At 67.6% G+C, this 222147-nt stretch carries 233 protein-coding genes, 7 tRNA genes and 2 pseudogenes (2 of these 242 only partly in view); 108 read left to right on the top strand and 134 right to left on the bottom strand.

Annotated elements, in window-relative coordinates; translation table 11 throughout:
- On the bottom strand, window positions 1–1032 hold the beginning of the coding sequence (locus PGN12_09330) for a DUF839 domain-containing protein (protein MEH3104092.1). The gene continues 1467 nt to the left of window position 1, outside the view; only the first 1032 of its 2499 coding nucleotides appear in the window; its start codon is at window positions 1030–1032; the stop codon falls past the left edge of the window.
- A 402-nt stretch (window positions 1033–1434) separates the two neighbouring features.
- Between PGN12_09330 and rplJ the strand changes: the two genes are divergently transcribed.
- The 4 genes from rplJ to rpoC all read left to right on the top strand — a co-directional run bounded on the left by rplJ (window position 1435) and on the right by rpoC (window position 11644).
- The gene (rplJ, locus tag PGN12_09325; protein ID MEH3104091.1) at window positions 1435–1950 is read left to right on the top strand and encodes a 50S ribosomal protein L10; all 516 of its coding nucleotides are present in this window, start codon (window positions 1435–1437) and stop codon (window positions 1948–1950) included.
- A gap of 70 nt (window positions 1951–2020) precedes the next feature.
- On the top strand, window positions 2021–2398 hold the full coding sequence (gene rplL / locus PGN12_09320) for a 50S ribosomal protein L7/L12 (GenBank protein ID MEH3104090.1): 378 nt from the start codon (window positions 2021–2023) through the stop codon (window positions 2396–2398).
- A 623-nt stretch (window positions 2399–3021) separates the two neighbouring features.
- Window positions 3022–7212 carry a DNA-directed RNA polymerase subunit beta gene (gene rpoB / locus PGN12_09315; protein ID MEH3104089.1) on the top strand — a complete coding sequence of 1397 codons (4191 nt, stop codon included), beginning with the start codon at window positions 3022–3024 and terminating at the stop codon, window positions 7210–7212.
- Window positions 7213–7345: 133 nt separating this feature from the next.
- On the top strand, window positions 7346–11644 hold the full coding sequence (gene rpoC / locus PGN12_09310; GenBank protein ID MEH3104088.1) for a DNA-directed RNA polymerase subunit beta': 4299 nt from the start codon (window positions 7346–7348) through the stop codon (window positions 11642–11644).
- Between the two features lie 295 nt (window positions 11645–11939).
- Here the strand turns inward: rpoC and PGN12_09305 are convergent, their stop codons facing one another.
- The 4 genes from PGN12_09305 to PGN12_09290 are packed head-to-tail and all read right to left on the bottom strand — an operon-like array spanning window position 11940 to window position 14504.
- Complete coding sequence (locus PGN12_09305) at window positions 11940–12653, bottom strand: ribonuclease T (protein MEH3104087.1); 714 nt, start codon at window positions 12651–12653, stop codon at window positions 11940–11942.
- An 8-nt stretch (window positions 12654–12661) separates the two neighbouring features.
- On the bottom strand, window positions 12662–13171 hold the full coding sequence (locus PGN12_09300; protein ID MEH3104086.1) for a hypothetical protein: 510 nt from the start codon (window positions 13169–13171) through the stop codon (window positions 12662–12664).
- Window positions 13168–14013, bottom strand: a complete 846-nt coding sequence (gene nadC, locus PGN12_09295; protein ID MEH3104085.1) for a carboxylating nicotinate-nucleotide diphosphorylase — start codon at window positions 14011–14013, stop codon at window positions 13168–13170. Before nadC ends, PGN12_09300 begins: the two co-directional genes overlap by 4 nt.
- Entirely contained in the window at window positions 14010–14504 is a 495-nt protein-coding gene (locus PGN12_09290; protein MEH3104084.1) for an SH3 domain-containing protein, read from the bottom strand. The genes nadC and PGN12_09290 overlap by 4 nt, the downstream gene beginning before the upstream one ends.
- Window positions 14505–14578: 74 nt before the next feature.
- On the opposite strand from PGN12_09290, the gene PGN12_09285 reads away from it, so the two are divergent.
- The gene (locus tag PGN12_09285) at window positions 14579–15577 is read left to right on the top strand and encodes a D-glycerate dehydrogenase (protein MEH3104083.1); all 999 of its coding nucleotides are present in this window, start codon (window positions 14579–14581) and stop codon (window positions 15575–15577) included.
- 119 nt (window positions 15578–15696) lie between these two features.
- Here PGN12_09285 and PGN12_09280 read toward each other — a convergent pair whose 3' ends face one another.
- Complete coding sequence (locus PGN12_09280) at window positions 15697–15873, bottom strand: hypothetical protein (protein MEH3104082.1); 177 nt, start codon at window positions 15871–15873, stop codon at window positions 15697–15699.
- A gap of 181 nt (window positions 15874–16054) precedes the next feature.
- Here PGN12_09280 and PGN12_09275 point away from each other — a divergent pair, with 181 nt between their 5' ends.
- A complete protein-coding gene (locus PGN12_09275) occupies window positions 16055–16246 on the top strand; it encodes a hypothetical protein (GenBank protein ID MEH3104081.1) in 192 nt (63 codons plus the stop codon).
- A gap of 231 nt (window positions 16247–16477) precedes the next feature.
- Here the strand turns inward: PGN12_09275 and bla are convergent, their stop codons facing one another.
- The 4 genes from bla to PGN12_09255 all read right to left on the bottom strand — a co-directional run bounded on the left by bla (window position 16478) and on the right by PGN12_09255 (window position 20466).
- Entirely contained in the window at window positions 16478–17341 is an 864-nt protein-coding gene (gene bla / locus PGN12_09270) for a class A beta-lactamase (protein MEH3104080.1), read from the bottom strand.
- A 51-nt stretch (window positions 17342–17392) separates the two neighbouring features.
- On the bottom strand, window positions 17393–17869 hold the full coding sequence (locus tag PGN12_09265; GenBank protein MEH3104079.1) for a hypothetical protein: 477 nt from the start codon (window positions 17867–17869) through the stop codon (window positions 17393–17395).
- Complete coding sequence (locus PGN12_09260) at window positions 17869–19272, bottom strand: nitronate monooxygenase (protein ID MEH3104078.1); 1404 nt, start codon at window positions 19270–19272, stop codon at window positions 17869–17871. Before PGN12_09260 ends, PGN12_09265 begins: the two co-directional genes overlap by 1 nt.
- A 75-nt stretch (window positions 19273–19347) precedes the next feature.
- Window positions 19348–20466, bottom strand: coding sequence for a glycosyltransferase (locus tag PGN12_09255; GenBank protein ID MEH3104077.1), 1119 nt, complete (start codon window positions 20464–20466; stop codon window positions 19348–19350).
- A gap of 110 nt (window positions 20467–20576) precedes the next feature.
- On the opposite strand from PGN12_09255, the gene PGN12_09250 reads away from it, so the two are divergent.
- Entirely contained in the window at window positions 20577–20828 is a 252-nt protein-coding gene (locus PGN12_09250; protein MEH3104076.1) for a hypothetical protein, read from the top strand.
- Window positions 20829–20991: 163 nt separating this feature from the next.
- Here PGN12_09250 and PGN12_09245 read toward each other — a convergent pair whose 3' ends face one another.
- From PGN12_09245 to PGN12_09235, 3 genes are all read right to left on the bottom strand, one after another.
- The gene (locus PGN12_09245) at window positions 20992–22122 is read right to left on the bottom strand and encodes a glycosidase (protein MEH3104075.1); all 1131 of its coding nucleotides are present in this window, start codon (window positions 22120–22122) and stop codon (window positions 20992–20994) included.
- A complete protein-coding gene (locus PGN12_09240; GenBank protein ID MEH3104074.1) occupies window positions 22122–22880 on the bottom strand; it encodes an SDR family NAD(P)-dependent oxidoreductase in 759 nt (252 codons plus the stop codon). The genes PGN12_09245 and PGN12_09240 overlap by 1 nt, the downstream gene beginning before the upstream one ends.
- 194 nt (window positions 22881–23074) lie before the next feature.
- Complete coding sequence (locus PGN12_09235; GenBank protein ID MEH3104073.1) at window positions 23075–23947, bottom strand: alpha/beta hydrolase; 873 nt, start codon at window positions 23945–23947, stop codon at window positions 23075–23077.
- Window positions 23948–23985: 38 nt separating this feature from the next.
- Here PGN12_09235 and PGN12_09230 point away from each other — a divergent pair, with 38 nt between their 5' ends.
- The 8 genes from PGN12_09230 (at window position 23986) to PGN12_09195 (ending at window position 31939) form a co-directional block, all read left to right on the top strand.
- A complete protein-coding gene (locus PGN12_09230) occupies window positions 23986–25344 on the top strand; it encodes a YdiU family protein (GenBank protein MEH3104072.1) in 1359 nt (452 codons plus the stop codon).
- Between the two features lie 46 nt (window positions 25345–25390).
- The gene (gene astD, locus PGN12_09225) at window positions 25391–26800 is read left to right on the top strand and encodes a succinylglutamate-semialdehyde dehydrogenase (GenBank protein ID MEH3104071.1); all 1410 of its coding nucleotides are present in this window, start codon (window positions 25391–25393) and stop codon (window positions 26798–26800) included.
- Between the two features lie 23 nt (window positions 26801–26823).
- Window positions 26824–27738 carry a DUF808 domain-containing protein gene (locus tag PGN12_09220; GenBank protein MEH3104070.1) on the top strand — a complete coding sequence of 305 codons (915 nt, stop codon included), beginning with the start codon at window positions 26824–26826 and terminating at the stop codon, window positions 27736–27738.
- Between the two features lie 227 nt (window positions 27739–27965).
- Window positions 27966–28754, top strand: a complete 789-nt coding sequence (gene cobA, locus PGN12_09215; GenBank protein MEH3104069.1) for a uroporphyrinogen-III C-methyltransferase — start codon at window positions 27966–27968, stop codon at window positions 28752–28754.
- The gene (locus PGN12_09210; GenBank protein MEH3104068.1) at window positions 28751–29047 is read left to right on the top strand and encodes a DUF2849 domain-containing protein; all 297 of its coding nucleotides are present in this window, start codon (window positions 28751–28753) and stop codon (window positions 29045–29047) included. The genes cobA and PGN12_09210 overlap by 4 nt, the downstream gene beginning before the upstream one ends.
- 40 nt (window positions 29048–29087) lie before the next feature.
- Window positions 29088–30719, top strand: coding sequence for a nitrite/sulfite reductase (locus PGN12_09205; GenBank protein MEH3104067.1), 1632 nt, complete (start codon window positions 29088–29090; stop codon window positions 30717–30719).
- The gene (locus PGN12_09200) at window positions 30712–31173 is read left to right on the top strand and encodes a DUF934 domain-containing protein (GenBank protein ID MEH3104066.1); all 462 of its coding nucleotides are present in this window, start codon (window positions 30712–30714) and stop codon (window positions 31171–31173) included. The genes PGN12_09205 and PGN12_09200 overlap by 8 nt, the downstream gene beginning before the upstream one ends.
- Window positions 31166–31939 carry a phosphoadenylyl-sulfate reductase gene (locus tag PGN12_09195; protein ID MEH3104065.1) on the top strand — a complete coding sequence of 258 codons (774 nt, stop codon included), beginning with the start codon at window positions 31166–31168 and terminating at the stop codon, window positions 31937–31939. Before PGN12_09200 ends, PGN12_09195 begins: the two co-directional genes overlap by 8 nt.
- Window positions 31940–31999: 60 nt before the next feature.
- On the opposite strand, the gene PGN12_09190 is transcribed toward PGN12_09195, so the two are convergent.
- Genes PGN12_09190 through PGN12_09180 form a run of 3 tightly spaced genes read right to left on the bottom strand, consistent with a single transcriptional unit; the run spans window position 32000 to window position 33464 of the window.
- Entirely contained in the window at window positions 32000–32635 is a 636-nt protein-coding gene (locus PGN12_09190; GenBank protein MEH3104064.1) for a trimeric intracellular cation channel family protein, read from the bottom strand.
- Window positions 32632–33015, bottom strand: coding sequence for a PaaI family thioesterase (locus PGN12_09185; protein ID MEH3104063.1), 384 nt, complete (start codon window positions 33013–33015; stop codon window positions 32632–32634). Before PGN12_09185 ends, PGN12_09190 begins: the two co-directional genes overlap by 4 nt.
- Window positions 33012–33464 (bottom strand): PaaI family thioesterase, encoded by a 453-nt coding sequence (locus PGN12_09180; GenBank protein MEH3104062.1) that lies wholly within the window; start codon window positions 33462–33464, stop codon window positions 33012–33014. Before PGN12_09180 ends, PGN12_09185 begins: the two co-directional genes overlap by 4 nt.
- Before the next feature lie 176 nt (window positions 33465–33640).
- On the opposite strand from PGN12_09180, the gene PGN12_09175 reads away from it, so the two are divergent.
- From PGN12_09175 to PGN12_09165, 3 genes are all read left to right on the top strand, one after another.
- Complete coding sequence (locus tag PGN12_09175) at window positions 33641–33946, top strand: glycine zipper 2TM domain-containing protein (GenBank protein MEH3104061.1); 306 nt, start codon at window positions 33641–33643, stop codon at window positions 33944–33946.
- A gap of 109 nt (window positions 33947–34055) precedes the next feature.
- The gene (locus PGN12_09170; protein ID MEH3104060.1) at window positions 34056–34484 is read left to right on the top strand and encodes an OsmC family protein; all 429 of its coding nucleotides are present in this window, start codon (window positions 34056–34058) and stop codon (window positions 34482–34484) included.
- 97 nt (window positions 34485–34581) lie between these two features.
- The gene (locus tag PGN12_09165; protein ID MEH3104059.1) at window positions 34582–35151 is read left to right on the top strand and encodes a glycine zipper 2TM domain-containing protein; all 570 of its coding nucleotides are present in this window, start codon (window positions 34582–34584) and stop codon (window positions 35149–35151) included.
- Window positions 35152–35201: 50 nt separating this feature from the next.
- Here the strand turns inward: PGN12_09165 and PGN12_09160 are convergent, their stop codons facing one another.
- Entirely contained in the window at window positions 35202–35423 is a 222-nt protein-coding gene (locus PGN12_09160) for a hypothetical protein (protein ID MEH3104058.1), read from the bottom strand.
- 92 nt (window positions 35424–35515) lie between these two features.
- On the opposite strand from PGN12_09160, the gene PGN12_09155 reads away from it, so the two are divergent.
- Genes PGN12_09155 through PGN12_09145 form a run of 3 tightly spaced genes read left to right on the top strand, consistent with a single transcriptional unit; the run spans window position 35516 to window position 37347 of the window.
- Entirely contained in the window at window positions 35516–35845 is a 330-nt protein-coding gene (locus tag PGN12_09155; GenBank protein MEH3104057.1) for a multidrug efflux SMR transporter, read from the top strand.
- A gap of 36 nt (window positions 35846–35881) precedes the next feature.
- Window positions 35882–36262, top strand: a complete 381-nt coding sequence (crcB, locus tag PGN12_09150; GenBank protein ID MEH3104056.1) for a fluoride efflux transporter CrcB — start codon at window positions 35882–35884, stop codon at window positions 36260–36262.
- Window positions 36259–37347 carry an RluA family pseudouridine synthase gene (locus PGN12_09145; protein ID MEH3104055.1) on the top strand — a complete coding sequence of 363 codons (1089 nt, stop codon included), beginning with the start codon at window positions 36259–36261 and terminating at the stop codon, window positions 37345–37347. The genes crcB and PGN12_09145 overlap by 4 nt, the downstream gene beginning before the upstream one ends.
- A 184-nt stretch (window positions 37348–37531) precedes the next feature.
- On the opposite strand, the gene PGN12_09140 is transcribed toward PGN12_09145, so the two are convergent.
- Window positions 37532–38254: an NAD-dependent deacylase gene (locus PGN12_09140; protein MEH3104054.1), complete on the bottom strand. Its 723-nt coding sequence runs from the start codon at window positions 38252–38254 to the stop codon at window positions 37532–37534.
- A gap of 55 nt (window positions 38255–38309) precedes the next feature.
- On the opposite strand from PGN12_09140, the gene PGN12_09135 reads away from it, so the two are divergent.
- A complete protein-coding gene (locus tag PGN12_09135; protein MEH3104053.1) occupies window positions 38310–39089 on the top strand; it encodes a TSUP family transporter in 780 nt (259 codons plus the stop codon).
- Window positions 39090–39093: 4 nt separating this feature from the next.
- On the opposite strand, the gene PGN12_09130 is transcribed toward PGN12_09135, so the two are convergent.
- On the bottom strand, window positions 39094–39669 hold the full coding sequence (locus PGN12_09130) for a L,D-transpeptidase family protein (protein ID MEH3104052.1): 576 nt from the start codon (window positions 39667–39669) through the stop codon (window positions 39094–39096).
- A 212-nt stretch (window positions 39670–39881) separates the two neighbouring features.
- Here PGN12_09130 and PGN12_09125 point away from each other — a divergent pair, with 212 nt between their 5' ends.
- Window positions 39882–40622: a murein L,D-transpeptidase catalytic domain family protein gene (locus tag PGN12_09125; GenBank protein MEH3104051.1), complete on the top strand. Its 741-nt coding sequence runs from the start codon at window positions 39882–39884 to the stop codon at window positions 40620–40622.
- 29 nt (window positions 40623–40651) lie between these two features.
- Here the strand turns inward: PGN12_09125 and PGN12_09120 are convergent, their stop codons facing one another.
- Complete coding sequence (locus PGN12_09120; GenBank protein ID MEH3104050.1) at window positions 40652–40954, bottom strand: chorismate mutase; 303 nt, start codon at window positions 40952–40954, stop codon at window positions 40652–40654.
- Between the two features lie 181 nt (window positions 40955–41135).
- Between PGN12_09120 and rpsD the strand changes: the two genes are divergently transcribed.
- A complete protein-coding gene (gene rpsD / locus PGN12_09115; protein MEH3104049.1) occupies window positions 41136–41750 on the top strand; it encodes a 30S ribosomal protein S4 in 615 nt (204 codons plus the stop codon).
- Between the two features lie 110 nt (window positions 41751–41860).
- On the opposite strand, the gene PGN12_09110 is transcribed toward rpsD, so the two are convergent.
- The 3 genes from PGN12_09110 to PGN12_09100 all read right to left on the bottom strand — a co-directional run bounded on the left by PGN12_09110 (window position 41861) and on the right by PGN12_09100 (window position 43796).
- The gene (locus PGN12_09110; GenBank protein ID MEH3104048.1) at window positions 41861–43057 is read right to left on the bottom strand and encodes a carbohydrate porin; all 1197 of its coding nucleotides are present in this window, start codon (window positions 43055–43057) and stop codon (window positions 41861–41863) included.
- Between the two features lie 258 nt (window positions 43058–43315).
- Window positions 43316–43391 (bottom strand) — tRNA-Ala (locus PGN12_09105).
- A gap of 84 nt (window positions 43392–43475) precedes the next feature.
- Window positions 43476–43796, bottom strand: coding sequence for an FYDLN acid domain-containing protein (locus tag PGN12_09100; GenBank protein ID MEH3104047.1), 321 nt, complete (start codon window positions 43794–43796; stop codon window positions 43476–43478).
- Between the two features lie 99 nt (window positions 43797–43895).
- Here PGN12_09100 and aroA point away from each other — a divergent pair, with 99 nt between their 5' ends.
- Window positions 43896–45233 (top strand): 3-phosphoshikimate 1-carboxyvinyltransferase, encoded by a 1338-nt coding sequence (gene aroA / locus PGN12_09095; protein MEH3104046.1) that lies wholly within the window; start codon window positions 43896–43898, stop codon window positions 45231–45233.
- The gene (locus tag PGN12_09090) at window positions 45230–45853 is read left to right on the top strand and encodes a d(CMP) kinase (protein MEH3104045.1); all 624 of its coding nucleotides are present in this window, start codon (window positions 45230–45232) and stop codon (window positions 45851–45853) included. The genes aroA and PGN12_09090 overlap by 4 nt, the downstream gene beginning before the upstream one ends.
- 3 nt (window positions 45854–45856) lie before the next feature.
- Here the strand turns inward: PGN12_09090 and PGN12_09085 are convergent, their stop codons facing one another.
- On the bottom strand, window positions 45857–46213 hold the full coding sequence (locus tag PGN12_09085) for a type II toxin-antitoxin system RelE/ParE family toxin (protein ID MEH3104044.1): 357 nt from the start codon (window positions 46211–46213) through the stop codon (window positions 45857–45859).
- The gene (locus PGN12_09080; protein MEH3104043.1) at window positions 46119–46388 is read right to left on the bottom strand and encodes a type II toxin-antitoxin system ParD family antitoxin; all 270 of its coding nucleotides are present in this window, start codon (window positions 46386–46388) and stop codon (window positions 46119–46121) included. Before PGN12_09080 ends, PGN12_09085 begins: the two co-directional genes overlap by 95 nt.
- 267 nt (window positions 46389–46655) lie before the next feature.
- On the opposite strand from PGN12_09080, the gene rpsA reads away from it, so the two are divergent.
- From rpsA to PGN12_09055, 5 genes are all read left to right on the top strand, one after another.
- On the top strand, window positions 46656–48362 hold the full coding sequence (rpsA, locus tag PGN12_09075; GenBank protein ID MEH3104042.1) for a 30S ribosomal protein S1: 1707 nt from the start codon (window positions 46656–46658) through the stop codon (window positions 48360–48362).
- A 175-nt stretch (window positions 48363–48537) separates the two neighbouring features.
- Window positions 48538–48819 (top strand): integration host factor subunit beta, encoded by a 282-nt coding sequence (locus PGN12_09070; protein ID MEH3104041.1) that lies wholly within the window; start codon window positions 48538–48540, stop codon window positions 48817–48819.
- Between the two features lie 59 nt (window positions 48820–48878).
- Window positions 48879–48962: transfer RNA gene (locus PGN12_09065), tRNA-Leu, on the top strand.
- A 68-nt stretch (window positions 48963–49030) separates the two neighbouring features.
- Window positions 49031–50419 (top strand): ABC transporter substrate-binding protein, encoded by a 1389-nt coding sequence (locus PGN12_09060; protein MEH3104040.1) that lies wholly within the window; start codon window positions 49031–49033, stop codon window positions 50417–50419.
- Window positions 50420–50425: 6 nt separating this feature from the next.
- A complete protein-coding gene (locus PGN12_09055; protein ID MEH3104039.1) occupies window positions 50426–50848 on the top strand; it encodes a DUF4112 domain-containing protein in 423 nt (140 codons plus the stop codon).
- Between the two features lie 12 nt (window positions 50849–50860).
- Here the strand turns inward: PGN12_09055 and PGN12_09050 are convergent, their stop codons facing one another.
- The gene (locus PGN12_09050; GenBank protein ID MEH3104038.1) at window positions 50861–51955 is read right to left on the bottom strand and encodes an anhydro-N-acetylmuramic acid kinase; all 1095 of its coding nucleotides are present in this window, start codon (window positions 51953–51955) and stop codon (window positions 50861–50863) included.
- A 92-nt stretch (window positions 51956–52047) separates the two neighbouring features.
- Between PGN12_09050 and rimO the strand changes: the two genes are divergently transcribed.
- Both rimO and PGN12_09040 read left to right on the top strand, forming a co-directional pair.
- The gene (gene rimO, locus PGN12_09045) at window positions 52048–53379 is read left to right on the top strand and encodes a 30S ribosomal protein S12 methylthiotransferase RimO (GenBank protein MEH3104037.1); all 1332 of its coding nucleotides are present in this window, start codon (window positions 52048–52050) and stop codon (window positions 53377–53379) included.
- A 95-nt stretch (window positions 53380–53474) separates the two neighbouring features.
- Window positions 53475–54500, top strand: coding sequence for a methyl-accepting chemotaxis protein (locus tag PGN12_09040; GenBank protein MEH3104036.1), 1026 nt, complete (start codon window positions 53475–53477; stop codon window positions 54498–54500).
- Between the two features lie 32 nt (window positions 54501–54532).
- Here the strand turns inward: PGN12_09040 and PGN12_09035 are convergent, their stop codons facing one another.
- Together PGN12_09035 and PGN12_09030 are read right to left on the bottom strand one after the other, a co-directional pair.
- Window positions 54533–54949 (bottom strand): GAF domain-containing protein, encoded by a 417-nt coding sequence (locus PGN12_09035; protein MEH3104035.1) that lies wholly within the window; start codon window positions 54947–54949, stop codon window positions 54533–54535.
- Window positions 54950–55579: 630 nt separating this feature from the next.
- Window positions 55580–55666 (bottom strand) — tRNA-Leu (locus tag PGN12_09030).
- A gap of 172 nt (window positions 55667–55838) precedes the next feature.
- Between PGN12_09030 and PGN12_09025 the strand changes: the two genes are divergently transcribed.
- From PGN12_09025 to gltB, 6 genes are all read left to right on the top strand, one after another.
- The gene (locus PGN12_09025) at window positions 55839–56768 is read left to right on the top strand and encodes a complex I NDUFA9 subunit family protein (GenBank protein MEH3104034.1); all 930 of its coding nucleotides are present in this window, start codon (window positions 55839–55841) and stop codon (window positions 56766–56768) included.
- 35 nt (window positions 56769–56803) lie between these two features.
- Window positions 56804–57613 carry an undecaprenyl-diphosphate phosphatase gene (locus PGN12_09020; protein MEH3104033.1) on the top strand — a complete coding sequence of 270 codons (810 nt, stop codon included), beginning with the start codon at window positions 56804–56806 and terminating at the stop codon, window positions 57611–57613.
- Between the two features lie 155 nt (window positions 57614–57768).
- Window positions 57769–59208, top strand: a complete 1440-nt coding sequence (locus PGN12_09015; protein ID MEH3104032.1) for an NAD(P)-dependent oxidoreductase — start codon at window positions 57769–57771, stop codon at window positions 59206–59208.
- The gene (locus PGN12_09010; protein ID MEH3104031.1) at window positions 59205–59501 is read left to right on the top strand and encodes a nucleotidyltransferase domain-containing protein; all 297 of its coding nucleotides are present in this window, start codon (window positions 59205–59207) and stop codon (window positions 59499–59501) included. The genes PGN12_09015 and PGN12_09010 overlap by 4 nt, the downstream gene beginning before the upstream one ends.
- Window positions 59498–59989: a hypothetical protein gene (locus PGN12_09005; GenBank protein ID MEH3104030.1), complete on the top strand. Its 492-nt coding sequence runs from the start codon at window positions 59498–59500 to the stop codon at window positions 59987–59989. Before PGN12_09010 ends, PGN12_09005 begins: the two co-directional genes overlap by 4 nt.
- Entirely contained in the window at window positions 59976–64496 is a 4521-nt protein-coding gene (gltB, locus tag PGN12_09000) for a glutamate synthase large subunit (GenBank protein ID MEH3104029.1), read from the top strand. Before PGN12_09005 ends, gltB begins: the two co-directional genes overlap by 14 nt.
- A gap of 130 nt (window positions 64497–64626) precedes the next feature.
- Here gltB and PGN12_08995 read toward each other — a convergent pair whose 3' ends face one another.
- From PGN12_08995 to PGN12_08960, 8 genes are all read right to left on the bottom strand, one after another.
- Window positions 64627–65130, bottom strand: coding sequence for a hypothetical protein (locus PGN12_08995; protein ID MEH3104028.1), 504 nt, complete (start codon window positions 65128–65130; stop codon window positions 64627–64629).
- A 329-nt stretch (window positions 65131–65459) separates the two neighbouring features.
- Window positions 65460–66341 carry a 3-hydroxyisobutyrate dehydrogenase gene (gene mmsB / locus PGN12_08990; GenBank protein MEH3104027.1) on the bottom strand — a complete coding sequence of 294 codons (882 nt, stop codon included), beginning with the start codon at window positions 66339–66341 and terminating at the stop codon, window positions 65460–65462.
- Complete coding sequence (locus PGN12_08985) at window positions 66341–66610, bottom strand: hypothetical protein (GenBank protein ID MEH3104026.1); 270 nt, start codon at window positions 66608–66610, stop codon at window positions 66341–66343. Before PGN12_08985 ends, mmsB begins: the two co-directional genes overlap by 1 nt.
- Window positions 66611–66620: 10 nt before the next feature.
- Window positions 66621–67397, bottom strand: a complete 777-nt coding sequence (locus tag PGN12_08980) for an enoyl-CoA hydratase (protein ID MEH3104025.1) — start codon at window positions 67395–67397, stop codon at window positions 66621–66623.
- 249 nt (window positions 67398–67646) lie between these two features.
- On the bottom strand, window positions 67647–68687 hold the full coding sequence (locus PGN12_08975; GenBank protein ID MEH3104024.1) for an enoyl-CoA hydratase/isomerase family protein: 1041 nt from the start codon (window positions 68685–68687) through the stop codon (window positions 67647–67649).
- Between the two features lie 213 nt (window positions 68688–68900).
- Complete coding sequence (locus PGN12_08970; protein MEH3104023.1) at window positions 68901–70046, bottom strand: acyl-CoA dehydrogenase family protein; 1146 nt, start codon at window positions 70044–70046, stop codon at window positions 68901–68903.
- Window positions 70047–70057: 11 nt separating this feature from the next.
- Window positions 70058–70705 carry a hypothetical protein gene (locus PGN12_08965; protein ID MEH3104022.1) on the bottom strand — a complete coding sequence of 216 codons (648 nt, stop codon included), beginning with the start codon at window positions 70703–70705 and terminating at the stop codon, window positions 70058–70060.
- Window positions 70706–70713: 8 nt separating this feature from the next.
- Entirely contained in the window at window positions 70714–72225 is a 1512-nt protein-coding gene (locus PGN12_08960; protein ID MEH3104021.1) for a CoA-acylating methylmalonate-semialdehyde dehydrogenase, read from the bottom strand.
- A gap of 82 nt (window positions 72226–72307) precedes the next feature.
- Between PGN12_08960 and PGN12_08955 the strand changes: the two genes are divergently transcribed.
- From PGN12_08955 to PGN12_08940, 4 genes are all read left to right on the top strand, one after another.
- Window positions 72308–73207 carry a LysR family transcriptional regulator gene (locus PGN12_08955; GenBank protein ID MEH3104020.1) on the top strand — a complete coding sequence of 300 codons (900 nt, stop codon included), beginning with the start codon at window positions 72308–72310 and terminating at the stop codon, window positions 73205–73207.
- A gap of 214 nt (window positions 73208–73421) precedes the next feature.
- The gene (locus PGN12_08950; protein MEH3104019.1) at window positions 73422–74078 is read left to right on the top strand and encodes a PEPxxWA-CTERM sorting domain-containing protein; all 657 of its coding nucleotides are present in this window, start codon (window positions 73422–73424) and stop codon (window positions 74076–74078) included.
- A 29-nt stretch (window positions 74079–74107) separates the two neighbouring features.
- The gene (locus PGN12_08945; GenBank protein MEH3104018.1) at window positions 74108–74668 is read left to right on the top strand and encodes a L,D-transpeptidase family protein; all 561 of its coding nucleotides are present in this window, start codon (window positions 74108–74110) and stop codon (window positions 74666–74668) included.
- A 142-nt stretch (window positions 74669–74810) separates the two neighbouring features.
- Entirely contained in the window at window positions 74811–75341 is a 531-nt protein-coding gene (locus PGN12_08940; protein MEH3104017.1) for a CAP domain-containing protein, read from the top strand.
- 284 nt (window positions 75342–75625) lie between these two features.
- Here the strand turns inward: PGN12_08940 and PGN12_08935 are convergent, their stop codons facing one another.
- Entirely contained in the window at window positions 75626–75877 is a 252-nt protein-coding gene (locus tag PGN12_08935) for a DUF2171 domain-containing protein (protein ID MEH3104016.1), read from the bottom strand.
- Between the two features lie 56 nt (window positions 75878–75933).
- Here PGN12_08935 and PGN12_08930 point away from each other — a divergent pair, with 56 nt between their 5' ends.
- Window positions 75934–76146 carry a hypothetical protein gene (locus PGN12_08930; GenBank protein ID MEH3104015.1) on the top strand — a complete coding sequence of 71 codons (213 nt, stop codon included), beginning with the start codon at window positions 75934–75936 and terminating at the stop codon, window positions 76144–76146.
- A 52-nt stretch (window positions 76147–76198) separates the two neighbouring features.
- Window positions 76199–77257: a ribonucleotide-diphosphate reductase subunit beta gene (locus tag PGN12_08925; GenBank protein ID MEH3104014.1), complete on the top strand. Its 1059-nt coding sequence runs from the start codon at window positions 76199–76201 to the stop codon at window positions 77255–77257.
- A 243-nt stretch (window positions 77258–77500) separates the two neighbouring features.
- Here the strand turns inward: PGN12_08925 and PGN12_08920 are convergent.
- Window positions 77501–77577 (bottom strand) — tRNA-Arg (locus PGN12_08920).
- 83 nt (window positions 77578–77660) lie between these two features.
- Between PGN12_08920 and PGN12_08915 the strand changes: the two genes are divergently transcribed.
- On the top strand, window positions 77661–78152 hold the full coding sequence (locus tag PGN12_08915; GenBank protein ID MEH3104013.1) for a hypothetical protein: 492 nt from the start codon (window positions 77661–77663) through the stop codon (window positions 78150–78152).
- Here the strand turns inward: PGN12_08915 and PGN12_08910 are convergent.
- The 4 genes from PGN12_08910 to hemB form a co-directional block, all read right to left on the bottom strand.
- Window positions 78149–80341 (bottom strand): fused MFS/spermidine synthase, encoded by a 2193-nt coding sequence (locus tag PGN12_08910; GenBank protein ID MEH3104012.1) that lies wholly within the window; start codon window positions 80339–80341, stop codon window positions 78149–78151. The two genes, PGN12_08915 and PGN12_08910, sit on opposite strands and share 4 nt — an antisense overlap.
- Entirely contained in the window at window positions 80338–80871 is a 534-nt protein-coding gene (locus PGN12_08905) for a GNAT family N-acetyltransferase (protein MEH3104011.1), read from the bottom strand. Before PGN12_08905 ends, PGN12_08910 begins: the two co-directional genes overlap by 4 nt.
- A 489-nt stretch (window positions 80872–81360) precedes the next feature.
- Entirely contained in the window at window positions 81361–81882 is a 522-nt protein-coding gene (locus tag PGN12_08900; protein ID MEH3104010.1) for a GNAT family N-acetyltransferase, read from the bottom strand.
- Complete coding sequence (gene hemB, locus PGN12_08895) at window positions 81879–82871, bottom strand: porphobilinogen synthase (protein ID MEH3104009.1); 993 nt, start codon at window positions 82869–82871, stop codon at window positions 81879–81881. The genes PGN12_08900 and hemB overlap by 4 nt, the downstream gene beginning before the upstream one ends.
- Before the next feature lie 78 nt (window positions 82872–82949).
- Between hemB and PGN12_08890 the strand changes: the two genes are divergently transcribed.
- Window positions 82950–83831 carry a YegS/Rv2252/BmrU family lipid kinase gene (locus PGN12_08890; GenBank protein MEH3104008.1) on the top strand — a complete coding sequence of 294 codons (882 nt, stop codon included), beginning with the start codon at window positions 82950–82952 and terminating at the stop codon, window positions 83829–83831.
- A gap of 102 nt (window positions 83832–83933) precedes the next feature.
- Here the strand turns inward: PGN12_08890 and PGN12_08885 are convergent, their stop codons facing one another.
- Genes PGN12_08885 through xseA form a run of 3 tightly spaced genes read right to left on the bottom strand, consistent with a single transcriptional unit; the run spans window position 83934 to window position 86369 of the window.
- Window positions 83934–84752: a M23 family metallopeptidase gene (locus PGN12_08885; protein MEH3104007.1), complete on the bottom strand. Its 819-nt coding sequence runs from the start codon at window positions 84750–84752 to the stop codon at window positions 83934–83936.
- Window positions 84752–84952, bottom strand: coding sequence for a DUF2093 domain-containing protein (locus tag PGN12_08880; GenBank protein MEH3104006.1), 201 nt, complete (start codon window positions 84950–84952; stop codon window positions 84752–84754). The genes PGN12_08885 and PGN12_08880 overlap by 1 nt, the downstream gene beginning before the upstream one ends.
- Before the next feature lie 13 nt (window positions 84953–84965).
- Entirely contained in the window at window positions 84966–86369 is a 1404-nt protein-coding gene (xseA, locus tag PGN12_08875) for an exodeoxyribonuclease VII large subunit (GenBank protein MEH3104005.1), read from the bottom strand.
- On the opposite strand from xseA, the gene purD reads away from it, so the two are divergent.
- From purD to PGN12_08860, 3 genes are read left to right on the top strand one after another with little or no spacing between them, the layout of a single operon-like run.
- Complete coding sequence (gene purD, locus PGN12_08870) at window positions 86368–87627, top strand: phosphoribosylamine--glycine ligase (protein MEH3104004.1); 1260 nt, start codon at window positions 86368–86370, stop codon at window positions 87625–87627. The genes xseA and purD overlap by 2 nt on opposite strands.
- 31 nt (window positions 87628–87658) lie before the next feature.
- Window positions 87659–88354 carry a hypothetical protein gene (locus PGN12_08865; protein MEH3104003.1) on the top strand — a complete coding sequence of 232 codons (696 nt, stop codon included), beginning with the start codon at window positions 87659–87661 and terminating at the stop codon, window positions 88352–88354.
- Window positions 88351–88815 carry a GreA/GreB family elongation factor gene (locus PGN12_08860; protein MEH3104002.1) on the top strand — a complete coding sequence of 155 codons (465 nt, stop codon included), beginning with the start codon at window positions 88351–88353 and terminating at the stop codon, window positions 88813–88815. The genes PGN12_08865 and PGN12_08860 overlap by 4 nt, the downstream gene beginning before the upstream one ends.
- Window positions 88816–89127: 312 nt before the next feature.
- Here the strand turns inward: PGN12_08860 and PGN12_08855 are convergent, their stop codons facing one another.
- Window positions 89128–90423: a hemolysin family protein gene (locus PGN12_08855; protein ID MEH3104001.1), complete on the bottom strand. Its 1296-nt coding sequence runs from the start codon at window positions 90421–90423 to the stop codon at window positions 89128–89130.
- A gap of 144 nt (window positions 90424–90567) precedes the next feature.
- Between PGN12_08855 and PGN12_08850 the strand changes: the two genes are divergently transcribed.
- Entirely contained in the window at window positions 90568–91251 is a 684-nt protein-coding gene (locus PGN12_08850) for an OmpA family protein (GenBank protein ID MEH3104000.1), read from the top strand.
- Here PGN12_08850 and PGN12_08845 read toward each other — a convergent pair.
- Window positions 91252–91681 (bottom strand): annotated as a pseudogene (locus tag PGN12_08845) (nucleoside deaminase).
- Between the two features lie 184 nt (window positions 91682–91865).
- The gene (locus PGN12_08840; protein MEH3103999.1) at window positions 91866–92093 is read right to left on the bottom strand and encodes a hypothetical protein; all 228 of its coding nucleotides are present in this window, start codon (window positions 92091–92093) and stop codon (window positions 91866–91868) included.
- 141 nt (window positions 92094–92234) lie between these two features.
- On the opposite strand from PGN12_08840, the gene rpmB reads away from it, so the two are divergent.
- Window positions 92235–92531, top strand: coding sequence for a 50S ribosomal protein L28 (gene rpmB, locus PGN12_08835; protein MEH3103998.1), 297 nt, complete (start codon window positions 92235–92237; stop codon window positions 92529–92531).
- A 71-nt stretch (window positions 92532–92602) separates the two neighbouring features.
- Here the strand turns inward: rpmB and PGN12_08830 are convergent, their stop codons facing one another.
- Window positions 92603–93583, bottom strand: coding sequence for an esterase-like activity of phytase family protein (locus PGN12_08830; GenBank protein ID MEH3103997.1), 981 nt, complete (start codon window positions 93581–93583; stop codon window positions 92603–92605).
- Window positions 93584–93712: 129 nt separating this feature from the next.
- On the opposite strand from PGN12_08830, the gene PGN12_08825 reads away from it, so the two are divergent.
- On the top strand, window positions 93713–94081 hold the full coding sequence (locus PGN12_08825; protein MEH3103996.1) for a glycine zipper 2TM domain-containing protein: 369 nt from the start codon (window positions 93713–93715) through the stop codon (window positions 94079–94081).
- Between the two features lie 447 nt (window positions 94082–94528).
- On the opposite strand, the gene phbB is transcribed toward PGN12_08825, so the two are convergent.
- Genes phbB through PGN12_08810 form a run of 3 tightly spaced genes read right to left on the bottom strand, consistent with a single transcriptional unit; the run spans window position 94529 to window position 98526 of the window.
- On the bottom strand, window positions 94529–95251 hold the full coding sequence (gene phbB / locus PGN12_08820) for an acetoacetyl-CoA reductase (protein ID MEH3103995.1): 723 nt from the start codon (window positions 95249–95251) through the stop codon (window positions 94529–94531).
- Between the two features lie 57 nt (window positions 95252–95308).
- Window positions 95309–96313, bottom strand: coding sequence for a ferrochelatase (hemH, locus tag PGN12_08815; GenBank protein MEH3103994.1), 1005 nt, complete (start codon window positions 96311–96313; stop codon window positions 95309–95311).
- Window positions 96313–98526, bottom strand: coding sequence for a molybdopterin-dependent oxidoreductase (locus PGN12_08810; protein ID MEH3103993.1), 2214 nt, complete (start codon window positions 98524–98526; stop codon window positions 96313–96315). Before PGN12_08810 ends, hemH begins: the two co-directional genes overlap by 1 nt.
- Before the next feature lie 128 nt (window positions 98527–98654).
- Between PGN12_08810 and PGN12_08805 the strand changes: the two genes are divergently transcribed.
- Window positions 98655–99869 (top strand): hypothetical protein, encoded by a 1215-nt coding sequence (locus PGN12_08805; GenBank protein MEH3103992.1) that lies wholly within the window; start codon window positions 98655–98657, stop codon window positions 99867–99869.
- Between the two features lie 47 nt (window positions 99870–99916).
- Here PGN12_08805 and PGN12_08800 read toward each other — a convergent pair.
- A pseudogene (locus tag PGN12_08800) lies at window positions 99917–101597 on the bottom strand (class I adenylate-forming enzyme family protein).
- 65 nt (window positions 101598–101662) lie between these two features.
- On the opposite strand from PGN12_08800, the gene lgt reads away from it, so the two are divergent.
- Genes lgt through PGN12_08775 form a run of 5 tightly spaced genes read left to right on the top strand, consistent with a single transcriptional unit; the run spans window position 101663 to window position 105045 of the window.
- A complete protein-coding gene (gene lgt, locus PGN12_08795) occupies window positions 101663–102550 on the top strand; it encodes a prolipoprotein diacylglyceryl transferase (GenBank protein MEH3103991.1) in 888 nt (295 codons plus the stop codon).
- Window positions 102550–103572 carry an SAM-dependent methyltransferase gene (locus PGN12_08790; GenBank protein MEH3103990.1) on the top strand — a complete coding sequence of 341 codons (1023 nt, stop codon included), beginning with the start codon at window positions 102550–102552 and terminating at the stop codon, window positions 103570–103572. The genes lgt and PGN12_08790 overlap by 1 nt, the downstream gene beginning before the upstream one ends.
- Complete coding sequence (locus tag PGN12_08785; GenBank protein ID MEH3103989.1) at window positions 103569–104084, top strand: GNAT family N-acetyltransferase; 516 nt, start codon at window positions 103569–103571, stop codon at window positions 104082–104084. Before PGN12_08790 ends, PGN12_08785 begins: the two co-directional genes overlap by 4 nt.
- Window positions 104081–104842 carry a peptidoglycan editing factor PgeF gene (pgeF, locus tag PGN12_08780; GenBank protein MEH3103988.1) on the top strand — a complete coding sequence of 254 codons (762 nt, stop codon included), beginning with the start codon at window positions 104081–104083 and terminating at the stop codon, window positions 104840–104842. Before PGN12_08785 ends, pgeF begins: the two co-directional genes overlap by 4 nt.
- Before the next feature lie 53 nt (window positions 104843–104895).
- Window positions 104896–105045 carry a hypothetical protein gene (locus tag PGN12_08775; GenBank protein MEH3103987.1) on the top strand — a complete coding sequence of 50 codons (150 nt, stop codon included), beginning with the start codon at window positions 104896–104898 and terminating at the stop codon, window positions 105043–105045.
- A 51-nt stretch (window positions 105046–105096) separates the two neighbouring features.
- Here the strand turns inward: PGN12_08775 and hslU are convergent, their stop codons facing one another.
- Window positions 105097–106398, bottom strand: a complete 1302-nt coding sequence (gene hslU / locus PGN12_08770) for an ATP-dependent protease ATPase subunit HslU (GenBank protein MEH3103986.1) — start codon at window positions 106396–106398, stop codon at window positions 105097–105099.
- Window positions 106399–106597: 199 nt separating this feature from the next.
- Complete coding sequence (gene hslV, locus PGN12_08765; GenBank protein MEH3103985.1) at window positions 106598–107164, bottom strand: ATP-dependent protease subunit HslV; 567 nt, start codon at window positions 107162–107164, stop codon at window positions 106598–106600.
- A gap of 116 nt (window positions 107165–107280) precedes the next feature.
- On the opposite strand from hslV, the gene PGN12_08760 reads away from it, so the two are divergent.
- Window positions 107281–107469 carry a hypothetical protein gene (locus tag PGN12_08760; protein ID MEH3103984.1) on the top strand — a complete coding sequence of 63 codons (189 nt, stop codon included), beginning with the start codon at window positions 107281–107283 and terminating at the stop codon, window positions 107467–107469.
- Between the two features lie 127 nt (window positions 107470–107596).
- Here PGN12_08760 and PGN12_08755 read toward each other — a convergent pair whose 3' ends face one another.
- The 5 genes from PGN12_08755 to folE all read right to left on the bottom strand — a co-directional run bounded on the left by PGN12_08755 (window position 107597) and on the right by folE (window position 110431).
- The gene (locus PGN12_08755; protein MEH3103983.1) at window positions 107597–108004 is read right to left on the bottom strand and encodes a 3TM-type holin; all 408 of its coding nucleotides are present in this window, start codon (window positions 108002–108004) and stop codon (window positions 107597–107599) included.
- A gap of 2 nt (window positions 108005–108006) precedes the next feature.
- Window positions 108007–108555, bottom strand: coding sequence for a hypothetical protein (locus PGN12_08750; protein ID MEH3103982.1), 549 nt, complete (start codon window positions 108553–108555; stop codon window positions 108007–108009).
- Window positions 108556–108724: 169 nt separating this feature from the next.
- On the bottom strand, window positions 108725–109075 hold the full coding sequence (locus PGN12_08745; GenBank protein ID MEH3103981.1) for a dihydroneopterin aldolase: 351 nt from the start codon (window positions 109073–109075) through the stop codon (window positions 108725–108727).
- Window positions 109068–109796, bottom strand: coding sequence for an SDR family oxidoreductase (locus PGN12_08740; protein MEH3103980.1), 729 nt, complete (start codon window positions 109794–109796; stop codon window positions 109068–109070). Before PGN12_08740 ends, PGN12_08745 begins: the two co-directional genes overlap by 8 nt.
- A gap of 5 nt (window positions 109797–109801) precedes the next feature.
- Window positions 109802–110431, bottom strand: coding sequence for a GTP cyclohydrolase I FolE (gene folE, locus PGN12_08735; GenBank protein ID MEH3103979.1), 630 nt, complete (start codon window positions 110429–110431; stop codon window positions 109802–109804).
- Between the two features lie 99 nt (window positions 110432–110530).
- On the opposite strand from folE, the gene PGN12_08730 reads away from it, so the two are divergent.
- Entirely contained in the window at window positions 110531–110737 is a 207-nt protein-coding gene (locus PGN12_08730; protein MEH3103978.1) for a DUF2945 domain-containing protein, read from the top strand.
- 46 nt (window positions 110738–110783) lie between these two features.
- Window positions 110784–111044, top strand: coding sequence for an SWIB/MDM2 domain-containing protein (locus PGN12_08725; protein MEH3103977.1), 261 nt, complete (start codon window positions 110784–110786; stop codon window positions 111042–111044).
- A 137-nt stretch (window positions 111045–111181) separates the two neighbouring features.
- On the opposite strand, the gene pncB is transcribed toward PGN12_08725, so the two are convergent.
- The 42 genes from pncB to rpsL form a co-directional block, all read right to left on the bottom strand.
- Window positions 111182–112486 (bottom strand): nicotinate phosphoribosyltransferase, encoded by a 1305-nt coding sequence (pncB, locus tag PGN12_08720; protein ID MEH3103976.1) that lies wholly within the window; start codon window positions 112484–112486, stop codon window positions 111182–111184.
- A 2-nt stretch (window positions 112487–112488) separates the two neighbouring features.
- Entirely contained in the window at window positions 112489–113772 is a 1284-nt protein-coding gene (locus PGN12_08715) for an Hsp70 family protein (GenBank protein ID MEH3103975.1), read from the bottom strand.
- Between the two features lie 20 nt (window positions 113773–113792).
- Window positions 113793–113869, bottom strand: a tRNA-Arg gene (locus PGN12_08710).
- Window positions 113870–113920: 51 nt separating this feature from the next.
- The gene (locus PGN12_08705; protein ID MEH3103974.1) at window positions 113921–114268 is read right to left on the bottom strand and encodes an ArsC family reductase; all 348 of its coding nucleotides are present in this window, start codon (window positions 114266–114268) and stop codon (window positions 113921–113923) included.
- 36 nt (window positions 114269–114304) lie between these two features.
- The gene (locus PGN12_08700) at window positions 114305–114532 is read right to left on the bottom strand and encodes a hypothetical protein (GenBank protein ID MEH3103973.1); all 228 of its coding nucleotides are present in this window, start codon (window positions 114530–114532) and stop codon (window positions 114305–114307) included.
- Window positions 114533–114633: 101 nt separating this feature from the next.
- Entirely contained in the window at window positions 114634–115203 is a 570-nt protein-coding gene (locus tag PGN12_08695) for a hypothetical protein (GenBank protein MEH3103972.1), read from the bottom strand.
- A gap of 421 nt (window positions 115204–115624) precedes the next feature.
- Window positions 115625–117178: a glutamine-hydrolyzing GMP synthase gene (gene guaA, locus PGN12_08690; protein MEH3103971.1), complete on the bottom strand. Its 1554-nt coding sequence runs from the start codon at window positions 117176–117178 to the stop codon at window positions 115625–115627.
- A 143-nt stretch (window positions 117179–117321) separates the two neighbouring features.
- Complete coding sequence (gene map / locus PGN12_08685) at window positions 117322–118101, bottom strand: type I methionyl aminopeptidase (GenBank protein ID MEH3103970.1); 780 nt, start codon at window positions 118099–118101, stop codon at window positions 117322–117324.
- 5 nt (window positions 118102–118106) lie between these two features.
- The gene (locus PGN12_08680) at window positions 118107–118301 is read right to left on the bottom strand and encodes a ParD-like family protein (GenBank protein ID MEH3103969.1); all 195 of its coding nucleotides are present in this window, start codon (window positions 118299–118301) and stop codon (window positions 118107–118109) included.
- A 255-nt stretch (window positions 118302–118556) separates the two neighbouring features.
- Window positions 118557–118982: a 50S ribosomal protein L17 gene (rplQ, locus tag PGN12_08675; GenBank protein MEH3103968.1), complete on the bottom strand. Its 426-nt coding sequence runs from the start codon at window positions 118980–118982 to the stop codon at window positions 118557–118559.
- Window positions 118983–119241: 259 nt separating this feature from the next.
- A complete protein-coding gene (locus tag PGN12_08670) occupies window positions 119242–120306 on the bottom strand; it encodes a DNA-directed RNA polymerase subunit alpha (protein MEH3103967.1) in 1065 nt (354 codons plus the stop codon).
- Between the two features lie 94 nt (window positions 120307–120400).
- Window positions 120401–120790: a 30S ribosomal protein S11 gene (rpsK, locus tag PGN12_08665; GenBank protein ID MEH3103966.1), complete on the bottom strand. Its 390-nt coding sequence runs from the start codon at window positions 120788–120790 to the stop codon at window positions 120401–120403.
- Window positions 120791–120872: 82 nt separating this feature from the next.
- Window positions 120873–121241 carry a 30S ribosomal protein S13 gene (gene rpsM, locus PGN12_08660; GenBank protein MEH3103965.1) on the bottom strand — a complete coding sequence of 123 codons (369 nt, stop codon included), beginning with the start codon at window positions 121239–121241 and terminating at the stop codon, window positions 120873–120875.
- 165 nt (window positions 121242–121406) lie between these two features.
- Entirely contained in the window at window positions 121407–121673 is a 267-nt protein-coding gene (locus PGN12_08655; protein ID MEH3103964.1) for a hypothetical protein, read from the bottom strand.
- A 241-nt stretch (window positions 121674–121914) separates the two neighbouring features.
- The gene (locus PGN12_08650; GenBank protein ID MEH3103963.1) at window positions 121915–122571 is read right to left on the bottom strand and encodes an adenylate kinase; all 657 of its coding nucleotides are present in this window, start codon (window positions 122569–122571) and stop codon (window positions 121915–121917) included.
- Window positions 122572–122614: 43 nt separating this feature from the next.
- Window positions 122615–123961: a preprotein translocase subunit SecY gene (gene secY / locus PGN12_08645; protein MEH3103962.1), complete on the bottom strand. Its 1347-nt coding sequence runs from the start codon at window positions 123959–123961 to the stop codon at window positions 122615–122617.
- 283 nt (window positions 123962–124244) lie between these two features.
- Window positions 124245–124766, bottom strand: a complete 522-nt coding sequence (rplO, locus tag PGN12_08640; GenBank protein MEH3103961.1) for a 50S ribosomal protein L15 — start codon at window positions 124764–124766, stop codon at window positions 124245–124247.
- 208 nt (window positions 124767–124974) lie between these two features.
- Complete coding sequence (gene rpmD, locus PGN12_08635; protein MEH3103960.1) at window positions 124975–125151, bottom strand: 50S ribosomal protein L30; 177 nt, start codon at window positions 125149–125151, stop codon at window positions 124975–124977.
- A gap of 6 nt (window positions 125152–125157) precedes the next feature.
- Window positions 125158–125928, bottom strand: coding sequence for a 30S ribosomal protein S5 (gene rpsE, locus PGN12_08630; GenBank protein MEH3103959.1), 771 nt, complete (start codon window positions 125926–125928; stop codon window positions 125158–125160).
- A gap of 3 nt (window positions 125929–125931) precedes the next feature.
- The gene (rplR, locus tag PGN12_08625; protein ID MEH3103958.1) at window positions 125932–126282 is read right to left on the bottom strand and encodes a 50S ribosomal protein L18; all 351 of its coding nucleotides are present in this window, start codon (window positions 126280–126282) and stop codon (window positions 125932–125934) included.
- Window positions 126279–126812 (bottom strand): 50S ribosomal protein L6, encoded by a 534-nt coding sequence (gene rplF, locus PGN12_08620; protein MEH3103957.1) that lies wholly within the window; start codon window positions 126810–126812, stop codon window positions 126279–126281. The genes rplR and rplF overlap by 4 nt, the downstream gene beginning before the upstream one ends.
- Window positions 126812–127207, bottom strand: a complete 396-nt coding sequence (rpsH, locus tag PGN12_08615) for a 30S ribosomal protein S8 (GenBank protein ID MEH3103956.1) — start codon at window positions 127205–127207, stop codon at window positions 126812–126814. Before rpsH ends, rplF begins: the two co-directional genes overlap by 1 nt.
- 9 nt (window positions 127208–127216) lie before the next feature.
- Window positions 127217–127522, bottom strand: coding sequence for a 30S ribosomal protein S14 (gene rpsN / locus PGN12_08610; GenBank protein ID MEH3103955.1), 306 nt, complete (start codon window positions 127520–127522; stop codon window positions 127217–127219).
- A gap of 35 nt (window positions 127523–127557) precedes the next feature.
- Entirely contained in the window at window positions 127558–128142 is a 585-nt protein-coding gene (gene rplE / locus PGN12_08605; protein MEH3103954.1) for a 50S ribosomal protein L5, read from the bottom strand.
- Complete coding sequence (gene rplX, locus PGN12_08600; GenBank protein MEH3103953.1) at window positions 128135–128452, bottom strand: 50S ribosomal protein L24; 318 nt, start codon at window positions 128450–128452, stop codon at window positions 128135–128137. Before rplX ends, rplE begins: the two co-directional genes overlap by 8 nt.
- Window positions 128452–128820, bottom strand: coding sequence for a 50S ribosomal protein L14 (rplN, locus tag PGN12_08595; GenBank protein MEH3103952.1), 369 nt, complete (start codon window positions 128818–128820; stop codon window positions 128452–128454). The genes rplX and rplN overlap by 1 nt, the downstream gene beginning before the upstream one ends.
- A 226-nt stretch (window positions 128821–129046) precedes the next feature.
- The gene (gene rpsQ / locus PGN12_08590) at window positions 129047–129319 is read right to left on the bottom strand and encodes a 30S ribosomal protein S17 (protein MEH3103951.1); all 273 of its coding nucleotides are present in this window, start codon (window positions 129317–129319) and stop codon (window positions 129047–129049) included.
- Window positions 129320–129330: 11 nt separating this feature from the next.
- Entirely contained in the window at window positions 129331–129537 is a 207-nt protein-coding gene (gene rpmC / locus PGN12_08585) for a 50S ribosomal protein L29 (protein MEH3103950.1), read from the bottom strand.
- 1 nt (window position 129538) lies between these two features.
- The gene (gene rplP / locus PGN12_08580; GenBank protein ID MEH3103949.1) at window positions 129539–129973 is read right to left on the bottom strand and encodes a 50S ribosomal protein L16; all 435 of its coding nucleotides are present in this window, start codon (window positions 129971–129973) and stop codon (window positions 129539–129541) included.
- A gap of 12 nt (window positions 129974–129985) precedes the next feature.
- Window positions 129986–130693, bottom strand: a complete 708-nt coding sequence (gene rpsC / locus PGN12_08575; GenBank protein ID MEH3103948.1) for a 30S ribosomal protein S3 — start codon at window positions 130691–130693, stop codon at window positions 129986–129988.
- Window positions 130693–131070: a 50S ribosomal protein L22 gene (rplV, locus tag PGN12_08570; protein MEH3103947.1), complete on the bottom strand. Its 378-nt coding sequence runs from the start codon at window positions 131068–131070 to the stop codon at window positions 130693–130695. The genes rpsC and rplV overlap by 1 nt, the downstream gene beginning before the upstream one ends.
- Complete coding sequence (rpsS, locus tag PGN12_08565; GenBank protein MEH3103946.1) at window positions 131070–131345, bottom strand: 30S ribosomal protein S19; 276 nt, start codon at window positions 131343–131345, stop codon at window positions 131070–131072. The genes rplV and rpsS overlap by 1 nt, the downstream gene beginning before the upstream one ends.
- Entirely contained in the window at window positions 131345–132178 is an 834-nt protein-coding gene (gene rplB, locus PGN12_08560; protein ID MEH3103945.1) for a 50S ribosomal protein L2, read from the bottom strand. Before rplB ends, rpsS begins: the two co-directional genes overlap by 1 nt.
- Before the next feature lies 1 nt (window position 132179).
- Window positions 132180–132494, bottom strand: a complete 315-nt coding sequence (locus PGN12_08555; GenBank protein ID MEH3103944.1) for a 50S ribosomal protein L23 — start codon at window positions 132492–132494, stop codon at window positions 132180–132182.
- Window positions 132487–133101, bottom strand: coding sequence for a 50S ribosomal protein L4 (gene rplD, locus PGN12_08550; protein MEH3103943.1), 615 nt, complete (start codon window positions 133099–133101; stop codon window positions 132487–132489). Before rplD ends, PGN12_08555 begins: the two co-directional genes overlap by 8 nt.
- 3 nt (window positions 133102–133104) lie before the next feature.
- A complete protein-coding gene (gene rplC / locus PGN12_08545) occupies window positions 133105–133836 on the bottom strand; it encodes a 50S ribosomal protein L3 (protein MEH3103942.1) in 732 nt (243 codons plus the stop codon).
- 297 nt (window positions 133837–134133) lie between these two features.
- Complete coding sequence (rpsJ, locus tag PGN12_08540) at window positions 134134–134442, bottom strand: 30S ribosomal protein S10 (protein MEH3103941.1); 309 nt, start codon at window positions 134440–134442, stop codon at window positions 134134–134136.
- 213 nt (window positions 134443–134655) lie between these two features.
- Complete coding sequence (gene tuf, locus PGN12_08535) at window positions 134656–135852, bottom strand: elongation factor Tu (protein ID MEH3103940.1); 1197 nt, start codon at window positions 135850–135852, stop codon at window positions 134656–134658.
- A 209-nt stretch (window positions 135853–136061) separates the two neighbouring features.
- Window positions 136062–138155, bottom strand: coding sequence for an elongation factor G (fusA, locus tag PGN12_08530; protein ID MEH3103939.1), 2094 nt, complete (start codon window positions 138153–138155; stop codon window positions 136062–136064).
- 47 nt (window positions 138156–138202) lie between these two features.
- The gene (locus PGN12_08525) at window positions 138203–138460 is read right to left on the bottom strand and encodes a hypothetical protein (GenBank protein ID MEH3103938.1); all 258 of its coding nucleotides are present in this window, start codon (window positions 138458–138460) and stop codon (window positions 138203–138205) included.
- 37 nt (window positions 138461–138497) lie between these two features.
- A complete protein-coding gene (gene rpsG / locus PGN12_08520) occupies window positions 138498–138968 on the bottom strand; it encodes a 30S ribosomal protein S7 (GenBank protein MEH3103937.1) in 471 nt (156 codons plus the stop codon).
- 42 nt (window positions 138969–139010) lie between these two features.
- The gene (gene rpsL / locus PGN12_08515; GenBank protein MEH3103936.1) at window positions 139011–139382 is read right to left on the bottom strand and encodes a 30S ribosomal protein S12; all 372 of its coding nucleotides are present in this window, start codon (window positions 139380–139382) and stop codon (window positions 139011–139013) included.
- Window positions 139383–139661: 279 nt separating this feature from the next.
- Here rpsL and PGN12_08510 point away from each other — a divergent pair, with 279 nt between their 5' ends.
- Complete coding sequence (locus PGN12_08510; protein MEH3103935.1) at window positions 139662–140822, top strand: hypothetical protein; 1161 nt, start codon at window positions 139662–139664, stop codon at window positions 140820–140822.
- Here the strand turns inward: PGN12_08510 and PGN12_08505 are convergent.
- On the bottom strand, window positions 140791–141132 hold the full coding sequence (locus tag PGN12_08505; GenBank protein ID MEH3103934.1) for a DUF3140 domain-containing protein: 342 nt from the start codon (window positions 141130–141132) through the stop codon (window positions 140791–140793). The genes PGN12_08510 and PGN12_08505 overlap by 32 nt on opposite strands.
- 42 nt (window positions 141133–141174) lie before the next feature.
- On the bottom strand, window positions 141175–142062 hold the full coding sequence (locus PGN12_08500) for a LysR family transcriptional regulator (GenBank protein ID MEH3103933.1): 888 nt from the start codon (window positions 142060–142062) through the stop codon (window positions 141175–141177).
- Window positions 142063–142161: 99 nt separating this feature from the next.
- Here PGN12_08500 and PGN12_08495 point away from each other — a divergent pair, with 99 nt between their 5' ends.
- Both PGN12_08495 and wrbA read left to right on the top strand, forming a co-directional pair.
- Window positions 142162–142905 carry a pirin family protein gene (locus PGN12_08495; GenBank protein MEH3103932.1) on the top strand — a complete coding sequence of 248 codons (744 nt, stop codon included), beginning with the start codon at window positions 142162–142164 and terminating at the stop codon, window positions 142903–142905.
- Window positions 142906–142929: 24 nt separating this feature from the next.
- On the top strand, window positions 142930–143532 hold the full coding sequence (gene wrbA / locus PGN12_08490; GenBank protein MEH3103931.1) for an NAD(P)H:quinone oxidoreductase: 603 nt from the start codon (window positions 142930–142932) through the stop codon (window positions 143530–143532).
- 209 nt (window positions 143533–143741) lie between these two features.
- On the opposite strand, the gene PGN12_08485 is transcribed toward wrbA, so the two are convergent.
- Complete coding sequence (locus tag PGN12_08485; GenBank protein MEH3103930.1) at window positions 143742–144581, bottom strand: M15 family metallopeptidase; 840 nt, start codon at window positions 144579–144581, stop codon at window positions 143742–143744.
- On the opposite strand from PGN12_08485, the gene PGN12_08480 reads away from it, so the two are divergent.
- On the top strand, window positions 144567–145238 hold the full coding sequence (locus PGN12_08480; GenBank protein MEH3103929.1) for an RNA pseudouridine synthase: 672 nt from the start codon (window positions 144567–144569) through the stop codon (window positions 145236–145238). The genes PGN12_08485 and PGN12_08480 overlap by 15 nt on opposite strands.
- A gap of 57 nt (window positions 145239–145295) precedes the next feature.
- The gene (locus PGN12_08475; protein MEH3103928.1) at window positions 145296–145652 is read left to right on the top strand and encodes a hypothetical protein; all 357 of its coding nucleotides are present in this window, start codon (window positions 145296–145298) and stop codon (window positions 145650–145652) included.
- Between the two features lie 25 nt (window positions 145653–145677).
- Here the strand turns inward: PGN12_08475 and arfB are convergent, their stop codons facing one another.
- Window positions 145678–146100, bottom strand: a complete 423-nt coding sequence (gene arfB, locus PGN12_08470; protein MEH3103927.1) for an alternative ribosome rescue aminoacyl-tRNA hydrolase ArfB — start codon at window positions 146098–146100, stop codon at window positions 145678–145680.
- Between the two features lie 73 nt (window positions 146101–146173).
- Window positions 146174–147427, bottom strand: a complete 1254-nt coding sequence (locus PGN12_08465; protein ID MEH3103926.1) for a DUF1996 domain-containing protein — start codon at window positions 147425–147427, stop codon at window positions 146174–146176.
- A 286-nt stretch (window positions 147428–147713) separates the two neighbouring features.
- On the opposite strand from PGN12_08465, the gene PGN12_08460 reads away from it, so the two are divergent.
- On the top strand, window positions 147714–148193 hold the full coding sequence (locus PGN12_08460) for a GAF domain-containing protein (protein ID MEH3103925.1): 480 nt from the start codon (window positions 147714–147716) through the stop codon (window positions 148191–148193).
- Window positions 148194–148281: 88 nt separating this feature from the next.
- Here the strand turns inward: PGN12_08460 and PGN12_08455 are convergent, their stop codons facing one another.
- Window positions 148282–149577 (bottom strand): M20/M25/M40 family metallo-hydrolase, encoded by a 1296-nt coding sequence (locus PGN12_08455; protein ID MEH3103924.1) that lies wholly within the window; start codon window positions 149575–149577, stop codon window positions 148282–148284.
- 45 nt (window positions 149578–149622) lie between these two features.
- Entirely contained in the window at window positions 149623–150075 is a 453-nt protein-coding gene (locus tag PGN12_08450) for a universal stress protein (protein MEH3103923.1), read from the bottom strand.
- Window positions 150076–150212: 137 nt separating this feature from the next.
- Between PGN12_08450 and PGN12_08445 the strand changes: the two genes are divergently transcribed.
- The 8 genes from PGN12_08445 (at window position 150213) to PGN12_08410 (ending at window position 157476) form a co-directional block, all read left to right on the top strand.
- Window positions 150213–151535, top strand: coding sequence for a pyruvate dehydrogenase complex dihydrolipoamide acetyltransferase (locus PGN12_08445; GenBank protein MEH3103922.1), 1323 nt, complete (start codon window positions 150213–150215; stop codon window positions 151533–151535).
- An 11-nt stretch (window positions 151536–151546) separates the two neighbouring features.
- On the top strand, window positions 151547–151759 hold the full coding sequence (locus PGN12_08440) for a hypothetical protein (GenBank protein MEH3103921.1): 213 nt from the start codon (window positions 151547–151549) through the stop codon (window positions 151757–151759).
- Window positions 151756–152142 (top strand): acyl-CoA thioesterase, encoded by a 387-nt coding sequence (locus PGN12_08435; GenBank protein ID MEH3103920.1) that lies wholly within the window; start codon window positions 151756–151758, stop codon window positions 152140–152142. The genes PGN12_08440 and PGN12_08435 overlap by 4 nt, the downstream gene beginning before the upstream one ends.
- A complete protein-coding gene (locus tag PGN12_08430; protein MEH3103919.1) occupies window positions 152139–152402 on the top strand; it encodes a hypothetical protein in 264 nt (87 codons plus the stop codon). Before PGN12_08435 ends, PGN12_08430 begins: the two co-directional genes overlap by 4 nt.
- Window positions 152395–153789, top strand: coding sequence for a dihydrolipoyl dehydrogenase (lpdA, locus tag PGN12_08425; GenBank protein MEH3103918.1), 1395 nt, complete (start codon window positions 152395–152397; stop codon window positions 153787–153789). Before PGN12_08430 ends, lpdA begins: the two co-directional genes overlap by 8 nt.
- Window positions 153790–154032: 243 nt before the next feature.
- Window positions 154033–155484 carry a hypothetical protein gene (locus PGN12_08420; protein MEH3103917.1) on the top strand — a complete coding sequence of 484 codons (1452 nt, stop codon included), beginning with the start codon at window positions 154033–154035 and terminating at the stop codon, window positions 155482–155484.
- A gap of 78 nt (window positions 155485–155562) precedes the next feature.
- Entirely contained in the window at window positions 155563–156681 is a 1119-nt protein-coding gene (locus PGN12_08415) for an AI-2E family transporter (protein MEH3103916.1), read from the top strand.
- Between the two features lie 99 nt (window positions 156682–156780).
- A complete protein-coding gene (locus PGN12_08410; protein MEH3103915.1) occupies window positions 156781–157476 on the top strand; it encodes a response regulator transcription factor in 696 nt (231 codons plus the stop codon).
- 155 nt (window positions 157477–157631) lie between these two features.
- Here PGN12_08410 and PGN12_08405 read toward each other — a convergent pair whose 3' ends face one another.
- Window positions 157632–158657, bottom strand: coding sequence for a choice-of-anchor A family protein (locus PGN12_08405; protein ID MEH3103914.1), 1026 nt, complete (start codon window positions 158655–158657; stop codon window positions 157632–157634).
- Window positions 158658–158855: 198 nt separating this feature from the next.
- On the bottom strand, window positions 158856–159614 hold the full coding sequence (locus PGN12_08400; protein MEH3103913.1) for a molybdopterin-binding protein: 759 nt from the start codon (window positions 159612–159614) through the stop codon (window positions 158856–158858).
- A 50-nt stretch (window positions 159615–159664) separates the two neighbouring features.
- On the opposite strand from PGN12_08400, the gene map (PGN12_08395) reads away from it, so the two are divergent.
- The gene (gene map, locus PGN12_08395) at window positions 159665–160489 is read left to right on the top strand and encodes a type I methionyl aminopeptidase (protein ID MEH3103912.1); all 825 of its coding nucleotides are present in this window, start codon (window positions 159665–159667) and stop codon (window positions 160487–160489) included.
- A 29-nt stretch (window positions 160490–160518) separates the two neighbouring features.
- Here map (PGN12_08395) and PGN12_08390 read toward each other — a convergent pair whose 3' ends face one another.
- Window positions 160519–161631: a CAP domain-containing protein gene (locus PGN12_08390; protein MEH3103911.1), complete on the bottom strand. Its 1113-nt coding sequence runs from the start codon at window positions 161629–161631 to the stop codon at window positions 160519–160521.
- Window positions 161632–161832: 201 nt separating this feature from the next.
- Between PGN12_08390 and PGN12_08385 the strand changes: the two genes are divergently transcribed.
- The 3 genes from PGN12_08385 to PGN12_08375 all read left to right on the top strand — a co-directional run bounded on the left by PGN12_08385 (window position 161833) and on the right by PGN12_08375 (window position 164660).
- Entirely contained in the window at window positions 161833–162171 is a 339-nt protein-coding gene (locus PGN12_08385) for a P-II family nitrogen regulator (protein ID MEH3103910.1), read from the top strand.
- Between the two features lie 95 nt (window positions 162172–162266).
- Window positions 162267–163679, top strand: a complete 1413-nt coding sequence (gene glnA / locus PGN12_08380; GenBank protein MEH3103909.1) for a type I glutamate--ammonia ligase — start codon at window positions 162267–162269, stop codon at window positions 163677–163679.
- A 387-nt stretch (window positions 163680–164066) separates the two neighbouring features.
- Entirely contained in the window at window positions 164067–164660 is a 594-nt protein-coding gene (locus PGN12_08375; protein ID MEH3103908.1) for an alpha/beta hydrolase, read from the top strand.
- A gap of 306 nt (window positions 164661–164966) precedes the next feature.
- Here the strand turns inward: PGN12_08375 and PGN12_08370 are convergent, their stop codons facing one another.
- The 5 genes from PGN12_08370 to PGN12_08350 all read right to left on the bottom strand — a co-directional run bounded on the left by PGN12_08370 (window position 164967) and on the right by PGN12_08350 (window position 170905).
- Window positions 164967–165977 carry a sugar kinase gene (locus tag PGN12_08370; GenBank protein MEH3103907.1) on the bottom strand — a complete coding sequence of 337 codons (1011 nt, stop codon included), beginning with the start codon at window positions 165975–165977 and terminating at the stop codon, window positions 164967–164969.
- Window positions 165977–167350 carry a mannitol dehydrogenase family protein gene (locus PGN12_08365; protein ID MEH3103906.1) on the bottom strand — a complete coding sequence of 458 codons (1374 nt, stop codon included), beginning with the start codon at window positions 167348–167350 and terminating at the stop codon, window positions 165977–165979. Before PGN12_08365 ends, PGN12_08370 begins: the two co-directional genes overlap by 1 nt.
- Complete coding sequence (uxaC, locus tag PGN12_08360; protein ID MEH3103905.1) at window positions 167347–168759, bottom strand: glucuronate isomerase; 1413 nt, start codon at window positions 168757–168759, stop codon at window positions 167347–167349. The genes PGN12_08365 and uxaC overlap by 4 nt, the downstream gene beginning before the upstream one ends.
- Window positions 168760–168761: 2 nt before the next feature.
- Complete coding sequence (uxuA, locus tag PGN12_08355) at window positions 168762–169940, bottom strand: mannonate dehydratase (protein MEH3103904.1); 1179 nt, start codon at window positions 169938–169940, stop codon at window positions 168762–168764.
- Window positions 169941–170008: 68 nt separating this feature from the next.
- On the bottom strand, window positions 170009–170905 hold the full coding sequence (locus tag PGN12_08350; protein ID MEH3103903.1) for an aldo/keto reductase: 897 nt from the start codon (window positions 170903–170905) through the stop codon (window positions 170009–170011).
- Between the two features lie 71 nt (window positions 170906–170976).
- Between PGN12_08350 and PGN12_08345 the strand changes: the two genes are divergently transcribed.
- The 5 genes from PGN12_08345 to PGN12_08325 all read left to right on the top strand — a co-directional run bounded on the left by PGN12_08345 (window position 170977) and on the right by PGN12_08325 (window position 178239).
- Window positions 170977–172329, top strand: coding sequence for an FAD/NAD(P)-binding protein (locus PGN12_08345; protein ID MEH3103902.1), 1353 nt, complete (start codon window positions 170977–170979; stop codon window positions 172327–172329).
- 96 nt (window positions 172330–172425) lie between these two features.
- The gene (locus PGN12_08340) at window positions 172426–173547 is read left to right on the top strand and encodes a glycoside hydrolase family 43 protein (protein ID MEH3103901.1); all 1122 of its coding nucleotides are present in this window, start codon (window positions 172426–172428) and stop codon (window positions 173545–173547) included.
- Between the two features lie 128 nt (window positions 173548–173675).
- The gene (xylB, locus tag PGN12_08335; protein MEH3103900.1) at window positions 173676–175115 is read left to right on the top strand and encodes a xylulokinase; all 1440 of its coding nucleotides are present in this window, start codon (window positions 173676–173678) and stop codon (window positions 175113–175115) included.
- A gap of 12 nt (window positions 175116–175127) precedes the next feature.
- Window positions 175128–176438 (top strand): xylose isomerase, encoded by a 1311-nt coding sequence (xylA, locus tag PGN12_08330; protein MEH3103899.1) that lies wholly within the window; start codon window positions 175128–175130, stop codon window positions 176436–176438.
- 220 nt (window positions 176439–176658) lie between these two features.
- Window positions 176659–178239, top strand: coding sequence for an aldehyde dehydrogenase (NADP(+)) (locus PGN12_08325; GenBank protein ID MEH3103898.1), 1581 nt, complete (start codon window positions 176659–176661; stop codon window positions 178237–178239).
- 313 nt (window positions 178240–178552) lie between these two features.
- Here the strand turns inward: PGN12_08325 and PGN12_08320 are convergent, their stop codons facing one another.
- The 4 genes from PGN12_08320 to PGN12_08305 all read right to left on the bottom strand — a co-directional run bounded on the left by PGN12_08320 (window position 178553) and on the right by PGN12_08305 (window position 184453).
- Window positions 178553–180352 (bottom strand): dihydroxy-acid dehydratase family protein, encoded by a 1800-nt coding sequence (locus PGN12_08320; GenBank protein ID MEH3103897.1) that lies wholly within the window; start codon window positions 180350–180352, stop codon window positions 178553–178555.
- Between the two features lie 54 nt (window positions 180353–180406).
- The gene (locus tag PGN12_08315; GenBank protein ID MEH3103896.1) at window positions 180407–181618 is read right to left on the bottom strand and encodes an SGNH/GDSL hydrolase family protein; all 1212 of its coding nucleotides are present in this window, start codon (window positions 181616–181618) and stop codon (window positions 180407–180409) included.
- Between the two features lie 173 nt (window positions 181619–181791).
- Window positions 181792–183114, bottom strand: coding sequence for an MFS transporter (locus PGN12_08310; GenBank protein MEH3103895.1), 1323 nt, complete (start codon window positions 183112–183114; stop codon window positions 181792–181794).
- 127 nt (window positions 183115–183241) lie between these two features.
- Window positions 183242–184453, bottom strand: coding sequence for a D-galactonate dehydratase family protein (locus PGN12_08305; protein ID MEH3103894.1), 1212 nt, complete (start codon window positions 184451–184453; stop codon window positions 183242–183244).
- A gap of 208 nt (window positions 184454–184661) precedes the next feature.
- Here PGN12_08305 and PGN12_08300 point away from each other — a divergent pair, with 208 nt between their 5' ends.
- From PGN12_08300 to PGN12_08280, 5 genes are all read left to right on the top strand, one after another.
- Window positions 184662–186734 carry an alpha-glucuronidase family glycosyl hydrolase gene (locus PGN12_08300; GenBank protein ID MEH3103893.1) on the top strand — a complete coding sequence of 691 codons (2073 nt, stop codon included), beginning with the start codon at window positions 184662–184664 and terminating at the stop codon, window positions 186732–186734.
- 212 nt (window positions 186735–186946) lie between these two features.
- Window positions 186947–188014 (top strand): LacI family DNA-binding transcriptional regulator, encoded by a 1068-nt coding sequence (locus tag PGN12_08295; protein MEH3103892.1) that lies wholly within the window; start codon window positions 186947–186949, stop codon window positions 188012–188014.
- 63 nt (window positions 188015–188077) lie between these two features.
- Entirely contained in the window at window positions 188078–188749 is a 672-nt protein-coding gene (locus PGN12_08290; GenBank protein MEH3103891.1) for a glutathione S-transferase family protein, read from the top strand.
- On the top strand, window positions 188749–189120 hold the full coding sequence (locus PGN12_08285) for a tRNA-binding protein (protein MEH3103890.1): 372 nt from the start codon (window positions 188749–188751) through the stop codon (window positions 189118–189120). The genes PGN12_08290 and PGN12_08285 overlap by 1 nt, the downstream gene beginning before the upstream one ends.
- On the top strand, window positions 189120–189536 hold the full coding sequence (locus PGN12_08280; protein ID MEH3103889.1) for a secondary thiamine-phosphate synthase enzyme YjbQ: 417 nt from the start codon (window positions 189120–189122) through the stop codon (window positions 189534–189536). Before PGN12_08285 ends, PGN12_08280 begins: the two co-directional genes overlap by 1 nt.
- A gap of 308 nt (window positions 189537–189844) precedes the next feature.
- Here PGN12_08280 and PGN12_08275 read toward each other — a convergent pair whose 3' ends face one another.
- Window positions 189845–190573 (bottom strand): class I SAM-dependent methyltransferase, encoded by a 729-nt coding sequence (locus PGN12_08275; GenBank protein ID MEH3103888.1) that lies wholly within the window; start codon window positions 190571–190573, stop codon window positions 189845–189847.
- 16 nt (window positions 190574–190589) lie between these two features.
- Entirely contained in the window at window positions 190590–191003 is a 414-nt protein-coding gene (locus PGN12_08270) for a GtrA family protein (GenBank protein ID MEH3103887.1), read from the bottom strand.
- Between the two features lie 196 nt (window positions 191004–191199).
- Between PGN12_08270 and PGN12_08265 the strand changes: the two genes are divergently transcribed.
- Complete coding sequence (locus PGN12_08265) at window positions 191200–192996, top strand: AcrB/AcrD/AcrF family protein (protein ID MEH3103886.1); 1797 nt, start codon at window positions 191200–191202, stop codon at window positions 192994–192996.
- Between the two features lie 18 nt (window positions 192997–193014).
- On the opposite strand, the gene PGN12_08260 is transcribed toward PGN12_08265, so the two are convergent.
- The 6 genes from PGN12_08260 to PGN12_08235 form a co-directional block, all read right to left on the bottom strand.
- Complete coding sequence (locus PGN12_08260; protein MEH3103885.1) at window positions 193015–193632, bottom strand: NAAT family transporter; 618 nt, start codon at window positions 193630–193632, stop codon at window positions 193015–193017.
- Window positions 193632–194501, bottom strand: coding sequence for a bifunctional methylenetetrahydrofolate dehydrogenase/methenyltetrahydrofolate cyclohydrolase FolD (gene folD / locus PGN12_08255; GenBank protein MEH3103884.1), 870 nt, complete (start codon window positions 194499–194501; stop codon window positions 193632–193634). Before folD ends, PGN12_08260 begins: the two co-directional genes overlap by 1 nt.
- Window positions 194498–194764 carry a DUF167 domain-containing protein gene (locus tag PGN12_08250; protein MEH3103883.1) on the bottom strand — a complete coding sequence of 89 codons (267 nt, stop codon included), beginning with the start codon at window positions 194762–194764 and terminating at the stop codon, window positions 194498–194500. The genes folD and PGN12_08250 overlap by 4 nt, the downstream gene beginning before the upstream one ends.
- A 32-nt stretch (window positions 194765–194796) precedes the next feature.
- Window positions 194797–195108 (bottom strand): YggT family protein, encoded by a 312-nt coding sequence (locus tag PGN12_08245; protein MEH3103882.1) that lies wholly within the window; start codon window positions 195106–195108, stop codon window positions 194797–194799.
- 65 nt (window positions 195109–195173) lie between these two features.
- Window positions 195174–196067 carry an acetylglutamate kinase gene (gene argB, locus PGN12_08240; GenBank protein ID MEH3103881.1) on the bottom strand — a complete coding sequence of 298 codons (894 nt, stop codon included), beginning with the start codon at window positions 196065–196067 and terminating at the stop codon, window positions 195174–195176.
- A gap of 26 nt (window positions 196068–196093) precedes the next feature.
- Window positions 196094–196780 (bottom strand): queuosine precursor transporter, encoded by a 687-nt coding sequence (locus PGN12_08235; GenBank protein ID MEH3103880.1) that lies wholly within the window; start codon window positions 196778–196780, stop codon window positions 196094–196096.
- 275 nt (window positions 196781–197055) lie between these two features.
- Here PGN12_08235 and PGN12_08230 point away from each other — a divergent pair, with 275 nt between their 5' ends.
- Window positions 197056–198402 carry a NupC/NupG family nucleoside CNT transporter gene (locus PGN12_08230; protein MEH3103879.1) on the top strand — a complete coding sequence of 449 codons (1347 nt, stop codon included), beginning with the start codon at window positions 197056–197058 and terminating at the stop codon, window positions 198400–198402.
- Between the two features lie 338 nt (window positions 198403–198740).
- Here PGN12_08230 and PGN12_08225 read toward each other — a convergent pair whose 3' ends face one another.
- Window positions 198741–199553, bottom strand: a complete 813-nt coding sequence (locus PGN12_08225) for a PEPxxWA-CTERM sorting domain-containing protein (protein MEH3103878.1) — start codon at window positions 199551–199553, stop codon at window positions 198741–198743.
- Between the two features lie 156 nt (window positions 199554–199709).
- On the opposite strand from PGN12_08225, the gene aguB reads away from it, so the two are divergent.
- The gene (aguB, locus tag PGN12_08220) at window positions 199710–200573 is read left to right on the top strand and encodes an N-carbamoylputrescine amidase (GenBank protein ID MEH3103877.1); all 864 of its coding nucleotides are present in this window, start codon (window positions 199710–199712) and stop codon (window positions 200571–200573) included.
- Between the two features lie 118 nt (window positions 200574–200691).
- Here the strand turns inward: aguB and PGN12_08215 are convergent, their stop codons facing one another.
- The gene (locus PGN12_08215) at window positions 200692–201348 is read right to left on the bottom strand and encodes a uracil-DNA glycosylase (GenBank protein MEH3103876.1); all 657 of its coding nucleotides are present in this window, start codon (window positions 201346–201348) and stop codon (window positions 200692–200694) included.
- Between the two features lie 23 nt (window positions 201349–201371).
- On the opposite strand from PGN12_08215, the gene folK reads away from it, so the two are divergent.
- Both folK and PGN12_08205 read left to right on the top strand, forming a co-directional pair.
- On the top strand, window positions 201372–201860 hold the full coding sequence (gene folK / locus PGN12_08210) for a 2-amino-4-hydroxy-6-hydroxymethyldihydropteridine diphosphokinase (protein MEH3103875.1): 489 nt from the start codon (window positions 201372–201374) through the stop codon (window positions 201858–201860).
- A tRNA-Lys gene (locus tag PGN12_08205) sits at window positions 201861–201936 on the top strand.
- Between the two features lie 242 nt (window positions 201937–202178).
- Here PGN12_08205 and PGN12_08200 read toward each other — a convergent pair.
- Window positions 202179–203624, bottom strand: coding sequence for a methyl-accepting chemotaxis protein (locus tag PGN12_08200; protein MEH3103874.1), 1446 nt, complete (start codon window positions 203622–203624; stop codon window positions 202179–202181).
- A 166-nt stretch (window positions 203625–203790) separates the two neighbouring features.
- Between PGN12_08200 and PGN12_08195 the strand changes: the two genes are divergently transcribed.
- The 9 genes from PGN12_08195 (at window position 203791) to PGN12_08155 (ending at window position 216584) form a co-directional block, all read left to right on the top strand.
- Window positions 203791–204198 (top strand): DUF4126 domain-containing protein, encoded by a 408-nt coding sequence (locus PGN12_08195; protein ID MEH3103873.1) that lies wholly within the window; start codon window positions 203791–203793, stop codon window positions 204196–204198.
- 86 nt (window positions 204199–204284) lie between these two features.
- On the top strand, window positions 204285–204605 hold the full coding sequence (locus PGN12_08190) for a DUF2934 domain-containing protein (protein ID MEH3103872.1): 321 nt from the start codon (window positions 204285–204287) through the stop codon (window positions 204603–204605).
- A 73-nt stretch (window positions 204606–204678) separates the two neighbouring features.
- Window positions 204679–206775, top strand: coding sequence for a glycogen debranching protein GlgX (gene glgX, locus PGN12_08185; GenBank protein ID MEH3103871.1), 2097 nt, complete (start codon window positions 204679–204681; stop codon window positions 206773–206775).
- Window positions 206772–208460 (top strand): malto-oligosyltrehalose trehalohydrolase, encoded by a 1689-nt coding sequence (gene treZ / locus PGN12_08180; protein MEH3103870.1) that lies wholly within the window; start codon window positions 206772–206774, stop codon window positions 208458–208460. The genes glgX and treZ overlap by 4 nt, the downstream gene beginning before the upstream one ends.
- Window positions 208461–208755: 295 nt before the next feature.
- Window positions 208756–210618, top strand: coding sequence for a 4-alpha-glucanotransferase (malQ, locus tag PGN12_08175; protein ID MEH3103869.1), 1863 nt, complete (start codon window positions 208756–208758; stop codon window positions 210616–210618).
- Window positions 210615–212918 (top strand): malto-oligosyltrehalose synthase, encoded by a 2304-nt coding sequence (treY, locus tag PGN12_08170; GenBank protein ID MEH3103868.1) that lies wholly within the window; start codon window positions 210615–210617, stop codon window positions 212916–212918. The genes malQ and treY overlap by 4 nt, the downstream gene beginning before the upstream one ends.
- 185 nt (window positions 212919–213103) lie before the next feature.
- A complete protein-coding gene (locus PGN12_08165) occupies window positions 213104–213748 on the top strand; it encodes a DUF47 family protein (GenBank protein ID MEH3103867.1) in 645 nt (214 codons plus the stop codon).
- 18 nt (window positions 213749–213766) lie between these two features.
- Window positions 213767–214780: an inorganic phosphate transporter gene (locus tag PGN12_08160; protein ID MEH3103866.1), complete on the top strand. Its 1014-nt coding sequence runs from the start codon at window positions 213767–213769 to the stop codon at window positions 214778–214780.
- Between the two features lie 343 nt (window positions 214781–215123).
- On the top strand, window positions 215124–216584 hold the full coding sequence (locus tag PGN12_08155) for a DUF4403 family protein (protein ID MEH3103865.1): 1461 nt from the start codon (window positions 215124–215126) through the stop codon (window positions 216582–216584).
- A 122-nt stretch (window positions 216585–216706) separates the two neighbouring features.
- Here PGN12_08155 and PGN12_08150 read toward each other — a convergent pair whose 3' ends face one another.
- Window positions 216707–218194: a replicative DNA helicase gene (locus PGN12_08150; protein ID MEH3103864.1), complete on the bottom strand. Its 1488-nt coding sequence runs from the start codon at window positions 218192–218194 to the stop codon at window positions 216707–216709.
- An 84-nt stretch (window positions 218195–218278) separates the two neighbouring features.
- Between PGN12_08150 and PGN12_08145 the strand changes: the two genes are divergently transcribed.
- Genes PGN12_08145 through PGN12_08135 form a run of 3 tightly spaced genes read left to right on the top strand, consistent with a single transcriptional unit; the run spans window position 218279 to window position 219906 of the window.
- Complete coding sequence (locus tag PGN12_08145) at window positions 218279–218761, top strand: UPF0262 family protein (GenBank protein MEH3103863.1); 483 nt, start codon at window positions 218279–218281, stop codon at window positions 218759–218761.
- Between the two features lie 31 nt (window positions 218762–218792).
- Window positions 218793–219467, top strand: a complete 675-nt coding sequence (locus PGN12_08140) for a GH25 family lysozyme (protein MEH3103862.1) — start codon at window positions 218793–218795, stop codon at window positions 219465–219467.
- Window positions 219460–219906 carry a cytidine deaminase gene (locus PGN12_08135; protein MEH3103861.1) on the top strand — a complete coding sequence of 149 codons (447 nt, stop codon included), beginning with the start codon at window positions 219460–219462 and terminating at the stop codon, window positions 219904–219906. Before PGN12_08140 ends, PGN12_08135 begins: the two co-directional genes overlap by 8 nt.
- Before the next feature lie 448 nt (window positions 219907–220354).
- Here PGN12_08135 and PGN12_08130 read toward each other — a convergent pair.
- Window positions 220355–220438 (bottom strand) — tRNA-Leu (locus tag PGN12_08130).
- A gap of 109 nt (window positions 220439–220547) precedes the next feature.
- Between PGN12_08130 and acs the strand changes: the two genes are divergently transcribed.
- On the top strand, window positions 220548–222147 hold the 5' portion of the coding sequence (gene acs, locus PGN12_08125; GenBank protein ID MEH3103860.1) for an acetate--CoA ligase. The gene runs 329 nt beyond the window's last position; the window shows 1600 of its 1929 coding nt (coding positions 1–1600); its start codon is at window positions 220548–220550; its stop codon lies beyond the right edge, outside the window.

Here is a 222147-nt window from a genome sequence, read left to right as displayed (position 1 = left end):
CGGCAGCGCGCCGTTCGCGCAATTGTTGATCGTGCCGCGGCCGGTGGTGCCGTCCTTCGAATAGACGGTGCGCAGCATCGCGTCGCCCTTCACCGGGCCGCTGAACGCGACCGGCGTGTTCGGGGTGACGCGGCGGTTCAGGCTGCTGGCCTGGACATAGCTCCACGCGCCGGTGTTGCCGGCGCGGGTGACCTCGACGACCGAGACGCCATGTGCCTCGATCTCCTTGATGACCTCGGCCTCGACGGTGCGGACGCCGTTGACGATCGTCTGCCCGGCGGCGTGCAGATAGTTCGGGTTGATATATTCGTGGTTCAGCACCAGCAGCCCGCGCGTGCTGTTGCTGGCATCGGGGGTGGTGCCGCTGGCGGCGAGGCCGAAGAAGCTCATGCCGTCATGGTTGTCGCCGGCCCGCTGCGCGAAATTGCTGTCGGTGCCGTCATTGGCATAGGCCGCGACGCTGCTGGCGAGCGGGTCGCCGAGCCGATACAGGACCGAGGCGGTATAGCCGCTCGGCACCGTCACGATATCGTTCTTGTTCTTGGCGACCGCGGTGAAGTCCAGCGTCGCCGGACTGATGACGACGGTCGAGCGCTCGGTGCTCGAACCGGCGCCGCCGGTGGCGGTGAAGGCCAGCACGACGTTCGTCGGCGTGGAGACGTTCGGCGCGACGAAGCTGACCGAGGTGCCGCTGGTCGTAAGCGCGACGCTGGGACCGCTCACTTGCGACCAGCTCGTGGTCTTGGCGTTGCTGCTGGCGGTGGCGGTCAGCGTCACGACCCGGCCGCCCTGCGTCTGGACGGTGGTGCCGTCCGACACCGTGATGACGTCGCTCTTGTTGTCGTCCGACCCGCAGCCCGTGAGCATCGACGCACCGAAGGCGGCGGTGGTCATCGCGCTCATCCCGCCCATCATCTGGCGGCGCGAGTAACGCTGCTCGACCAGCTCGCCGAGCGTGGTGGTGGTGGACGGATTGGTGTCGACGTCGCCGTCGGTGAAGACGATCATGTCGTCGTGGCGCAGGCTGGTCATTTTGGCGTTCCCCGATTTGGTTCCTTCCGGCGGCTATCGCGGCGAAGAAAGGCACCGCCGTGAACGTTCGACGACGCCGGCACGACAGTTCGGCGTCAGATACGTGACACGCCGTTCGCACTTGACCGGCCGCCGCGATCCGCTATAGGCCGCCGCGTCGCCGGACCGCTCGCGGGCATGGCACACCGTCCGAGACAGCGGGTGGCCCCTCGGGCCTTAATTCCCCGCCGAGACGGGGACAGGATCGACGCTCCCCGCGCTGGCACGATCATCGTGCGGCCGGCCGCCGGTCATTTTCCCCATCGCTGGACAATGCCGCCGTTCGCGCATCCGCGCGGCCGGCGGTTCGTATCCGGAAGGGCTGCGTGTTTCGGCACGTTCCTTCCCAATGTGGAGAATGGCATGGATCGTAGTCAGAAGACCGCGGCCGTCGCCGAGCTCAACCGTACCTTCTCCGAGGTTGCCGTGGTGGTCGTCACCCGCAACCTGGGGATGACGGTGGCGCAGTCGACCGACTTGCGCAACCGTATGCGGGACGCCGGCGCGACCTACAAGGTCTCGAAGAACAAGCTTGCCAGGATCGCACTCGACGGCACCGATTACGGCTCGATCAGCGACATGCTGACCGGTCCGGTCGGCCTGGCGACCTCGACCGATCCGGTCGCGGCCGCCAAGGTCGCCGCCGAATTCGCCAAGACGACCGACAAGTTCGAGATCGTCGGCGGTGCGATGGGCACGACCCCGCTCGACGTGGCGGGCGTGCAGGCACTGGCCACGCTGCCGTCGCTGGACGAGCTGCGTGCGAAGATCGTCGGCCTGATCGTGGCGCCTGCCACGAAGCTGGCGACCATCACCCAGGCCCCGGCCGCGCAGATCGCGCGCGTGCTGGCAGCTTATTCGGAGAAGGAGGCGGCCTGATTTCGGGCGGCATCCTGTTGATGTTTGGAATTTGGGGCACCTGTCCCCGTTTTAGATAGGAAGTAAGATCATGGCAGACCTGAACGCGCTGGTTGACCAGCTGAGCGAGCTGACCGTCCTCGAGGCCGCCGAGCTCTCGAAGCTGCTCGAAGAGAAGTGGGGCGTCTCGGCCGCTGCGGCGGTTGCGGCTGCGCCGGCAGCTGGCGGCGGCGCTGGCGCCCCGGCCGCTGAAGAGAAGACCGAGTTCGACGTGATCCTGACCGGCGACGGTGGCAAGAAGATCAACGTCATCAAGGAAGTCCGCGCGATCACCGGCCTGGGCCTGACCGAAGCCAAGGCGCTCGTCGAAGGCGCGCCGAAGCCCGTCAAGGAAGGCGTGAGCAAGGACGAGGCCGAGAAGGTCAAGAAGCAGCTGGAAGAAGCCGGCGCGACCGTCGAGCTGAAGTAAGCCGCAGCGGCGGAGACGGGCCACGGCCCGCCCCGCCACAAGGCCGGCCGACGAGCGGCCCAAGCCCGCTCGTTCGACGTCATGGGGTTTAACCCCATGACGTGGCCGCCAGCAGAAAAAGGGGCGACACCTTCGCAGGTGCCGCCCCTTTTCCGTGCGCGCTACCTTGCCGCGCGACCGTCATGCCGGACTCGTTCCGGCATCCACCGCTCCGCGAACCCGCAAGCCAATGAGTTCGAGGAACAGTGGACCCCGGAACAAGGCTCTCCTGAGCTTGTCGAAGGGTCCGGGGTGACGGGGCATTGGGGACGACGTCCGGACATTCGCAGAGGTGTCGCTCATGCGGCGCGGTGGATGCCGGAACACGTCCGGCATGACGGAGTCGCCGGCACAGGCTCGAGCCTTTCCGGCTGCCCTTGCCGGTGCGGTTTGACACGCCCCCTGCGCGCTCCTATATCCGCTCCATCACCACAGCTTCCGGGAAACGGCGCGCCTTGCGCAGCGTGTCGATCGGATTGGGAAGCCGCGGTTCAGGACGCTGAAAGCCGACGCATCTCTGCGATCGGCTTTTCTTCGTTCCACCCTGCGCCTGCATTTTGACGGCTGACGAGGCACAAGCTCCTATGGCGACCAATCCGATCGACGCGGGCACCGCGCGGACCGAAAAGGCGGGCACGCGCAAGCGTCGCATCCGCAAGGTTTTCGGCAACATCCACGAAGTCGTGCAGATGCCGAACCTGATCGAGGTCCAGCGCGAGAGCTACGAACAGTTTCTACGCTCCGACGCTTCGATCGGCTATGTCTCGGGGCTCGAGAAGACGCTGCGCAGCGTGTTCCCGATCCGCGACTTCGCCGGCACCGCCGAGCTGGACTTCGTCAATTACGAGCTGGAGCCGCCGAAGTTCGACGTCGAGGAATGCCGTCAGCGCGGCATCACCTACGCGGCGCCGATGCGCGTCACGCTGCGCCTGATCGTGTTCGAGGTGGATCCGGATACGGAAACCCGCTCGGTGCTCGATATCAAGGAGCAGGATGTCTACATGGGCGACATGCCGCTCATGACCGAGAACGGCACCTTCTTCATCAACGGCACCGAGCGCGTCATCGTCAGCCAGATGCACCGTTCGCCGGGCGTGCTGTTCGATCACGATCGCGGTAAGACGCACGCCTCGGGCAAGTATCTGTTCGCGGCGCGCGTGATCCCGTATCGGGGCTCGTGGCTGGATTTCGAGTTCGACGCCAAGGACATCGTCAACGTCCGTATCGACCGTAAGCGCAAGCTGCCGGTCACCGCGCTGCTGTACGCGCTGGGGATGAACGGCGAGGAAATCCTCAACCATTTCTACAACCGCCTCACCTTCGTGCGCGGCGCTAGTAATGTGGAGGGGGGCGGCTGGCAGATCCCGTTCCAGGCGGAAAGCTGGCGCGGCGTGAAGCCGACGTTCGACATCGTCGACGCCAAGTCGGGCGAAGTGATCTTCGCCGCCGGCACCAAGATCACCCCGCGCGCGGCGAACAAGGCCGGCAAGGACGGTCTCGAGACGCTGCTGATCCCGACCGAGGAAATCTACGGCCGGTACAGCGCCTATGACCTCATCAACGAGGCGACCGGCGAGATCTACGTCGAGGCCGGTGACGAGATCGGGCCGGAGAGCCTCGAGAAGCTCGACAAGGCGGGGATCGACCGCATCGAGCTGCTCGACATCGACCATGTCGCGACGGGTCCGTGGATCCGCAACACGCTCAAGGCCGACAAGGCCGAGGAGCGCGAGCAGGCGCTGTCGGACATCTATCGCGTGATGCGCCCCGGCGAACCGCCGACGCTGGAGACGGCGGAGTCGCTCTTCGCAGGGCTGTTCTTCGATCCGGACCGCTACGACCTGTCGGCGGTGGGCCGCGTCAAGCTGAACATGCGCCTCGACCTCGACGCCGAGGACACGGTGACGACGCTGCGCACCGAGGACATCCTCGCGGTGGTCAAGACGCTGGTCGACCTGAAGGACGGCAAGGGCGAGATCGACGATATCGACAATCTCGGCAACCGTCGCGTGCGTTCGGTGGGCGAGCTGCTGGAGAACCAGTATCGCGTCGGCCTGCTCCGCATGGAACGCGCCGTGAAGGAGCGCATGTCGTCGGTCGACGTCTCGACGGTGATGCCGAACGACCTGATCAACGCCAAGCCCGCGGTCGCCGCGGTGCGCGAGTTCTTCGGGTCGTCGCAGCTGTCGCAGTTCATGGACCAGACCAATCCGCTGTCCGAAGTGACGCACAAGCGTCGCGTCTCGGCGCTCGGGCCGGGCGGCCTGACGCGTGAGCGCGCGGGCTTCGAGGTCCGCGACGTTCACCCAACGCATTATGGCCGCATCTGCCCGATCGAGACGCCGGAAGGCCCGAACATCGGTCTGATCAACTCGCTGTCGACCTTCGCGCGCGTCAACAAGTATGGCTTCATCGAGACGCCGTACCGCAAGATCATCGACGGCAAGGTGACGGGCGACGTCGTCTATCTGTCGGCGATGGAAGAGCAGAAGCACACCGTCGCGCAGGCGTCGGCGGAGCTGAACGAGGACGGTTCGTTCGCCGAGGAGCTGGTCTCCGCGCGGCAGGCGGGCGAGTTCCTGATGGCGCTGCCGGAAACGGTGACGCTGATGGACGTGTCGCCGAAGCAGCTCGTATCGGTCGCGGCGTCGCTGATCCCGTTCCTCGAGAACGACGACGCCAACCGCGCGCTGATGGGCTCGAACATGCAGCGTCAGGCGGTGCCGCTGGTGCGCGCCGAGGCGCCGTTCGTCGGCACCGGCATGGAAGAGACCGTGGCGCGCGATTCGGGCGCGGCGATCTCGGCTAAGCGGGCGGGCATCGTCGACCAGGTCGATGCGGCGCGTATCGTGGTCCGCGCGACCGGCGAGGTCGATGCCGGCAAGTCGGGCGTCGACATCTACACGCTGATGAAGTTCCAGCGTTCGAACCAGTCGACCTGCATCAACCAGCGTCCGCTGGTGAAGGTGGGCGACGTGGTCAACGCGGGTGACTGCATCGCCGATGGCCCGTCGACCGAGTTCGGCGAGCTGGCGCTCGGCCGCAACGCGCTCGTCGCGTTCATGCCGTGGAACGGCTACAACTACGAGGACTCGATCCTCATCAGCGAGCGGATCGTGAAGGACGACGTGTTCACGTCGATCCACATCGACGAGTTCGAGGTGATGGCCCGCGACACGAAGCTCGGGCCGGAGGACATCACCCGCGACATCCCGAACGTCGGCGAGGAAGCGCTGCGCAACCTCGACGAGGCGGGCATCGTCTATGTCGGCGCCGAAGTGGAGCCGGGCGACATCCTGGTCGGCAAGATCACGCCGAAGGGCGAGAGCCCGATGACGCCGGAAGAGAAGCTGCTCCGCGCGATCTTCGGTGAGAAGGCGTCGGACGTGCGCGACACGTCGCTGCGCCTGCCGCCGGGTGTTGCGGGCACGATCGTCGACGTGCGCGTCTTCAATCGCCACGGCATCGACAAGGACGAGCGTGCAATGGCGATCGAGCGCGAGGAGATCGAGCGCCTGAAGAAGGACTCGGACGACGAGCGCACGATCCTCAACCGCGCGACCTGGTCGCGTCTGCGCGAGATGCTGCTGGGTCAGGTCGCGACCGCGGCGCCGAAGGGCGTCAAGAAGGGCGTGACCATCGACATGGAGGTGCTGGACAGCGTCGAACGCCACGAATGGTGGAAGTTCGCGGTGGCCGACGATGCGGTCCAGTCGAACCTCGAGGCCGTGAAGGGCCAGTATGACGAGGCGGCCAAGCGCATCCGCGACAAGTTCGAGGATCGCCGCGAGAAGCTGGAGCGCGGCGACGAGCTGCCACCGGGCGTGCTGAAGATGGTCAAGGTGTTCGTAGCGGTGAAGCGCAAGCTGCAGCCGGGCGACAAGATGGCCGGCCGTCACGGCAACAAGGGCGTCATCAGCCGCATCCTGCCGGCGGAGGACATGCCGTTCCTCGCCGATGGGACGCCGGTCGATCTCGTGCTCAACCCGCTGGGCGTGCCGTCGCGCATGAACGTCGGGCAGATCTTCGAGACGCACCTCGGCTGGGCAGCGCGCGGACTTGGTCAGCAGATCAAGCACGCGCTGGAGGACTGGCGCGAGGCCAATCCGGACGCCAAGGCGGGCGACATGCCCGACGCGGTCAAGGACCGGCTGCGCACCGTCTATGGTGAGCACTATCTCGACGACATCGACTCGCGTGACGCGAACGAGATCGTCGAGCTGGCGCAGAACCTGACGCCCGGCGTCCCGATGGGCACCCCGGTGTTCGACGGCGCGGTGGAGCGTGACGTGTCCGACATGCTGGAGCTGGCGGGTCTCGATCCGTCGGGCCAGTCGGACCTGTTCGACGGGCGCACCGGCGACAAGTTCGACCGCAAGGTGACGGTGGGCATCATCTACATGCTCAAGCTGCACCACCTCGTGGATGACAAGATCCACGCCCGGTCGATCGGGCCGTACTCGCTCGTCACCCAGCAGCCGCTGGGCGGCAAGGCGCAGTTCGGCGGCCAGCGCTTCGGCGAAATGGAAGTCTGGGCGCTCCAGGCGTATGGCGCGGCGTACACGCTCCAGGAAATGCTGACGGTGAAGTCCGACGACGTGGTCGGCCGCACCAAGGTCTATGAGGCGATCGTCAAGGGTGACGACACGTTCGAGGCCGGCATCCCGGAGAGCTTCAACGTGCTCGTCAAGGAAATGCGCTCGCTGGGTCTCAACGTCGACCTCAAGTCGATGGAAGAGGCGGAAGGCGACGGCATGGCCGAGGCCGCGGAGTAACCAGCCCTGTCCCCCTCCCCTTCAGGGGAGGGGCTAGGGGTGGGGCTGTGCCCTGAACAATTTCCGGGGTGGTCCGCTTGTGCGGCCCCCACCCCAACCCCTCCCCTGAAGGAGAGGGGCTAAGGAGTTCAAGATGAACGAACTGACCAATTTCGCCAATCCGCTCGCGAAGGCGGAGACCTTCGACCAGATCCAGATCGGGATCGCGTCGCCGGACAAGATCCGCTCGTGGTCGTTCGGCGAGATCAAGAAGCCCGAGACGATCAACTATCGCACGTTCAAGCCCGAGCGTGACGGCCTGTTCTGCGCGCGCATCTTCGGTCCGATCAAGGATTACGAATGCCTGTGCGGCAAGTACAAGCGCATGAAGTACAAGGGCATCGTCTGCGAGAAGTGCGGTGTCGAGGTCACGGTGTCGAAGGTCCGCCGCGAGCGGATGGGCCATATCGAACTCGCCGCGCCGGTCGCGCACATCTGGTTCCTGAAGTCGCTGCCGAGCCGCATCGGCCTGCTGCTCGACATGCAGCTCAAGCAGCTCGAGCGCGTGCTGTACTTCGAGGCGTATATCGTCATCGAGCCGGGCCTGACCCCGCTCGAGAAGTATCAGCTGCTTACCGAGGATGAGCTGCTCGAGGCGCAGGACGAATATGGCGAAGACGCCTTCTCGGCCGGGATCGGCGCCGAGGCGGTCCGCATCATGCTCGAAAGCCTCGATCTCGAGGGCGAGAAGGTGCAACTGCTCGAAGAGCTGGCGACGACCAAGTCGGAGCTGAAGCCCAAGAAGATCATCAAGCGCCTGAAGGTCGTCGAGAGCTTCCTCGAATCCGGCAACCGTCCGGAGTGGATGATCCTCGAGGTCGTGCCGGTCATCCCGCCCGAGCTGCGCCCGCTGGTGCCGCTGGACGGCGGCCGCTTCGCGACGTCGGATCTCAACGACCTGTACCGCCGCGTCATCAACCGCAACAACCGCCTGAAGCGCCTAATGGAGCTGCGTGCGCCGGACATCATCGTCCGCAACGAAAAGCGCATGTTGCAGGAAGCGGTCGACGCGCTGTTCGACAACGGCCGTCGCGGCCGCACGATCACGGGCGCCAACAAGCGTCCGCTGAAGTCGCTGTCCGACATGCTCAAGGGCAAGCAGGGCCGCTTCCGCCAGAACCTGCTCGGCAAGCGCGTCGACTATTCGGGCCGTTCGGTGATCGTCACTGGTCCGGAGCTGAAGCTGCACCAATGCGGGCTGCCCAAGAAGATGGCGCTCGAGCTGTTCAAGCCGTTCATCTACGCGCGCCTCGACGCCAAGGGCCTCAGCATGACGCTGAAGCAGGCGAAGAAGTGGGTCGAGAAGGAGCGCAAGGAAGTCTGGGACATCCTTGACGAGGTAATCCGCGAGCATCCGGTGCTGCTCAACCGCGCGCCGACGCTCCACCGCCTCGGCATCCAGGCGTTCGAGCCCGTGCTGATCGAGGGCAAAGCGATCCAGCTCCACCCGCTGGTCTGCTCGGCGTTCAACGCCGACTTCGACGGTGACCAGATGGCCGTGCACGTCCCGCTGTCGCTCGAAGCGCAGTTGGAAGCGCGCGTCCTGATGATGTCGACCAACAACATCCTGTCCCCCGCCAACGGCAAGCCGATCATCGTGCCGTCGCAGGACATGGTGCTGGGTCTGTATTACCTGTCGCTCGAGAAGCAGAACGAGCCCGGCGAAGGCATGTTGCTGGGCGACATGGCCGAGGTGCATCAGGCGCTGTTCGCCGGCGCCGTGACGCTCCACACCAAGATCGTCAGCCGCGTTCCGCAGACCGACGAACAGGGCAACCAGTATCTCAAGCGGTATGAGACCACCCCGGGTCGCATGTTGCTGGGCGAGTGCCTGCCCAAGAGCCACAAGGTCCCGTTCGACGTCGTCAACCGCGTGCTGACCAAGAAGGACGTCGGCGAGGTGATCGACGAGGTCTATCGTCACACCGGCCAGAAGGAGACGGTGCTGTTCGCCGACGCGATCATGGCACTGGGCTTCCGTCACGCGTTCCGCGCCGGCATCTCGTTCGGCAAGGACGACATGCTGATCGCGCCGGACAAGGACAAGCTGGTCGACGAGACCCGTGATCTCGTGAAGGACTTCGAGCAGCAATATCAGGACGGCCTGATCACGCAGCAGGAGAAGTACAACAAGGTCATCGACGCCTGGAGCCGTTGCGGCGATCAGGTCGCGAACTCGATGATGAACGAGATCAAGGCGGTGCGCCATTACGAGGACGGCCCGATGGTCGGCCGCGAGCGCGACATCAACTCGATCTACATGATGGCGCACTCGGGCGCGCGTGGTAGCCCCGCGCAGATCAAGCAGCTCGCCGGGATGCGCGGCCTGATGGCCAAGCCGTCGGGCGAGATCATCGAAACGCCGATCATTTCGAACTTCAAGGAAGGTCTGACCGTCCTCGAATATTTCAACTCCACCCATGGCGCGCGTAAGGGCCTCGCGGATACGGCGTTGAAGACCGCGAACTCGGGATATCTCACCCGCCGTCTGGTCGACGTGTCGCAGGACTGCACGATCGTCGAGCTGGATTGCGGCACCGAGCGCGCGCTCGAGATGAAGGCGATCGTGCAGGGCGGTTCGACGATCGCCTCGCTGGGCGAGCGTATCCTGGGCCGTACGACGGCTGAGGATGTCGTGGATGCCAAGACCGGCAAGGTCGTCATCCCGATCGGCACGCTGCTCGACGAGCCGATGGTGGCGCAGATCGAGGCGCTGGGCATCCCGGCGATGAAGATCCGCTCGCCGCTGGTCTGCGAGAGCAAGGTCGGCGTGTGCGGCAAGTGCTACGGGCGTGACCTCGCGCGCGGTACGCCGGTCAACATCGGCGAGGCGGTCGGCGTGATCGCGGCGCAGTCGATCGGTGAGCCGGGTACGCAGCTGACGATGCGGACCTTCCACATCGGTGGTGCGGCGCAGCTCAACGAGCAGTCGAACCTCGAATCGCCGGTCGACGGTACGGTCGAGTTCCGCGACCTGCGCCTGATCGAGGATCAGCGCGGCCGTCGCGTGGTGCTCAGCCGTTCGGGCGAGATCGCGATCGTCGACATGGACGGTCGCGAGCTGGCGGTGCACAAGATTCCGTACGGCGCGTACGTCATGTTCGATGATGGCCACATCATCAGCAAGGGCGACCGGATGGCGGAATGGGATCCGTTCACCATGCCGGTGATCACGGAAACCGGCGGCACCGTGAAGTTCCAGGACCTGATCGAGGGCAAGACGCTCACCGAGCAGGTCGACGAAGCGACCGGCATCGCGCAGCGCGTGGTGATCGAATATCGTGCGACCACCAAGTCGAAGGAGGATCTGCGTCCGCGCATGACCCTGCTCGACGAGGGCTCGGGCGAGGCGGCACGCTACCTGCTGGCGCCGGGCGCGGTGCTGTCGGTCGAGGACAATGCCACCGTCCATGCCGGCGACGTGCTGGCGCGTGTCGCGCGCGAAAGCGCCAAGACCCGCGACATCACCGGCGGTCTGCCGCGTGTCGCCGAGCTGTTCGAGGCGCGCATCCCGAAGGAAGCGGCGATCATCGCCAAGGTTTCCGGCCGGGTGGTGTTCGGCAAGGACTATAAGGCGAAGCGCAAGATCGGCATCCAGCCCGAGGATGGCGGCGAGGTCGTCGAGTATCTGGTGCCGAAGTCGAAGGTGATCGACGTTCAGGAAGGCGACTACGTCAAGCGTGGCGACAACCTGATCGGCGGCTCGCCCAACCCGCACGACATTCTGGAGACGATGGGGATCGAGCCGCTGGCCGAATATCTCGTCAGCGAAATCCAGGAAGTCTATCGACTGCAGGGCGTGAAGATCAACGACAAGCACATCGAGACGATCGTTCGTCAGATGCTGCAGAAGGTCGAGATCATCGAGTCCGGTGAGACCACCTTGCTGGTGGGCGAGCAGGTCGATCGCGAGGAAATGGACGCGATCAACGAGAAGCTGGAGGACGGTCAGGCGCGCGCGGCGGGCAAGCCGGTCCTGCTGGGCATCACCAAGGCGTCGCTGCAAACCCGCAGCTTCATCTCGGCGGCGTCGTTCCAGGAAACCACCCGCGTCCTCACCGAGGCGGCGGTCCAGGGCAAGCAGGACACGCTGATGGGCCTCAAGGAGAATGTGATCGTCGGGCGGCTGATCCCGGCGGGCACCGGCGCAGGCATGAACCGCCTGCGTGTGGCAGCCTCGTCGCGCGATGCGGCGTTGCGCGTCCAGCAGCGCAAGTTGCAGGAAGCGATGATCGCGGCGGGTTCGGCGGGTACGGCGTCGCAGACCCGCGCCGCCGAGGAACAGCGCAGCCCGCGCGAGGACGTCGGCACCGGCAGCGATCCGCTCGCCGCGGTCGTCCCCTCGGGCACCGGCACCGACGCCGACGCGGGCGAGTATCTGAACGAGGAGTGATCCTCGTTCAGGCCACGCGCCTGACGTGAAAAAGCCGCCGTCCGGGATGCCGGGCGGCGGCTTTTTTTTTAAAGATTGGTTTGATGTGGTCCGGTAGTTCGTCATTCCCGCGCGGGCGGGAATCCAGACGCGCAGGACTGTCGATGGAAGCGCACCCCTCCGAGGTTCTGGATTCCCGCCTTCGCGGGAATGACGATCAGGCCGAGCGCCACGCCATCAGTGCGAGCGCAGCGAAGCATTCCATGGCCGGATCACGAAACCCTGGATCGCTTCGCTGCGCTCGCAATGGCGAAACTCACCGCGGCGGCGTGATCGTGATCCGCGCCGCCGGATCGAGCCCGCCCTGATGCGCGGGGCAGCGCGCGTAGCGGAAGCGCCGGTCGGTGCACAGCCACACCTCGTCGAGCGCCCCGTCCTTCGTGCCGGTCACGCGCATCATGTCGGCGCGCAGCCCCGGATTGGCGGCGGCGATCGCCGCCGCCAGCCGCCCGGCGGTCAGCGGCGTCTGTGCCAGACGCGCCATGTCGGGGAAGCGCAGCGCGTGGAACATCGCGTTCGATTTGGTGAAATACCGCTCGGGCGTATAGCCGGCCATGCAGGTGCCGTGCTTGGCCCATTCATGCTGCATCAGCTGCGGCGAGGGTGTCGCACAGACGTGGCGGCGGATCACCTGCCGCGACAGGATCGGCGTCGCGCGACAATATTGCGGCCAGTCCTTGCCGACACCGTCCGGCCACAGCCCGTGGAGCACGAAGCCGAAACGGTTGCTGCTCCCGCACTGGAAACGCGCATTCGGCCGGTCGCCGCTGGTGCGGCAATATTCGGGGCTCCAGCTGATCGCGAGCGTATAGCTGCCGATCGGCAGACGCCGGGCCGGCTGGCTTTCCGACGGCAGATCGGGGTGCGGACGCGGCAGGTCGGCCGGGATCGCGCACGACAGCGCCTGCGCTGTCGCCACGCCGGGCGCTGCGACCGCGACCAGTGCCCCCAGCATCGCCACGCGCTTCATCGTCATCGTCATGCTTCTTCTTCCACGGGCTCCAGCCCTTCGCCGAACCACAAGCGCGCATCGTCGCGGAACAGTTGCACCACCGCCGCGATGCTCAACGCGAGGATCGCGGCCGACAGCAACAGCGCGACGACCGGCACCTTGCCACGCGCCACGACCATCAGGTTGAGCGCGAACCGCACCGCCGCGAGCCCGGTCAGGATCGTCACCACCCATTTGGCGGCAAGGCTGGCGCGCCGCGCGACCAGATACCAAAGCGCCAGCGTGATCGCGCAGCTCAGCAGCAGCGCCGCGGGCAGCAACCAGCCATAGGCGGCGGTCTTCGGGTCGAGCGCCAGCCGGTCGACAGTCTGCTGCCAGCTATACGCCCAGCCGGCCAGCGATACCGCGAAAGACGCGAGATACAGCCGCTCGAACCGCACGATCGACGCCGGACGGCCGTCCGCGCCGAAGAACGTGCGCAACGACTTATTCTCGACCGGCTTGCTCGTCTTCGTCTTCTTCCTGCGCTCGCTCATAGCTCTGCAAAGTCCAGCCCGATGTCGGCGGCGGGGGCCGACTGGGTGATCCGCCCGACGCTGACATAGCGCACGCCGCTGCGCGCGATCGCGCCTATCGTCTCCAGCGTCACCCCGCCCGACGCCTCGGTCGGCACGCGCCCGGCGACGATCGTCACCGCCGTGCGCAGCATGTCCGGCCCCATATTGTCGAGCAAGAGGTGTGTTGCGCCGGCCGCGATCGCTGGCTCAATCTGGTCGATGCGGTCGACCTCGACGATGATCGTCGCGATGCCGGCGGCCTTCGCCAGCGCCGCCGCCGGCCCGACCCCGCCCGCGACCGCGACGTGATTGTCCTTGATCATCGCGGCGTCCCACAGCCCCATGCGATGGTTCTGCGCGCCACCGGTGCGGGTCGCATATTTTTCGAGCCGCCGCAGTCCGGGGATCGTCTTGCGCGTGTCGAGCAGGGTCGCGCCGCTCCCCGCAATCGCATCGACATAGGCGGCGGTCAGCGTCGCGATTCCCGACAGATGCTGGACGGTGTTGAGCGCCGAGCGTTCGGCGGTCAGCAACGCGCGCGCATTGCCGGTGATGCGCATCAGCGCAGTGCCCGGCGCGACACGGTCGCCGTCCTGCACCAGCAGGTCGATCGCCGCGCCAGCGTCCAGCCGCCGGAAGAACGCCGCCGCGATCTCCAGCCCGCACACCGTGATCGCATCGCGGCTGTCCATCACCGCCTCGAACCGCGCCCCGGCGGGGATCACCGCGGCGGAGGTGACGTCGCCCCCCTCGCCCAGATCCTCGGCCAGAGTCGCGGCGATGAACGCGTCGAGGTCGAACCCGTCGAGCCGGAAGGTCATGGCAATTCCTCAGTCGGCGCGACGCCCCAGACGCGATCGGTCTGGATGAACCCCGCCTGCCCCTTCACGTCGAACCGGCACCAGCCATTGCCGCAGCGGGTCACCCGCCCGACGACGCCGGGCTGCACCCGCCACACGATCGTCGGCCCGCCGGGCCGGTCACGCAATTCGGCCGGCTCGGTCCCGCGCACGATCGCGGTCCGCCGGCTGCTGAGCAAGGCGTTGAGCATCCAGCCTTGCGTTCCGTCCGGGTCCTCGACGCGGCGCCATTCCTTGAACGCCTCCAGCACGCGCACCGGCAGGTCGGCGCGGACATAGATCCAGCTCGCCGGGAAGTTGCGCCCCGGCCCGGTGCGCATCCGCGCACGCGAGGCGGCGATCGAGCCGATATAGGGCGGCTTCTTCGCGTCGGTGTCCGCCGCCGCGGGCACGGGCGCGAGCAACGACGCTGTCGCCACCGCCGCCACGAAGGTGAGATGATCCCTGTTCACATCCACCCTCTAGCCACGCCGACCCTGCCGCATCAACCGTTGACGCATGGGCGCCGCTTCGCCAATCCCGACGAATGGCCGATACGCGACGCTGCGCCCATCCCAAGGTGATCGTGACGCGGGCGCTGCCCGATGTCGTCATGCGCCGGCTGGACGAATTGTTCGACGTGACCGGCAATGCCGACGACGTGCCGTTGACGCGCGATGCACTCGCCGCAGCGATGGCGGAGTGCGACGTGCTGGTCCCGGCGGTGACCGACACGATCGACGCCGCGCTGATCGGGGGCGCCGGCCCCCGCCTGCGCTTGATCGCGAATTTCGGTGCGGGCGTGAACCATATCGACCTGAAGGCGGCCCGCGCGCGCGGGATCATCGTCACCAACACGCCCGGCGTGCTGACCGAGGACACCGCCGACATGACGATGGCGCTGATCGTCTCGGTGCCGCGCCGGCTGGCGGAGGGCGAGAAGCTGGTCCGCTCCGGCGAGTGGAAGGGGTGGAGCCCCGGCGGGATGCTCGGCTATCGGATCGGCGGCAAGGCACTGGGGATCGTCGGCATGGGCCGGATCGGCCAGGCGGTGGCGCGACGCGCGCGCGCCTTCGGTCTGTCGATCCATTATCACAACCGTCACCGGCTGCCCAAGGTGGTCGAGGCGGAGCTGAACGCGGTCTGGCACCCGAACCTCGACGAATTGCTCGGCGCGATCGACATCCTGACGCTCCACACCCCGCTCAACGCCGACAGTCGCGAGCTGATCGACGCGCGTCGCATCGCGCTGCTGCGCCCGCACGTCTATATCATCAACGCCAGCCGCGGCGGCATCCTCGACGAGGATGCGCTGGTCGAGGCGCTAGAGAACGGCCGGCTCGCCGGCGCCGGGCTCGACGTGTGGCGGCACGAACCCGAGATCGACCCGCGGCTGCTCGCGCTGCCCAATGTCGTCATGACCCCACATATGGGCTCGGCGACATGGGAGGGGCGCGTCGCGTCGGGCGAGAAGGTGATCGCCAACATCCGCATGTGGGCCGACGGCCACCGCCCGCCCGATCAGGTGCTCGAGGGGTGGGCGTAACTGGGGCGATTGCGCTCGTCACGCCGTCGCCCCGGACTTGATCCGCGGCCCCGCTTTGTTTCCGGACGTCGAGAAGAAGCGCGACCCGGGATCGGGTCCGGGGCGACAAAAGTGGTTGTCTACTCCACGCCCCTCCCCACCGCCCCGAGGATCAGCGCGGCGATGACGCGACCGCTGTAACGCAGGCATAGCTCCTGATGGATGGCGGCGGCGTCGGGGCTGCTGGCGCTCATGGCGCGAACGGCTTCATCACGCGCGCGTTCGGCGTGGTAGGCGGCGTGGCGGTCGTGGGGCATCGGGCTCTCCGTCATGGCCCCTTCGACCTCGGCGCGCGACGTTGCGGACGAATGTCGCCAGCGTTGCCCCGCTGCAATCTGTGTCGCGACGCAGCGATGCGTGACGAAGCATGTCTGGTCGGAACCGTCGCTCCTTGCGCCGCATTAAGCCGCCATTCATTTGAAAATCGGAGCTTTTGCCATGAAGAAGATCGCACTTTCCGCCCTGCTCGTCGCCGCTGCGGTGTCGACCTCGGCCTGCTCGACGTTGCGCGGCGCGGCGATCGGCGGCGCCGGCGGCGCGGGTGTCGCAGCGGCGACCGGCGGCAGCGTCGAAAAGGGCGCGGCGGTCGGCGGCGTGGGCGGCGCGGTGGTGGGCACCGTCGTCGACTGACGCCGCGAAACGGGTCGATGACCTTGGCGGCGCGTCACCCGGCGGGGCGGCGCGCCGTTCTGCCGATGGGGCGGTCGTCCAACAGCGCGATCCCGTCATCCCGGACTGGTTCCGGGGTCCACCACCCCGCAAGAGCAATGGCCCGCGTCTTTGTGGAGCAACAGATGCCGGAACGGGTCCGGCATGACATCGCGAGTCTGACGGATGACGCTTCAGCTTCGATGGAATCCTCTATCCCGCCATCCCCGCCGCGAGCCGCCCCACGGCTGCCAGCACCGCTTCGGCACCCGCCGACGGCATCGCGGCCGGCGGTTCGAAATAGGCGGTCACGATCAACGGGGCGCGGCCGCACGGCGCGGCAAAGGCGAGGTCGACGAAGATCGGATGCCCCGCCCCGCCGCCGGTGCCGGTCTTGTCGCCCGCCCGCCAGTCGCCCGGAAAGCCGGCGCGCAGCCGCTGTCGCCCGGTGTCCGCGGCGATCATCCAGTCGCTCAGCACGACACGGCTCGCCGGCTGGAGCACGTTGCCGCGCAACAGCCGGGCGACGGTTCCCGCCATTGCTGCCGGCGTGGTCGTGTCGAGGGCCGTGCCCGGCGGCGTCACGTTCAACGCCGGCTCGTAGCGGTCGAGCCGGCTGATGCGATCGCCGGTCGACCGCCAGAAGGCGGTCAGGCGTGCCGGGCCGCCGATCCTGCGGAGCAGGACGTTGGCGGCGGTATTGTCGCTGGTGACAACGGCGGCGCGCGCAAGCTCGCGGATCGGCAGCGCTCCGGCGGTGGCCGCTGCGGTGACCGGGCTATGCGGGAGGAGATCGTCACGCGACCAGCGCAGCACATCGGCCAGCGCGAGCCGTCCCCGCTCCGCCTCGGCAAGGATCAGCGCCGCCAGCGACAGCTTGAACGAACTGGCCTGCGTGAAGCGCTCGTGCTGTCGCCAGCCCTCCGCTCTACCGCGCGCGGTGTCGACGATGCCGACGCCAAGCCGGCCGCCGGATCGGCGTTCGAGCATACGAAGCGCCGCCGCAATCGGCGCCTGCCGCGGCGCTGCGCCGATCAGCGCGGCCGCGCCGCCGAGCAGAAGATGGCGTCGATACATGTGGCTGTTCCTCGCCGGGTTATGGCAGCGTGCCGGAACGACGGAACGGCGTCATGCGCGCGCCGGCCCACATGCCGCCTCACCATCGGTCGGTTGCGCGGCCGGCGGGTCGAGTAACGCCGCGCGTGCCAGATCCTTCCCGCGCCCGAACGCGCGCAGGATCGCTCTCAACTCGTCGCGATCCGGGACGAAGACATCCCCGCGCGCCACCCGCGTCAGCGGCCGCACCCGCTGCCAGCCGCTCTCCGTGCGAAGTTCGAGATCGGCCATCACCTCGACCGGCAAGGCCGCACCGTCCAGCCGCGCGAACGGATGCGACCGGAAGCGATCACTCGCACCGCCGATCGTCGCCGCGCCCGCCCACGTTTCGAGCAGCCGCTCCGCGTCCTGCGCGCTCGTCAGCACGTCGATGTCGGCGACCGACGTGTCGCCGCCGTGCAATCGCACCGCCGCGCTGCCGATCACCCACCACGGATCGCGCGCGTCGCGCAGCGCCGTCGCTACTTGCACCAGCGCCGCGTCGAACATCAGTCGCCGGTCAGGATGCGGTCGACGAGCTGCTTGACGGTCGGCACGAAGCCGTTCGAGTAGAACGGATCGCGCTTGAAGTTATACGCCGCGTGCCCCGCGAACATCAGGTTCGCGTCGGTGTCGCCGCCGTGCGCGATGTCCTGCAACGTCTTCTGGATGCAGAAGCTGCGCGGATCGGCGAGCCGCCCGGTCGAGTTGGTTTCGGTATCCGCCCAGCTCGAGAACAGGCACTGGCTGAGGCAGCCCATGCAATCGGCCTGGTCCTTGCGGATCTCGCCCTTCTCCTGCGGCGTCACGAAGACCAGCGTATTGTCCGGGGTTTTGAGCGCGTCGGTGAAGCCCGCGCCGAACCATTCGCGTGCGCGCAGTAGGTCGTTGCGCGTCACCCAGAAGTTCTTGCCCTTCACCCCGACGTCGAGCTGGAAGACATGGTCGCCGGCTTCCTGCGTCGAGAAGGCGATCTGCCGCTCCGAGCGTGCCTCGAGCGAACGCAGGAACGGGTTGCGCACCGCCGACGAATAGAAACCGGTCGGCGAGAAACGGTGCAGCAGCACCTCGCCCTCCTCAATCTGCGTCAGCTTGGCCTTCCATTCCTCGGGGATCGGGCTTTCCTGCGTCAGCAGCGGGCGCGTGCCGTACTGGAAGGCGATCTGGCCGAGTTCGGGATTGTCGATCCACTCGTTCCAGTCGCGCAGATACCAGACGCCGCCCGCCATCACGATCGGGGTGGTGTCGGGAATGCCGCCCTCGCGCATCGTCTCGCGCAGCGCCTTGACGCGCGGATAGGGATCCTCGGGCTTCAGCGGGTCCTCGGCATTCGACAGGCCGTTGTGCCCACCCGCCAGCCACGGGTCCTCGTAGACCACCGCCGCCAGCCACTCGCTCGCCTTCGAATAGGCGCGCTTCCACAATGCGCGGAACGCGCGGCCCGAGCTGACGATCGGCAGATAGTTGACGTTGTAGGACGCCGCGATCTCGCTCAGCTTGTACGGCATCCCGGCGCCGCAGGTGACGCCGGCCACCAGCCCGCGCGTCCGCTCCAGCACGCCGTGCAGCACGCGCGGCGCGCCGCCCATTTCCCACAGCACGTTGATGTTGATCGCGCCCTTGCCGCCCGCAATCTCCCACGCGCGCTGCACCTGCTGCACCGCCCCCTCGATCGCGTAAGCGATCAGTTCCTCGTGCCGCTCACGCCGGGTCAGCGCGCGATAGATCTGCGGGATGATCTTGCCGTCGGGATCGTAGCTGTCCGCGTTGACCGCCGAGACCGTGCCGATTCCGCCCGCCGCCGCCCAGGCGCCCGCCGAGGCGTGATTGGTGGCGGCAACCCCCTTGCCCCCCTCCACCAGCGGCCAGACCTCGCGGCCCGCATAGACGATCGGCTTCAGCCCCTTGAACACGCGAATTCCCGTTTTCACCAGTGATGCAGCGGCCCCGTATAAAGCAATCGGGCCGCAACGCGACCGAAATGCGACTCAAACGAGCAAAGCCGGTCGTCCGATCGCTTGCGAATAGAGGGCGGCCGATCGCGCGATCATCGCCGCCGCGTCGTGCCGCTCCGCCGCACGGGCACGGTTCGCCGCCCCGGTCGCCGCGCGCAGCGTCGCATCACTGACCAGCGGCTGAAGCGCATCGCGCAGCGGCACTTCCGCGGCATGGGGCGACAGCAACGCGCTATTCTCCGGGGCGAGCAGCGCTTCGGTCGCACCGCCACGCAGCGCCATCACCGGCACCCCCGCCGCCATCGCCTCGACGACGATCGCCAGCGCCGCGCCGAGCCGCATCGGCAGCAGCAGCACGTCGACACCGCCTAGCCATGCCGACGTCGGGGCCAGCGCACCGGGCAGCACCAGCCGATCGTCGATCCCCATCGCCAGCGCCGTTCGCTCCACCGTCGTGCGCCCCGCACCGTCACCGATCGCAACCAGCCGGAAGCGCGCCGCCAGCCCGGCGACCGCGCGCACCAGCAACGCCAGTTCGCCGTCGCTCGCGCCGTCCATCGGAATGCCGATCACCACCTCGACCGGCTTGCGACGGAAGCCGGCGACCATCTTCGCATTCGGGGCGCGTGCGAAGGCCGACAAATCGATGCCGTCCGGGATGACGTGCAGCCGTGCGTCGGCGACCTTCCAGCGCGCCGCCGCCGTGACCGCCGCGTCTTGCCCCCCCACCACCAGCCCCGCGGCCGCGCCCAGCGCGATGCGGCGATACAGCCGTGCGCTGCCGCCGCTCGTCCCCGCCGCCGGGTCCTCGTGGTGGACGATCGGCGGCGTGTCGCGCGGGAAAGCGCGCCGCGCCATCACCGCGTCGATCGCGCCCGCGCCGAAGCTGAGCACCAGATCGTGCCCGCGCATCGCGCGCACGATCGCCTCATAGCGCGCTACCGACACCGCGCCGGAGAGCGGCGGAGGGTTCTGCGCCAGCGTGCCCGCCACGCCATCAGGCAGCGCGGCGCGACAATCGTCGGCCGCGACCACATGCCGCGCCGTCTCGCCAAACGCCGTCATCAGCTGCACCGCGCGCCGGCTCCACGGATCGCCCCCGCGCGGGTCGAACATGTCGAACAGGTAGAGAAGGAACAGCGACTGTGACATACCCGCCACATAGCGCCTCAAATGCGGGCACGCACCATCTTCCGCTTCCCCTGCGCGGCGGAACCGGACAAGGACTGACCTGTTATCCGCGACTAACAGGAGACGCACCCATGAAGATCGCTTCCATGTTCGCCGCCGCCGCCTCGCTCACGCTGGCCGCTGCCCCCGCCCTCGCCGCTCCCGCCGCCAGCCCGGCGGCCTCGCTGTCGGTGGCGAAGTCGGCGCGCGCCAGCACCGCCACCTCTGGCAAGAGCAAGCTGGCCGCGCCGGGCTCGATCGTCGCGCTGGTGCTCGCCGCCGCCGTGGTCGCCGCCGGTGTCGTCATCGCGGTCGACGACGACGACAATTCGGACAGCAACTGATCCGACCCGTCGCGCCGCTCCGGCGGCGTGATGCTGAAAGGTCCGGAGCGCACGCGCGCTCTGGGCCTTTTTCATGTCCATCGTCATTGCGAGCGCAGCGAAGCAATCCAGAGCCGGACCAGGACGCCCTGGATTGCTTCGCTACGCTCGCAATGACGAGCGGCTACCCGATCCGGTCCTTCGGCACATGCGTGATCCGACACGCCAGATCGGCCTCGCCGCTCGCCACCACCCAATGGTCGCCGCCGTCGGCGATCCCGGTCGTGAACACGACATCGGTGACGTACAGCAGCTCTTCCAGTGGTTTCAGCAGCTCCGGCGCCGGCTCCAGCAGCGGCGCATGATCGGTCGCCAGTGCGCGTGACGGATCGTCGCGGTCGAGCAAGGTCCAATAGGTGCGGTAAATACCGACCACGCCCGACGGCTCGACGCCATGCCACAGCGACAGCCAACCCCGCTGCCCGCCGACCTCCGCCAACACCGGCGGTGCGCCGCCGCCCATGCGCGCGGTCGCCATCGTCTGCGCATGCGGGCGGATACCGGGCTTGTCGTACGGCTTCCAATGCAGCGCGTCGGGCGATGTCGCCAGATTGATCGACGGCCCCGCGCGCCATTCGGACTCCGGCGGATAGGCGAAATACAGATCGCCGAGCGGCCGCGTCTGCGCGCAGAACTTGTCGCCGACCTTGCCCTCGAAGATCAGCATGTCCTTGTTCTGATGGTCGAGGACGATCCCCTCCAGCGTCCAGTCGAGCGCGTCGTCGCTGGTGTAGAGCGTGGTCGAATGCCGCTCGGGGCTGACCGAGCAGGTCGTCATGTAATAGCGCCCGTCGACCTGCGTGATCCGCGCGTCCTCGACGCCATAGCATTGATAATCCGTGCGCGGCGCGATCGCGCGGTCGTAATGGATCGCCACTACCGCGCGCCCTTCGGCATCCAGCTCGACCGGCAACAGCCATGACAGCGAGGTCAGCGCCATCACCTTCCACCCGGCGCCGCGCATCATGAACTTGCGGGGATCGGACGTGTCGACCAGCGACAGCGGCCAGGCATCGAGCACATAGCCGCCGTCGTGCCAGCGGATCGCATGGATCTGCTGCTCGCGCACCGGGTGGCGCAGCGCCTCGGCGACGCGCACCATCAGCAGCAGGTTGCCGTTCGGCAGCCGCGTCATCCCCGGATTGAACGCGCCCAGCACATAGGTTTCGGCGTCGATCTTGCCCGCCAACGGCGAGCGCGACAGATCGATGTCATGCGGCGTCAGCACCAACGCGTCATGCGGCCAGTCGGCCATCATTCCTCCTCCTGCACGCGCGGGCTGATCGTCAGCCGCTGGATCACGGTGCGGCGCGGCTGGGTGAGCAGATACTGGACGCCGACCGCGATATCCTCGGCGCGCAACATCGTCCCCGCCTCGATCTGGTCGCGCTGCTCCTGAGGGCTGACGTCGGGCATCTGCATGTCGGAGCCGGTCTTGCCCGGCTCGACCAAGGTGACGCGGATGTCCTTGCCGCCCAGCTCGCGGCGCAGCGCGATCGAAAAGCCCTGCAAGCCGTGCTTGATCGCGGCGTAGACCGTCGAATGCGGCCCGAGCACATAGGCGCTGGTCGAACCGATCATCACGATATCGCCGCCCGGCGCCATCGTCGTCGCGGCGCGGTGCGCGAGCAGCAGATACTGGGAGAAGTTGAGCGAGATCGCATGACGCACGTCCGCTTCGTCCATCTCGGTCAGCCCCGACGCCGCCTCGGCGGCATTGGCGACGACGATGTCATACCTGCCCAGCGCCGCGTCGGCGGCGGACAGGAACGCGCCGACATTGTCGGGATCGGACAGGTCGTAAAGCGCGCCCTCGCCGCTGCCGACCTTCCGGATGTCCGTCAGCGCCTCGTCGAGATGCGCCTGATCGGTGCCGCCGATGAACACCGACGCACCCTCCGCGGCGAGCAACCGCGCGATCGCGCGCCCGATGCCGGTCGTCCCGCCGGTGATCGCCGCGCGGCGTCCGGCGAGCGGCAATACGCTGGTGTGAGCGTCCCGAACGTCAGTCATGCGCCACCTCCGGAATGCGGCACCACGCCCCTCCAGCAACCACCCCGGCGAACGCCGGGGCCCAGTTGGGAGAACGGTCGCGGGTGGTCGCCGAGCGTCGCCCAACTGGGCCCCGGCGTTCGCCGGGGTGGATGAAGGGGAAGACTGATCATCGGGCTCTCCAAACGCACGTCGTAAAGCCCCGCGACAGCGCCTCAGTCCGCCGCGCGGTTCCCGGTCTGCGCCAGCCACTGCATCAACGCAGGTTGCACCGCCGCCTCATCCAGCATCGGCGCGTGGCCGACCCCCGGCACGGTCACCAGCGCGGCATCGGGCAGCACCGACACCATCCGCTCGGCCGTGCCCGCCGACAGGATGTCGCTCAGCGCGCCGCGCACCACCAGCACCGGCACCCCCGCCAGCGCGGCGAGCGCGCGCCACATGTCCGGCCCCGCCTCGTTGCCGGGCAGGCGGAACGGCTCGGCGATCTTCATGTCATAGTCGAGCACGATCCGCCCGGCGGAATTGACGCGGTACAGCCGCTTGGCCATCGCCAGCCATTGCTCGATCTCCCAATCGGGATAAGCGGCGGCATTGCTTTCCTGCACCCCGCGCGCGGCATGCATCCACGTCGGATAGGTGCTCGGCTTGCCGACATAACCGCGAATGCGCGCGAGCCCGGCGGGTTCGATCTCCGGCCCCACGTCGTTCAACAATGCGCCCGCCAGCCGCCCCGGCACCAGCCCGGCGAGCAGCATCGTCACGATCCCGCCCAGCGAGGTGCCGATCGTCACGAACCGGTCGATGTTCTGGTCGTCGAGCAACGCGACCACGTCCTGCGCATAGGTGAGCGGGACGTAGCTCATCGGGTCCTTGGCATAGCCGCTCTCGCCGCGCCCGCGGAACTCGACCGCGATCACGCGCCGCGCAGGCGCGATCGCCTGTGCGACCGCCGCGAAGTCGCGCGCGTTGCGGGTCAGCCCGGGCAGGCACAGCACCGGCGGCGCGTCTTCGGCCCCCGGATAGTCGCGCGCGTGGAGCCGCAGCCCGTCGCTCGACCACCAATAGACGTCCCGAAACTCCGCCATCGCTTGCGCCCCCTGCCGACCGCCCCCCATATCGCGGCATGGCCGTCGACCCGCAAGCATATCGCCCCGAGCGCACCCTCACCACGCTCGGCGACCCCTTTTACGACGAAGTCGCCGCCGCGCGCTTTCCGCAGGCGACCCTGCGCTTCCGCAACGATCGCGCCGCCGCGCAGGTCGGGCTCGACACGCTCGACGATGCCGAATGGGTCGCGCATTTCGGCCGCTTCGATCCGCTGCCCGGTACGCTCGAACGACCGTTGGCGCTGCGCTACCACGGGCATCAGTTCCGCGTGTACAATCCCGACATCGGCGACGGGCGCGGCTTCACCTTCGCGCAGCTCCGCGACGACCGCGGGCGATTGATGGACCTCGGCACCAAGGGCTCGGGGCAGACGCCGTGGAGCCGCTTCGGCGACGGGCGCCTGACGCTGAAGGGCGGCGTGCGCGAGGTGCTGGCGACCGAGATGCTCGAGGCGCTCAACGTTCCCACCTCGCGCAGCTTCTCGCTGATCGAGACCGGCGAGGCGCTCGAGCGCAACGACGAGCCCTCGCCGACGCGCGGCAGCGTGCTGGTGCGGCTCAGCCATTCGCATATCCGCATCGGGACGTTCCAGCGGCTCGCCTACCATCGCGACGAGGACGCGCTGCGCCGCCTGACCGGCTATGTGCTGCGCGAACTCTACGGCGAGGACAGCGACGATCCCGTCCGGCTGCTGGAGCTGGTCGTCGCGCGCACCGCGACGCTGGCGGCACGCTACATGGCGGCGGGGTTCGTGCACGGCGTGCTCAATTCCGACAACATCAACGTCACCGGCGAGAGCTTCGACTATGGTCCGTGGCGGTTCGCACCCGTCTGGGATCCCGCGTTCGTCGCCGCCTATTTCGACCACGCCGGGCTCTATGCCTTCGGCCGCCAGCCCGAGGCGATCCTGTGGGACGTTATGCAACTCGCCTCCTCGCTCGCGCAGATCAGCGAGTCCGAGCCACTGATCGCCGCGCTCGACGCGTTCGCCGGCCAGTATCAGCCCGCGATCGCCGAAGCGGTGTTGTGGCGGCTCGGCCGGGTGCCGCGCGCACCGGAGGAAAACCGCGCGCTGGTCCAGGCGGTCGAACGCGCGTTGCGCGCGACGCTCACGCCGGTCGACCAGTTCTTCTTCGACGCCTTCGCGCAACCTTTACCGCAAACTTACGGCAACGCGTGGGACGAGGTGCGCCAACATCTACAAGTCTTTTCGCCCCGCCGCGCACGCGATCACGCCCATTGGCACGGCGAGCCGTGCTCGATGCTAATCGACCGGGTCGAGGCGATCTGGGCACCGATCGCCGCCGCCGACGATTGGGGGCCGTTTGGCGCAACCATCGCCAACATCCGCGCGATGGGCGACGCGCTGCGCTGACGATCCCCCTTCCGCCCTGATGAAAGTTACGGCTAAGACCAGCGGCATGGCTGAACTGATCTCCTTCGAACCCGCCACCGGTGCGGAATTGTGGCGTGCGGAGACGAGCGACGTCGATGCCGAGGTCGCGGCGGCGCGCGCCGGCTTCGTGCCCTGGGCGGCCAAGTCCTTGTCGTTCCGGATCGAAACGCTGCGCCGCTTCGCCAATGTCATCCGCCAGCGCGCCGACGCCTTTACCGATCTGATCGCGCGCGAAACTGGCAAGCCGTTGTGGGAAGCGCGCACCGAGGTCGACACGGTGGCGGCGAAGGTCGACATCTCGGTCAGCGCCTATGCCGAGCGCACCGCGCAGCGCCGGCTCGACGCGCCGATGAACACGCGCATGGCGCTTCGCCACAAGCCGCACGGCGTGCTGGCGGTGCTGGGGCCGTACAATTTTCCCGCGCATCTGCCGAACGGCCACATCGTCCCCGCGCTGATCGCGGGCAACGCCATCGTCTTCAAACCCTCGGAGAAAACCCCGGCGACCGGCGCGTTTCTGGTCGATTGTTTCCACGCTGCCGGGGTGCCTGCGGAGACGCTGCGGCTGGTGATCGGCGGCCCCGACGAAGGTCGCGCACTGGCCGCGCATGACGGGATCGACGGGCTGCTGTTCACCGGCTCGGCGCGCACCGGGATCGCGCTCAACCGCGCCTTCGCGGAGAAGCCCGAGAAGATCCTCGCGCTGGAGATGGGTGGCAACAACCCGATCCTGGTGTGGGACACGCCCGACCTGCACGCCGCCGCTGTGCTGATCGTCCAGTCCGCCTTCACCACCGCCGGGCAGCGCTGCACCGCCGCCCGACGGCTGATCGTGCAGGAACCGCTGGCCGAACCGCTACTTGCCGAGCTGGCGTCGCTGACCCGCCGGTTGATCGTCGGCGCGCCGCACGACGATCCGGCGCCGTTCATGGGCCCGGTGATCGACAATGACACCGCCGACGGGCTGACCGAAAGCTTCCTCGCGCTGATGATGAAGGGCGGCCGCCCGATTCACCACATGGCGCGCCCGGTCGAGCATCGGCCGTTCGTCACGCCCGGGATCATCGACGTCACCGACGTCGGCGACCGCCCTGACATCGAACTGTTCGGTCCGTTGCTGCAGGTAATCCGCGCCGACGATTTCGACGGCGCGATCGCCGAGGCGAACAACACCCGCTACGGCCTGTCCGCCTCGCTGATCAGCCAGACTCCGGCGCTGTTCGATCGCTTTTGGGCGGGCGCGCGCGCCGGGATCGTCAACTGGAACCGCCCGACCAACGGCGCGTCGTCGTCCGCACCGTTCGGCGGCATCGGCTGGTCGGGCAATCACCGGCCAAGCGCCTATTACGCCGCCGATTATTGTGCCTATCCGGTCGTCTCGAACGAGGCCGAAGCGGCGCGCGCGACGATCGGCATCGGCCTCGCCGACGCCTGACCCCCAACAAGGATCGACAGACAATGGCAAGCGGACTGGTCGCGCTGCTCGACGATATCGCCGGACTGACGCGGCTGGCGGCGGCATCGCTCGACGATGTCGGGGCGGCCGCCACCAAGGCGGGGACGAAGGCGGCGGGGGTGGTGATCGACGATACCGCGGTCACCCCGCGCTATGTCGTCGGGCTCTCGCCGAAGCGCGAGCTGCCGATCATCGGCAAGATCGCGCTCGGCTCGATCCGCAACAAGTTGCTGTTCCTGCTGCCCGCCGCGCTGATCCTGAGCGCGGTCGCACCTTGGGCGCTTGCGCCGCTGCTGATGCTGGGCGGCGCGTTCCTGTGCTTCGAGGGCGCGGAAAAGGTGATCGAGGCGGTATCCGGCGGTCATGGCGCGGACGAGGAAACGGTCATCACCGATCCGGTCGCACTGGAAAAGCAGAAGGTTTCGGGCGCGATCCGCACCGACTTCATCCTGTCGGCCGAGATCATGGTGATCGCGCTGCGAGAGGTTTCGGACCAGCCGCTGCTGACGCAGGCGGTGACGCTGGCGCTCGTCGCGGTGGCGATCACCGCGGGCGTCTACGGCGTCGTCGCGCTGATCGTGAAGGCGGACGATGTCGGCCTGTATCTGGCGCAGCGCCCCTCGACAGCGGCGCAGGCGATCGGGCGCGGGCTGGTGAAGGGCGTGCCGGTGCTGATGCAGGTACTGACGGTCGTCGGCACTGCGGCGATGCTGTGGGTCGGCGGCGACCTGCTGATCCACAATGCCGCCGACGTCGGCGTGCCCGCGCCGGCCGCGTTCGTCCACCATCTCGCCGAGGGTGCAGGCGGCGGGGCGCTCGGCTGGCTGGTGAGCGCGGGCATTGCGGGGGTGTTCGGGCTGATCGTCGGCGGGGTGATCGCGCTGGTCATGCACAAGGTTCATGCGGCGCGGCATTGACGTCCCGTCTCGTCATTCCCGCGTAGGCGGGGATCCAGAAACTATGTCCTCGCGCTTCTATCGACAGACTTGCGCGTCTGGATCCCCGCCTTCGCGGGGATGACGATGGTGGGCACTGCTGTGTCCACCCCACCCCCAACAACAACAACCACAAAACCAATCCTACGCCACCGCCAAGCATCGCTCGATTGCACCCCCCGCTGGCCTGCCCCATGTGCGATGGCATCATGGCGACGCTTCTTGATCCCGACGCGCGCGGTCGCGTCATCCTCGTCGGTGCCGGCCCTGGCGATCCCGGCCTGCTCACCGTCCGTGCGGTGGAGGCGCTGCGCTGCGCCGATGTCGTCGTCCACGACGGGCTGATCGACGCGCGCGTCCTCGATCTCGCTCCCCCCGAAGCGCACCGCATCTCGGTCGCCAAGCGCCGCGCGCGGCACACACTGCCACAGGAGGCGATCAACGCGCTGATCGTCGCGCACGTCATGGCCGGCAGCGTCGTCGTGCGGCTGAAGGGCGGCGATCCGTTCATTTTCGGGCGCGGCGGCGAAGAGGTCGAGGCGGTGCGCGCCGCCGGTTTGGCGGTCGAGGTGATCCCGGGCGTGTCGGCGGCGCTCGGCTGCGCCGCCGAGGCGATGCTGCCGCTCACCCATCGCGATCACAGCTCGGCGGTCACCTTCGTTGCCGGCCAGTGCAAGGGGCTGACCGATCAGGACTGGTCGGGGCTCGCCGGGCAGGGTCGGACGCTGGTGATCTACATGGGCGTCGCCACCGCCGAGGCGATCGCCGACAAGCTGATGGCCGACGGCGTCGCCCCTGACATGCCGGTCGCGGTGCTGGAGAAGGGCACGTTGCCCGGCCATCGGGCGCTGCGCACGTTGCTCGCCGATCTCGGCGCGATGGTGTCGCGCGAGCAGGTGGCGAGCCCGGCGATCATCGTCGTCGGCGAGGTGGTGGAACTGTCCGACGCCGAGGACCGGCTGGCGGGCTATGCGAAGGTGGTGGAGACGATGGCATGAGGCTGGTGACCGGCAACGATCTGGCGACCGGCGACGTGGTGTGGTGGACCGGCCGCGACTGGTCGCGCCACATCGCCGAGGCCGGCGACGCCGGCGAGCGCGCCGAGGCGATCGCGCGCGAGGAAGAGGCCGCGCGGCGCGTCAACGTCCCCTATGTGATTGAGGCGAGCCAGACCCCCGACGGTCCGCGCCCGGCGCATATCAAGGACCGGATCCGCGCGCTCGGCCCGACCGTCCGCCCCGATCTGACGCTCAAGCCCGCCGACGCCCTCGCGGGCGACTGGGTGATCTGAACCCCTCCCCGCCGCCTGCGCGGGGATCGAGGAAGCAACGATGTACAAGTACGACGAATATGACCAGTCGATCGTCGATGCGCGGGTCGAGGAGTTCCGCGACCAGTGCCAGCGGCGGCTGTCGGGCGAGCTGAGCGAGGATCAGTTCAAGCCGCTGCGGCTGATGAACGGACTCTACCTTCAACTGCACGCCTATATGCTGCGCGTCGCGGTGCCTTATGGCACGCTGAATGCGCGGCAGATGCGGATGCTGGCCCATGTCGCGCGCAAGTACGACCGCGGCTACGGCCATTTCACCACCCGCCAGAACATCCAGTATAATTGGATCAAGCTGGAGGACGCTGCCGACATCCTCGCCGAGCTGGCGACGGTCGAGATGCACGCGATCCAGACCAGCGGCAATTGCATCCGCAACATCAGCTCGGACCAGTTCGCGGGCGCGGCCGCCGACGAGGTGACCGATCCGCGCCCGTTCGCGGAATTGCTGCGGCAGTGGAGCACCTTCCACCCCGAATTCAGCTACCTGCCACGCAAGTTCAAGATCGCGGTGATCGCGGCCGAAGAAGATCGTGTGGCGATGCGGCTCCACGACATCGGGCTGCAATTGCTCGAGCGAGACGGGGTGCTCGGCGCCAAGGTGTTCGTCGGCGGCGGGATGGGCCGCACCCCGATGATTGCGCCGGAGATCAAGGACTTCATCCCCGCCGACCAGCTGATGAGCTATCTGGAGGCGTGCCTGCGCGTCTACAATCGCTACGGCCGGCGCGACAATATCTACAAGGCGCGGATCAAGATCCTGATCCACGAACTGGGCGCCGACAAGTATCGCGCCGAGGTCGAGGAGGAATTCGCACAGGTCCGCCAGCTCGGCATCGACCCGCCCGCCGCCGAACTGGCGCGGATCAGCGCGATGTTCGCCGCGCCCGCCTTCGCCGCCGATGACGGCGCGGTCGCGGATCGCAGCGACCCGGATTTCGCGGTGTGGCTCGACCAGAACGTCCGCGCGCACAAGCAGCCGGGCCAAGCGATCGTCACCATCTCGCTCAAGCCGATCGGCGGCATCCCCGGCGACGCTTCCGCCGAGCAGATCGACGTCATGGCCGACCTCGCCGAGCGCTACAGCTTCGACGAGCTGCGCGTGACGCATGCGCAGAACATCGTCCTGCCGCACGTCCGCGTCGCCGATCTGAAGGCGGTGTGGGAGGCGCTCGCCGAGGCCGGGTTGGCCGACGCCAACCTCGACCTGATCAGCGACATCATCGCCTGCCCCGGGCTCGATTATTGCGCGCTCGCCAATGCGCGCTCGATCCCGCTCGCGCAGAAGATCGGGCAGCGCTTCGCCGACCTCGACCGCCAGCGCGTTCTCGGCGAATTGAAGCTCAAGATCAGCGGCTGCATCAACGCCTGCGGCCACCATCACGCCGGGCATATCGGCATCCTCGGCGTCGACCGGAAGGGCACCGAGAATTACCAGCTGCTGCTCGGCGGTTCGGGCGCGGAGGACGTGTCGCTCGGCAAGATCACCGGCCCCGGCTTCGACGAGGATGGCGTGGTCGATGCGATCGAGCGCGTCACCGACACCTATGTCCGCATCCGCGAGACCGGTGAACGCTTCGTCGACACCTATCGCCGCGTGGGGATGCAGCCGTTCAAGGAGGCGATCTATGGTTGAGGCGTTCGAGGTCGACCTAATCGACGACCGCGCGCATCTGCGCTTCCGCGACGGCGGCGTGCACGAGGAGCCGGCGGTGACGCTCGACGCCTTTCTTGCCGGCCAGTCGAACGCGACCGCGGTGCGGATCGAGCCCGGCGACGATGCGCGCGCGCTGATCCCGCATCTCGACCGGCTGGCGCTGGTCGAGGTGTCGTTCCCGACGTTCCGCGACGGGCGCGGCTATTCGGTCGCGCGGATCCTGCGCGAGGCGGGCTATACCGGCGAGCTGCGCGCCGAGGGCGACGTGCTGGTCGATCAGATCCCGTTGATGCGCCGGTGTGGCTTCGACGCTTTCGCGCCGCACGCGGCGGTCGATCCGGTCGTGCTCAAGCGCGCGCTGGAGCGTTATGATCATGTCTATCAGAAGGCCGCCGACGCGGCGGTCCCGGTCTGGAAATTACGCCATGGGTAAGCCGGCTCACGATCTGCCCCTGCATGATCTGGACGTCATCGACGTCCGCCCCGCCTTCACCGCCGCCGATGCCGCGGCGATGCAGGCGCGGTTCGAAGGCGTGTCCGCACCCGACATGCTGCGCGAGCTGCTGACCGGCGAGCTGGCCGGCCGGATCGCGGCGGTATCGTCGTTCGGGGCGGAGTCAGCGGTGCTGCTGCACATGATCGCCTCGGTCGACCGCGACGTGCCGGTGATCTTCACCAACACGCAGAAGATGTTCGGGGAAACCCTCGCCTATCGCGACGAATTGTCCGAGCGGCTGGGGCTGACCGACCTGCGCGTGTTCCGCCCCGATCCGCGGTTGTTGCGGCTGAAGGACGAGAAGGGGCTGCGCTGGTCCTACGATCCCGACGGTTGCTGCGACTTGCGCAAGGTCGAGCCGCTGCGCCGCGCGTTGCTGCCGTTCCAGTCATGGATTTCGGGTCGCAAGGGCTTCCAGGCCAAGACCCGCCTCGCGCTACCGCGCTTCGAGGAGGATGAGGGCCGGTTGAAGATCAACCCGCTCGCCGACTGGTCGAAGGAAAAGCTCGACGGCTATTTCGCCGAGCACGACCTGCCGCGGCATCCGCTGGAGGCGCAGGGCTACCTGTCGATCGGCTGCGCGCCGTGCACCTCGAAGGTCCGCCCCGGCGAAGATCCGCGCGCCGGGCGCTGGCGCGGCTGGGACAAGGTCGAGTGCGGCATCCATGTCGCGGAGAAGCCGGGCGAAGAGCCGGCGTTCTGATCGCCCCGCTCAATTCCGCCTATATCGCGTCGCCCCTGCCTACGCAGGGGCGACACGTACCTACCCCTCCCCATAGGCCGGCAACGCCAGCTTGAACCGGATCGCTGCAGCACGCAGCGCGAAGCCCGCGACCGCCGCGATCACCGCGGCGTGCCACGGCACCATCCCCAGCTCGCGCAGCCCCACATAGCAGCCCGCCGCCAGCGCCGCGGCGGTGACGTACAATTCCGGGCGCATCAGGATCGACGGCTCACCCGCCAGCACGTCGCGGATGATCCCGCCGACACATCCCGTCACCACGCCCATCAGCGCGGCCGGAAGCGGCGGCACGCCATAGCCGAGCGCCTTCGCTGCACCATAGACCGCGTAGGCGGCGAGCCCGACCGCATCGAACCAGTCGAGCGCCGCGCCGCGCCACCAGCGTTCCGGCGTGATCCAGATCACTCCCGCGACCAGCAGACACACCGCCGCGACGCGCGAATCGTGGACCCAGAAGACCGGCGCGCCGATCAGCAGGTCACGCACCGTCCCGCCGCCGACCCCGGTGACGAGCGCGAAGAAGGCCAATGTCACCGGCGTCTGCGCACGTCGCGCCGCCGCCAGCGCCCCCGATGCGGCGAACACCGCCAATCCCGCCACGTCCAGCCACGGCGCGAAGGCGGGCAGCAACACGACCGGATCGAGCGGTGGGGTCATCCGGTCACGCGCTCGATCAGATAGTTCATCCGCGCGCTGGCGATCGGACGCGCACGATCGTCCTGCCACGCCACCGCGGTAACGGTCGCGATCCGCGCGCCCAGCCGCGTGATCTCGCCCGCCGCACGCGTGACGTGATCGCGCCCGCCGCGCATGAAATCGACCGTGGCGTTGATCGGCTTGATCCTTGCCGCCTCGGCGGCCAGCGCATGGCGCACCGCCGCCACCGCCGCGACCTCCAGCAGCCCGGCGATCGCGCCGCCCTGAAGATAGCCGGGGCGACCGACGACATGCTGCCCGAACGGCATCACGATCTCCGGCACGTCATCGACCAGCTCCAGCGTGACGCCCAGCAGCTGCGCATAGGGCGGCAAGGTCACGCGGCCACCCGCGGATAGCTGCCGGTGGTCGCCATGAACGTCGCCGCGACATGCGCGACCGGATCGTCGGGGTCGCCGTCGTGCGCGATCCCGCGCGTGAAGGCGATCGAGCGGGTGACGCGCAGGCACTCGCCCCGTCCGATCACGGTCTGGTGCGGACGCGCCGGGCGAAGATAGTCGACGCGCAGATCCAGCGTGGCATGGGCGACGAAGGCGTTGCAGCGATGCCAGACCGCAAGGCTGGTCGCGACGTCCATCAGGGCGATGATTGGCCCGGAAGCGATGATGCCCGTTTCTTCGTCGCCGACCAGGCCTTCATGCCACGGCTGCGCGACCTCGATCCAGTCGTCGCCATGCGCGTGATACCGCTGCCCCAGCCGACCACCGTGGCCGGCGACCGACGGGGTTTCCAGCAGGTAGCGCGCCATCACGGTCGGATTCCAGTCCATCGCTTGCCCTCTACACGGCCGTCGACGCTGTGCAATGTCGCTTCGAAGGGGGCGCTCGCCCGCATGCGCCGTCTGCCTGTCTCAGGATGAACGCGACGTTGTTACAGGTTCATGCAACTGCGCTAAAAGAAACACGTTTCGGTCGCATCACGATTGAATGAACGGGAGATTGTTACATGCGTAGCCTCATGCTTGCTGTTGGTGCCTTCGCGATGGTCGCGCCGACGCTGGTCGCCACCACGGTCGACGCCGATGCGCAGCGTCGCCACAAGTATCGCGAATGGCGCGGCAACGACGGTCGCCTGCGCTGCCGCAAGCCCGACGGCACCACCGGGCTGGTCGTCGGCGCGGTCGCGGGCGGCCTGCTCGGCCGTACGATCGACTCGCGTGGCGACCGGACGCTCGGCACGGTGCTGGGCGGTGTCGGCGGCGCGCTGGCCGGGCGCGAGATCGAGCGCAGCGGCAAGCGTCAGTGCCGTTGATGCTCCGAAAATAGCACCATCGGTGCGCCTTTATGCGCCGATGGACGTTTGTGGGGCGCGATCCGGGACGCGGATCGCGCCCTTTTTCGTGTGACAAGGAGAGCAGGACATGCCCACCCGCAGCGGATCGGCGCGCTACGAAGGTTTCGGCAAGGACGGCAACGGCTGGACATCGACACAGTCGGGCGTGCTCAGCGACGCGCGCTACGGCTTCGGGTCGCGGTTCGAGGACGGTCCGGGAACCAACCCCGAGGAACTGATCGCGGCCGCGCACGCCAGTTGCTTCACGATGGCGCTCAGCTTCGCCCTTGCCGGCGCGGGCTATCATGACGGAACGCTGGAGACCGATGCCCGCGTCACGGTCGACAAGGATGGCGACGGCTTTACGATCACCTCCTCCAAACTCCACCTGAAGGCGAAGGTGCCGGGCATCGACGCCGAAGAATTCACGCGCATCGCCCAGGATGCCAAGGCGAACTGCCCGGTGTCGAAGTTGTTGAAGGCCGAGATCAGTCTGACGCACGAACTCGTGCAATAATGTCCCGCAAATGAACGCAAAGTAGTATTGTGTTCACGCAACCTGCGTCCGCCGCCGTCGTTCTCCCCTAACTCTGATTAGCAGAAGGGAGCAAGTGATGCGTATCATCATGGCGGCGGTGCTTGGCGCAACCGCATTGACCGCGATGTCGGCCGCGCCGGCGCAGGCCCAGCGTCCGCGCGAGGCGAACCGCGAGTATCGGGAGGACGTGCGCGACGCGCGCAAGGAATATCGCGAGGACCTGCGCGATGCCGATTCTCGCCGCGACGTTCGCAACGCGCGGCGCGAATATCGCGACAACGTGCGCGACGCGCGGCGCGACCGCAACGATCGCCTGCGCGACTGGCGCCAGTCGGGACGTTACGACTACAACCGACTCGAGCCGGGCCAACGCCGCTATTACGCCGACCGTTATTACCGTGACGGACGCTATTATCGGCAGCGCGCGCTGACCCGCAACGATCGCATCTATCGCGGCAATGACGGTCGCTATTACTGCCGCCGCAACGACGGCACGACCGGTCTAATCGTCGGCGGCCTGGCGGGCGGCGCACTCGGCAACATCATCGCCGGCGGCGGGTCGCGCCTGCTGGGCACGCTGATCGGTGCGGGCGGCGGTGCGCTGCTCGGCCAGCAGGTCGATCGCGGTCAGGTGGTCTGCCGCTGATCCACGGGCGCCCGGCTTCGATAGCCGGGCGCCTCATCCTCTTGCGTCGGTCAGATCAATCCGCCGCCCAGCATCAGGCGCAGGCCGAAGATCAGGATCAGCACGAGATTGAGGTTGCGCCCGCCGTTGCGTGAGGACAGCGCGCCAATGGCGGCGCCGACCACCGCGATCGGGATCACGAACCAATAGCCCCAGGCGAAGAACGGCAGGAACGGCACGATCCCGAGCAGGAGCGCGACCAGGCCGATGACGATCGAGAACAGGTTGAGCATGAGCCGAACATGGCCCCTCGCCCGGTGTCTTGCAAGACCAAGACACACGTGACCGCTCGTCAGGCGTGTACGAACGCGCGACAAGGCATGATATGGCCTATCTGTTCCTGCTGATCGCGATCGTCGCCGAGGTCACCGCTACCTCCGCCCTGAAACAGTCGGACGGATTCACGCGACCGTGGCCGACGCTGGTGACGGTGGCAGGCTATGCGATCGCCTTCTATTGCCTGTCGCTGACGCTGCGGACGATGCCAACCGGAGTCACTTATGCGATCTGGTCCGGAGTCGGAATCGTGCTGGTCACGACGGTGGCGTGGCTGTGGCACGGGCAGCGGCTCGACGCGGCGGCGATCGCCGGGATGGCGCTGATCGTCGCGGGCGTGCTGGTGATGAACCTGTTCTCGAACAGCGCGCACGGCTGATTTCCCTTGCGCGTCGAAACGCGATAGGGCGCGGCGATGAACTCCCTCTTTCTTGTCATGGCGGGTGGCGCGGTCGGCGCCGGCGCACGCCATTTGACCGGGCGCGCGATGGCGCAGGCGCTCGGGACCGGCTGGCCGTGGGGCACGCTCACCGTCAATCTCGTCGGTGGCCTGTTAATGGGGCTGCTGGTCGGCGTGCTGGCGCGCTCGGCGAGCGCGAGCGGCGAGACGTGGCGGCTGCTGCTCGGCGTCGGCGTGCTTGGCGGCTACACCACCTTCTCGTCGTTCGCGCTCGACGTCGTCGGCATGATCGAGCGCGGCGCGCTGGTCGCGGCGCTCGGCTACGTGCTATTGTCGGTGACCGGCGCGATCGTCGCGCTGTTCGCGGGGCTCGCGCTCGCCCGGGTGCCGGCATGAGCGATGCGGTCCGCCAGTTCACCGTCGGCTATGACGACGACGGGATCCGTGTCGATCGCTGGTTCAAACGGCATCTGCCCGACACCAGCTTTACCACCGTCGCGAAATGGGCGCGCACCGGGCAGCTGCGCGTCGACGGTGCCCGCGTCGGCCCCGGCGACCGTATTCAGGCCGGGCAGGTGTTGCGCGTGCCCCCAGCCGAACCCGAGCGCGCCGAAGACCGGCCGAAGCGCGAGCGTCCACCGCTGAGCGACGACGAGGCCGCGTTCGCACGCGAGCTGGTGATCCACAAGGACCCCGCCGCGCTGGTGCTCAACAAACCGCCGGGCCTCGCAACGCAGGGCGGCACCAAGACCGTCCAGCATGTCGACGGACTGCTCGACGCGTTGCAATATGAGGCGGAGGGGCGGCCGAAGCTGGTCCACCGGCTCGACAAGGACACGTCGGGCGCGCTGCTGGTGGCGCGCAGCGCGCGCGCGGCGGCGGCGTTCGCCAAGAGCTTCTCCAGCCGCACCGCCAAGAAGGTCTATTGGGCGCTGGTGGTCGACGTGCCGTCGATCGACGACGGGATGATCGAGCTGCCGATCGCCAAGCAACCCGGCACCGGCGGCGAGAAGATGCACGTCGACGAGGAGAACGGCCAGCCGGCGCGCACCCGCTATCGCGTCATCGAACGCGCCGGCAACCGCGCCTGCTGGGTGGAGCTGCAACCGTTCACCGGGCGCACGCACCAGTTGCGCGTCCACATGGCAGCGATCGGGCACCCGATCGTCGGCGACGGCAAATATGGTGGTCCCGCCGCGTTTCTGACCGGCAATATTAGCCGCAAGATGCATCTCCACGCGCGCCGCATCCGCGTCGACCATCCCGATGGCGGCGAGATCGACGTCACCGCGGAGTTGCCCACGCACTTCAGCGAAAGCCTCGCCAGCCTCGGGTTCGAGGTCATGGCCGGCGACATGATGCCGCTGGACGTGAAGCTGCCCCCGACGCGCGAGGAAAAGAAGGCGCGCGCGCGGGCCCATGCCAAGACGGTGCGCAAGGAACGCCGTGGCGAGCGGCGCGGGCGCGGTTCGGCGAAGTAACGGGCCGGAGGCGGTCTCCCGTTGCTCCGGCGGGCGGTAGGGACGTTAGAGTTGCCCCCCTGAACCGTTTCCCATCGTCACCCCGGCGAAGGCCGGAGCCCAGTCGGGAAGGCCGACGAAATATGGCGCGACCTACACCATGAGCGTCCCCCAACTGGGCCCCGGCCTTCGCCGGGGTGACGCTTCAGCTTGAAGGGATTGCACTCTGGGGCGAGGGACTTCCAAGAACTTCGTCCACCCACGCCGGCACCAGCGTGCCGGCCGGGCCGAGCCGCGTTTCGTCGAACCACGCGCTGCCCTCCGACGGATCGAGGTTCAGCTCCAGCGTCGCCGCGCCATGGTGTCGCGCCAGCTGCACGAAGCCGGCGGCCGGATAGACCGCCCCCGAGGTGCCGATCGAGACGAACAGATCGGCGCGCGACAATGCGTCGTCGATCCGTTCCATCTGGTACGGCATTTCGCCGAAGAAGACGATGTCGGGTCGTAGCGCCGGTGCATGACAAGCGGGGCAGACGCTTCCCGGCGGCAGTACCTCGCTCCACGGCCGCCGTGCGCCGCACGAAGCGCATAACGCCGAGCGCAACTCGCCATGCATGTGCAGCAACCGCCGCGCCCCTGCCCGTTCGTGCAGGTCATCGACGTTCTGCGTGACGATCAACAGCTCCCCGCCCCATTCGCGATCGAGCCGCGCCAGCGCATGATGCGCTGGGTTGGGCGAAACTGACGCAAGCGCGGCGCGGCGCAGGTCGTAAAATCGGTGCACCAGCGCCGGATCGTGCGCCAGCGCCTCGGGCGTGCACACATCCTCGACGCGGTGGCCCTCCCACAGCCCGCCGGGACCGCGAAAGGTGGCGATGCCGCTCTCCGCGGAAACGCCCGCGCCGGTAAGGATGACGATGTTGCGCATCCTGCCAACCTAGCCGGCTGGCGGTCCGCCGCAAAGCCGCATAGGTCGCGACGTCATGCCTCTCGCCCCTGACATCTTCGCCTTCCTTGTCCTCGTCGCGTTCGTCGCCGGGGCGATCGATGCGCTGGCGGGCGGTGGCGGGTTGCTGACGATCCCGGCGCTGCTCGCGGCCGGCGTGCCGCCGGTCGCGGCGCTGGCGACCAACAAGTTGCAGAGCGCGGTCGGCACCGGATCGGCGTTCCTCACGTTCTGGCGCGCCGGCCATGTCGACCTGCGCCGCTTCGCCTTACCCGCGGCGGGCGCCTTTGCCGGGTCGGTTGCGGGCGCAATAGCGGTGCAGCATGTCGATCCGCGTTTCCTCGCCGCTCTCGTGCCGGTGCTGCTCATCGCGATGGCGCTCTATTTCCTGCTGGCCCCGCCGATGAGCGAGGCCGACCGCCACGCGCGGCTCGGGCAGGCCGGGCTGACCGGCGTGACGACGCTGCTCGGCTTCTACGACGGCTTCTTCGGGCCGGGGACCGGATCGTTCCTCACCACCGCGCTGGTCGCGCTCGGCGGGCTCGGCTTGGTGCGCGCGATCGCCAATACCAAGTTTCTCAATCTGGCGACGAACCTCGCCGCGCTTACCGCGATGATCGCGGGCGGAAAGGTGCTGTGGCTGCTCGGCGGCGCGATGGCGGCGGCGAACGTCGCGGGCAATCAATGTGGTGCGTGGGCGGCATTGCGCTTCGGCGGCAAGGGCGTGCGGCTGCTGCTGGTCGCGATGTCGATCGCACTAACCATCAAGCTTCTGTCCGACCCGGCCAATCCACTATGGATGTGGCTGGGTCGGTGACACGTCATCGGCTCGCGTAATCGTTGGCGCGGGCGGTATCCTCCGCATCGCCGCTGGGAAGGAACGCGCCAGCGACATAGGCCTCGTCGGTGACCTCGACGGTCGCGCCGAGCTGCGTCGCGCCGAACAGCTTCCTGGCGAAGGCGGTCGGCAGCCGGATGCAGCCGTGCGAGGCCGGGAAGCCGGGGTTGCGCCCGGCATGGAGCGCGACGCCATCCCATGTCAGCCGCTGCATGAACGGCATCGGCGCGTCATCGTAGAGGTTCGAGCGGTGCTGCGCCTTCTTCTGAAGGATCGTGAAGGTGCCTGTCGGGGTCGGGCGATCGTCCGAGCCGGTCGACACCGATGACGCGGCGACCAGTTGCTGTCCGCGGAACACATAGGCGCGCTGATCGGGGATCGAGATCAACACGCTGACGCGTCCCGCACCGTCCGCCGCCGGGGTCCAGACGAAGCGATTTGGGGGCAGCGTCGCCGCGGCCTCGGTGATCGCCAGCGCCTCCGATCCGTTGGCCGCGACCGGGGAAGCGACGCCGCTCATCAGCACGGCCGCGAACAGGAAAGGAGCGATTCGACGCATGACGATGGCCTTCTGACGTTCCTTGCGATGGCCGGCCCGTCCGGCGCACATCGATCAGTCAACGCGCCGCGACCGTTTCGGTGCCGGGCGACGAAGCGTTCATCATCTGCGGCAAATGCGCCCGGATCAGGCGCAAACAGCAGTTAACGTTGACGATAATTAAGCTGTTCCATGCTACATCACGGGCATTGGAGCGGGGATTTACGTTACTCATGATGCAGTCGCAGGATACGGTGTCGTCACGCCGTGCTTTGCTGAAGACCGGCGGATTGTTCGTCGGCGCCTTGATGATCCCGGGTGCGGTGTCGGCCGGAATGCGCGACCGCGCGCGCCGTGGTACGCCGGAGTCGCTGATCCCGGACGACTTCTTCCATCCGTCGGCCACGCCGGTGTCGCAACCTGCGGTCGCCAGCGCATCGGTGCCGCCGGCGATCGAGGCGCCGGGCGTCAACCCGCAGCTGCTCAAGCGCGCGCTCGCCGCGCTCGAGCGGCACGGCAGCCGAATCGCCAAGCGCGACCGGATCGCGGTGGCGGACTTCTCGGCAGGATCGAGCGCACCGCGCTTCCACCTCATCAATCTCGAGGATGGGCACACCGTTTCGAAGCTGGTCGCGCACGGCAGTGGATCGGACCCGGCGCACACGGGCTATCTGCAGCGCTTCTCGAACCAGAACGGGTCGAACGCGTCGTGCGAGGGCGCGTTCGCGACCGCCGATTATTACGTCGGCAAGCACGGAAGGTCGCAGCGGCTGCTCGGGCTGGATGCGACCAACAACAATGCGCTGGACCGCGCGATCGTCGTTCACGCCGCCTGGTATGCCAACCCCGACATGATCCGCGAGCGCGGGATGCTGGGACGCAGTCAGGGCTGCTTCGCGGTCGGCGAGAATGAGCTGACCGAAGTGTTCGAGCGGCTGGGGCCGGGGCGGATGATCTACGCCGCCAAGGTGTAAGGCGACGGCTCGCGGTCTATGCCGGATCGCTACCGCGCGTCGAACGCCGCCAGTTCATAGGCGATCGACGCCTCGACCAGCGTCTCCCACATCGCCGCGACCGCATCGGCGGGCAAGCCGCGCCGCTCCGCCTCGTCGCGCGCCTGCGCGATCACCTGTGCCTTGCGCGCTTCGTCCCGCACCGCACTCCGCGTCGGCTTGATCCGCGCGGCGGCATCCATATAGTCGAAGCGGCGCCGCAGCAGCGCGACCAGTTCGCGGTCGAGCGCGTCGACGCCGGCGCGGACCTCGCTCATGGTGGTGCAATGCTGGCCGGGCAGGATCTCGCTCATGCCGCGCTGCTTGGCGACCGGCGAAGCGTCTGTCCAGCTTGACTTGCGCGCCCTGCCCGGCTAGGCGCGCCGCTTCGCAATCGCCCCCGCATCCCGGTGAAGCGGCGGGCCTGCATCTCGTTCACGGGATGCGGCGCGAGACCGGGACCTACGTTGTTCGCTTATTGCAAAAGGTTATTTCATGTCGAAGCGCCATAGCGCCAAGTACAAGCTCGACCGTCGTCTCGGCGAGAACATCTGGGGCCGTCCGAAGAGCCCGGTCAACAAGCGCGAATACGGCCCCGGCCAGCATGGTCAGCGCCGCAAGGGCAAGGTGTCGGACTTCGGCATCCAGCTGCGCGCCAAGCAGAAGCTGAAGGGCTATTACGGCGACGTGACCGAGAAGCAGTTCCGTCACGCCTATGACGAAGCGTCGCGCATGAAGGGCGACACCTCGCAGAACCTGATCGGTCTGCTCGAGCGTCGCCTCGACGCCATCGTCTATCGCGCCAAGTTCGCGCCGACGATCTGGGCCGCGCGCCAGCTGGTCAGCCACGGCCACATCCGCGTCAACGGCGTGAAGTGCAACGTCGCGTCGCGCCGCTGCTCGGTCAACGACGAGATTTCGCTGGGCAGCAAGGCGCAGGAAATGGCGCTGGTCATGGAAGCGCAGAACCTCGCCGAGCGCGAAGTGCCCGATTATGTCGCGCAGGACGGCAACACCAAGGTGACGCTGGTCCGCGTGCCGACGCTCGACGAAGTGCCCTATCCGGTGAAGATGGAGCCGAACCTGGTCGTCGAGTTCTACTCGCGCTGATCGGTTTGGTCGGCTGGCCACCGCCAGCCGACAGGTTCAGAAGGAAAGGCGGTCCCGCTGGGGCCGCCTTTTTTTCGTGTTCGATCGATCGACCTGTCCGCCGTCGTCGGTCACCGACCGTTCGAAGCGCGGATGGTCAGTCGCACGCCCAGAATGAGGGCGCTGCGGATCAGCGGATTGGCGGCCGGATGGATGACGTACTGGATGTCGGGCTGGATCGCGACGTTGGCGGTAATGTCGTCGCGATAGGTCGCTTCCACGATCGTCTCGGCGGGACCGGCGCGCGGCAGATCGACCGGCGTGCTGCGACGATAATTGCCCGACAACAAGCCGCTGCCGATCCCCAGCGACAAAACGCCGTTCGGACGGGCAGCGAACGGCCGCTTCAGCATCATACCGCTTTGCCACCCGCCACCGAACGGCGTCGTGACTCCGTCCGAGCCGCCGATCCGGAGGAAGGCGGCCAGGTAACGGCCCCTCCCCCCGTCGTCGACGCCGATCAGCCCTCGCTCCGCAAGCAGGTAGACTCCCTCCGAATAGCGCCGCCGGTCTGCAAGGGTCACGCCGGGCGGGATGATCCGCGGCTGCTCGCGCGTGTAATGCCATGCGCCGATCGCCAGCTTGCCGCGCCCGGTCCAGCCCACTTCACCGATCAGAAGCGCTCCGTCACGCCCGGATACGTCGATGCCGTGTTCGTCGCCGATCGTGCCCGCGCGCGCGTTGACGATCGCGACCGCCGCATAGACGCTCGGCGTCGCCGCCCTGAACCGCATCGCCAGCGCGGTCGACGGAAAGATCGCCGGGCCGTTGACGCCGGTGGACGCAAGCTCCGAACCGACGCCGAACATCGGCGAGATCAGCAGCCCGGCCGCATCGTTCTGGTAGAATTCGCTGTTGACGTCATAGAGCCCGGTGCGGAGCGTGACATACGCACCCACACCCTTCTCCACCCATGCCTCGTACAGCTTCAGGCGGGTCTTCGCGACCTCGACGTTGTCGATCCCCTGGATCGAGCCGGCGAGATCGTTGGGCCGACCGCCGAAATTGTTGAGCAACGATACATGCGCCGCGCTCCGCCTCCAGCCTGTCATGCGCTCGAGATCGGCGTCGGCCACCACGTCGAGGTTGTCGAGATAACGCGCACCGCGCGCCACGCCGCCCGCAGCGACGCCGGTGACGTCGGCGGTCAGCTTGGCAGCGACGACAATCGTGGGGGGTTCCTTATCGGCCTGCTGCGCGTCCACCGGCAGGCCGGTCATCGCAGCCGCCAGCGCCAGCGCCCTGCCGATCAGGGTCGTGGTTCCCAATGCCCGGTCCATGAAGTCGCCCATGACGCGACCGGTACCGGGGAACGATGCAGCTACCGTTCAACGGCGTGGTGAACGATAGACCAAGGATCGTTGCGCAGAGGTAAAAGGGCAGCCCCAATCGCAAAGCCCGCCCCGTCCTCCGACTCCGATGCGACGGACGCGCCGAACGGGCAGCCGGCGATCGATCGCCCTGCTTCGCCCTGGGGATAAGATGAGATGCGCCTGGACGGGCGCGCGTGCCTGTCAGGACGGAAATGGTGGAGCCGAGGGGGATCGAACCCCTGACCTTCGCAATGCCATTGCGACGCTCTCCCAGCTGAGCTACGGCCCCATTCCGTCCGGGAGGCAGCCCACTAACCGGGGGATGCCGGCTTGGCAAGCGGCAATTTCACCGCTCGCCAAGCTTTTTGGAAGGTCAGTTGTTGTCGTCGTCTTCGTTGCTGGTTTCGACGCCCAGATCATCGTCGCCGCCGAGATCGACCTCGTCGTCGGGCGAGGGCTCCTCGTCTTCACCGGTGTCCAGATCCTCGTCGTCACCGGCCAGATCGGAGTCGACCTTCTCCTTGTCGGGCTTGGCGGCCTCGAACGGCAGCGGCTGCTTGGACTTCAGGATCGGCTCCGGCTGCCATGCATAACCGCAGTTGATGCAGGTGACGGGCTCGTCCTTCTGGAGGTCGTAGAAACGCGTCGCGCATTTCGGGCACGTACGCTTCGTGCCCCATTCCGGCTGGATCATGCCGTGAAAAGCCTTTCGGATGGGTGGATCAAACAGGTCGCCCTGTGAAGTGGCGCGTGCCTTGCCATAGCGCAAGGCGGCTGGCAAGGCGCGGCGCGCATGGCGCATTCCTCCTCCCCCGCTCCGTTCACCGTCCCCTCGCCCGCGCGGCTGGCAGGACGGATCCGCGTTCCCGGCGACAAGTCGATCAGCCACCGCTCGCTGATGCTGTCTGCGCTGGCGGTCGGCGAAAGCCGCGTCGAAGGCTTGCTGGAGGGCGAAGACGTGCTCGCCACCGCCGCGGCGATGCGCGCGATGGGCGCGACGATCGAGCGCGGTGACGACGGCATCTGGCGCATTCACGGGGTCGGGGTCGGCGGCCTGCTCCAGCCGACGCAGGCGCTGGAGATGGGCAATTCGGGCACCTCGACGCGGCTGCTGATGGGGCTGGTCGCCAGCCATCCGATTACCGCGACCTTCACGGGCGATGCCTCGCTATCCGCGCGCCCGATGGCGCGCGTCACGGTGCCGCTGGCGCAGATGGGCGCGTCGTTCGAGGCGTCGCCGGGGACGCGGCTGCCGCTGATGGTGCGCGGCGCCTGCCCGGCGGTGCCGATCGAATACGAGCTGCCGGTCGCCTCCGCGCAGGTGAAATCGGCGGTGCTGCTCGCCGCGCTCAACACGCCGGGCATCACGCGCGTGATCGAGCCGGTGCCGACACGCGACCATAGCGAGCGGATGCTGGCCGGCTTCGGTGCGCAGCTGACCGTCGAACAGGGGCCGCGCGGGCGCGTGATCTCGCTGACCGGCGAGGCGGAGCTGAAGCCGCAATCGATCGTCGTGCCGGGCGATCCGTCCTCGGCGGCGTTCTGGATGGTCGCGGCGTCGATCGTGCCGGGCAGCGACGTGGTGATCGAGAATGTCGGGCTCAATCCGACGCGCGCCGGGCTGCTGACTGCGCTGCGGATGATGGGCGCGGACATCACCGAGCTCGATGCGCGTGTCGTCGGCGGAGAGCCGGTCGCCGATCTGCGCGTCCGGCATGCGACGCTGGCCGGGATCGTGGTGCCGCACGATCTCGCGCCGTCGATGATCGACGAATATCCGGCGCTGTTCGTCGCCGCCGCTTTTGCCGAGGGCGCGACGGTGGCGCGCGGGGCCGAGGAATTGCGCGTCAAGGAAAGCGACCGGATCGCCGCGATGCGCGCCGCACTGTCGGTGAACGGCGTCGCGACCGACGAGCATGAGGATGGGCTGACCGTCCATGGATCGGGCGGCGAGAAGATCGCGGGCGGCGGATCGGTGGAGACGAAGCTCGATCATCGTATCGCGATGAGCATGACCGTCGCCGGGCTGCACGCGCGCCAGCCGGTGACGATCGACGACGTCGCGCCGGTCGCGACCAGCTACCCGGCCTTCTATGAGCAACTCGCACACTTGTCGGGAGCCGGCGCATGATCGTCGCGGTCGACGGGCCCGCCGCATCGGGCAAGGGTACGATCGCCCGCGCGCTGGCGAGTCATTATGGCATCCCGCATCTCGATACCGGGCTGCTGTACCGCGCGGTCGCGGCCCAGGTGACACGGCTCGATCTCGATCCGGCGGTCGAGGCCGATGCCATCGCGGCATGCGACTTCGACGATCATCTGCTCGGCGATCCGGTCCTGCGCGACGATGCCACCGGGCAGATCGCCTCGATCGTGTCGGCGCATCCGCTGGTGCGGGCGGCCCTGCTCCAGCGGCAGCGGCGCTTCGCGCACCAGCCCGGCGGCGCGGTGCTCGACGGACGCGATATCGGCACGGTGATCGCCCCCGACGCCGACGCCAAATTGTTCGTGCGCGCCACGCCGACGATCCGCGCGCGCCGCCGCCACGACGAGCTACACAAGCGCGGCAGCGCGATCAGCTACGATCAGGTGCTGTCCGACATTCGCACGCGCGACGATCGCGACAGCTCGCGTTCGACTGCACCGCTGGTCGCGGCAGCGGATGCGATGGAACTGGATACGAGCTTTCTGTCGATCGAGGCCGCCGTATCGCGCGCGATCGCGCTGGTGGATGCGCGGACGCAGCGTTAGAGCCTATGTGTCCCGCCAATCTTCACGAGCGTGACGAATGCGCAAGATGACGATCCCATCTTCGTCGACGTCATAAACGATCAGGTGCGCGCGGTAGGGATAGGCACGAACCGGCGGATCCACCTCCTCCCGGAGCCGCGCGGCGCGCGGAAAACGACTGAGGAAATCGATGGTCTGCCAGAACCCCGCTGCATAGCGTTCCGCCTGTTCGTTGCCGAATTGCTCGACGCCGCGGAGGTAGATCGCTTCCAGATCAAGCGTTGCTCTACGCCTTAGCGTGAACCGAGCCAGCGACCGCCTCCAATGCCTTGGCGCGTATGTCCGCCATAATCTCGTCGACCGACCGCGGATCGACCCCACTCGCCCGCGCCTCGTCCACTAGTCGCTGCATGTTCGCGATCTTCTCCGCGCGGACCTGTTCGCGCCGGATCAGGTCGCGCACGACGTCGCTGGAATTGCTGTAGCGGCCGGTCGCCGCCTGCTGCTCGACCCAGTCCTTCATGGCATCGGGGAGCGAAATGTTCATCGTAGCCATGCTCGTCATCATCGTTCATTGGCAAGGTTTGTCAACCTTGCTTGCCAAGGACTTTTCGGCTAGGGCGCGGCGGTCCGGCGGGCTGTGGCTCGCGGAGGCGCGGCGCGATGGCTTGCCCCTCGCGCCTTTTCGCACATCCGCGAATAGCCCCCGCCGCGCCCCAGATCGTTCGGATGTCGTACACGGCACGGGGCCGGTGCGACGGTGATGGCCAAGACCGGCGGACCCAACCGCCTGGCCGGAAAACGACATAGGACAGTTTCTTTTATGGCCTCTGTGGCAACTCCCTCGCGTGATGAATTCGCGGCGATGCTCGATGACATGTTCGGCGGCGCCGACAGCTTCGAGGGCCGCGTGGTGCTGGGCACCGTTACCGCCATCGAGAACGACCTGGTCGTCATCGACGTCGGCCTGAAGAGCGAAGGCCGCGTGCCGCTGCGCGAATTCGCGCCCGCGCCGGGCCAAAAGGCCGACCTGAAGGTCGGTGACGAAGTCGAAGTGTACGTCGACCGCGTCGAGAACATGCACGGCGAAGCGATGCTGTCGCGCGACCGCGCGCGCCGCGAAGCCGCCTGGGACAAGCTGGAGCTGGAATTCGCCAAGACCGCGCGCGTCGAGGGCGTGATCTTCGGCCGCGTGAAGGGTGGCTTCACCGTCGACCTGAACGGCGCCGTGGCATTCCTGCCGGGTTCGCAGGTCGACATCCGCCCGGTGCGCGACGTCACCCCGCTGATGGACATTCCGCAGCCGTTCCAGATCCTGAAGATGGACCGCAAGCGCGGCAACATCGTCGTCAGCCGCCGCGCGGTGCTGGAAGAGACCCGCGCCGAGCAGCGTTCGGGCCTGATCCAGTCGCTGCATGAAGGCCAGATCATCGACGGCGTCGTCAAGAACATCACCGATTACGGTGCGTTCGTCGACCTGGGCGGCATCGACGGCCTGCTGCACGTCACCGACCTCAGCTACAAGCGCGTCGGCCACCCGAGCGAGATGATCAACATCGGCGACACCGTGAAGGTGCAGATCATCCGCATCAACAAGGACACGCAGCGCATCTCGCTGGGCATGAAGCAGCTCGAGAGCGATCCGTGGGATGGTGCCGCCGCCAAGTATCCGGTCGGCGCGAAGCTGTCGGGCCGCGTCACGAACATCACGGAATATGGTGCGTTCGTCGAACTGGAAGCCGGCATCGAGGGCCTGGTTCACGTCAGCGAAATGTCCTGGACCAAGAAGAATGTCCACCCGGGCAAGATCGTCTCGACCTCGCAGGAAGTCGAAGTGGTGGTGCTCGAGGTCGACGAGGACAAGCGTCGCATCTCGCTGGGCCTGAAGCAGGCGCAGAGCAACCCGTGGGAGGCGTTCGCCGCCGCGCACCCGATCGGCTCGACCGTCGAGGGCGAAGTCAAGAACGCCACCGAGTTCGGCCTGTTCATCGGTCTGGACAACGACGTCGACGGCATGGTCCACATGTCCGACATCGCGTGGGGCGTGTCGGGCGAGGACGCGCTGAACCTGCACCGCAAGGGTGAGATGGTTCAGGCCGTGGTGCTCGATATCGACTCCGAGAAGGAGCGCATCTCGCTCGGCATGAAGCAGCTGGAGCGCGGCGGTCCGGTCGCGGCGGGCGCGGGCGATCGCCTGGGCAAGAACCAGATCACCACCGTCACCGTGCTCGAAGTCCGCGACGCGGGCCTCGAAGTGCAGGCGGGCGACGATGGCGCGACCGGCTTCATCAAGCGCACCGACCTCGGCCGCGATCGCGACGAGCAGCGTCCGGAGCGGTTCCAGGTCGGGCAGAAGTTCGACGCGATGGTGACCGGTTTCGACCGCTCGAAGAAGCCGACCTTCTCGGTCAAGGCGATGCAGATCGCCGAAGAGAAGCAGGCCGTGGCGCAATATGGTTCGTCGGACTCGGGTGCGTCGCTGGGCGACATCCTGGGCGAGGCGCTCAAGGCGCGCGACACCAAGAAGTAAGTGCATCTGCCTTGCGGCAACCGGGGGGATCGGCCATTGGCCGGTCCCCTTTTTCTTAACATAAGTTGGGTGACCCACTTTGCATAATCGCTGCCAGATCGGAGGTACCGAGGGTTCAAACTTACATGTATCAGGTCAGGGTGATGTTAATCCTGGTCAAAAGGAACCTCGGACGATGATACGATCGGAGTTGGTGCAGGCATTGTTGAAGGACAATCCCGGCCTGTCCCAGCGCGACGTTGAGGCCATTGTCTCGACCTTCTTCGATGAGATTACTGGTCGGCTTGCCGCCAACGGCCGCGTGGAATTGCGCGGTTTTGGAGCTTTCTCCACCCGTGCGCGCGATGCGCGTGTCGGACGCAACCCGCGCACCGGCGAAACCGTCGACGTCGATGCCAAGCGCGTGCCGTTCTTCAAGCCCGGCAAGGAAATGCGTCACCGCCTCAACGTCGCGTGACGCAACGACCCGCGACGGGTTGACGCGGCGCGTCGCAACGGCTTCGTGGCCGGTGATGCGCGGGCGTGGCGGAATCGGTAGACGCTGGGGACTTAAAATCCTCTGCCATTGGCGTGCGGGTTCGAGTCCCGCCGCCCGCACCAACATCACCCGCCTGACCGCGGCGACCTTTCTCGCACTGACCACCGTTTCGTGCGGGCGCCGTGCCGACGTGGGCGCGGTGGTGGTCAGCGTGATCGGCACCACGCCACACCTCGCCGGGCGCGATCGCGGCGACTTGCCCATTACCGACCGCGTCCTCACCGATTCGCTGGCGGAAGGCCTCGTCCGGTTCGATGCCGTCGGACAGATCGAGGCGGGGATCGCGGAGCGCTGGATCGTCATCGACGACGGGCGCAGCTACATCTTTCGCCTCCGCGATGCCGCATGGAGCGACGGGACGCCGGTGCGTGCACGCGAAATCGTCCCCCTGCTCCGCCGTCAGATCGCCCGCGGCGCAGCGAACCAGATCGCGCCCTACCTGACCGCCGTCGCCTCGATCGTCGAAATGACTCCCGAGGTGATCGAGATCGAACTGGCGAGGCCGCGCCCCGACCTCCTCAAGCTTTTCGCCCAACCAGAGATGGCCCTCGTTCGCGCCACGCCGGCCGGCGGTGCCGGGCCATTCCGACGGCGTGACAGCACGCACGACGGCATCCTGCTGACCCCGGCGCTCGATCCCGATCGCGATCCCGACGAAGATCGCCCGACCCCCGAACAGAATGTGCTGTTGCGCGGCGAACGCGCCGCGGTGGCGATCCTTCGCTTCGTCGAGCGCCATTCCGATCTCGTTAGCGGCGGGACGATCGACGACTGGCCGGTGCTGCAAGCCGCCAACCCTGCCCCCGCGAACGTCCGCATCGATCCCGCCGCCGGGCTGTTCGGGCTGGCGATCGTCAAGCGTGAAGGATTCCTTGCCGACGCCGGTAATCGCGGTGCGATCGCGCAGGCGATCGATCGCGCCGATCTGACCGGCAGCATTTCCGGCGAATGGCCGGCGCGCGAAACCGTCCTGCCGGAGCAGCTCGACTCGGGCGCGCCGCCGATGGTTCCGGCTTGGGCGACCTTACCGCCCGAGCAACGTCCTGCAGCGGCGCGCACGCGCGTCGCGGCGTGGCGCGCGGCGCATGGCGACGCACCGACGGTGCGGATCGCGCTGCCCGGCGGCCCGGGCGGGACGATCCTGTGGGCACATGTCGCGCGTGACCTCTACGCGGTCGGCATCAGGCCGGTCCGGGTCGTGCGCGACGATCCGGCCGCCGACCTGCGTCTCGTCGATCGGGTCGCGCCCTATGACAATGCGCGCTGGTATCTTGCCGAAGCGTGCGTCACTTGCTCCCCCGAAGCAAGCGCCGCGATCGACGCCGCACGGCTCGCCGACACCCTGTCACAGCGTGCCGAGGCCGCGGCGACCGCCGACCGATTGCTGACGCAGGACGTCGCGTTCGTGCCGCTCGCCCGGCCGTTCCGCTGGTCGCTCGTCGCGCTACGCTTGCGCCAATGGCAGCCCAATCCGCGCGCCTGGCACCCATTGAACCGGCTGCGTACCGACCCCAATTGATCTTCCATGAACGCTCGTCCCACGCCGCTGAACGCCGGCTTTCTCGACGGCCTGCCCGTCGGCACCGACCCCGCCGCCGTCCGGCGTCGCGTCGAGGCGGTCGAACGATTGCTGGAGGGGCTTTACGTCATTCCCGGCATTAATCGCCGCGTCGGTCTGGACGCGATCGTCGGGCTGGTACCGGTGGTCGGCGATCTCGTCGCGGGCGCGATGGGGATGTGGCTGGTCTGGGAAGCCCGCAATCTTGGCATGGGACGGCTGGCGTTGATGGGCATGACCGCGCGGGTCGGCTTCGATACGGCGCTGGGCATGATCCCGTTCGTGGGCGACGCCGCCGACTTCTTCTATCGCTCGAACACGCGCAACCTGAAGCGGATCAAGAAGCACCTCGACCGCCACCATCCCGCGACCGTCACGCTCGATCGCTGAGCGACGAGCGACTCACCTCGTGGCGGGCACGAACACCGTCCCGCCCGGCATCGCGTGCGGCACGCCGGTCGTCCCCGGAAAGCTGATCGGCAACCCCGCCAGGGTCCGCACCGCCATATAGGCGAAACCCTCCGCCTCCAGCCCGTCGCCATGCCAGCCGAGTGCGTCGACCGGCTCGGGTGTCAGGCCGGTTCGCTCGGCGATCATCCGCAGCATCGCCGGATTGTGGCGACCGCCGCCCGCCACCAGCAACCGCCGCGGTGCGACCGGCAGCAGCGTCAGCGCATGAGCGACGCTCGCCGCCGTGAAGGCGGTCAGCGTCGCCGCACCGTCCGCGGGCGACAGCCCCCGCGCCGGCTGAACGGTGAAGTCGTTGCGATCGAGCGACTTGGGGTAAGGCGCATCGAAGAACGGATGGTCGAGCAGCGTGTCGAGCACGGTCTCGTCGATGCGGCCGGCGGCAGCAAGCGCGCCATCCTTGTCGAAGCGCGCGCCGCTCTCCTGCTCGACCCAGCTATCGATAAGGCCGTTCGCCGGCCCGGTATCGAAGGCGGCGATCGCCGCCCCATCGTCGATCAGCGTGACATTCGCGACACCCCCGAGGTTAAGGATCGCGACCGGCCCGTCCAGCGCGGCGGCAAGTGCAGCGTGATAGATCGGGAGCAACGGCGCGCCCTGCCCGCCTGCCGCGACATCGGCGCTGCGAAAGTCCGCGACGGTGCGGATGCCGGTGACGTCGGCGAGCACCTGCCCGTCGCCGATCTGCCATGTCCAGCGCCGGTCGGGGCGATGCGCGACGGTCTGGCCGTGAAAGCCGATCACGCCGATATCCGCGGGCGTCGCGCCCGCGTCGCGCAACAGCTTCTGCACCGCCAGCGCGTGGGTCCGGGTGATGAGCGCCGCCGCCTCCACCAGCGGCGGGCTGGCGCGCGGGCGGGGATAGGTCAGCGCGATCGCGGTCGCCTCCGCAAATTGCGCGCGCGCGGCATCCGAATAGGGCTCGCCGCGAAATGCGACGTGCCGAACCGCCTGCTGCCCGTCGGTTTCGATCAGCGCGGCGTCGATCCCGTCCAGCGACGTGCCCGACATCAATCCGATCGCCAGCATCCTCGCCTCCCTACGCCGAAACAGCCGTCGCTATCGCGCGTGCCGCCGCCACTGGCAAATCGCGTCGTCGCGCATTATGTGCGGACGATCCCATGGCAACGCAAATTCCCTCACCGCCCCGCGTGGGCATGGTCTCGCTCGGCTGTCCCAAGAACCTGGTCGACAGCGAACGGATCCTGACCCAGCTGCGCGCCGACGGCTATCAAATGTCCGCCGACTATGCCGGCGCGGATGTCGTGCTGGTCAACACCTGCGGTTTTCTCGACTCGGCCAAGGAAGAATCGCTCGAGGCGATCGGCGAGGCGATCGCCGAGAACGGCCGCGTCATCGTCACCGGCTGCATGGGCAAGGAAGCCGAGACGATCCGCACGCGCTTTCCGGGCGTGCTCGCGATCACCGGCGCGCATGAATATGAGCAGGTGGTCGAGGCGGTCCATGCCGCCGCGCCGGCATCGCTCAGCCCGTTCGTCGACCTGATCCCCGACGCCGGGCTCAAGCTGACGCCGCGCCACTACAGCTATCTGAAGATTTCGGAGGGCTGCAATCATCGCTGCTCCTTCTGCATCATCCCGTCGTTGCGCGGCGATCTGGTCAGCCGCCGTCCCGATGCGATCCTCCGCGAGGCGGAGAAACTGGTCGCGGCGGGGACGAAGGAATTGCTGGTCATCAGCCAGGATACCTCGGCCTATGGCATCGACATCCGCGATCAGTCGCGGATGTGGAAGGGCGCCGACGTCCGCCCGCACATGACCGATCTCGCGCGGGAACTGGGCAGGATCGCACCCTGGGTGCGGCTGCATTACGTCTACCCATATCCGCATGTCGATCAGGTGATCCCGTTGATGGCGGAGCGGTTGGTGCTCCCCTATCTCGACATTCCCTTCCAGCATGCCGCGCCCGCGGTGCTGCGGCGAATGAAGCGCCCGGCGAACGATGCCAAGGTGCTCGGCCGGATCAAGGCGTGGCGCGATATCTGTCCCGATATCGCGATCCGCTCGACCTTCGTGGTCGGCTTCCCCGGCGAGACCGAGGACGACTTCCAGTATCTGCTCGACTGGCTCGACGAGGCGCAACTCGACCGCGTCGGGGCGTTCCGCTTCGAGCCGGTCGAGGGTGCGTCGGCCAATGCGCTCCCCGATCCGGTGCCGGAAGCGGTCAAGGAAGAACGCTACGCGCGGATCATGGAGAAGACCGCCGCGATTTCCGCGGCGAAGCTCGCCGCCAAGGTCGGTCGCCGGCTGGACGTGATCGTCGACGCGGTCGATGCCGAGAGCGGCGGCGCGTCAGGACGGTCGATGGCCGATGCGCCGGAGATCGACGGCGAGGTGCATCTGCGCGACGCCGGGCATCTCGCCCCCGGCGACATCCTGCCGGTCGTCATCGAGGACGCGGACGAACACGATCTGTTCGGCGTTCCGGCCTGATCGGGCTCGCCGACGGTTTCATCCTGAAAAGCGGCTTCCATACCGTTGGTTAACCCGGTGCTTCTACATGCGGGTCGACCATCGAGGGAGATGTCATGCCGCGCCGTATCCGGTCTTTGCTGTCGCTGCTGAGCGCCGATGTGGCCGCTCACGCGGATCGATCCGAGGCGATTGCGGGACAGACGCGGCTGTTGGCGCTCAATGCGGCGATCGAGGCGGCGCGATCGGGTGAAGCTGGGCGCGGCTTCGGCGTCGTGGCGCAGGAAGTGAAGACGCTGGCGGCGCAGGCGAGCAGTTCGTCACGCGCCTTTCGCGAGGAATTGCTCGGGCGCCTGCATCAGGGCAGTGAAATCGCTGCCGATCTGGTCCGCGAACTGGAAGGCGGCCGGTTGGGTGAGTTGGCGCAGTCGATCGCCGACGCATTGTCCCGCACGCTGTTCGACCGCACGATCGACGTGCGCGTCCTGGCGAGCGACCATGCCGTGCGCGAAAGCCTGTTGCTGCCCGGCGATGCGCGCGCCGAAGCGCGCGCGCTGGAACGGATGCGCTCGCTGCTCGGCTTCTCGCCTTACTTCCTCAACGCATTCGTCGTCGCCGCCGATGGCCAGGTCGGTGTGTGCGCGCATGACAATGCTGCGGTGCGCACGGTGCGCTTCGAGAATTACGGGCAGTTCCGCGGTGCGATGGATGGTCCGATGCCGAACGGCTGGTCCACCGACGAAGTCTGGCCCAACCCCTGGTCACACGACCGCAAGGTCCTGATCTTCGTCGCGCCGGTCGTGGTGGAGGGCATGACGATCGGGGTCTGCTATCTCGAATACGACTTCGAGGGTCAGGTGGCGCGGTTGATCGACGTCATGAACCGCTCGTCGCGGCGCGCCACGATCTCGATCGTCGATCCGGAAGGGCGCGTGGTCGCCACCACCGGGACGCGCCGCTTCCATGAGCGGCATCCGTTCGCGATCGACGCGCCGGGCGGCCGCGTCCAGTCGCTCGACCGGCTGGTCGTCGCGCAGGCATCGGTGCCGAGCGACCATGGCATCGCCGGACTGAACTTCCGCTGCGTGATCGAGGATCATCTCGCCTCTGACAGCGATGTACTCGCGGCGATGGCGGCCTGATCGTACGGGAGAGCGACGTACGGGGAGCGCAGTCAGGCGGCGTCGGCGGGCGGTTCGAGCACGCGCATCGCCAGCGTCCGCAGCCCCTGCGCCTCGATCTCGTCGACCGGCGCGCGCGGCGTCCTGCTGGAAACGCACACCACGCCCAGCGCCAGCCCCGCGGCATTGACGATCGGCGCCGCGGCGAAGAAGCGGATGAGGCCGACGCGCACGAACGGGTTCGAACCGAACCGGTCGTCGGTCAGCGTGTCGGCCACGCAAAAGACGGCGTCGGGCATGGCGATCGCATGCGCGGACATCGATCGGGCGCGGTCATATCGTCCCAATTGACCGCCCGACGACGCAACCACGACCTGCAGATCGTCGACGATCACTGCCACCCCCGCCCAATCGGCATGAACGACCTTGCGCGCGGCCATCGCGATGGCGTTCAGCCGCGGATCGTTCACGCGCTCAAGTAACCCGGACTCGCGTGCGGCGACATTGCGGGCGTGTTCATTGGAGGGAATGGGCGCCGGAGAATAAAGAGTCACCGACACTTAGGATCACCCCTCAACAAGCCACGAAGTTCCTCGTGGATCTTCGCCACCAGATACGAGCAAGCTGGTCGGAGAACCTGTCATGAGGACTTTTCTAGTAACCTAAATGACCTGATTGGCTCTTCGATCCTGCAGCGTTTTTCTACAAACGTTTCATAACGGGACAAGAATGGCAAATTAGCCGAATTTTACGTCTTCCCTCGCGCCAGCCTCTCCTCCTTGCCTGTAAAAACAGGCCAAACTCAGGATCTCCCCTCTCCTTCAGGGTAGGGGCAGGGGTTAGGGCGATGTCTCACCGAGAAGCTTCCTCGACGAAGCCGCCGGGCATCATCGCCAAGGCAACATGGCCACGCATTCAACCGCCAGCGACGCATCGGACCGGCACGACACGCATCCGGTCCGATCGCGCGAAGCAATGTGGCTGGTCCGCGCCAACAACGTATCATCTGAAGAAGCGAAGCAGCGCCGGAGGCTGCCCGTCGGTCCCGCATCACGACCACAAATCGCTACGCTGACCGGACCCAGCTCGGTGCTGGAAAATGGTGCCCAGAAGAGGACTCGAACCTCCACGACCTTGCGATCGCCAGCACCTGAAGCTGGTGCGTCTACCAATTCCGCCATCTGGGCACGGGGTAGGCCGGTGCCTCTATGGGCGGGTGCCGGGGGTGTCAACTCGATTTTGTCGCGCGTCCGTCACTTTTTTGCAGCGCGGCATCGAAAGCCGCTAAACCTTGTCAACGTGCGGTACGGCGGGCAAGGCACGCGCGCGGGCTAAAGGGCTTTCGGGATGAAGGACGGCATGGACAACAAGCTGGTGACGCTGATCGGCGGCGGGGGGTTCCTCGGTCGCTACATCGCGCAGGCGCTGCTGTCGGCGGGCGCGCGGGTGCGCATCGCGCAGCGCGATCCGCGACAGGCATTCTTCCTGAAGCCACAGGGCGGGCTTGGGCAGACACAGTTCGTCGCGGTCGACGTGACCCGGCCGGAGACGATCGCCAACGCCGTCCATGGCGCGGACGGGGTCGTCAACCTCGTCGGCACGTTCGCGGGCAATCTGGCGCGCGTGCACGTCGACGGCGGGCGGCATGTCGCGGAAGCGGCGGCGAAGGCCGGCGCGTCGCTGGTCCACGTCTCCGCGATCGGCGCGGACGCGAACGGGGACTCGCTGTACGCGCAAACCAAGGGCAAGGGCGAGGAGGCGGTGCGCGCCGCCTGCCCGTCCGCGACGATCCTGCGCCCCTCGACCGTGTTCGGGCGCGAAGACCAGTTCGTGAACCGCTTCGCCGGCATGATTGCGCGGCTGCCGGTGGTGCCGGTGCTCAAGCCGAACGCGCGCTTCCAGCCGGTGTTCGTCGGCGACGTCGCGCGCGCAACCGTGACCGCACTCGCCGACCCGGAGACGTTCGGCGGTCGCACCTTCGAACTGGGCGGGCCGGAAGTCCTGACGATGCTGGAGCTGCAGCAGCGGATCGCGCGCCACATCGGCCGCGCGCCACATTTCGCGCCCCTGCCCGACACGCTCGGCGGCCTGCTCGCCGCGCTGCCCGGCACGCCGATCACGGCCGACCAGTGGAAGCTGCTCGGGCACGACAGCGTCGTCACCAACGGTGCCGAGGGTCTGGCCGCGCTCGGGATCGGGGCGACTCCGCTCGACGCGGTCGCCCCCGACTGGCTGGTGCGGTACCGCAAGGCGGGCCGCTTCGGCATGATCGAACGCGCGGCGGGCTGACGCCTGCCGCGGCCATCCACTAGCGGGGATCGCGCGTGAACGACCTTCTGACCATCATCCTGCTCGGCATCGTCGAGGGGGTCACCGAATTCCTGCCGGTTTCCTCGACGGGCCATCTCGTGCTCGCCGGCGCCCTGCTGGGCCTGTCGGAGGGCGATGCGACCTTCGATATCGTGATTCAGCTCGGCGCGATCCTGGCCGTCGTCGTGCTGTTCTGGCGGCGCTTCCTGCGCGTCGGCACCGGGCTGCTGCGCCGCGAGCCGCAGGCGATCCAGTTCACGCGCAACGTCCTGCTCGGCTTCCTGCCCTCCGCCGTGGTCGGCGCGATCGCCTATTCCGCGATCCGCGCGGTGCTGGAGGCGCCGGGCACCGGGCCATTCGTCGTCGCTGTCGCGCTGGTCGTCGGTGGCATCGCGATCCTGTTCATCGAGCGCGTCGCACCGCGTGCGATCGGCGGATCGGTCGAAACGATGTCGTGGAGGACCGCGCTGTCGATCGGCGTGGTGCAATGCCTGTCGATGATCCCGGGCGTCAGCCGCTCGGGCGCGACGATCATGGGCGCGCGCGCGATGGGCGTCGATCAGGAGACAGCGGCGGAATTCAGCTTCTTTCTCGCGATCCCGACGATGATGGGCGCAACCACGCTGGCGCTGTGGAAGAGCCGGCACGAGCTGGGCGACGCGCACCTGTCCGCGATCGCGATCGGCTTCGTCGTGTCGTTCGTGGTCGCGATGGTGGTGATCCGCTGGTTCATGGCGATCGTCACCAAGCACGGCTTTGCACCCTTCGCATGGTATCGAATCATTGTCGGGGTCGTCGCACTGGCCGCCTTGGCGATGCGATAAGCATCAAATCGGACCTTTTTATTGGATCTTCTTGCAAGCTGGTCGCAGCTACTAGCAGCAACTCTCATTTTTTAGGGTAGCGATGCTGCCGTAAATGCGGAATCGGGCGTGACAGCGTGCGATCCATGTGAGAATTCGGCGATCGGAGGACACCGATGGCCGACATGCTCAAGTTCGTTGAACGCCCGCAATCCTATCCGGCAAAGCGCGCCGCCGAGGCGCGTGCCGAGGATTTTCGCGAGATCGCCGAACGCTATGCCACTCCCGCCGCCGAGGACCAGGCCGGGCGCTGCTCGCAATGCGGCGTGCCATACTGCTCGGTCCATTGCCCGCTCCACAACCATATCCCCGACTGGCTGCGGCTGACCGCCGAGGGTCGGCTGCGCGAGGCCTATGAGCTGAGCAACGCCACCTCGACCATGCCCGAGATCTGCGGCCGCATCTGCCCGCAGGACCGGCTGTGCGAGGGCAATTGCGTCATCGAATTCAGCGGGCACGGCGCGGTGACGATCGGTTCGGTCGAGAAGTTCATCACCGACACCGCCTGGGAGGAAGGCTGGGTCGAACCGCTCGTCCCCGGCCCGGCGCGCGGCCAGTCCGTCGGTGTGATCGGTGCCGGCCCGGCGGGGCTCAGCGCCGCCGAATATCTGCGCGGCCACGGCTATGAGGTGCATGTCTACGACCGCCACGACCGCGCCGGCGGACTGCTGACCTATGGCATCCCCGGCTTCAAGCTCGAGAAGCCGGTGGTGATGCGCCGGGTCGAGCGGCTCAAGGCGGGCGGGATCGTCTTCCACGAAGGCTTCGAAGTCGGCCGCGACGCGACGCTCGACGACTTGCGCGCGCGTCACGACGCGCTGCTGATCGCGACCGGCGTCTACAAGGCGCGTGCGATCGACGTGTCGGGCAACGACCTGAACGGCGTCGTCGCCGCGCTCGACTATCTGACCGCGTCGAACCGCAAGAGCTTCGGCGATGCGGTGCCCGAATTCGAGGATGGCCGCCTCAATGCTGAGGGCAAGAACGTCGTCGTGATCGGCGGCGGCGACACCGCCATGGACTGCGTGCGCACCGCGATCCGCCAGGGCGCGAAGTCGGTGAAGTGCCTGTACCGTCGCGACCGCGCCAATATGCCGGGTTCGCAGCGCGAGGTCGCCAACGCCGAGGAGGAAGGCGTCGAGTTCGTCTGGCTCTCCGCCCCCGCCAGCTTCGCGGGCGAGGACGGCCAGGCGACGACGGTGCGCGCCAACCGAATGCGGCTCGGCGCGCCCGACGCCAGCGGGCGCCGCGCGCCCGAGGTCGATCCGGGCGCGGCGGAGGACATGCCCGCCGATCTGGTCATCAAGGCGCTCGGGTTCGATGCCGAGGAATTGCCGAAGCTGTGGGGCGCACCGGAACTGGGCGTAACGCGCTGGGGCACGGTGCTGGTCGACAGCAAGACACTGATGACCTCGCTGGACGGCGTGTTCGCGGCGGGCGACATCGTGCGCGGTGCGTCGCTGGTGGTGTGGGCGATCCGCGACGGCCGCGACGTGGCGGCGACGATGCACCAGCATCTGAAGGCGAAGGCCAAGGCGGCGAAGGTGGCGGCGTGAGGTTGGAGCCCGGCGAGGCGGAGGCAATCCGGCGCGCCGCGCGCCGGGCGTTCGGCCCGTCGGCCGTCGTGCGACTGTTCGGCAGCCGTGCCAGCGACACGCGCAAGGGCGGAGACATCGACCTCCATATTGAAGTGGAGAATGACATTGATGAGTGGTCCGCGCGTGCGCGCTTTGATGAGGCGTTGTTCGCGCAAATAGAAGAGCAGAAGGTGGACGTCGTACTGCATCGTCGCGGCAGACAGCCATCCGCGATCGATATGGTCGCACTACGAGATGGGATCGTGCTGTGACACGCGACGGTGAAATCGCGATGCTGCGTGAGCATCTGGCGACGGTTGCCCGTCTCGCCGACCGCTTGGTCGTTTTGCGTGCGCGGCTTGCTCCGCTTATGCCGATCGACGCCGATCGGATGCGTAGCCTCGACCCGGACCGCGATATCGACGTTCTGGCTTTTCTGAAGACGTTCGAGCAGTTGGAAGACACGCTTGGTCGTACGCTGAAGACGATTGCCATGCTGATGCAGCTCGGCAAGGTCGAGCGACTGACCCCGCGCGACGTGGCCCAGCGTGCCGCCGCGCTCGGCGTGATCGATGACCCGAAGATTTGGGCAGATGCGGTGCGGGTTCGCAACGAACTGGCTCACCAATATCCCCTGCATCCTGACAAGCAGGCCGCGCAGGTAAACGCCGCTTGGGAGAAGAGCGACACACTCTTCGCCACGCGGATATCCATCGACAGTTTCGTAGAGCGGGAAAGGCTTCTTCATGGCGACATCTGATCGCAACCGCCAGTATCTCGCCGAGCACGGCATGTATCGCCCCGAGTTCGAGGGCGACGCCTGCGGTGTCGGCCTCGTCGCCGCGACCGACGGCAAGCCGTCGCGCCGCGTCGTCCAGTCCGCGATCGACGCGCTCAAGGCGGTGTGGCACCGCGGCGCGGTCGACGCCGATGGCAAGACCGGCGACGGCGCCGGCATCCACGTCGATCTGCCGGTGCGCTTCTTCGACGACTGCGTCGCCGCCTCGGGCCACAAATTGATGCCGAACCGGCTCGCGGTCGGCATGGTGTTCCTGCCGCGCACCGATCTGTCGGCGCAGGAGACGTGCCGCACGATCGTCGAATCCGAAGTGATCGGCGCGGGCTACACCATCTACGGCTGGCGGCAGGTGCCGGTCGATGTGTCGGTGATCGGGATGAAGGCGCAGTCGACGCGCCCCGAGATCGAGCAGATCATGATCGCCGGCCCGCTGCCCGGCGACGTGTCCGTTGAGGAGTTCGAGAAGAACCTCTATCTGGTCCGCCGCCGTATCGAAAAGCGCGTGATCGCGGCGCAGATCCAGGGCTTCTACGTCTGCTCGCTGTCGTGCCGCTCGATCATCTACAAGGGGCTGTTCCTCGCCGAGAGCCTGTCGGTCTTCTACCCCGATCTGACCGATGCGCGTTTCGAGAGCCGGGTCGCGATCTTCCACCAGCGTTATTCGACCAACACCTTCCCGCAATGGTGGCTGGCGCAGCCGTTCCGCTGCCTCGCGCATAACGGCGAGATCAACACGATCCGTGGCAACAAGAACTGGATGCTCAGCCACGAGATCCGCATGGCGTCGATCGCGTTCGGCGAGCATTCGGAGGACATCAAGCCGGTGATCCCGGCCGGCGCGTCGGACACCGCAGCGCTCGACGCGACGTTCGAGGCGATCTGCCGGTCGGGCCGCGACGCGCCGACCGCCAAGCTGATGCTGGTGCCCGAGGCGTGGCAGAAGAGCACCGACACGCCCGACAGCCATGCGGCGATGTACCAGTATCTCGCCTCGGTCATGGAGCCGTGGGACGGTCCCGCCGCGCTGGCGATGACCGACGGGCGCTGGGCGGTCGGCGGGGTCGACCGCAACGCGCTGCGCCCGCTGCGCTACACCCAGACCGCCGACGGTTTGCTGATCGTCGGCTCGGAGGCCGGGATGGTCGTGGTGCCGGAGAGCACCGTCCTCGCCAAGGGCCGGCTCGGGCCGGGGCAGATGATCGCGGTCGACCTCCAGGAAGGCCGCGTGCTGCTCGACCGCGAGGTGAAGGACCGGATCGCGGGCGAGCAGGATTATGCCGCGATGATCGGTGAATTCTCGACAATGGCCGATCTGCCCCCCGCCCCCGCCGACAGCGTCACCCGCTATGACCGCGCCGATCTGGCGCGGCGGCAGGTCGCGGCCGGGCAGACGATCGAGGACATGGAGCTGATCCTGTCGCCAATGGTCGAAACCGGCAAGGAAGCGATCGGCTCGATGGGCGACGACACGCCGCTGGCGGTCATCTCCGACAAGCCGCGGCTCATCAGCCAGTTCTTCCGGCAGAATTTCGCGCAGGTCACCAACCCGCCGATCGACCCGCTGCGCGAGCGCTACGTGATGTCGCTCAAGACGCGCTTCGGCAATCTCGCCAACATCCTCGACACCGAGGACCGGCGCGAGCGCGTGCTGGTGCTCGACAGCCCGGTGCTGACCTCGACCGACTGGGCGCGGCTCAAGGCCTATTTCGGCAATGCCGCCGCCGATATCGACTGCACCTTCGAGGCCGGGGGTGGCGCCGAGCGGCTGCGCGCCGCGATCCAGCGCATCCGCAACCAGGCCGAACAGGCGGTGCGCGAGGGCAAGAGCGAGCTGTTCCTGACCGACGAACGCATCGACGAAGACCGCGTCGCGATCCCCGGCGTGCTGGCGGCCGCGGCGGTGCACACGCATCTCGTCCGCCGGGGCCTGCGCTCCTATGCCTCGATCAACGTCCGTGCCGCGGAATGCCTCGACACGCATTATTATGCGGTCCTGATCGGGGTCGGCGCGACGACGGTGAACGCCTATCTCGCCGAGGCGGCGATCGCCGACCGCCATGCGCGCGGGCTGTTCGGCAAATTGTCGATGGAGGAATGCACCACCCGCCACAAGAAGGCGATCGAGGAAGGGTTGCTCAAGATCCTGTCGAAGATGGGAATCGCGGTCATCTCCTCGTACCGCGGCGGCTATAATTTCGAAGCGGTGGGGTTGAGCCGCGCGCTGGTCAACGACCTGTTCCCCGGCATGCCCGCCAAGATCAGCGGCGAGGGCTATGCCTCGCTGCACGTCAACGCGACCGACCGGCACGAGGCGGCGTACGATCAGGCGGTGGCGACACTGCCGATCGGCGGCTTCTATCGCCAGCGCCACACCGGCGAGGCGCATGCCTATTCCGCGCAGCTGATGCACCTGTTGCAGACCGCGGTGTCGACCGACAGCTATTCCAGCTACCTCCAATTCTCGCGCGGGGTGTCGGACCTGCCGCCGATCTATCTGCGCGACCTGCTCCAGTTCAACTTCCCGAACGAAGGCGTGCCGGTCGATCAGGTCGAGGCGATCACCGAGATCCGCAAGCGCTTCGTGACGCCGGGCATGTCGCTCGGCGCGCTGTCGCCGGAGGCGCACGAGACGCTGGCGATCGCGATGAACCGGATCGGTGCGAAGGCGGTGTCGGGCGAGGGCGGCGAGGACAAGATCCGCTACACGCCCTATGACAATGGCGACAACGCCAATTCGGTCATCAAGCAGGTCGCGTCGGGGCGCTTCGGGGTCACCGCCGAGTATCTCAACGCCTGCGAGGAGATCGAGATCAAGGTCGCGCAGGGCGCCAAGCCCGGCGAGGGCGGGCAGCTGCCCGGCTTCAAGGTCACCGAGTTCATCGCCAAGCTGCGCCATGCGACGCCGGGCGTGACGCTGATCTCGCCGCCGCCGCACCACGACATCTATTCGATCGAGGATCTGGCGCAGCTCATCTACGACCTGAAGCAGATCAACCCGCGCGCGCGCGTCTGCGTCAAATTGGTGTCGTCGGCCGGGATCGGCACCGTCGCGGCCGGCGTGGCCAAGGCGCACGCGGACGTGATCCTCGTCTCCGGCCATGTCGGCGGCACCGGAGCCTCGCCCCAGACCAGCATCAAATACGCGGGCACGCCGTGGGAAATGGGGCTGTCCGAGGTCAATCAGGTCCTGACGCTCAACGGGCTGCGCGGGCGGATCAAGCTGCGCGCCGACGGCGGGCTCAAGACCGGGCGCGACATCGTCATCGCCGCGATCCTGGGTGCGGAGGAGTTCGGGATCGGCACGCTCAGCCTCGTCGCGATGGGCTGCATCATGGTGCGCCAGTGCCACAGCAACACCTGCCCGGTCGGCGTCTGCACGCAGGACGAGGCGTTGCGCGGCAAGTTCGTTGGCACGCCCGAAAAGGTCATCAACCTGATGACCTTCATCGCCGAGGAAGTGCGCGACATTCTCGCGCGGCTCGGCGTCCGCTCGCTCGACGAGGTGATCGGCCGCACCGAATTGCTGCGGCAGGTCAGCCGCGGCGCCGAGCATCTCGACGATCTCGACCTCAACCCGATCCTCGCCAAGGTCGACGCGACCGATGCCGAGCGCCGCTTCAGCCTGTCGACGTTCCGCAACGACGTCCCCGACAGCCTCGACGCGCAGATCATCAAGGACGCGTCGGCAGTCTTCTCGCGCGGCGAGAAGATGCAGCTGACCTATTCGGTGCGCAACACGCACCGCGCGGTCGGCACGCGGCTGTCGAGCGAGATCACGCGCACCTTCGGCATGTCGAAGCTCGCCGAGAACCACGTCACGATCCGGCTGCGCGGCTCGGCGGGGCAATCGCTCGGCGCGTTCCTGTGCAGCGGCGTGACGCTGGAAGTGTTCGGCGACGCCAACGATTATGTCGGCAAGGGGCTGTCGGGCGGCAAGATCGTCGTCCGCCCGGCGGTATCGTCGCCGCTGCGCAGCCAGGACAACACCATCCTCGGCAACACCGTCCTGTACGGCGCGACCAGCGGCAAGTTGTTCGCGGCGGGTCAGGCCGGCGAGCGCTTCGCGGTCCGCAACTCGGGCGCGACGGTGGTGGTCGAGGGCTGCGGCGCGAACGGCTGCGAATATATGACCGGCGGCACCGCGGTGGTGCTGGGCGAGGTCGGCGCGAACTTCGGCGCGGGGATGACCGGCGGGATGGCGTTCATCTACGATCCGACCGGCAGCTTCGCGCGCCGCGTCAATCCCGAGAACATCGTGTGGCAGCGCGTCGCCGCCGCGCACTGGGAGGAAGTCTTGCGTGCGCTGGTCGCCGAACATGCCGAGGTGACCGACAGCCGCTGGTCGCGCGGGCTGCTCGACGACTGGGACCGCGCCCTGGGCTCGTTCTGGCAGGTGATCCCGCGCGAGATGCTCACCCGGCTCAGCCACCCGCTCGACGACGCCGAGACTCTGGAGGCGGCGGAATAACCCCATCCTGTCCCGTCACCCCGGCGAAGGCCGGGGTCCAGTTTCAAAGGTGGTCGTAACGTAGCGCGGCGTATCGTCACGAACGTTCCGTAACTGGACCCCGGCCTTCGCCGGGGTGACGGGAAAGACATTAGACCCGCCGCGCATACCGCCAGCGCCATGCGAGCCATAGCGCCCCCGCGGCAAGCGCGAGCACCGGCCAGCCGCCATCGGTCCGCCACAGATACCCCGCGCCCGCTACAGCCACCGCGAGCGTCAGCAGCGCCGCGGTCGCCGGAGCGTGGAGCCGCCGCGCCAGCCACACCGCCAGCGCCAATGCGGCGAGCGCGTTGAGCGCGAGCCACCAATAGGACGCCCCCGCCGACAGCGCGCCGACCAGCGGCAGCTTGACCGTCGCATAACCGATCATCCGGTGCGGAAACGTATCCGCCGCAAGGTGCAATCCGGTCCCCGCCCCGACCCCGCACGCCGCCGGATACCACTGCCGCCGCGCGAGCAGCGCACAGGCCGGCGCGATGCTGTGCGTCAGCGCGCTGCGATGCCCGAGCCACAATCGCAAGTCGAGATCGGGGAGCGTCAGCCCGATCAGAAAGGCGACGAAGGTGACGAGCGCGGCGATCAGGGCAGGCGGCATGGCGGCGCAGGTGGCACGAGGGGAGCGCGCCGTCCACGGCAGTCGGCGGGCGAGAGAGCCGCTCCGCTCCGACCGTCGCGAGACTGTGATCCATACGGCTTGAACCATCCCCGTCGTCACCCGGGCGGAGGCCGGGGCCCAGTTGGGAAGGCCAATGAAACGAGGCGCGACCTACATTATCAGCGTCCCCCAACTGGGCCCCGGCCTTCGCCGGGGTGACGCTTCGGCCCGGATGGATCGTGCTCTGGCTCGGTCACCGTGAAGACGAAGCGGGACCCCCAATCAAGGCTTTCCTGAACTTGTCGAAAGGGTCCGGCATGACGGCCCGCCTATCGCGCGCCCTCCAGCATCCGGATGATCCCCGAGAAATCCAGCCCGCCCTGCCCCGCCTCGACGAACTGCCGGTAGAGGTCGCGCGCGCGCGTCCCCATCGGCACCTGCGCCGCCGCGCCGTCGGCCGCCGCCATCGCCAGTTCGAGATCCTTGAGCATCAACGCTCCCGCGAACCCGCCCTGATAGTCGCGATCGGCCGGCGACTCCGGCCCGACCCCCGGCACCGGACAATAAGACGTCATCGACCAGCTCTGACCGGTCGCCTTGCTGGAAATGTCGTAGAAGGTCTGCGCATCCAGCCCCAGCTTCTCCGCCAGCGCGAACGCCTCGCACGTCGCCGCCATCGTCGCGCCGAGGATCAGGTTGTTGCACATCTTCGCGACCTGCCCCGCGCCGCTGTCGCCGGCATGGATCACCGCCTTGCCCATATCCTCGAGGAACGGCCGCGCGCGGTCGAACGACGCCGCCGGGCCGCCGACCATGAAGGTCAGCGTTCCCGCCTGCGCCGCCGCAATCCCGCCGGACACCGGCGCATCGACCGCCGCGATCCCGCGCGCCGCCGCCTCGCCGGCGATCCGCCGCGCGGTGGCGAGGTCGATCGTCGAACAATCGATCAGCACCGTATCGACCGCGACGTCGGACAGGCTCTCGGCATAAACCTGCGCGACATGGGTGCCGGCGGGGAGCATCGTCACCACCGCCTCTGCGCCGTCGGCGGCCTCGCGCGCCGACGCGACCGGCAGGCACCCGGCCGCCTTCGCTGCGTCGAGCGCCGCCGTCGACAGGTCGAAGGCGCGGACGTCATGCCCCTTCTTCGCGAGGTTGGCGGCCATGCCGCCGCCCATGTTGCCGAGCCCGATGAAGCCGACGCGCGCCATCATGCGATCCTTGCGCGGCGCGGCCGTAGCAGCCTGCCGATCCCCGCCCCGATCAGCGCCAGCAACGCGACGCCGACGAACGTCCCGACGAAGGTGATCGCCACCGCCTCGAACCGCGCCGACACCGATGCCAGCATCGCGACGATCATCGCCGCCGCGCCGATCAGTCCGACGACTGTCGCCGCCTTCACCATGCCCCAGCGCAGAACCCACACCGCCGCCGCCCCCGCGACGACGATCGTTAGCAGCATCAGGATCACCACGGTCATCTCGCTTCTCCTATTTGCCCGTCCATTGGCCGGGGCGCTTCTCGACGAACGCCGTCATGCCTTCCTTCTGGTCCGCCGTGCCGAACAGCCCGTGGAACAGCCGCCGCTCGAACTGCACGCCTTGCGCCAAGGTCGTCTCGAACGCGGCGTTGACCATTTCCTTGTTCGCCAGCACGGCGAGCGGCGCCATGTCGGCGATCGTCTGCGCGGTCTTCACCGCTTCGTCGACCAGCTCGGCCGCCGGAACGATACGGCTGACCAGCCCGGCGCGTTCCGCCTCGGCGGCGTCGATCATCCGCCCGGTCAGGCACATTTCCATCGCCTTGGCCTTGCCGACCGCGCGCGCCAGCCGCTGCGACCCGCCCATTCCCGGCGTCACCGCCAGCTTGATCTCGGGTTGCCCGAACTTCGCGGTATCGGCGGCGAGGATGAAGTCGCACATCATCGCCAGCTCGCACCCGCCGCCCAGCGCGTAGCCGGCGACCGCGGCGATGATCGGCTTGCGCGTCTGCGTCAGCCGTTCGTAGCCGCCGAAGAAATTGCCGCCGTACATGTCGGCGAAGCCCTGCGCTGACATCTCCTTGATGTCCGCCCCGGCCGCGAACGCCTTCTCGCTGCCGGTCAGCACCGCGCAGCCCTGCGTCGCGTCGGCGTCGAAGGCGGCCAGCGCCGCGAGCAGGTCGGCGAGTACCTGCGAGTTGAGCGCGTTGAGCGCCTTGGGCCGGTTGAGCGTGACGAGCGTCACGCCCCCGCGCTGTTCGACCAATAAGGTTTCGTACTCGGCCATATCGCCTCACCTCCGTCGCCCCTGCGCAGGCAGGGGCCTATGACTGTCTAGTCTATCGTACCGGCCTGACTCAGTTACCGCACCGAATGTGTCCACCGCTGCGCGACACGCCACAGACATGGGCCCCTGCCTCCGCAGGGGCGACGGGCATTACCCGTTCGTGCTGAGCCTGTCGAAGCACACGTCCCGCAACACGCCCTTCGACAAGCTCAGGGCGAACGGCGTAAGATAGGCGACCACACACCCCCATCACCCCGGCGTCCACGCCTCATTCTCCGGCAACGGCGCGAAGATGCGGTCGATCATATGATCGCTCACCCCCTCGATCGTCGCCGGCTCCCAGCGCGGCGCATTGTCCTTGTCGACGATCAGCGCGCGCACGCCCTCGATGAAATCGGGGCGCTGCACGACCCGGCACGCGACCGCATATTCCTGCCGCATCTCGTCGGCGAACGTCGCCATCCCCGCGGCATCCTTGAGCAATTTGAGCGACACCTTCATCGCCTGCGGCGACTTGGTGGCGAGCGTCGCCAAGCTCGCCTGCGCGAACGCACCGCCATCGCCCTTCAATGCGTCGAGCACCGCTTCCAGCTCGTCCGACGCGAACAGCCGGTCGATCACCTCCCGCTCCGCGAGCAGCTTCGCCGCGGGGGCTTCCTCCGCCAGTCCGGACAGCGTCGCCTCGATCGCATCGGGATCGGCGAGGATCCGCGCCTTGGCCTCCTCGATCCGCGCCGCCGGCAGGTAATGCGTCGCCAGCCCGAGCGCGAGCGCCTCCGCGCCGTCGAGCCGCGCGCCGGTCAGCGCCAGATACTGCCCGATCCGCCCCGGCAGCCGCGACAGATACCAGCCGCCGCCGACATCGGGGAACAGCCCGATCCCGGTTTCGGGCATCGCCAGCCGCGTATGCTCGGTCGCGACGCGATAGCGGCACGGCTGCGATACGCCGACTCCACCGCCCATCGTCACCCCGTCCATGAAGGCGACCGTGTCCTTGACGTAGGTGAACAGCCGGTGGTTCATGCGATATTCGGCGTGGAAGAAGGCGCGCGCCTCCGCCCCGTCGCGGGCGCCGCTGCCGGCGAGCATCCTTATGTCGCCGCCCGCGCAAAAGCCGCGTCCCTCGGCATGGTCGATCATGACGCACCGCACCGCCTCGTCACCGCGCCACTGCTCCAGCGCGTCGAGGATGCCCTGACACATCGCGGTGGTAAGCGCGTGCAGCGCCTTCGGCCGGTTGAGCCGGATGCGCCCGACCGGGCCTTCGATGGTCGTGATGAGGTCTTTCATGTCACCCTCTCCCCGGAGAGGGGAGAGGGATAGCGCAGCTTGCCCATTCATGGGCTAGCGAAGCTTGGGTGAGGGGTCGAACGGCGCGCAGCGCCGTGCGGTTCGAAGCGAACCGCTCACCCCTCGCCCAGCTTCGACTAGGCGCCAAAGCCGCCAAGTCTCCGCATCCCTCTCCCCTCCTGCGGAGGGGCGAGGGATCCCGCCCCCGCCTCCTCACTGCCGCACCAGCTCGCGCCCAACGATCATCCGCATCACCTGATTCGTCCCCTCGAGGATCGAATGCACCCGCAGGTCGCGCCAGAAGCGCTCGATCGGATAGTCCATCAGATAACCGTAGCCGCCGTGGAGTTGCAGCGCGCGATCGACGACGCTCGACCCGGTGTCGGTCGCCAGCCGCTTCGCCATCGCCGCGAAGCGCGTCTTGTCGGGCGCGCCCGCCGTCACCTTGGCGGCGGCGACGTACAGCAGACAGCGCGCCGCCTGCAGCTCGGTCTCCATGTCCGCCAGCATGAACTGCGTGTTCTGGAAATCGCTCACCGCCGTGCCGAATTGCTTGCGGTCCTTCGTATAGCGGATCGCCTCGTCCAGACAGCGCTGCGCCCCGCCCAGCGAGCACGCGCCGATGTTGAGCCGTCCGCCGTCGAGCCCAGCCATCGCGAAGCGGAACCCTTCGCCTTCCTCGCCGACGCGATTGGCGACCGGCACGCGGACATTGTCGAACGTTACCGCGCGCGTCGGCTGCGCGTGCCAGCCCAGCTTGCGCTCGTTGGCGCCGAACGACACCCCGGGTATGTCCTTTTCGATCACGAGGCAGGAGATGCCCTTCGGACCTTCGGCACCGGTGCGCACCATGGTGACGTAAAGCTCGTTCTCTCCGGCACCGGAGATGAACTGTTTTGTCCCGTTGACGATATATTCGTCGCCATCGCGGTACGCGCTGGTCTTCAGCGCCGCCGCATCCGATCCCGAGCCCGGCTCGGTCAGGCAATAGCTGGCGATGCGATCCATCGTCACCAGATCGGGCAGATAGCGCGCCTTCAGCTCCGCCGATCCGAAGCGATCGATGATCCAGCTCGCCATATTATGGATGGAAATGAAGGCACTGGTCGCCGGGCAGCCATACGCCATCGCTTCCATGATCAGCGCCGCCTCCAGCCGTCCGAGGTTGATCCCCCCGCTTTCCTCGCTGACGTAGATCGCGGCGAAGCCCAGCTCGGCGGCCGCCTTGATCGTATCTCGCGGAAAGATATGCCTTTCGTCCCACTCCGCCGCGAACGGCGTGATCCGGTCGGCGGTAAAGCGTTGCGCGAGCGCCTGAATTTCGCGCTGCTCGTCGGTCAGGTCGAACTGGTCGGTCATGCTCAATATCCTCAGCAGCGGCGATAGCGCTGCGTGGCGGTCGGGCTGGTGCGCACCAAAGCGGTACTGCCAGCGTCGAGCCGGTAGACCTCGCGGGCGTAGAAGCTCGGCCCCTCGCCCGAAAAGCGCAGGTCTACAGTGACTTCCTGCGGGCTGCGGCGGTCGATGCGCTGCACACGGGCGCGCGATTCGTACAGGCGGATCGTATCGGCGTCGATGTTGATCCGGCCGGTCGCTTCGGTATTGGCCAGCTCGCAATCATTGTCGCCCGCACCCCAATAGCCAAGGAATTCCGTGGGAAAGGCACGATCGCGTGCGGCGTTGGGCGTGCTCTTGGCGATCGGGACGCCAGTACGCGCGGTGGTGGCGGCGCCGTTCTGCGCCACCGCCTGCTCGATCGCCGCCTGCGCCGCGGCTTCCTTCTCGGGCACGTCCACACGGTTGTAGTCGGCGTCGTGGCCGGAACAGGCGGCGAGCGCCAGCGCCAGCGCTGTTGTCCAACCGCCGTTCGGCTCGAGCAGGGTTCGAGCGAAGCCGAGAACCCGTCCGTCGAGAGCGATGCGCTCCGTCGCGCCCTCTCGACACGCCGTCTCGACTTCGCTCGACGGCTGCTCGAGCTGAACGGAAGACGGAACGAAAGTCTTGGCCAGCCGTCGCATCGTGCACATCACCCCATGGTCGGAATCACGAACGCATCCTGCACCCCCGCGGGTCCGCCGCCGGCCCCATCGGGCCAGCGCTGTGTTACAGTCTTGACCTTGGTCCAGAATTTTACACCTTCGGTGCCATGCTGGTTGGTGTCGCCGAACGCCGAACGCTTCCATCCGCCGAACGTATGATAGGCGACCGGCACCGGGATCGGCACGTTGATCCCGACCATCCCGACATTGACCCGTGCCGCAAATTCGCGCGCGGCATGGCCGTTGCGCGTGAAGATCGCGACCCCGTTGCCATATTGGTGCTCGCTCGGCAGCCGCAGCGCCGTCTCGAAATCCGGCGCGCGGACGATCTGGAGGACCGGGCCAAAGATTTCTTCCTTGTACGACTGCATGTCGGGCGTGACGTGATCGAAGAGGCTGGGGCCGATGAAGAAACCCTGCTCATGCCCCTGCAAGCGGAAGTCGCGGCCGTCGACGACCAGTTCGGCGCCTTCGTCAACACCGGTCTGGATCCAGTTCGCGACGCGCTCGCGATGCGCGCCGTTCACCACCGGCCCGTAATGCGCCTCGGCATCGGTCGATACGCCGACGCGCAAGCCTGCGATGGCAGGGAGCAATTTTTGCCGCAGCGCCTCGGCAGTCTTGTCCCCGACCGGCACGACGACCGGCAACGCCATACACCGCTCGCCCGCCGAACCGAACGCCGCGCCGGACAGATCGGCGACCACCTGGTCGAGATCGGCGTCGGGCATGACGATCCCGTGGTTCTTCGCGCCGCCCATCGCCTGCACGCGCTTCCCCGCTGCGACACCGCGTCGGTAGACGTGATGCGCGATATCGCTCGAACCCACGAAGCTGACCGCGCCGATCGCCGGATGGTCGAGGATCGCGTCCACCATCTCCTTGTCGCCGTGGACGACCTGCAACACGCCTTCGGGCAAACCGGCCTCGCGCATCAGCTCGGCAAGGCGCACCGGCACGCTCGGATCGCGCTCGCTCGGCTTGAGGATGAAGGCGTTGCCGCACGCGATCGCGACGCCGAACATCCACATCGGAATCATCGCCGGAAAGTTGAACGGCGTGATCCCCGCCCCGATCCCGATCGGCTGACGCATCGAATAGACGTCGATCCCCGGCCCGGCGCCCTGCGTATATTCCCCCTTGAGCACATGCGGGATGCCACAGGTGAACTCGATCACCTCCAACCCGCGCTGGATGTCGCCCTTCGAGTCGGCGATCACCTTGCCGTGTTCTGACGACAACAGATGCGCCAGCGCGTCCATGTTCGCCTCGACTAGTTCCTTGAACCGGAACATGACGCGTGCGCGACGCTGCGGGTTGGTCGCGGCCCATGCCGGTTGCGCCGCCTGCGCGGCGGCAACCGCGCGATCGAGGTCGGCAGCGGTGCCGAGCACGACCTGCGCCTGTACCTGGCCGGTATTGGGGTCGAAAATGTCGGCGGTGCGCGCGCGGAGGCTGCCACCGCCGCTGCCCGCGATATGATGATCGAGCTGGCGCATCGCATCTCTCTCCTGTGTTGCGTGCCGGTGTGCGCCGCGTCCGGTTTGCCGGCAAGCGACAAATCTGCAACGTTCACCTGCAATGACGCAGCCCTTGCCCTGGAACGACCTGCAGGATTTCCTCGCCATCGCTCGCGCCGGACAGATCGCCCGCGCCGCAACATCGATCGGGGTCGACGCCACCACGATCGGCCGCCGCCTGCGCCGACTGGAGGCGCGGCTGGGTCGGACATTGTTCGAGCAAACGCGCGAGGGACAAGTCCTGACCGAAGCCGGCGAGGCGCTGCTCGCCCAAGTCGAGGAAATGCAGAACGCCGCCGAGCGGATCGTCGAGACGCGCGGTTCCGCCGATACCCTGTCGGGCGTGCTGCGGGTCAGCGTCTCGGAAGGGTTCGGGACCTGGCTGGTCGCTGAGCACCTTCATGAATTCGCCGCCTTGCATCCGGCATTGACGATCGATCTCGTCGCCAGCTCCGGATTTCTCAGCCCGTCGCGCCGCGAGGCGGATGTCGCGGTGTTGCTCGCGCGTCCACGCCACGGACCGGTCGTGGCCGGCAAGCTGGCCGACTATGCGCTGCACCTCTATGCCGCCCGCGCGCTGATCGATCGTCGCGGGCCGGTGACGCGCGACTCGCTCGGACAGCATCATGCGGTGGTCGGCTACATCCCCGACCTGCTATATTCGCCCGAGCTGCGCTTCGTCGACGATCTCGGCCCGCTGCCAGCACCGACGTTGCGCAGTTCCAGCATCAATGCGCAGGCACGCCTGATCGCGACGGGCGCAGGGGTCGGCGTGCTGCCGCATTTCATCGGCGGGGCGATGCCCGATCTGGTGCGGGTGCTGCCCGAGGTGACGATCCGGCGGACCTTCTGGCTGGTCACCCATCGGGACACGCGACAATTGCGGCGCATCCGGGCCTTTTCGACATGGCTGGGCGGTCTGGTGACAAAGCACCAGCAGCGTCTGGACCCACCGCGTTAACTTTTGACGGGCTCGTAAACTCATCAACTATTTATTAAAGAAGCGTCGCAACAGCTTACGACCGTCGAGTTCGTTGGTGGCGTATCGGCAACACCATATGGCCGACGCGCCATCTGTACCGACACGGGATCAAATTTAACTGGACTTAGGGAGAGAGCGCGAGTCAAAAGCGTTCCACTCCCATGGGACTATTTAACGGGATTCGGCAGAACCGATGAAGAACTGGCGCTCTCTTCTCACCTCGTTTTCCCGCACCGCGATGGTTCGTGCGGCGATGGTGGCGGGCGTCAGCGCGTCGGCGATCGGCGGTTATGCGGCGCTGGGCGTGCTCGGCGGGACGGTGCCGTTCGCTGAGGCGATGAACCTCTCGACCGCGTTGGCGGTGCTGCCCGATCCGTTGTCGATCCTCACCGCCCGTTCGCCGGGCGAGCGTGGCCATGGTGCGATGTTCAATACCAAGCAGACGAAGCGCCCGCGTCAGCTGGCGAGCGCGCGTCCTCGCGGTCCCAGCGAGCGCGTGTTGAGCAACGTGCGTGAGCGCGAGCCGGTCGGTATCGTTCCGACCGGCGACCTGCCGATCGGATCAGACGGCTTCGTTCCCGATCTCGCGCCGGGCACGCCCAACAGCTTGGGTCCGCTCGGGCCCGGCGAGAGCAATCCGTTCGGTCCGACGCCGGTTGTCCCCGGCGGTCCGGGCGGTGGTATCCCTGGCGTTCCCGACACCGGGCCGACCCCAACCCCCACCCCGACTCCGGTGAACCCGGGACCTGTCGTACCAGAACCTGCGACCTGGGCGCTGATGACATTGGGCTTCGCGGTGACGGGCTTCGCGGTGCGGCGTAGCAAGCGGACTCGCGCCCCCGCCGCATGATCGGTCGTCTACCCGGCGCGGCGGTCGTCATGCTGGCGTCTGTGATGACGGTCGCGTCACCCGTTACCGCCACGACCACGGCGACGACGATCGGCAGCTATGGCGCGCGTTTCCGCTATCCATCGGGACGCGAAGGCGCGTTGCCCATGACCGGTCGCCAGCAACTGCGAGTGCGAAGCCTGCTCGTCATCCGCAAGCCGATGCGGTTCGGCGATTATGTCTGGAATGACGTCGGTGTGCCCGCGACCGGCGCGGTCCGCGTACGTGTCGATCTGCCGCGTCAGACGATCTCCGTATTCCGCGACGGGCATGAGATCGGCACTGCGGTGATCCTCTATGGCACCGATCACAAGCCGACTCCGACCGGCACGTTCCCGATCCTGATGCGGGCACGGCAGCATCAATCCTCGCTGTACGACGCGGAGATGCCGTACATGCTGCGGCTCACCAACGACGGCGTCGCGATCCACGCCAGCTCGGTGCGCCGCGGCTCGGCGACCCACGGCTGTATCGGGGTGCCATTGTCGTTCGCGCAATTGCTGTTCGATCAGGTGGCGCGCGGCGATCTGGTGACGATCGTTGGCGCGTAATATAATGAATTTCGGCAATCTCGGATAAAGTTAACGATTGGCGCGCCGCAGATATGAAGATGCGCTAACCAGATTCGCTAACCGACGGTAAGGACCGCGCGCCGTAATTTCTCCTGGTCACCAGGAAGAGGTTACCCGGCCGATGCCGCGTTCCACCCCACGTCGCCGACCGTTGTTCGCCGCCCTCGCCGCGTTGCTTTGCGCACCGTTGCTCACCGGCGCGACGACCTATTCGAACACGTTCGACGCGCGCGTGCTGGCCGCGCAGAACGCAGAGCGCGCGGCGCTCGGTATTCCGCCGCTCCGCTGGAACCCGGAACTGGTCGAATCCGCCCATGCATGGGGCCGGTATCTGGCCACGACCGGCCGCTTCGAACATGCCCCGGAGCGACGGATGGATCCGGAAGGCGAAAATCTCTGGGCCGGCACGCGCGGCTATTACTCACCTGAGGCGATGGTCGATGGCTGGGTTCGCGAAAAGCGCTTCTTCAAACCCGGCGCCTTCCCGAATAACAGCACCACCGGCCGGGTCGCCGACGTCGGTCACTACACACAGTTGATGTGGCGCGACACGGTCGAGGTCGGCTGCGCGCTGGCGCGCGGTCGGGAGGAAGACGTGCTGGTCTGCCGCTACAAGAACGCAGGCAATTATCGTGGCGAGCGACCGTTCTGACGTGCCACCGGACCAGAGATTTGGTGGCCGATCCGGTTAGCCCCCACAATCTGTAGCGTCAGACGCCGCGTTCGCGTAAACTGTTGGCGACACCAGCGTGACTCGGCGGCCGACCGTCGTTTCCGTTGGCGGGGCTTCCCCGGCGGGCGCCCACGGACAGGCGCAGGAACAGGCAGCGGCGGATGAACGGCTATACGCCTCGGCAGGCAGACGAAACCCCGACGCGCCTTTCGGCGGCCGGGGTTGTCGCACGCAGCCGCGCGACCGTCGCTGCGGCGTCGCGGTTATTCGTCTTCTTCGAACAGGTCCTGCGCATTCTGGCCGGTCGCCGACAGGTGCACCGTGTCACCGTCCACCGACGCCACCAGCCCGATCGGCAGGTAATGGTGCTTCGCGCCCTGGCCGTCCTGCGTGGATGGCGAATCGTTCTTGGTCAGCTTGATACGGTCACCATCGACGTGATCGACGGTTCCGACATGGACGCCATCCGCGCCGAGCACTTCGGCATGTTCCTTGATCTGGCTGACATCGACCATTGCTGTTCTCCTTGGTTGGGTTCGGGCGGCAAACGCGCCGCACCGGCTTTGGTCGCATGATCGAAACGCTGCCGCTGCAATCCGCGATCATGTTCGCGGTCGCCGCCGTCTTCGTGCTCGCAGGCACGTGGCTGCTGGTGCAATTGCGCCATCCGCAAGGCCCGGCGCGCGTGTATGTCTATCGCATGGCCGGGATAATGGCGCTGGCTGGCGGCAGCGTGCTGGCTGTGTCGGCATGGTCGATGTGGCAGTGGAGCCTAAATCCCTGACTCTGTTCGTTCGTTGATTCGTTTTCGTGAATACCTCTAATCGGAGCAGACCATGCCGCTTCTTCAGGCATCCAAGCAGTACAAGCCTTTCGAATACCCGTGGGCATTCGAATATTGGAAGCGTCAGCAGCAGCTGCACTGGTTGCCGGAGGAAGTGCCGCTCGGCGAGGATTGCCGTGACTGGGCGCAGAAGCTGACCGATCACGAGCGCAACCTGCTGACGCAGATCTTTCGCTTCTTCACGCAGGCCGACGTCGAGGTGCAGGATTGCTACCACGAGAAATATGGCCGTGTGTTCAAGCCGACCGAGGTCAAGATGATGCTGACCGCGTTCAGCAACATGGAGACGGTGCACATCGCAGCTTATTCGCACCTGCTCGACACGATCGGGATGCCGGAAAGCGAATATGGCGCGTTCCTCGAATATGCCGAGCTGAAGGAGAAGCATGATTACATGCAGAACTTCGGTGTCGACAGCGACGAGGACATCGCGCGGACGCTGGCGATGTTCGGTGGCTTCACCGAGGGTGTGCAGTTGTTCGCCAGTTTCGCGATGCTGATGAACTTCCCGCGCTTCAACAAGATGAAGGGCATGGGACAGATCGTAACCTGGTCGGTGCGCGATGAAAGTCTGCATTGCGAGGGCATCATCAAGATGTTCCACACTTTCTGCGCGGAGCGGCAGTGCCTGACCAAGGCGGTGAAGGACGACATCGGCGACGTTTGCCAGACGACGATTCGTCTGGAGGACAATTTCATCGATCTCGCCTTCGAGATGGGGCCGGTGAACGGGATGACCGCCAAGGACATCAAGAAGTACATCCGCTACATCGCCGATTGGCGAATGGGGCAATTGGGGTTGAAGCCGATCTACATGATCGACGAGCATCCGATCCCGTGGCTGACGCCGCTGCTGAACGGAGTCGAGCACGCGAACTTCTTCGAGACGCGTGCGACCGAATATTCCAAGGCCGCGACGCGCGGGCAGTGGAACGACGTGTGGGATAGTTTCGACAAGCGCCAGAAGGCGAAGGTCGTCACCGCCGCCGCAAACGAAGATCCGGGCGAGACGGGCGACATGTTCTCGCGCGCGGGCGTCGCCGCCGAGTAAGCACGATCGCTCCGGCGAATGAGGAAGGCCGCGCGTGGTGACACGTCGCGGCCTTTCGCGTCATGGCAGCGCAAGCGTTGGCGGCAATGGACGGTAGACCAGCAAGCAGCGCGCGCAATACTGGCGGCAGGCGGCTGATCGATCGGAGACTGTAGCGATGCAAGCGCCTGAACAACGCGCATGAAAAAAGGGGCAGCTTGCGCTGCCCCTCTGTTTCCACCGACTTTCCCTCAGGAGAGAAAGTGGCGCGCCCGGAACGATTCGAACGTCCGACCCTCAGATTCGTAGTCTGATGCTCTATCCAGCTGAGCTACGGGCGCCCTGTGGAGCGGCGCTGTTACGCGGCGAATCGGATGCGTGCAAGGGCATTGCGCCACTTTTTTTGCGCCTCTAGGCAAAAAACATGCTCCGCGCCCTCGCTCCGCTCTGCCTGCTTGCCGCCTGCGCGAGCGATCCGACCGTCTATCCCTCGCTCGCGCCCCGTCCGGTCGAGAAGCTCGGCTTTGCAGAGCCGGCGACGCCGGCGCCCGCTCCCGCGGCGCAAGATCCTGCGCTGGATAGCAAATTGGCGGCGATCACCGCGAAGGGCACCGCCGCCGCGCGCGACTTCGACCGCGCCGCGGCGAAGGCGGAGACGCTGGCGCGCGCCGCAAGGGGGGCGAAGGTCGGCAGCGATGCGTGGATCGCGGCGCAGACCGCGATCGCCGATCTGGACGCGCTCAGGTCGAGCTATGGCGACAGCGTGGGCGCGCTCGACGAGCTCGCCAGCACGCGCGCGGCGGCGTTGCAACCGGCATATCCCGCCCTCGAACAATCACTTGCCGCGGCCCGCGCCACCGCGCAGGCGCAGACTACCCGCATCGACGCGCTCGCAGCTTCGCTACCGGGCGCCTAGAAGGTCAGCAGCGGCAGGATACTGGCATATTCGTCGGTCCACGGCGCAAACCCCGGACGGCGAACCAGATTCTTCCAGTCGCCCTCGTCGCCTGCCAGCAAGGCGAGCGTCCATGGGTCACGGGTCATCACCACCCAGGAGGACGGCGTTTCCTCCTCCTGCAGCAGTGACGGGCGGTGGTCGAGGATCAGCGCCTGCCATTCGCCGGCGCGGGCGGCGGCGGCGACGACGGGGCGCAAATTGACGAAGCGGTTGGAAATATGGACCGCCAGAACGCCGTGCGGTGACAGAACGCGCGCGTATCCGGCAAAAGCTTCGCGGGTCAGGAGGTGCATGGGGACGGCATCGGACGAAAAAGCGTCGAGCGCGAGCACGTCGAGGCTCGCCGGGGACGCGTGTTCGAGCGATAATCGCGCGTCCCCCAGCACCATCGTCGCATCCGGTGCGCAATCCGCGACGAATGTGAAGCGTCGGGTGCGTGTCAGTGCCACCATCGCCGGGTCGATCTCGTAAAAGCGCCAGCGCTGCCCCGGCTGCGCGTAGCAGGCGAGCGTCCCGGTCCCGAGCCCGACAACGCCGATCCGTGCGCCCGGCCCGAACAGCATTGGCGCAGCCCGCATCACGCGACCGACACCCGAGTCGGGCGTGTAATAGGTCGTCGGCGTCCGCTCGCGCGCGGGGGTGCCGGTCAACTGCACGCCGTGGAGCGTGGTGCCGTGGATCAAGGTGCGACGGCGCGGCTCGTCCGCGACGGTGTAGACGCCGAAATAGCTCCGGACGCGCGCGCCGGGCTCGAGGGAGAGCGACAGCGAGCGGACGCCGCCGAACAGCAGCAGCCCGCTGGTCAGCACCAGCAGATACGGCACGCGCGCGCCGAGCGAGACCAGTCCGGCGAGCGCGACCAATGTGAAGATCACGCCTGGATGCCGCACCTCGCGAAAGCCGGTCGGATCGCGCGACAGCACCAGCAGCGCGAGGCAAAGCGCGCCGACGATCAGCACCGCGCCCGCGATCGTCATCCCGCGGCGATGCCAGAAGGCGCGCAACGCCGGGGTCAGATAGGTCTGCGGCACCAGCGCGCCCGCGGCGATGAGCAGCAGCGGATATTCCCACGTCCAGTCGAACAGCGTCGGCGCGATCAGCCCTGCGAACACCCCGCCCAGCGCGCCGCCGAACGACATGCCGAGATAGAAGCCGGTCAATCGCGCCGGCTCGGGCCGCAGGCGGTAGAGCTGGGTGTGAAGCGCGACCGAGATCATGAAAAGCAGGATCAGCGCGGTGATCGCGCTGAACGTCGCGCGTTCGGCAAAGCCGCCCATCAGCACGCCGCCGAACAGCACGATCGTCACCGGCGCGCTGCTCGTCAGCAGGTCGGCCGCCCCGCGTCGCGCGGCGAAAGCGATCGAGAAACTGAGCAGATAGAGCGACAACGGGATGACCCACAGCAGCGGCATCGCGACCAGATCGGTGCTGACGAAGGTGCTGGTCGCGAGCATCATCCCCGACGGCACGAAGCCGAGCGCGATCCAGCGCGCCACCCGCGCCCGGCCGGGTGCCGGATCGAGCGCCTGCGCGCGCGCCGGCTCGCGGCCGGCGGGCAACAGCCGCGCACAGGCCGCGACGAGCACGATCAGCAACAGATAGCCGGCGCTCCACAGCCAGCGCTGCCGCGAGACGCTGAGCAGCGGCTCGACGAGCAGCGGAAAGGCGAGCAGCCCGGCGAAGCTGCCGAAATTGGACGCGGCATAAAGCGCATAGGGATCGGTGGCGGGCCGGGCGCTGGCGAACCAGCGCTGCATCAGCGGCGCCTGCGCCGACACCGCGAAGAACAGCGGCCCGATCGAAACGACGAACAGGTACGGCACCCACAGGGCCGGCTCGGCCCCGGCGGGGAGCACGCGGTCGCTGAGCCCGATCGGCAGGAAGGCGCAGGCAGCGAGCAGCACGAGCAGGTGAACGAGGCCCTGCCGGCGCGGCGCGATCCGCCCGAGCAGATGCGCATAGCCGTACCCGCCCAGCAACAGCGCCTGATAGACGAGCATCGCCGAGTTCCACACCGCCGGCGCGCCGCCCAGACGGGGCAGCGCGATGCGTGCGATCATCGGCTGGACGAGGAACAGCAGGAACGATCCCGTCAGGATCGTGACGACGAACAGCCCCCGTCCCCGCGCCGTGGTGGCGTCAGTCATTCAGCGGGGCGGTCGATGCGGTAGAGGACATGGCGGCGCAAGGGACTGTGCGGGGCAAGATCGGGGTGGTCGAAGTCACCGTCCTCAACGCGCGTGATGCCGAGCCGCTCCATCAGCGCGCGGCTGCGGCGATTGGCGGGGACGGTGATCGCATAGACCGTGTCGGTGCCGCGCTCCCATTCGGCGGCCAGCACCGCGCGCGCCGCTTCGCTCGCCAGCCCCTGCCCCCACGTTGCGCGCGCGAGGCGCCAGCCGATCTCGGGCGCTCCCGCGATCGGGCTGCCCGCCGGGCCGGGCTCGACGCCGCAGAAGCCGATGAAGGCGTGATCCGCGCGCCGCTCGACCGCCCAAAAGCATCGTCCGAAGGCTTGTTCGGTCTCGTTCGCCTCGCGCAGCATGGCCCGCGCGCCGGCGTCGGTGGTCGGCGGGCCGAGGTAGCGCATCACCTCGGCGTCCTGCCCCATGGCATGAAACGGCGCGAGGTCCTCCTCGCGCCACGCGCGCAGGATCAGGCGTTCGGTAACGATCATGGACGGTCGATCCGGTAGGTCATGCTGTCGGTAAGCGCCGGATCGAGCAGGTGCACCGCGTGCAAATAGTCCATGTCAGGCACATGCCGCATTCCTGTTCGTGACATCAACGTCCGCTATCGCCTCACCCACGCTGGGGCAATTAACGTTCGGCGGTTCCCTCTCCGCGTTGGTCATCCCGCATTTGATCCGGGATCCCGCTTCTAGAATTTGATCCATCCGGCCTGAATTGTTTCCCATCGTCACCCCGGCGAAGGCCAAGGCCCAGTTGGTAAGGCCGACGAAGTTGGGCGCGACCTACATCATCAGCGTCCCCCAACTGGGTCCCGGCGTTCGCCGAAGTGACGCTTCAGCTTCGATCGATCACACTCCAGCCTCTTCGGAAAGAAGGAGCGGGGCCCCGGATCAAGTCCGGGGCGACAAACAGGAGGATGTTTAGCTACTAGGACCGACGATACCGACGAAACAAACTCAGCGGCGTCCGTTCCATCACGGGCGATCGATCCGGTACGTCACGCTATCGGCGAGCGCCGGGTCGTGGGGGTATTTCGGGTGCATGAAATCCATCGCGGGCACCGGCCGCATCCCGAGCCGCGCCATGACGCGCTGGCTCGCGACGTTGCGCCGCCCGGTGATCGCATACACCGCCGCGTCGTCGCGGTTCACCCATGCCCAGTCGAGCCACGCCGCCGCCGCCTCGGGGGCGTAGCCCGCCCCCCACCAGTCGCGGCCGATCATCCAGCCGATCTCCAGCAAGCCCTCGATCGGCGTGTCGGGCGCGCCCGGCTTGAGCCCGACGTGGCCGATCACCTGCCCATCGTCACGGCGCTCGACCACGCCGAAGCCGAGCGGGGCATAGGCGGCGTGGCGTTCGAGCACCGCGAGGCACGCCGCCTGATCCTTCGGCCCGCCGAGGTCGGCGGTGACCAACGGATCGCGCCACATCGCGAACAGCGCCGCGTGATCCGCGGGCGTCGGCATCCGCAGGATCAGGCGGACGGTTTCGATCACGCGCCGAGCAGCCGCGCCGCCAGCGGCGCGTGATAGGTCAGCACGCCCGAACAACCGGCGCGCTTGAACGCCAGCAGCGTTTCCAGCACCATCGCGTCGCGATCCGCCGCGCCCGCCGCCACCGCGGCCTCGATCAGCGCATATTCCCCCGATACCTGATAGGCGAACACCGGCACCGCGAACGCCTGCTTCACCTTGGCGACGATGTCGAGATACGGCAGGCCGGGCTTGACCATCACGCTGTCGGCGCCCTCGGCGAGATCGAGCCCGACCTCGCGCAGCGCTTCCTCGGCATTGGCCGGGTCCATCTGGTACGTTGCCTTGTTGCCCTTCAACAAGCCGCGGGTGCCGACCGCGTCGCGGAACGGGCCGTAGAAGGCCGAGGCATATTTGGCGGCATAGGCCATGATCTGGACATTGACGAACCCCTCCTGCTCCAGCGCGGTGCGGATCAGCCCGACGCGGCCGTCCATCATGTCGCTGGGCGCGATCACGTCCGAGCCGTTGCGGGCCTGGTTGAGCGCCTGCTGCACCAGCGCATCGACGGTGCTGTCGTTGGTGACATAGCCGCGCGCGTCGACCAGCCCGTCATGGCCGTGGGTCGTATAGGGATCGAGCGCGACGTCGGTGAGCAGGCCGATCTCGGGCACCGCATCCTTGATCGCGCGCAACGCCTGACACATCAGATTGTCGGGATTGAGCGCCTCCGCGCCATCGTCGCTACGGCGGCCGGGTTGCGTGTTGGGGAAGAGCGCGAGGCACGGGATGCCGAGCGTTGCGGCTTCCTTCGCGCGCGCGACGATCCGGTCCACCGACCAGCGCGACACGCCGGGGAGCGCGGCGATCGGTTCCTCGACGTCGTGCCCCTCGGTGATGAACAGCGGCCAGATCAGATCGGCCGGGGTGAGCACATTCTCGGCGTGGAGCCGGCGGCTCCAGGCGGCGGCACGGGTGCGGCGCAAGCGCAACGCGGGATAAGCGGCGTGCATGGGGTGCGCTTTCCCGCAATCCGCGAGTCCATGCAAGCGTTACGGAGGCGAAACGCGCGCTGGTGCGTTGAATGGGTCATGAGAGAGATCCGCGCCGCCGCCCTGATCGTCAACGCCAAGTCGCGGCGTGGCCGCAAGCTGTTCCGGCGCGCGTGCCGACGACTGCGCGACCTGCCGTTCGGGGTGACGCCCTACGCGGTCAAAGACCCCAAGCATCTCGACAGGACGGTGCGCAAGGCGCTCGAGAAGAAACCCGATCTGGTGATCCTCGGCGGCGGCGACGGGACGATCAGCGGGCTGGTCGACCTGCTGGTCGGGCATGACGTGATCCTCGGCGTTCTGCCGCTCGGCACCGCGAACAGTTTCGCGCGCTCGCTGGGGCTGCCGCTCGACATCGATGGCGCGATCGACGTGCTGCGCGACGGGGTGGCGAAGCGGATCGACCTCGGCATGATCGACGACGATTATTTCGCCAATTGCGCGGCGATGGGGCTGAGCCCGCAGATCGCCGAGACGGTGCCGCACAATCTGAAGAAAGTGGCGGGGCGGATCGGCTATCTCGGCTGGGCGGGCTATCAGCTGACGCGGTTCAAGCCGTTCACGCTCTATGTCGACGACGGATCTGGCGAGAAGAGACTGCGCGTGGTCGAGGTGCGGATCTCGAACGGGCCGTATCACGGCGGTACGTGGCTGGTCGACGAGGCCGGGATCGCCTCGGGCGAGATCGTCGTGCAGGCGGTGAAGGGGCATTACAAGCGCCGGCTGGTGCGCAACTGGGCGTACAGCTTCCTCGGGCGCAGCGAGCGGCATCACGATACGGTCAGCTTCTCGGGCAAGTCGATCAGGGTGCGCACCGATCCGCCGCTACCGATCTCGATCGACGGCGAGGTGCTGGCGCATACACCCGTCACCGCGCATGTCGCGGCGGGGGTGATCGAGGTGATGGTGCCAGCGCCGTAGTTCGTCATTCCCGCGTAGGCGGGAATCCAGACGCGCAGGTCTTCGTAAGAGCCGAGACGTCAGAGGTTCTGGATTCCCGCCTGCGCGGGAATGGCGGGGTGGTCACGCGGGCGGCATCGGTCCCGCGACCAGCAACGGGTCGATCCGCGCGCCGTTCCACGTCATCGCCCAGTGCAGGTGCGGCCCGGTGGCGCGGCCGGTGCGGCCGACCAGCCCGAGCGGCTGCCCCTGCCGCACCCGCGCGCCGACGCGCACGTCGATCCGCGACAAGTGGAGGAACGCGCTGGTCACGCCATGTCCGTGGTCGAGGATCAGTAGGCGCCCTTCGAGCGTGAACGGCGGATCGGCGGCGAGCGTGACCACGCCGTCGGCCGGCGCGACCACCTCCGCGCCCTCCGGCTTCGCGACATCGACGCCGCCATGATAGCTGCCCGGCTCGCCGGCATAGATGCGCTGCGCGCCGAACAGCCCGGAGATGCGCCCCTGCGCCGGCCAGACGAAGCGCTGCCGCCAGCCGTCCGCCTCGCTGTCGGTCGCGCGCGCGGCGACGATCTGCGCCAGTTCGCCGGACCGTTTGGCGGCAAACTCGGCGCTCGGCACCGGGATCTTGCGCAAGGTCTGCAGGCGCTCGATCCGCCAGTCGCCGGGCGCGATCGTCAGCGTGGCGGTCTGCGTCGTGCCGTCAGCGAGAGTCGCGGTGAGCAGCGCCTGCGGCCTGGCGTCGCGGTCGAAGGCGATCACGAAGCGGTCGTCGGGCGCGACCGCCACCGGCGCGCCGTCGAGCGTCAGGCGGGTCGTGCCGGCGGGGGCGGTGCCGAGCACCAAAGCACCCTGCCGCAGCCCGTCAGGGAGGCCGAACGGCGCCGCCGCGAGTGCCTGCGGCAGCGCGGCGACGATCGCGAACAGCGGCGTCAGGCGCATCACCGCGGCGCCAGCTCCTCCATCGCGATCGCGCCGCTGGCGAACGGCCGCTGCGTCGCGACGTCCCAATAGCGCAAATCCTCCAGCGCGATCCGCGCGCCACTAACCGCGCACAACACATGATCGCCCGGCGCCAGAATGCGGAAGCCATTGGCCATATAGTGCAATTTGGCGGGGCGGTCGGTGTGGGACATCAGCATCGGTGGCGGGCTCTCAGATCAGGCGGGGCTGCTCGGGTTTGTCAGGATAGGCGCGGCGCGGGCTGCGCTCAACCTTTGCCTCCGGCTTCGTGCTCCCGTCGACCTGCACCGCCACCGCCCCGTCGCGGAAGCGTAAGGCGAGCGCACCCGCCGCGCGCGCCGCTTCGGCGGTGGTGACGGTGCCGCCCGCCGCCGCCTCGACGCGCGCATAGCCGCGTTCGAGGATGCGGTCGGGGTTGAGGCTGTCGACGAGCCGCCCGATGTCGGCGAGCCGCCGCCGCGCTGCCTCTAGCCGCCGCTCGAGCGTCGCGGGGCGGATCGCGCCGGCCGCATGGGTCAGCTCGCCGCGCGCGCGCGCGACACGCCGTTCCAGCGCGCGGTCGCCGCGCATCCCAAGATCGTCGAGCCGCTGGCGCTGCGGGCCGAGCAACCGATCGCGCGTCGGCATCACCCGCACCAGTGCCGCCAGCTGCTCGCGTCCGCGCTCGACATAGCGGCGCGCGCAGCGCTGCGTGCGGTTCGCCATCGCGTCGAGCGACAGCCGCAGCTCGGCGAGCACCGGCACCGCGATCTCCGCCGCCGCGGTCGGGGTCGGCGCGCGCAGGTCGGCGGCATGATCGCACAGGGTCGTGTCGGTCTCGTGCCCGACCGCCGAGATGATCGGGATCGAACAGCCGGCGACCGCGCGCACCACCGCTTCCTCGTTGAACGCCCACAGATCCTCGATCGAGCCGCCGCCGCGCGCGACGATCACCAGATCGGGACGCGGGATCGGACCACCCGCGGGCAATGCGTCGAAGCCGCGCACCGCGGCCGCGACCTCTTCAGCCGCACCGGCACCCTGCACCTTGACCGGCCACACGATCACGTGCGTCGGGCAGCGGTCCTCCAGACGGTGGAGGATGTCGCGGATCACCGCGCCGGTCGGCGAGGTGACGACGCCGATCACGCGCGGCAGGAACGGCAGCGGCTGCTTGCGCGTGGCGTCGAACAGCCCCTCGCCCGCCAGCTTGACCTTGAGCTTTTCGAGCAGCGCCATCAGCGCCCCCGCGCCCGCCAGCTCCATCCGCTCGATGATGATCTGATATTTGGAGCGGCCGGGATAGGTGGTCAGCCGCCCGGTCGCGACCACCTCGACGCCGTCCTCGGGGCGGAACGCCAGCCCGCCCGCGCTGCCTTTCCACATCACGCCGTCGATGACCGCGCTCTCGTCCTTGAGGCAGAGGTACAGATGCCCGGAGGTGGCGCGCTTGTAGCCCGAAATCTCGCCGCGCAGCCGGACATGGCCGAACTCGCCCTCGACCATCCGCTTCAATCTACCCGACAGTTCGCCGACGCTGAGCGCCATCGCATTGTCGCCGGGCGTCGGCTCGGCTACCAGCCGCCCCGCCTGAGTATCGTAAAGGGGGTCGGCCATGAACATCCTGCTGGTGGGTTCGGGGGGACGCGAACATGCGCTCGCCTGGAAACTGGCGCAGTCTCCGACGCTGGATACGCTCTTCGCCGCGCCGGGCAACCCTGGCATCGCCGAACATGCGACGATCGCCGAGCTGGACGTGACCGATCACCGCGCGGTGGTGGATTTCGTGCGGCGTCATCGCGTCGCGCTGGTCGTGATCGGGCCGGAGGCGCCGCTGGTCGACGGCCTCGCCGACAATGTCCGCTCGATCGGCGTGCCCGTATTCGGCCCCGGTCGCGAGGCGGCGAAGCTGGAGGGATCGAAGGGCTTCACCAAGGATCTGTGCGCGCGGATGGGCATTCCGACCGCGCGCTATTTCCGCGTCACCTCGAAGGACGGCGCGCTCGCCTGCCTCGATGATTTCGGCGACGCTTGCGTCATCAAGGCCGACGGGCTGGCGGCCGGCAAGGGCGTCGTGGTCGCCACCACGCGCGCCGAGGCCGAGGCGGCGATCGCCGACCTCTATGCGCACGGCCCGGTCGAGGCGGTGATCGAGGAGATGCTCGAGGGGCCGGAGGCGAGCCTGTTCGTGCTGTCCGACGGCACCACCACCGCCGCCTTCGGCTCGGCGCAGGACCACAAGCGCGTCGGCGACGGCGACACCGGCCCCAATACTGGCGGGATGGGCGCGTACAGCCCGGCGGCGGTGCTGACGCCTGAACTGGAGGAACGCGCGCTCGGCGAGATCGTCCGGCCGACGATCGATTGTCTCGCCGCCGCGGGCACGCCCTATGTCGGCGTGCTCTATGCCGGGCTGATGCTGACCGCCGACGGCCCCAAGCTGATCGAATATAACGTCCGCTTCGGCGATCCCGAATGTCAGGTGTTGATGATGCGCTACGACGGCGATCTCGCCGCGCTGCTGCTCGCGGTCGCCGAGGGGCGGCTGGCCGACGCGCCCGCGCCAGAATTCTCCGACGACGTTGCGCTGACCGTGGTGATGGCGGCGGAGAATTATCCGGGGACGCCGCGCACCGGCGGCACGATCGCCGGGATCAACGCCGCGCAGGGGGACGGCGCGGTGGTGTTCCAGGCGGGGACGGCGTTGAAGGACGGGCAGTTGGTGTCGGCGGGCGGGCGCGTGCTCGCCGTGACCGCCACCGGCACCGATGTGCCCGCCGCGCAGCGGGCCGCCTATGCCGCGGTGGGGAAGGTCGACTTCCCGACCGGCTTCTTCCGTCACGACATCGGAGCCAAGGCGGTGATCGACGGTTGAGCGGGCAGCACTTTCGGCGCAGGACCGGCTCATGAACTCAGGTAGCTTCGATCTCGATCCCATTTCCCAGAATGGCGTGCTCGTCACGATCGCGCTCGTGCTGGTCGCGATCCTCGCCGTGCTCACGATCATCGCGATGGTATGGGGCGCGCGGCTGAAACGCCAGCGCCGCGCCGCCGAAGCGGAAGAGCAGCGGCGGATCGAGGAGCTGAAGGCGGAGGGCGTCGAGGCGACGAACACCGCCGAGGGTGGCTCGCCGGTCGTCACAGAGGCGGCTCCTGCTCCCACGGCACCTGCGCCGACTATTGCCCCCTCCCCCGTCGCACCTCCGCCCGCTCCCGTACCGATCGCGCCCCTTTCGGCCGAGCACGTCGCGGACGACAATCAGTCGGCGCTTCCCGACGAGCCGATCGCCGCGGCCGCGCCGCTCGATGCGTCGCCGGCCAGCGTCGCCGCCGACGCCCCGGTCGCTCCCGCCGAGGATGGCGCGCAATCGGTGACGATCCTCAAGGGGCTCGGCCCGAAGATCGCGACGCGGCTGTCCGAGCTGGGGATCACGCGGCTCGACCAGCTGGCGTGGCTCGACGATGCCGAGGCCGAACAGCTCGATGCGCAGCTCGGCGTATTTCAGGGCCGCATGGAGCGCGACCGCTGGCGTGAACAGGCGCGGCTGCTCGCGCAGGGCGATCGCGCCGGTTATGAAGCGCAGTTCGGCAAACTCGGATGAGCGTCGCCTTTCGTCGCGAGAGCGATGACGAACATCTCGAACCCAAGTTCGAGCTGCCGATCCCGCCCGGCCCCAATCTGGTCACGCCGCGCGGGCGCGCGCTGATCGAGGCGCGTGTGGTCGAGTTGGAGGCGGCGCTGGCGGCGACCCCCGATGCCGAGGCGGCGAAGCCGATCGCGCGCGACCTGCGCTACTGGAAGACGCGGCGCGCGACCGCGATCGACACCGCGCCGCGCGGTGACGGCGTGGTCGGGTTCGGCAGCCGGGTGCGGTTCGTGCTGGCGGGCAAGGAGCGCGCGGTGACGCTGGTCGGCGACGACGAGGCCGATCCGCCGGCGGGGTTGCTGTCCTTCTCCGCCCCGCTGGCGCGCGCGCTGATGGGGGCTGAGGCGGGCGAGCTGGTCGCGTTCAACGGGCGTGAGGAGGCGATCGAGGTGCTGGAGGTTGCGGCGGCGGGCTAGCGGCGGCTGCATGTCAGCTCGGCCGAGGCGGGGGTCCGGTCCCGCGACCTTCGCGACCACGCACAGCGCTCCCTTACCACGGCCTTTCCCTGGAGCTTGATCCATCCGGCTTGAACCGTTTCTCATCGTCACCCCGGCGAAGGCCGGGGCCCAGTTGGGGGACGCTGATGATGTAGGTCGCGCCTTATTTCGCAGGCCTTCCCAACTGGGCCCCGGCCTTCGCCGGGGTGCCGGCTGGGGGATTTTGCATCCTTCGGCGGCCGGGACTTGATGGGGTCCCGGATCACGTCAGGGATGACGAATGCGGAAGCCTCACGCCTCGCTGACGAGCAGTTTGTCGATCCGCCGGCCGTCGAGATCGACCACCTCGAACCGCCAGCCCTGTTCCTCGAAGCTCTCACCCTCTTCGGGCAGCTTGCGGAACGCCGCCAGGGCAAGCCCGGCGACGGTGGCATAGTCGCGGTCCTCGGGCAGGTCGATCCCCAGTCGCTCGGCGAGCGCATCGGCGGCCATCGTGCCGGCGACCAGCAGCGAGCCGTCGTCGCGGATCACGACATTGGGGCTTTCCTCCGGATCGATGTCGGACAGGAACTCGCCCGCGATCGCCGCAAGCAGGTTCGCGGGCGTGACGATCCCCTCGAAATGTCCGTATTCGTCGTGGATCAGCGCCATCGGCACCTCGGCACGCCGCAGCGCGTCGAGCGCGTCCATCGCATCGATCTGGTCGATCACCACCGGCGCCTTGCGGACCAGCTTTTCGAGGTCGAGCGTCTCATCGCGGAACAGCGCCGCGGCGACGTCGCGCGCCTGTACCACGCCGACCACCGAATCGATCGAGCCGCGCGCGACCGGCAGGCGGCTGTGCGGCGTCTCGCGCAGCTTGACGCGGATCGCGGCGTCGTCGAGCGAAATGTCGAGCCAGTCGACCTCGGTGCGCGGGGTCATGACCTCGCGCACCGGGCGATCGGCCAGCCGCACCACCCCCGAGATGATCGAGCGTTCATGCTCCTCGATCACGCCGGACTTGCTCGCCTCGGCGACGATCAGGTGCAGTTCCTCGGCGGTGACCTGCTCCTCATTCTCGCGGTTGAGCCCCAACAGACGGAACAGCAAGGCGCTGCTCGCGTCGAGCACCCAGACGATCGGCTTCGTCAGCCGCGCCAGCCACCACATCGGCTGGGCGACCAGCGCAGCGACCGCCTCGGGCTTGCGCAGCGCGAACTGCTTGGGAACGAGTTCACCGACGATCAGCGAGGCATAAGTGGTGAGCGCGATCACCAGCGCGAAGCCGGCGCTGAGCGCGGTTTCATGCGCCAGCCCCAGCGCCTCGAAGCGCGCGGCGACCGGTGTGCCGAGGCTCGCGCCCGAATAGGCGCCGGTGCCGATGCCGATCAGGGTGATGCCGATCTGGACGGTCGACAGGAATTTGCCGGGGTCCGCCGCCAGCTCGATCGCAGTGGCGGCGCCGCGTCGCCCGCTGCGCGCCATCGCCTCCAGCCGCGCACGGCGTGCCGAGACGATCGCCAGTTCGCTCATGGCGAAGACGCCATTGAGCGCGACGAGCGCGAGGATGATGATGACGTCGACCCAGGGGAACGGCGGTAGCATGGTGTGCCTCCCTCTTGGCGGCAAAGCGGGCGCGCGACAATCGCGAAATTGTTGCTGCCGCGCTTCACGCACCATTCAGTGCGCAGGCGGAACATTGTGTCGGGGCGTCGGGTTGACCGACATCAGGCGTTGAAAGGGAAGAAGATGAAGCTGTCGTCGAAGCTGGCTGCCGCGCTGGCGTGCGTGTCGCTGGTGGCCGTCTCGGCCTGTACGACCGACCCGGATACCGGCGAGCGGCGCATTTCGAAGACGGCGATCGGCGGGATTGGCGGCGCGCTGGGCGGGTATCTGCTCGGCGATCTGGTCGGCGGGCGGCGCGACCGGACCGAGAAGATCATCGGCGCGGGGCTCGGCGGCATCGCCGGTGCCGGGATCGGCGCCTATATGGACAAGCAGGAGCGCGAATTGCGCGAGCGGACGCGCGGCACGGACGTGGAAGTGACGCGTCAGGGCGACGATCTGCTGCTCAACATTCCGTCGGGGATCAACTTCGCGTACAATTCGGCGAACGTGCAGCCGCAGTTCCGCGCGACGCTCGACAAGGTCGCCGGCGTGCTCGCCGATTACCGCGAAACCTATGTCGACGTGTACGGCCACACCGATTCGACCGGCAGCGATTCGTACAATCAGGACCTGTCGGAGCGGCGTGCGCGATCGGTGGCGGACTATCTGTCGAGCCATGGCGTGCAGGCGGCGCGGATCGCGGCGCGCGGGTTCGGCGAGACGCAGCCGATCGCCTCGAACGAAACCGAGGCCGGGCGTGCCGAGAACCGCCGGGTCGAGATCAAGATCGTCCCGATCTCGCAGAACGATCTGCCGCCGCGCTGATCAGCGCCGAGCCGCGAAGAAGTCGCGCAATAGCGCCGTCGCTTCCCCCCGCCCCGATGCCGGTAAACAGCTCGGGGCGGTGGTGGCAGGTCGGCTGGGTGAAGAAGCGCGGACCATGCTCGACCGCGCCGCCCTTGGCATCGTCGGCGCCATAATAGAGCCGCGCGATGCGGGCATGAGCGATCGCGCCAGCGCACATCGCGCAGGGCTCGAGCGTGACCCACAGGTCGCACTCCTCGAGCCGGTCGCGACCGAGCACCGTCGCGGCGGCGCGGATCGCCAGCATTTCGGCATGGGCGGTCGGGTCGCATAAGCGGCGCGGGGCGTTGGCGGCGACGGCGACGATCTGCCCGGCATGAACGACGACCGCGCCGACCGGCACCTCGCCGGCATGCGCCGCATCGCGGGCGGCATCGAGCGCGACACGCATCGGGTGGGGCAGCGGGAACATCGTCGCTGCCTACGCCGAGGCGTCGCGGAGGCAAAGGCCCTTGCCCTTGCCCTTGCCCTTGCCCTTGCACTCGTCACGCCGGACCTCATCCGGGGTCCGGCTTCTTACGCCCACGGTCCAGAAGAAGCAGGGCCCCGGCTCAAGGCCGGGGCGACGACTGGCCTCAGCGCTGTTCGCCGGGCTTCTGGACCTCGACCTTCGGAACCTCGACGGTCTTGTTCTCGGTGCCGACGCGGACCTTCGCGACATCGGCATCGAATTTCGGCGCCTGCCCGCCCTCGAGTCGCGGCAATTGCGCCGTCTGGGTCTGGTCGAACTTGACGAAGCCCAGCAACAACGCCGCCAGGAACACCAAGGCGACGATTCCGATCAGCACCAGCAGCCCGCGCATCCTTCTTCTCCCAACCCTGTTGATTCGCTGCCGCAACAACGCCGTCGCGCCGGGCTGGTTGCAGCGCTGCCGACTTGACCGATCGTGAGTGCTGGGTTACTGGCGCCCACTTTCCGGGCAACCGAATTCAGGATTATTCACATGTCGCGCATTTGCGAGCTGACCGGCAAGGGCCGGCAGGTGGGCAACAACGTTTCCCACGCCAACAACAAGACCAAGCGCACGTTCCTGCCGAACCTGCAGAACGTCACTTTGCTGTCCGATTCGCTGGAGCGGTCGATCCGCCTGCGCGTCTCGACGCACGGCCTGCGTTCGGTCGAGCACAATGGCGGGCTGGACAACTGGCTGGTGAAGACCTCGGACGACAAGCTGTCGCTCAAGGCGCGCCGCTTGAAGCGCGACGTCGTGAAGAAGCGTTCGGCCGCCGCCGCGGCCTGACGCCACCGGCCCTGCCCGCATCGTTGCGGCCCGCCCTCCATTCGGACGGCGGGCCGCCGTGCGTTGGGGCATCAGCCGCGCCAGCGGAACTTGGCGAGGATCGTCCGCCGCCAGAACGCGCCGTCATTGTCGGTGACCAGCCAGATCATCGTCTCGCCGCGCTCCCGCGACACCGCCAGCCCTTCGGCATTCTCGCGACCCAGCGTGTCGCCGAATTGGGCGACGACCTGACCGTGCAGCGTCGCGCCGGGACGGATCGCGTCCGCAGCGATCCGCACCAGCGTCATCTCGAAGCGGAGCGGCAGATGGAGCCGTCGATTGAGGACGAGCACGTCGCCGTTCGGCAGGACGGCGGCATCGCTCGGGGAGCTATGCGGCGGGGGGCGGTAACGGAGCCGCGCCACCGGCGTGTCGAAGAGCGCCGGATCGCCGTCGAACAGCAAAGCGGCACGGACGCCATCCTCGCGTATCCCGCCCTCGCGGAAGGCGACGAACCGCCCATCATTCAGCCGCACCAGTGATTCGATGCCGCTGTTGATGCCCCATCGCCGCATCAGCGTGGGATAGCTGGCCGCGTCGGCAGCGTTGAAATCGCTGGCGTAGCGCCAGATCATATTGATGCGCTCATACCCGATCCAGGCGCGACCGCTGCGCGGATCGACCGCCAGCGACTCGGTGTCGCGCGAAGACTTGCGCCAGCCGGTCTCCGGGCCGTCAGCCAGCTCGGCAGTGCCGAGCGTCGTCAATCTGCCGTTCGCGATGCGCAGCCGCACCACCAGCCCGCCGTCACTGAGCAGGATCGCCTGACCACGATACAAGGCCAGCGCCGAAAGTCCGCCGAATGCGGGCTGGTTGGCGGTCAGCGACAACGCGCCGATCGGTTCCAGCGCACCGACGCGGCGCGGCCAGCCGCTCTGTGGCACGAACGGCGTCGCGGTGATGCGCAGCCCGGGGGCGAACAGCGGCCGCCGACCGTCGCCGCTGTACGGCGGCACCAGCAGCAGCACCATTGCAAGAGTGACGGGCCATCGCACGCGATCGGCGTAAACCACGACCAGATCGCGTGAAAGGATGAACGCCCGATAACGGACGCATTCAGCGTCGGCTCAATGCGAATCGGGCAGAAGCTGTTTCATCGACGGGAAAGCCCGCCGACCGGAACAGCAAACGGGAGACTGCTCATGTTCAAGAATCTCGCCCTTGCCGGTGCCGCGCTCGCGATGGGTGCCGCCGCCGTGGCCCCGACTGCCGCCGACGCCCAGCGTTACTACGGCGACCGTTACAGCCGCTACGATGACAATCGTGGCTATTACGACCGTCGCGACTATGACCGCCGTGGTTATCGCGGCAACGACCGTCGCTACAATTACAACCGCCGCTGCTCGAACGGCACGACCGGCACGGTGGTCGGTGCGATCGCCGGTGGTCTGCTGGGTCGCGTGATCGACTCGCGCGGTGACCGGACGCTCGGCACGGTGCTGGGCGGTGTCGGCGGCGCGGTCGCGGGCAATGCGGTCGAGAAGTCGAACAACCCGCGTTACTGCCGCTGACGGGCGGAGGCCGGGAGCCTCGCTCCCGGCCGGTGCGCCCGGCGCATCGCCCGGCACGGCCGGCGGGTCGGCGCAGGCCGATCCGGCCGACGACGGCTCCGCCGTCGTCTACCCCTTCCCTCGCGTAGCGTATGAGGGCGCGAGCCCGGTGCCGAAAGGTGCCGGGCTCGCGTTATTTGGGGTTCGATTGTCGGCTGGGCAGCGTGCGGCTTCGATCATTTCCCGCCGTTCGCCCTGAGCTTGTCGAAGGGCGTGTACCGGGCGCACGTGCTTCGACAAGCTCAGCACGAACGGTGGAGGGGTTTGCCGGGTAAACCCCGTCTGTGGCGCGCCGCGGGCGAAGCCCGCGTCGTCAGTCGGGTCGGCGTGGCCGACCCGCCGGCCGTGCCGGGCCGCGCTGCGCGGCGGCGCCGTCCCCGGCATTGCCGGGCGACGCGCCTCGGCCCGTCAGTACATATGCTGTCCGCCGTTGATGCTCAGCGTCGACCCGGTCACGAACCCGGCCTCCTCCGAGCACAGGAACGCCACGCCGCGTGCGATCTCCTGCGCCTGCCCGAGCCGGCCGACCGGGATCTTGGCAACGATCTTCTCCAGCACGTCGGCCGGGACCGCGGCGACCATGTCGGTGTCGATGTAACCCGGCGCGATCGCGTTGACGGTTACGCCTGCACGCGCGCCTTCCTGCGACAGCGCCTTGGTGAAGCCGTGGATGCCGCTCTTCGCCGCAGCATAATTGACCTGACCATATTGCCCGGCCTGGCCGTTGATCGAGCCGATGTTGACGATCCGGCCCCATTTGCGATCACGCATTCCCGGAAACACCGCCTTGGCCATGTTGAAGCAGCCGCCGAGATTGGTGTCCATGACTTCCTTCCACATCTGGTAGGTCATCTTCAGGATCGTGCCGTCGCGGGTGATGCCGGCATTGTTGACCAGCACGTCGACCGGACCCAGCTCGGCAGCGACCTTTGCGCAACCTTCCTGACACGCCTCGTGGTCCGCCACGTCCCACTTGTACGCGGCGATGCCGGTGCGATCGGTGAACTCGCGCGCACGCTCGTCATTGCCGGCATAATTGGCCGCGACCGTCATTCCCGCGTTTTTCAGGGCGACGCTGATCGCCTCGCCGATGCCGCGCGTTCCCCCTGTGACGATCGCCACACGTGCCATAACATCCTCTCCCGTCACCCGCCCGGAATGAGGCGGTGTTCCAAAATCGGCGCCAGCCTAGGCGGGGGTGATCCAGCCTTCAAGTTCACGCGCCAGTAACGTGCGCAGCATCGCCACGCCGTCCGGACTGTCGTTAAGGCATGGCAGATAGGCGAAATGCGTGCCGCCGGCCGTCTCGAAGCTCTCACGACCCCGGATCGCCAGTTCTTCGAGCGTTTCGAGGCAATCGGCGGAGAAGCCGGGCGCGAGGATCGCGACCTTGCGGATGCCCTGCGCGGGCATCGCCTCCAGCGTGGTGTCGGTGGCCGGCTCCAGCCATTTGGCGCGACCGAAGCGCGACTGGAAGGCGACGGTCAGCGGGCGGCCAAGCGCCTCGCCGAGCAGCCGCGCGGTCTTGCGGCAATGGCAGTGATAGGGGTCGCCGAGTTCCAGCGTCCGCTGCGGCATGCCGTGGAAGCTGGCGACGATCGCATCGGGCGCGAAGTCGAGCGTTTCTAGCGCTGCGCTGACGTTGCGGGCGAGCGCGTCGATATAGGCGGGATCATCGTGATAGGGCGGCAGGGTACGGATCGCGGGTTGCCAGCGCATCGCCGCCAGCGCGAGAAACGCCTTGTCGTTGGCGGTCGCGGTCGTGGCGGCGCAATATTGCGGATAGAGCGGGGCGAGCAGGATCCGCTCGCAGCCGGCGTCCTTCATCGCGCGCAACCGGTCGCCGATCGCCGGATTGCCGTAGCGCATCGCCCAGTCGACCAGCACCTTCGCGCCGAACGCATCCTTGAGCGCGTGCGCCTGCGCCCGTGTCACCGCCGCCAGTGGCGAACCCTGGTCGGTCCAGACCTGTTGATAGGCGTGCGCCGACTTCTTCGGCCGCGTGGTGAGGATCGCGCCGCGCAGAATCGGCTGCCACAGCAATTGCGGGATCTCAACGACGCGCCGGTCCGACAGGAACTCCGCGAGATAGCGGCGCACCGCGCGCGTATCGGCCGCATCAGGGGTGCCGAGATTGACGAGCAGCACGCCGATACGCGGCGGCGGAACGATCGGGTGGTCGGGGGGAAGCATCACGCGCTCCTAAACGGCAAGTGGCGCCACCGCGTTCCGCCGGCGGCGAATAGCGCATTGGCGATCGCCGGGGCGGCGGCGGGCACGCCGAGGTCTCCGACGCCACCGGGATCGGCAGTCGAGTCGATAAGCTCGACGGTGATCTCGGGGGCGTCCGCGAGTATCGGAAGCGCGACGTCGCCATAGCGGCGGATGCTCGCCAGCCCGTCGCGGTAATGCGCCGCCGCCCCGCGCGTCGTCGCCGCCCCGAAGATCAGCCCGCCCTCGATCTGCTGGCGCACGATGTCCGGGTTGATCGCGCGGCCACAATCGACCGCCGCCACGAGGCGATCGACGCGCGGGCGACCGCCGGCGTCGAACCCTGCCTCGGCGAGCACCGCGATCATGCTGCCGGCCATCGCGTGGCAGGCGATCCCCTGCCCGCTGCCGGGCGCGCCGCCGCTCCACCCGCCGAGCGCCGCCACCGTCGTCAGGCACCGCGCCAGCCGCGGCGCGCCGCCGAGCAGCCCGACGCGGTACGACATCGGCTCGGTTCCGGCGACGCGCGCCAGTTCGTCGAGGAAGCTTTCGGTGAAAAAGGCGGTGTAGCCATCCGCGCCGCCGCGCAGATGACCGGTGGGCAGGTCGAGCGCGACCGAATGGTGCCAGACTTCCGATGCGCCAAGGCGGTAGGGCGGCACCGCGCCGCTCGTCGCATAACCGTCCGCGCCCCCCGGAAGCGTCGAGGCGAGCCGCCGCAGCGGATCGTCGCGCAGCAGTCGGGCGGCGAGGTCGCGCCCGGTCGGCGGCACCGCGATCCGCGCGCGCCACGCGAGGATCGCGCCATTGGGGGCGAGCCGCGCCGCCATCCGCGCGCGTGCGGGTGCGCGCACCTTGTCGTGGAGCAAAGCCTCCCCGCGCGACCACGCCAGTTGCACCGGGCGGCGCAGCGCCCTGGCGAGGATCGCGGCCTGTTCGACGACATCGACCTCCAGCGCCGCGCCGAACGAGCCGCCGCTGAGCATCGGGTGCAGGATCACCTGCGCCTCCGCCACGCCGATCGCGCGCGCCGCCGCCGCGCGCGCCAGCGACGGCGCCTGTGTCGCGGCCCATAGCTCCAGCCGCTCGTTCTGCCAGTGCGCGGTCGCGGCGGGTGGCTCGACCGCGGCATGGAGCGCCGGCGCGACGCGATATTCGGCCTCGACCAGTCGCGCGCCGGCAAAGACGCCATCGACGTCACCGGTACGCGCAACGCGGTGGCCGTCGGTGTCCAGCGCCGCCGCCAGCGCGCGATCGATCGCGGCGTCGTCGGGCGGGATCGGGCCTTCGAAGCGCGGTGCGAGCGCGATGAGCGCGCGGTTGGCGGACCACCAATTGTTCGCGACCGCGGCGATCCAGCGATCGTTGCGGACGACATGGAGCATTCCCGCGACGCGCTCGGCCGCGGCGACGTTCGCCGAGCGCAACCGCGCGTCGCGATGCGGCGCCTGCCGGATGCTCGCGAACACCATATCGGGCAGCCGCACGTCGGCGACGAAATTGGCGGAGCCGTCGACCTTCGCGGGCACGTCGATCCGCGGCAGCGACTCGCCGGTCAGCCGCCCCTCGTCACCGATCCGGTAAGGCAGTTCGGCAGGCAATTTGCCCGCGGCTGCCGCCTCCGCCAGCTCGCCGAAGCGCAGCCGCTGCTTTCCGTGCGCAACGAAGCCATCTGCGGTCGTACAGTCACGCCAGTCGACGTCCCACCGCTGCGCCGCTGCCTGACACAACAATACGCGCGCCGCCGCGCCCGCATCGCGCAACGGCGCCTCGAAGCGGCGTATCGAGGTCGAGCCGGCGGTGAGCATCAAGGCATCACGCGTCCAGGCTTCGTCACGCCACCGTTCGGGCACGCCCGCGACGCCGTCACCGAACAACCAGCCGGCCGCGAGCGGATTGGCGTAGAGCGGTGAAACCGGCGCGGCCTCCACCCCGACGGTCCGCCAGTCCGCACCCAGTTCGTCGGCGACGATCTGCGGCAGGGTCGTGAACACGCCCTGCCCGTGCTCGCACTGCGGAACCGCGACGATGATCTTGCCGTCGCGCGCGATCTTCAGGAACGCGCCGAAGACGTGCTCGTCGGGCGCAGCGGCGAGGTTGGGCAGATAGATACGCGGCCATGCCGCCCACGCCACGATCAATCCCGCGCCGACGCCACCGGAAACGAGAAGCCTGCGTCGCGTGATCTCCGCCATGGCAGGCGGCGTAGCGGCGGCGGCGGCGTGGCGGAAGGGGGTTGTCGAGATGCCCGGACGCCGATCCGGGCCAGCCTGCCCGCGCGAGGGAGTATCGACCGTCCACCGCAACGCGCTATGCGGGGGTGATGCGTCGTCTTTCGTTCCTGTCCGCCGTTGCCCCTGCCCTGTTGCTTGCAGCACCAGCCGCCGATGCCGCGCCCCGCGCCATGACCGCGCTGAACGCGTGGCGCGCCGTGCCGGGCGCGCGCGCGGACGACCCGCGGCTCGCGCAACCGCTGACCCGTGCCGAGGCCGAACGTGCGGTGGCGCTGCTGCTCGCCGACCGTCAGCGCGCGCTGGTCGCGCGATACGGAAGCGCGTTGGCCGAACGAAAGCTGACGATCGGCGACAAGACCCTGCGCTGGGAAAGCAAGCTTTTCGGCGACGCTGCTCCGGGGCGTCGCAGCCTGTGGATCTCGATGCACGGCGGCGGCAACACGGCGCCCGAGGTCAACGATCAGCAATGGCGCAACCAGCTGCGCCTCTACGCGCCCGCCGAGGGCGTCTATCTCGCACCGCGCGCGCCGACCGATACGTGGAACCTGTGGCACGAGCCGCATGTCGATCCGCTGTTCCAGCAATTGATCGACGCGCAGGTGGCCATCAACGGCGTCGATCCGAACCGTGTCTATCTGATGGGCTATTCGGCGGGCGGCGACGGGGTGTGGCAGCTCGCGCCGCGCATGGCGGATCGCTTCGCGGCGGCGGCGATGATGGCGGGCCATCCGGGTGACGCTTCGCTGCTTCCGTTACGCAATCTGCCCTTCGCGCTCTTCATGGGCGGCGCCGACGCCGCGTACGATCGCAACAAGCTGGCGGCGGAAAAAGGCGCCGAACTCGATCGGCTCGCCGCCACCGATCCGGGCGGATATGCGCATATCGTGCGCATCTATCCCGGCCTGCCGCACTGGATGGACCGCAAGGATGCCGAAGGCGTCCCATGGATGGCGACCTTCACACGCAATCCGTGGCCGACCCGTGTCATATGGGTGCAGGACGATGTGCCGAACGATCGTTTCTACTGGCTGCAGATCCGCGATGCCGCCGCGACCCAACGCGGCGACACGATCGTCGCCAATGTCACCGGGCAGACGATCACGCTGACCGGCACGGTGCCCGCTGGAACGACGCTGCGACTGTCAGACCGATTGCTGAACCTCGATCGCGCAGTGCGCGTGGTAGTGAACGGGCGCACGGTCCACACGGGTAAGGTGTCGCGAACCGCCGCCGCGATCGAACGATCGCTGCGCGAACGCTTCGACCGCGACTCGGTAGCGACCGCAACGTTGAACGTGGACTGACCGTCCACGTCGTCGCAGCGTGATCGACAAGCCCGGAGCGGGCGAGATCAGCCTTCGGTCAATGTCGCATATTGCTGGCGCAACGATCTCTTGTCGATCTTCTCGGTCCCCAGCCGCGGGAGTGGATCGGGGCTGAGCCACAGCCGCTGTGGCACCTTGAACGCCGCGAGATGCTCGCCGAGGAACGCGATCAACGCCGCGCCGGTGGCCGCGTCCGGGTCGGCGAGATGGACGACCGCGCACGGCACCTCGCCGAGCCGCTCGTCGGCGAGCCCGAACACCGCCGCCTCCGCCACCGCGCCATGCGTGTAGAGCGCGGCCTCGACCTCCTGACAGCTGATGTTTTCGCCGCCGCGGATGATGATGTCCTTCTTGCGGTCGACGATGAACAGATAGCCGTCGGTGTCGAGATAGCCGAGGTCGCCGGTGCGGAAGAAGCCGTCGGCGGTGTAGCAGGCCGCGGTGTCGGCCGGGCGGCCCCAATAGCCCTCGAAACACGCCGCCGAGCGGATGCCGATCTCGCCGACGCCGCCCAGCCGCACCTGCTGCCCGGCGTCGTCGAGGATCGCGAACTCGACCAGCGGCGCGGAGGCGCGCCCGGTCGACGCCGGCTTTGCGAGGTAATTGCTGCGCCAGTTGCCCGCGCCGACCGCGTTGGTTTCGGTCAGGCCATAGCCGATCAACGGCGAGCCGGGCAGCTCGGCATCCAGCCGCCGGACATGCTCGACGGGGCGCGGCGCCCCGCCGGCCGCGAAATCGGTGACCGTCGACAGGTCGTAGGCGTCGCGGCGCGGATGGTTGAGCATCTCGAGGCTCATCAGCGGGACGCCGACGAAATAGGTGACCTTCTCGCGCTCGATCAGCCGCATCGCCTCCTCGGCATCCCAGCGCGACATCAGCACCAGCTTGCGCCCCATCGCGAAGCTTTGCAGAAAGGTCGGCACCATCGCGGTGACGTGGAACAGCGGCACGTTGAGCAGCGTCGCGGGTTGCGCGGCCATCGGCTTGCCGTCCTGCGTCGAAATGGCGAGCATCATCATCGCGGAGGCGAGGAAGTTGAAGGTGCCCTGCACGACCTGGAAGTGCGTCGACAACGCGCCGCGTGCGCGACCGGTCGAACCCGAGGTGAACAGGATTGTCGCATGATCGTTCGCGCCGACCGTCGGCAAGGTCGCGCCCTTCGCGCGGGCGAGCAGCGCGTCGAGCGCCTGTTCGAGCGGGAGCGTGTCGTCGAACGCTTGGACCGGCACCGCGCTGTCGCCGAGCCGTTTGACGCGCGGTGGGTCGGCGAGGATCAGCGACGGGGTCGACTCCGCGACCGCGTCCGCGAGTTCCTCGGCCTGCCACCAGCCGTTGAGCAGCGTCGCGACCCCCGCCGGCCATGACGATCCCCATGTAGAGGACGATCCATGCCGCCGAATTGCGCGCAGCGAGCGCCACTCGGTCGCCGGGCGCGATGCCATAGCCATCGACCAGCGCCTGCGCGACGCGGGTCGCGGCGTCATGCGCCTGTCCGAAGGTCAGCCGCTCATCGCCGCAGACCAGAAAGGTCTTGTCGCGATGCTCGGCACAGAAATGCGCGAAGTAGGCGGGGAGCGTCGGCGGGGCGGTGGCGATGCACGGCAATGTGCGGCCGAACCGCGCAATCGATCCCAGCGCGAGCGGACCGCCCTCCCCCGTCAGGGCAGCCATCGTGGCATCCATGCGCGCGTCAAGCTCGGTCCGCATCACTCTCTCCGCTTGGGTTTGTCTTATTCGCCCCTTATGGAGGCGCGATTCACGAGGGGAAAGCCTTGATCCTGCCCGCGCTCACGGCTGCCGTAGCGGCAAGCCACATACATTTTTCCGATCTGGGACTGCACCCCGACGTCTTCTCGATCGGTGCCTTCACGCTGCGCTGGTACAGCCTGGCGTACATCGCCGGAATCGTCATCGGCTGGTGGTATCTGCTGAAGCTGCTCGATCAGCCGGGCGCGCCGATGGCCCGTCGTCACGCCGACGACCTGGTCTTCTACGCGACGCTGGGGATCATCCTCGGCGGCCGGATCGGCTATGTGCTGTTCTACGCGCCCGAGATGCTGGGGCGGCCCTTGTCGATCCTGCGATTGTGGGACGGGGGCATGTCGTTCCACGGCGGGGTGATCGGCACGTCGTTGGGGCTGATCTGGTTCGCGCGCAAGCACGGGCTCAACTGGCTGCGCGTGCATGATTATGTGGCGTGCGGTGTGCCATTCGGGCTGTTCTTCGGGCGGCTCGCCAATTTCGTGAACGGCGAATTGTGGGGCAAGCCCGCCGACGTGCCATGGGCGATCGTCTTCGAGCGGACGGTGCCGTTCGGCGTGCCCGAGCCGGCGCGCCACCCCAGCCAGCTCTATGAGGCGGGGCTGGAGGGCATCCTGCTGTTCGCGCTGCTGTGGTTCTTCTTCTGGCGCACTGACGCGCGGTATCAGCCGGGCAAGCTGGTCGGACTGTTTCTCACCGGCTACGGCCTGGCACGGTTCACCGCCGAGTTCTTCCGCGAGCCCGATGCACAGCTGCGTCAGTTCGCGGAAGCGACCGGGCTGCACATGGGTCAGTGGCTGTGCGTGCCGATGATCCTCGCCGGGCTGTTCCTGATCCTGACCGCACCGGGTCGGCGCACCAGGGTCGAGCCGATCGCCGGCCCGGACGCGGTCGCCTGATGAGCGAACCCCTGCTCGCCGAGCGTCTGGCGCGCGCCATTGCGCTGGGCGGGCCGATCCCGGTCAGCCAGTTCATGGCGGCGGCCAACACGCATTATTACGCGACGCGCGATCCGCTGGGCGTCGGCGGCGACTTCACCACCGCGCCCGAGATCAGCCAGATGTTCGGCGAGCTGATCGGGGCGTGGGCGGCGGACCTGTGGGATCGCGCCGGGCAGCCGACGGTGGCGTGGGTCGAGCTGGGTCCGGGGCGCGGAACGCTGAGCGCCGATGCTTTGCGCGTGATGGCGCACGCCGGGCTGACCCCGCCGGTGCATTTCGTCGAGACGAGCGCGACGATGCGCGCTGCACAAGGACAGCGCGTGCCGGGCGCGACGTGGCATGATTCGATCACGACGCTGCCCGAAGACGTGCCGCTGATCGTGATCGCCAACGAATTCTTCGATGCGCTGCCGATCCGCCAACTCGTGAAGCGTGGGCAAACGTGGCACGAGCGGTTGGTGGCGTGTCAGGACACGTTGTTTCTGCCGATCGCCGGGACCAACGTGCCCGATACGATCATCCCGCCGGCGCTCGCGTCCGCCATCTCGGGCGCGATCGTCGAAACGTCACCGGCCAGTGTCGCGATCATGGCCGATCTGGCGGCGCGGATCGTCGCGCAGGGTGGCGTAGCGCTCGCAATCGATTACGGCTATGACGGTCCGGCCGTCGGCGACACGTTGCAGGCGGTGCGCGGCCATGCCTATGCCAATCCGTTCGAGGCACCGGGCGAGCAGGACCTGACCGCGCACGTCGATATGGCGACGCTGCGGCTGGTGGCGAGTGCATCGGGTGCCGCGACCTATGGGACGACCGGGCAAGGCGCGTTCCTGCGCGCATTGGGAATCGACCAGCGCGCCGCCGCGCTGGGGGACAAGGTAGCCGGCGATCGCCGCCGGCTGGTGGACGACATGGGGGAGCTGTTCAAGGTGATCGCAGTGACACATCAGGATTGGCCACGCCCCGCGGGGTTCGGGGCATGACGCGCCGCGCCACGATGCGCCGCGCCACCGCGAAGGATGCCGCCGATCTGGCCGGCGTCGCGCGCGCGACCTTCACCGAGACGTTCGGGATGCTGTATTCGGCGGCCGACCTCGCGACCTTCCTCGAACAGCATACGCCAGAAGATTGGGCGCGCGAGATCGCCGATCCGGCCTATTCGGTCGCGGTGGTCGAGGAAGGGCATATCGTCGTCGGCTATGTGAAGCTCGGCCCCCCACGCCTGCCGTTCACGCCCAAGGAAGGCGCGATCGAATTGCGGCAATTCTATCTGCTCCAGCCGTGGCAGGGCGCGGGCATGGGGCCGAAGATGATGGAATGGGCGCTGGAGGAAGCGCGCGCGCGCGGGATGCGCGAGATGTACCTGTCGGTGTTCGTCGACAATGAGCGCGCGCGGCGCTTCTACGCGAAGTACGACTTCAAGGACGTCGGCCGTTACGCGTTCATGGTCGGCGATCACGAGGATACCGATATCGTGATGCGGCGCGCGCTGTGACCGCGCCGGTGCCGTTCCGCGCCGCCGTGCTGGACGGCGTCGCGCACGGCTTCTTCGGGCGGCAGGGCGGCGCATCGGGGGGCATCCACGCCGGGCTGAACGTCGGGCTCGGGTCGGCGGATGACGAAGCGGCGGTGCAGGCCAATCGCGCCGCGGCGGTGGAGACGGTCGCGCCGGGCGCGTGCCTGCTGACGCCTTATCAGATCCATTCGGCGACCTGCGTCACCGTCGAGGCACCGTGGGTCGAGCGGCCGCAGGCGGATGCGCTGGTCACCGATCGTCCCGGGCTGGCGATCGGGGTGGTGACCGCCGATTGCGCGCCGGTGCTGCTCGCCGACGCCGCGACAGGCATCGTGGGGGCGGCCCATGCCGGATGGAAGGGCGCGCTGGCCGGTGTCACCGATGCGACGGTCGCGGCGATGGTCGCGCGCGGCGCACGGGCGGAGCGGATCGCCGCCGCAGTCGGGCCGTGCATCGCGCGCGCCAGCTATGAGGTCGACGATTTGTTTCGCGGCCGGTTCGAGGCGGCGGATGCGGCCAACGAGCGGTTCTTCGTCGACGCGCGGGCCGGGCATCATCGCTTCGATCTGGAAGGCTATGTCGTCCATCGGCTGGCGGCGGCTGGGGTGACACGTGTCGCGGCGCTGGGGCTGGACACATATGCCGATGAAGCGCGGTTCTTCTCCTATCGCCGCGCCACGCATCGCGGCGAGCCGAGCTACGGCCGGCAGATCGCGATCATCGCAGCGGCTGCCTGACCCGGGATCGTTCCGCCGTGCCGCCGGTTGGTGGCCGACACGGGAGAGCGATCATGACCGATGAAATTGTCCGCGAGGAATTGAGCAAGGGTCCGACCTTCGATCGCAAGGCGAAGCGCCCGATCAAGGGCGGGCTGATCTATCTCGGGTTCCTGCTGGTCGCGTTGGTGCTGATCCTGTTCTACGCCGGCGATCTGATCTGACGTTGGTGCGCTACGGCGACTCTCCACAAGATCAAGTGCCGCACCGGCGGCCTACAACACGAAGCGGCTGAGGTCGGAGTTGCGCGCCACGCTCGACAATTGCGCCTCGACATAAGCGGCGTCGACCGTCACCGCGGCACCCTGACGATCCTCTGCGTCGAAACTGACCTCCTCGAGCAGCTTTTCCATGACGGTCTGGAGCCGGCGCGCGCCGATATTTTCTATCTCGCCGTTCACCTCCGCCGCGATCCGCGCGATCGCGCGGATGCCGTCGTCGGTGAAGTCGACCGCGACGCCCTCGGTGGCGATCAACGCCTTGTACTGCGCGGGCAGCGACGCCTTGGTGTCCGACAGGATCGCGACGAAATCGTCCTCGGTCAGCCCCTTCAGCTCGACGCGGATCGGCAGACGACCCTGAAGCTCGGGCAACAGGTCGCTCGGCTTGGCGACGTGGAACGCGCCCGAGGCGATGAACAGGATATGGTCGGTCTTCATCGGGCCGTATTTGGTCGAAACGGTCGTGCCCTCGATCAGCGGCAGCAGGTCACGCTGGACGCCCTCGCGGCTGACCGAGCCGCCACGCACGTCGCTGACCGCGATCTTGTCGATCTCGTCGAGGAAGACGATGCCATTCTCCTCGGCGTCCTGCAGCGCGATGCGGCTGACCTCGTCCTGATCGAGCCGCTTGTCGGCCTCTTCCTCGACCAGCTTCTCCCAGGCGGCCGGAACGAGCAGCTTGCGGCGCTGCTTGGGGCCGCCGCCGAACGCCTTGCCCATCATCTCCGACAGGTTGATCATGCCCATCGAGCCCTGCCCGCCGGGCAGCTCGAACGGCATCTGCGGGGCCTGTTGCAGCTCCAGCTCGACCTCCTTGTCGGCGAGATGGCCGTCGCGGAAGCGCTGGCGGAAGCTTTCGCGGGTCGCCTGGCTGGCGTCCTTGCCGACCAAAGCGTCGAGCAAACGGTCCATCGCCGCGGCCTCGGCCTTGTCCTTCACCGCGACGCGGCGACGTTCCTTCTCCAGCCGCACCGCTTCCTCGACCAGATCGCGCGCGATCTGCTCGACGTCGCGGCCGACATAGCCGACCTCGGTGAACTTGGTCGCCTCGACCTTCACGAACGGCGCGTCGGCCAGCTTGGCCAAGCGGCGGCTGATCTCGGTCTTGCCGCAGCCGGTCGGCCCGATCATCAGGATGTTCTTGGGCGTCACCTCGTCGCGCAGATCGGGCGACAGCTGCTGGCGGCGCCAGCGATTGCGCAGCGCGACGGCGACCGCGCGCTTGGCGTCCTGCTGCCCGATGATGTGCGCGTCGAGCGCAGCGACGATCGCCTTGGGGGTGAGATTATCGTTCATGGTTTTTCAAAGCCTTGCCCGGCGAATGTTGTGAATGTTGAGACGCTGACGGGGTGAACCGTCGCTCCTGCGGAGGCAGGAGCCTATGGCTGTGGCGTGCTGCGGGTGGGCTGACAGAGGAGCGTTGTTCGTGTGTCAGCTCGCTCGCGTGACGTGACAGACATGGGCCCCTGCCTGCGCAGGGGCGACGGCTTCAGGATCACGTCGTGCTGTCCAGCGTCTCGATCGTGACGCGGTCGTTGGTGTAGACGCAGACCTCGGCGGCGATCTTCATCGCCTTGCGGCACAAGACCTCGGCGTCGTTTTCATATTCGACCAAGGCGCGCGCGGCGGCGAGCGCGTAATTGCCGCCCGAGCCGATCGCCGCCACCCCAGCCTCCGGTTCCAGCACGTCGCCGTTGCCGGTGAGGATCAGCGTCACTTCCTTGTCGGCGACGATTATCATCGCCTCGAGATTGCGCAGGAACTTGTCGGTGCGCCAGTCCTTGGCCAGCTCGACCGCGGCGCGCATCAGATGATAGCCGTGCCGCTCCAGCTTGGCCTCCAGCCGCTCGAACAAGGTGAAGGCGTCGGCGGTCGCGCCCGCGAAGCCGGCGATCACCTTGCCGTCACCGAGCGTACGGACCTTGCGCGCGTTCGGCTTCATCACGGTCTGCCCCATGGAGACCTGACCGTCGCCGATGACGACGACCTTGCCGCCGCGCCGTACCGAAAGGATGGTGGTGCCATGCCATACCGGCATGGAATGTGGATCGTTCCCATTCATAGACCCCGAATTTGGGGCGCGCCGGTGTCCCAGGCAAGGGCAATGAAAGTTTGCACGTCGGCGATGGTATCGTCACGTCGAAGCGACCATATGACGCGCGGAGAGTGAGTGCGTCGATGATTACCGACAGAGACCGATTGTATTTTCAGACGCGGGCCGAAGCCGAATTGCGGCTCGCCGCGGAAGCCGAGGATCCGGTGGTGTGCCAGGCGCATTACGCGATGGCGACCGAATATCTGGAGCAGGCGCACGGCGCGAACATGCGGCTGCCGCCCGATCCGCAGCGGCTGGCGCGGTCGGGGTGAGGAAGGCGGAGCCACTTCAGTCCGTCACCCCGGGCTCGACCCGGGGCCCCGCTTTTTGCCATGGACGACGGAGAAAAGCGGGACCCCGGATCAAGTCCGGGGTGACGGGAGGAGGTGACGGCTGTGGCTATTTCGCCTTGGTCTTCCCCCATTCGCGCGCGACGGTGTAGCCGAGGTAACCGGTCGCGAAGAGCGTATAGAGCGGCTCGGGCAGGCCCGAGAGATAGGCGTTCATCGCCTGCGCGATCGCCGCGGCCGCCGGCGGGCGGACCGCCGCGATCAGCCCCATCGGGATGCTCCACAGCAGCAGCGCGTACATGACGTAGAGGAAGCCCGGCCGCGCGCGGCTCGTCCACGGATCGGTCGCCTGCGCCTCGGCGAGGATCGCGGCGATCTGCGTCTTGACGCGCTCCAGCTCCTGCGTGCCTTCCAGCCGCAGCAGCTCGCGCTGCGCCGCCTCGCGTGCGCGCGGATCGGGGATCAGCTTGTCGAGCAGGCCGGCGACCGGCGCGATGATCGTATCGACGACCGCCATCCTCAGCGCTCCCCGCCGCCGACGCGGTTGGCGAGCCAGCCGTAAAGGAACGCTTCGTTGGCGGGGCGATGCTCGGCGAGCGACAGATAGCGTTCGCCCTGTAACGCCTCGACCGCGCGGATCAGCACCGCCTCGGCCGTCGATCCGCGCGTCGCGAGGAAGCGGGTGAGCGCGTCGAGCGTCTGCGCGCCGATCCGGCCGTCACAGGCGAGGTCGGGATAGTCGCGCCCGCCGCGGTTGAGCGCGGTGAGCGCGCGTTGCAGGAAGGTCGCGGCGACCGCCGGCCCCATGTTGACCGCGGTGTCGAACAATTCGGCGGCGAGCCGCGGCGCGTGCGCGGCGACGCGGTCCAGGCCGGGCGCGGTCCAGTAGAGGCGGCGGTAGATCGCCACCGCGGCGGGGCGCGCGAAATGCCGCATGTCGCCGGTGTAGCCGCTGGCGCGCGCGACCGCCTCGGTGATGCCGAAGCGCGTGGCGCCGCCGCGGTCGGCGGGATTGTTCACGAACCCGCCCTCGCGGTCGATCACCGCGTCGATGAGGTCGTCGATCATGGGGGACGTTCTCCTTGGTTGCAGTGAGAACGTATCAGGAACGATGTTGTGTAGGACAGGGCGCCATCCCGTCATTCCCGCGAAGGCGAGAATCCAGACGCGCAGGTCTGTCGAAAGAAGCGTAGGCGTCAGAGGTTCTGGATTCCCGCCTTCGCGGGAATGACGATAATTAGCGTCCCCGCACGATCTCGCAGCCGACGCGAGCGTCGGGGTAGACGTCGGGTTTCATGGAGCGGACGCGCACCTCCCGCACGCGCGGATCGGCGAGGCAGAAGGCGGTGATGCGCTCGACCAGCGTCTCCTGCAACGCGAAGCCGTCGCCCGCCGCCAGCGCGTGGATGCCGTCGCGGATCGTGTCGTAATCGAGCACCTCGGCGATCGTGTCGGCGTCGGGTGTTCGCGGATAGTCGACCGTCAGCCGCACCGACACCAGCACGCGCTGCGGCGCTGCCTCGTGCGGGTGGATGCCGAGCCGCATCTGCACCGCGAGATCGTCGAGGATGATCGTATAGTCAGCCATGATCGGTTCCGAACATCACGTCGCGCGCGCTCTTCACGAAGCGCTGGCCGCAATCGACGAATACGTTCTGGCCGGTGACGCTACGTGCCTCCAGCAGCCACACGACGGCGTCGGCGACCGCGTCCGCGCCGACCGGGTGCTGCAAAAGATTGGCGCGTGCGACCGCGTCGAATTCGGCATCGGTTTGATCGCCGCTCGGCAGCGTCAGCCCCGGTGACACGGCGTTGACGCGGACGCGCGGGGCGAACGCCTGTGCCATCAACACCGTCGCCTGCGCGAGCGCGGCCTTCGTCAGCGTATAGCTGTAGAAATCGGGATTGGGGTTGGCGAGCTTCTGGTCGAGCAGATTGACGACCGCGCCATCGCGTCCCTGCCCCGCCAGCGCGGCCGCGAGAAGCGACGGCGCGCCGACGTTGACGGCTTGAAGTCGCGCGGCGAGCGTCGCGTCGGGGGCGGAAGGCGCGTCATACTCAAAGAGTGAGGCGCTGTTGACCAGCCCGTCGACCGGACCGCCTTCACACGCGCGAACGAACAGCTCGGGGACGTCGGCGAGGTCGGACAAGTCGCCCTGCACCGCCGCTCCGCCCAGTTCGGCGGCGAGCGCCTCGGCTTCTGCCTGCGAGGACCCGTAGTGGATCACCGGCACGTGCCCCGCCGCCGCGACCGCGCGTGCGATCGCCGCCCCGAGCCGCTTCGCGCCGCCGGTCACCAGCACCCGCATCGCGGTCAGGCGAGCCCCATCAGCGACAGCACTTCCTTGCGGCTGCGATCGTCGTCGCGGAACACGCCCATCATCCGGCTGGTCACCATGTTGACGCCGGAGGTACGGACCCCGCGCGCGGTCATGCACGCATGGCTCGCCTCGATCACCACCGCGACGCCGAGCGGCTTGAGCCCGTTCCAGATGCAGTCGGCGACTTCGGCGGTCAGCCGCTCCTGCACCTGTAACCGTCGCGCATAACCGTGCAGCACGCGCGCCAGCTTCGAGATGCCGACGACATGGTTGCGCGGCAAATAGGCGATATGCGCCTTGCCGATGATCGGCGCCATGTGATGTTCGCAATGCGACTGGAACGGAATGTCCTTCAGCAGCACGATCTCGTCATAGCCGCCGACCTCCTCGAACACGCGCGACAGATGCACGCCCGGATCCTCGCCGTAACCGGCGCAATATTCCTTCCATGCGCGCGCGACGCGCTTCGGCGTGTCGACCAGCCCTTCGCGCGCCGGATCGTCGCCGGCCCAGCGCAGCAGGGTGCGCACCGCCTCTGCGACGTGATCGGGCACCGCGATCTTGCCGTCTTCCGCCACCAGATCGCCGTCGTCGGGCGTCGCCTGACCCTTGTCGTCCATCATGTCCTCGTTCGTATCGACCCCGGCTGTAGCATGAATTGATCCAGCGCAACCTGTCATGTCCTCCGTGGGTTGCATCCTCCGCAACGAAGGAGACGGACGATGGCGGACAATCTGAAGAAGGGCGACGACGTGACTTGGAAGTCGCACGGCGGCACCGCACACGGCACGGTGGAGAAGAAGCTGACGTCCGAAACCTCGATCAAAGGCCACAAGGTCAAGGCGTCGAAGGACGACCCGCAATATCTGGTGGAGAGTGACAATGGCGGAAAGGCGGCGCACAAGCCCGCTGCGCTGAAAAAGGCGTGACGCTGCGCAAGGCCCTCAGCGGGCCGGCGCGAATGGAAGGATAACAATGGCTACCACCCCCAAGACCGGCGGCATCCATGCGCCCGTTCAGCCTTCGGCTGAGCTGGGCGCGGTCGTCGGCAACGAGAAGCTGCCGCGCAGCCAGGTCATCAGCAAGGTTTGGGACTATATCAAGTCGAACAACCTGCAGAACCCGGAGAACAAGCGCGAGATCCTCGCCGACGACAAGCTGAAGAAGGTGTTCGGCAAGGACAAGGTGACGATGTTCGAGATGAACAAATATATCTCGCAGCACGTCAAGGCCTGAGGCTTTTCGACTGACACTGCGCGCCGCCGGTCGTGATCGGCGGCGCGTTTTTCATCACGACGTTCGCCCTGAGCTTGTCGAAGGGCGTGTTGCCGGGCACGTGCTTCGACAGGCTCAGCACGAACGGGGTGGGATTTCTACACCGCCACCGGCACCGCGGCGCGCGCTTCGTCGCCGAACACGCGGAGGTAGCGGGCGATTTCGTCGGGCGTGCCGGTCGCCTTGGCGGGATTGTCGGACAGTTTGACCGCCGGGCGCCCGTCGGCGCTCACCACCTTGCAGACCAGCGAGATCGGCTCCAGCCCGGTCGCGTCATCCGGGTCGCAGCCGCGGAAGTCGTTGGTGAGGTTGGTGCCCCAGCCGAAGCTCATCCGCACCCGGCCGTGGAAATGGCGATAGGTGGCCGCGATCGACTCCGTGTCCATGCCGTCGGAGAAGATCAGCAGTTTCTCGCACGGATCGCGGCCATGCGCCTGCCACCACGCGATGATCCGCTCGCCGGCCGCGATCGGCGGCGCGCTGTCGGGGCGGAAGCCGGTCCAGTCCGCCACCCAGTCGGGCGCGTCGCGCAGGAAGGCGGCGGTGCCGAACGCATCGGGCAGCGCGATCAGCAGATTGCCACCATAGGCCTGCCGCCATTCGTCGAGCACCTGATACGGCGCCTGCGCAAGCGCGACATCGTCGGGCGCGAGCGCGGCGGCGACCATCGGCAGTTCGTGCGCGTTGGTGCCGATCGCCTCCAGATCGTGGTCCATCGCCAGCAGCACGTTCGACGTGCCGATGAAACGCTTGCCCAGCCCTTCCTTGAGCGCCTCGACGCACCAGCGCTGCCACAGGAAGCCGTGGCGGCGGCGGGTGCCGAAGTCCGACAGCGCGAGGTCGGGCAGGTCCTGCAACCGCTCGACCTTCTCCCACAATTTCGCCTTGGCGCGCGCGTAAAGGACGTCGAGCGTGAAGCGGCCCTTGCCGCGCAGCGCAGCGCGCGCGCGCAATTCGTTGACGATCGCGAGCGCGGGGATCTCCCACATCGTCGTGCACATCCAGGGCCCGTCGAAATGCAGCTCGAGCTGGCCGTCGACGGTGCGCAGCTCATAGTCGGGCAGGCGAAAGTCGGCGAGCCATGCGAGGAAATCGGGCCCGAACATCCGTGCCTCGCCATAGAAGCTGTTGCCCGCCAGCCAGATCAGCTCCTTCTTGGTGAAGCGCAGCCCCCGCGCGTGGTCGAGCTGCGCGCGCAACTCGCCCTCGTCGATCACCTCGGCGAGCCGGACGCTGTGCGTGCGGTTGATGAGCGCGAAGGTGGCGTGCGTGGTTGGATGCCGCCGCCAGATCAGTTGCAGCATCAGCAGCTTGTAGAAATCGGTGTCGAGCAGGCTGCGCACGATCGGGTCGAGCCGCCAGCCGTGATCCCAGGTGCGCGTCGCGATGTCGGTATAGACCATCGTCACGCCTCCCAGGGCGTGATGTCGGGCTCGGCGCCGATCAGCGCGAGGCCGTGCGCGATCGAGGTCAGCTCGCCGCCGGTCGCGATCCGCGCCGCGCCGAAACGGCGGTCGAAGATCGCGCGGATCGCCGGGATCAGCGACGAACCGCCGGTCAGGAACACGCGGTCGATCGCCCCCGCCTCCACCCCGCCGCGCGCCAGTGCCGCGTCGAGCGCCGCCTCGATGCGGACGAGATCGTCGGCGATCCAGCGCTCGAAATCGGCGCGGGTCACGTCGGCGGCGATGCGGATCCCGCCGCCCTCGAACGCGAATTCGGCATGGTCGGCGCCCGACAGCGCGCGCTTGAGCTTGCCGACCGCGTCGTAGAGCGGGAAGCCCTGCTCCTCCTCGACCAGCGCGATCATCCGCCCGATCGCCTCGGGATCGAGCGCGTCGCGTTGCAGCTTGCGCAATTCCTCGAGCGTGCGGCGGTTGCGCATCATCGCCAGCCGCGACCAGTCCGCGACGTCGTTGAAGAAGCCGCCGGGGATGTCGAGCACCTTGCCGAACGAGCGATATTGTCCGCCCTTCCCCAGAAGCGGCAGCACCAGCTGCGAGACGATCCGTTGGTCGAAGCGGTCGCCGGCGATCCCGACGCCGGTCGAGGCGAGCGGGACGCAGCGCCGCTCCGCCCCAGGTGCGGCGACGCGCACCAGCGAGAAGTCGGTCGTCCCGCCGCCGAAATCCGCAACGAGGATCGTCGCCGGCTCGATCAGCCGCGACGCGAAGCTATGCGCCGCGCCGAGCGGTTCGTAGACGTAATGCACCTCCGCACCGAATTCGCGCAGCATCAGGTCGTAGCGCTGTCGCGCCAGCGCCGCGTCGGGGCGCGCGCCGGCATATTCGACCGGCCGCCCGACGATCACGCGCGCGGGGCGGTCGTCAAGTTGCCCGCCGGCATGGCGCACCAGCTTCTGGAGCAACAGCCGGCCGAGATCCTCGAAGCGCATCTGGCGGTTGAAGATCGTCGTCCGCTCGAACAGCGGGCTGGCGGCGACGGTCTTGAACGACTGGACAAAGCGGCTGTCGAGCGGCGCCTCCAGATATTCGGCGATCGCCCACGGCCCCGCCTCGCTGGCGACGCCGTTCCAGCCCTGTTCGTCTTCCCAGAAGCATAAGGCCGAGCGGAACACCGCGCCGGTCGCTTCCTTGCCGGCGAACTCGACCAACCGCGCGTCATCGTCCTCGGCGAGCGCAACGACGGTGTTGGTGGTGCCGAAATCGAGTCCGAGCGCACGCGCCACGTCTTGCTCCGTCGCAGGTGTGGTGCCCCCGGCGAGATTCGAACTCACGGCCTGCGGTTTAGGAAACCGTCGCTCTATCCTGCTGAGCTACGGGGGCACGGGCGGATTTCCTAGGTTTCCGCACGCCTCCGGTCAACGGCGAAGCGGGTCACGCGAACAGCGCGGCGTAGCGTTCCGGCTTGAAGCCTACCTCGATTCGGTCGCCGTCGACCAGCACCGGGCGCTTGATCGTGGACGGATGCGCGATCATCAGCGCGCGCGCCTTCACGGTGTCGATGTCGGTCTTGTCGGTGTCGGGCAGCTTGCGGAAGGTGGTGCCGGCGCGGTTGAGCAGCGGCTCCCAGCCGAGCTGCGCGATCCACGTGTCGAGCGCCTGCTCGTCGACACCAGCCTTCTTATAGTCGTGGAAGGTATGCGCGATGTCGTGTTCGGCGAGCCACGTGCGCGCCTTCTTGACGGTGTCGCAATTGGGAATGCCGTAGAGGGTGACGGGCATGAGAGTCCGGTCCGTGCATGGAGGGAGGATCGCCGGCTAGCGGCGCGAGGGAGAAAGCGCGGCGAAGTTGATCTTCTCGAACCCCGCCATTTGCAACCGGTAGATCAGTCCGGCGACGCACCGCCACGGCATATCGGCTGCCTTCGTGGCGACCTGCGCCTCGCGGGTCTTCCTCACCCGGCTACGAGCAATTTCCAGCACCTCGGCGTTGTCGAAGTCACGCCCCTCGAATGTGGTGACGCACGCGCCGTCCTTCTCACGCAATGCGAGGTCAAACCGGATGCCGGCCGCGGGCGTGGCACAAGCGAGGGTCAGGCTGCATAAGGATGCGAGCGGGGGCGATGAGCGCAAGAGCCTCATGGCATTTACCGCGCCTGCGGTGCCACCAGCTGCCGCACCATGCGGATTTCCGTCCCGAACCCGGGCTTTTTCGGGGTGCTGCGGATCAGGTAGATCGCCTCCGCCGCGCCGCCGACGCCCTGCTTCTGCACACCGCTCGCCTGCGAACGGATGTCGCCGACCACGAATGTCTGCGGCGGTAGCGTCAGGAACCCGCCGCCGCTGCGTGCCTGCGCTGCGGTGAGCAGTTGCTGCCACTTGCCGTCGTCGATCACGCCATCCGTGTTGTCGATCCGCACCGCACAGGAATGGATCGGCGGCGATTCAATCGTCACGACGATCCGGCTGCTGCCCGCCGACATGACCCAGCCGCGGCCCGGATCGTCCTTCAGATAGATGCGCAACTCCTCCGGGGTCAGCGCGCGGACGCCGGGCATCCTGGCCAGCGCTGTCGCGATCCGTGCGTCATCCGGGAAAACTCGACCACAAATCATGTCGAACAGCGCCATCTGCCCCTGTCCGCGATATTGCGGTTTGTCGGGGAGCTGTTGCAGCGGCGCGGCTTGCAGCGCGAAGGACAGGAGTGCGGCGATCATCGGTCAATCCATCATGGTCGCGCCGATTGTGGCACGATCAGACGGCAGCGGTCACTAATGTTTGATCCACCCGGCCTGAACCGTTTCCCATTGTCACCCCGAGGAAGGCCAGGCCCAGTTGGGAAGGCCCGCGAAACAAGGCGCTACCTCCATCATCAGCGTCCCCCAACTGGGCCCCGGCCTTCGCCGGGGCGACGCTTCAGCTTAGATGGATCATCGTCTAGGCCGTCAGACGATTGGGCCTTTCGCCGGACGACGTGGCCTCGATCTTGTCCTGCCACGTCATCCGTTGCGGCCCAGCGGCATCGCGATGCCGAATGATGTGGCCGCGATCCCGCCCCGCGGGATCGCGGGTCCATTACGGTGCCTTTCGGCACCGAATGATGACGCCACGCCCATGCCCCGCATGGGCGTGGCGTCATCATTCCCACTCGATCGTGCCGGGCGGCTTGGAGGTATAGTCGTAGGTGACGCGGTTGACGCCCTTCACCTCGTTGATGATCCGCGTCGCGACGCGCGGCAGGAAGCCGCCGGGAAACTCAAACGCCTCGGCGGTCATGCCGTCGACCGAGGTCACTGCGCGCAACGCCAGTACGCTGTCATAGGTCCGCCCGTCGCCCATCACGCCCACCGAGCGCACCGGCAGCAGCACCGCGAACGCCTGCCAGATCGTGTCGTAGAGCCCGGCGTTGCGGATTTCCTCCAGATAGATCGCATCGACCTTGCGCAGGATGTCGCAGCGCTCGCGCGTCACCTCGCCGGGGATGCGGATCGCGAGCCCCGGCCCCGGGAACGGATGGCGGCTGACGAACACCTCGGGCAGCCCCAGCTCGCGGCCGAGCGCGCGGACCTCGTCCTTGAACAATTCGCGCAGCGGCTCGACGAGCTTCATGTTCATCCGCTCGGGCAGCCCGCCGACATTGTGATGGCTCTTGATCGTCACCGACGGACCGCCGGTGAAGCTGACGCTCTCGATCACGTCCGGATAGAGCGTGCCTTGCGCGAGGAAGTCTGCGCCGCCGATCTTCTTCGCCTCGGCCTCGAACACGTCGATGAAGGTCTTGCCGATGAACTTGCGCTTCGCCTCCGGGTCGGTGACGCCGGCCAGCCCGTCCATGAACAGGTCCTGCGCCTGAACGTGCACCAGCGGAATGTTATAGGCACCGCGGAACAGCCCGACGACCTGCTCGGCCTCGCCCTGACGCAGGATGCCGCCGTCGACGAACACGCAGGTGAGCTGCTCGCCGATCGCCTCGTGGATCAGCACCGCCGCGACCGCCGAGTCGACCCCGCCCGACAGGCCGCAGATCACACGCTTGTCGCCGACCTGCGCGCGGATCTCGGCGATCTTGACGGTGCGGAACTCCGCCATCGTCCAGTCGCCCGCCAGTCCGCAGACATGGCGCGCGAAATTGGCGATCAGCTTCGCGCCATCGGGCGTGTGGACCACCTCCGGATGGAATTGCAGCCCGTAGAAGCGGCGCGTCTCGTCGGCGGTGATCGCGAAAGGCGCGCCGGGCGACGAGGCGACGGGGGCGAAGCCGGGGGCGAGCGCCGCGACATGGTCGCCGTGGCTCATCCACACCTGATGCTTCTCGCCGGCCTGCCACAGCCCGTCGAACAACGCGCAGCCTTGGTCGACCTCGACGAACGCCAGCCCGAACTCGCCCGACATGCCCTTTTCGACCCGCCCGCCGAGCTGGGTGTTCATCACCTGCTGGCCATAGCAGATGCCGAGCACCGGCACGCCGGCGTCGAAGATCTCCTGCGGCGCACGCGGGCTATTGTCGTCGACCACCGACGCGGGGCCGCCCGACAGGATGACACCTTTGGGCTTCAGCCGCGCGAACGCCTCGGCGGCGGACTGGAAGGGCGCGACCTCGCTATAGACCCCCGCCTCGCGCACGCGACGCGCGATCAGCTGGGTCACCTGGCTGCCGAAATCGACGATGAGGATGTTGTCGGGATGCTCCATGGCGGGCCTGTAGCGGGATGGCGCGCAGGGGGAAAGAGGGCCTCTTCGCGGTCATGCCGGACTTGATCCGGCATCCGGCTTCTTACGTCCGACAGCAGGAAGAAGAAGCGGGACCCCGGATCAAGTCCGGGGCGACGAAACGGTCAGCCGCGCACGCCCTTCGGCACCGCCTCGCCGTCGCGCAGCGTCAGCACCTCGACGCCGGTCGCCGTCACTGCCACCGTATGCTCGAATTGCGCGGAGAGCTTGCCGTCGCCGGTGACGACCGTCCAGCCGTCGTCGCGCGTCGCGACCTTGCGCGTCCCCTGATTGACCATCGGCTCGACCGTGAAGGTCATGCCCTCGTGCAGCACCGGGCCGGTGCCGGGGCGTCCGTAGTTGAGCACCTCGGGCGCCTCGTGCATCTCGCGGCCGATGCCGTGGCCGCAGAAGTCGCGAACCACCGCATAGCCGTGCTGCTTGGCGTGGCGGTCGATCGCCGCGCCGACGTCGCCGAGCCGCGCGCCGGCGCGGACCTGCGCGATCCCCTTCCACATCGCCTCCTGCGCGACGCGCACCAGCCGACGCGCGGCGGGCGCGACCTCGCCGACCAGATAGGTCTTGCTCGAATCAGCGATGAAACCGTTCTTCTCCAGCGTGATGTCGAGATTGACGATGTCGCCGTCGCGGATCACGTCGGCGTCGTTCGGCACGCCGTGGCAGACGACCTGGTTGATCGAGCTGTTGAGCACGAACGCGAAATCATACTGGCCCTTGCTGGCGGGACGCGCGTGGAGTTCGTCGACGATGTAGCGCTCGACCCGGTCGTTGATCGCCAGCGTCGACTGGCCGGCGAGCGTCTCGCGATCAAGCATCGTGAACACCTGCGCGAGCAACCGGCCGGACTCGCGCATCAGCGCCAGCTCGTCGGGGGTCTTGAGGATCGCGGTCATGCGGCGGTCGCGATCGGCACGGCAGCGCACTCGCGGGCGACGATCTCGTTGAACGACAGGGTCGGGTTCGCCTCGGCGAGCATTCCGATCTTCATCCAGAATTCCGCCTGCGCATTGATCGAGCGGCACATCACCGCGCTGACGCGCCGCGCTTCCTCGTGGAGGTGATCGTCGATCTTCACAATGCCCACACAACTTCTCCACGGGGTTATTAACATACGAACCGTATATGGTGTGGATGGTGGGTTGTCACTCAATCCGTCATTCCCGCGCAGGCGGGAATCCAGAACCCATATCGTCTCGAGAGAGGCGCGACGCTCGCGCGTCTGGATTCACGCTTTTGCGGGAATGACGGTGTGGGGCGGCCGGCGCGCCACAATTCACGGCAAACGAAAAAGGCCGCCCCGTTGCCGGAGCGGCCTGTTCGTTTCAGCGCGGTCGCCCGATCAGGCGGCGGCGTCGAAATCCTCGTCGTCGCTCACGACCGGGCCAGAATCCTGCCCCTTGGCCGCGACGTCGCGATCGACGAATTCGATGATCGCCATCGGCGAGGCGTCCGATGCACGGATGCCGGCCTTGATGATGCGGGTATAGCCGCCGTTGCGGTCGGCGTAGCGCTTGGCGAGCACGTCGAACAGCTTGACCAGCTGCGCGTCGTCGAGCAGTCGGGCGTGCGCCAGACGGCGGTTCGACAGGCCGCCCTTCTTGCCGAGCGTCACCAGCTTCTCGATGTACGGACGCAGTTCCTTCGCCTTGGCGACGGTCGTGGTGATCTGCTCATGCTTGATGAGCGCGGCCGACATGTTGCGGAACAGCGCGATGCGATGTGCCGAGGTCCGCTGGAGCTTACGACCGCCTACACGATGGCGCATGATAGTCTTCCTTCTCGTTCGTCAGGGGGCCGTTCGACGGAACCCCGGGACAGGTGAGGACGGTGGCTCACCGGAAAAACCGTCGCCCTTGCGGAGGCAGGGGCCCATGTCTGGTTCGGCGCTCGGGACGCCGGTTGTTGTCGCAGGATGAGACCGGGTGGCGACGCGGCGGAGCCGCGTCGTCGGTCGGTAGCCGTTCGGCTCCCGCCGGCCGAGGTGATCGCCGCGGCGTGGATTAGCTTGCGCTAATCCACTGCGATCACCCCATAATCTCCTGCTCGAGCTTCTTGGCGACCTCCTCGATGTTCTCGGGCGGCCAGCCGGGGATTTCCATCCCAAGCCGCAGCCCCATCGACGACAGCACTTCCTTGATCTCGTTGAGCGACTTGCGGCCGAAGTTCGGCGTGCGCAGCATCTCGGCCTCGGTCTTGCCGACCAGATCGCCGATATAGATGATGTTGTCGTTCTTGAGGCAGTTCGCCGAACGGACCGACAGTTCCAGCTCGTCGACCTTCTTGAGCAGGTAACGGTTGATCTGCGCGGTGTCGCTCGGGGCCTCGCCACCCGTCGCCGCCGGCGCGGCAACGCCGATCGGCGCCGACCGCGTCACCGACGAATCGTCGAAGTGGACGAACAGCGCCAGCTGGTCCTGAAGGATGCGCCCGGCATAGCCGACCGCGTCTTCCGGGGTGACGGTGCCGTCGGTCTCGATCGTCAGCGTCAGCTTGTCGTAATCGAGGTCCTGCCCGACGCGGGTCGGGTCGACCTTGTACGACACCTGACGGACCGGCGAGTAGAGTGCGTCGACCGGGATCAGGCCGATCGGCGCATCCGCCGGGCGGTTGTTGACCGCCGCGACATAGCCCTTACCGACATCGGCGGTCAGTTCCATGTTGAACGTCGCGCCCTCGTCGAGGTGGCAGATCACCAGATCGGGGTTCATCACCTCGATATCGCCCGACACCGCAATGTCGCCTGCCTTCACCTCGGCCGGGCCGGTCGCGGACAGCTGGAGCCGCTTCGGGCCTTCGCCCTGCATCTTCAGCGCGATCTGCTTCACGTTCAGGACGATGTCGGTCACGTCCTCGCGGACGCCCGCCAGCGAGCTGAACTCGTGCAGCACGTTCTCGATCTTGATCGAGGTCACCGCCGCACCTTGCAGCGACGACAACAGCACGCGCCGCAGCGCGTTGCCGAGCGTCAGGCCAAAGCCCCGCTCCAGCGGTTCGGCGATGAACGTCGCCTTGCGCTTGCCGTCACCGCTCTTCTTTTCGAGCTGGTTGGGCTTCTTCAGTTCTTGCCAGTTCTTTGCGTTGACAGACAAGCTCTCGTCCCCTGGGGTTGGGCCGGGCGCGGGGGACGCGCACGGCCGGGTAATGAACGTGGCCGCTCGTCAGCGGCCACGCGAAGCGTGATCGTCAGACGCGACGGCGCTTGGACGGACGGACGCCGTTGTGCGGGATCGAGGTCACGTCGCGGATCGACGTGATCTGGAACCCGACCGCCTGCAGCGCGCGCAATGCCGATTCGCGGCCCGAACCCGGGCCCTTGACCTCGACCTCGATCGTGCGGACGCCGTGCTCGGCAGCCTTCTTGCCCGCGTCTTCCGCGGCGACCTGCGCCGCGTACGGGGTCGACTTACGGCTGCCCTTGAAGCCCATCATGCCGGCCGACGACCAGCTGATCGCATTGCCCTGCGCATCGGTGATGGTGATCATGGTGTTGTTGAAGCTGGCGTTCACGTGCGCGACGCCTGCGGTGATGTTCTTGCGCTCGCGCCGACGAATGCGCTGCGGTGCCTGTGCCATATGGTATTCCTGACCTTATCTTACAACGTGGCCGGGAGGCGCGAACCTGCAACCGGCCAACGGAGAGGAAGAGCGCTCGCGCTTACTTCTTCTTCCCAGCGATCGGCTTGGCCTTGCCCTTACGGGTGCGCGCGTTGGTGTGCGTGCGCTGGCCGCGGACCGGCAGACCCTTGCGGTGGCGCAGGCCGCGGTAGCAGGCCAGATCCATCAGACGCTTGATGTTCATCGCGGTTTCGCGACGAAGATCACCCTCGACCGTGTGGTCGGCGTCGATCGTCTCGCGGATCTGCAACACTTCCTGATCGCTCAGGTCCTGCACGCGACGATCGGCGGCGATGTTCAGCTTAGTGGTGATTTCCAGCGCCTTGGCCGGACCGATGCCGTGAATATAGGTCAGCGCGATCAGAACGCGCTTGTTGGTCGGGATATTGACACCCGCGATACGTGCCATGAACTTTTTCTCCTGTGCTCCACGGGATGCGGCATGGCTGCCACGCACCCCATCTCGTCGCATTGCATTTCCGCCCCGCCGCTTCCCCGAGCCATCGCCGCGAACGCGGCAAGACGGCAGACACGAACGTGCCGCCGGGATTCGGTGGGTTGGAAGGAAGAGCGGTTAGGCGGGCGGTAACGTCGTGTCAAGCGATGGGTTCCGCCGCTCGCCCTCGACCCGGCGCAGCTGAACCCAGCGCCGCAGCGCGACGACGAACCATGCCAGTTCGACCAGCCCGAACGGCCATGCGCCTTGCAGGAAGCCGTAAGCCGATCCCAGCAGGCACCCGATCGCGAACAGCAACGTCCAGAACGCCGCCCGCGCCTCCAGCGCGTAGCAGATCAGCGTCAGACTGACGGCAAAAAGTCCGAAGGCGGAAAGTGCGTCCATGCCCGGCCTTGTGGCCGAAGCGTTGAACGAGAACCACCCGCATCGCGCGAAAAAGAAAGGGCCGGCGGAGGACAGGGAACCTCCGCCGGCCATCGCCGCCCTTCGGGAGTTCAGGCGACGATCGATGCCGTCGCCTCTGGGAGAGGTGCGACGGGGCAGCGTGTTTCCGCGCTGCCGACCCGATCGTCTCTACGCGCCTTCACCCCACGATCGCCTTACGCGACCATGACATTTCCGTCACTTATTGCGCCGGCACCTTACCGAGGATCGACTCGATCGCGGCAGAGACGGCATCCATCGCCCCCATGCCGTCGACGCGCGAAACCAGCCCGCGCGCCTCGTAGATCGGAATGATCGGCGCCGTCTTGGCGCGATACTCGGTCATCCGGGTGCGGACCGTCTCCTCGTTATCGTCCGGGCGGCGCTTGAATTCGTGTGCGCCGCAGACGTCGCAGGTGCCCTCGACCTTCGGCTGCTTGAACCGGTCGTGGTAGCCCGCGCCGCAATTGCCGCAGGTGAACCGCCCGACGATCCGCTCGACGAGCGCATCCTCGTCGACTTCCAGTTCGATGACGGCATCGAGCTTCTGCCCGCGTTCGTCGAGCAGCAGGTCGAGTGCATCGGCCTGCGCGGCGGTGCGCGGATAGCCATCGAAGATTGCACCGTTCGCGGTGCCGGCGTCTAGTCGCTCGCCGATCAGCGCCGAGACGATCGCGTCGCTGACCAGCTCGCCGGCTTCCATCACCGCCTTCGCCTGCAGGCCGACCGGCGTGCCGGCCTTGACCGCAGCGCGCAGCATGTCGCCGGTCGACAGCTGCACCATCCCGTGATGCTCGACCAATCGCTGCGCCTGGGTTCCCTTGCCCGCTCCCGGCGGCCCCAGCAGAATGATGTTCACCGAACTCTCCCCTTTGCGCCCGTCCCTGCCGGGCGTCTTTGCCTCAGCGGCGGCGCGTGCCCTTCAGCTTCGCCTTCTTGATGAGATCGCCATATTGGTGCGCCAGCAGATGCGACTGGATCTGCGTCACCGTATCCATCGTCACGTTGACGACGATCAGCAGGCTGGTCCCGCCCAGATAGAAGGGGATCGACAGCGCCGACACCAGATATTCCGGCACCACGCAGATGAAGGTCAGATAGGCCGCGCCGATCACGGTGATGCGGGTCAGCACGTAATCGAAATAGCTCTCGGTGTTCTTGCCGGGGCGGATGCCCGGGATGAACCCGCCGTAGCGCTTCAGGTTCTCGGCGGTTTCCTCGGGGTTGAACACCACCGCGGTGTAGAAGAACGAGAAGAAGATGATGCCGGCGGCATAGAGCGCCATGTACACCGGCGAGCCGTGCTGGAGATACTGGTTCAGCCCGATCAGGATGTCGCCGAAGCGGCTTTCGCCCGCGACGCGATTGCCCGCGAACTGCGTGATCGTCAGCGGCAGCAGCAGCAGCGACGAAGCGAAGATCGGAGGGATCACGCCCGCGGTGTTGATCTTGAGCGGCAGGTGGCTGCGATCGGCCTGCATCCCGCGCTGCGTCTGGCGCTTGGGATATTGGATCAGGATCCGGCGCTGCGCGCGCTCCATGAAGCAGATCAGCAGGATCAGCCCGACGACGACGACCACGATCGCGATGATCGACACCGCGCTGGTCGAGCCGGAACGGCCACCTTCCAGAAGGTTGAGCAGCGTCGTCGGCAGATGCGCGACGATGCCGGCCATGATGATCAGCGACACGCCATTGCCGATGCCGCGGCTGGTGATCTGCTCACCCAGCCACATCAGGAACATCGTTCCGCCGATCAGCGAGATCACCGCCCCGACGCGGAACAGCATCCCCGGCTCGATCACCGCGCCGCCGGCCTCCAGCCCGCGCGCGATGAAATAGCCCTGCACCGCGGTCAGGCCGACGGTGCCGTAGCGGGTGTACTGGTTGAGCTTCTTGCGCCCCGATTCGCCTTCCTTCTTGATCGCGGCGAGCTGCGGGCTCAGCGAGGTCGCGAGCTGCACGACGATCGACGCCGTGATGTACGGCATCACGCCCAGCGCGATCAGCGACGCGCGCGACAGCGAGCCGCCCGAGAAAGTGTTGAAGAAGTCGAGCACGCCGCCCTTCATCCGCTCGGCCAGCACGCCGAGCTGCGTCGGGTCGATCCCCGGCAGCGGAACGTAGCTGAGCAGACGGAAGACGATCAGCGCGCCGATCGTGAACCACAGTCGCTTCTTGAGGTCGGTAGCCTGCGAGAATTTCGCGAGGCTGATGCTCTGCGCCATCTGGTCGGCTGCGGATGCCATCGTGTCGGTGTATCCTGGAAACGAAGAACGGCGGGATGCGTTTATACCGCCCCGCCGCTCATATAGGCGCTTGGCGCGCCTTGTCTAACCCGGTCGGGAATGCGGAACGCGAAAGAACGGTTCGATCGGGAGCCTGCCCATAACGACCCGTCACCCCGGACCTGTTCCGGGGTCCACCGCACCGCACATCCATCGTCGATGGATCTTGTGGCACCGTGGATGCCGGAACGCGTCCGGCATGACGAAAAAGGAGCGGACGATCGGGTCGCCCGCTCCTCCCCGATTACGCCTGCTTGCGCGCGGCCTGCGCGGTGCGGTGCTTGGCCTTGGCCTTCTCCGCGGCCGGCACGATCTCCGGCACGGTGACCGAGCCACCCGCCTTCTCGACCGCTTCGCGCGCCGACGCCGAGACGCCCGCTACGGTGAAGTTCAGCTTCGCCGAATACTCGCCCTTGGCGAGCAGGCGGACGCCGTCCTTGCCACCCCGCGCGAGGCCGGCGGCCTTCAGCGCGGCGTGGTCGATGTCGGTGCCGGTCAGCTTGCCCGAATCGATCGCCTTCTGGATCGCGCCCAGGTTCACCTCGGCATAATCCTTGGCGAAGATGTTGTTGAAGCCGCGCTTCGGCAGCCGCATGTGGAGCGGCATCTGGCCGCCCTCGAAGCCGGCGATCGACACGCCTTCGCGGCTCTTCTGCCCCTTGACGCCGCGGCCGCCGGTCTTGCCCTTGCCCGAGCCGATGCCGCGACCGACGCGGATCTTGCGGTGACGGGCGCCCTGGTTGTCGCTGAGTTCGTTGAGCTTCATGTTATGCACTCGCTTTCGCTTTTTACGCGCTGAAATAAGGAAGGGGGCCGGTTAGCCCCCTTGCCCGTAGGTTTCAAGTCTTGGCCGGTAACCGTCGCCCCCGCGCAGGCAGGGGCCCATGTCTCTGTCCGTCATCAGGATGGCTCGCCGCTCCGGCGATCTTCCCTTGAGACAGCCATGGATCCCCGCCTGCGCGGGGATGACGATGTCAGTCCACCACCTCGACCATGTGCTGCACCTTGCGGATCATGCCGCGGACCGACTCGGTATCTTCGAGTTCGGACACCTTGTGCATCTTGTTCAGGCCCAGCCCGACGAGGGTCGCGCGCTGGTCCTTGGTGCGCCGGATCGGCGATCCGGTCTGCTTCACCTTGATGGTCGCCATGTCGCCTTACTCCACCACGGCCGCGGCATCCGCCTCGGCGGTCTGCGCATCGGCACCGTGCGCCCGGCCCAGCAGGTCGGCAATCTTCTTGCCGCGACGCTGTGCCACCGACTTCGGCGAGGTCTGGTTGCCCAGCGCCTCGAACGTCGCACGGATCATGTTGTACGGGTTCGACGTACCGACCGACTTGGTCACCACGTCGTGCACGCCCAGGCTCTCGAAGACGGCGCGCATCGGGCCGCCCGCGATGATCCCGGTGCCCTGCGGCGCCGAGCGGACGGTGACGCGGCCGGCACCGAAGTGGCCGTTGCCGTCATGGTGCAGCGTGCGGCCTTCCTTCAGCGGCACGCGCATCATCTTCTTCTTGGCAGCGGCGGTCGCCTTCGAGATCGCCTCCGGCACCTCGCGCGCCTTGCCGTGACCGAAGCCGACGCGGCCCTTGCCGTCGCCCACGACGACCAGCGCCGCGAAGCCGAAGCGCTTGCCGCCCTTCACCGTCTTTGAGACGCGGTTGATGTGGACCAGCTTCTCGATCAGCTCCTCGCCGCCGTCGTCCTGCCCACCGCGACGGTCGTCACGACGCCCGCCACGGCCATCACGGCCACCGCCACGATTGCCACCCGGGCCACCGCGACCGCCACCCGGGCCGCCGCGGCCGCGGCCGCCGCGCGCACCGCGCTCGCCACCGCCCTGGTAACCGCCCGCATTGCCGTCCTGCGGCGCTGCTGCGGCTTCGTTCTCCACAGCCTGCGGCTGCTGGTTGTTCTCGTCAGCCATGTCTTAGAACTCCAGTCCGGCTTCGCGCGCTGCCTCGGCCAGCGCCTTCACGCGGCCGTGAAACAGGAAGCCGCCACGATCGAAGACAACCTGCGTGACGCCGGCGGCCTTGGCCGCTTCGGCGACGCGCTTGCCGACGGCGGACGCCGCCTCGGCCGTGGCGGTCTTGCCGTCATGGTTGGACAGCGTCGACGCCGAGGCCACGGTGCGGCCCTGCGCGTCGTCGATGACCTGCGCATAGATGTGCTTGCCCGAACGATGCACCGACAGGCGCGGACGGGTGCCCGCCCGCGCACGGAGCGCGGTACGGTTGCGGCGACGCCGCTTCTCGAAAAGCGAAAGACCCTTGGTCACTTCTTCTTCCCTTCCTTACGGAAGATATACTCGCCGTCGTACTTGATGCCCTTGCCCTTGTACGGCTCCGGCTTGCGCCAGCGGCGGACTTCGGCGGCGAGCTGACCCACGCGCTGCTTGTCGGCACCGCTGATCTCGACGGTGGTGGCGTCCGGCGTCTTCACCTCGATGCCTTCCGGCACGTCGATGTTGACGTCGTGGCTGTAGCCGAGCTGCAGCTTCAGGGTCTTGCCCTGCGCCGCGGCGCGATAGCCGACGCCGGTGATGAGGAGCTTCTTGGTGAAGCCCTCGGTCACGCCGGTGACCAGGTTCTGCACCATCGTGCGCTGCATGCCCCAGAAGGCACGGGCGCGCTTGGTGTCGTTGGCCGGCTGCACACCGATCGCGTCCGACTGGACGTCATAGGTGATCAGGTCCGACAGCGGCATCGACAGGGTGCCCTTCGGGCCCTTGACCGACAGCTCGTTGCCGTTGCGGGTTGCGGTGACGCCCGAAGGAATCTGGACCGCCTTCTTGCCGATACGGCTCATCAGAACACCTCCGCCAGCACTTCGCCGCCGACGTTCTGCTCGCGCGCTTCCGCATCGGAAAGCACGCCGCGTGGCGTCGAGACGATGGTGATGCCCAGGCCGTTCATCACGCGCGGCAGGTCCTGCGACCCGCTGTAGATGCGGCGGCCGGGCTTGGAGACGCGCGCGACATGCTTGATCGCGGGCTGGCCCTCGAAATACTTCAGCTCGATGCGCACGCCGGCGGCGGGGCCCATCTGCTCTTCGGAATAGCCACGGATATAGCCTTCGCGCTGGAGCACGTCGAGCACGCGGACACGCAGCTTCGACGACGGCGAAAGGACGCTGTCCTTGCGCGCGCGCTGGCCGTTGCGGATACGGGTGAGCAGGTCACCCAGGGGATCGGTCACTGCCATCTTACGTCCTTACCAGCTCGACTTGGTGAGACCCGGGATCAGGCCCTTGTTGGCCAGATCGCGCAGCATCACACGGGCAAGCCCGAACTTGCGGTAGTAGGCACGCGGACGACCGGTCAGCGCGCAGCGGTTGCGGATACGCGTGGGGTTCGCGTTGCGCGGCAGCTCGGCCATCTTCAGCCGCGCGATGAGACGCTCGGTCTCATCCAGCGACTGGTCGTTGGCCTGCGCCTTCAGCTTCGCCAGCTTGGGCGCGTACTGCGCCACCAGCTTCTTGCGACGCTCGTTCTTGTTCACGGAACTCAGTTTCGCCATGGACTTAAGCTCTCTCTATCAGACCAGAAGCGCGGTCATGCCGCCTTCTTCTCGGTCGTTTCTTCCTCGATCGGGAACGGGAAGCCGAACAGACGCAGCAGCTCGCGCGCCTCGTCGTCGGTCTTCGCGCTCGTGGTCACGATCACATCCATGCCGCGCACCTTGTCGACGCGGTCATAGCTGATCTCCGGGAACACGATCTGCTCCTTGATGCCGCAGGCGTAATTGCCGCGGCCGTCGAAGCTCTTCGGGTTCAGCCCGCGAAAGTCGCGGACGCGCGGGAGCGCGATGGTGATGAAGCGGTCGAGGAACTCGTACATGCGCTCGCGACGCAGCGTCACCTTGACGCCGATCGGCATGCCCTCACGCAGCTTGAACTGCGCGATCGACTTCTTCGCCTTGGTGATCACCGGCTTCTGGCCCGCGATCAGCTCCATTTCCGACGCGGCCTGGTCGACGCGCTTCTTGTCCTGCGTCGCTTCGCCCACGCCCATGTTGAGCACGATCTTCTCGATGCGCGGGATCTCCAGCGCATTCTTGTAACCGAACTTCTCGGTCATCGCCGCGACGATGCGATCGTCATAGATCGCCTTCATGCGGGGCTTGTAGGCATCAGCCATCGATCTTCTCCCCGGTCTTGACGGCGACGCGGACCTTCTTGCCGTCCTGCGTCTCGAAACGAACGCGGGTCGGCTTGCCGTCGGCGGTGACGTGCGCCACCTTCGAGATGTGCAGCGGCGCCTCGATCTTCTCGAGACCGCCCTGCGGGTTCGCCTGGCTCGGCTTGCGGTGACGGGTCGCGACGTTGACGCCGCCCACGATCACCTTGCCGTCACGCGGCATCGACGCGGTCACGGTGCCGGTCTTGCCCTTGTCCTTGCCAGACAGGACGATGACCTGATCGCCCTTCTTGATCTTCGCGGCGGCCATTACAGCACCTCCGGCGCGAGCGAGATGATCTTCATGTGCTTCTTGCCGCGCAGTTCACGCACCACCGGGCCGAAGATACGGGTGCCGATCGGCTCCTCGTTCTTGTTGACCAGCACCGCGGCGTTGCCGTCGAAACGGATCACCGAGCCGTCGGCGCGACGGATGTCCTTGGCGGTACGCACGATCACCGCGCGGTGAACGTCGCCCTTCTTCACGCGGCCACGCGGCTGCGCTTCCTTGACGCTGACGACGATGATGTCGCCGACGCTGGCCGTGCGGCGCTTGGACCCGCCAAGCACCTTGATGCACTGCACCCGCTTCGCGCCGCTGTTGTCAGCGACGTCGAGATTGGACTGCATCTGGATCATCGATCCGCTTCCTTCTCGCTCATGGGGTGGATACCGACCCAACCCCGCCTATAAAAAACGACCCCCGGCGGCGGGCTTGGCCCGCGCCAGGGGGAGCAGCCCGGTAGCCGCTCCGCCGATGGAAGGCAAGCCCCCCATCCCACGTCGTCCCCCGCCCGCTCATGTGGTCTCCGCCCGGTCGGACGGACCCTGCACGAAACGGTGCGAGGCACTCGGTCACCGACGCTTACGCGTCGACGTCGACCCGGTCCGGGGCCACGTGCGTGTTCACACGGTCCAGAACCTTCCAGGTCTTCAGCTTCGACATCGGCGCGATCTCTTCGATGCGCACCGTCTCGCCAGCCTTATACTCGTTCGCCTCGTCATGGGCGTGATACTTCTTCGAACGGCGGATGATCTTGCCGTAGAGCGGGTGCTTGACCTTGCGCTCCACGTTCACGACCACCGTCTTCTCGCCCTTGTCGGAGACGATCACTCCGGTCAGCACGCGCTTCGGCATGTGTCGTCCTCTTACTTGGCCGCAGCCGCAGCGTTGCGCTGCGTCTGAAGGGTCTTGATGCGGGCGATGTCCTTGCGGACCTCACGCACGCGGCTCGGCTTCTCGAGCTGGCTGGTCGCCGCCTGGAAGCGCAGGTTGAACTGCTCGCGCTTCAGGTTGCCCAGGCTCTCGGCGAGCTGGTCGTCGCTCTGCCCGTTATAGTCGGTCTTGTTCGCCATCTTACTCGCCTCCCAGGTGCGAGGTGTCGCCGAGGCGCGCCACGACCTTGGTCTTGATCGGCAGCTTCATCGCGGCGCGCTCGAACGCCTCCGCGGCCAGCGGCCCTTCGACACCGTCGAGCTCGAACAGGATCCGGCCCGGCTTGACGCGCGCGGCCCAGAATTCCGGCGAACCCTTACCCGAGCCCATGCGGACTTCGGCGGGCTTGCTCGACACCGGCACGTCCGGGAACACGCGGATCCACAGACGCCCCTGGCGCTTGATGTGACGCGTGATCGCGCGGCGGGCCGCCTCGATCTGACGCGCGGTGATACGGTCCGGCTCCATCGCCTTGAGGCCATAGGAGCCGAAGTTCAGCGACGTACCGCCCTTGGCGTCGCCGTGGATACGGCCCTTGAACGCCTTGCGGAACTTGGTGCGCTTCGGTTGCAGCATGTCCGTTAATCCTTAGCGACGGTCGTCGCGCGCCGGGCGCACGCCGGAGGTCTGGGCCTCCATCATGAGACGATCGGTGGCGAACGGGTCGTGACCGAGGATCTCGCCCTTGAACACCCACACCTTCACGCCGCAGACGCCGTACGCGGTGTGCGCTTCGGCATGGGCGTAATCGATGTTGGCGCGCAGCGTGTGGAGCGGCACGCGGCCTTCACGATAGCTCTCCGAACGCGCGATTTCCGCGCCGCCCAGACGGCCACCGCAATAGACCTTGATGCCGTCGGCGCCGAGCCGCATCGCGGACTGCACCGCGCGCTTCATGGCGCGGCGGAACGCGATACGACGCTCGAGCTGGTCGGCGATGCCCTGCGCGATGAGCTTGGCATCGACTTCCGGCTTACGGATTTCGACGATGTTCAGCGACACGTCCGAGCTGGTCATCGCGCCGAGCGTCTTGCGCAGCTTCTCGATGTCCGAGCCCTTCTTGCCGATGATGACACCGGGGCGGGCCGCGAAGATCGAGATCCGGCACAGCTTGGCCGGACGGTCGATCACCACCTTGGAGATCGCCGCCTGCGGCAGCGTCTTCAGGATGTACTGGCGGATCTTCAGATCCTCCAGCAGCAGCTTCTTGTAATCCGCGCCCTCGGCGAACCAGCGGCTGTCCCAGGTGCGGTTGATCTGCAGGCGCAGACCGATCGGGTTGCTCTTGTGACCCATTAGGCTTCTTCCTGCTCGCGCACGACGATCCGCAGCCGCGAGAACGGCTTCAGGATGCGGGTGGACTTGCCGCGGCCGCGCGTGGCGAACCGCTTCATGGTGATCGACTTGCCGACCGACGCCTCGGCGACGACCAGTGCGTCGACGTCGAGGTTGTGGTTGTTCTCGGCATTGGCGATGGCTGAGGCCAGCACCTTGCGTGCGTCAACCGCCATCGACTTCTTCGAGAAGGCGAGGATGTTCATCGCATCGGCGGCCGAGCGGCCACGGATCAGCGCGGCGACCAGGCCCAGCTTCTGCGCCGAACCACGGATCTGCGTGCCGACCGAGAGGGCTTCCTTCTCGCCGACCTTGCGGGGGGATGCAGGCTTGCTCATCAGCGCTTGCCCTTCTTGTCAGCCGCGTGACCGGGGAAATACCGGGTCGGCGCGAATTCGCCGAGCTTCATGCCGACCATGTCCTCGTTCACCGTCACCGGCACGAACTTGCGGCCGTTATAGACGGTGAAGGTCAGGCCGATGAACTGCGGCAGGATGGTGGAGCGACGCGACCAGGTCTTGATCGGCGCGCGGCCGCCCGAATCCTGCGCGACTTCGGCCTTCTTGAGCAGGCTCAGTTCAACGAACGGGCCCTTCCAGACGGAGCGCGCCATTACTTCTTCCTCGCGTGACGGCTACGGATGATCATCTTGTCCGTCGCCTTGTTGTGGCGCGTGCGCGCACCCTTGGTCGGCTTGCCCCACGGCGTCACCGGATGACGACCGCCCGAGGTCCGGCCTTCACCACCGCCGTGCGGGTGGTCGACCGGGTTCTTCGCCACGCCGCGCGTCAACGGGCGCGAGCCCAGCCAGCGCGAACGACCGGCCTTGCCGAGGTTCTGGTTCTGGTTGTCCGGGTTCGACACCGCACCGACCGTCGCCATGCAGTCGCCATGGATGTAGCGCTGCTCGCCCGAGTTCAGGCGGACGATGACCATGCCGCGGTCGCGACCGACGACCTGCACATAGGTGCCTGCCGAACGCGCGATCTGACCGCCCTTGCCGGGCTTCATCTCGACGTTGTGGACGATCGTGCCGACCGGCATCTGGCCCAGCTCCATCGCGTTGCCCGGCTTCACGTCGGTCTTCTTGCCCGCGACGACCTTGTCGCCGACCGCCAGACGCTGCGGCGCGATGATATACGCCTGCTCGCCGTCCGGATAGGAGATCAGCGCGATGAACGCGGTGCGGTTGGGGTCATATTCCAGCCGCTCGACGGTGCCGTCGACGTCCCACTTCCGACGCTTGAAGTCGATGAAGCGGTAACGCTGCTTGTGGCCGCCCGCGATGCCGCGCGAGGTCACGTGGCCCTTGTTGTTGCGGCCGCCAGTCTTGCGCTTGCCTTCGGTCAGCGCCTTGACGGGCTTGCCCTTCCACAGCGACGACTTGTCGACGAGGATCAGGCCGCGCTGCGCCGGCGAGGTCGGGTTATAATGCTTGAGTGCCATCTTACTTGGCCCCCTCGGTAACGTCGATCGACTGCCCCTCGCGGAGCGTGACGATCGCCTTCTTCATGTCGGACCGCTGGTAGGGCGCACCCTTCCAACGCTTGGTCTTGCCCTTCTGGACGATCGTGTTGACGCTGACGACGCTGACGTCGAACAGCGCTTCCACGGCCGCCTTGATCTCGGGCTTGGTCGCCTTGTTGGCGACCTTGAAGACCACCGCGTTCTGCTCGGAGAGCAGGGTCGCCTTCTCGGTGATGTGCGGCGCGACAATCACGTCATAATGACGGTTGTCGATCGCCTTTGCCGGCTTAGCCATTGAAGCGCGCCTCCAGCTTCTCGACCGCCGCGCGCGTCAGCACCAGCGTGTCAGCCTTGATGATGTCGTAGACGTTGGCGCCCACGGCGGGGAGCAGGTCCACACCCGGAAGGTTGCGACCGGCGCGGAAGCCTTCGCCCGCCTCGCCGTCGATCACCAGCGTGCGCTTGCCCGTGTTGAGCCCCGCGAAATGCCCCTTCAGCTCCTTGGTCTTGGCGACCTCGAAGCCCTCCAGGACGATCAGCGACCCCGCCTTGGCGTGGCTGCTGAGCGCCATCTTCAGACCCAGCGCGCGGATCTTCTTGTTCAGGCCCGGGTTGAAATCGCGGACGCGGGCGCCGTGCGCCTTACCGCCGCCGATGAACACCGGAGCACGACGATCGCCGTGACGGGCGACGCCGCCGCCCTTCTGACGACCGAGCTTCTTGCCCGACCGCGCGACATCCGAACGCTCGCGGGTGCCGCGCGCGGTGGCGCGACGCTTCTCGAGCTGCCAGGTCACGACGCGGTGCAGGATGTCGGCGCGCGGATCGAGGCCGAAGACCTCGTCGTTGAGCTCGACTTCGCCCGTATCGGTGCCGGCGAAGGAAGAAATCTTGACCTTCACTTCTTAGCCCTCCTGGCTCTCGGCAGCTGCCGGAGCAGGGTCTGCGGAAACATTGTTGTTGGCCGCCTTGATCGACGCCGGGAACGGCGCGCTCTCATGACGGGCCTGCTTGACGGCGTCCTTGACGAACAGCCAGCCGCCCTTCGAGCCGGGGACCGAACCCTTCACGAAGATCAGGCCACGCTCGACGTCGGTGCCGACGATCTCGAGGTTCTGCTGCGTACGGTTCTTGTCGCCCATATGGCCGGCCATCTTCTTGTTCTTGAAGACGCGACCCGGATCCTGACGGTTACCCGTCGAACCATGCGAACGATGGCTGACCGACACGCCGTGCGTGGCGCGCAGACCGCCGAAGTTCCAGCGCTTCATGGCGCCGGCGAAGCCCTTGCCCTGCGTGCGACCCTGGATGTCGACCAGCTGGCCGGCGACATAGTGATCGGCCGACAGTTCGGCCCCGACGTCGAGGAGGTTCTCTTCGCTCACGCGGAATTCGTGGACGATCGCCTTCGGCTCGACCTCGGCCTTGCCGAAGTGGCCGCGCTGCGGCTTGGCAACGTTCTTGGCCTTGGCGACACCTGCACCAAGCTGGACGGCGGTGTAGCCGTCCCGGTCATTTTCGCGACGGGCGACGACCTGAAGCGCCTCGATCTGCAGGACGGTGACCGGCACGTGGCGGCCGTCGTCCTGGAACAGGCGGGTCATCCCCATTTTCTTCGCGATCACGCCAGTACGCATGATCCCTTGCTCCTTGACAGAGGCACCCTGAAGCCCATCCCCAGGGTGCTTGCGACCCACGGCTTGCGCCGCGGATCAGTCCGGCCCGGAATAGCGAAGCGTGCCCCCGTCCCGGGCTGGGCGCTCTCCACGACGGGAGAGCAGACGGGAGACGCTGGACCCGGTCACCCGAAAGCGACCGGCGGTATCTCATGGTCGTCAAAGCGTCCGCTCAGGCGGTGCGCTCGTCCGTTTCGTGCGATACGCCACGAAAAGACAAACCCGCGGGACGCGAGGTCAACCGCGGGAGCGGGCCGATTACGCCAGCTTGATCTCGACGTCAACACCGGCCGCCAGATCGAGCTTCATCAGCGCGTCGACGGTCTGCGGGGTCGGCTGTACGATGTCGAGCATCCGCTTGTAGGTGCGGACCTCGAACTGCTCACGCGACTTCTTGTCGATGTGCGGCCCACGGTTGACCGTGAACTTCTCGATACGGGTCGGGAGCGGAATGGGACCACGGATGAGCGCGCCGGTGCGGCGCGCGGTATCGGCGATGTCGCCCGTCGCCTGATCGAGCACGCGATGATCGAACGCCTTCAAGCGGATGCGGATGTTGCTGTCCATAGTCCCTACCAATGCGAAAGAGCGGGATGCCTGCCCTGCCCGACCTGCCGGATCACCCGGCCCGACGAATCGGGGGCACCTCTTGCTGTTCTCGAACGAAAACCGAAGCGGCGGCATTAATGCCGCCCTCATTAAAAGGCAACCGCCCGACGCACCTTTCGGCACGCCGGGCGGCTGCTTTTGCGACGGACCGCTCGGCGCGGTCCGGCGTCCTTACTTGGTGATGCCGCTCACGACACCCGCGCCGACGGTCCGGCCACCCTCACGGATGGTGAAGCGCTGGCCGACGTCCATCGCGATCGGGGCGATCAGCTTGATGCCCAGCGCGACGTTGTCGCCCGGCATGACCATCTCGGTGCCCTCGGGCAGCTCGACGGTGCCGGTCACGTCGGTCGTGCGGAAGTAGAACTGCGGACGATAGTTGGCGAAGAACGGCGTGTGACGGCCACCCTCGTCCTTCGACAGCACGTACACTTCCGACGCGAAGTCGGTGTGCGGCTTGATCGAGCCCGGCTTGCAGAGCACCTGACCACGCTCGACTTCGTCACGAGCGACGCCACGGATCAGCGCGCCGACGTTGTCGCCGGCCTGGCCCTGGTCGAGCAGCTTGCGGAACATTTCCACGCCGGTGACGGTGGTCTTGCGGACGGTCGGGTGGATGCCGACGATCTCGACTTCCTCACCAACCTTGATGATGCCGGTCTCGACACGGCCGGTCACGACCGTACCACGACCCGAGATCGAGAACACGTCTTCGATCGGCATCATGAACGGCTTGTCCAGCGGACGCTCCGGCTGCGGGATGTACTCGTCGACCGCCTTCATCAGCTCCATGACCGCATCCGGCCCGAGCTTCTGGTTCGAACCCGACAGCGCGCAGGTCGCCGAACCCTTGATGATCGGAATGTCGTCGCCCGGGAACTCGTACGAGCTGAGCAGCTCGCGGACTTCCAGTTCGACCAGCTCGAGGATTTCCTCGTCGTCGACCAGATCGACCTTGTTCATGAACACGACCATCGCCGGCACGCCGACCTGGCGCGCAAGCAGGATGTGCTCGCGGGTCTGCGGCATCGGGCCGTCGGTGGCCGAGACGACCAGGATCGCGCCGTCCATCTGCGCCGCGCCGGTGATCATGTTCTTCACATAGTCGGCGTGGCCCGGGCAGTCGACGTGCGCATAGTGGCGGTTCGCCGTCTCGTACTCGACGTGCGCGGTCGAGATCGTGATGCCGCGCTCGCGCTCTTCCGGTGCCTTGTCGATGTTGGCGAAGTCGACCGCGGCGTTGCCCGCGACGTTCTCTGCCAGCACCTTCGTGATCGCTGCGGTCAGCGAGGTCTTGCCATGGTCGACGTGACCGATGGTGCCGATGTTCAGGTGCGGCTTGTTCCGCTCAAACTTAGCCTTAGCCATTGTTTCCCTACCTTCTTGGATTCGTCTTCGCGAACGGAGCCGCGCCAGAACGCGGCCCCATAGCGGCTGTTTAACCGTTGTGCAAACCCTGCCCCGCTCTTGCGAGCCGACGCAGGAATGAATCCTGCGTCGTCGGACGGGATCGGCATGGCCGACCCGTCGGCCGGCCTGCGGCGTCTCGGGAGCAGGTCGCCCTGCTCCCGTGCGCCTTAGGCGAGCTTCGCCTTCACTTCGTCGGCGACGTTCTGCGGCACTTCGTCGTAGTGCGAGAACTGCATCGAGTAGCTGGCGCGGCCCTGCGTGAACGAGCGGAGCGAATTCACGTAGCCGAACATGTTCGCCAGCGGGACCATCGCGGTCACCGCCTGCGCGTTGCCGCGTGTGTCGGTGCCCTGGATCTGGCCACGACGCGAGTTCATGTCGCCGATGACGTCGCCCAGATAATCCTCCGGGGTGACGACCTCGACCTTCATCACCGGCTCGAGCAGCGTGATGCCGGCCTTCTGCGCGCCTTCACGCATTGCACCGCGGGCGGTGATTTCGAACGCCAGCGCCGACGAGTCGACGTCATGGTACGCACCGTCATACAGCGTGATGTCGAAGTCGATGATCGGGAAGCCGACCAGCGAACCGGTCGCCGCGGTCTCGCGGAAGCCCTTCTCGATCGCGGGAATGTACTCGCGCGGGATGTTGCCGCCCTTGATCTCGTCCTTGAAGACGATCCCCGCGCCGCGCTCGCCCGGCGTCAGCTTCACCTTCACGCGACCGAACTGGCCGGTGCCGCCCGACTGCTTCTTGTGGGTGTAGTCGATATCGACGGCCTTCTTGAGGTACTCGCGATACGCCACCTGCGGCGCACCGACGTTCGCCTCGACCTTGAACTCGCGCTTCATGCGATCGACGAGGATCTCGAGGTGAAGCTCGCCCATCCCCTTGATGATCGTCTGGCCCGATTCGTGATCGGTCGACACGCGGAACGAGGGATCCTCGGCGGCCAGGCGGTTGAGCGCGATGCCCATCTTCTCCTGGTCGGCCTTGGTCTTCGGCTCCACCGACAGCTCGATCACCGGCTCCGGGAATTCCATACGCTCCAGAATGATCGGGTGCGCCGGATCGCAGAGCGTGTCGCCGGTCGTCGTCTCCTTGAGACCCGCGATCGCGACGATGTCGCCCGCGCGCGCCTCGTCAATGTCCTCACGCGAGTTCGCGTGCATGAGGAGCATACGGCCGATCTTTTCCTTCTTGTCCTTCACCGAGTTCAGGTAGCCGCCCTTGGTCAGGACGCCCGAATAGATGCGCGCGAAGGTCAGCGAGCCGACGAACGGATCGTTCATGATCTTGAACGCCAGCGCCGAGAACGGCGCGTCATCCGAGGACGGACGCTCGTCCGGCGTCTCGCCGTCGAGCTTGACGCCCTTGATCGCCGGCACGTCGAGCGGGCTCGGCAGATAGTCGACGACCGCGTCGAGCAACGGCTGCACGCCCTTGTTCTTGAACGCCGAACCGCAGACGACCGGCACGAACGACATGTTCAGCGTCCCCTTGCGGAGCAGCTTCTTCAGCGTCGCGGCGTCGGGCTCGTTGCCCTCCAGATACGCCTCCATCGCGTCGTCGTCCTGCTCGACGGCCAGCTCGATCAGGTCGTTGCGATACTTCGCCGCCTTCTCGACCATATCGTCGGGGATCGGCTGATATTCGAACTTCGCGCCCAGCGACTCTTCAAGCCAGATGATCGCGCGGTTCTCGACCAGGTCGACCAGACCCTTGAACCCACCCTCGATGCCGATCGGGAGATACAGCACCGCCGGCTTCGCGCCGAGCCGCTCGATGATCGAATTGACGCAGAAGTAGAAGTCGGCGCCGGTGCGGTCGAGCTTGTTGACGAAGCACATGCGCGGCACGCCGTACTTGTCGGCCTGACGCCACACGGTTTCCGACTGCGGCTCCACGCCCGCAACGCCGTCGAAGCACGCGACCGCGCCGTCGAGCACGCGCAGCGAACGCTCGACTTCGATCGTGAAGTCGACGTGGCCGGGGGTGTCGATGATGTTGATGAGGTGCTCGGGGCCCTTGCCCTCTTCGGCCTTCCACTTGCAGGTGGTGGCAGCCGACGTGATCGTGATCCCGCGCTCCTGCTCCTGCTCCATCCAGTCCATCGTGGCGGTGCCCTCATGGACTTCGCCGATCTTGTAGGACTTGCCGGTGTAGTAAAGAATACGCTCGGTCGTCGTCGTCTTGCCGGCGTCGATGTGCGCCATGATGCCGATATTGCGATAGAGTTCGAGCGGATGGCTGCGGGCCATGATCGGGCTTCCTTGGGCGTGAGTGCGATGAATGACGCCGGGGCGCGTCAGGGGAAGAACAATTTGGCGATCGCCGCCCCCGCGCCCAGCAGGCCGGCGACGGCGATCAAGCCCTGAAAGACGGTGGCGTAGGACACGACGCGCGTGTCGATCGACACCTTCGCGGTATCGGCCGAGGCTTTGGCGGTTTCAGCGACCACCTTGCTCACCTCGGCCAGCGTCTTCTCGGTTTCGGCGCGCAGCTTGTCGATGCGCGCCAGTTGTTCACGCAGGTTGAGCGGATCAATGTCGGGTTGGGTCGCCATGTCCGCTCACACCTGCCTCGTTCGCCGATATAGTAGCTTACCAGCGATAATGCGAGAAGGCGCGGTTCGCTTCCGCCATGCGGTGCGTGTCCTCGCGCTTCTTCACCGCGTTGCCGCGGTTGTTCGAGGCATCGAGCAGCTCGCCCGACAGACGCGCCGACATCGTGTTCTCGCTGCGCGCACGCGCGGCCGTGATCAGCCAGCGGATCGCCAGTGCCTGCGCGCGCTCGGGGCGAACCTCGACGGGGACCTGATAGGTCGCACCGCCGACGCGGCGGCTGCGGACCTCGATGCCCGGCTTGATGTTGTTCAGCGCATCGTGGAACACGCCGATCGGCTCGCGCTTGGCGCGCGTCTCGACGGTGTTCATCGCCGAATAGACGATGCCTTCGGCGACCGACTTCTTGCCGTCGAGCATCACCGAATTCATGAACTTGGACAGAACCTCATCCCCATACACGGGATCAGGCAGGATTTCCCGCTTCTCGGGACGACGACGACGCGCCATGTTGAATACCTTTCAATCAGCTGGTGAGAATACGGGAGCGGCTTACTTCGGCCGCTTCGCACCGTACTTCGACCGCGACTGCTTGCGGTCCTTGACGCCCTGCGTGTCGAGCACGCCGCGCAGCACATGGTAGCGCACACCCGGAAGGTCGCGCACACGGCCGCCGCGGATCAGCACCACCGAGTGCTCCTGCAGGTTGTGGCCTTCACCCGGAATGTAGCTGATGACTTCGCGCTGGTTGGTCAGGCGAACCTTGGCCACCTTGCGCAAAGCCGAGTTCGGCTTCTTCGGGGTCGTGGTATAGACACGGGTGCAGACGCCGCGCTTCTGCGGGTTCTGCTCCATCGCAGGGACCTTGCTCTTGGCCTTCTGCGGGTCGCGGCCCTTGCGGACCAGCTGGTTGATCGTCGGCATTGAAGCCTTCACCTTTCCGATAGGTTACTTTGCTGGAGCCCTAAAACAAGACTTGGAATACGAAAAGGGACCGCGGCGCCGCCGCTTGGGCGGCGACCGGATGGCCCTTGATGCATCCAGCAATGTTCAAGCTGCCCGGCGGAGTCGCCTCCTCCCGGACCGGCGCGCTATACGCACGCTCACCCCATCGGTCAATCGCCACCTCGGGGAGCAAGCGGCTTGCCGTTCCGTGCCTAGCGGTTAAGGGCACGCCCTTCACCTGAATCATCAGGATACGGCATGATCGACGCTCTGGCCCGGGCGCGCACGTTGCGCGACCGCGACCGTTACCTCCTGCTCGCCGCCGCCGCGCTGCTCTATCTGTTGAGCGTACCGTTCGTCAGCGGCGACATGCGCGTGCATCTGATCGGGTGGACAAGATATCTGGTCGAACACGGGCGCTTCGCCGCGCTGGCGGACAATTTTTCCGAATATACGCCGCCCTATCTGTACCTGCTGGCGCTCACCTCGAATGCCGAGGCGGCGCTGGGGCCGGTCGGAGTCGTCAAGCTGCTGTCGATCCTCGCCACCGTCTTCATGGCGGTGGCGATGCGCATGATGCTGCGGACGTGCGTGCCGGCGCGCGCAGCGACCAGCGGCGCGTCGCTGGTGCTGCTGCTTCCGACCGTGATCGGCAACGGCCCGATCTGGGGCCAGTCGGACGCGTTGCACGGCGGGTGCGTGCTGCTCGCGGTCGCTGCGTTCATGCGCGGGCGGGCCGTGGCGGGGATGGCCGCGGTCGGGCTGGCGATCGCCTTCAAGCTGCAAGGCGTGTTCATCGCTCCGCTGGTCCTGACGATGCTATGGTCGCGACGCGCGCCGCTATGGACGATCGCGATCCCGCCGCTGGTGTATGTCGCGGCGATGGTGCCGGCGTGGCTGGCCGGACGCCCTGCCCTCGATCTCGCCACGATCTATCTGGCGCAGGGACATTACTTCCGCGATCTCGCGCGATCGGTGCCGAACGTTTGGCAGATCCTGCGCGCGCTGGTCACGATCCCCTATGAGGCCGGCGTGATCGTCGGATTGCTCGCCGCCGCCGGCGCGGTCGTCTGGACGGCATGGCACGCGCGGCGGCATCTGGAGACGCCGGTCGATCTGCTGCTGGTCGCGCTGACCGGGGCGGTGCTGCTGCCGTACCTGCTGCCGAAGATGCACAACCGATACTTCTTCACCGCCGACCTGCTGGCGTTCGCCTACGCCTTCGTGTGTCCGACGCAGCGGACCGTGCGGATCGCGGTGCTGGTGCAACTCGGCTCGCTGCTGTCCTATCTCACCTTCCTCATCCACCTGACCGGGGGCGCACTGGTCGGCGCGTTTGCGATGAGCGCCGCGCTGGTGCTGGTGCTGCGCGAGTTCCGCGCGCGCTTCACTTCAGCGGGTCGTGCCCCCAGTTCATGAGCGAGTAGCGCCAGTCGGACTCCTTCTTGTCTTTCGCCGGGCCACCCTGCGCAAGATGCCGGTGAACATAGCCGACCACCTTCTTCATGTGCGCATAATCGTCGTCGGTCAGATCGGCCTTCTTCTTGCGTTTGATGGCGACGATCCGCCGCCCCGATTCGTGCCCGACGCTCTCGCCCGAGCCCTTGCCATCGCCCTTCCAGCCGACCCGCTTGCTGTCATCGGTGTCGAGGAACTTCTCCAGCTCGGCGGGCGCCATGTTGACCGCTTCGGCGAAGTCCTTCGAAATCGTGTCGTGATCGTCGGCCATCTGCTTCTCCTCAGCGGGAAAAGCGCTGACAGGCGGAACGGTTCAATCGCGCAGTCGGGCGGTGAGAAAGTCGATCAGCGCGTCGACGCGCGCCGGGCGCAACGCGCTGGGCGGGGTCAGCAGGTGCAGCCCGATCGGCGCGGGTGCCCATTCGGGCAGGATCTCCACCACCCGCCCTGCCGCCAACGCGTCGGCGACGATGAAACGCGGCAGACGAGCGATCCCGAGCCCGGCCTCGAGCGCGGGCACCAATGCCTCGCCACTGTTCGCCGCCAGCGGCCCGGCAGCGCGCACCGACACCTCTGCGCCCTCGGGCCCGCGGAAACGCCACGGGCCGGTGATGTTGGTATAACCGAGCAGCCGGTGCTCTCCGAGCTGCGCCGCATGAGTGGGCATGCCATGCTCGGCAAGATAGGACGGCGCAGCGATCAGATGCGCAGCGATCGAGCACAAGCGCCGGGCGCGCAGCGAACTGTCGGGCAGATCCGCGATCCGCAACGCCACGTCGAACCCTTCCGCGACGATATCGACCCGCGCATCGGAGAGTTGCAGCTCGATCTCGATCTGCGGATGTTCGCGCAGGAAGTCGGCGATCAGCGGGGCGACGTTCTTGACTCCGAAGGTCATCGGCGCGGCCAGCCGCACCCGCCCGCTCGGCACGCTCGCGCCGATCCGCGCCGCTTCCTCGGCGGCCTGCGCCTCGGCGACGATCCGCGCGGCATGGTCGGCGAGTGGCGCGCCGGCCTCGGTCAGCGCCAGTCGCCGCGAGGTGCGATGGAACAGCGACACCCCCAAATGCGCTTCCAGCCGCGACACCGCCTTGGACACCGTCGCCTTGCTCAACCCGATCGCATCTGCCGCGCCGCTGAACGACCGGTGCTCGGCCACAGCGGCGAAGATCGCCCAGGCCTCAAAATCGGGGAGCCTCATGTCGCGCGACTTACCCGGCGAAACGATCCGTTTCAATCGTTTCTGTTTTGGAGAAGGTCGCGGCTCCCTAGCTTGGTGGCAACAAAACGGAGGTTCATCATGACCGATACCGCCACCCTGACCCGCCCCGCCGGCATCGAGCGCCGCGGCTTCGAAACGCTCGGGCACGCCAATCACGGCTGGCTCGACGCGCGCCATCATTTCTCGTTCGCCAATTACCATGACCCGGCGCGGATGAGCTGGGGCGCGATCCGCGTCTGGAACGACGACACGATCGCTCCCAACAGCGGCTTCCCGCCGCATCCGCATCGCGACATGGAGATCATCACCTATGTCCGCAAAGGCGCGATCACGCACCAGGACTCGCTCGGCAACACCGGCCGCACCGAGGCTGGCGACGTGCAGGTGATGAGCGCCGGTTCGGGCGTACGGCACGCCGAGTACAATCTCGAAAGCGAGCCGACGACGCTGTTCCAGATCTGGATCGAGCCGACCCGCAGCGGCGGCGCACCGAGCTGGGGCGCCAAGCCGTTCCCGAAAGGCGACCGGAGCGGCAAGTTCGTGACGCTCGCCAGCGGGTTCGAGGCCGACGTGACCGGGCCGGGCGCGGCGCTGCCGATCCGCGCCGAGGCGCGCGTGCTGGCGGCGACGCTGGCGGCGGGCGAGACGCTGACCCACGAGGTCGGTGCGGGGCGTCACGCCTATCTGGTCCCCGCGACCGGCGCGATCGAGATCGACGGCCAGCGCTTCACCGCGCGTGACGGCGTCGCGATCACCGGCGGCCGCACCATCACCATCACCGCGATCGACGAGGCCGAACTGGTGCTCGTCGATGCCAACTGACGTTACTGAAAGGAGCTGACGATCATGACCAAGGTGCTCGTGCTTTATTATTCGTCCTACGGCCATATCGAGAAGATGGCCGACGCCATCGCCGAGGGCGCGCGCAGCGGCGGCGCGGAGGTCGACATCCGCCGCGTCGCCGAAACCGCGCCCGCCGAGATCGTCAAGGCGGCCGGCTTCAAGACCGACACCGCGCATCCCGAGATCGAAGGGCCGGATGCGCTGGCCAATTATGATGCGATCGTCGTCGGCGCGCCGACCCGCTACGGCCGGATGCCGAGCCAGATGGCGGCGTTCTGGGACACGACCGGCGGGCTGTGGATGAAGGGCGCGCTGGTCGGCAAGGTCGGCGGCGCGTTCACCTCGACCGCCAGCCAGCACGGCGGTCAGGAAACGACCTTGTTCTCGATCCTCACCAACCTGCTCCACCACGGGATGACGATCGTCGGGCTCGATTACGGCTTTCAGGGCCAGATGGGTGTGGACGAGGTCAAAGGCGGCACGCCCTACGGCGCGAGCACGCTGGCCGATGGCGACGGCAGCCGTCAGCCCTCGGCGGTCGAGCTGGACGGCGCACGCTATCAAGGCAAGCGCATCGCCGAGACGGCCGCGAAGCTGAAGGCGTAATCCTTATTGTCGTCCCGGGCTCGACCCGGGGCGACGCTTTATCAAGCGCGATCTATCATAACTAAAACGTCACCCCGGCGAAGGCCGGGGCCCAGTTGGGGGACGCTGATGATGAAGACCGCGCGTCACCATTTCCGCCTTCCCAACTGGGCCCCGGCCTTCGCCGGGGTGACGACAAGAGTGAGGTCAATCCATCCCTGGGGCGACAGCTACCGCCTCTTCACCCGCGCCACCTTGCACTTGGCCTTGCGGCACTCAGGCGGCGCGATCGCACCCATATATACCGGTGGCGGCGCGACCTGCGCGATCACGACAGGATCGCGCGGCACGGCAGGATCGGCCGGGTAACGCACCCGCGCCTCCGCGAACAACGCCCGTGCCCGCGCCGCCCCCGGGGTCGTCGCGCTCGCCCCCACCCAGCGCCAGTGCCACGGCTCCCATTTCACACGCTGGCGATTGCCTGCCGAAAACGACATCTCGAACCCGTAGCGCGGCGCGTTCTTCACCAGCCAGCGAAAGGCCGGAGTCGCCGCGACGCACGCCTCGGCATCCGGGCAGTCGTTGCGGCGCGGGCGAAACGCGAAATCCAGCGCAAACCCGGTCGCGTGTTCGCTGTGCCCCGGCGGCGCGACCGACAGCGCACGCTGCGCCGCATCGGTCTGCCCCTCGCGGCAGAACACCGCTTCCTGATAGGTGATCGACCGGTGGCACGACAGAGCGAGCACCTGCCCGCCCGCCGCCGGATCGCGCGCCGCCGCCTCGATCAGCCGTTGCAAATCGGGCAGCACTTCACGCCGCAGCACGCAGGGATTGACCGACAGTGCCGACGGCACGGCGACCAGCGTGTCGGGCGCCGCGTCACCATAGGGCAGATGTCCCAGCACGCGCCCATCGGCGGACGTCGGCACGCGCCGCCCGTCGCACAATTGCGCGTGAACGGGTGTAGCGGCGAGCGCGGCCAGTGCAGCGAGGATCGTCGGAAGTCGCACCGCGCCCTCTGGCCATGCCGCGCGGCAACTGGCAAGAGCCGCGCCATGTTGGGTCAGCATGTTCTCTTCCTCGATGGCGAGGCGTTGGTGATCGACAAGCCCGCCGGGCTGCCGGTCGATCCGCCGCGTGCCGGTGGCCTCAGCCTCGAAAATCATCTGTCGTCGCTCACCTTCGGGTTCCGGCGCTGGCCGGTCGCGGTGCACCGCCTCGATCGTGACACGAGCGGCTGCCTGCTGCTGTCGCGCAACCCCAAGGCGCACGCGCGGTTCCAGCAGGCGTTCGAGCGCGGCGAGGTCAGCAAACGCTATGTTGCGATCCTCGACGGCGTGCCCGCGGGCGAGGCCGGCACGATCGACCTGCCGCTCGGCAAAATATCGACCGCCGAGGAAGGCTGGCGGATGACGCGCGATCCACGCGGCAAGGCGGCGCGCACCGATTGGCGGCTGCTCGCGACCCGCGACGGCCGCGCTTTGGTCGAGTTCCGCCCCGCCACCGGACGGACGCATCAGATCCGCGTCCATGCGCGCGAGGGTCTTGGCGTGCCGGTCACCGGGGATCCAGTCTATGGCACGGCGCATGACGGCGGGATGATGCTTCATGCGATCGCGCTGTCGCTGCCGCGCCCGGGCAAGGCCGACGTGGCGGCGGAGGCACCGTGGCCGGCGCGGTTTATTGCGGCGGGATTCGAGCAGGTCCAGTTTGATCAAAGCCGGTAAGACAAAATCATCGTCGCGTCTGATGGCGGCCTTTCGGCCCGTCAGTAACATCGCCGCATGAGTGTGTATCTTCGCCTGCGCCGCTTCGTCGATCGCGACCTGAGCCGCCAATCACCGTACGGGAGGTCGGCAAGGAGCTCGATCTTCGCCGTTATGGTTCCGCTCGCGCCCGTCGCGCTACTCGACAAACCGTATAATGCCGCGGAACTGGTGACTGCCGCTCTTTCGGCAAGCGTCGCGGTGGCGTGGATTACGTTCTTGCTCTGGCGGGCTTCCCGACTGCTGCGGGCCGCCGGAGCGCGTGGCGATCGGGAGTTCGATCGCCATTCGAAACACATGCTGGGCCCCGAATATCGATCGACCGAGAGCTACACCGCTGCGCGATTGAGACGCCGGCGCGGGAACAGCCGCTAGCCGCCGGATCGGTGACGGACCCGATTCAATCGTACGCCGGCTTTTTGCGACCCGACTTGACCGCCGAGCGCCCCTTCTTCGCATCGACCCGCCGCACCTGTGACGCACGCGTCGGCTTGGTGGCGCGGCGCTTCGCCTGCACCACCGTCGCCTCGCGCACCAGCGCCAGCAATCGTTCGCGCACCTCGGCGCGGTTCATATGCTGCGATCGCGAGCCTTCGCTGCGCAACGTCAGCACGCCATCGCGCGTCATACGCGACCCCGCCAGCTCCGCCAGCCGCAGCTTCACCCGTTCCGGCAGATCGGATCGCGCCACGTCGTACCGCAACATCACCGCCGAATCGGTGGTGTTGACATGCTGCCCCCCGGCCCCGCCCGAGCGGGTAAAGCTCTCCTCGATCAGATCGGTGTCGATGCTGATCGAACGGGTGACGGGAACGCGGGCCATGCGGGCTCCATAATGCCGAAGGCCCGGCCGCACCATCGGTGCGACCGGGCCTGGCGTTCCTCCGTGCCGTGGATCAGGCAGCGGGGATATCGACCAGCCGCGGGTGCGCGACCCAGTCGAAGTTCGGATCACCGCGCATCTGCTTGCCGTTGCCCAGATCGCCGCCGTTGCAGCTCAGCAGCTTGTTGATGCAGTTATCCATCCACATCTTCATCACATCGTCGTCCCAGGCGCCCATCCAGTCGGCGTGGAAGGTCGAGCCGGGGCGCTTGACCGCCATGCCGGGCATGCTGTCCGACGAAAGCGACCAAGTGGATTGACCTTCCGACCATTCACCCGACCGATCGAGGTCTTCGTCGACCTCGTACCACGCGCCCAGCGTGAAGGCCGGGATGATGTACGGCAGGTTCGCCGGGCACTTCAGCTCGCCCATGTTGTTCCAGTCCGCATAGCCGACGTGGCTGCGGTGATCGGCGCTGTTCAGATTCTTGCCATCCCAGCAATTCGGCCCGTTGACGACCGCGCCGATCCGGTTGCCGACCGGGCAGTTCTTCGCCGCGGTGACGATGTCGGGATAGTGGCCGGACGTCGCTGTCGGCCCATCACAGCTGAAGTAGAAATGCTCGGCGACGCCCGTGCTCATGTTATAGCCGAAGATGTAGCGCATCCCACGCGGCAGCGCGACGCACGCCTTGCCCATCTTCTGGCAATCCGGGCTGCTTTCCGGATAACGCTTGTAATAGATCACGACATAATCGGGACGCACGACCTTGCCCTTGCCGTTCAGCATCGCCGGGATCCAGTAAGCCGAACGGTTCAGGATATTGTTGCAGGTGCTGTCGCCCTTGGTGCGCAGGCTGCCATAGGTCGAATAGGCGTTCGCGGCGGTGTTGCCGAAGAACTGGTGCAGATGGCTCTTGCCCGGCTGACCCGGGAAGACGATCGGATCGTCGCGCCGCACCTGACCCGCACCACACATGAAGCGGAAGGCGCCGACGGTGTCCGGCCGACCGGTAACGGCGATCTCGCCGCTGCCCCACGACGGGACGATATACTTGTCGACATCGAAATTCGAAGCAATTCGATCAAGCTGACCCTGCCCCGGCAGCAATCCCTTCGAGATTGCACCCGGCACGGGCTCGATCTTCTTGGCGGTTCCGTTGGCGGTGATCGTGGCTGGCAACACGCCACTGAGTTTCGTGGTGACCGGTGCGGCAATAACCGTCACTTTGCTTGCGATCGTCTTGATCGTGCTCGACGGGACGATGGCGGCGTAAGCAGTGGAGGCGGCCAGGATCATGGCGCCCGAAATGACGATCTTTTTCATCACAGTCCCTGGCGTTGTTGGCGCTCGTGGAACCTTTGGCTCCCTCCGAACGCTGTTGTTCGACCGGCACGGCCGGTGCCGCGCTGTAGAGACATGATTAGCGACAAAACCCTAACATAATCTAACACTTCTGGTTTATTTTTGTTAAGGAAGTGAATACTTAGGGGACCGCTACAAGGATGCTGGTTACTTCCTGTTTACTTCATTTACCAGCTTCCTAATTTCGTTTCGTCCCGCAGCGCACTCCCTCTGGCGCAGCACCCGCTCAGCCCCTACCTCGACACGAATGTACAATTTCCAGATCGAAGCCGAATCGAAGCCGGCGCTGTATCGCGAGCTGCTGGGGGCGCTCGACGCGCTGACCGCGGGCGAGCGCGACGGAATCGCGAACATGGCCAATGCCGCGGCGCTGATCGCGCAATATCTGCCCGACCTGAACTGGTCGGGCTTCTATCGGCTTGTCGCGGATGAGCTGGTGCTCGGGCCGTTTCAGGGCAAGGCGGCCTGCATCCGCATCCCGCTCGGCAAGGGCGTTTGCGGCACCGCGGCGGCGGAGCGGCGCACGCAGCTGGTCGCCGACGTCCATGCGTTTCCCGGGCATATCGCCTGCGATGCGGCGAGCCGATCGGAACTGGTGGTGCCGATCGTCCGCGACGGCGTGCTGCTCGGCGTGCTCGACCTCGACAGCCCTTCACCCGCACGCTTCGATGAAGAGGATGCGCGCGGGTGCGAGCAATTGATGGCGTTGCTGGCCGTGCGGCTATAGTTCTCTCGTCATTGCGAGCGTAGCGAAGCAATCCAGGGCGTCCTGATCCGGCCCTGGATTGCTTCGCTACGCTCGCAATGACGAACCGTTATCTCTTCTCGCGTCCTGCGAAGGTCACGAGGCTTTCCGCACCATTTGCGCCCACCGCCGCGACCCCGAAGAAGTGATCGTCAACCGGCACGCCCGCGACGTCGAGGCTGGTGCCGGTCGCCTCGCGCGACTGCGTCCATGCCGCTTCATCGGCGCGTCGCCAGTAGATCTTGTAGCGCGCCGCACCCGGCACCGCGCTCCACGTCACCTTCGTGTCGTAAGAAAGCGCACCGGAGATCGACGCCACCGATGGCGCCGCGGGCGCGGCGGCGAGACGCGCGATCGTCGCGACGTTGATCGCCGTGACCTTCGCCAGATAGGGGAAGTCCATTCCCTCGATCGTGTCGGCATAGACGCGCCCGTTCTCGGTGCGGACGTCCTGATGCTGGCGGTCCCAATTCTCCGCCGCGACCGAGAAGCGCACCGCCGGATAGCCTTGCTTCAGGAACGGCTCGTGATCGCCGCCGCGCCCGAAGCGGTCGGGACGGCGGTCGACGAACACGCCGAACCCGCCGGGCAGCGTCCCCGCGATCCCGTCGATCGCCTTGGCGAGTGCGCGGCTCGGGCCGTCGTCCTCGCCGCCGACGCCGCGCCGCTCGATCGCCTCGGCGAGCGATTCGCTGCTGCGGATTCCTTCGGAGAAGACGCGGACATAGCCGTCGATCGTCACCCCGCCCTGCCCGACCGTGTTGCCGACGATATCGTTGTTGAGCATCGCATCGACCTGCCACCCGCGCGCCCTGGCGGTCTCGGCGAGCAAGGTCGCGCCCCACAGTCCCTGCTCCTCGCCGGAGAAGGCGACATAGACGATATTGGCCGCGAACTTCTCCTTCGACAGGATGCGCGCCGCTTCCAGCACCAGCGCGACCCCGCTCGCGTCGTCGTTCGCGCCGGGCGCGTCGCTGGTCACGTTCATCACGTCTGTGACGCGGCTGTCGATATGCGCGCCGACGATGATGTAGCGGTTGGGATCGCTGCCCTTCTGGACGCCGAGCACGTCCTCGATCACCACGCCGTCGGGCGCGCGCGGGCCGACGAAGCGCCGCGACAGCCGCTCGGTGGAGATGCACCCGCCACACGCGCGCGACAGCGCGGCGAACTCGCCCGCCACCCAGGTGCGCGCCGCGCCGATCCCGCGCTTCGGATCGGTCGCCGACGACAGCGAGTGCCGCGTCCCGAACGACACCAGCTTCTCGACCGTCGCGCGCTGCCGCGCCTGCGACGGCGCCTCGCGCGCCATGGCGGGGGTGGCAAGAAGCAGCGGGGCGACGGCGAGCAGGAAGCGATGGTTCATCCCTCGCTTGTGGCGACGGAATCGTGCGCGCTCAAGCGATTGCGATCAACTCAGCCGGTCGATCGCCTCGGTCGACAACCCGCCGGGCACGATCATCAGCGGCACCGGCAATGTCCCGACATCCGCGGCGAAATGGTTGACCAGCGCACCGGGCGTGCCATCGGCGGCGGCACCCAGCACCAGCGCGGCGATCTGCGGGTTCTCAGCGATCATCGCGCGGATCACCTTCGGTCCGTCCCCGCTGCGCACCGTAATGGACGGGCGAACCCCGGATTCTTCGAGCAACGTGCCCGCCGCACGCGCCACCAGCCCCTCGGCATGGCGTTGCTGCTCGTCCTCGATCGTCGCCTGCACGCCCCCGAACGGGATGAACTCCTGCGGCGGCAAAAGCGCGAGGATCTCGACCCCGCCGCCGGTCTTCACCGCGCGCCGCGCCGCGAAACGCAGCGCGATCAGCGCCTCGGGCGTGTCGTCGATCACCGTCAGATAGATGCGCATCACGGCCCCCTGTTTGTGCCCGGTGTACCGCTCGCCAGCTGCCGCGCCAAGCACATGCGATCGGGCGGCGGGCTTGACCATACGGCGCGCGTCCGCAAGAGACGGGCGCCTGTCCCACGAGCCTCTCGAGGATCACGATGCCGATCGAAATCAAGATGCCTGCCCTGTCGCCGACGATGGAGGAGGGCACGCTGGCCAAATGGCTCGTGAAGGAAGGCGATACCGTCAAGGCCGGCGACATCATGGCCGAGATCGAAACCGACAAGGCGACGATGGAGTTCGAGGCGGTCGACGAGGGCGTCATCTCCAGGATCGCGGTCGCCGAGGGGTCTGACGGCGTGAAGGTCGGCACGGTCATCGCGCTGCTCCTCGCCGACGGCGAGGAAGCGGGCGAGAGCACCCCCGCCCCCGCTGCCAAGGAAAGCGAGCCCAAGCCCTCGCCCGTCGATCCGAACAAGACCGGCACCGAGGCGCAGCCCGCCAAGGAAGACGTCCGCGATCACGGCAAGCCCGCCGAGCCGACGCCGGCTCCCGCTTCCCGCCACGACGGCGACCGCGTGAAGGCGAGCCCGCTCGCGCGTCGTCTCGCCGCCGACAAGGGCGTCGACCTGTCGGGCGTGAAGGGCAGCGGCCCGAACGGCCGGATCGTCAAGGCCGATGTCGATGGTGCGCAGCCGGGCAAGGCATCCGCGCCGGCCGCCGCCGCGAGCAGCGCCGCCCCGGCCGCGTCGCCCGCTCCCGTGCCGACCCCCGCGCAGGTGCCCGATATCCCGCACGAGCTGACAAAGCTCACCAACATGCGCAAGACGATCGCGCGCCGCCTGACCGAATCGAAGCAGCAGGTGCCGCACATCTACCTCACGGTGGACGTGCAGCTCGACAAGCTGCTCAAGCTGCGCGGCGACCTCAACGCCGGGCTCGAATCGCGCGGCGTGAAGCTGTCGGTCAACGATCTGCTCATCAAGGCGCTAGCGGTCGCGCTGATCCAGGTGCCGAAGTGCAACGTGATGTTCACGCCGGACCAGCTCGTCAGCTTCAAGCGCGCCGACATCTCGGTCGCGGTGTCGACGCCCGAGGGGCTCATCACCCCGGTCATCACCGAGGCCGATACCGCCTCGCTGTCGAGCATCTCGACCCGGATGAAGGACCTTGCCGCGCGCGCCCGCGACAAGAAGCTGAAGCCGGAGGAATTCACCGGCGGCACCGCGTCGATCAGCAATATGGGCATGTTTGGGATCAAGCAATTCGAGGCGGTCATCAACCCGCCGCAGGGCATGATCCTCGCGGTCGGCGCGGGCGAGAAGCGTCCGTGGGTGCTGGGTGACGGCACGCTCGGCGTCGCGTCGATCATGTCGGCGACCGGCAGCTTCGATCACCGCGCGATCGACGGCGCGGACGGCGCGCAGCTGATGCAGGCGTTCCGCGAGCTGGTCGAGAACCCGCTGGCGATGCTCGCCTGAGGCACGGCCGCGTGGCGCAGATGGAGCTGGGCGCGGACAAGCGCGAGATCGCGTGGAGCGCGCTGTCGCTTGGGCTGACCGCGCTGGTGTTCAAGGGTGCGGCGTGGAGCTATCCGCAGGGCGCCGACACGATCTGGCTGGTCGGCGCGGCGACCTTGGTCGCGGTCGGCCTGCTCGGCGCGCGCGACATCTGGCGCGTGCGCCGCGAAGGAGCCGAGGCATGAACCCCACCGAGCCGCAACAGGCGCCGACGATCCGCGTCTCGGCGATGCCCGCCGACGCCAATGCCTATGGCGACATCTTCGGCGGCTGGCTGATGAGCCTGATGGACTCGGCCGCCGGGCTGACCGCGGCGCGGCGCGCGCGCGGACGCGCGGTGACGATCGCGATGGACGGGATGCAATTCCACGCCCCCGTCCATGTCGGCGACGAAGTATCGGTCTACGCCACGATCGAACGTGTCGGGCGGACCTCGATCGCGATCCAGGTCGAAAGCTGGGCGCGTGACCGGCACGGCGAGGAATCGCGCAAGGTCACGGAAGCACGCTTCACCTTCGTCGCGATCGACGAGGACCGCCGCCCGCGCGAAGTACCGCCGGCGACATGACCCCGGCGGCGCGCGATGATTGGTGGAAACGTCAATTCTCGCGCCTGCTGGCGGAGGAGATAAAGGGGCGCGCGCCTGCCACGCTGGAGAACAAGTGGCTACTGTTGGCGTCCCGCACGCGGCCGACCAGTCGGTGGCAAGTGACTTTCGACGTACCGGACAACATCTATCATCTTCTGGATGACGCCGACGTTCGCACCAAGAGCGCCGTCTACGCGTCCACACAATGGGCTGCGGCCCGGGAGTGGTTACATGGCTGACACCTACGACCTTATCGTTCTCGGCTCCGGCCCCGGCGGCTATGTCGCCGCGATCCGTGGCGCACAGCTCGGCCTGAAGGTCGCGATCGTCGAGCGCGAGCGGCTCGGCGGCATCTGCCTCAACTGGGGCTGCATTCCGACCAAGGCGCTGCTGCGCACGTCCGAAATCTATCACTACATGACGCATGCGGGCGATTACGGCCTCAAGGCCGAGAACATCGGCTTCGATCTCGCCAAGATCGTCGATCGCAGCCGCAAGGTGTCCGGCCAGCTCAATGCCGGCGTCAAGGGCCTGATGAAGAAGAACAAGATCACGGTGGTCGAGGGCTTCGGCACGATCACGGCCAAGGGCAAGCTCAGCGTCAAGCAGGGCAACGGCACCGTCGATCTGGAGGCCAAGCACATCCTCGTCGCGACCGGCGCGCGCGCCCGCGACCTGCCGTTCGCCAAGGCCGACGGCAAGCGCATCTGGACCTATCGTCATGCGATGGTGCCCGAGGTGATGCCGACCAAGCTGCTGGTAATCGGCTCGGGCGCGATCGGCGTCGAGTTCGCGAGCTTCTACAACGACATGGGCGCGGACGTGACGATCGTCGAGATGCTGCCGCGCATCCTGCCGGTCGAGGACGAGGAAGTCAGCGCCTTCATGGAGAAGCGCCTGACCAAGGACGGGATCAAGATCGTCACCGGTGCTGCGCTCGAGAAGATCGACACCGGTGCGGACGGCGTGAAGGCGACGATCAAGGGCAAGGATGGCAAGTCCACGACCGAGGATTACAGCCACGTCATCGTCGCGATCGGCATCGTGCCCAACACCGAGGAGATCGGGCTCGAGAAGCTCGGCGTCACCACCGAGCGCGGCCATATCAAGGTCGACGGCTTCGGCCGCACCAATGTCGAGGGCATTTACGCGATCGGCGATGTCACCGGCGCACCGTGGCTGGCGCACAAGGCGAGCCACGAGGGCATCGTCTGCGTCGAGAAGCTGGCCGGCGGCGACCCGCACCCGTTCGAGACGTGGAACATCCCAGGCTGCACCTACAGCCGCCCGCAGGTGGCGAGCGTCGGGCTGACCGAGGCGAAGGCGAAGGACGCCGGCCGCGACATCAAGGTCGGCAAATTCCCGTTCATCGGCAACGGGAAGGCGATCGCGCTCGGCGAGGCGGACGGCTTCATCAAGACCGTCTTCGACGCCAAGACCGGCGAGCTACTCGGCGCGCACATGGTCGGCGCGGAAGTCACCGAACTGATCCAGGGCTATGTCGTCGCGCGCCAGCTCGAGACGACCGAGCACGAGCTGATGGAAACGGTGTTTGCGCACCCGACGCTCAGCGAGATGATGCACGAAAGCGTGCTCGGCGCCTACGGCCGGGCGATCCACTTCTAGGCGCGACACGGTGGGCGTCGCCCTGGACGTGATCCGGGCCGACGCTTCCGATGCGGATAGAGGGCGCGTCGGCGGGCTTGGGATAGACCACTTCAGCTACGCGCCATAAACCTTCAGGTCGGTTGGAGACCTCCGGCTGAAAACAATGGTCCGTCATTGCGAGCGTAGCGAGGCAATCCAGGGCGTCCTGATCCGGCCCTGGATTGCTTCACTACGCTCGCAATGACGGACGTTCTTCATACAATGAGGGTAACCTCGGACGCCTCCATCGCAAGGCCCCAGCCGCACCTGCTCGCCGGCGCGCTGCTTTTCGCGATATCGCTGGCGCTGTTCTGGCCCGGCTTCGTCGAATTTGATACGCTGCGCCAGTATGAGCAGGTCATCTCAGGCCAGCTCGACGACTGGCATCCCCCGATCATGGTGTGGCTGTGGCAGGCGCTGTTCCCACTGAGGCATGACGCCGCCGCGCTCCTGACCGTCCAGCTTGCGGGATATTGGCTCGGGCTCTCACTGATCGCCGATGCGCTCGCCCTGACCGGTCCACGACGCGCCGGCTGGGCGATCCTCGGCGTGGGCCTGCTCCCGCCGCTGCTCGGCTGGCAGGGAGTGGTGCTCAAGGATGCGCAGATGGTCGGCGCGGCGCTCGCCGCGACCGGATTGATCGCGCGCCATCGCCTCCGCGACCGGCCGGTGCCGGCCGCAGCGGCGATCGCGGCGGGGATGCTGTTCGGCTTCGCGCTGCTGGTCCGCGCCAATGCGGTGTTCGCGCTCGCGCCGCTGATCGTCGCGCTGCTCCCGTTCCGGCGGCCGCTGGCACAGCTTGCCATCACGCTGGCAATCGTCGTCGGCGTGCTCGCCCTGTCCGGCGCGATCAATCATCGCTTGCTCGGCGCAGAGACGACGGAGGTCACCACCACCCAGCCGCGCTATGATCTCGCCGGTATCGCCGCCCGCACGCGGGCGCCGGTCGCCGGCCTTCCTGCCACCACCGGCGCGACCTTGCGCGCGGCGCATTGCGTCACGCCCTATTTCTGGGACCCGCTCGGCGACACGCCCGCCTGCGCCGCCGCGCTCGCGTCGCTCCGCACCCGCACGCCGGGCAGCCTCTATCGAACGCTCGCCACCGAGGCGATCCACCATCCGCTCGCTTATCTCGCCCAACGCGCCGCGCATCTGAACATGACGCTTCGCTGGCTCGTCGCGGCGCGGCTGCCGGGCGCGGAGCCGCCGACCGCCAGCGAGCCCAACGGCTACGGCCTGGCCAGTCCCGGTCGCGCAGCGGCGGCGTGGCAGTGGCTGGCGGCGATCGCGATCCAGACGCCGCTCGGCTGGCCGTTCGCCTGGGTTGCCGTCGCGCTCGTGCTGCTGATGGCGGCGCGGGGCACGCGCCCCGGCCCCTCACGCCGCCTCGCGCTCGGGCTGTTGGCCTCGGCACTCGCGCTGGAGGCAAGCTTCGCGGCGATCTCGATCGCGGCCGATCTGCGCTACCATCTGTGGCCGATCGTCGCGACATCGCTGGCGGCGGTCCTGCTCGTCGATCGCCGACCGACACGTCGCGCGTGGGTAAGGCTGGCGGCGCTCGCCGTGCTGCTCGGCACCCCGGCGATCGTCGCGCGTGCCGCATTCGCCACCCCGCCGCAGGAGTATGATGCGCTGCTTCAATGGACGCCGCCCGTGGCGCTGCTGCCACGCTGAGCGGAATTCGTCCGTCGCGACGCGCCTTTTTCGGCACGCGCGCGTTGTGTCGCCCGTGAAACGTTCTGCCTTCTCCGCATGAACCGGCTCGCGCCCGACGAGGCCGACGCTCGCTTCATTCGCCGCGTCCTGTGGATCGTGGTCATCGTCGCGCTCGTCGCCGCGCTGTACCTCGCGCGACACCTGCTGATCCTCGCCTTCGGGTCGATGCTGATCGCGATCGTCATCCACGCGATCGCCGAACTGTATGCGACTCGCGCGCGGCTCGGCGCAAAGCGCGCGATGACCGCGGCGATCCTGACGCTGCTCGCGTTCCTTGCCCTGCTGTTCTGGCTGTTCGGGGTCGAGTTCCGCGCGCAGGTCAACACGCTGGTGGTCGCGTTGCCGGGGCTGCTCGACCAGTTCCAAGTGTACATGTCGCAGAGCCCGGTCGGCGCGAAGGTGATCGATGCGGTACGCGCCGCCTTCGCGGGTAGCCGCGTCGCGCAGGATATCGGCGAGATCGTGCGCGGCGCGGGACAGTTGCTGCTCAACACCGTGCTGGTGCTGTTCGGCGCGATCTTCTTCGCGGTCGATCCGAAGATCTACGAGCGCGGCGTGCTGCTGCTGGTGCCGCCGTCGCGACGCGCGGCGCTGGAGGATGCGCTCGGCGATGTCGGTTCGACGCTGCTGCTGTGGCTACGCGCGCAATTGATCCAGATGACCGCGATGGGCCTGATGGTCGGGCTCGGGCTGTGGGCGGCGGGCGTGCCGTCGCCCGCGATGCTCGGACTGCTGACCGGACTCAGTGAGTTCATTCCCTATGTCGGCCCGGTGGCGGCGATGCTGCCCGCGCTGGGGCTGGCCGCGACGGCGGGCACCGATCAGTTGCTGTGGGCGCTGGGCGTGTTCGCGGCGGTGCGAATCATCCAGACCAATTTCGTGACCCCGTTCGTCACCAGCCGAGTCGTCGCGATCCCGCCGGCGCTCAGCCTGTTCGCGATCATCGGCACCGGGGCAGTGTTCGGCCTGTTCGGGCTGTTCTTCTCCGGCGGCATCCTCGTCGTCGGCTTCACGCTGGTGCGCAGCCTGTATCTGCGTGAGATGCTGGGTGAAGACATTCCGCGCTCGCGCGAACGGACGCTTTTCACCGCCATGGGAACGCCTCGTGAAGCAACCGTCGACAAGCAAAGTGAAAAAAGGGAACACTCAATTTAAGTAGCAGTTAACCTTTCTGGTTCAGATGCAGTTTGGTAAACGAACCAGACAGGCGTGACCGGACATGGTCTATCGCCGCCGACAACCGGGGAATTGCCGATGCGCGTGCTGCTGATCGAGGACGAGCCGACCACCGCCAAGGCCATCGAGCTGATGCTGTCGACGGAAGGCTTCAACGTCTACAACACCGATCTGGGCGAAGAGGGCCTCGATCTCGGCAAGCTCTACGATTACGACATCATCCTGCTCGACCTGAATCTGCCGGACATGCACGGCTATGACGTGCTCAAGAAACTGCGCGTCGCGCGCGTGCAGACTCCGGTGCTGATCCTCAGCGGCATCAACGAAATGGACTCGAAGGTGCGCAGCTTCGGCTTCGGCGCCGACGATTATGTGACGAAGCCGTTCCACCGCGAGGAACTGATCGCGCGCATCCACGCCGTCGTCCGCCGCTCCAAGGGTCATTCGCAGTCGGTCATCAAGACCGGCAAGCTGTCGGTGAATCTCGATGCCAAGACCGTCGAGGTCGACGGCGCGCGCGTCCACCTGACCGGCAAGGAATATGCGATGCTGGAGCTGCTGTCGCTCCGCAAGGGCACCACGCTGACCAAGGAAATGTTCCTCAACCACCTGTACGGCGGGATGGATGAGCCAGAGTTGAAGATCATCGACGTCTTCATCTGCAAGCTGCGCAAGAAGCTCAGCCTCGCGTGCGAGGGCGAGAATTACATCGAGACGGTCTGGGGCCGCGGCTATGTGCTGCGCGAGCCGGAAGAGGTTGTGCAGGTCGCGTGATCCTCGGATCGCTGCTCCCGACACATCTATCGTCATTGCGAGCGTAGCGAAGCCATTCAGGGCGTCCTGATCCGGCCCTGGATGGCTTTGCTACGCTCGAAATGACGGAGGCGTGATTATTGCTAACTCGGCTGAAGGCTGAGCTTTACGCCGCGTCAAGCCACCGACTGAAGTGCCACCTTCCGCCGACGCCGCAGCGTCGCCCCGAGCATTCCGAAGCCGGCGAGCATCATCATCCACGTCCGCGGCTCCGGCACCGCCGCAGTCGGGCGAAAATTGCCGGCATAGGTGTCGAGGTGCATCTCGCCGTTCTGCACCATCGTGTTGAACACCGCGCTGCCTTGGATGTAGTTGCCGGTAGTGCCCTTGGCGAGCGGCGCCAGCACCGATCCGCGCCACGCAGTAGTGACGTCCACGGTGGTCGCATCCGCGAAGTTCCAGATCACGTTGCGGCCGAGTTGATCGGCATTGCCGAGGAAATTGTCGTCCAGCTTGATCGTCGTGCCGCTGACGTTGACGATCACGGTGTCCGCACCATTGCGGTTGAACGCAATCTCGCCGAACCTCGACAGATCGCTGCCCGCCAGCGAGAAGACCGCCACGCCGTTGCTGCCCGCGACCGCGTCGAAGGTGGCACGATTGTTCGCGATCGACGCACTGCTGTTCGCCGCCAGCGCCGAGAGCCCGTTCGACAAATCGATCATCGAGCGGGTCAGCGCGTCGCGTTGGTCGATCAGCGCCTGCGTGAAGCCCGCGACCGTGGCCTGTCCCGACCTGACGGTATTCTGGTTGACGTTGGTGTTGGCGATCGTGCCGCCGACCAGTACCGTTTGCGGGTTGCCGTTGAGCGAGAAGCCGCTGGTGACGTTGCCGCCGACTGTCGCCCCACCGGTCAGGTTCTTCGTCCCGCCGGTCACGTCGCCGACCACGGTCAGCGCGGGCGTTTGCGCCGCCGAAGCCGCGGGGGTGCGGATCTGATAGTTCGACGACGTGCCGCTCAGATTGCCGCCGACGAACGTGCGCCCCTCGACCTCGGAGGAGGACTTCAGGTCGCCGAGCACGATGAGGTTCCACTCGTGCAGCGCATCCATGCCTTGGATGACGGTGGTCGCGGACGCCGGGGTCGCCGCCACCAGCGCCAGCGCCGTCGTCAGTCCTGCCTTCAATGCTGTGCGCGCCATCGAACCCGGCCCTAAAGACTTGAGCCGCGTCCGTGGCTTGCGCCACTGTGTGACGCAATGTCGTTTACCTTGTTGCCGTTCCCTGTTCGGGACATCCGGGTCTTCGGCCGTCGATCGTTGTTTGCTCGTCGATTTATCGTCGGTCGGACTTCGTCCGGGATGACGGACGGGGACAGATGCGGCGTGTCATAGCCGGTCCTAGATCCCACCCGCGGTCACCGCGGGCCCCTGCGCTTCCAGCGCGGCAGTCAGATCGGCGATGCACGCGTCGACCAGCGACTGATCGGGCGAGCGCACCACGAAATTGGCGCCGGTGCGCCCGTCGCGGAAGAATGGATAGCTGCCGATCGCCACCCCCTCATGCGCCTTTTCCGTGGCGCGCAGCAGCTCCGCGACCTCGCTTTCGGCGACCCAACAGCCGATCGTCGCGCTGACCACCGGGCGGCCGCCGTCGAGCTTTCCGGTCAGCCAGTCGAGCATCCCGGCGGTGATATGCGGCACTCCGGCCATGATGAAGATATTGCCGGCGCGAATACCCGGCGCACCTGAGACGCGGTTCTCGATCAGCGTCGCGCCCTCGGGCACGCGCGCCATCCGCCGCCGCGCATCGGTCAGCCCGCCGCGCGTCTCATAATGTCGCTCAAGCACCGCGATCGCGGCGGGATGCTCGACGACCGGCACCGCCAGCGCGGCGGCGATCGCGTCGACGGTCATGTCGTCATGCGTCGGCCCGATCCCGCCGGTCGTGAAGAGATAATCGTTGCGCACGCGCAGCGTGTTGACCGCCTCGACGATCGCGTCCTCGCGGTCGGGGACGACGCGCACCTCGACCAGCCGGATGCCCTGCACGTTGAGCCATGTCGCGAGCTGCGCGATATTCTTGTCCTGCGTGCGGCCGGACAGGATCTCGTCGCCGATCACCACCAGCGCAGCGGTCCAGATGCGTTCGGTTGTCATGCGCCTTCCCTAGCTCGCAATCGCCCGCCCGCCACGCTATATCCGCGCGCATGACCGATTATGTGACCGTCACCAGCGATGCGCCGCTCGCGCGCACCGGCGCGATCAAGCTGCACGGGCCGGATGCCTTTGCGGGGATGCACAAGGCCGGGCGACTCGCCGCCGAGACGCTCGACATGCTCGTCCCGCACATGGTGCCGGGCGTGACCACCGCCGAGATCGACAAGCTGATCTACGATTTCGTGAAGGCCGGCGGCGGCGTGCCCGCGACGCTCGGCTATCGCGGCTATACGCATTCGAGCTGCATCTCGATCAACCACGTCGTCTGCCACGGCATCCCGTCGGACAAGGCGCTGAAGTCGGGCGACATCGTCAATGTCGACGTCACGCCGATCGTGGACGGCTGGCACGGCGACACCAGCCGCATGTACCTGATCGGCGACGTGCCGCTAAAGGCGAAGCGGCTGGTCGAGGTGACGTGGGAATGCCTGATGCTCGGGATCGAGCAGGCACGCCCCGGCAACACGATGGGCGATGTCGCGCACGCGATCCAGCGCCATGCCGAGGGGCATCGCTTCGGCGTCGTGCGTGATTTCTGCGGTCATGGCGTCGGACGGCTGTTCCACGATGCGCCGGAGGTGGTGCACGTCGGCCGTCCGGGGACGGGCCCGGAGCTACGCCCGGGGATGATCTTCACGATCGAGCCGATGATCAACATCGGCCGCCCCGACGTGAAGCTGCTCGACGATGGCTGGACGGCGGTGACGCGCGACCGCTCGCTGTCGGCGCAGTTCGAACATTCGATCGGGATCACCGCAGACGGCTGCGAGATCTTCACCGGCTCGCCGGCGGGGTTCGACAAGCCGCCGTACTGACCTCGTCGGTCGGGTCAGGTCAGGTCAGGTCAGGACACGATCCGAAACGTATAGCTGTAATCGGTCGGCGTTCCGCGCACGCCGACGCGGGTGATGGTCACCGTATAGCTCACCCCCGCCTTCAACCCCGCGACATTGAACTGCAGGTTGTTGGGCACCGCATAGCCGACATTGTCGAAACTGACGTTCGATACCGTCAGCGCATTCGCCCCGTCGCTGACCGCGATCGCCGCCTTCGAGAAGTCGACCGTCGCGTTCGCGCCGCCCCGCTGCGTTGTGTCGGCGATCACCGTGAACGACAGCAGCGACGACATGTCGAAATAGCGTGCCGGATAATCGCCGTAAGGATAGGCGACGAACGGCGGCAAATTGGCCGGCACGCTCACCCCGCCAGTGAACGATACCACCTTCATCGCCGCGGCGTCGGTGCGGCTGCCGTCGGCGAGCACCTGCGCGACGCGGCCATAGGCGATCTTGCCGAGGAAAGGATCGAGCATCCAGCGGCGGTGCCCGACATTGTTGGCGACGAGGTTCGACGTCTCCGTCAACCACCCGCCGAGGTACATGTCCTCGGTGTAATAAGCGAGATACGGCGAGATCAGCCCGCCGTACAGGTTGCTGCTCCCCGCCCCCGACGCGCCGAGCGTCGTGTAGCATTTCCATGACGACGCGGGCGTGTGGCTCAGCTGTCCGTTGGCAGCCATCATCAGCGCCGCCTGCGTCGCCTGCTCGTCGTCGGCGCTCGAATAGGTGACCGCCGGCAGGCGGTGGAGTGCGCGGATCGCGTTGAGCCGCGCCAGCACATCGTCACGCACGCTTTGCACGAGCGCGCCCGGCCGGCACGCCGCGACATCCGGCTGCGCGCTGAACAGCGCCGCGGCATTGGCCGCCCAGCCGCCGCTCGGCGCGACGGGCGGCGGCATCGGTGTGGGGGTTGGGGCAGGCGTCGGTGTCGGCGTGGGCGCTGGCGTGGGGCTCGGCGTCGGGGTCGGGCTTGGCGCCGGCGTCGCTGCAGGTGCCAGTTGCACGCCGCCGGTCGGGGTGCCGCCACTCGCGCCATCGCTGCCCCCACCGCCGCAGCCCACCAGCAGCAACGACAAGGCCGGGACGGCGCCGATCCGGGAGACGCGGGAGAATCGCATCGGCATCGCATAGGGTTACCGGGTTAAGAAATGGCATCTGCCCACTAAAGCGGCAGCGACAACGACGATGCCCATTTTAGAGGCACGGAAAAGCCCGGATTTCCGCGAGTCGTTGCCTTGCCCTTCCGTGCTGCGGCTGGCACGATCGGTGCATCGATGCTGCTGGGGCATCCAAGTTTTTCGGGGTGGGGCGTTCGTCGCGTGAAGAAGATCGAAGCGATCATCAAGCCGTTCAAGCTGGACGAGGTGAAGGAGGCGCTGCACGAGATCGGCGTGTCCGGCATCACCGTCACCGAGGCGAAGGGCTTTGGCCGGCAGAAGGGCCATACCGAGCTGTACCGCGGTGCCGAATATGTCGTCGACTTCCTGCCCAAGGTGAAGCTGGAGGTGGTCGTCGAGGACGGGCTGACCGAGCGCGTGGTCGAAGCGATCGCCGCCGCCGCGCAGACCGGGCGGATCGGCGACGGCAAGATCTTCGTGATCCCGGTCGAAACCGCGCTGCGCATCCGCACCGGCGAGCGCGATAACGAAGCGATCTGATCCCCTTCTTCGCTCCGCTGTCATCGGAGCGTGCCACTTACCGCGTCTCACCCGACATTAGTCGGGGCGACGCTTATGCGAGAGAGAGCAACATCATGGCGAACACGGCCGCAGACGTTCTGAGCAAGATCAAGGACGAGGAGATCGAGTGGGTCGATCTGCGTTTCACCGATCCCAAGGGCAAGTGGCAGCATCTGACCATGGTCGCCTCGGTGATGGGCGAGGACGAATGGACCGACGGCCTGATGTTCGACGGCAGCTCGATCGAGGGCTGGAAGGCGATCAACGAGTCGGACATGATCCTGAAGCCGGATCTGGACGCGGTCTACACCGATCCCTTTTCGGCCACCCCGATGCTGATCGTGTTCTGCGACATCGTCGAGCCGTCGACCGGCGAGGGCTATAGCCGCGACCCGCGCACCACCGCGAAGCGCGCCGAGGCCTATGTCGCCACCACCGGGATCGGCGACACCGTGTACGTCGGGCCGGAAGCCGAATTCTTCATGTTCGACGACGTCCGTTTCGACACGTCGTACAACCAGTCGTACTTCAAGCTCGACGATATCGAGCTGCCGACCAACACCGGCCGCGAATATGAGGGCGGCAACATGGCGCACCGTCCGCGCGCCAAGGGCGGCTATTTCCCGGTCGCGCCGGTCGACTCGGCGGTCGACATCCGCGGCGAGATGGTCTCGACGATGATCGAGATGGGCCTGCCGTGCGACAAGCACCACCATGAGGTCGCCGCCGCGCAGCACGAGTTGGGGCTGACCTTCGGCACGCTGACCACCACCGCCGACCGGATGCAGATCTACAAATATGTCGTGCACCAGGTCGCGCACGCCTACGGCAAGTCGGCGACCTTCATGCCGAAGCCGATCAAGGAAGATAACGGCTCGGGGATGCACACGCACTTCTCGATCTGGAACGGCAAGGAGCCTTTGTTCGCGGGCAACGGCTATGCCGGGCTGAGCGACACCTGCCTGTATTTCATCGGCGGGATCATCAAGCACGCCAAGGCGATCAACGCCTTCACCAACCCGACCACCAACAGCTACAAGCGGCTGGTGCCGGGTTACGAGGCGCCGGTGCTGCTCGCCTATTCGGCGCGCAACCGCTCGGCATCGTGCCGCATCCCGTATGGCACCGGCCCGAAGAGCAAGCGCGTCGAGGTCCGCTTCCCGGACGCGATGGCCAATCCGTATCTCGCTTATGCGGCGCTGCTGATGGCGGGTCTGGATGGCATCCAGAACAAGATCCATCCGGGCGAGGCGATGGACAAGAACCTGTACGACCTGCCGCCGGCCGAGCTGGCGGAAGTGCCGACGGTCTGCGCCTCGTTGCGCGAAGCGCTCGAGTCGCTGCTGGCCGACCACGACTTCCTGCTGAAGGGCGACGTGTTCACCAAGGACCAGATCGAGGCCTATGTCGAATTGAAGTGGGCCGACGTGGCGCGCTGGGAAATGACCCCGAGCCCGGTTGAATTCGATATGTACTACAGCGCGTGAGGCTGCCGTTCCGGCAGCCGGTGCGGCTCCGCCGCACTCGCGCTGTCGGCCGGCCTCGCCGCAGGTGAGGACCGACGACGTGGCTTCGCCACGTCGCTGCCGCGATCGAGAAGGGCGTCTTCCAGACCGGAGGACGCCCTTTTTTCCATCCCGTCATCCCGGACTTGATCCGGGATCCCGCTTCTTCTTCTTCACGGCCAAGAAAAAGCGAGGCCCCGGATCAAGTCCGGGGCGACGGCGTGGAGCACGACCATCACCCTCACCTCACCCCGACAAACCCAAAGCTCACCGCGCCAAAGGCCAAATAGACTCCCCATCGCGCCCGACTCGCGTACCATCATGGACCTCAGCCACGACAATGGTCCGCGCCACCCGGGAGCCACAGCCATGTTCGCCATCGCCGCCAACGACCGCTTCGCCCCTTTCTCGATCGTCGCGATCTCGGACGCGCGGCAGAGCGAGCCGACGTGGCGGACGATGTTCGGCTGGCCGGGCAACGATCCGCGCACGATCCCGATCGCGGCCCGCTCCCGCGCCGAGCGCAAGATCTGGGCCGCGCGCGTCGATCAGGCGGTGTGCGCGGCGGATCGTCCGGTGCTGCTGGTCGCGGACGGGATCGGCTGCGCGGCGAGCGCGTGGTGGGGGCGGCTGTCGCCGAGCGACTACGTCTCGAAGATCGCCGGTGCCTTGCTGTTCGCGCCGCGCGGGGCGGAAGTAACGCGCGATGGCGACGCCGACCTGTTCGCCTCGCCGACCGCGCCCTTGCCGTTCCCGTCGATCGTCATCTCGCCGCAGGGCGATGCGGGGCAGGTCGATGCGGCGGTCGAAAGCTGGGGCAGCCGGCTGATCGCCAGCCACCGCGACCGGCATGTCGCGCGCGAGACGAATGCGTGGCGGCAGGCGCAGCGGCTGTTCCTGCGCGTGACGCATCAGGTCGCGGCGCACGAGGTCGGCCGCGCCGAGGCGTTGATCGGGCGGTAGGTTCGTTTAGGCGGTCGAGCGTAGAGCGCTACGTCCCCACCTCCCTCCGTCGCCCCTGCGCAGGCAGGGGCCCATGTCTGTGTCGTCCTGACCGGACATCTGCCACGATTAGCGCCGCCCCGTTTGTCGACGTAAGCGTATGACGAAACAGATAGGCCCCTGCCTGCGCAGGGGCGACGGCGTGTGAGGATGCCTCGCCCGCTGCTAATGACCTAGGAAGTTCGTCATTGCGAGCGGAGCGAAGCAATCTAGGGCCGGATCAGGACGGCCTGTATCGCCTCGCTCCGCTCTCAACCACGAGAACGCCTACCGCCGCACGTCCAGCCCGCCGGCAAGGAACGCGTCGACATCCCCCTGCCGGAACAACGCTGCATCCCCCGGCAACGAATGCTTGAGCGCCGCCAGCGCCAGCCCGGTCTCCGCCGCCGCCGCAATCCCCTGCCCGTTGAGCAAGGCGTGCAGCACCCCGGCCGCGAAGGCGTCGCCGCCGCCGATCCGGTCGACGATCCCCGCGAGCACCGTCTCTGGCGTCTGCGCATGATCGTCGCGCGTGTCGATCCGCGCCGACAGCCGATTGAGATCGACATGCTCGACATGCCGCGCGGTCGAGGCGATCGTCATCAGCGTCGGGAAGCGCGCAAACGCCGCCTCCGCCGCCGCGCGCCGCCGATCCTCGCCCTCGCCGCCAAAATCGTCGCGGCCCAGCAGCAGCGCGATGTCGCGATGGTTGCCGAACATCAGGTCGGCATGTTCGACGATCCGCGTCAGGATGCCGCGCGGATCGCTGTCCCAGCGCGCCCACAATTTGCCGCGCCAATTGCCGTCGAACGACACCGCGACGCCGCGCGCGCTCGCCGCCTCGGCCGCGCGACACGCGCTCTCGGCGGGCACCGGCCCCAGCGCCGGGGTGATCCCCGACAGATGCAGCCGCGTCACGCCATCAAGGATCGCATCCCAATCCCACGCACGCACCGGTGCCTCGGCGAACGACGATCCGGCGCGGTCGTAGATCACCTCGGTCGCACGCATCCCCGCGCCGGAGGTGACGAAATACAGCCCCATCCGCTCGCCGCCGGTCTGCAGGTGCCGCACGTCGACGCCATGCCCGCGCAAGGTCGTGATCGCGCTCTGCCCGAGGTCGTTGTCGGGCACGCGGCTGACGATGCCGACGTCATGGCCGAGCTTCGCCAGCTGCGTGACGACATTCGCCTCCGCACCCGCCACCCACACGTCGAAGCGCGGCGTCTGCATCAGCAATTCGCGTCCGGGTGGCGAGAGCCGGAGCATGATCTCGCCGAACGCCAGGAACTTGCCCATCACTTTTGCTCCACCAGATCGACCAGCGTCGCACGCTCGGCCTCGTCGGCCTGCCAGCGCGCCGCGAACTTGCCGCCCGCACCGAACAGCGCATCGACCATCCCGCGCGCATCGTTCGCGCGCCACAAGGCCGCCAGTTCCTCCGCCATCGGATCGTTGACCGGCCCCGCCTCGCCGCGCAGATGCCGCAGCCATCCCGCCAGCGCGGTCAGCGTCGCGGTGCAATCGACGCCACGCGCGCGGTTGATCGTCAGCGCCTCCAGCCAGCGCGGCCCGACCTTCTGCGACCCGTCGGTGGCGATCTGCGCCAACCGGTGCGCAAGCGACGAGTTGGCGAAGCGCGCCAGCAGCGCATCGGCATAGCCGCGCAGATCCTGACCGGGCGCAGCATCGAGACTCGCCGCCGCCTCGTCGCGCATCAACCGCTCGACCACCGGACGCACCGCCGCGTCGGCGATCGCCTGATGCACATAGTCATGCCCCGCGCCGAGCCCGAGATAGGCGAGCGCCGAATGCGCACCGTTGAGCATCCGCAGCTTGGCGGTTTCATAGGGTCGCACATCCGCGACGAACTGCGCACCGCCCACGTCCCAGCGCGGACGGTCGGTGGCGAAACGATCCTCGATCACCCATTGCCGGAACGGCTCGGTCACCACCGCGCCCTCGTCGCGCATCCCGAGCCGCGCCTCGATCGCGTCGAGGTCGGCGGTGGTGGTGGCGGGGACGATCCGGTCGACCATCGTCGACGGACACGCCCACTCGCGCTCGAACCAGTCGCGCGCCGCGCCGTCGAGCAACGCCGCCACGCCGTCGCGCAGCACATGGCCGTTGTCGGTCATGTTGTCGCAGCTGACCAGCGTCATCGGCCCGACGCCCGCGGCATGGCGATCGCGCACCGCCTGCGACAGATAATGGTAGATCGTGCCGCCCGCCGCCGCGACCGAAGTTGTGTCGATCCCACCGCCGGGCAGCCGGTGATAGCCTTTCTCGGTGACGGTCAGCGTCACGATCCGCGTCGCGGGCGCGGCCAGCGCCGCCGCCACCGCGTCGGGCCCGTCTGGCGCGACCAGCACCTCGCGCACCGCCCCGATCAGCCGCAGCCGCTCGCCGTCCGCGTCGCGGGTCGCGACCGTGTAGAGCCCGTCCTGGGCCGCGAGCTGCTCGTGGACCTGCCGCGAGCGCAGCGACACGCCGGTGATCGCCCAGTCACGGTCGCCGGCCGCCATCGCGTCGTCGGTATAGACCGCCTGATGCGCGCGGTGGAACGCCCCGATGCCGAGATGCACGATCCCGCGCGCCTGTTCGGTGCGCGCATAGCCGGGCTGCGCCACATCGCCGGGCAGCGCGGCGCGGGTCGCGTCGGAGAGCCTCACAGCTTGTACGCCTTGCGCACCAGCCCGTCGGTCAGCTCATGCGCCAGCTCGACCGCTTCCCAATCCTCGATCCGATGCTCGGCGACCAGCCGCGCGAGGAACGCGCAATCAACGCGCCGCGCAACATCGTGCCGCGCCGGGATCGACAGGAACGCGCGCGTGTCGTCGTTGAAGCCGACCGTGTTGTAGAAGCCGGCGGTCTCGGTGGTCAGCTCGCGATAGCGGCGCATCCCCTCGGGCGAGTCGTGGAACCACCATGCCGGCCCCAGCTTGAGGCACGGATAATGGCCCGCCATCGGTGCCAGCTCGCGCGCATAGACGCTCTCGTCGAGCGTGAAGAGGATGATCGTCAGGTCGCGCTCGTTGCCGACCACGTCGAGCATCGGTTGCAGCGCGCGGGTATATTCGGTGCGCACCGGAATGTCGGCGCCCTTGTCGCGCCCGTGGCTCGCGAACAGCCCGGCATTGTGGTTGCGGTACGAGCCGGGGTGGATCTGCATCACCATCCCGTCCGCGACGCTCATCTTCGCCATTTCGGTGAGCATCTGCGCGCGGAACAGCTCGGCATCGGCGGCGTCCCACGTGCCGCCGACGATCTTCGCGAATAGCGCCTCACATTCGGCGGTCGACAGATTGGCGGTCTGCGCGGTGGCGTGGCCGTGATCGGTCGCGGTCGCCCCGGCGGCGCGGAAGTCGGCACGACGCTTGCGGTGCGCGGCCAGATAGCCAGACCAGCTGTGCACGTCCTCGCCGGTCAGCGCCGCGAATTTCTCCATCGCGCCTGTGAACTGCTCATGCTCGACGTCGATCACGCCATCGGGGCGATAGGTGGTGACCACGCGACCCTTCCAGCCGGAGGCGCGGATCGCGTGATGCGCGTCGAGGCTGTCATGCGCACCTTCGGTGGTGGCGAGGAAATCGATTCGGAAGCGGTCGAACAACGCGCGGGGGCGGAAGTCGTCTCCGGCCAGCCGCGCGTTGATCGTGTCGAAATAGAGATCGGCGGTTTCGGCATCCAGCCGCACGTCGAACCCGAACACCTCGGCGAAGACGTGATCCAGCCACAGTCGCGACGGGGTGCCGCGGAACAGGTCGTAATGCGTGGCGAACAGCTTCCACGCCGCGCGCGGATCGGTGGCAGGCGCGCCACCACGATGCGGGATCCGCAGGTCGTCGAGCGCGATCCCCTGCGAATAGAGCATCCGGAACACATAATGATCGGGCGCCAGCAGCAGCGTCGTCGCATTGTCCCATTTGGCGTCGGTCGCGAACCACGTCGGATCGGTATGGCCGTGTGGGCTGACGATCGGCAGCGCGCCGATCTCGGCATAGAGCGCGCGCGCGATGTCGCGGGTCGTTGGATCGGCGGGAAACAGCCGGTCGGGGTGGAGTTCGAGCGGTCGGGTCATCGTCACATCGCTCCCATGAAAGCCAGTCCTCGTTCGAGCCCGCGCAGCTCGGCAAGCCCGCGCATCCGCCCGAGCAGCGAGTAACCGGGGTTCGTCACCTTGTTCAGATCGTCGATCATCTGGTGGCCGTGATCGGGACGCATCACGATCGAGCGCCCCTCGCGGCGTTGCAGCGCCACCACCGCGGCCATCACCGCGGTCAGGTCGCCGCTCCCCTCCAGATGCGCCGCCTCGTGGAACGCGCCATCCGGCTCGCGCTGGACGCTGCGCAGATGGAGGAAGCCGATCCGTGTCCCCAGCCGCCGGACCATGCCCGGCAAATCGTTGTCGGCGCGCACCCCGAACGAACCGGTGCAGAAGCACAGGCCGTTGGCGGCGCTCGGCACCGCGTCGAACAGCGCGGTCACGTCCGCCTCGGTGCTGACGACGCGTGGCAGGCCGAAGATCGGGAACGGCGGATCGTCGGGATGGACGACCATGCGAAGGCCCAATTCCTCGGCGACCGGGCAGATCGCGGCCATGAAGGCGTGGTGATTGGCGCGCAGCCGCGCCGCGCCGGTATCGGCATAGCCATGGATCGCGTCGAGGAATTGCGCGGAGGTGAAGCTTTCCTCGCTGCCCGGCAGTCCGGCGATGATCGTCCGCTCCAGCCGCAGCCTGGCCTCGTCATCCATCGCCGCAAAGCGCCGCGCGGCGCGCTCGATCGTGTCGGGGGCATAATCCGCCTCGGCGCCCGGGCGCTTCAGCAGATGGAGATCATAGGCCGCCACCGCGTCCAGCTCGAAGCGCAATGCGCGTGCCCCATCGGGAAGCTCCCACGCCAGATCGGTGCGCGTCCAGTCGAGCAGCGGCATGAAATTGTAGGTGACGGTGGTAATCCCCTCCGCCGCCAGATTGCGGAGGGTGGTCATATAATGGTCGATCAGCTGGTCACGCTCGGGACCGGCGGTCTTGATCGCCTCGTGCACCGGGACGCTCTCTACCGTGGTCCAGCCGAGACCCGCGGCCTCGATCATCGCGCGCTGCGCGGCGATCTCCTCGCGCGGCCACACGACGCCGTTGGGGATCTGGTGGAGTGCGGTGACGACCTCGCGCGCGCCGGCCTGCCGGATATGCGCGAGCGGCACCGGGTCGCGTGGTCCGAACCAGCGCATCGCCTGCGTCATCAACACGTCCGCCATCCTCTCCGATCCTGCCGCCTCACGACGTCTCGCCGCGCCTGTTAGCGATAACACCTCATGAAGCAAGCTCAGGGCAAGCTGCTTCCCATCCCGGCCTGAAGCACCGCATACCATTGCGCCCTGGTCCATTCGACCCGGTACGCCCAGGCTGCGGCCGCGATCCGCCCGGGCGTTTGCGATCCAACGATCGGGATGATCCGCGCCGGATGCGCCATCACCCACGCCAGCGCTGCGGTCGCCGCATCCACGCCATAGGCGGCGCCATGCTCGCCAAGCAACGCCCCCGCCGGATGCGCGGCGTCGGTCAGCCGCCCGCCCCCCAGCGGCGACCAGGCCAGCACCGCAAGATCATGCCGCATCGCATGGTCCAGCGTCCCGTCGAACAGCGGCGCGACGTGCAGCGCGGAAAATTCCGGCTGCGTCGCGACAATCGGCTGCCCAAGGAACGCCTGCACGGCATCGACCTCGGCCGGCGCATGATTCGACACGCCGATCGCGCGCACCTTCCCGCTTGCCACCATCGCATCCAGCGCGCCCGCCACTTCCTGTGGGTGCGCCAGCAGGTCGCGGCGGTGCACCTGATAGAGATCGACCGTCTCCACCCCCATCCGCCGCAGCGAATCGTCCAGCGCTTCAGCAAGATAGGCGCGGCTGGAATTATACGGGATGCCGGGCCGGATGCCGCCCTTGGTCGCGATCACCATCCGCTCGAGCAAGGACCGATCCTCGGCCAGCGCGCGCCCGAACAGCGCCTCCGCCGATCCGAACCCGGCCGGCGTGTCGCAGCCGTAGATGTCGGCGGTGTCGAACAGCGTGATCCCCGCCGCCAGCGCAGCATCGATCAGCGCGCGCACCGCCGCCACATCCTCACCGGCCAGCCGCCACATGCCCCAGGCGAGCGGCGAAACCATGATCCCGCTCTTGCCCAGGGCACGCGGTTCATTCGATAGGCGCAAAGTCGTCATCCGGGGCGGCATGGCACAGGGTCGATCGGGATGATAGCGTCGAACCGTTTCTCGCACCTCGCAGGCGCGCGATGATCCGTCATGTCGCGATCGTCGGCGGCGGCTTTTCGGGTGCCTTGCTGGCGATCAACCTGGTCCGCCACGACGGCCCCCGCGCGACGCTGATCGAGCGGCGCCCGGCACAGCTCGGCCGCGGCGTCGCCTACAGCGCCGCGCATGAGGAGCATCTGCTCAACGTCCGCGCCGGCAACATGAGCGCGCTGCCCGACGACCCCGATCATTTCGTCCGCTGGCTGACGCACAACGCGCTCGGCGACCGCACCACCTTCGTCCCGCGCCGCGTGTACGGCCGCTACCTGCGCGAGATGCTCGAAGCGGCGGTCGCCGCACATCCGCACCGACTGACGCTGATCGAGGACGAGGTGCACGCGATCGCGCCGGCGGCGGAAGGCTACGAAGCGACGCTGGCAGGCGGCAACGTGCTCGCGGCGGATGCGATGGTGCTCGCGCTCGGCAACCTGCCGCCGCACACCCCGCCGGGGCTCAACCCCACGGCGCTGCCACCGGGCTGCTATCGCGGCGATCCTTGGGCGGGCGACATCGCCGAGGAACTGCGTGACGACGACACGGTGGTGCTGGTCGGCAGCGGACTGACCGCGATCGATGCCGCGCTGCTGCTCGAGTCGAAGGGCTTTCGCGGCCGGATCGTCGCGCTGTCACGACGCGGGCTCGCGCCGCGACGCCACGCCGATTTTCCGCCGCAACCCGGCCTTTCCGAACGCCCGGCCGCGACGCTCTCGGCATTGCTTCGGCATGTCCGCCAGCGCAGCGCCACGATCGGCTGGCGCGCGGCAGTCGATACCCTGCGCCCGATCACGCAGTTGATGTGGGGTGCGGCGGACGCGACCACCCGCGCGCGGTTCCTCCGCCACCTCCGCCCGTGGTGGGACGTGCACCGACATCGCCTCGCCCCTGCCGTCGCCGACCGGATCGACGCGCTGGTCACGTCGGGACGGCTGGAGGTGGTGGCCGGCAAGCTGGTCGCCGCCACCGCCGACGGCGCGCAGGCATTGCTCGAGTGGCGGCCGCGCGGCGACAGCGAAACGCGCCGGTTCCGCGCGGCACGGATCGTCAATTGCACCGGGCCGCAGGGCGACCTGTTGCGCTCGGACGAGCCGCTGCTCCGCGACCTGCTCACGCGCGGCATGATCCGCCCCGACGCGCTGCGCATCGGGCTGGAGGTCGATGCGCAATCGCGAGTCGTCGATGCCAGCGGCACGGTGGCGGAACAGCTCTACGCGATCGGCCCGATGACCCGCGGCGGATTGTGGGAAGTCGTCGCCGTCCCCGACATCCGCCAGCAGAACTGGACGCTGGCGCGAAGGCTCGCCAATGCGCAATGGGTCGGTGGCGAGGGGCTTTGATGCGAAAACGGTTGCGAACCAATGATGGTAGCGCTACCTCATCGTGGAATGTGCGGGCGCAGACCCGCCGACTGGACCTGAGAGGAGCCCGAACCGATGCGTCGCCCTACCCGTGCCTATCTGTTGCCGCTGCTCGCCGCGCTGCCGCTCGCCGCCTGTGGTGACCGCACGACGACTGCCGACAATGCGACGATCGCCAACGCCGCCGCCACCGACGCGCCGCGCGCCAAGGACGGCCGCAAGTATCTGTCGCAGCCGCTGGTCACCGACTTCTACACCGCCGACCCCTCGGCGCACGTCTTCGACGGCAAGCTCTACGTCTATCCCAGCCACGACATCGACGGCTCGGCGAAGGAAGACGATCTCGGCGGGCATTTCGAGATGCGCGACTATCGCGTGCTCAGCATGGACGAACCCGGCGGCAAGGTCACCGCGCATCCGGTCGCGCTCGACGTCAAGGACGTGCCCTGGGCCGAGAAGCAGATGTGGGCACCCGACGCCGCCTATAAGAACGGCACCTATTTCCTCTACTTCCCCGCCAAGGACCGGCAGGGCGCGTTCCGGATCGGCGTCGCCACCTCCAAGTCGCCGGTCGGCCCGTTCAAGGCCGATCCGCAGCCGATCGCGGGCAGCTTCTCGATCGACCCGGCGGTGTTCACCGACGACGACGGCAAGAGCTATATGTACTTCGGCGGGATCTGGGGCGGGCAGCTCCAGCGCAACACCACGGGCACGTACGATCCGAACGGCTCGAAGACCGATCTCGGCGCCGACGACAAGCCGGCGCTGACCCCGAAGGTCGCGCCGATGGCCGCCGATATGAAGACCTTCGCCGGCAAGCCGCGCGACGTCGTGATCCTCGACGAAAAAGGCAAGCCGCTGCTCGGCGGCGACCACGACCGCCGCTTCTTCGAGGCGTCGTGGATGCACAAGTACAAGGGCAAATACTACTTCAGCTATTCGACCGGCGACACGCATTACCTCGTCTATGCGATCGGCGACTCGCCCTTTGGCCCGTTCACCTACAAGGGCCGCATCCTCCAGCCGGTCGAGGGCTGGACGACCCACCATTCGATCGTCGAGTGGAAGGGCAAATGGTGGCTGTTCTACGCCGACACGCAGCTGTCGGGTCAGACGCGGCTGCGCAACGTCAAGATGACCGAGCTGAAGTACAATCCTGACGGCACGATCCAGACGATCGACCCGTTCGTGAAGTGATCTGACACCCTACCACCCCGGCGCACGCCGGGGCCCAGTTGGGAAACCGAGCCGCATCTCGCGAGCCGCCCGCAACTGGACCCCGGCGTCCGCCGGGGCGGCGCTGATTGCAAACAGGAAAGACCCCCATGTTCCTCGGCATCGACATCGGCACCTCGGGCGTGAAGGCGGTGGTGATCGACCGTGACGGCACGATCGCCGCACAGGCGACCGCCGCGCTGACCGTCCAGCGCCCGCACCCGCTCTGGTCCGAACAGGACCCCGACGCCTGGTGGCAGGCGACCGACGCCGCGGTCCGCGCGCTCCCCGCCGACGTGCGCCGCGCGGTCCGCGGGGTTGGCATCGCCGGGCAGATGCACGGCGCGACCCTCCTCGGCGCCGACGACCGCCCGCTGCGCCCCGCGATCCTGTGGAACGACGGCCGCTCCTTCGCCGAATGCGAGGAACTGGAGCGCGCGGTCCCTGCGCTGCGCGACATCGCCGCGAACATCGCAATGCCCGGGTTCACCGCGCCCAAGCTGCTGTGGGTCAAGCATCACGAGCCCGAGACCTTCGCCGCGATCCGCACCGTCCTGCTCCCCAAGGACCATGTCCGGCTCATCATGACCGGCGAGAAGGCGTCCGACGTCTCCGACGCCGCCGGCACCCTGTGGCTCGACGTCGCGAAGCGCGACTGGAGCGACGAACTGCTCGCCGCGACCGGCCTCACCCGCGCGCAGATGCCGCGCGCGGTCGAGGGCAGCGACGTGACCGGCAGGCTGCGCCCCGAGATCGCGGAAAGCTGGGGCATGGACGCCGTACCGGTCGCGGGCGGCGGCGGCGACAATGCCGCGGGCGCGGCCGGGATCGGCGTCGTCCGCGATGGCGACGCCCTGCTGTCGCTCGGCACCTCGGGCGTGATCTTCGTCGCGACCGACACGCTGCGCGCCAACCCGGCGGCGGCGGTCCATGCCTTCTGCCACTGCATCCCGGGCATGTGGCATCAGATGGCGGTGCATCTGTCCGCCGCGGTCTGCGTCGACTGGGTCGCGCGGCTGATCGGCGCAGCGGGTGCGGCCGACGTGTTCGCACGTGCCGAGATCGCCGGACCGGCGAGCGGCCCCGAACTGTTCCTCCCGTATCTCTCCGGCGAGCGCACCCCGCACAATGACGCGCAGGTGCGCGGCGGCTTCCTCCAGCTCGATCACGACAGCACCCCCGAGCGAATGGCGCAGGCGGTGCTCGAAGGCGTCGCTTTCGCGCTCGCCGACGGCGTCCGCGTGCTCCGAGAGTCCGGCACCACCGTCGAACGCCTCTCGGTGATCGGCGGCGGCGCGCGCTCGCGCTATTGGGGCGAAACGCTCGCCGCCGCGCTGGAGGTCGAACTCGCCTACCTCAAGGGCGGCGAGGTCGGCCCGGCGATGGGCGCCGCCCGCCTTGCACAGCTGGCGGTCGACGGCGGCACCCCTGCCGAGGTCTGCGTCGCCCCGCCGATCAGTCACGTCATCACCCCCGACCCGACGCTGGTCGACCGGCTCGCCCCCAAGCGCGCCGCCTTCCGCGCCGCCTATTCCCGCATCAAGCCGTAAAGGAACCAGCGCATGGCCACCGACTTCTTCGCCGACATCCCCCAGATCAAATATGAGGGGCCGGAAACCTCCAACGAACTCGCCTATCGTTATTACGACAAGGATCGGGTCGTGCTCGGCAAGCGCATGGAGGATCACCTCCGCTTCGCCGCCTGCTTCTGGCACACCTTCTGCTGGCCCGGCTCGGACGTCTTCGGCGGCGGCACTTTCAACCGCCCGTGGCATGCCGGCGCGAACGACAGCGCGGCCTCGGCGCAGAAGCGCGAGGTGGCGTTCGACTTCTTCACCAAGCTCGACGTGCCGTATTACTGCTTCCACGACGTCGACGTGATGGCCGACGCCAACAGCGTCGCCGAACATCGCCGCTTCTTCGGCGAGGCGGTCGATCATCTCGAGAAGCTCCAGGCATCGTCGGGGCGCAAGCTGCTGTGGGGCACCGCCAATCTGTTCGGCAACCCGCGCTTCGCGGCGGGTGGCGCGACCAACCCGGATCCGGAAGTCTATGCGTTCGGCGCGATGCAGGTCCGCGACGCGCTGGAGGCGACGCACCGCCTCGGCGGCAGCAACTACGTGCTGTGGGGCGGTCGCGAGGGTTACGAGACGCTCGCCAACACCGACCTGAAGCGCGAACTCGACAATCTCGGTCGCTTCCTCAGCCTCGTGGTCGAGCACAAGCACAAGATCGGCTTCGACGGCACGATCCTGATCGAACCGAAGCCGCACGAGCCGACCAAGCACCAGTACGACTTCGACACCGCCACCGTGTACGGCTTCCTCAAGAAGTACGGGCTGGAAAACGAGGTCAAGGTCAACATCGAGGCGAACCACGCCACGCTCGCCGGCCATACCTTCGAGCATGAGATCGCGATGGCCGGCGCGCTCGGCATCTTCGGCTCGATCGACGCTAATCGCGGCGATCACCAGAACGGCTGGGACACCGACCAATTCCCGAATTCGGTCGAGGAACTGACGCTCGCGATGCTCGAGATTCTCCGCGCGGGCGGCTTCACCACCGGCGGCTTCAACTTCGACGCCAAGGTCCGCCGCCAGTCGATGGACGCGGTCGACCTGTTCTATGGTCATGTCGGCGGGATCGACGTCGTTGCGAAGGGCCTGCTCAACGCCGCCGCACTGATCGAGGACGGTCGCCTCGATGCGATCAAGCAGGAGCGTTACGCGGGCTGGGACGCCGACTTCGGCCAGAAGGTGTCGAGCCTCGACCTCGCCGGGATCGCCGATCTGGCCGAGAGCGCCGACGTCAACCCGCGCCCGCGCTCGGGTCGTCAGGAGCGGATCGAGAACATCGTCAACCGCTTCATCTAGAACGATACTCCCCTCCCCTTCAGGGGAGGGGCAGGGGGTGGGGCGGTGTCTCACCGAGACCAGCGCTCAGAACTTCCCCACCCCAACCCCTCCCCTGAAGGGGAGGGGCTAAGCTTTATCGACCCGGTGTCGTGACACGCAGTTGAGCCACCGCAGGGTTGCGAAAACGCCCCCCGCCGCCTAACTAATGTCCGACTAATTCCCCATCACGAGGACGATCATGATCGACGGAGCGATGCTCATCGGCGCCGAGGCGCGTCAGGCTGACAAGCGGTTCACCTCGGTCGATCCGTCGACCGGCGAGACGCTGACGCCCGACTTCTCCTCCGCCGGCCCCGACGCGGTCGACGCCGCCGCCGCGCTCGCCGCCGAGGCGTTCCCGACCTACAGCGCGACCGATCCCGAAACCCGCGCCGCCTTCCTCGAAGCCATCACCGACGAGATCCTCGCACTCGGCGACGAGCTGATCGTCCGCGCGATGCAGGAAAGCGGCCTGCCGCGCGCCCGCCTCGAGGGCGAGCGCGGCCGGACGGTCGGCCAGCTCAAGCTGTTCGCGACCGTCGTCCGGCAGGGAGACTGGCTCGACGCGACCATCGACCCTGCCCTCCCCGACCGCCAGCCGCTGCCGCGCCCCGACCTGCGTCGGATGAACGTCGCGCTCGGCCCGGTCGCGGTGTTCGGCGCATCGAACTTCCCGCTCGCCTTCTCGGTCGCGGGCGGCGACACCGCCTCGGCGCTCGCGGCGGGCTGTCCGGTTATCGTCAAGGGCCATCCGGCGCACCCCGGCACCGGCGAGCTGGTCGCGCGCGCGATCGCCAAGGCGGTTCAGAAGGCAGGGCTGCCGGCGGGCGTCTTCTCCTACCTGCCCGGCGAGACCAACGAACTCGGCGGCGCGATCGTCCGCGATCCGCGCATCAAGGCGGTCGGCTTCACCGGCTCGCGTGGCGGCGGTATGGCGCTGATGAAGATCGCCGCCGAGCGTGACGAGCCGATCCCCGTCTATGCCGAAATGTCGGCGATCAACCCGGTCGTGATCCTGCCGCACGCGCTCGAAGCACGCGGCGCGGCGCTCGCCCCGGCCTATGTCCAGTCGCTGACGATGGGCGCGGGCCAGTTCTGCACCAACCCCGGCCTCGTCCTCGCGATCGCCGGCCCGGCGCTCGACGCGTTCGTCGCGGCGGCCGGTCAGGCGCTGACCGAAAGCGCGCCGACGACGATGCTCACCCCGGGCATCCATGCCAGCTTCGAGAAGGGCGTCGAGGCGCTCGCCGCGCATGCGGCGGTCACCACGGTCGCGCGCGGCAAGGTCGGCGAGGGCGTCAACCAGGCGGTCGGCGCGCTGTTCCGCACCGATGCCGAGGCGTTCCTTGCCGACCGTGCGCTAGGGCATGAGGTGTTCGGCTCATCGTCGATCGTCGTGGCGTGCCGCGACCTCGCCGAGCTGAAGAAGGTCATCGCCAGCCTCGAAGGCCAGCTGACCGCGACGCTCCAGATCGACGCCGAGGACGAGGCCGAGGCCAAGGGATTGATCCCGGTGCTCGCCGACCGCGTCGGCCGCATCCTCGTCAACGGCTGGCCGACCGGCGTCGAGGTCGCCCCGGCGATGGTCCATGGCGGGCCGTTCCCGGCGACCAGCGATGGCCGCACCACTTCGGTCGGCACCGGCGCGATCTATCGCTTCCTCCGCCCGGTCAGCCTCCAGAATCTCCCCGCCAGCCTGCTCCCGGACGCCGTGTCGGACGCCAATCCCTGGGGCATCGCCCGCCGCCTCGACGGCAAGCGCGAGGCTTCGCCGCGGTAAGCGTTGTGGTCGATTTGATTGCGGAAAGGGCGGCCCCCCGGGGCCGCCCTTTTTGTATATGCATGGCGTTGCTACGTCGCCACTCTCACGCCGTTCGCCCTGAGCTTGTCGAAGGGCGTGTCCGGGGTCCGTGCTTCGACAAGCTCAGCACGAACGGGGTGAGAGGACGATAGCCCTCCCACGCCACCACCCCGGCGAACGCCGGGGCCCAATCGGGAAGGCAGATGTAACGAAGCGCGACCTGCATCATCAGCGTCCCCCAACCGGGCCCCGGCCTTCGCCGGGGTGACGTTCGCGCATCGGGGATCACACGTCAGTGATTATCGCGCGGCAGTCCCATGGTCTGCGCGATGCGCTGGTACTTCTCGGCACCCTCGAGGATCGCGCCGGTGCTCATCTGCCCGACGACCGCGCGCTGGATCTCCTGCCACGGCGTCTGCGAGGCCGGATAGGCATAGCCGCCCGCCGCCTCCAGCGCCGCGCGCCGCTCCGCCAGTTCCGCCTCCGGGATCAGCACGTTCGCCGTGCCCTTGCCGAGATCGACCCGCACCCGGTCGCCGGTCTTGAGCAGCGCCAGCCCACCCATCGCCGCCGCTTCCGGCGAGGCGTTGAGGATCGACGGCGAGCCGCTCGTCCCCGATTGCCGTCCGTCGCCAATGCACGGCAGCGCATGGACGCCCTCGGTGATCAGATAGGCCGGCGGGCGCATGTTGACGACCTCGGCCGCGCCCGGATAGCCGATCGGGCCGGCGCCGCGCATGAACAGCAACGTCTCGGGCGTGATCCCGGTCGCGGGATCGTCGATCCGCGCGTGGTAATCCTCCGGCCCGTCGAACACCACCGCCGGCCCCTCGAACGCCTCGGGGTCGTCGGGGTTCGACAGGTAACGGTCGCGGAACTCCGGCGAAATCACGCTGGTCTTCATCACCGCGGCGTCGAAGAGATTGCCCGACAGCACGATGAACCCGGCCTCTTCCTTCAGCGGCGCGTCATACGGGCGGATCACCTTCTCGTCCTCGATCGCCACGCCGCGGCAATTGTCGCCCATGGTCTTGCCGTTGACGGTCAGCGCATCCTCGGCGATCAGCCCCTGTTCGATCAGCTGGTTGACCACCGCCGGCACGCCGCCTGCGCGATAATAATCCTCGCCCAGATACTCGCCGGCCGGCTGCAGATTGACCAGCAGCGGCACCTTGTGCCCCTCGGTTTCCCAGTCCTTGATCGGCAGCTCGACCCCGACGTGGCGCGCGAGCGCCGCGAGGTGGATCGGCGCGTTGGTCGATCCGCCGATCGCGGAATTGACCTTGATCGCGTTGTGGAAGGCGTCCTTCGTCAAAATGTCCGAAGGCTTGAGATCCTCGGCGACCATCTCGACGATCCGCTTGCCGGTGAGATACGCGACCTCCTGCCGGTCGCGATACGGCGCCGGGATCGCCGCCGAGCCGGGCAGCGACATGCCGAGCGCTTCGGCGAGCGAGTTCATCGTCGTCGCGGTGCCCATCGTGTTGCAATAGCCGGTCGACGGCGCCGACGACGCCACCAGCCGGATGAACTCGGCATCGTCGATTTCGCCGGCCGCGAGCAGCTGCCGCGCCTTCCAGACGATCGTGCCCGAGCCGGTGCGCTCGCCCTTGTGCCAGCCATTCAGCATCGGCCCGACCGACAAGGCGATCGCGGGAATGTTGACCGTCGCCGCCGCCATCAGGCACGCCGGGGTCGTCTTGTCGCAGCCGATCGTCAGCACCACGCCGTCGAGCGGATAGCCGTACAGCACCTCGACCAGCCCGAGATACGCCAGGTTGCGGTCGAGCCCGGCGGTCGGACGCTTGCCGGTTTCCTGGATCGGATGCACCGGGAATTCCAGCACGATCCCGCCCATCTCGCGCACGCCCTCGCGCACCCGCTCCGCCAGCACCAGATGGTGGCGGTTGCAGGGCGACAGGTCCGAGCCGGTCTGCGCGATGCCGATGATCGGCTTGCCCGAGCGCAGTTCCTCCAGCGTCAGCCCGAAGTTCAGGTAGCGCTCCAGATACAGCGCCGTCATGTCGATGTTCGCCGGATTGTCGAACCACGCACGGCTGCGCAGCGTCGTCGGATCGTGGGGGGCGGTCATGCAGGCGAACTCCAGAACGAAAGCCGATGATATAGTCGGACAAATAACCTATGGCTAGCGCAGTGATGCCAGCGAAATACCTTCCGCCATCGCGCGATAGCCGGCGATGCTTGGGTGTAGCCCGTCGCCGCTGTCATAGGCGGGCAGCAGCCGGTCGGGCCGCGCCGGATCGCGCATCAGCCGGTCGAAGTCGATCACGCGATCGGCGTTGCCCCGCGTGCGGATCCACGCGTTGATCGCCTGCCGATCGGCCTCGCTCGCCGCGCCGGGATGATAATAAGCGTTGGTCGAAAACGGCATGATCGTCGCGAGATGCACCGTCATCCCCTTGGCGTGCGCGCGCGCCACCATCTGCGCATAAGCCCCCGTCACCCCGGCCACCAGCGCGCGGTGCGCCTCCGGCGTCGCGGGCTGTTCGCGGGTCAGCACGCCGATATCATTGACGCCCTCCAGCACGATCAGATGCTTCGCCCCGGCCTGCCCGAGCACGTCGCGGTCGAAGCGCGCCATCGCATTCGGCCCCAGCCCGTCGAGCAGCACGCGGTTGCCGCCGATCCCGAGGTTGAGCACCGCCGCCTTGCCGCCCAGCCGCCGCGCGAGGACATCGGTCCAGCGCGCGTTGGTGTTCGGCTTCACGCCATACCCATCAGTAATCGAATCGCCGAACGCGACCACCCCGTTCGACGCAACGCAGCGCTCGACCTCCACGCCGGAGAGCTGGAACCAGTGATCGGTCCCGGTCGCCCCCGCCAGATCAGTCGCACCGGTCGCGTCGCCCTTGGCGATCCACGAGGTCGCGCGTGATCCCGGATGCGAGGTCTGACCATCCGGCGCGGACGGGAAATAAGCGGATATCGCCAGATCGTCGAATGCCGCGACCGACAGCGTCACCGCGTCGCTCCAATATTCCGCGCCCGGCGGCACGACCACCTCGCGCCCGCCGCCGAACGACAGCGCGCGCAGGCTACCCGGCGTCACCCGCGCGCTGGCAAGGTCCGCCGAACGCGCGATGCTCGCGGCGGCAATGCGCAGCGGCGCGCGGCCATAAGCGTTCGAGAAGCGCACCCGCACCCGCGCCCCGCCCAGCGACGGGCGGACGATCTGGCGCAGCGTCGCGTCGCGCAGCGCGTCGGGGGGCAGGACGTTCTCGCCCTGCGGAATCATCTGCGCCGACGCCCAGGCCGCCTGCCAGCGACACGAGCGCGCGGCGGCGGGGGTGGCGGCGAGGCCGAGCAGCGCGGCGGCAAGCACGAACGAGGATCGCATGGTCGCTCCGGAAGAAAGAAGGGCCGGCCTCGCGAAGAGACCGGCCCTGTGAGTCGACGCGCCGAATAAAGGGGAGAAAAACGGCGCGCCTGTCGCAATCGGAAAGGTGGGTGGGTACCGCACGGCCTCCGAAGAAGCATGTGATAGCGTTATCAATGACATATCTGCGTCCGTCAACCGGCCTGCGTCAGACGAACGTCGCGGTAGCGCGGGTTGAGCAAGTGGAAGACCAGCAACGCCACCAGATACGCGACGCCGCACGCGACGAAGAACGGCCCGTAGCTGCCGACCGTATCGAGCAGCAGCCCCAGCGACTTGGAGGCGATGAATCCGCCGACCGCGCCCGCGAACCCGCCCAGCCCGATCAGCGTCCCCTGTGCGAAGCGCGGGAACTGGTCGCCGGGCAGCGCGAACAAATTGGTCGAGAATCCCTGATGCGCCGCGCAGGCCAAGCCGATCAGCAGCACCGCGATCCAGATGCTGCTCGCCTGCCCCGCGAACATCACCGGCAGCGCGAACAAGGCGCAGGCGAACATCGCCCGCTTGCGCGCGCGCCCGGTCGCCACGCCGCGCTTCAGCAGGTGCGACGAATACCAGCCACCCGCTATCGCACCCAGATCGGCGAGGATGTAGATCGCGACGAGCGGCGGGCCGAAGCTCTTCAGATCATAGCCATATTGCTTGTTGAAGAAGTCCGGCAGCCAGAACAGGAACGTCCACCACACCGGATCGATCAGGAACCGCCCCGCCATATAGGCCCAGGCCTCGCGATGCCGCAGCACGCGCAGGAAGCCGGCGCGGCCCTGATCGACCGCCGGCTCGGTTTCGATCCACGCGCGTTCCTCGGGCGACAGCCGCGGATGCTCGGCGGGCTTGTGGTACAGGTGCCACCACGCGAACAGCCACACCAGATTGAACAGCCCGGTGATGATGAACGCCCAGCGCCAGTCGAGCAGCAGCCCGGCGACGATGAACCCGATCAGCAGCGGCGTGACCACCGCGCCGACGTTCGCCCCGGCGTTGAAGATGCCGATCGCGAGCGCGCGCTCCTTCTTGGGGAACCATTGCGAGGCGGCGGCGAGCGCGGACGGATAGGTCCCCGCCTCACCGAACGCGAGCGGGATGCGCGCGATCACGAAGCCGGTCGTCGAGGTGACGAGCGTCTGCGCGAAATGGCCCAGCGTCCAGCTCCCCATCGCGAGCAGATAGCCGTATTTCGGCCCGATCCGGTCGATCAGCCACCCGAAGATCAGGAAGCCGACGCCGTAGAAGACCTGAAAATAGCCGGTGACGTCGCCGTAGCCGGTGTTGGTCCAGTGGTAGAGTTCGGTCAGCTGCGGCTTGAGCACCCCGAGCACCAGCCGGTCGACATACGACAGCACCACCGCGGCGAACAGCAGCGCGCAGATGATCCAACGGATGCGACCCTTCGGGCGCGGGACTTCGTGCGCGGCGGTGTCGGGCGCGTGCTGTGCGGCCTCGGTGAAGTCGCTCATGGGCCTGGCTCTCCAGCTACTAACCACCCCGGCGTACGCCGGGGCCCAGTTGGGAAACGTGGCCGGATTTCGCGCGCGCGCCGTAACTGGACCCCGGCGTGCGCCGGGGTGGCGATGCAATGAGACATCACCAACTCCACAGCGTGCCATCCTCCAGCCGGTTCACCGGCAGATAGGCGCGCTTGTACTCATACCCCGCCGCCAGCTCCTCATCGACGTCGACCCCCAGCCCCGGCGCGTCGCCCGGATGCATCATGCCCTGCTCGAAGCGATAGCCATGCGGGAACACCGCATCGGTTTCGGCGGTGTGCGGCATATGCTCCTGCACCCCGAAGTTCGGGATCGACAGCCCGAAGTGCAGCGCCGCCGCCATCGTCACCGGCGACAGGTCGGTCGCACCGTGGCAGCCGGTCCGCACCTGATAGAGATCGGCGAGCGCGGCGACGCGCCGCAGGTGCGTGATCCCGCCAGCATGGACGATCGTCGCACGAACATAGTCGATCAATTGCTGCTCGATCAGCGCCTTGCAGTCCCAGATCGAATTGAACACCTCGCCGACCGCGATCGGCGTCGTGGTGTGCTGGCGGATCAGCCGGAACGCGTCCTGATTCTCCGCCGGCGTCGGGTCCTCGATCCAGAACGGGCGATACGGCTCCAGATCGCGCCCCAGCCGCCCGGCCTCGATCGGGGTCAGCCGGTGGTGGACGTCGTGGAGCAGGTGCACGTCCGGCCCCAGCGCCTCGCGCGCAGCGGCAAACAGCTCGGGCACGACGCGCAGATACTTTTCGGTCGACCACACCGACTCGCTCGGCAGCGCGGCATCGGCGGGCTCGTAGCGCTGACCCGGCTTGGCGACGCCATAGGTGGAGGCGAGTCCCGGCACCCCGCATTGTAGCCGGATCGCCTTGTATCCCTTGTCGCGCTCGGCCAGCGCGACGTTGATCGTGTCCTCGATCGTCGTGCCGTTGGCGTGCGCATAGACCATGCACGCCTCGCGGCTCGCGCCGCCGAGCAACTGGTACACCGGCATCCCGGCGAGCTTGCCCTTGATGTCCCACAGCGCCACGTCGACCGCCGCGATCGCGCTCATCGTCACCGGCCCGCGCCGCCAGTACGCCCCCTTATAGAGATACTGCCAGATGTCCTCGATCCGGTGCGCGTCGCGCCCGATCAGGCAGGGCACGACATGCTCGGACAGATAGGCGGCGACCGCCAGTTCGCGCCCGTTGAGCGTCGCATCGCCGACCCCGGTGGTGCCGTCGTCGCAGACAATCTTCAGTGTGACGAAGTTGCGGCCCGGCGAGGTGATGATGACGCGCGCGTCGGTGATGGTCGGCATGTCGTCTCTCAGGCGCATTCGAGCGTAGTGGCCGGCGCGGCGATGCCCCGGCGCATACGGATCGGATCAACTCGACGATTGGTGGCCACGCGCACTCTCTCCAGTCACGCCCGATCTGCTGCCGGGACTTGTGAATTTTCACTGATAGCGTTAACATGCCGGTCAAGAAGCGGCGTTGTCAATGCCGTCGAAGGTAGCGGGAGCGATGATGAAGGCACGTTCGGGATGGCTGGGTGCGCTCGCCCTGCTGATGGCTGGCCCCGCGCACGCCGACGACGGCTACCGGCTGTGGCTGCGCGCGCCCGCGGCGTCGCCGTCCGCGACGACGGTGGCGATCCGCGGCGACACCGCCACGCTGCGCCTCGCCGCCGCCGAGCTGTCGCGCGCGCTGCCCGCCGGCATGACCGTCACCGTCGCCACCGCCGCCGAGGTCGCGGCGCTGCGACTCCCGTTCGCGCCGCTCGGCGACGAAGGCTATCTCGTCCGCCCCGTCAAGCTCGACGGCACGCCGACGCTGCTGGTCGCGGGCAACAGCGACCGCGGCGCGCTCTATGGCGCGTTCGCGCTGCTCCGCCACCTCGCCACCGGCGGCACCGCCGCGAACGCGACGCTGGCCAGCGCGCCCAAGGTGAAGCTGCGCGTCCTCAACCATTGGGACAATCTCGATGGCACCGTCGAGCGCGGCTATGCCGGCACGTCGCTGTGGGACTGGTGGGCGCTCCCCGACTTCAGGGACCCGCGCTACGTCGATTATGCGCGCGCCAACGCCTCGATCGGCATCAACGGCACCGTCCTCAACAACGTCAATGCCAAGGCCGACAGTCTCACTCCGCGCTACATCGCGAAGGCGGCGGCGCTGGCCGACGTGTTCCGCCCGTGGGGGATCAAGGTCTATCTCTCCGCGCGCTTTTCGGCACCGATCGAACTGGGCGGGCTGAAGACCGCCGACCCGCGCGACCCGCAGGTGGCCGCGTGGTGGAAGGCGAAGGCCGACGAAATCTACCGCGCGATCCCCGACTTCGGCGGCTTCCTCGTGAAAGCGAACAGCGAAGGCCAGCCCGGCCCGCGCGATTACGGCGCCAGCCACGCCGACGGCGCGAACATGCTCGCCGCCGCGGTGAAGCCGCACGGCGGCGTCGTGATGTGGCGCGCGTTCGTCTATGCCGAGACCGACCCCGAGGACCGCGCCAAGCAGGCCTATACCGAGTTCAAGCCGCTCGACGGCACCTTCGCCGACAATGTGCTGGTGCAGGTCAAGAACGGTGCGATCGACTTCCAGCCGCGCGAGCCCTTCCATCCGCTGTTCGGCGCGATGCCGAAGACCCCGCTGATGATCGAATTCCAGATCACCAAGGAATATCTCGGCTTCGCGACCCACCTCGCCTATCTCGGCCCGCTGTTCGAGGAAGCGCTGTCGGCGAAGACCGGGCGCGGCGCGGAGACGGTCGCCAGCGTGGTCGACGGCAGCAGCGAGCGGCACCGCCTGACCGGCATGGCCGGCGTCGCCAACATCGGCCGTGACCGCGACTGGTCGGGCTCGACCTTCAATCAGGCCAATTGGTACGCCTTCGGCCGGATGGCGTGGGACCCGATGCTCAAGGCGGAGCCGATCGCGCGCGAATGGGCGCAACAGACGTTCGGCACGGACCCGCAGCTCGTCGACACCGCAGTCCGCATGATGATGGGCTCGCGCGAGGCGGTGGTCGATTACACCGGCGCGCTCGGGCTCGCGCACCTGATGGCGACCGGTCATCACTACGGACCGGGGCCATGGGTCGCCGATCTCGCGCGTCCCGAATGGAACCCGGTCTATTACCACAAGGCCGACCGCGCCGGCATCGGCTTCGACCGGACGAGGACCGGCAGCGACGCGGTCGCGCAATATGCGCCACCGGTCGCGAAGCGCTTCGCCGATCCGAAGACCACGCCAGAGCGCGACCTGCTGTGGTTCCACCATGTCGCATGGAACCGCAAGATGGCGTCCGGCAAGACGCTGTGGGAGGATCTCGTCGCGCATTACGACCGCGGCGTTGCCTATGTCGGCGACATGCGACGGCAGTGGGACGGCGTGCGCGCGCAGCTCGATGATGAACGCTGGCAGAAGACCGCCACTTGGCTGGCGGTGCAGGAACGCGAGGCGCGCTGGTGGCGCGACGCCAGCCTCGCCTACTGGATGTCGGTCAACGGCCGCACGCTGCCCGCCGGCGTCGTGCCCCCCGCGCACGATCTGGCATGGTACAAGGCGCAATCCTTTCCGTACGTTCCGGGTCACCACGATTGAGGGAAACCTTAGCCCCTCCCCCTCGGGGGAGGAATTGGGGTGGGGCCTGTCCAGGAATACAGACCTCGGGAAAGTCCCCCACCCCCGACCCCTCCCTGAAGCGGAGGGGAGAAGCGGATCACGCCTCTTGCTGCAATTGAGTACGATCCCGTAATCTCCCGCTTGCCGACGCCGCTCGCGGTCGCCAAGAACCGTGCGATGGACTGTCCGGCATGAACGAACCGCGCGGGTCGCGCCGCCAACGCAACGCCCCGACGATCAGCGACGTCGCGACCCACGCGGGCGTGTCGCCGATGACGGTCAGCCGCGTCATCAATCGCGAGGGCAGCGTGCGCGACGCGACCCGCGCCCGCGTCGAGGAGGCGATCGCCGCGCTCCGCTACGCCCCCTCCGCGGCGGCGCGGATGCTGGCGGGGGGCGAGGACTTCCGGCTCGGCGTGCTGCACACCACGACCAGCCTGTTCTATTTCAGTGAGTTCCTGGTCGGCTGCCTCGATCAGGGGGCGCGGCAGAACGGGCAGATTATCGTCGAGCAATGCGCCGAGGGCGGCGAAGTCGCCGCGATCGAGCATCTGCTGAACGGCCGCGTCGACGGGCTGCTGCTCCCGCCCCCGCTCGGCGACGCCGAAGGGGTGCTGGCGATGCTGCGCGAACGCGATGTGCCGGTCGTCGCGGTGTCGACGGGGCGCGCCCCGGAATGGGCGCTGTCGGTCAGCATCGACGACCGCAAGGCCGCTTACGAGATGACGCGCCATCTCGGCACGCTCGGCCACCGCCGGATCGGCTTCATCACCGGCGCCGCGAACCAGAGCGCGACCGGCGAGCGACTCGCCGGCTATCGCGACGCGGTGGCCGACATGGCGCTCGACGCCGACGACGCGCTGATCGCCGAGGGCAATTTCGGCTATCGCTCCGGGCTCGACGCGGCCGAACGGTTGCTCGACCTGCCCGATGCGCCCAGCGCGATCTTCGCCAGCAACGACGACATGGCCGCCGCGACGGTGGCGATCGCGCACCGCCGCGATCTCGACGTGCCGGGCGACCTCACCGTCTGCGGCTTCGACGATTCGGCACTGGCGACGACGGTCTGGCCGGAGCTGACGACGATCCGCCAACCCGTCAGCGACATGGCGCGCACTGCTGTCGACCTGCTGATGCGCGAAATCCGCCAGCGACGCGGCGGCAGCAACGAGGATCACCCGCATGTCGTCGTCGATTACGCGCTGATCCGGCGACAGTCGGACGCGGTGCCGCGCCGCCGCCCGCGCACCACGGGCTGATCGTCCGAACCGGCGACGAAGGCGCTTCCCCCCACCCCCCAGTTCAGCCTAACAGCGCCATATATGTGGCAGCTCTACCAGTTCCCGCTGTGTCCGTTCACGCGCAAGGTCCGCACGCTCCTCAACGAGAAGGACGTGGGCTATCAACTCATGCGCGAGAACCCGTGGGAGCGGCGCGACGCGTTCATCGACATGAACCCCGCCGGGCAAACCCCGGTGATGACCGACAACGAACGCGGTGTCGTGCTGCTCGATTCGATGGCGATCTGCGAATATTTCGAGGAGACGGTCGAGCGGGTCGCGATGATCAACGGCACCGCCGCCAATCGCGCCGAGATTCGGCGGCTGGTGACGTGGTTCGACACGCATTTCTACCGCGACGTCACCCAGCCGCTGCTCGACGAGCGCATGATCAAGCGCGTCGCGCATCGCATGGCCCCCGACGCGTCGCGATTGCGTGAGGCGATGAAGTCGGCGGTCGGGCATCTCGACTATATCGACTTCCTGCTCGACCATCGGAAATGGATCGCTGGGTCGACGATCAGCCTCGCCGATCTCGCCGCGGCGGCACAAATTTCGGTCGCCGATTATCTCGGCGGAATCGACTGGGCCGGCCATGCGCTCACCAAGGCATGGTATTCGGCATTCAAGAGCCGCCGCAGCTTCCGCCCATTGCTCGCCGAACGGATCAGCGGGATCGAACCGCCGAGCTATTACGAGAACCCGGACTTCTGATGCACGCCACCCACGACCCCGCCGCCCCGCCCGCGCCCGCGATCGGGTTCGATGATTTCCTGGCGGTCGACGTGCGGGTCGGGACGATCGTCGCGGCGGAGCCCTTCCCCGAGGCGCGCAAGCCGGCGTTCAAGCTGACGATCGACTTCGGCCCGACGATCGGCATCAAACGCTCGTCGGCGCAGATCACCGAACATTACGACTGCAACGGGCTGGTCGGGCGACAGGTGGCGGCGGTGGTCAACTTCCCGCCACGCCAGATCGGCAAGTTCATGTCGCAGGTGCTCACGCTCGGCTTCCCCGACGCGGACGGAAAGGTCGTTCTGGTGCATCCCAGCGTTGCCGTCCCGAACGGCGGGCGGCTGTTCTGATGCGGCAGGCGCACGGCAGCTTGACGATCGCGACCCGCGGGGCGGGATTGGTCGAGGTGACGGACGAGGTCGCGGCATGGCTGCACGCGCAGGCAATCGCCGACGGTCTGCTGACCGTCTTCTGCCGTCACACCTCCGCCTCGCTGCTCATCAACGAGAACGCTGCCCCGGCGGTCCGCCGCGACCTCGAACGCTATTTCCAGCGCCTCGCCCCCGAATCACGCGACTATGAACATGACGACGAAGGCCCCGACGACATGCCCGCGCATCTCAAGACCGCGCTGACGAACGTCTCGCTTGGCATTCCCGTCCACGACGGACGGATGGTGCTCGGGACGTGGCAGGGTCTCTACCTGTTCGAACACCGCGCCGCCCCCCACCGCCGCACCCTCGCGCTCCACGTGATCGGCGAGTAACGCCGCCGGCAAAACCGTCGTCCCTGCGCAGGCAGGGACCCATGGCTGCATCGTAAGTCCCCGCCCCAGACACAAAGCCCGCCGCCGATGTGTCAGCCGCACCCACAAACTCGACAGCCATAGGCCCCTGCCCCCGCAGGAGCGACGGCGAAAGTACCGCCCCCCAAACCACCGTCGCCCCTGCGCAGGCAGGGGCCCATCTCTGCATCGTCCGGGACACGCCACCGACACAAAGCCCGCCGCTCACGTGTCAGCCCGACAAACAACCGCCCCACCCACAGGCCCCCGCCGCCGCAACGGCGCCCCCGCTACCGCGGCTCGGCCAGCGTCAAAATCGACACACCCGTCGGCATCGGCATCCGCCCGACCAGATGCCGCTCCAGCCCGAAAATCCGCTCGAACAAGGCGTTGAGCGGCGCAGCCGGCGGCGAATCGTCGCTATCGTCCCGACCCGTGAGCCGTCCGGCAACACGTGCCGCCGCCGCCAGCGGAAACAGCAGCGAGTTGAAATAGGTGAGCCCGCGCTCCTTCAGGCCGGCCTTGTGGAGCGCGCCCAGCAACGTCTTCTTGGAATAGCGCCGGTGGTGGTGGTTCACCACGTCGTGCGCGCTCCACATCCATTGATGCGCAGGCACCGCGATCACGATCTTCCCGCCCGGCGCCAGACAGTCGCGCATCGCCGCCAGTGCCGCGACATCGTCCTCGATATGCTCGACGACATCCAGCACCGCGATCAGATCGTAATGGCCGCGCGGCACGCCCGGCAACGCCGGAAGCGGCGCGTCACCGACCGGCTTGCCCAGTCGCTCGCTGGCGATCGCGCGCGCCGCCGGATCGATCTCGATCGCGTCGACCTCGCCGAATTCGGCAAGCATCGGTAGATTGTGTCCGGTGCCGCAACCGATCTCGAGGATACGCGCCGACGTCGGCAACTTGCCCTTGCGGGTCAGGTAATCGGCCAGGATGTCGCGCCGCGCGCGATACCACCAATGCGTGGAATCATGCTCGGCCATGCGATCATAGACACGGCGATCCATCAATACTTACTCTTTATCACGCAAAGACCCAGAACCGGTACAGGATGAAGGTCACCATCGGGGTGACGAAGACGTTGGTGACCAGCGGCCACCATGTCGCACCGTGCATCGGTCCGGTCAGGAACCACACGAAGAAGGTGTTCAACGAGAAGCTGACCAGCGTCACCACCAGGAATCGTCCGCCGGTGCGCGAGACGTTGTCACGCTCGCCCACGTCGCGGAAGCTCCAGCGGCTATGGATCACATAGCCCGCCACCATCGACACCAGATAGCCGAGCACATTGGCGATCAGCGGCCAGAGGGTGCGATGATCGAGCGGCCAGCGCGCCTGCGCATAGGTCGCGATCGGCCAATAGACCGCGGCATAGATCGCGGTCGCCGCGCCGCCCGTCAGCCCGAAGCGGACCAGCTGCCAGAACAGCGCGCGCACGTGTTCGATCCTGGCGTGTGTCTGCAACGTTGCCACAACCCTGCCCCTTCGCCGCCCGACTAGGCCCATGCGCCGGTGGTGGCAATGGCCGGCGTGCGCGCGCGCACCGGACGCCCCGTTGCCGTTTCGCCGCCCGCGTCCTAAGCACCGCCGCATCGACGGGCCGCCCCTTACGGCGCGGCGTGAAGGGATTGTGTTGACCAACCATTTGTTGCCGCCCGCTACGCAGGACCGGGTCGCGCGGACGCTCGACCGCCACTGGCTCCGGCTCACGTTGCTGGCATGGGCGGGGATCGCGATCTGGTATGTCTGGCAACGCTGGGCGGCGATCCACTGGCTGTCGCTGGGCGATACCGACGACAACATGCGCTTGATGCAGGTCCGCGCGCTGCTGAACGGTCAGGGCTGGTTCGACCTGCGCAACCATCGCCTCAATCCGCCGGGCGGGTTCGACATCCATTGGTCGCGGCTGGTCGATCTGCCGATCGCCGGGCTGATCGTGCTGCTGCGCCCGTTCGTTGGCGTGGCGGAGGCCGAGCGGCTGGCGTGCGGGATCGCGCCGCTGCTGCCGATGGCGGTGGTGCTGGTGGCGCTGGGCGCGACGCTGCGCCGGCTGGTGCATCCGCTGGCGTGGCCGCTGGGGATCGCGCTGTTCCTCGCCACCAACGTCGCGCTCGGGATGTTCATGCCCGACCGGATCGACCATCACGGCTGGCAGCTGGCGATGCTGGCGGTGACGGTCGCCGGGCTCTGCGATCCGCGTCGCGCGCGTGGTGGTGCACTGGTTGGCACCGCGACCGCGATTTCGCTCACGATCGGGCTTGAAATGCTGCCCTATGCCGCGATGGCGGGGGGTATTCTCGGGCTCGCCTGGGTATGGGAGCGCGCAGAACGTGAACGGCTGGCGCTCTATGCGCTGTCGCTCGCGGGCGGCGTCGCGACCGGTTTCGCGGCCTTCACCTCCTACGCCAACCGCGTCTATCGCTGCGACGCGCTGACCCCGGTCTATGCCTCGACGGTGGTGCTGGCCGGCGGGCTGCTGCTGGCGCTCGCCGTCATTTCGCCGCGCAAGCCGTTGATCCGGTTACTGCTTGCCGTCGCGGCGGGGGCGTTGGTCGCGGCATTCTTCGCGCTCGCCTTCCCGCAATGCCTGGGTCGCCCCGAGCAGGTTTCGAACGAACTCTACACGAGCTGGCTGTCGCAGGTCCGCGAGGCGAAGCCGATCTACCGCCATCCCCTGCGCGTCGCCCTGCCGATCGTCACCCTCCCCCTCATCGGATTAATCGGCGCGTTATCCGCGACTTGGCGGGCACGGCGGCAGCCGACGCTGCGCGGATGGGCGTGCGTGGCGCTGTTCGGGGCGTTCGCGGCGCTGATGCTGCTGTGGCAGGCACGCGCCGGACCCGCGGCGCAACTTCTTGCAATTCCTGGCGCTTCGGCGCTGGCGTGGATGGCGGTGCCGTGGCTGATCGCCCCGCGCTTCTGGTGGGCGAAGGCAGCGGCCGCCGTGGCGCTCTTCGTGATCGTCTCGGGCAGCTTCACCCAGATCATCATCGACCGCTTCAAGGTCGACCGCCCCAGCGCCTATGTTCGCCGCGTCAACAAGGCGACCGGGCGATGCCTGACAATCCCGGCAATGCAGCCACTTAACCGCTACCCGGCGCAGACCGTCTTCACCTTCGTCGACCTCGGCCCGCGGCTCATCACCCTGACGCATCACAACGCGATCGCGGGGCCGTACCATCGCAACGGCGACGCGATCCTCGACGTCCACCACGCCTTCATGGGCACGCCGGAGGTGGCCCGCGCGATCATGAAGCGCCACGGCGCGACGATGCTGCTGGTGTGCCCGGACATGGCCGAATCGACCAACTACCGCGCCAAGGCGCGCGGCGGCTTCTACGACCGGCTGGCGAAGGGCGAGCATTTCGACTGGCTGGTGCCGCTGCCGATCAGGAGGGGATCGCCTTTCCGGGCCTTCCGGGTGCAATAACCGTTCGCAATTACGACGTTAACGCAACTGCTCCATCACCCCGTCGATCACGAACTGCACCGCCAGCGCGGCGAGCAGGACGCCGAGCAGGCGGGTGATGACCGCCTCGATCTTCGCGCCCAGCACCCGCATCAGCGGCCCCGCGGCAAGCAGCGCGATCAGCATCAGCAGCAGGTTCGCGGCCAGCGCCGCCATCACCACCGCGGTCTGTTCGATCCCGTGGCTGCGCGCGGTGAGCAGCATCACCGACGCGATCGACCCCGGCCCGGCGATCATCGGCATCGCCATCGGGAAGATCGAGACGTCGTCGGCCTCTTCCTCGGTGATCTTGGCGGCGCGATCCTCGCGGCGCTGGGTGCGCTTCTCGAACACCATTTCCAGCGCGATCAGGAACAGCATCACCCCGCCCGCGATGCGGAACGACGCCAGCTCGATGCCGAGCGCGTGAAGCAGCGGCTCGCCGGCCAGCGCGAAGACGAGCAGGATGCCCGCCGCGACCATTACCGCACGGATCGCCATCGCCCGGCGGTGCGCTGCGGTCGCGCCGGCGGTGAGCCCGGCGAAGATCGGCGCGCAGCCGGGCGGATCGATGATGACGAACAAAGTGATGAACGACGAGACGAACAGCTCGACCATCAGAGCGCCGGATCGACCGCGATGCCGGCGCGACGCCCCGCCGCGACCAGCGTGTTGCGTATCAGCACCGCGATCGTCATCGGCCCGACGCCACCCGGCACCGGGGTGATCGCGCCCGCGACGTCGGCGGCACGCGGATCGACGTCACCGACCAGACCGTCGTCGGTGCGGTTGATGCCGACGTCGATCACGGTCGCGCCGGGCTTGATCCACTCCGGCTGAACGAATGCAGGGATGCCGACTGCGGCGACGACGATATCGGCGGCGCGGACATGCCCCATCACGTCGCGCGTGCGGCTGTGGACGGTGGTGACGGTGCAGCTCTGCTGGAGCAGCAGCGCCGCCATCGGCTTGCCGACGATGTTCGAGCGGCCGATCACCACCGCCTCCAGCCCGGCAAGATGCGGGTGGATGTCCTGGAGCAGCATCAGGCAGCCGAGCGGGGTGCACGGCACCAGCCCGTGGAGCCCGGTGGCGAGTCGTCCGGCGTTGACCGGGTGGAAGCCATCGACATCCTTGTCGGGGTCGATGCGGGTGATGACCGCGCGCTCGTCGATATGGCGGGGCAGCGGCAACTGGACGAGGATGCCGTCGACCGTCTCGTCGGCATTGAGGCGATCGACCAAGGCGACCAACTCCGCCTCGGTCACGTCGGCGGACAGGCGATGCTCGAAGCTCTCCATGCCGGCGGCAACGGTCGCCTTGCCCTTCGAGCGGACATAGACCGACGAGGCCGGGTCTTCGCCGACCAGCACCACCGCGAGGCCGGGCTTGCGCCCCGCCTGTTCGGCAAAGGCGGCGGCCGCGGTGGCGACACGGCCGCGCAGCTTGGCGGCAAAGGCTTTTCCGTCGATGAGGCGCGCAGTCATGGCGCGACCGCATAGAGCGAAGCGGCGGCGCGCGCCAGCACCTGCGGATCGCCCGCGATCGTCAACCGCTTCAGGCGCGCCGTCTGCCCCGAAACCAGCGTCACATCGCGCTTGGGCACGCGGAAATGCTTGGCGAGCAGCACGATCAACGCCGCATTGGCCGCGCCGTCGACAGGCGCGGCGGACAGGCGCGCGACGAAATGCTCCGCGGTGCCGGCGAGCAGCGCATCCCGCCCGCCGCGTGGCGTGACGCGGACCGCGATCGCGATCCCGTCCGGAATTTCGCGCCAGGCGCTCAGATCGCCACGATGCTCGCTTCGACGCTCCGCGCGATGTTGCTGAGGATGATGTTCAGGATGACGATCAGCAGCAACACCACCATTGGCGCGAAGTCGATTCCGCGGGTGTCGGGGAGGATCCGGCGGATCGGCCGGTACAACGGCTCGCTCAGCCGCTCCAGCCCCTCATACAGCGCCCGAATGAAGTTGTTCGAGGTGTTGACGACATTGAACGAGATCAGCAGCGACAGGATGATCTGGATGATGATGATCCAGCGCACGAACTGCAGAATGACCTGCAGGATCTGGATAATGGTGATCGTCAGCACGCCGGGCGTCTCCAATAGGTGTAGCGGTCATATACTGCACCGGTCGGTGCGGCAAAAGAGCACCGCTATCTGCGGATCAGGGTGCCTGCACCGCGCTTGGTAAAGATTTCGAGCAGCATCGCATGGGGTACCCGCCCGTCGAGCACGACCGCGGCATCCACGCCGGATTCGACCGCGGCGACACACGTTTCCAGCTTGGGAATCATCCCGCCCGAGATCGTGCCGTCGGCGCGTAGTTCGGCGACCGATGCGGGGTTGAGGTCGGTGACCAATTGCCCCTGCTTGTCCAGCACGCCCGCCACGTCGGTCAGCAGGAAGAAGCGCGATGCGCCGAGCGCCGCCGCGATCGCCCCCGCCATCGTATCGGCGTTGATGTTGTAGGTGTGCCCGTCGGAACCGATCCCGATCGGGGCGATCACGGGAATGATCCCGTCGCGGCTGAGCGAATCGATGATCCGGCGATCGACCGCGACCGGCTCGCCGACGAAGCCGAGGTCGACCTTGCGCTCGATGCCCTGCAACGGATCGGGGTCGCTGCGACCGACCTTCTCAGCCTGAACCAGCCCGGCGTCCTTGCCCGAGATGCCCACCGCGCGCCCGCCGGCGCGGCCGATCCAGCTGACGATTTCCTTGTTGATCGAGCCCGCCAAGACCATCTCGGCGATCTGTGCCGTCTCGGCATCGGTGACGCGCAAGCCATCGACGAAGCGCGATTCCACGCCCAGCCGCTTGAGCATCCGCCCGATCTGCGGCCCGCCGCCGTGCACGACGACCGGGTTGATCCCGACCGCCTTGAGCAGCACCACATCCTCGGCGAAATCGGCCTGCGCCTCGGGATCGCCCATCGCATGCCCGCCGTATTTCACGACGAAGGTCTTGCCGGCATAGCGCTGCAGGTACGGCAGCGCCTCGACCAGCGTTTCGGCCTTCAAGGCGGGCGACAGGTTCGGATCGGTCATGTGCGGCGCCATAGCGGCGGAGACGGTCAGGCGTCCAGACGGCGACCAATCGCGACCAGCGCGTAGATCAGCGGCGGCACCAGTGCCACCGACAGCACGACCTTGGCCAGCATCTGTCCCGCCATCAGCCAGCCGACCGCCGACAATCCGAAGGCGATCGAGATGAACAGGATCGAGTCGACGATCTGGCTGAGCGCGCTGGCGGTCGCGGCGCGGAACCAGAGGAACTTGCTGCCTTCCCGCCCCTTCAGCCACGAGAAGATCGTGACGTTGAGCGTCTGCGACACGCCGTAAGCGACGATCCCGCCCGCCCAGATCCACGGCGTCGCCCCCATCATTTGGTCGAACGCCGCCAGATGCCCGGCGTCCATCTCTGGCGCGGCGGGGAGGACGAGCACGACCAGGGTCAGCAGCATCGAGACGAGCAGCGGCACGAACCCCATCAGCACCAGCCGCCCCGCGATCTTCTGCCCATGCAGCTCCGCGACCGCACTGGAGGTGACGACCAGCAGCAGGAAGGCGAAGATGCCTGCCTCCACCGCGAGCGGCGGCAGCCCGACCAGCGGCCCGAGCCGCGAGATCGGGCCGAGCGATACCTGCTTGTTGCCGAGCACCCCGGCGATGCACACCATGCCGCCGTAGAAGATCGAGAAGGCGAACAGCGAGGGCGGGATCGCGCGAGGGGCGATCGGGCGATGGTCGGGGGCTTCCATCGCGGCGGTGTACGGGGCGGCGGCGGGGCGGGCAATGACCGATTGGCAGACTGTTATGCCCTCCCCCACCCCGTTCGTGCTGAGGAGGCATCGAGCGAAGTCGAGAGGCCGTCTCGAAGCACTGCGGTGGCATAGGCCCTTCGAGATGAGGCTTCGACAAGCTCAGCCTCTCCTCAGGGCGAACGGATGGGGCGGATAGCGCATGGACATGATCTTGGCTGGCGATCCGCCGACGGGCATGTCATGGCGCGGAACTTCGGCAGCGAAGAAGAAAAATGCAACGGACTCTCATCGGCCTGGCGGGGATCGCCGTCATCCTGCTGCTCGCGGTGCTGCTGTCGGCCGACCGGCGCGCGATCCGGCTGCGGATCGTCGCCAGCGCCTTCGCGCTGCAGGCGACGATCGCGACGATCGTGCTCTACTGGACGCCGGGGCGCGCCGCGCTGGCCGGCGCATCGGCGGGGGTCGCGGCGCTGCTCGGCTATTCGCAGAAGGGCACCGAATTCCTGTTCGGCAATCTCGCCAGTCCGGCGATCGGCGGACAGAGCTTCGCGATCGCGGCCTTGCCGGTCATCATCTTCTTCGCCAGCCTCGTCTCGATCCTCTACTATCTCGGCGTCATGCAATTCGTGGTCCGCTGGATCGGCGGCGCGATCGAGAAGGTGATCGGGACCAGCAAGGTCGAAAGCCTGTGCGCGGCCGCCAACATCTTCGTCGGACAGAGCGAATCGCCCTTGGTGATCCGCCCGTATCTCGCCGGATTGACCCCCGCGCAGGTGTTCACGGTGATGACCAGCGGGATGGCCGGCGTCGCGGGGACGATCCTCGCCGCTTATGCCTCGATGGGGATCAGCATCGACTATCTGCTCGCCGCCAGTTTCATGGCGGCACCAGGCGGGATCCTGATGGCCAAGATCATCATGCCCGATCGCGTCGTGCCACCCGAAGGCGAGCTGCCGCTCGGCGACCTGCCCCCCCATCACCTTGGCTCGCAGCGCCAGATCGAACTGGCCGAGGCGCGGATCAGCGGACGCGGCCCCGCCGCACTGCTGCCCGAGGGCACGCCGGGCGAACCCTTGCCCGATGCGACGCATGACGAGGAGAAGCCTGCCAATCTCATCATGGCTGCCGCGCAGGGCGCGCAGACCGGCGTCAAGCTGGCGGTCGCGGTCGGCGCGATGGTGCTGGCGTTCGTCGCGCTGGTCGCACTCGCCAACGGGCTGCTCGGCGCGGCGGGCGGGTTGATCGGGATGCCGGGGCTGAGCTTCCAGGGGCTGCTCGGCTATGTCTTCCAGCCGGTCATGTACCTGCTGGGCGTGCCGTGGAGCGAGGCAGGGATCGCGGGCGGATTGTTCGGCGAGAAGATCGTGCTCAACGAGTTCGTTGCGTACATCGACCTCGGCAAGCAGGCGGCGGCGCTGTCGCCGCGGACGATCGCGGTGGTGACGTTCGCGCTGTGCGGCTTCGCCAATTTCAGCTCGATCGCGATCCAGATGGCGGTGACCGGCAGCCTTGCTCCCAACCAGCGCCCGACGATCGCGCGGCTGGGGCTGCGCGCGCTGGCGGCGGGCAGCCTCGCCAATCTGATGAGCGCGGCGCTGGCGGGGCTGCTGATCGGCTGATCCGGTCGAAGTTGTCGAAGTTTGCGCATCACGGCATCGCTGCGCGTGCGTGCCGCGAGAGATCGGCGGGCGCCTCGCTTATGCTGGCAGATGTTGGACGGTGTAGGACAGAGGCGTGACATAGACTGTGATGACGGATCGACTTGACGTCATCACGCTCCAGAGCGGCGGGCGTCGCCTTTGCCCTACCCCGCTGAGTCGGCTGCGACCGGATAACCCGAGGAAGAAGCGGGGTCTTGGATCAGGTCCGGGACGACAACCATTCCGGCGGCGGGATACAGCGAAAAGGCCGCCGGATCGCTCCGACGGCCTTCCCGCACGCAAAAGGTAGGACCGGATCAGACCAGCTGGGTCTTGCCGGTGCTGCGACGGCGGCGGGCCGCTGCGCCGATCATGCCGAAGCCCAGGATCATCGTCATCCAGGTGGTCGGCTCGGGCACCGCGCTGGTCACCACGATCGAGTTCAGCTTGAACGCGTCGTTGCGGTCGTCCGGGCCGAAATACGATCCGCCGATCACCCAGACGTTGCCGCCCTTGCTGGGCGACAGATTGTACGTCTGCTTCGCCGCGCCGTTGTAATCCTTGCTGTTGCTGTTGAACCAGGCGTCGCCCGACTGCTTGGACGTGTCGACGTTCAGGCTGTCGGCGAGCGTCTTCAGGTTGGCGGCGGTCATCGCCGTGTCGAAGCCCAGCGTGCCGCGCGCGATGAACGCGTCGTTGTCGGAATAGTTGTTGCCGCTCAGCTGATAGGGGTTGAGCACCGCCGACTGGAGCGAAACCGCCTGATCGAACTGAAGGACCAGGAATTCCCAGCCGTTCTTGTTGTCGATCGTGTGCAGGTTGCCGCCCGCGCTCTCGCCCGTCTGGTAGATGCCCAGACCGTTCGAGCCCCACGAGCCGATCTTCGCAGCCTGATACGTGTAATTCGTCAGCAGCGTCCACGCGGTCGCGCGCACGTTCAGCGTCGACTTGCCGTCCGCCGAGGTCACGGCGTAGTTGACGGTGTCATAGGCATAACGGCTGTCGTTGCTGACGATGGTCTTGCCGTTCGACGTGCCCGTCTGGGTGTTGATGACGAAATCGGCGGCCTGTGCCGGCATGGCGGCGAAGAGCGCACCGGTAGCGATCGCGAGTTGCGCGAAACGAGTCATTTTCCTGATTTCCCCTTTACTTGTCGGGAGCAGCTTTTCCTTATCCAGATCAGCGCCGCAATCGGCTTGCGTGACCAGCCCGTCCCTGATCGGAACAGTTTCAGACACTTACCATCGGGAGTGGAATCGCGCCGTCCGGTCGCCTAAATGCGCGGCATGACCGAGATCACCGTCGCTGCGCTCCAGCTCGCCTTTTCCGCCGACATCGATGCGAATATCGCCAAGGTGTCAGACGCCGTGCGCGAGGCCCATGCGCGCGGCGCGCAGGTGATCCTGCCGCCCGAATTGTTCGAGGGCGAATATTTCTGCCGGGTCGAGGACGAGTCGCTCTTCGCGAACGCCGCGCCGGTCGGCGAGCACAAGGCGGTGCTGGCGATGCAGGCGCTGGCCGAGGCGCTGAAGGTCTATATCCCGACCAGCTTCTTCGAGCTGGACGGCCCGCACCATTACAATTCGCTCGCGATGATCGGGCCCGACGGCGAGGTGCAGGGCGTCTATCGCAAGAGCCACATTCCGGATGGCCCGGGCTATGAGGAGAAATTCTACTTCCGCCCCGGCAACACCGGGTTCAAGGTGTGGAACGGGCCGCGCGCCCAAGGACATCAAACCAAACTGGGCGTCGGCGTGTGCTGGGACCAATGGTATCCGGAAACCGCCCGCGCGATGATGCTGATGGGCGCGGAAGTGCTGTTCTACCCGACCGCGATCGGCAGCGAGCCGCATGACACGTCGCTCGACACCGCACGGCTGTGGCGGCGGGCGATGGTCGGCCATGCGGTGTCGAACGTGGTGCCGGTGATCGCCGCCAACCGCGTCGGCACCGAACATGGCCAGACCTTCTATGGCACCAGCTTCATCACCGACGAGCGCGGCGACATTCTTGCCGAGCTGGACCGCGAGGAAGAGGGCGTGATCGTCGCGACGCTGGACCTCGACCGCGTGCGGCGACACCGCGCGGCGTTCGGCTTCTTCCGCGACCGCCGGCCCGAACTGTACGGGCGGCTGGTGCAGGATATCTGACCGGAAACGGCGGCGTCAGAACTCACGTGAGACACCGAAAACGCCGTTCGCCCTGAGCTTGTCGAAGGGCGTATCCCCGGGGCACGTGCTTCGATAGGCTCAGCACGAACGGAGGTTTTCAGGGCCGCAATTCCAGCGCCTTGGCGAAGACGTCTTCGAACATTTCCGGGGTCAGCCGTCCGGTGTTCTGATTGTAGCGCGAGCAATGATAGCTATCGATCAGCACCCGCCCATCGGGCACGCGGTGCACCGCGCCATGCTCGAAGCGCGCCTTGGGCAGCTTGCCGCCGAGCACCTTGACCACCGACTGGTGCGCGACCTGTCCCAGCGCGATATAGACGCGCGCGGACGGTAGCGCTTCCGCCTGACCGGTCAGGAACGGGCGGCAGGTGCGGACTTCCTCGGGGGTCGGCGCGTTGCCGGGCGGCAGGCATTTGACCGCATTGAGGATGATCGCACCGTCGAGCGTCATGTCGTCCTCGCGGCTGCCGGTGAAGGTGCCGTGCGCCAATCCGAACTTCGCAAGCGTGCCGTACAGGAGCGCTCCGGCGCCGTCGCCGATGAAGGCACGTCCGGTGCGATTCGCGCCCTTCATCCCCGGCGCCAGCCCGACGATCGCCAGCCACGCCTGCGCATCGCCGAAGGCGGGCACCGGCGCGTTCCACCATTCGGGATGCTGCGCGCGCATGTCGTGGCGAAGGTCGACGAGGCGGGGACAGCACGGGCAGTCGAGCGGCGGTTCGGTCGCGGGAAGCGAAGAAGGTGCGAAGGTCATCGCGGTGCGATAGGCGCTTGCGGATGCCTGCATCAATCTTTCTCCTTGCGCTGGGCTCCAATCGTCGCGGCCGGCATGGCGGCCCGCGCGACGAGGTGGCGGCGGCGTTGCGGATGCTCGGCGGACGCGCGGCGCCGATCGTCGCGAGTGCGCCGCTCGGCCCCTCGACGCGCACCTTCGCCAACAGCGCGGTGCTGATCGAAAGTGACGAGACACCGCCCGCGCTGCTCGCGCGGCTGAAGGCGATCGAGCGCGGGTTCGGGCGGCGGCGTGGCCGGCGCTGGGGCGCGCGGGTGATCGATCTCGACATCATCCTGTGGTCGGGCGGCGCATGGCGGACCCCGGGGCTGACGATCCCGCATCCCGCCTTCCGCGTGCGCGCCTTCGTGCTGGGACCGGCGGCGGCGATCGCGCCGGACTGGCGTGCACCGGGCAGCGCGTTGACGCTGCGACACCTCCATGCCCGGTTGACCCGCGCGCGCGCCGCCCCTAACCGGCTTCGATCTGCGTGAGGGTCCGTAGCTCAGTCGGTAGAGCAAGCGACTTTTAATCGAGAGGTCCCGGGTTCGAGCCCCGGCGGACCCACCACGCGGGGCTTATCAATAGCCTTTGTCCTCTCTTACTTTCGTCATTCCCGCGCAGGCGGGAATCCAGAGACGCTGCCGGTTGCGCTTCTATCGACGGACCTGCGCGTCTGGATTGCGGCCTGCGCGGGGAAGACGGAAGGCGATGGGGTTCGCCGCGGCGAAGCCGCGTCGTCGGTCGGGGCTTTGCCCCGCCGGCCGGTCTTGGGCGAGGTCGGCCCGGTACGGGCCGTCCCGCCCTGCGACTTAGAACTCCGACCATTCCTCGTCTGCCACCGCCAGCGCGGTGCCGCGGGTGCCCGTCACGGGGCGGCGCGCGGTGCGGGCGAGGTCGCGACCGGCCTGCGCGGCGCGCGCCTGAAGGTCGTGGACCGGCGACGCCGGGGCGGCAGCGGCCACGACGAGCGGACGCTGCGCGCTCGCAGTGCGGAAGCGCGAAACTTCGCGGGTCAGGCGATCGGCTTCCTCGGCGAGGCTGCGCGCGGCGGCGGTGGCTTCCTCGACCATTGCGGCATTCTGTTGCGTGACGCCATCCATCTCCGACACCGCGGTGTTGACCTGTTGCAAGCCGGTCGCCTGCTGCTCGGCGGATTGCGCGATCGTCGAGACGAGCGTGCTGATCTCGCCGATGCGCGCGATGATCCGCTGCAGCGCCTTGCCGGTCTCGCTGACCAGCGTCACCCCCGATTCGACCTGCTCGGACGAGGCGAGGATCTTGGTCTTGACGTCCTTGGCGGCGTCGGCCGACCGCTGCGCCAGCGCGCGAACTTCGCTGGCGACGACCGCAAAGCCCTTGCCCGCGTCGCCCGCGCGTGCCGCCTCGACCCCGGCGTTGAGCGCGAGCAGATTGGTCTGGAACGCAATGCCGTCGATGACACTGATGATCTCGCTGATTTCCGACGAGGCGCGCTCGATCCCGCCCATCGCGTCGACCGCGCGGCGCACCACGTCGCCCGAGCTTTCCGCCTCGGCGCGCGCGTCGCCGACCGCGTCGTTGGCGCGGCGTGCGCCGGCCGCGGTCTCGCGCACAGTGGTGGTGATCTCGTCCATCGCCGCGGCGGTTTCCTCCAGCGAGGCGGCCTGCTGCTCGGTGCGCTGCGACAGATCGTCCGACGCCTGACGGATGTCCGACGCGCCGCTGTTGATGCCGTTGGCGGCGATCGTCACCGCGCTGATCGCCTCCGATACCGCCGCCATCGCGCGGTTGAAGTTGTGACGCAGGCCCTCATAATCGGCGCTGAACGGCTCCTCGATGGTGTACGTCAGGTCGTTCTCGGCGAGCCGGCCGAGCCCGGCGCCGAGCGCCTCGACCACCGTCTGCTGCGCCGCGGAGGAAATGGCGAGCGCCTTGCCGTTGCCGCGGAACACCTCCATCGCCTTGGTCATGCGACCGACGCAATCACGCGAATCGATGTAGCGGATCGGGCTGTCGTAATCGCCGCGGGCCAGTGCTTCCATCCGCACCACCGTGTTGACGTACGGATCGCAGACCAGCGTCCGCGACACGATCGCGACGATCGCGACCACGCCGACCGCGGCGCTGGACACCGCCAGCGCCGGCATCGCGCCGAGCGCACCGAACGCCACCGCCGCGGTGGCCGCCAGCGACACGAGCGCGAGACCGACGTAAATGAATGCGAGCGCCAGGAACTTCGTCCGCACCGGCGCGACATCACGAAACCAGGTAATCATCGGCAACCTCTCCGCAGCCCATGACGCATTGCTGAGCACGGCGGCCGCTATAAACGGCGTAACTAAACATTGGATAAATGATGCAGATCACATTCACCTTGCGCGAGTGGGGTGCAACCTACGGATGTTTGCGCGGTTCAGTCGCCGAAATTCCGGGAGTTCCTTGATGTTACGGTCGATCCTGATGGGCGCGGTGGCGGGTGCCCGCGCGATGACCCCGCTCGCCGCGCTGGCGGCGACGCGTGGTGGCGGACGGGCGCCGGTGTTTTCCGCGGGCTCGATGATGCTGGCGGCGGGCGAGATGGCGGGCGACAAGCTCCGCAACGCTCCCGACCGGATCGACAGCGCCGGGATGGCCGGACGGCTGCTGAGCGGTGCGATCGCCGGGGCGGCGTGTGCGCGGCGCGACGATCGCGTGGCGGGAGCGTTGCTGGGTGCGGCATCGGCGGTGGTGGCGTCGCATCTCACGTTCCGGCTCCGGCAGGCGGCGACGCGGCGCTGGGGTGCGACCGCGAGCGGCGCGATCGAAGACGGCATCGCGATCGTCAGCGCAGTGGCGCTGGCGCGCGGCTGATCCGGGCCGGACGATTTTCTTGCCGGCGGCTGCGACGATCCGCGCCGTCGGGAGTTTTGCGGTCAGGGATCATCAGGGGAAAGCGCATGGCCGACGATCGTCACGCCCGCATTAGCGAACACGCCTATCGGCTTTGGCAGCAGGAAGGCGAGCCGCACGGCCGCGACCAGGCGCATTGGGATGAGGCGGAGCGCGCGTTCGCAGGCGAGGGTCCGGTCGCCGACGAACCCGATCCGCAAGCCGGTGATCCGCAGAGCGCAACGGTCGCGGACGAGCCGAGCACCGGCGCTGCGCCGTTCAGCGCACCCGAGCAGCCGGTGAGCGAGGCGGACGCACCTGCCGCTTCCCCCGCCGCCAAGCCGGCGGCGGCGAAAAAACCGGCGACGCGGCGCAAGCGCACCACCTGACGCACGGCGCGGCGCGCCTCGACGCGCCGCCCGGACAGACAGCCCCTAATCTCCTCCTGACGGGAGCACATCGTTGCACGACTTGCCGGACCGGCTTTTGCCGGGATCGCCCTATCCGCTTGGCGCCACGTTCGATGGCGAAGGGGTCAATTTCGCGGTCTTCTCCGCCAACGCCGACGCGATCGAGCTGTGCCTGTTCGACAGCGCGGGCAAGCGCGAGCTGAAACGGCTGCCGCTGACCGAATGCACCGACGAGGTGTGGCACGGCTATCTGCCCGATGTCGGGCCGGGGCTCGTTTACGGCCTGCGCGCGCACGGCCGCTATGCGCCCGAGGAGGGGCATCGCTTCAACCCCAACAAACTGCTGCTCGACCCCTATGCGCGCCGCATCCAGGGGCAGATCAAATGGACCGATGCGCTGCACGGCTATCGCATCGGGCACCGCAAGGACGACCTGTCGTTCGACAAGCGCGACAGCGCGCCGGCGATGCCCAAGGCTGTGGTGGTCGACGATCACTGGGACTGGTCGCGCGACCGGCGGCCGAATACGCCGTGGTCGGAAACGGTGATCTACGAGGCGCACGTCAAGGGGCTGACCAAGCTGATGGAGCTGGTCCCGGCGCGCGAACGCGGCACCTATGCCGCGCTGGGGCATCCGGCGGTCATCAAGCATCTGCAACGCACCGGCGTGACCGCGATCGAGCTGCTGCCGATCCACACCTTCACGCAGGACCGCTTCCTGCAAGAAAAGGGTCTGCGCAATTACTGGGGCTATAACACGCTCGGCTTCTTCGCCCCCGAACAGAGCTATATGGCGACCGAGCATCAGGACGAGCTGCGCCGCGCGGTCCACCGGCTGCACAAGGCCGGGATCGAGGTGATCCTCGACGTGGTCTACAACCACACCTGCGAGGGCAGCGAGAAAGGCCCGACGCTGTCGTGGCGCGGGCTCGACAACGCCAGCTATTACCGGCTGGTCAAGGACAATCCGCGCTACACGATCAACGACACCGGCACCGGCAACACGCTCAACATGAGCAAGGCGCGCGTGATCCAGATGGTCGCGGACTCCTTGCGCTACTGGGCGACCAGCTTCGGCATCGACGGCTTCCGCTTCGACCTCGGGCTGACGCTCGGCCGCGAGGAGCATGGCTTCGATCCGGGGTCGGCGTTCTTCGACGTGCTGCGGCAGGACCCGGTGCTCGGGCGGCTCAAGCTCATTACCGAGCCGTGGGACGTCGGGCCGGGTGGCTATCAGCTCGGCAACTTCCCGCCGGGCTTCGCGGAGTGGAACGACAAATATCGCGACACGGTGCGCGAATATTGGCGCGGCGAGCCGGGCAAGCGTCCCGATCTCGCGGCGCGGCTCGCCGGGTCGGGCGACCTTTTCGACCGGCGCGCGCGGCGACCGTGGGCGAGCGTCAACCTGCTGGCGGCACATGACGGCTTCACGCTTGCCGACACGGTGATGTACGAGGAACGCCACAACGAGGCGAACGGCGAGGACAATCGCGACGGCCATTCGCACAACGCCTCGTGCAACTGGGGCGTCGAGGGGCCGACCGACGACGCGGCGGTGAACGATGCACGCGGGCGCGTCATGCGCTCGATGCTGACGACGCTGATGACGTCGCTGGGCACGCCGATGCTGGTCGCGGGCGACGAGTTCGGGCGCACGCAGCAGGGCAACAACAACGCGTATTGCCAGGATAATGAGATCAGCTGGCTCGACTGGAAGGCGGCGGCGTCGGCCGAGGGTCAGGCGCAGATCGACTTTACCGGGCGGCTGGCGGAACTGCGGCGGCGGTTCGTGGTGCTGCGCAGCCCGACCTTCCTCTATGGGCAGGAAACCGCCGCGGGCGGGGTTAACGATATCGAATGGTGGGACGAGCGCGGAGAGCAATTGTCGCCCGAGGACTGGCAAAATCCCGACGGGCGCGCGCTGATGATGCGGCGTGCGGCACTCACCGAGAGCGGCGAGATCGAGGCGGTGTCGTTGCTGCTTAACGCCTCGGGCGATCCTGTGACCTTCACCCTGCCCCCGCCGGAAGCGAAGCGGATCGTGCTGATCGACAGCGCCAAACCGGAGCAGGGCGAGGTGGAGATCGACAACAGCTACGAGGTCGCGCCGCAGGGTGCGGTGCTGGTGACGTGGACGAGCGCGGCGTGACGCGCTGGGGTCCGGAGCCACTCGCGGGCGGCGGCACGCGCTTCCGCTTGTGGGCGCCCGATGCCGCGGGCGTGACGCTGGAGATCGACGGTGCCGACACGGCGCAGATGGAGCGTGCCGCGGACGGTTGGTACGCGCTCGACCGCGTCGAGGGACCGGGGGCGCGCTATCGGTTCCGCGTCGGCGAACAGGCGGTGCCCGATCCGGCGTCCCGCCTCCAGTCAGGCGGGGTGCATGGGTGGAGCGTGGTCCCGGAAACCCGCTACGACTGGCAACACCCCGACTGGCAGGGCCGCGCGTGGCACGAGATGGTGATCCTCGAATGCCATGCCGGGACGCTGGGCGGGTTTGCGGGGGTGATCGAGCGGCTGCCGACGATCGCCGCGGGCGGAATCACCGCGATCGAACTGATGCCGGTCGGCGCGTTCGGCGGCACGCGCGGCTGGGGCTATGACGGCGTGCTGCCCTATGCGGTGCAGGAGGATTACGGGTCGCCGGCCGAGCTGCGGCGGCTGGTCGACACCGCGCACGGGCTGGGCGTCAGCGTGTTCCTCGACGTGGTCTACAATCATTTCGGGCCGGACGGGAATTACCTCGGCGCCTATGCCGCCGACTTCTTCGATGCCGCTGTGCATACGCCGTGGGGCGGCGCCGTGGCGGTCGAGCGGGAGCCGGTCGCGCGCTTCTTCGTCGACAATGCACTGATGTGGCTGCGCGATTACCGGATCGACGGCGTGCGCTTCGATGCGGTGCACGCGATCGGCAATCCCGCCTTCCTCGACGCGATGGCGGCGGAGATCCGCGCCGCGCTGCCCGACCGGCACGTGCATCTGGTGCTGGAGAACGAGGAGAATGACGCCGCGCGGCTGCGCGACGGCGGGTTTGATGCGCAGTGGAACGACGACTTCCACAGTGTGATGCACGTCCTGCTGACCGGCGAAACCAGCGCCTATTACACCGACTTCGCAGATCGCCCGGCCGAGCGGCTGGCGCGCTGTCTGGCCGAAGGATTCATCTATCAGGGCGAAGGCTCGGCCAACCACGACGGCAAGCCGCGCGGGAGCGCCAGCGCGCATCTCGCGCCGACGCGGTTCGTGGCGTTCCTCCAGAACCACGATCAGGTCGGCAACCGCGCGCTGGGCGAGCGGCTGATCGCGCTGACCGACAAGGCGAAGCTGCGCGCGGCGACCGCGCTGCTGCTGCTGTGCCCGCAGGTGCCGTTGCTGTTCATGGGCGAGGAGGACGGGAGCGCGACGCCGTTCCTGTTCTTCACCGACTTCCATGACGAATTGGCCGACGCGGTGCGCGAGGGGCGGCGCAAGGAATTCGCCAAGTTCGACGCCTTCGCCGATCCGGACGCGCGGGCGCGGATCCCCGATCCCAATGCGGTGACGACGTTCGAGGCCTCGGTGCCGCAGGCGGGGCCGGAGGCGGACGAATGGCGGGCGTTCTATCGGGCGCTGTTGACGCTGCGGCGCGAGCGCATCGTGCCGCATCTGCCCGGCGCGGTGTCGGTTGGGGTGCAGGTGCTCGGGGAGGCGGCGGTCGTGGCGCGCTGGCGGCTTGGCGACGGGACGACTTTGGGGGTCGCGATTGATCTGGGCGACGAGCCGGCGACGCTGCCGGGCGGGGCAGACCCGCTGTTCATCGAGGGTGAGCGGTTCGTGGCGTGGATCGAAGCGTGATCCGCTATCGCCCCTGCACGTTCGTTCGTCATGCCGGACTTGTTCCGGCATCCACAGTGTCCCGAATACCCAAGCCGTTTCTGATGCGGAAGGGTGGACCCCGGAACAAGTCCGGGGTGACGGTAGGCGGGTTGAGACGGACTACGTACCGTCTCTCGACACCACCCCGGCGGACGCCGGGGCCCAGTTGGGGGGCGTCGGCGATCCTTCGTAGGCGTTCCGTAACTGGCCCTCGGCGTCCGCCGGGGCGGTTGCTTGGTGGAGTGGTGCCAGCTCCTCATGCCAGGTTTCCCGCATGACGCTCGCCGAACGCGCCGCCGTCGCGGGATTGTCACGCGACTGGGAGGATGCCGACGGACGCCCGCAGCACGTCGCGGACGAGGTGCTGGAGGCGATCCTCGGCTGCCTCGACACTACCGCGCCCGAGGTGCCGTTCCTCTCCGCCGATGCCGGGCGGGCAATCGACCTCCCGGACGACGTGAGCGGCGATGCCGAACTGCTGCTCGACGACGGCAACCACCTCGCGCTGACGATCGCTGAAGACGGCACGCTGCCGCCGGTCGAGCGCGTCGGCTATCATCGGCTGCACGCCGGCGGGCGCGAGTATACGCTCGCGGTTGCGCCGCGGCGCTGCGCTCTGCCGAAGCGCGGCTGGGGCGTCGCGGTGCAGGTGCCGAGCCTGCGCGCGGACGGCGACAGCGCGTTCGGCGATGCCGGCGCGCTGGTCGAGGCTGCCGCCGCGTTTGCGCGGGTCGGGGCCCAGGCGCTGGCGATCAGCCCGACTCATGCCTTGTTCCCCGCCGATCCGACGCGCTTCAGTCCCTATTCGCCGTCGACGCGGCTGTTCCACAATGTGCTGCTCGCCGACCCGGCGCTGATCGGCGTGCCGCTGCCCCCGGCGCGTGCCACCGCACTGATCGACTGGCCGCAGGCGGCGCGCGAGCGGGTCGCGCAGTTGCGCACCGCCTTCGATCTGGCGAGCGAAGGCGCGTTGTCGGCGGCGCGCGCCTATCGCCGGCAGCGCGGCGCGGCGCTGGAGGCACATGCGCGGTTCGATGCGCTCCACGCGGCGCTGGGCGGGCATGGCTGGCAGGACTGGCCGACCGCCTATCACGATCCGCACGGCGAGGCGGTGATCCGCTTCGCCGCCGAGCATGAGCGCGAGGTGGCTTTCTACGCCTTCCTGCAATGGCTCGCAGATCTCGGGCTGGCGACCGCGCAACGCACCGCGAAGGAGCGGATGGCGACAGGGATCGTCGCCGACCTCGCAGTCGGGATGGACGCCGGGGGCAGCCATGCGTGGAGCGCGCGCGACGAATTGCTGACCGGGCTGACGGTCGGCGCGCCGCCCGATCCGCTCGGACCCGATGGGCAGAATTGGGGGATCACCGCGCTCGACCCGTTCGCGCTGCAACGCACCGGCTTTCGTGCGTTCATCGAGACTTTGCGCGTCGCGCTCGCGCACGCCGGGGGGATCCGCATCGACCATGCCTTGGGGCTGGAGCGGTTGTGGGTGATCCCGGCGGGCGCGGACGCCAGCGAGGGTGCGTATCTGAAGATGCCCGGCACGCATCTGCGCCGGATCGTCGCGATCGAGGCGCAGCGCGCCGAGGCGGTGGTGATCGCCGAGGACCTCGGCACCGTGCCCGCCGGGTTCCGCGACACGCTGGCGGCGCGCTGTATGCTCGGGATGCGCGTGCTGCCGTTCGAGCGCGATGCCGAGGGCGGGTTCGTGCCGCCCGCCGACTGGGACGAGGCGGCGGTGGCGATGACCGGCACGCACGACACCCCGACGCTCGCCGGCTGGTGGAAGGAACGTGACATCGACTGGGCGGAGCAGCTCGGGCGCAGCGGCGTGTATCGCGCGCGCCGCGCCGGCGAACGTAACGCCTTGTGGGAGGCGATGGGCAAGCCCGGCGACCCGCCCGCTGCCCCGCCGGTCGATGCGATGATCGCGCATGTCGCCAGCGCGCCCTGCCCGCTGGCGATTGTGCCGTTCGAGGATCTGCTCGGGCTGGAGGAACAGCCTAATTTGCCCGGCACGATCGACGAACATCCCAACTGGCGGCGGAGGATGGACGCACCCACCCCTGCCCTGCTGGCGCGCCGCGACGTCGCGCGCCGCATCGCCCTGCTCAACGCGGAGAGACACGCATGACGCCCCCGCGCGCCACCTATCGTTTCCAGTTCCACAAGGACTTTACCTTCGCCGATGCCGAGGCGCTGGTGCCGTATCTCGATGATGTCGGCATCAGCCACGTCTATGCCTCGCCGGTCACCACCGCCGCGCCGGGCTCGACGCACGGCTATGACGTGGTCGACCCGACGACGATCAACCCCGAGCTGGGCGGCGAGGCGGCGTTCCGGTCGCTGGTCGCGGCGCTGCGCGCGCGGGACATGGGCATCATCATCGATATCGTTCCCAATCACATGGGGGTCGCGGGCGACAGCAACGCGTGGTGGCAGGACGTGCTGGCGCGCGGGCCGGATAGCGAACACGGCGCAGTGTTCGACATCGACTGGCGCGAGCAGATCGTGCTGCCGGTGCTCGGCGCGCCCTTGTCCGAGGCGCTGGCGAACGGCGACCTGACGCTGGAGCGTGACGGCGCGCGCTGGTGGGTCGTTGCTTATGGCGAGCATCGCTTCCCGGTGCGCGACGTGGATCAGGGCGCGGCCGACACGCTGCCTCTCGAAGAGCTGCTTGCGCGCCAGCATTACCGGCTCACTTATTGGCTGGTCGCGAACGACGAGCTGAACTGGCGGCGGTTCTTTTCGATCAACGAACTGGCCGGCGTGCGGATCGAGGATCCGGCGGTGTTCGAGAAGACGCACGCTTTGTATTTCCGGCTGCACGACGAAGGGCTGATCGACGGGGTGCGCGTCGATCATGTCGACGGGCTGACCGATCCGATCGGCTATTGCCGCGCGTTGCGGGCGCGGCTGGGAGACGAGGCGTGGATCGTGATCGAGAAGATCCTCGCCGCCGATGAACCGCAGCCACTCGGCTGGGGGGTCGACGGGACCAGCGGCTACGACTTCATGGAACAGGTCGCGAGCCTGCTCCACGATCCCGCCGGTGCCGAGCCGCTGGGGGCGCTGTGGGAGGAGATCAGCGGGCGCAGCGCGTCGTTCGAGCCCGAGGAGTTCCAGGCGCGGCAGGATTTGTTGTCGTGGCAGTTCAGCGGGCAGCTCGATGCGTGCGTCGCCGCCTTCCACGCGGTCGCCCCCGACGGCGTGACCGCCGCGATGCTGCGCCGCGCGATCGAGCGGTTGTTGTGGGTGTTCCCTGTCTATCGCACCTATGGCCCGGCTGCGCCCGCCAGCGACGCCGCGATTCGCGCCGAGGCACGCGCGCGGGTCGCCGAGCTGATCCCGCCGGGGGAGGCGCACGTCGTCGATCTGGTGCTGGCGTGGCTGGCGGGCGACGGTCCGGCGGAAGCGGCCGAGGCGGTACGGCGCTTCCAGCAGCTTTCCGCGCCGATCGCGGCCAAGGCGGTCGAGGACACCGGCTTCTATCGCTATGGCCGGTTGCTATCGCGCAACGACGTCGGGTTCGACGCCGAGCGGATGGGGATGGTGCCCGCCGCCTTCCACGCGCTGATGCAGGCGCGCGCGCGCGACGTGCCGCACGCGATGCTGACCACCGCCACCCACGACCACAAACGTGGCGAGGACACGCGCGCGCGGCTCGCGGCGATCAGCGCGCATCCCGAGGCATGGCGTGAGGCGGCGCTGGCGTGGCTGGAGCGCGACGACGGCGAGGTCGATGATGCCGACCGCTATATGCTCTTCCAGACCCTTGTCGGCGCATGGCCCGAGGACGGCGCGACCGCGGACGTTGTGGAACGCGTGACGGCATGGCAGCAGAAGGCGTTGCGCGAGGCGAAGCTGCGCTCCTCATGGGAAGCGCCCGACGAGGACTATGAGGCGGCAGCCGCCGCGCTGGTCGAGGCGCTGCCGGGCGATGCCGAGGCGCTGGCGCTGATCGCGCGCACCGTCGCGATGCTCGACGCGACGGCGCAGGACAATGCGCTGGCGCAGGTGCTGCTCCGCTACACCGTGCCGGGGGTGCCCGATCTGTATCAGGGGACCGAGTTCGCCGACCTGAGCCTCGTCGATCCCGATAACCGCCGGCCGGTGGATTACGACGTGCGGCGCGCGGCGCTGGCGGGCGACGCGCCGACCAAGCTGCGACTGATCGCGGATCTGCTGCGGCTGCGGCGCGACGATCCGGCCCTGTTCGCCGCGGGTGATTATGCGCCGGCGCAGGTCGAGGGGCCGGACGCGGCGCGGGTGCTGGCGTTCGAGCGGCGGCACGACGCGCGCGTCCTGCGCGTCGCGGTCGCGCTCCATGGCCGACGCCCCGGCGCCGACACGCACGTCACCTTCAGTTCGGGTCATCGCACCGATGCCGCGGCGCTGTTCGGCAGCACGGCGATCTGGTACGAGCGCGGATGAGCCGGTATCCGGACGTCGTCCCGACAGGGGACGGCGGCGGTCGGCACGGGAGACGGAATGCGCCTGCCGCAGCCCGGGAGTCACGTAAATGTCTTACATGACGTGCACGGGCCGACTCGGCCGCCCGGCACGATCGTGTCCGGAACGGCGCAGCTATTCTCAAGATTAGTTCGGGATGGAGTTTGATGTTCGCCTGGTTCCAGCGACTGTTGCCGAAGACCGGCAATTTCTTCGAGCAATTCGAAGGACATGCCGCCATCGGCCTGGCCGCCGCGCGCGCCACCGCGACGCTGCTGGAGGGCGGGCCGGACCGGCCTGCGCTGCTCGTGGAAATTAACAAGCGCGAGAACGAGGCCGATGAGATCACGCGCGACGTGCTGAAAAGCGTTCGCGCGACGTTTCTCACGCCGTTCGATCGCGGCGCGATCACCGCGCTGATCGGCGCGCTCGACGATACGATCGACGAAATGTACGCCGCCGCCTCGGCGATCGACCTGTACGGGCTCACCGAATATGCGCCGGAGATGCGCGAGATGGCGCAGGTGGCGGTCGATGCCGCCGGGCTGGCCGTCGAGGCGATGCCGCTGCTGCGCGACGTCAGCCGCAACGGCCCGCGGCTGCACGAATTGACCGAGCAGTTGATCCGGCTGGAAGGGCGCGCCGACGATTGCCACGCCGCGGGGCTGCGCCGCTCGCTGGAACAATATGGCAAAAGCGACACGCTGCGCTTCGTCGTCGAGCGCGAGATCTACAAGCATCTCGAGCGGATCCTCGATGCGTTCGAGGATGTTGCCGACGAGATCGACGGCATCGTCATCGACCACGCCTGACGCCCGGTCGACGCACCCATGCACGAACTCGCCTTTCCGCTGCTGGTCGGCCTGATCCTGACCGCGCTGGCCTTCGATTATCTCAACGGACTGCACGACGCCGCCAACTCGATCGCGACGGTGGTCGCCACGCGGCTGCTGTCGCCGGTCAAGGCGGTAGCGTTCGCCGCCTTCTTCAACTTCGCCGCCTATTTCCTGACGCTTGCCGTTCCCAGCCTCCATGCCGTCGCCGAGACGATCGGCAAGGGCCTGATCGACAAGGACGTCATCACCCCGGCGGTGATCTTCGGCGCGCTGGGCGGGGCGATGACGTGGAACGTCATCACCTGGCTGAAGGGCATTCCATCGTCGAGCAGCCATGCGCTGGTCGGCGGGCTGGTCGGCGCGGGCGTCGCGCATGCCGGGATCACCGGGGTGAAATGGGCGGGGCTCAACAAGACCTTGCTGGCGATCGTGCTGTCGCCGGTGATCGGCATGTTCCTCGCGATGCTGGTGATGTTGCTGTCGAGCTGGGCGCTGCGCCGCTCGACCGCGCCGCAAGCGGAGCGCAGTTTCCGCGCGCTGCATCTCGCCTCCTCGGCGGCCTATTCGCTCAGCCACGGGCTCAACGACGCGCAGAAGACGATGGGGATCATCACCGTCCTGCTCTATTCGACCGGCTATCTGACCGGACCGTTCGAGGTGCCGCACTGGGTGGCGATCAGCTGCTATGTCGCGATCGCGCTTGGCACGATGACCGGCGGGTGGCGAATTATCGAGACGATGGGCTCGCGGATCACGCGGCTGTCGCAGCATCAGGGGTTCAGCGCGTCGCTGGCCGGGTCGATCGTGGTGTTCAGCGCCTCGACGCTCGGCATCCCGGTATCGACCACGCATACGATCACCGGATCGATCATCGGCGCGGGCGTGTCGCGGCGCGCCTCGGCGGTGCGCTGGGGCGTGGCGAAGAACGTCGTCGTGGCGTGGGTCATCACGATCCCGGCCTCGGCGGTGGTCGGGGCGCTGGTCTACTCGACGACGTTGCTGTTCTAGGTCGGATCGACCTGCGGCCATGACGGCGGACCGCATTTTCCAATCAGAGCGGCTTTCTCCTTCGTCGTCCCGGACCTGATCCGGGACCCCGCTTCTTCAGCAACGCGGCAGAAAAAGCGGGATCCCGGATCAAGTTCGGGATGTCGGAGGCAGGCGGGTACTCGGTGGATTTCGATCGGCCCTAGAACCGTGACAGCCACCCCGTCGTAGGCAGGGGAAGCAATCGAAGGCCGGGTCCGGACGCCCTTGTTTGCTCCGCTATGCTCGCAACGACGAACTGCTAAGGCGGATCGAAACCGGCCGTTACGGATTAGTAACGTCACTCAGGGGGACGGAGACCGGCGTGCGGCGCGTGTTGCTCATTTTCGTGCTGCTCGCCGCTGGATGTGCGCGGCATGAGCGCTCCCCCGCGCCACCGCGCGTCGAGAGCGCGATCGCGCCGTTCCCCGACCAGACCTCGACGATCGTCGTGCCGGTGACGGCGCGGCTCGACCAGCTCGAACGCGGGCTCGACAAGCGCACCCCCAAGGTGTTGTGGACGATCGACGAACATCGCGACACCTGCGTCAAGGGAAAGCGCGTCGATCTCGGGATCGGCAAGGTCAAGGTGACCCCCGACCTCGGTTGCCGGTTGGTCGGGCAGGTCACGCGCGATGCGATCCGCGTGTCCGGGCGCGGCGAGCGGCTCGACATCACTATGCCCGTCTCCGCCGTGATCCATGTCCGCGATATCGGCGGCGTGATGGGTGAGACGGTGACCGCGCGCGCTGTGGTCCACGCTACCGGCAAGCTGGCGATCGTCGGCAATTGGCAACCACGCGCCACGCTCGACCTCGCCTATGACTGGCGCGAGCCGCCGGGGATCGAGATCGCCGGGCAACGGATCACCTTCACCAGCCGCGCCGACCAGAAACTGAAGCGCGTCGTCGCCAAGCTGGAGCGCGACCTGCCCGGCGAGGTGGCAAAGCTGGACCTGCGCGGGCAGCTGGACGGCGCGTGGCGGCACGGCTTCACGGTGATCGAACTCAGCAAACGCAACCCGCCGGCGTGGATGCGCGTCGCGCCGCGCGCGTTAGGGGTCGGCGGCTACCGGGTCACCGGGCGCGACTTGCAACTGACGCTGGCGGCGGAGGCGCTGACGCAGACCTATGTCGGCAAGCGGCCGCCCGACCCAACCCCGATCCCACTCCCGCCGCCGTCGCGCGTGGCCGGGCAGCCGGGATTGCGCTTCTTCATCCCGGTGCTGGCCGATTACGCGCAGCTCGAACCGGTGGTGCTGCGGACGCTCCGCAAGCTGGCCGACAAGGGCATCTCGCTGACCGGCATCGGTCCGGTCGACGTCCAGTTCGGCAAGGTGACGGTCTATGCCACCGCCAACAACCGGCTGGCGGTGGGCGTCACCGCGCGCGTGACGCCGCGCGACCGCCGCTTCCCGGCCACCAGCGGCGAGGCGTGGTTGACCGCGCAGCCCTATAACGAGGAAAACTCGCAATTGGTGCGCGCGCGCGACGTGCAGCTGGTCGCGGACACCGATTCGGATGCGGTCGACCTGATCGTCAGCCTGCTCGACGCCATGCAGGTGCAACAGGCCGTGGCACTGGCCTTGCAGCATGATTTCGCGCCCGATTACCAGCAGGTGCTCGCCAAGGCGCAGGCCGCGATCGGCGCGCGGCAGGAGGGCGACTTCTTCCTGTCGACCGACGTGACGCGCGTGACGACCGGGCGGCTGCAGGTGACCGGCGCGGGGCTGTTCCTGCCGGTGCGGGCCGAGGGCGCGGCGCGGATCGCGTATCGGCCGCGGTGAGGGCGCGCCGTCATTGCGACGAATGTGCTCCAGCGAAGCCGAAGTGGAGCCGCCACCCGTCATGCCGGACTGGTTCCGGCATGACGGGTAACGATTCCATTTCAGCGTGGAGGGATCGCGCCCTAAAACCCCGCGTAATCCGAGAAGCGCGTGATCGTGGGATCGAACTTCAGCACCACCTTGCCGGTCGCGCCGTGGCGCTGCTTGGCGACGATTAGCTCGGCGAGGCCGTAGACGCGCTCCATATCGGCGGCCCAGCGCGCGTGATCCTCGAACACTTTGGCTTCGTCGCCTTCCATCGGGCGCTTCGGCTCGCGCTGCGCGGTGTAATAATCCTCGCGAAACACGAACCACACCATGTCGGCGTCCTGCTCGATCGACCCCGATTCGCGCAGGTCCGAGAGCATCGGGCGCTTGTCCTCGCGGCTTTCGACCGCACGGCTGAGCTGCGACAGCGCCAGCACCGGCACGTTCATGTCCTTCGCCAGCGTCTTGAGCCCGCGCGAGATCTCCGAGATTTCCTGCACGCGGTTGCCGTCGCCCTTGCCCGAGCCGGTCAGCAGCTGGAGATAGTCGACCACCACCAGCCCGATCTCGTTGTTGTGCCGGCGCTGGAGCCGGCGGACGCGGGTGTGGAGCGAGGCGATCGTCAGGCCGCCGGTATCGTCGATGAAGAATGGCAGATTCTCCAGCTCCGCCGCCGCCGCCGCGAGCTGCTCGAACTCGGCCTTGCTGATCTTGCCCATGCGTAGCGCCTCGGAACTGATCCGCGACTGTTCGGCGAGGATACGCGTCGCGAGCTGGTCCGCGCTCATTTCGAGGCTGAAGAACGCGACCTTCGCGCCGACCGACTTGGAGGGCGGGATGCCATCGCGCATGTCGCGCATCCAGCGTTGCGCGGCGTTGAAGGCGATGTTGGTGGCCAGCGAGGTCTTGCCCATGCCGGGGCGGCCGGCGAGGATCATCAAGTCCGAATGGTGCATACCGCCGATCTTGGCGTTGACGGTGTCGAGCCCGGTGGTGACGCCGCTGAGATTCCCGCCCCAGTTGAGCGCCTTCTCGGCCATCTTGACCGCCATCGTGCTGGCCTGCGCGAAGCTCTTGACGCTGTTCTCGGCACCGCCGTCGGCCGCGACGCGGTACAATTCCTCCTCGGCGGCCTCGATCTGCGCGCGCGGGTTGACCTCCTCGCTGGTGTCCATCGCGCGGTCGACCATCGAATGGCCGACCGAGACGAGCGTGCGCAACATCGCGAGATCGTAGATCTGCGTCGCGAACTGCCGCGCGCCGATCAGCCCCGCGCCCGACCCGGTCAGGCTGGCGAGATAGGCGACCCCGCCCAGCTCCTTCATCCCCTCGTCCGCCTCGAACATCGGGCGCAGCGTGACGGGGGTGGCGAGCATGTCCTGCGATCGCAGCGACTTGATCGCGGCGAAGATCCGGCCGTGGACGGGCTCGTAGAAATGCATCGGCTCCAGCCGGTCGACGATGTCGTCGGCCAGCCGGTTGTCGATCATCATCGCGCCGAGCATCGCGGCCTCCGCCTCAACGTTGCGGGGCAGAAGGACGGGTTCGGCCGAAGCCGGTTGCGGGAATGCCAGAGTCGCCATTTTCCCGGCTATAGTCGATCGCGGCGTGCCGCATAACCGGGATCGACGTTGTCGCGGCGCGACTTCGGCTTTAACGGGACACGGATGGCCGATCCGCGGATCATCGACATCGAACTCGACGAGCGCACGATCCTGTGGCGCTCGGCCGATATCGAGCAGGAACGGCGGATCGCGATCTTCGACCTGATCGAGGACAATCACTTCGCGCCGCAACGCGACCAGCCCGACGGCTATGCCGGGCCGTACCGGGTCAAGCTGGGCGTCGAGGAAGGCCGGCTGGCGATCCAGATCGCGCGCGAGGATGGTACGTCGCTGGAGACGCTGGTGCTGGGGCTGGCGCGGTTCCGGCGGCCGATCCGCGACTATTTCGCGATCTGCGACAGCTACTTCCAGGCGATCCGCCAGTCGACACCGGCACAGATCGAGACGGTCGACATGGCGCGGCGCGGGATCCACAACGAGGCGGCCGAGCTGCTGCGCGAGCGGCTGGACGGCAAGATCGATATCGATTTCGACACGGCGCGGCGGCTGTTCACGCTGATCTGCGTCCTGCACATCAAGGCTTGAGTTAAGGAATATGTGGGGTTTGGGACGGCTCGTGCTGGTTCTGGCCGCGTTGGCGCTGGCCGGCGTGGCGGGGTGGCGGCTCGCGGTTCGCTGGGCGCCGGGGAGCGACAAATATGCGGTTCAGGGCGTCGACGTGTCCGAAAATACCGGCACGATCGTGTGGCCGGTGCTCAAGGGGACCGCGGGCGCACGCTTCGGCTATGCGGTGGCGACGGTCGGTGCCACGACGCGCGACCGCAACTTCCAGGCGAACTGGGACGCGATGGCCAAGGTCGGGCTGAAGCGCGGCGCGGTGCACGTCTTCTCCTTCTGCCAGTCGCCGCGCGTGCAGGGCGACGTCTTCAACACCGTCGTGCCGCGCGACCTGAAGGCGCTGCCGGCCGCGATCGCGTTCGATTATGACCCGACCTGCCCCGACCGACCCGACCGCGCCGCGCTGATCACGGGCGTGCGCGCGATGATCGAGCGGATCGAGGCGCATATGGGCAAGCCGGTGGTGCTGCGCATCTCGGAAGACGTCGAGGACGATTACCGGCTGACCGAGGCGCTCGACCGTAAGTGGTGGGCGATGGGCAATTTCCTGAAGCCGGGCTATGGCGCTCGGCCGTGGGCCGTGTGGCGCGCAAACGACATGCGCGGCGTCGACGGGGTCGATGGGCCGGTCGACTGGAATGTGGCGGTGGAAGGAGCCTTCGACGATGAGTGACGCCCCCCGGCTGATCGCCAGCGCACGTGAAGCGGCGCGCCATGCCCATGCACCCTATTCGCGGTTCGCGGTCGGCGCGGCGGTGCTGCTGGCCGATGGCAGCATCGTGACGGGGGCGAATGTCGAGAATGCCAGCTACGGCCTGTCGCTGTGCGCCGAGACGGTGGCGATCGCGACCGTTTCCGCGCAGGGGCGGCTGCGCGAGGTCGTCGCGGTGGGGGTGATCGGCGGCGCGATGGACGCCGCGGGGCACGCGCGCGGCGCAGAGCCGGTGCGGCCGTGCGGGCGGTGCCGGCAGGTGCTCAACGAGGCGGCGCAGCTCGGCGGGCGCGATCTGGCGGTGCATTGCGCAGGCGCCGAGGGCGATGCGGTGGCGAGCTACCGGCTGAGCGAGTTGCTGCCCGATGCGTTCGGGCCGGGAGATTTGGGGATTTCGTGACACGGGCCGCAGGACGGCTGAACCACCTGCCCCGTTCGTGCTGAGCCTGTCGAAGCACGTGGGCAGGGCGGAGCGCCTGCGACACGCACTTCGACAAGCTCAGTGCGAACGGATCGGATGGTGATCTCGCTTCGGTCCTGCGAAGGTTGGGGCTTATCGCTGTACCGTCCGGGTGGCGTGGCTGACACATGCGCCGCCGCCCCTGTGACCGCCGCCGCGCTGCACGGCACAGACATGGGCCCCTGCCGGCGCAGGGGCGACGGCGGTTTGCGGCGGGCGGGGGTGGCCACGACTGCCGTCGCCCCTGCGGAGGCAGGGGCCTATGACTATTTCGTCCGGGTGGGACGGGCTGACACATGCGCCGCCGCCCTCGTGACCGCCGCCGCGCTGCACGGCACAGACATGGGCCCCTGCCTGCGCAGGGGCGACCGGAGTCTTTGATTTAAGGTGGTGCGGGCGGTCGGACTCGAACCGACATGTATTGCTACGGCAGATTTTGAGTCTGCTGCGTCTACCATTTCGCCACGCCCGCAGCGTGCGACCGGCGGCGCTATAGGACAGCATTTCGCCGCTGGCTAGCTGTCGCTGTCTTGACCCATCACCCGCTTAGGCGTCATCGCAGATCGCCATAGGAGAGCTGCATGAGCGATAGCGTGTACCCCGCCCCCGCAGGCACCGAAAACAGCATCGACCGCGCGCAGGCCGCGGCGGCGTGGCAACGCTCGGTCGACGACCCCGAGAGCTATTGGCGCGAGGAAGCGCAGCGGCTCGACTGGATCGCGCCGTTTACGCAGGTCAAGGACACGTCGTTCGACGAGGCCGACTTCCGCATCCGCTGGTTCGCGGACGGCGTGCTCAACGTCTCGGCCAATTGCGTCGACCGCCACCTGGAAACACGCGGCGACCAGATCGCGATCATCTGGGAGGGCGACGAGCCCGGCGAGACGAAGACGCTGACCTATCGCGAGCTGCACCGCGACATGTGCCGCTTCGCCAACGTCCTGAAATCGCTCGGGGTCAAGAAGGGCGACCGCGTCACGCTCTACCTGCCGATGGTCGCGGAGGCGGCGGCGGCGATGCTCGCCTGTACGCGGATCGGCGCGATCCACTCGATCGTATTCGGCGGCTTCTCCCCCGACAGCCTCGCTAATCGCATCCAGGATTGCGATTCGACGTTGGTGATCTGCGCCGACGAAGGGTGTCGCGGCGGCAAGCGGATTCCGCTCAAGGCCAATGTCGACAAGGCAGTCGCGCGCTGCCCGAGCGTCGAGCATGTGCTCGTCATCCGCCGCACCGGCGGCGACGTGGCGATGACCGAGGGTCGCGACATCTGGCTGCACGATGCGCTGGAGGGCGTCGACGACGATTGCGCGCCCGAGCCGATGAACGCCGAGGATCCTTTGTTCATCCTTTACACCAGCGGGTCGACGGGCAAGCCCAAGGGCGTGCTCCACACCACCGGCGGCTATCTGCTGTGGGTGACCAAGACCTTCAAGGACGTGTTCGATTACCGCGACGGCGAAATCTATTGGTGCACCGCCGATATCGGTTGGGTCACCGGGCACAGCTATGTCGTCTATGGTCCGCTGGCGAACGGCGCGACGACGGTGATGTTCGACGGCGTGCCCAATTATCCCGATCACGGGCGGCTGTGGGAGACGATCGACCGGCTGGGGGTCAACATCCTCTACACCGCGCCGACCGCGATCCGCGCGCTGATGCGCGAGGGCGACGACTGGGTGACGCGCCATGACCGTGGCTCGCTCCGCCTGCTCGGCACGGTCGGCGAACCGATCAACCCGGAGGCGTGGACATGGTATCACCGCGTCGTCGGCGGCGGGCGCTGCCCGATCGTCGATACCTGGTGGCAGACCGAGACCGGGGGAATCCTGATCTCTCCCCTGCCCTATGCGACCGACCTCAAGCCCGGCTCCGCGACGAAGCCGCTGCCCGGCGTGCAACCGCAGATCGTCGATGCCGAAGGCAAGGTGCTGGACGGCGCGACGGAGGGCAATTTGTGCATCACCGACAGCTGGCCGGGGATGATGCGCACCGTGTGGGGCGATCACGAGCGGTTCTTCCAGACCTATTTCAGCACCTATCCGGGAAAGTATTTCACCGGCGACGGGTGTCGACGCGACGAGGACGGCTATTACTGGATCACCGGGCGCGTCGATGACGTCATCAACGTCTCCGGGCATCGCATGGGCACGGCCGAGGTCGAATCGGCGCTGGTTGCGC

Source organism: Sphingomonas phyllosphaerae (assembly GCA_036946405.1).
In the GTDB taxonomy this organism is placed as follows: Bacteria; Pseudomonadota; Alphaproteobacteria; order Sphingomonadales; family Sphingomonadaceae; genus Sphingomonas; species Sphingomonas phyllosphaerae_D.
This window is presented reverse-complemented; position numbering and strand designations above follow the sequence as displayed.

Coding starts and splice junctions, on each gene's coding strand:
- rplJ (MEH3104091.1), top strand. CDS start 1,435: ATGGATCGTAGTCAGAAGACCGCGGCCGTCGCCGAGCTCAACCGTACC.
- rplL (MEH3104090.1), top strand. CDS start 2,021: ATGGCAGACCTGAACGCGCTGGTTGACCAGCTGAGCGAGCTGACCGTC.
- rpoB (MEH3104089.1), top strand. CDS start 3,022: ATGGCGACCAATCCGATCGACGCGGGCACCGCGCGGACCGAAAAGGCG.
- rpoC (MEH3104088.1), top strand. CDS start 7,346: ATGAACGAACTGACCAATTTCGCCAATCCGCTCGCGAAGGCGGAGACC.
- PGN12_09305 (MEH3104087.1), bottom strand. CDS start 12,653: ATGAAGCGCGTGGCGATGCTGGGGGCACTGGTCGCGGTCGCAGCGCCC.
- PGN12_09300 (MEH3104086.1), bottom strand. CDS start 13,171: ATGAGCGAGCGCAGGAAGAAGACGAAGACGAGCAAGCCGGTCGAGAAT.
- nadC (MEH3104085.1), bottom strand. CDS start 14,013: ATGACCTTCCGGCTCGACGGGTTCGACCTCGACGCGTTCATCGCCGCG.
- PGN12_09285 (MEH3104083.1), top strand. CDS start 14,579: ATGGCCGATACGCGACGCTGCGCCCATCCCAAGGTGATCGTGACGCGG.
- PGN12_09280 (MEH3104082.1), bottom strand. CDS start 15,873: ATGCCCCACGACCGCCACGCCGCCTACCACGCCGAACGCGCGCGTGAT.
- PGN12_09275 (MEH3104081.1), top strand. CDS start 16,055: ATGAAGAAGATCGCACTTTCCGCCCTGCTCGTCGCCGCTGCGGTGTCG.
- bla (MEH3104080.1), bottom strand. CDS start 17,341: ATGTATCGACGCCATCTTCTGCTCGGCGGCGCGGCCGCGCTGATCGGC.
- PGN12_09265 (MEH3104079.1), bottom strand. CDS start 17,869: ATGTTCGACGCGGCGCTGGTGCAAGTAGCGACGGCGCTGCGCGACGCG.
- PGN12_09255 (MEH3104077.1), bottom strand. CDS start 20,466: ATGTCACAGTCGCTGTTCCTTCTCTACCTGTTCGACATGTTCGACCCG.
- PGN12_09250 (MEH3104076.1), top strand. CDS start 20,577: ATGAAGATCGCTTCCATGTTCGCCGCCGCCGCCTCGCTCACGCTGGCC.
- PGN12_09245 (MEH3104075.1), bottom strand. CDS start 22,122: ATGGCCGACTGGCCGCATGACGCGTTGGTGCTGACGCCGCATGACATC.
- PGN12_09240 (MEH3104074.1), bottom strand. CDS start 22,880: ATGACTGACGTTCGGGACGCTCACACCAGCGTATTGCCGCTCGCCGGA.
- PGN12_09235 (MEH3104073.1), bottom strand. CDS start 23,947: ATGGCGGAGTTTCGGGACGTCTATTGGTGGTCGAGCGACGGGCTGCGG.
- PGN12_09230 (MEH3104072.1), top strand. CDS start 23,986: ATGGCCGTCGACCCGCAAGCATATCGCCCCGAGCGCACCCTCACCACG.
- astD (MEH3104071.1), top strand. CDS start 25,391: ATGGCTGAACTGATCTCCTTCGAACCCGCCACCGGTGCGGAATTGTGG.
- PGN12_09220 (MEH3104070.1), top strand. CDS start 26,824: ATGGCAAGCGGACTGGTCGCGCTGCTCGACGATATCGCCGGACTGACG.
- cobA (MEH3104069.1), top strand. CDS start 27,966: ATGGCGACGCTTCTTGATCCCGACGCGCGCGGTCGCGTCATCCTCGTC.
- PGN12_09210 (MEH3104068.1), top strand. CDS start 28,751: ATGAGGCTGGTGACCGGCAACGATCTGGCGACCGGCGACGTGGTGTGG.
- PGN12_09205 (MEH3104067.1), top strand. CDS start 29,088: ATGTACAAGTACGACGAATATGACCAGTCGATCGTCGATGCGCGGGTC.
- PGN12_09200 (MEH3104066.1), top strand. CDS start 30,712: ATGGTTGAGGCGTTCGAGGTCGACCTAATCGACGACCGCGCGCATCTG.
- PGN12_09195 (MEH3104065.1), top strand. CDS start 31,166: ATGGGTAAGCCGGCTCACGATCTGCCCCTGCATGATCTGGACGTCATC.
- PGN12_09190 (MEH3104064.1), bottom strand. CDS start 32,635: ATGACCCCACCGCTCGATCCGGTCGTGTTGCTGCCCGCCTTCGCGCCG.
- PGN12_09180 (MEH3104062.1), bottom strand. CDS start 33,464: ATGGACTGGAATCCGACCGTGATGGCGCGCTACCTGCTGGAAACCCCG.
- PGN12_09175 (MEH3104061.1), top strand. CDS start 33,641: ATGCGTAGCCTCATGCTTGCTGTTGGTGCCTTCGCGATGGTCGCGCCG.
- PGN12_09170 (MEH3104060.1), top strand. CDS start 34,056: ATGCCCACCCGCAGCGGATCGGCGCGCTACGAAGGTTTCGGCAAGGAC.
- PGN12_09165 (MEH3104059.1), top strand. CDS start 34,582: ATGCGTATCATCATGGCGGCGGTGCTTGGCGCAACCGCATTGACCGCG.
- PGN12_09160 (MEH3104058.1), bottom strand. CDS start 35,423: ATGCTCAACCTGTTCTCGATCGTCATCGGCCTGGTCGCGCTCCTGCTC.
- PGN12_09155 (MEH3104057.1), top strand. CDS start 35,516: ATGGCCTATCTGTTCCTGCTGATCGCGATCGTCGCCGAGGTCACCGCT.
- crcB (MEH3104056.1), top strand. CDS start 35,882: ATGAACTCCCTCTTTCTTGTCATGGCGGGTGGCGCGGTCGGCGCCGGC.
- PGN12_09145 (MEH3104055.1), top strand. CDS start 36,259: ATGAGCGATGCGGTCCGCCAGTTCACCGTCGGCTATGACGACGACGGG.
- PGN12_09140 (MEH3104054.1), bottom strand. CDS start 38,254: ATGCGCAACATCGTCATCCTTACCGGCGCGGGCGTTTCCGCGGAGAGC.
- PGN12_09135 (MEH3104053.1), top strand. CDS start 38,310: ATGCCTCTCGCCCCTGACATCTTCGCCTTCCTTGTCCTCGTCGCGTTC.
- PGN12_09130 (MEH3104052.1), bottom strand. CDS start 39,669: ATGCGTCGAATCGCTCCTTTCCTGTTCGCGGCCGTGCTGATGAGCGGC.
- PGN12_09125 (MEH3104051.1), top strand. CDS start 39,882: ATGATGCAGTCGCAGGATACGGTGTCGTCACGCCGTGCTTTGCTGAAG.
- PGN12_09120 (MEH3104050.1), bottom strand. CDS start 40,954: ATGAGCGAGATCCTGCCCGGCCAGCATTGCACCACCATGAGCGAGGTC.
- rpsD (MEH3104049.1), top strand. CDS start 41,136: ATGTCGAAGCGCCATAGCGCCAAGTACAAGCTCGACCGTCGTCTCGGC.
- PGN12_09100 (MEH3104047.1), bottom strand. CDS start 43,796: ATGATCCAGCCGGAATGGGGCACGAAGCGTACGTGCCCGAAATGCGCG.
- aroA (MEH3104046.1), top strand. CDS start 43,896: ATGGCGCATTCCTCCTCCCCCGCTCCGTTCACCGTCCCCTCGCCCGCG.
- PGN12_09090 (MEH3104045.1), top strand. CDS start 45,230: ATGATCGTCGCGGTCGACGGGCCCGCCGCATCGGGCAAGGGTACGATC.
- PGN12_09080 (MEH3104043.1), bottom strand. CDS start 46,388: ATGGCTACGATGAACATTTCGCTCCCCGATGCCATGAAGGACTGGGTC.
- rpsA (MEH3104042.1), top strand. CDS start 46,656: ATGGCCTCTGTGGCAACTCCCTCGCGTGATGAATTCGCGGCGATGCTC.
- PGN12_09070 (MEH3104041.1), top strand. CDS start 48,538: ATGATACGATCGGAGTTGGTGCAGGCATTGTTGAAGGACAATCCCGGC.
- PGN12_09055 (MEH3104039.1), top strand. CDS start 50,426: ATGAACGCTCGTCCCACGCCGCTGAACGCCGGCTTTCTCGACGGCCTG.
- PGN12_09050 (MEH3104038.1), bottom strand. CDS start 51,955: ATGCTGGCGATCGGATTGATGTCGGGCACGTCGCTGGACGGGATCGAC.
- rimO (MEH3104037.1), top strand. CDS start 52,048: ATGGCAACGCAAATTCCCTCACCGCCCCGCGTGGGCATGGTCTCGCTC.
- PGN12_09040 (MEH3104036.1), top strand. CDS start 53,475: ATGCCGCGCCGTATCCGGTCTTTGCTGTCGCTGCTGAGCGCCGATGTG.
- PGN12_09025 (MEH3104034.1), top strand. CDS start 55,839: ATGGACAACAAGCTGGTGACGCTGATCGGCGGCGGGGGGTTCCTCGGT.
- PGN12_09015 (MEH3104032.1), top strand. CDS start 57,769: ATGGCCGACATGCTCAAGTTCGTTGAACGCCCGCAATCCTATCCGGCA.
- gltB (MEH3104029.1), top strand. CDS start 59,976: ATGGCGACATCTGATCGCAACCGCCAGTATCTCGCCGAGCACGGCATG.
- PGN12_08995 (MEH3104028.1), bottom strand. CDS start 65,130: ATGCCGCCTGCCCTGATCGCCGCGCTCGTCACCTTCGTCGCCTTTCTG.
- mmsB (MEH3104027.1), bottom strand. CDS start 66,341: ATGGCGCGCGTCGGCTTCATCGGGCTCGGCAACATGGGCGGCGGCATG.
- PGN12_08985 (MEH3104026.1), bottom strand. CDS start 66,610: ATGACCGTGGTGATCCTGATGCTGCTAACGATCGTCGTCGCGGGGGCG.
- PGN12_08980 (MEH3104025.1), bottom strand. CDS start 67,397: ATGGCCGAGTACGAAACCTTATTGGTCGAACAGCGCGGGGGCGTGACG.
- PGN12_08975 (MEH3104024.1), bottom strand. CDS start 68,687: ATGAAAGACCTCATCACGACCATCGAAGGCCCGGTCGGGCGCATCCGG.
- PGN12_08970 (MEH3104023.1), bottom strand. CDS start 70,046: ATGACCGACCAGTTCGACCTGACCGACGAGCAGCGCGAAATTCAGGCG.
- PGN12_08965 (MEH3104022.1), bottom strand. CDS start 70,705: ATGCGACGGCTGGCCAAGACTTTCGTTCCGTCTTCCGTTCAGCTCGAG.
- PGN12_08960 (MEH3104021.1), bottom strand. CDS start 72,225: ATGCGCCAGCTCGATCATCATATCGCGGGCAGCGGCGGTGGCAGCCTC.
- PGN12_08955 (MEH3104020.1), top strand. CDS start 72,308: ATGACGCAGCCCTTGCCCTGGAACGACCTGCAGGATTTCCTCGCCATC.
- PGN12_08950 (MEH3104019.1), top strand. CDS start 73,422: ATGAAGAACTGGCGCTCTCTTCTCACCTCGTTTTCCCGCACCGCGATG.
- PGN12_08945 (MEH3104018.1), top strand. CDS start 74,108: ATGCTGGCGTCTGTGATGACGGTCGCGTCACCCGTTACCGCCACGACC.
- PGN12_08940 (MEH3104017.1), top strand. CDS start 74,811: ATGCCGCGTTCCACCCCACGTCGCCGACCGTTGTTCGCCGCCCTCGCC.
- PGN12_08935 (MEH3104016.1), bottom strand. CDS start 75,877: ATGGTCGATGTCAGCCAGATCAAGGAACATGCCGAAGTGCTCGGCGCG.
- PGN12_08930 (MEH3104015.1), top strand. CDS start 75,934: ATGATCGAAACGCTGCCGCTGCAATCCGCGATCATGTTCGCGGTCGCC.
- PGN12_08925 (MEH3104014.1), top strand. CDS start 76,199: ATGCCGCTTCTTCAGGCATCCAAGCAGTACAAGCCTTTCGAATACCCG.
- PGN12_08915 (MEH3104013.1), top strand. CDS start 77,661: ATGCTCCGCGCCCTCGCTCCGCTCTGCCTGCTTGCCGCCTGCGCGAGC.
- PGN12_08910 (MEH3104012.1), bottom strand. CDS start 80,341: ATGACTGACGCCACCACGGCGCGGGGACGGGGGCTGTTCGTCGTCACG.
- PGN12_08905 (MEH3104011.1), bottom strand. CDS start 80,871: ATGATCGTTACCGAACGCCTGATCCTGCGCGCGTGGCGCGAGGAGGAC.
- hemB (MEH3104009.1), bottom strand. CDS start 82,871: ATGCACGCCGCTTATCCCGCGTTGCGCTTGCGCCGCACCCGTGCCGCC.
- PGN12_08890 (MEH3104008.1), top strand. CDS start 82,950: ATGAGAGAGATCCGCGCCGCCGCCCTGATCGTCAACGCCAAGTCGCGG.
- PGN12_08885 (MEH3104007.1), bottom strand. CDS start 84,752: ATGCGCCTGACGCCGCTGTTCGCGATCGTCGCCGCGCTGCCGCAGGCA.
- PGN12_08880 (MEH3104006.1), bottom strand. CDS start 84,952: ATGCTGATGTCCCACACCGACCGCCCCGCCAAATTGCACTATATGGCC.
- purD (MEH3104004.1), top strand. CDS start 86,368: ATGAACATCCTGCTGGTGGGTTCGGGGGGACGCGAACATGCGCTCGCC.
- xseA (MEH3104005.1), bottom strand. CDS start 86,369: ATGGCCGACCCCCTTTACGATACTCAGGCGGGGCGGCTGGTAGCCGAG.
- PGN12_08865 (MEH3104003.1), top strand. CDS start 87,659: ATGAACTCAGGTAGCTTCGATCTCGATCCCATTTCCCAGAATGGCGTG.
- PGN12_08860 (MEH3104002.1), top strand. CDS start 88,351: ATGAGCGTCGCCTTTCGTCGCGAGAGCGATGACGAACATCTCGAACCC.
- PGN12_08855 (MEH3104001.1), bottom strand. CDS start 90,423: ATGCTACCGCCGTTCCCCTGGGTCGACGTCATCATCATCCTCGCGCTC.
- PGN12_08850 (MEH3104000.1), top strand. CDS start 90,568: ATGAAGCTGTCGTCGAAGCTGGCTGCCGCGCTGGCGTGCGTGTCGCTG.
- PGN12_08840 (MEH3103999.1), bottom strand. CDS start 92,093: ATGCGCGGGCTGCTGGTGCTGATCGGAATCGTCGCCTTGGTGTTCCTG.
- rpmB (MEH3103998.1), top strand. CDS start 92,235: ATGTCGCGCATTTGCGAGCTGACCGGCAAGGGCCGGCAGGTGGGCAAC.
- PGN12_08825 (MEH3103996.1), top strand. CDS start 93,713: ATGTTCAAGAATCTCGCCCTTGCCGGTGCCGCGCTCGCGATGGGTGCC.
- phbB (MEH3103995.1), bottom strand. CDS start 95,251: ATGGCACGTGTGGCGATCGTCACAGGGGGAACGCGCGGCATCGGCGAG.
- hemH (MEH3103994.1), bottom strand. CDS start 96,313: ATGCTTCCCCCCGACCACCCGATCGTTCCGCCGCCGCGTATCGGCGTG.
- PGN12_08810 (MEH3103993.1), bottom strand. CDS start 98,526: ATGGCGGAGATCACGCGACGCAGGCTTCTCGTTTCCGGTGGCGTCGGC.
- PGN12_08805 (MEH3103992.1), top strand. CDS start 98,655: ATGCGTCGTCTTTCGTTCCTGTCCGCCGTTGCCCCTGCCCTGTTGCTT.
- PGN12_08790 (MEH3103990.1), top strand. CDS start 102,550: ATGAGCGAACCCCTGCTCGCCGAGCGTCTGGCGCGCGCCATTGCGCTG.
- PGN12_08785 (MEH3103989.1), top strand. CDS start 103,569: ATGACGCGCCGCGCCACGATGCGCCGCGCCACCGCGAAGGATGCCGCC.
- PGN12_08775 (MEH3103987.1), top strand. CDS start 104,896: ATGACCGATGAAATTGTCCGCGAGGAATTGAGCAAGGGTCCGACCTTC.
- hslU (MEH3103986.1), bottom strand. CDS start 106,398: ATGAACGATAATCTCACCCCCAAGGCGATCGTCGCTGCGCTCGACGCG.
- hslV (MEH3103985.1), bottom strand. CDS start 107,164: ATGAATGGGAACGATCCACATTCCATGCCGGTATGGCATGGCACCACC.
- PGN12_08760 (MEH3103984.1), top strand. CDS start 107,281: ATGATTACCGACAGAGACCGATTGTATTTTCAGACGCGGGCCGAAGCC.
- PGN12_08755 (MEH3103983.1), bottom strand. CDS start 108,004: ATGGCGGTCGTCGATACGATCATCGCGCCGGTCGCCGGCCTGCTCGAC.
- PGN12_08750 (MEH3103982.1), bottom strand. CDS start 108,555: ATGATCGACGACCTCATCGACGCGGTGATCGACCGCGAGGGCGGGTTC.
- PGN12_08745 (MEH3103981.1), bottom strand. CDS start 109,075: ATGGCTGACTATACGATCATCCTCGACGATCTCGCGGTGCAGATGCGG.
- PGN12_08740 (MEH3103980.1), bottom strand. CDS start 109,796: ATGCGGGTGCTGGTGACCGGCGGCGCGAAGCGGCTCGGGGCGGCGATC.
- folE (MEH3103979.1), bottom strand. CDS start 110,431: ATGATGGACGACAAGGGTCAGGCGACGCCCGACGACGGCGATCTGGTG.
- PGN12_08730 (MEH3103978.1), top strand. CDS start 110,531: ATGGCGGACAATCTGAAGAAGGGCGACGACGTGACTTGGAAGTCGCAC.
- PGN12_08725 (MEH3103977.1), top strand. CDS start 110,784: ATGGCTACCACCCCCAAGACCGGCGGCATCCATGCGCCCGTTCAGCCT.
- pncB (MEH3103976.1), bottom strand. CDS start 112,486: ATGGTCTATACCGACATCGCGACGCGCACCTGGGATCACGGCTGGCGG.
- PGN12_08705 (MEH3103974.1), bottom strand. CDS start 114,268: ATGCCCGTCACCCTCTACGGCATTCCCAATTGCGACACCGTCAAGAAG.
- PGN12_08695 (MEH3103972.1), bottom strand. CDS start 115,203: ATGATCGCCGCACTCCTGTCCTTCGCGCTGCAAGCCGCGCCGCTGCAA.
- guaA (MEH3103971.1), bottom strand. CDS start 117,178: ATGGAGCATCCCGACAACATCCTCATCGTCGATTTCGGCAGCCAGGTG.
- rplQ (MEH3103968.1), bottom strand. CDS start 118,982: ATGCGCCATCGTGTAGGCGGTCGTAAGCTCCAGCGGACCTCGGCACAT.
- rpsK (MEH3103966.1), bottom strand. CDS start 120,790: ATGGCACAGGCACCGCAGCGCATTCGTCGGCGCGAGCGCAAGAACATC.
- rpsM (MEH3103965.1), bottom strand. CDS start 121,241: ATGGCACGTATCGCGGGTGTCAATATCCCGACCAACAAGCGCGTTCTG.
- PGN12_08655 (MEH3103964.1), bottom strand. CDS start 121,673: ATGGACGCACTTTCCGCCTTCGGACTTTTTGCCGTCAGTCTGACGCTG.
- secY (MEH3103962.1), bottom strand. CDS start 123,961: ATGGCATCCGCAGCCGACCAGATGGCGCAGAGCATCAGCCTCGCGAAA.
- rplO (MEH3103961.1), bottom strand. CDS start 124,766: ATGAAGCTCAACGAACTCAGCGACAACCAGGGCGCCCGTCACCGCAAG.
- rpmD (MEH3103960.1), bottom strand. CDS start 125,151: ATGGCGACCATCAAGGTGAAGCAGACCGGATCGCCGATCCGGCGCACC.
- rpsE (MEH3103959.1), bottom strand. CDS start 125,928: ATGGCTGACGAGAACAACCAGCAGCCGCAGGCTGTGGAGAACGAAGCC.
- rplF (MEH3103957.1), bottom strand. CDS start 126,812: ATGAGCCGTATCGGCAAGAAGGCGGTCCAGATTCCTTCGGGCGTCACC.
- rpsH (MEH3103956.1), bottom strand. CDS start 127,207: ATGGCAGTGACCGATCCCCTGGGTGACCTGCTCACCCGTATCCGCAAC.
- rpsN (MEH3103955.1), bottom strand. CDS start 127,522: ATGGCGAAACTGAGTTCCGTGAACAAGAACGAGCGTCGCAAGAAGCTG.
- rplE (MEH3103954.1), bottom strand. CDS start 128,142: ATGGCTGATGCCTACAAGCCCCGCATGAAGGCGATCTATGACGATCGC.
- rplX (MEH3103953.1), bottom strand. CDS start 128,452: ATGGCCGCCGCGAAGATCAAGAAGGGCGATCAGGTCATCGTCCTGTCT.
- rplN (MEH3103952.1), bottom strand. CDS start 128,820: ATGATCCAGATGCAGTCCAATCTCGACGTCGCTGACAACAGCGGCGCG.
- rpsQ (MEH3103951.1), bottom strand. CDS start 129,319: ATGCCGAAGCGCGTGCTGACCGGAGTGATCGTCTCCGACAAGGGCGAG.
- rpmC (MEH3103950.1), bottom strand. CDS start 129,537: ATGGCGAACAAGACCGACTATAACGGGCAGAGCGACGACCAGCTCGCC.
- rplP (MEH3103949.1), bottom strand. CDS start 129,973: ATGCTGCAACCGAAGCGCACCAAGTTCCGCAAGGCGTTCAAGGGCCGT.
- rpsC (MEH3103948.1), bottom strand. CDS start 130,693: ATGGGTCACAAGAGCAACCCGATCGGTCTGCGCCTGCAGATCAACCGC.
- rplV (MEH3103947.1), bottom strand. CDS start 131,070: ATGAGCAAGCCTGCATCCCCCCGCAAGGTCGGCGAGAAGGAAGCCCTC.
- rpsS (MEH3103946.1), bottom strand. CDS start 131,345: ATGGCGCGCTCCGTCTGGAAGGGCCCGTTCGTTGAACTGAGCCTGCTC.
- rplB (MEH3103945.1), bottom strand. CDS start 132,178: ATGGCACTCAAGCATTATAACCCGACCTCGCCGGCGCAGCGCGGCCTG.
- PGN12_08555 (MEH3103944.1), bottom strand. CDS start 132,494: ATGGCTAAGCCGGCAAAGGCGATCGACAACCGTCATTATGACGTGATT.
- rplC (MEH3103942.1), bottom strand. CDS start 133,836: ATGCGTACTGGCGTGATCGCGAAGAAAATGGGGATGACCCGCCTGTTC.
- rpsJ (MEH3103941.1), bottom strand. CDS start 134,442: ATGGACAGCAACATCCGCATCCGCTTGAAGGCGTTCGATCATCGCGTG.
- tuf (MEH3103940.1), bottom strand. CDS start 135,852: ATGGCTAAGGCTAAGTTTGAGCGGAACAAGCCGCACCTGAACATCGGC.
- fusA (MEH3103939.1), bottom strand. CDS start 138,155: ATGGCCCGCAGCCATCCGCTCGAACTCTATCGCAATATCGGCATCATG.
- PGN12_08525 (MEH3103938.1), bottom strand. CDS start 138,460: ATGGCGACCCAACCCGACATTGATCCGCTCAACCTGCGTGAACAACTG.
- rpsG (MEH3103937.1), bottom strand. CDS start 138,968: ATGGCGCGTCGTCGTCGTCCCGAGAAGCGGGAAATCCTGCCTGATCCC.
- rpsL (MEH3103936.1), bottom strand. CDS start 139,382: ATGCCGACGATCAACCAGCTGGTCCGCAAGGGCCGCGACCCGCAGAAG.
- PGN12_08510 (MEH3103935.1), top strand. CDS start 139,662: ATGATCGACGCTCTGGCCCGGGCGCGCACGTTGCGCGACCGCGACCGT.
- PGN12_08505 (MEH3103934.1), bottom strand. CDS start 141,132: ATGGCCGACGATCACGACACGATTTCGAAGGACTTCGCCGAAGCGGTC.
- PGN12_08500 (MEH3103933.1), bottom strand. CDS start 142,062: ATGAGGCTCCCCGATTTTGAGGCCTGGGCGATCTTCGCCGCTGTGGCC.
- PGN12_08495 (MEH3103932.1), top strand. CDS start 142,162: ATGACCGATACCGCCACCCTGACCCGCCCCGCCGGCATCGAGCGCCGC.
- wrbA (MEH3103931.1), top strand. CDS start 142,930: ATGACCAAGGTGCTCGTGCTTTATTATTCGTCCTACGGCCATATCGAG.
- PGN12_08480 (MEH3103929.1), top strand. CDS start 144,567: ATGTTGGGTCAGCATGTTCTCTTCCTCGATGGCGAGGCGTTGGTGATC.
- PGN12_08485 (MEH3103930.1), bottom strand. CDS start 144,581: ATGCTGACCCAACATGGCGCGGCTCTTGCCAGTTGCCGCGCGGCATGG.
- PGN12_08475 (MEH3103928.1), top strand. CDS start 145,296: ATGAGTGTGTATCTTCGCCTGCGCCGCTTCGTCGATCGCGACCTGAGC.
- arfB (MEH3103927.1), bottom strand. CDS start 146,100: ATGGCCCGCGTTCCCGTCACCCGTTCGATCAGCATCGACACCGATCTG.
- PGN12_08465 (MEH3103926.1), bottom strand. CDS start 147,427: ATGAAAAAGATCGTCATTTCGGGCGCCATGATCCTGGCCGCCTCCACT.
- PGN12_08460 (MEH3103925.1), top strand. CDS start 147,714: ATGTACAATTTCCAGATCGAAGCCGAATCGAAGCCGGCGCTGTATCGC.
- PGN12_08455 (MEH3103924.1), bottom strand. CDS start 149,577: ATGAACCATCGCTTCCTGCTCGCCGTCGCCCCGCTGCTTCTTGCCACC.
- PGN12_08450 (MEH3103923.1), bottom strand. CDS start 150,075: ATGCGCATCTATCTGACGGTGATCGACGACACGCCCGAGGCGCTGATC.
- PGN12_08445 (MEH3103922.1), top strand. CDS start 150,213: ATGCCGATCGAAATCAAGATGCCTGCCCTGTCGCCGACGATGGAGGAG.
- PGN12_08435 (MEH3103920.1), top strand. CDS start 151,756: ATGAACCCCACCGAGCCGCAACAGGCGCCGACGATCCGCGTCTCGGCG.
- PGN12_08430 (MEH3103919.1), top strand. CDS start 152,139: ATGACCCCGGCGGCGCGCGATGATTGGTGGAAACGTCAATTCTCGCGC.
- lpdA (MEH3103918.1), top strand. CDS start 152,395: ATGGCTGACACCTACGACCTTATCGTTCTCGGCTCCGGCCCCGGCGGC.
- PGN12_08420 (MEH3103917.1), top strand. CDS start 154,033: ATGAGGGTAACCTCGGACGCCTCCATCGCAAGGCCCCAGCCGCACCTG.
- PGN12_08415 (MEH3103916.1), top strand. CDS start 155,563: ATGAACCGGCTCGCGCCCGACGAGGCCGACGCTCGCTTCATTCGCCGC.
- PGN12_08410 (MEH3103915.1), top strand. CDS start 156,781: ATGCGCGTGCTGCTGATCGAGGACGAGCCGACCACCGCCAAGGCCATC.
- PGN12_08405 (MEH3103914.1), bottom strand. CDS start 158,657: ATGGCGCGCACAGCATTGAAGGCAGGACTGACGACGGCGCTGGCGCTG.
- PGN12_08400 (MEH3103913.1), bottom strand. CDS start 159,614: ATGACAACCGAACGCATCTGGACCGCTGCGCTGGTGGTGATCGGCGAC.
- map (MEH3103912.1), top strand. CDS start 159,665: ATGACCGATTATGTGACCGTCACCAGCGATGCGCCGCTCGCGCGCACC.
- PGN12_08390 (MEH3103911.1), bottom strand. CDS start 161,631: ATGCGATTCTCCCGCGTCTCCCGGATCGGCGCCGTCCCGGCCTTGTCG.
- glnA (MEH3103909.1), top strand. CDS start 162,267: ATGGCGAACACGGCCGCAGACGTTCTGAGCAAGATCAAGGACGAGGAG.
- PGN12_08375 (MEH3103908.1), top strand. CDS start 164,067: ATGTTCGCCATCGCCGCCAACGACCGCTTCGCCCCTTTCTCGATCGTC.
- PGN12_08370 (MEH3103907.1), bottom strand. CDS start 165,977: ATGGGCAAGTTCCTGGCGTTCGGCGAGATCATGCTCCGGCTCTCGCCA.
- uxaC (MEH3103905.1), bottom strand. CDS start 168,759: ATGACCCGACCGCTCGAACTCCACCCCGACCGGCTGTTTCCCGCCGAT.
- uxuA (MEH3103904.1), bottom strand. CDS start 169,940: ATGGCGGACGTGTTGATGACGCAGGCGATGCGCTGGTTCGGACCACGC.
- PGN12_08350 (MEH3103903.1), bottom strand. CDS start 170,905: ATGACGACTTTGCGCCTATCGAATGAACCGCGTGCCCTGGGCAAGAGC.
- PGN12_08345 (MEH3103902.1), top strand. CDS start 170,977: ATGATCCGTCATGTCGCGATCGTCGGCGGCGGCTTTTCGGGTGCCTTG.
- PGN12_08340 (MEH3103901.1), top strand. CDS start 172,426: ATGCGTCGCCCTACCCGTGCCTATCTGTTGCCGCTGCTCGCCGCGCTG.
- xylB (MEH3103900.1), top strand. CDS start 173,676: ATGTTCCTCGGCATCGACATCGGCACCTCGGGCGTGAAGGCGGTGGTG.
- xylA (MEH3103899.1), top strand. CDS start 175,128: ATGGCCACCGACTTCTTCGCCGACATCCCCCAGATCAAATATGAGGGG.
- PGN12_08325 (MEH3103898.1), top strand. CDS start 176,659: ATGATCGACGGAGCGATGCTCATCGGCGCCGAGGCGCGTCAGGCTGAC.
- PGN12_08320 (MEH3103897.1), bottom strand. CDS start 180,352: ATGACCGCCCCCCACGATCCGACGACGCTGCGCAGCCGTGCGTGGTTC.
- PGN12_08315 (MEH3103896.1), bottom strand. CDS start 181,618: ATGCGATCCTCGTTCGTGCTTGCCGCCGCGCTGCTCGGCCTCGCCGCC.
- PGN12_08310 (MEH3103895.1), bottom strand. CDS start 183,114: ATGAGCGACTTCACCGAGGCCGCACAGCACGCGCCCGACACCGCCGCG.
- PGN12_08305 (MEH3103894.1), bottom strand. CDS start 184,453: ATGCCGACCATCACCGACGCGCGCGTCATCATCACCTCGCCGGGCCGC.
- PGN12_08300 (MEH3103893.1), top strand. CDS start 184,662: ATGAAGGCACGTTCGGGATGGCTGGGTGCGCTCGCCCTGCTGATGGCT.
- PGN12_08295 (MEH3103892.1), top strand. CDS start 186,947: ATGAACGAACCGCGCGGGTCGCGCCGCCAACGCAACGCCCCGACGATC.
- PGN12_08290 (MEH3103891.1), top strand. CDS start 188,078: ATGTGGCAGCTCTACCAGTTCCCGCTGTGTCCGTTCACGCGCAAGGTC.
- PGN12_08285 (MEH3103890.1), top strand. CDS start 188,749: ATGCACGCCACCCACGACCCCGCCGCCCCGCCCGCGCCCGCGATCGGG.
- PGN12_08280 (MEH3103889.1), top strand. CDS start 189,120: ATGCGGCAGGCGCACGGCAGCTTGACGATCGCGACCCGCGGGGCGGGA.
- PGN12_08275 (MEH3103888.1), bottom strand. CDS start 190,573: ATGGATCGCCGTGTCTATGATCGCATGGCCGAGCATGATTCCACGCAT.
- PGN12_08260 (MEH3103885.1), bottom strand. CDS start 193,632: ATGGTCGAGCTGTTCGTCTCGTCGTTCATCACTTTGTTCGTCATCATC.
- folD (MEH3103884.1), bottom strand. CDS start 194,501: ATGACTGCGCGCCTCATCGACGGAAAAGCCTTTGCCGCCAAGCTGCGC.
- argB (MEH3103881.1), bottom strand. CDS start 196,067: ATGACCGATCCGAACCTGTCGCCCGCCTTGAAGGCCGAAACGCTGGTC.
- PGN12_08235 (MEH3103880.1), bottom strand. CDS start 196,780: ATGGAAGCCCCCGACCATCGCCCGATCGCCCCTCGCGCGATCCCGCCC.
- PGN12_08230 (MEH3103879.1), top strand. CDS start 197,056: ATGCAACGGACTCTCATCGGCCTGGCGGGGATCGCCGTCATCCTGCTG.
- PGN12_08225 (MEH3103878.1), bottom strand. CDS start 199,553: ATGACTCGTTTCGCGCAACTCGCGATCGCTACCGGTGCGCTCTTCGCC.
- aguB (MEH3103877.1), top strand. CDS start 199,710: ATGACCGAGATCACCGTCGCTGCGCTCCAGCTCGCCTTTTCCGCCGAC.
- PGN12_08215 (MEH3103876.1), bottom strand. CDS start 201,348: ATGACCTTCGCACCTTCTTCGCTTCCCGCGACCGAACCGCCGCTCGAC.
- folK (MEH3103875.1), top strand. CDS start 201,372: ATGCCTGCATCAATCTTTCTCCTTGCGCTGGGCTCCAATCGTCGCGGC.
- PGN12_08200 (MEH3103874.1), bottom strand. CDS start 203,624: ATGATTACCTGGTTTCGTGATGTCGCGCCGGTGCGGACGAAGTTCCTG.
- PGN12_08195 (MEH3103873.1), top strand. CDS start 203,791: ATGTTACGGTCGATCCTGATGGGCGCGGTGGCGGGTGCCCGCGCGATG.
- PGN12_08190 (MEH3103872.1), top strand. CDS start 204,285: ATGGCCGACGATCGTCACGCCCGCATTAGCGAACACGCCTATCGGCTT.
- malQ (MEH3103869.1), top strand. CDS start 208,756: ATGACGCTCGCCGAACGCGCCGCCGTCGCGGGATTGTCACGCGACTGG.
- treY (MEH3103868.1), top strand. CDS start 210,615: ATGACGCCCCCGCGCGCCACCTATCGTTTCCAGTTCCACAAGGACTTT.
- PGN12_08165 (MEH3103867.1), top strand. CDS start 213,104: ATGTTCGCCTGGTTCCAGCGACTGTTGCCGAAGACCGGCAATTTCTTC.
- PGN12_08160 (MEH3103866.1), top strand. CDS start 213,767: ATGCACGAACTCGCCTTTCCGCTGCTGGTCGGCCTGATCCTGACCGCG.
- PGN12_08150 (MEH3103864.1), bottom strand. CDS start 218,194: ATGGCGACTCTGGCATTCCCGCAACCGGCTTCGGCCGAACCCGTCCTT.
- PGN12_08145 (MEH3103863.1), top strand. CDS start 218,279: ATGGCCGATCCGCGGATCATCGACATCGAACTCGACGAGCGCACGATC.
- PGN12_08135 (MEH3103861.1), top strand. CDS start 219,460: ATGAGTGACGCCCCCCGGCTGATCGCCAGCGCACGTGAAGCGGCGCGC.